The organism is Flavobacterium flevense (genome assembly GCF_900142775.1).
GTDB classification, from domain to species: Bacteria; Bacteroidota; Bacteroidia; order Flavobacteriales; family Flavobacteriaceae; genus Flavobacterium; species Flavobacterium flevense.
On the sequence record NZ_FRCC01000001.1, the window covers coordinates 115,344 to 346,029 of the forward strand.

The 230,686-nt window shown below is 34.5% G+C and carries 193 protein-coding genes and 7 tRNA genes (2 of these 200 only partly in view); 65 read left to right on the forward strand and 135 right to left on the reverse strand.

Translation table 11 applies throughout. From position 1 onward, the window contains the following. The 4 genes from BUB89_RS00510 to BUB89_RS00525 form a co-directional block, all read left to right on the forward strand. Positions 1 to 1,092, forward strand: the 3' portion of a protein-coding gene (locus BUB89_RS00510) for an adenylosuccinate synthase (RefSeq protein WP_073240804.1). It extends 180 nt beyond the left edge of the window; 1,092 of the gene's 1,272 nt are visible here — the last part of the coding sequence; the start codon falls outside the window, past its left edge; the stop codon is at positions 1,090 to 1,092. A gap of 126 nt (positions 1,093 to 1,218) precedes the next feature. Further along, on the forward strand, positions 1,219 to 1,800 hold the full coding sequence (nudK, locus tag BUB89_RS00515; RefSeq protein ID WP_073240806.1) for a GDP-mannose pyrophosphatase NudK: 582 nt from the start codon (positions 1,219 to 1,221) through the stop codon (positions 1,798 to 1,800). A gap of 136 nt (positions 1,801 to 1,936) precedes the next feature. Then, a complete protein-coding gene (locus tag BUB89_RS00520; RefSeq protein ID WP_073240808.1) occupies positions 1,937 to 2,521 on the forward strand; it encodes a helix-turn-helix domain-containing protein in 585 nt (194 codons plus the stop codon). A gap of 70 nt (positions 2,522 to 2,591) precedes the next feature. Next, positions 2,592 to 3,035 carry a response regulator gene (locus BUB89_RS00525; RefSeq protein ID WP_073240811.1) on the forward strand — a complete coding sequence of 148 codons (444 nt, stop codon included), beginning with the start codon at positions 2,592 to 2,594 and terminating at the stop codon, positions 3,033 to 3,035. 241 nt (positions 3,036 to 3,276) lie between these two features. Here BUB89_RS00525 and BUB89_RS00530 read toward each other — a convergent pair whose 3' ends face one another. From BUB89_RS00530 to BUB89_RS00550, 5 genes are all read right to left on the reverse strand, one after another. After that, positions 3,277 to 4,470 (reverse strand): IS4 family transposase, encoded by a 1,194-nt coding sequence (locus BUB89_RS00530; RefSeq protein ID WP_073240813.1) that lies wholly within the window; start codon positions 4,468 to 4,470, stop codon positions 3,277 to 3,279. Positions 4,471 to 4,745: 275 nt separating this feature from the next. Beyond that, positions 4,746 to 4,982, reverse strand: coding sequence for a hypothetical protein (locus tag BUB89_RS00535; RefSeq protein WP_073240815.1), 237 nt, complete (start codon positions 4,980 to 4,982; stop codon positions 4,746 to 4,748). Positions 4,983 to 4,991: 9 nt separating this feature from the next. Next, positions 4,992 to 5,429 carry a hypothetical protein gene (locus tag BUB89_RS00540; protein WP_073240817.1) on the reverse strand — a complete coding sequence of 146 codons (438 nt, stop codon included), beginning with the start codon at positions 5,427 to 5,429 and terminating at the stop codon, positions 4,992 to 4,994. A gap of 121 nt (positions 5,430 to 5,550) precedes the next feature. Continuing rightward, positions 5,551 to 6,357 (reverse strand): hypothetical protein, encoded by an 807-nt coding sequence (locus tag BUB89_RS00545; protein WP_073240819.1) that lies wholly within the window; start codon positions 6,355 to 6,357, stop codon positions 5,551 to 5,553. 44 nt (positions 6,358 to 6,401) lie between these two features. Next, positions 6,402 to 6,641: a hypothetical protein gene (locus tag BUB89_RS00550; RefSeq protein WP_073240821.1), complete on the reverse strand. Its 240-nt coding sequence runs from the start codon at positions 6,639 to 6,641 to the stop codon at positions 6,402 to 6,404. Positions 6,642 to 6,764: 123 nt separating this feature from the next. Here BUB89_RS00550 and mtaB point away from each other — a divergent pair, with 123 nt between their 5' ends. Further along, positions 6,765 to 8,093 carry a tRNA (N(6)-L-threonylcarbamoyladenosine(37)-C(2))-methylthiotransferase MtaB gene (mtaB, locus tag BUB89_RS00555; RefSeq protein WP_073240823.1) on the forward strand — a complete coding sequence of 443 codons (1,329 nt, stop codon included), beginning with the start codon at positions 6,765 to 6,767 and terminating at the stop codon, positions 8,091 to 8,093. A gap of 92 nt (positions 8,094 to 8,185) precedes the next feature. Here the strand turns inward: mtaB and BUB89_RS00560 are convergent, their stop codons facing one another. Then, positions 8,186 to 8,680 (reverse strand): hypothetical protein, encoded by a 495-nt coding sequence (locus BUB89_RS00560; protein WP_073240825.1) that lies wholly within the window; start codon positions 8,678 to 8,680, stop codon positions 8,186 to 8,188. A gap of 12 nt (positions 8,681 to 8,692) precedes the next feature. Continuing rightward, a complete protein-coding gene (locus tag BUB89_RS00565) occupies positions 8,693 to 9,409 on the reverse strand; it encodes a 3-ketoacyl-ACP reductase (protein ID WP_073240828.1) in 717 nt (238 codons plus the stop codon). A gap of 202 nt (positions 9,410 to 9,611) precedes the next feature. Here BUB89_RS00565 and BUB89_RS00570 point away from each other — a divergent pair, with 202 nt between their 5' ends. Then, positions 9,612 to 10,484 carry a L,D-transpeptidase gene (locus BUB89_RS00570; protein ID WP_073240830.1) on the forward strand — a complete coding sequence of 291 codons (873 nt, stop codon included), beginning with the start codon at positions 9,612 to 9,614 and terminating at the stop codon, positions 10,482 to 10,484. A 4-nt stretch (positions 10,485 to 10,488) separates the two neighbouring features. Here BUB89_RS00570 and BUB89_RS00575 read toward each other — a convergent pair whose 3' ends face one another. Then, positions 10,489 to 11,325 (reverse strand): DUF6929 family protein, encoded by an 837-nt coding sequence (locus BUB89_RS00575; protein WP_073240832.1) that lies wholly within the window; start codon positions 11,323 to 11,325, stop codon positions 10,489 to 10,491. Between the two features lie 179 nt (positions 11,326 to 11,504). Between BUB89_RS00575 and BUB89_RS00580 the strand changes: the two genes are divergently transcribed. Then, positions 11,505 to 12,383 carry a PPK2 family polyphosphate kinase gene (locus tag BUB89_RS00580; RefSeq protein WP_073240834.1) on the forward strand — a complete coding sequence of 293 codons (879 nt, stop codon included), beginning with the start codon at positions 11,505 to 11,507 and terminating at the stop codon, positions 12,381 to 12,383. Between the two features lie 57 nt (positions 12,384 to 12,440). On the opposite strand, the gene BUB89_RS00585 is transcribed toward BUB89_RS00580, so the two are convergent. Next, positions 12,441 to 12,983 carry a hypothetical protein gene (locus BUB89_RS00585; RefSeq protein WP_073240836.1) on the reverse strand — a complete coding sequence of 181 codons (543 nt, stop codon included), beginning with the start codon at positions 12,981 to 12,983 and terminating at the stop codon, positions 12,441 to 12,443. 257 nt (positions 12,984 to 13,240) lie between these two features. On the opposite strand from BUB89_RS00585, the gene BUB89_RS00590 reads away from it, so the two are divergent. Together BUB89_RS00590 and BUB89_RS00595 are read left to right on the forward strand one after the other, a co-directional pair. Then, positions 13,241 to 14,617 carry an MATE family efflux transporter gene (locus BUB89_RS00590; protein ID WP_073240838.1) on the forward strand — a complete coding sequence of 459 codons (1,377 nt, stop codon included), beginning with the start codon at positions 13,241 to 13,243 and terminating at the stop codon, positions 14,615 to 14,617. Between the two features lie 70 nt (positions 14,618 to 14,687). Beyond that, complete coding sequence (locus BUB89_RS00595) at positions 14,688 to 14,918, forward strand: hypothetical protein (protein WP_073240840.1); 231 nt, start codon at positions 14,688 to 14,690, stop codon at positions 14,916 to 14,918. Here BUB89_RS00595 and meaB read toward each other — a convergent pair. Next, positions 14,915 to 15,994, reverse strand: a complete 1,080-nt coding sequence (meaB, locus tag BUB89_RS00600) for a methylmalonyl Co-A mutase-associated GTPase MeaB (protein WP_234982493.1) — start codon at positions 15,992 to 15,994, stop codon at positions 14,915 to 14,917. The two genes, BUB89_RS00595 and meaB, sit on opposite strands and share 4 nt — an antisense overlap. Before the next feature lie 332 nt (positions 15,995 to 16,326). Here meaB and BUB89_RS00605 point away from each other — a divergent pair, with 332 nt between their 5' ends. Beyond that, a complete protein-coding gene (locus tag BUB89_RS00605) occupies positions 16,327 to 17,238 on the forward strand; it encodes an AEC family transporter (RefSeq protein WP_073240845.1) in 912 nt (303 codons plus the stop codon). Positions 17,239 to 17,331: 93 nt separating this feature from the next. On the opposite strand, the gene BUB89_RS00610 is transcribed toward BUB89_RS00605, so the two are convergent. Continuing rightward, positions 17,332 to 18,408 carry a calcium:cation antiporter gene (locus BUB89_RS00610; protein ID WP_073240847.1) on the reverse strand — a complete coding sequence of 359 codons (1,077 nt, stop codon included), beginning with the start codon at positions 18,406 to 18,408 and terminating at the stop codon, positions 17,332 to 17,334. Between the two features lie 197 nt (positions 18,409 to 18,605). On the opposite strand from BUB89_RS00610, the gene BUB89_RS00615 reads away from it, so the two are divergent. Beyond that, positions 18,606 to 19,244, forward strand: coding sequence for a peroxiredoxin (locus BUB89_RS00615; RefSeq protein WP_073240850.1), 639 nt, complete (start codon positions 18,606 to 18,608; stop codon positions 19,242 to 19,244). Between the two features lie 37 nt (positions 19,245 to 19,281). Here the strand turns inward: BUB89_RS00615 and BUB89_RS00620 are convergent, their stop codons facing one another. From BUB89_RS00620 to hisS, 12 genes are all read right to left on the reverse strand, one after another. Then, positions 19,282 to 20,475, reverse strand: a complete 1,194-nt coding sequence (locus BUB89_RS00620; RefSeq protein ID WP_073240813.1) for an IS4 family transposase — start codon at positions 20,473 to 20,475, stop codon at positions 19,282 to 19,284. Between the two features lie 165 nt (positions 20,476 to 20,640). Beyond that, entirely contained in the window at positions 20,641 to 21,438 is a 798-nt protein-coding gene (locus BUB89_RS00625) for a Cof-type HAD-IIB family hydrolase (RefSeq protein WP_073240853.1), read from the reverse strand. Positions 21,439 to 21,580: 142 nt separating this feature from the next. Further along, a complete protein-coding gene (locus BUB89_RS18055) occupies positions 21,581 to 21,748 on the reverse strand; it encodes a hypothetical protein (protein WP_159434564.1) in 168 nt (55 codons plus the stop codon). Positions 21,749 to 21,859: 111 nt separating this feature from the next. Continuing rightward, complete coding sequence (locus BUB89_RS00630) at positions 21,860 to 22,078, reverse strand: putative signal transducing protein (protein WP_073240855.1); 219 nt, start codon at positions 22,076 to 22,078, stop codon at positions 21,860 to 21,862. Between the two features lie 19 nt (positions 22,079 to 22,097). Continuing rightward, a complete protein-coding gene (locus BUB89_RS00635; RefSeq protein ID WP_073240857.1) occupies positions 22,098 to 22,784 on the reverse strand; it encodes a DEAD/DEAH box helicase in 687 nt (228 codons plus the stop codon). A 114-nt stretch (positions 22,785 to 22,898) separates the two neighbouring features. Then, the gene (locus BUB89_RS00640; RefSeq protein ID WP_073240859.1) at positions 22,899 to 24,062 is read right to left on the reverse strand and encodes a sigma-54-dependent transcriptional regulator; all 1,164 of its coding nucleotides are present in this window, start codon (positions 24,060 to 24,062) and stop codon (positions 22,899 to 22,901) included. 28 nt (positions 24,063 to 24,090) lie between these two features. Further along, positions 24,091 to 24,939 (reverse strand): mechanosensitive ion channel family protein, encoded by an 849-nt coding sequence (locus BUB89_RS00645; protein WP_073240862.1) that lies wholly within the window; start codon positions 24,937 to 24,939, stop codon positions 24,091 to 24,093. 5 nt (positions 24,940 to 24,944) lie between these two features. After that, complete coding sequence (locus tag BUB89_RS00650) at positions 24,945 to 26,246, reverse strand: ABC transporter permease (RefSeq protein WP_073240864.1); 1,302 nt, start codon at positions 26,244 to 26,246, stop codon at positions 24,945 to 24,947. A gap of 64 nt (positions 26,247 to 26,310) precedes the next feature. After that, positions 26,311 to 27,240 (reverse strand): ABC transporter ATP-binding protein, encoded by a 930-nt coding sequence (locus BUB89_RS00655; RefSeq protein WP_073240866.1) that lies wholly within the window; start codon positions 27,238 to 27,240, stop codon positions 26,311 to 26,313. 160 nt (positions 27,241 to 27,400) lie between these two features. Beyond that, positions 27,401 to 28,513 carry a molecular chaperone DnaJ gene (dnaJ, locus tag BUB89_RS00660; RefSeq protein ID WP_073240868.1) on the reverse strand — a complete coding sequence of 371 codons (1,113 nt, stop codon included), beginning with the start codon at positions 28,511 to 28,513 and terminating at the stop codon, positions 27,401 to 27,403. A gap of 48 nt (positions 28,514 to 28,561) precedes the next feature. Then, the gene (locus tag BUB89_RS00665; protein WP_073240870.1) at positions 28,562 to 29,140 is read right to left on the reverse strand and encodes a nucleotide exchange factor GrpE; all 579 of its coding nucleotides are present in this window, start codon (positions 29,138 to 29,140) and stop codon (positions 28,562 to 28,564) included. Between the two features lie 327 nt (positions 29,141 to 29,467). Then, entirely contained in the window at positions 29,468 to 30,838 is a 1,371-nt protein-coding gene (gene hisS / locus BUB89_RS00670; RefSeq protein ID WP_073240872.1) for a histidine--tRNA ligase, read from the reverse strand. Between the two features lie 180 nt (positions 30,839 to 31,018). Between hisS and BUB89_RS00675 the strand changes: the two genes are divergently transcribed. Next, the gene (locus BUB89_RS00675) at positions 31,019 to 32,260 is read left to right on the forward strand and encodes an ABC transporter permease (RefSeq protein WP_073240874.1); all 1,242 of its coding nucleotides are present in this window, start codon (positions 31,019 to 31,021) and stop codon (positions 32,258 to 32,260) included. A gap of 218 nt (positions 32,261 to 32,478) precedes the next feature. On the opposite strand, the gene prmC is transcribed toward BUB89_RS00675, so the two are convergent. Further along, positions 32,479 to 33,336: a peptide chain release factor N(5)-glutamine methyltransferase gene (gene prmC, locus BUB89_RS00680; RefSeq protein ID WP_073240876.1), complete on the reverse strand. Its 858-nt coding sequence runs from the start codon at positions 33,334 to 33,336 to the stop codon at positions 32,479 to 32,481. Positions 33,337 to 33,710: 374 nt separating this feature from the next. Here prmC and ribD point away from each other — a divergent pair, with 374 nt between their 5' ends. The 3 genes from ribD (at position 33,711) to BUB89_RS00695 (ending at position 36,040) form a co-directional block, all read left to right on the forward strand. Further along, positions 33,711 to 34,754, forward strand: coding sequence for a bifunctional diaminohydroxyphosphoribosylaminopyrimidine deaminase/5-amino-6-(5-phosphoribosylamino)uracil reductase RibD (gene ribD / locus BUB89_RS00685; RefSeq protein ID WP_073240879.1), 1,044 nt, complete (start codon positions 33,711 to 33,713; stop codon positions 34,752 to 34,754). Next, positions 34,747 to 35,349, forward strand: a complete 603-nt coding sequence (locus BUB89_RS00690) for an HAD family hydrolase (protein ID WP_073240881.1) — start codon at positions 34,747 to 34,749, stop codon at positions 35,347 to 35,349. The genes ribD and BUB89_RS00690 overlap by 8 nt, the downstream gene beginning before the upstream one ends. A gap of 85 nt (positions 35,350 to 35,434) precedes the next feature. Continuing rightward, positions 35,435 to 36,040: an IMPACT family protein gene (locus tag BUB89_RS00695; protein ID WP_073240883.1), complete on the forward strand. Its 606-nt coding sequence runs from the start codon at positions 35,435 to 35,437 to the stop codon at positions 36,038 to 36,040. Positions 36,041 to 36,160: 120 nt separating this feature from the next. Here BUB89_RS00695 and BUB89_RS00700 read toward each other — a convergent pair whose 3' ends face one another. Beyond that, positions 36,161 to 36,562: an acyl-CoA thioesterase gene (locus tag BUB89_RS00700; RefSeq protein WP_073240885.1), complete on the reverse strand. Its 402-nt coding sequence runs from the start codon at positions 36,560 to 36,562 to the stop codon at positions 36,161 to 36,163. Positions 36,563 to 36,761: 199 nt separating this feature from the next. Between BUB89_RS00700 and dnaA the strand changes: the two genes are divergently transcribed. The 12 genes from dnaA to scpA all read left to right on the forward strand — a co-directional run bounded on the left by dnaA (position 36,762) and on the right by scpA (position 48,315). Further along, entirely contained in the window at positions 36,762 to 38,189 is a 1,428-nt protein-coding gene (gene dnaA, locus BUB89_RS00705) for a chromosomal replication initiator protein DnaA (RefSeq protein WP_035659940.1), read from the forward strand. 7 nt (positions 38,190 to 38,196) lie between these two features. Then, on the forward strand, positions 38,197 to 38,664 hold the full coding sequence (locus BUB89_RS00710; RefSeq protein ID WP_073240887.1) for a low molecular weight protein-tyrosine-phosphatase: 468 nt from the start codon (positions 38,197 to 38,199) through the stop codon (positions 38,662 to 38,664). 31 nt (positions 38,665 to 38,695) lie between these two features. After that, the gene (locus BUB89_RS00715; RefSeq protein WP_073240889.1) at positions 38,696 to 39,418 is read left to right on the forward strand and encodes an SAM-dependent methyltransferase; all 723 of its coding nucleotides are present in this window, start codon (positions 38,696 to 38,698) and stop codon (positions 39,416 to 39,418) included. 248 nt (positions 39,419 to 39,666) lie between these two features. Beyond that, entirely contained in the window at positions 39,667 to 40,794 is a 1,128-nt protein-coding gene (locus BUB89_RS00720) for a methionine aminotransferase (protein ID WP_073240891.1), read from the forward strand. Between the two features lie 251 nt (positions 40,795 to 41,045). Further along, positions 41,046 to 41,927, forward strand: coding sequence for an SDR family oxidoreductase (locus BUB89_RS00725; RefSeq protein ID WP_073240893.1), 882 nt, complete (start codon positions 41,046 to 41,048; stop codon positions 41,925 to 41,927). Between the two features lie 743 nt (positions 41,928 to 42,670). Next, a complete protein-coding gene (locus tag BUB89_RS18060) occupies positions 42,671 to 42,832 on the forward strand; it encodes a hypothetical protein (RefSeq protein ID WP_159434565.1) in 162 nt (53 codons plus the stop codon). A gap of 39 nt (positions 42,833 to 42,871) precedes the next feature. Further along, positions 42,872 to 43,225: a type II toxin-antitoxin system RelE/ParE family toxin gene (locus tag BUB89_RS00730; RefSeq protein ID WP_073240895.1), complete on the forward strand. Its 354-nt coding sequence runs from the start codon at positions 42,872 to 42,874 to the stop codon at positions 43,223 to 43,225. Then, positions 43,215 to 43,505 (forward strand): helix-turn-helix transcriptional regulator, encoded by a 291-nt coding sequence (locus tag BUB89_RS00735; protein ID WP_073240897.1) that lies wholly within the window; start codon positions 43,215 to 43,217, stop codon positions 43,503 to 43,505. Before BUB89_RS00730 ends, BUB89_RS00735 begins: the two co-directional genes overlap by 11 nt. A gap of 103 nt (positions 43,506 to 43,608) precedes the next feature. After that, entirely contained in the window at positions 43,609 to 44,217 is a 609-nt protein-coding gene (gene udk / locus BUB89_RS00740) for a uridine kinase (RefSeq protein WP_073240899.1), read from the forward strand. Between the two features lie 93 nt (positions 44,218 to 44,310). After that, a complete protein-coding gene (locus BUB89_RS00745) occupies positions 44,311 to 44,637 on the forward strand; it encodes an FtsB family cell division protein (RefSeq protein WP_073240901.1) in 327 nt (108 codons plus the stop codon). 106 nt (positions 44,638 to 44,743) lie between these two features. After that, positions 44,744 to 46,108, forward strand: a complete 1,365-nt coding sequence (locus BUB89_RS00750; RefSeq protein ID WP_073240903.1) for a methylmalonyl-CoA mutase subunit beta — start codon at positions 44,744 to 44,746, stop codon at positions 46,106 to 46,108. 38 nt (positions 46,109 to 46,146) lie between these two features. After that, positions 46,147 to 48,315, forward strand: a complete 2,169-nt coding sequence (gene scpA, locus BUB89_RS00755; RefSeq protein ID WP_073240905.1) for a methylmalonyl-CoA mutase — start codon at positions 46,147 to 46,149, stop codon at positions 48,313 to 48,315. Positions 48,316 to 48,355: 40 nt separating this feature from the next. Here the strand turns inward: scpA and BUB89_RS00760 are convergent, their stop codons facing one another. The 5 genes from BUB89_RS00760 to dapF form a co-directional block, all read right to left on the reverse strand. Further along, on the reverse strand, positions 48,356 to 48,994 hold the full coding sequence (locus tag BUB89_RS00760) for a peptidoglycan-binding protein LysM (RefSeq protein ID WP_083552450.1): 639 nt from the start codon (positions 48,992 to 48,994) through the stop codon (positions 48,356 to 48,358). A gap of 96 nt (positions 48,995 to 49,090) precedes the next feature. Next, positions 49,091 to 50,005, reverse strand: a complete 915-nt coding sequence (locus tag BUB89_RS00765; protein WP_073240909.1) for a DUF2279 domain-containing protein — start codon at positions 50,003 to 50,005, stop codon at positions 49,091 to 49,093. 2 nt (positions 50,006 to 50,007) lie between these two features. Beyond that, on the reverse strand, positions 50,008 to 51,048 hold the full coding sequence (mltG, locus tag BUB89_RS00770; protein WP_073240911.1) for an endolytic transglycosylase MltG: 1,041 nt from the start codon (positions 51,046 to 51,048) through the stop codon (positions 50,008 to 50,010). Positions 51,049 to 51,058: 10 nt separating this feature from the next. After that, positions 51,059 to 51,592 carry a GNAT family N-acetyltransferase gene (locus BUB89_RS00775; RefSeq protein WP_073240913.1) on the reverse strand — a complete coding sequence of 178 codons (534 nt, stop codon included), beginning with the start codon at positions 51,590 to 51,592 and terminating at the stop codon, positions 51,059 to 51,061. A gap of 24 nt (positions 51,593 to 51,616) precedes the next feature. Then, positions 51,617 to 52,399 carry a diaminopimelate epimerase gene (gene dapF, locus BUB89_RS00780; protein ID WP_073240915.1) on the reverse strand — a complete coding sequence of 261 codons (783 nt, stop codon included), beginning with the start codon at positions 52,397 to 52,399 and terminating at the stop codon, positions 51,617 to 51,619. 137 nt (positions 52,400 to 52,536) lie between these two features. Between dapF and BUB89_RS00785 the strand changes: the two genes are divergently transcribed. After that, positions 52,537 to 53,937: a Do family serine endopeptidase gene (locus BUB89_RS00785; protein ID WP_073240917.1), complete on the forward strand. Its 1,401-nt coding sequence runs from the start codon at positions 52,537 to 52,539 to the stop codon at positions 53,935 to 53,937. A gap of 382 nt (positions 53,938 to 54,319) precedes the next feature. On the opposite strand, the gene BUB89_RS00795 is transcribed toward BUB89_RS00785, so the two are convergent. From BUB89_RS00795 to BUB89_RS00815, 5 genes are all read right to left on the reverse strand, one after another. Further along, positions 54,320 to 55,708, reverse strand: a complete 1,389-nt coding sequence (locus tag BUB89_RS00795; RefSeq protein ID WP_073240921.1) for a C40 family peptidase — start codon at positions 55,706 to 55,708, stop codon at positions 54,320 to 54,322. 229 nt (positions 55,709 to 55,937) lie between these two features. Beyond that, on the reverse strand, positions 55,938 to 58,205 hold the full coding sequence (locus BUB89_RS00800) for an aconitate hydratase (RefSeq protein ID WP_073240923.1): 2,268 nt from the start codon (positions 58,203 to 58,205) through the stop codon (positions 55,938 to 55,940). Between the two features lie 125 nt (positions 58,206 to 58,330). Next, positions 58,331 to 61,102: a bifunctional aconitate hydratase 2/2-methylisocitrate dehydratase gene (locus BUB89_RS00805; protein ID WP_073241800.1), complete on the reverse strand. Its 2,772-nt coding sequence runs from the start codon at positions 61,100 to 61,102 to the stop codon at positions 58,331 to 58,333. A 318-nt stretch (positions 61,103 to 61,420) separates the two neighbouring features. Then, positions 61,421 to 62,374, reverse strand: coding sequence for an AAA family ATPase (locus tag BUB89_RS00810; RefSeq protein WP_073240925.1), 954 nt, complete (start codon positions 62,372 to 62,374; stop codon positions 61,421 to 61,423). A gap of 78 nt (positions 62,375 to 62,452) precedes the next feature. Beyond that, the gene (locus BUB89_RS00815) at positions 62,453 to 63,886 is read right to left on the reverse strand and encodes a peptidylprolyl isomerase (RefSeq protein WP_073240927.1); all 1,434 of its coding nucleotides are present in this window, start codon (positions 63,884 to 63,886) and stop codon (positions 62,453 to 62,455) included. A 350-nt stretch (positions 63,887 to 64,236) separates the two neighbouring features. Between BUB89_RS00815 and BUB89_RS00820 the strand changes: the two genes are divergently transcribed. Further along, positions 64,237 to 65,826 carry a peptide chain release factor 3 gene (locus BUB89_RS00820; RefSeq protein ID WP_073240929.1) on the forward strand — a complete coding sequence of 530 codons (1,590 nt, stop codon included), beginning with the start codon at positions 64,237 to 64,239 and terminating at the stop codon, positions 65,824 to 65,826. A 75-nt stretch (positions 65,827 to 65,901) separates the two neighbouring features. Here BUB89_RS00820 and BUB89_RS00825 read toward each other — a convergent pair whose 3' ends face one another. The 20 genes from BUB89_RS00825 to BUB89_RS00920 form a co-directional block, all read right to left on the reverse strand. After that, positions 65,902 to 66,246, reverse strand: coding sequence for a hypothetical protein (locus tag BUB89_RS00825; protein ID WP_073240931.1), 345 nt, complete (start codon positions 66,244 to 66,246; stop codon positions 65,902 to 65,904). Positions 66,247 to 66,417: 171 nt separating this feature from the next. Beyond that, positions 66,418 to 66,720 carry a DUF3467 domain-containing protein gene (locus tag BUB89_RS00830; RefSeq protein ID WP_073240933.1) on the reverse strand — a complete coding sequence of 101 codons (303 nt, stop codon included), beginning with the start codon at positions 66,718 to 66,720 and terminating at the stop codon, positions 66,418 to 66,420. A 96-nt stretch (positions 66,721 to 66,816) separates the two neighbouring features. After that, a complete protein-coding gene (gene rpoC / locus BUB89_RS00835) occupies positions 66,817 to 71,127 on the reverse strand; it encodes a DNA-directed RNA polymerase subunit beta' (RefSeq protein WP_073240935.1) in 4,311 nt (1,436 codons plus the stop codon). A 245-nt stretch (positions 71,128 to 71,372) separates the two neighbouring features. Continuing rightward, a complete protein-coding gene (gene rpoB / locus BUB89_RS00840; RefSeq protein ID WP_073240937.1) occupies positions 71,373 to 75,185 on the reverse strand; it encodes a DNA-directed RNA polymerase subunit beta in 3,813 nt (1,270 codons plus the stop codon). A 266-nt stretch (positions 75,186 to 75,451) separates the two neighbouring features. Continuing rightward, the gene (rplL, locus tag BUB89_RS00845; protein WP_073240939.1) at positions 75,452 to 75,823 is read right to left on the reverse strand and encodes a 50S ribosomal protein L7/L12; all 372 of its coding nucleotides are present in this window, start codon (positions 75,821 to 75,823) and stop codon (positions 75,452 to 75,454) included. Between the two features lie 92 nt (positions 75,824 to 75,915). Beyond that, entirely contained in the window at positions 75,916 to 76,419 is a 504-nt protein-coding gene (rplJ, locus tag BUB89_RS00850; protein ID WP_073240941.1) for a 50S ribosomal protein L10, read from the reverse strand. A 22-nt stretch (positions 76,420 to 76,441) separates the two neighbouring features. Beyond that, the gene (gene rplA / locus BUB89_RS00855) at positions 76,442 to 77,131 is read right to left on the reverse strand and encodes a 50S ribosomal protein L1 (RefSeq protein WP_073240943.1); all 690 of its coding nucleotides are present in this window, start codon (positions 77,129 to 77,131) and stop codon (positions 76,442 to 76,444) included. A 13-nt stretch (positions 77,132 to 77,144) separates the two neighbouring features. Continuing rightward, positions 77,145 to 77,582 (reverse strand): 50S ribosomal protein L11, encoded by a 438-nt coding sequence (gene rplK / locus BUB89_RS00860; protein ID WP_073240945.1) that lies wholly within the window; start codon positions 77,580 to 77,582, stop codon positions 77,145 to 77,147. Positions 77,583 to 77,648: 66 nt separating this feature from the next. Beyond that, positions 77,649 to 78,200: a transcription termination/antitermination protein NusG gene (nusG, locus tag BUB89_RS00865; RefSeq protein ID WP_073240947.1), complete on the reverse strand. Its 552-nt coding sequence runs from the start codon at positions 78,198 to 78,200 to the stop codon at positions 77,649 to 77,651. A gap of 8 nt (positions 78,201 to 78,208) precedes the next feature. Further along, positions 78,209 to 78,406, reverse strand: a complete 198-nt coding sequence (gene secE, locus BUB89_RS00870; RefSeq protein WP_073240949.1) for a preprotein translocase subunit SecE — start codon at positions 78,404 to 78,406, stop codon at positions 78,209 to 78,211. A 19-nt stretch (positions 78,407 to 78,425) separates the two neighbouring features. Further along, a tRNA-Trp gene (locus BUB89_RS00875) sits at positions 78,426 to 78,496 on the reverse strand. 58 nt (positions 78,497 to 78,554) lie between these two features. Continuing rightward, complete coding sequence (tuf, locus tag BUB89_RS00880) at positions 78,555 to 79,742, reverse strand: elongation factor Tu (RefSeq protein ID WP_073240952.1); 1,188 nt, start codon at positions 79,740 to 79,742, stop codon at positions 78,555 to 78,557. 54 nt (positions 79,743 to 79,796) lie between these two features. Continuing rightward, positions 79,797 to 79,868, reverse strand: a tRNA-Thr gene (locus BUB89_RS00885). An 86-nt stretch (positions 79,869 to 79,954) separates the two neighbouring features. After that, positions 79,955 to 80,035: transfer RNA gene (locus BUB89_RS00890), tRNA-Tyr, on the reverse strand. 132 nt (positions 80,036 to 80,167) lie between these two features. Then, positions 80,168 to 80,241, reverse strand: a tRNA-Thr gene (locus BUB89_RS00895). Positions 80,242 to 80,332: 91 nt separating this feature from the next. Further along, complete coding sequence (gene hpf / locus BUB89_RS00900) at positions 80,333 to 80,635, reverse strand: ribosome hibernation-promoting factor, HPF/YfiA family (RefSeq protein ID WP_073240954.1); 303 nt, start codon at positions 80,633 to 80,635, stop codon at positions 80,333 to 80,335. Positions 80,636 to 80,653: 18 nt separating this feature from the next. Next, complete coding sequence (locus tag BUB89_RS00905) at positions 80,654 to 81,562, reverse strand: tyrosine-type recombinase/integrase (RefSeq protein WP_073241802.1); 909 nt, start codon at positions 81,560 to 81,562, stop codon at positions 80,654 to 80,656. Positions 81,563 to 81,636: 74 nt separating this feature from the next. Further along, positions 81,637 to 81,831 (reverse strand): 30S ribosomal protein S21, encoded by a 195-nt coding sequence (gene rpsU, locus BUB89_RS00910; RefSeq protein WP_073240956.1) that lies wholly within the window; start codon positions 81,829 to 81,831, stop codon positions 81,637 to 81,639. Positions 81,832 to 81,988: 157 nt separating this feature from the next. Further along, positions 81,989 to 83,131 (reverse strand): acyl-CoA dehydrogenase family protein, encoded by a 1,143-nt coding sequence (locus tag BUB89_RS00915; protein ID WP_073241804.1) that lies wholly within the window; start codon positions 83,129 to 83,131, stop codon positions 81,989 to 81,991. Positions 83,132 to 83,146: 15 nt separating this feature from the next. Beyond that, entirely contained in the window at positions 83,147 to 84,025 is an 879-nt protein-coding gene (locus tag BUB89_RS00920; protein ID WP_234982494.1) for a ComEA family DNA-binding protein, read from the reverse strand. Between the two features lie 147 nt (positions 84,026 to 84,172). Here BUB89_RS00920 and BUB89_RS00925 point away from each other — a divergent pair, with 147 nt between their 5' ends. Beyond that, positions 84,173 to 85,810 carry an amino acid permease gene (locus BUB89_RS00925; protein WP_073240960.1) on the forward strand — a complete coding sequence of 546 codons (1,638 nt, stop codon included), beginning with the start codon at positions 84,173 to 84,175 and terminating at the stop codon, positions 85,808 to 85,810. 58 nt (positions 85,811 to 85,868) lie between these two features. Here BUB89_RS00925 and BUB89_RS00930 read toward each other — a convergent pair whose 3' ends face one another. From BUB89_RS00930 to BUB89_RS00950, 5 genes are all read right to left on the reverse strand, one after another. Next, on the reverse strand, positions 85,869 to 86,096 hold the full coding sequence (locus BUB89_RS00930) for a PspC family transcriptional regulator (protein ID WP_073240962.1): 228 nt from the start codon (positions 86,094 to 86,096) through the stop codon (positions 85,869 to 85,871). 69 nt (positions 86,097 to 86,165) lie between these two features. Continuing rightward, positions 86,166 to 87,437 carry a DUF2851 family protein gene (locus BUB89_RS00935; RefSeq protein ID WP_073240964.1) on the reverse strand — a complete coding sequence of 424 codons (1,272 nt, stop codon included), beginning with the start codon at positions 87,435 to 87,437 and terminating at the stop codon, positions 86,166 to 86,168. Between the two features lie 69 nt (positions 87,438 to 87,506). Next, entirely contained in the window at positions 87,507 to 87,989 is a 483-nt protein-coding gene (locus BUB89_RS00940) for a 3'-5' exonuclease (RefSeq protein ID WP_073240966.1), read from the reverse strand. Between the two features lie 82 nt (positions 87,990 to 88,071). Then, positions 88,072 to 88,842 (reverse strand): Fic family protein, encoded by a 771-nt coding sequence (locus BUB89_RS00945; RefSeq protein WP_073240968.1) that lies wholly within the window; start codon positions 88,840 to 88,842, stop codon positions 88,072 to 88,074. A gap of 131 nt (positions 88,843 to 88,973) precedes the next feature. Further along, the gene (locus tag BUB89_RS00950; protein WP_073240972.1) at positions 88,974 to 90,926 is read right to left on the reverse strand and encodes a putative porin; all 1,953 of its coding nucleotides are present in this window, start codon (positions 90,924 to 90,926) and stop codon (positions 88,974 to 88,976) included. Between the two features lie 170 nt (positions 90,927 to 91,096). Between BUB89_RS00950 and BUB89_RS00955 the strand changes: the two genes are divergently transcribed. Further along, a complete protein-coding gene (locus BUB89_RS00955; RefSeq protein ID WP_073240974.1) occupies positions 91,097 to 91,756 on the forward strand; it encodes a ribonuclease HII in 660 nt (219 codons plus the stop codon). A 147-nt stretch (positions 91,757 to 91,903) separates the two neighbouring features. Here BUB89_RS00955 and lipB read toward each other — a convergent pair whose 3' ends face one another. The 4 genes from lipB to BUB89_RS00975 form a co-directional block, all read right to left on the reverse strand. Continuing rightward, entirely contained in the window at positions 91,904 to 92,605 is a 702-nt protein-coding gene (lipB, locus tag BUB89_RS00960; RefSeq protein ID WP_073240976.1) for a lipoyl(octanoyl) transferase LipB, read from the reverse strand. Between the two features lie 198 nt (positions 92,606 to 92,803). Then, complete coding sequence (locus BUB89_RS00965) at positions 92,804 to 93,559, reverse strand: hypothetical protein (protein ID WP_073240978.1); 756 nt, start codon at positions 93,557 to 93,559, stop codon at positions 92,804 to 92,806. A gap of 192 nt (positions 93,560 to 93,751) precedes the next feature. Next, positions 93,752 to 94,204 carry a hypothetical protein gene (locus BUB89_RS00970; RefSeq protein WP_073240979.1) on the reverse strand — a complete coding sequence of 151 codons (453 nt, stop codon included), beginning with the start codon at positions 94,202 to 94,204 and terminating at the stop codon, positions 93,752 to 93,754. A gap of 73 nt (positions 94,205 to 94,277) precedes the next feature. After that, on the reverse strand, positions 94,278 to 94,757 hold the full coding sequence (locus tag BUB89_RS00975; RefSeq protein ID WP_141384588.1) for a hypothetical protein: 480 nt from the start codon (positions 94,755 to 94,757) through the stop codon (positions 94,278 to 94,280). 286 nt (positions 94,758 to 95,043) lie between these two features. Between BUB89_RS00975 and lysS the strand changes: the two genes are divergently transcribed. After that, a complete protein-coding gene (gene lysS, locus BUB89_RS00985) occupies positions 95,044 to 96,747 on the forward strand; it encodes a lysine--tRNA ligase (RefSeq protein WP_073240985.1) in 1,704 nt (567 codons plus the stop codon). Between the two features lie 51 nt (positions 96,748 to 96,798). Here lysS and BUB89_RS00990 read toward each other — a convergent pair whose 3' ends face one another. The 3 genes from BUB89_RS00990 to BUB89_RS01000 form a co-directional block, all read right to left on the reverse strand. Next, positions 96,799 to 97,404, reverse strand: a complete 606-nt coding sequence (locus tag BUB89_RS00990) for an RloB family protein (protein ID WP_073240988.1) — start codon at positions 97,402 to 97,404, stop codon at positions 96,799 to 96,801. 2 nt (positions 97,405 to 97,406) lie between these two features. Further along, the gene (locus tag BUB89_RS00995; protein WP_234982495.1) at positions 97,407 to 98,588 is read right to left on the reverse strand and encodes an AAA family ATPase; all 1,182 of its coding nucleotides are present in this window, start codon (positions 98,586 to 98,588) and stop codon (positions 97,407 to 97,409) included. Positions 98,589 to 98,709: 121 nt separating this feature from the next. Next, on the reverse strand, positions 98,710 to 99,735 hold the full coding sequence (locus BUB89_RS01000) for a 2-hydroxyacid dehydrogenase (RefSeq protein WP_073240992.1): 1,026 nt from the start codon (positions 99,733 to 99,735) through the stop codon (positions 98,710 to 98,712). Positions 99,736 to 99,900: 165 nt separating this feature from the next. Here BUB89_RS01000 and BUB89_RS01005 point away from each other — a divergent pair, with 165 nt between their 5' ends. Both BUB89_RS01005 and BUB89_RS01010 read left to right on the forward strand, forming a co-directional pair. Beyond that, the gene (locus tag BUB89_RS01005) at positions 99,901 to 102,354 is read left to right on the forward strand and encodes a TonB-dependent receptor (RefSeq protein ID WP_073240994.1); all 2,454 of its coding nucleotides are present in this window, start codon (positions 99,901 to 99,903) and stop codon (positions 102,352 to 102,354) included. 71 nt (positions 102,355 to 102,425) lie between these two features. Next, positions 102,426 to 102,911 carry a hypothetical protein gene (locus tag BUB89_RS01010; RefSeq protein ID WP_073240996.1) on the forward strand — a complete coding sequence of 162 codons (486 nt, stop codon included), beginning with the start codon at positions 102,426 to 102,428 and terminating at the stop codon, positions 102,909 to 102,911. Positions 102,912 to 103,005: 94 nt separating this feature from the next. Here the strand turns inward: BUB89_RS01010 and BUB89_RS01015 are convergent, their stop codons facing one another. From BUB89_RS01015 to BUB89_RS01040, 6 genes are all read right to left on the reverse strand, one after another. Next, positions 103,006 to 104,610 carry an LVIVD repeat-containing protein gene (locus tag BUB89_RS01015; RefSeq protein ID WP_073240998.1) on the reverse strand — a complete coding sequence of 535 codons (1,605 nt, stop codon included), beginning with the start codon at positions 104,608 to 104,610 and terminating at the stop codon, positions 103,006 to 103,008. Positions 104,611 to 104,698: 88 nt separating this feature from the next. Then, a complete protein-coding gene (locus BUB89_RS01020; RefSeq protein WP_073241000.1) occupies positions 104,699 to 104,950 on the reverse strand; it encodes a DUF6755 family protein in 252 nt (83 codons plus the stop codon). Positions 104,951 to 104,969: 19 nt separating this feature from the next. Continuing rightward, complete coding sequence (locus BUB89_RS01025; RefSeq protein ID WP_073241002.1) at positions 104,970 to 105,485, reverse strand: Rieske (2Fe-2S) protein; 516 nt, start codon at positions 105,483 to 105,485, stop codon at positions 104,970 to 104,972. A 475-nt stretch (positions 105,486 to 105,960) separates the two neighbouring features. Beyond that, entirely contained in the window at positions 105,961 to 106,530 is a 570-nt protein-coding gene (locus BUB89_RS01030; RefSeq protein WP_073241005.1) for a 4Fe-4S dicluster domain-containing protein, read from the reverse strand. Between the two features lie 19 nt (positions 106,531 to 106,549). Further along, positions 106,550 to 108,766 carry a molybdopterin oxidoreductase family protein gene (locus BUB89_RS01035; protein ID WP_073241007.1) on the reverse strand — a complete coding sequence of 739 codons (2,217 nt, stop codon included), beginning with the start codon at positions 108,764 to 108,766 and terminating at the stop codon, positions 106,550 to 106,552. A gap of 26 nt (positions 108,767 to 108,792) precedes the next feature. Continuing rightward, entirely contained in the window at positions 108,793 to 109,842 is a 1,050-nt protein-coding gene (locus BUB89_RS01040; RefSeq protein ID WP_073241009.1) for an MFS transporter, read from the reverse strand. Positions 109,843 to 110,147: 305 nt separating this feature from the next. On the opposite strand from BUB89_RS01040, the gene BUB89_RS01045 reads away from it, so the two are divergent. Further along, positions 110,148 to 110,546: a hypothetical protein gene (locus BUB89_RS01045; RefSeq protein WP_073241012.1), complete on the forward strand. Its 399-nt coding sequence runs from the start codon at positions 110,148 to 110,150 to the stop codon at positions 110,544 to 110,546. 47 nt (positions 110,547 to 110,593) lie between these two features. On the opposite strand, the gene hemL is transcribed toward BUB89_RS01045, so the two are convergent. The 4 genes from hemL to BUB89_RS01065 all read right to left on the reverse strand — a co-directional run bounded on the left by hemL (position 110,594) and on the right by BUB89_RS01065 (position 114,256). Further along, the gene (gene hemL, locus BUB89_RS01050; RefSeq protein ID WP_073241015.1) at positions 110,594 to 111,880 is read right to left on the reverse strand and encodes a glutamate-1-semialdehyde 2,1-aminomutase; all 1,287 of its coding nucleotides are present in this window, start codon (positions 111,878 to 111,880) and stop codon (positions 110,594 to 110,596) included. 75 nt (positions 111,881 to 111,955) lie between these two features. Beyond that, complete coding sequence (locus BUB89_RS01055) at positions 111,956 to 112,801, reverse strand: glucosaminidase domain-containing protein (protein WP_073241017.1); 846 nt, start codon at positions 112,799 to 112,801, stop codon at positions 111,956 to 111,958. Beyond that, positions 112,794 to 113,699, reverse strand: coding sequence for a 1-aminocyclopropane-1-carboxylate deaminase/D-cysteine desulfhydrase (locus BUB89_RS01060; RefSeq protein ID WP_234982510.1), 906 nt, complete (start codon positions 113,697 to 113,699; stop codon positions 112,794 to 112,796). Before BUB89_RS01060 ends, BUB89_RS01055 begins: the two co-directional genes overlap by 8 nt. Before the next feature lie 218 nt (positions 113,700 to 113,917). Further along, positions 113,918 to 114,256, reverse strand: a complete 339-nt coding sequence (locus BUB89_RS01065) for a hypothetical protein (protein WP_073241019.1) — start codon at positions 114,254 to 114,256, stop codon at positions 113,918 to 113,920. A gap of 75 nt (positions 114,257 to 114,331) precedes the next feature. On the opposite strand from BUB89_RS01065, the gene BUB89_RS18065 reads away from it, so the two are divergent. From BUB89_RS18065 to BUB89_RS01080, 4 genes are all read left to right on the forward strand, one after another. Then, complete coding sequence (locus BUB89_RS18065) at positions 114,332 to 114,508, forward strand: C1orf53 family protein (protein WP_159434566.1); 177 nt, start codon at positions 114,332 to 114,334, stop codon at positions 114,506 to 114,508. Positions 114,509 to 114,614: 106 nt separating this feature from the next. Next, positions 114,615 to 115,154 carry a DUF4136 domain-containing protein gene (locus tag BUB89_RS01070; RefSeq protein ID WP_073241021.1) on the forward strand — a complete coding sequence of 180 codons (540 nt, stop codon included), beginning with the start codon at positions 114,615 to 114,617 and terminating at the stop codon, positions 115,152 to 115,154. A gap of 185 nt (positions 115,155 to 115,339) precedes the next feature. Further along, positions 115,340 to 116,584, forward strand: coding sequence for a threonine ammonia-lyase IlvA (gene ilvA, locus BUB89_RS01075; protein WP_073241023.1), 1,245 nt, complete (start codon positions 115,340 to 115,342; stop codon positions 116,582 to 116,584). Positions 116,585 to 116,621: 37 nt separating this feature from the next. Further along, positions 116,622 to 117,020: a group III truncated hemoglobin gene (locus BUB89_RS01080; protein WP_073241025.1), complete on the forward strand. Its 399-nt coding sequence runs from the start codon at positions 116,622 to 116,624 to the stop codon at positions 117,018 to 117,020. Positions 117,021 to 117,083: 63 nt separating this feature from the next. On the opposite strand, the gene BUB89_RS01085 is transcribed toward BUB89_RS01080, so the two are convergent. The 4 genes from BUB89_RS01085 to BUB89_RS01100 all read right to left on the reverse strand — a co-directional run bounded on the left by BUB89_RS01085 (position 117,084) and on the right by BUB89_RS01100 (position 119,798). Next, positions 117,084 to 117,323: a hypothetical protein gene (locus BUB89_RS01085; RefSeq protein WP_073241027.1), complete on the reverse strand. Its 240-nt coding sequence runs from the start codon at positions 117,321 to 117,323 to the stop codon at positions 117,084 to 117,086. A gap of 85 nt (positions 117,324 to 117,408) precedes the next feature. Next, positions 117,409 to 118,029 carry a DUF4230 domain-containing protein gene (locus BUB89_RS01090; RefSeq protein ID WP_073241029.1) on the reverse strand — a complete coding sequence of 207 codons (621 nt, stop codon included), beginning with the start codon at positions 118,027 to 118,029 and terminating at the stop codon, positions 117,409 to 117,411. Between the two features lie 2 nt (positions 118,030 to 118,031). After that, entirely contained in the window at positions 118,032 to 118,994 is a 963-nt protein-coding gene (locus BUB89_RS01095) for a GSCFA domain-containing protein (RefSeq protein ID WP_073241031.1), read from the reverse strand. A 33-nt stretch (positions 118,995 to 119,027) separates the two neighbouring features. Beyond that, positions 119,028 to 119,798, reverse strand: a complete 771-nt coding sequence (locus tag BUB89_RS01100) for a hypothetical protein (RefSeq protein WP_073241033.1) — start codon at positions 119,796 to 119,798, stop codon at positions 119,028 to 119,030. A gap of 394 nt (positions 119,799 to 120,192) precedes the next feature. Between BUB89_RS01100 and BUB89_RS01105 the strand changes: the two genes are divergently transcribed. Next, positions 120,193 to 120,582 (forward strand): hypothetical protein, encoded by a 390-nt coding sequence (locus BUB89_RS01105; RefSeq protein ID WP_073241035.1) that lies wholly within the window; start codon positions 120,193 to 120,195, stop codon positions 120,580 to 120,582. An 88-nt stretch (positions 120,583 to 120,670) separates the two neighbouring features. Here BUB89_RS01105 and alaS read toward each other — a convergent pair whose 3' ends face one another. Then, a complete protein-coding gene (gene alaS / locus BUB89_RS01110) occupies positions 120,671 to 123,304 on the reverse strand; it encodes an alanine--tRNA ligase (protein ID WP_073241037.1) in 2,634 nt (877 codons plus the stop codon). Positions 123,305 to 123,525: 221 nt separating this feature from the next. Between alaS and BUB89_RS01115 the strand changes: the two genes are divergently transcribed. The 5 genes from BUB89_RS01115 (at position 123,526) to BUB89_RS01135 (ending at position 126,964) form a co-directional block, all read left to right on the forward strand. Then, on the forward strand, positions 123,526 to 124,503 hold the full coding sequence (locus BUB89_RS01115; protein WP_073241039.1) for a M23 family metallopeptidase: 978 nt from the start codon (positions 123,526 to 123,528) through the stop codon (positions 124,501 to 124,503). Positions 124,504 to 124,621: 118 nt separating this feature from the next. Then, a complete protein-coding gene (locus BUB89_RS01120; RefSeq protein WP_026713247.1) occupies positions 124,622 to 124,954 on the forward strand; it encodes a MerR family transcriptional regulator in 333 nt (110 codons plus the stop codon). A 67-nt stretch (positions 124,955 to 125,021) separates the two neighbouring features. Next, positions 125,022 to 125,615 carry a LemA family protein gene (locus BUB89_RS01125; RefSeq protein WP_073241041.1) on the forward strand — a complete coding sequence of 198 codons (594 nt, stop codon included), beginning with the start codon at positions 125,022 to 125,024 and terminating at the stop codon, positions 125,613 to 125,615. 54 nt (positions 125,616 to 125,669) lie between these two features. Then, positions 125,670 to 126,104 carry a TPM domain-containing protein gene (locus BUB89_RS01130; protein WP_073241043.1) on the forward strand — a complete coding sequence of 145 codons (435 nt, stop codon included), beginning with the start codon at positions 125,670 to 125,672 and terminating at the stop codon, positions 126,102 to 126,104. A gap of 8 nt (positions 126,105 to 126,112) precedes the next feature. Continuing rightward, positions 126,113 to 126,964 (forward strand): TPM domain-containing protein, encoded by an 852-nt coding sequence (locus tag BUB89_RS01135; protein ID WP_083552453.1) that lies wholly within the window; start codon positions 126,113 to 126,115, stop codon positions 126,962 to 126,964. A gap of 72 nt (positions 126,965 to 127,036) precedes the next feature. Here the strand turns inward: BUB89_RS01135 and BUB89_RS01140 are convergent, their stop codons facing one another. Continuing rightward, positions 127,037 to 129,814, reverse strand: a complete 2,778-nt coding sequence (locus tag BUB89_RS01140; RefSeq protein ID WP_073241045.1) for an outer membrane beta-barrel protein — start codon at positions 129,812 to 129,814, stop codon at positions 127,037 to 127,039. Between the two features lie 214 nt (positions 129,815 to 130,028). Between BUB89_RS01140 and BUB89_RS01145 the strand changes: the two genes are divergently transcribed. The 3 genes from BUB89_RS01145 (at position 130,029) to BUB89_RS18185 (ending at position 133,551) form a co-directional block, all read left to right on the forward strand. Then, positions 130,029 to 130,442, forward strand: coding sequence for an RrF2 family transcriptional regulator (locus BUB89_RS01145; RefSeq protein ID WP_073241047.1), 414 nt, complete (start codon positions 130,029 to 130,031; stop codon positions 130,440 to 130,442). 235 nt (positions 130,443 to 130,677) lie between these two features. Beyond that, positions 130,678 to 133,221 carry a TonB-dependent receptor gene (locus tag BUB89_RS01150; RefSeq protein ID WP_073241049.1) on the forward strand — a complete coding sequence of 848 codons (2,544 nt, stop codon included), beginning with the start codon at positions 130,678 to 130,680 and terminating at the stop codon, positions 133,219 to 133,221. Between the two features lie 186 nt (positions 133,222 to 133,407). Beyond that, entirely contained in the window at positions 133,408 to 133,551 is a 144-nt protein-coding gene (locus BUB89_RS18185) for a hypothetical protein (RefSeq protein WP_234982496.1), read from the forward strand. 49 nt (positions 133,552 to 133,600) lie between these two features. Here BUB89_RS18185 and BUB89_RS01160 read toward each other — a convergent pair whose 3' ends face one another. The 4 genes from BUB89_RS01160 to BUB89_RS01180 form a co-directional block, all read right to left on the reverse strand. Then, positions 133,601 to 135,589, reverse strand: coding sequence for a dipeptidyl-peptidase 3 family protein (locus BUB89_RS01160; protein WP_373862913.1), 1,989 nt, complete (start codon positions 135,587 to 135,589; stop codon positions 133,601 to 133,603). Between the two features lie 274 nt (positions 135,590 to 135,863). Then, positions 135,864 to 136,328, reverse strand: coding sequence for a hypothetical protein (locus tag BUB89_RS01165; RefSeq protein ID WP_073241055.1), 465 nt, complete (start codon positions 136,326 to 136,328; stop codon positions 135,864 to 135,866). Positions 136,329 to 136,837: 509 nt separating this feature from the next. Further along, positions 136,838 to 137,701 (reverse strand): S8 family serine peptidase, encoded by an 864-nt coding sequence (locus BUB89_RS01175; protein WP_073241059.1) that lies wholly within the window; start codon positions 137,699 to 137,701, stop codon positions 136,838 to 136,840. Positions 137,702 to 137,790: 89 nt separating this feature from the next. After that, positions 137,791 to 138,345 carry an REP-associated tyrosine transposase gene (locus BUB89_RS01180; RefSeq protein ID WP_073241061.1) on the reverse strand — a complete coding sequence of 185 codons (555 nt, stop codon included), beginning with the start codon at positions 138,343 to 138,345 and terminating at the stop codon, positions 137,791 to 137,793. Positions 138,346 to 139,314: 969 nt separating this feature from the next. Here BUB89_RS01180 and BUB89_RS01190 point away from each other — a divergent pair. After that, a complete protein-coding gene (locus BUB89_RS01190) occupies positions 139,315 to 139,605 on the forward strand; it encodes a helix-turn-helix domain-containing protein (RefSeq protein WP_073241065.1) in 291 nt (96 codons plus the stop codon). Between the two features lie 12 nt (positions 139,606 to 139,617). Beyond that, complete coding sequence (locus BUB89_RS01195; RefSeq protein WP_073241067.1) at positions 139,618 to 140,472, forward strand: reverse transcriptase family protein; 855 nt, start codon at positions 139,618 to 139,620, stop codon at positions 140,470 to 140,472. Positions 140,473 to 140,592: 120 nt separating this feature from the next. Here BUB89_RS01195 and der read toward each other — a convergent pair whose 3' ends face one another. From der to BUB89_RS01230, 7 genes are all read right to left on the reverse strand, one after another. Beyond that, positions 140,593 to 141,903 carry a ribosome biogenesis GTPase Der gene (gene der / locus BUB89_RS01200; protein WP_073241069.1) on the reverse strand — a complete coding sequence of 437 codons (1,311 nt, stop codon included), beginning with the start codon at positions 141,901 to 141,903 and terminating at the stop codon, positions 140,593 to 140,595. A 548-nt stretch (positions 141,904 to 142,451) separates the two neighbouring features. Next, complete coding sequence (era, locus tag BUB89_RS01205) at positions 142,452 to 143,333, reverse strand: GTPase Era (RefSeq protein ID WP_073241071.1); 882 nt, start codon at positions 143,331 to 143,333, stop codon at positions 142,452 to 142,454. 226 nt (positions 143,334 to 143,559) lie between these two features. Continuing rightward, entirely contained in the window at positions 143,560 to 143,754 is a 195-nt protein-coding gene (locus BUB89_RS01210) for a hypothetical protein (protein WP_073241073.1), read from the reverse strand. A 256-nt stretch (positions 143,755 to 144,010) separates the two neighbouring features. Continuing rightward, positions 144,011 to 144,083, reverse strand: a tRNA-Met gene (locus BUB89_RS01215). 35 nt (positions 144,084 to 144,118) lie between these two features. Beyond that, positions 144,119 to 144,191: transfer RNA gene (locus BUB89_RS01220), tRNA-Met, on the reverse strand. A 331-nt stretch (positions 144,192 to 144,522) separates the two neighbouring features. Beyond that, a complete protein-coding gene (locus tag BUB89_RS01225) occupies positions 144,523 to 145,788 on the reverse strand; it encodes a MutS-related protein (protein WP_073241075.1) in 1,266 nt (421 codons plus the stop codon). A gap of 389 nt (positions 145,789 to 146,177) precedes the next feature. Further along, complete coding sequence (locus BUB89_RS01230) at positions 146,178 to 147,860, reverse strand: GH39 family glycosyl hydrolase (protein ID WP_073241077.1); 1,683 nt, start codon at positions 147,858 to 147,860, stop codon at positions 146,178 to 146,180. Positions 147,861 to 148,198: 338 nt separating this feature from the next. Here BUB89_RS01230 and BUB89_RS01235 point away from each other — a divergent pair, with 338 nt between their 5' ends. Further along, entirely contained in the window at positions 148,199 to 148,774 is a 576-nt protein-coding gene (locus BUB89_RS01235; RefSeq protein ID WP_073241079.1) for a helix-turn-helix domain-containing protein, read from the forward strand. A gap of 325 nt (positions 148,775 to 149,099) precedes the next feature. Here the strand turns inward: BUB89_RS01235 and BUB89_RS01240 are convergent, their stop codons facing one another. The 5 genes from BUB89_RS01240 to BUB89_RS01260 all read right to left on the reverse strand — a co-directional run bounded on the left by BUB89_RS01240 (position 149,100) and on the right by BUB89_RS01260 (position 157,219). Next, positions 149,100 to 150,086, reverse strand: a complete 987-nt coding sequence (locus tag BUB89_RS01240) for a pectinesterase family protein (protein ID WP_073241081.1) — start codon at positions 150,084 to 150,086, stop codon at positions 149,100 to 149,102. 204 nt (positions 150,087 to 150,290) lie between these two features. After that, entirely contained in the window at positions 150,291 to 151,898 is a 1,608-nt protein-coding gene (locus BUB89_RS01245) for a RagB/SusD family nutrient uptake outer membrane protein (RefSeq protein ID WP_073241810.1), read from the reverse strand. A gap of 4 nt (positions 151,899 to 151,902) precedes the next feature. Continuing rightward, complete coding sequence (locus BUB89_RS01250; protein ID WP_083552396.1) at positions 151,903 to 155,280, reverse strand: SusC/RagA family TonB-linked outer membrane protein; 3,378 nt, start codon at positions 155,278 to 155,280, stop codon at positions 151,903 to 151,905. 99 nt (positions 155,281 to 155,379) lie between these two features. Continuing rightward, a complete protein-coding gene (locus tag BUB89_RS01255; protein ID WP_073241085.1) occupies positions 155,380 to 156,531 on the reverse strand; it encodes a FecR family protein in 1,152 nt (383 codons plus the stop codon). A gap of 103 nt (positions 156,532 to 156,634) precedes the next feature. Further along, the gene (locus BUB89_RS01260) at positions 156,635 to 157,219 is read right to left on the reverse strand and encodes an RNA polymerase sigma factor (protein ID WP_073241087.1); all 585 of its coding nucleotides are present in this window, start codon (positions 157,217 to 157,219) and stop codon (positions 156,635 to 156,637) included. 262 nt (positions 157,220 to 157,481) lie between these two features. On the opposite strand from BUB89_RS01260, the gene BUB89_RS01265 reads away from it, so the two are divergent. From BUB89_RS01265 to BUB89_RS01320, 12 genes are all read left to right on the forward strand, one after another. Continuing rightward, positions 157,482 to 158,501 carry a LacI family DNA-binding transcriptional regulator gene (locus BUB89_RS01265; protein WP_073241089.1) on the forward strand — a complete coding sequence of 340 codons (1,020 nt, stop codon included), beginning with the start codon at positions 157,482 to 157,484 and terminating at the stop codon, positions 158,499 to 158,501. Between the two features lie 237 nt (positions 158,502 to 158,738). After that, on the forward strand, positions 158,739 to 159,728 hold the full coding sequence (mgrA, locus tag BUB89_RS01270) for an L-glyceraldehyde 3-phosphate reductase (RefSeq protein WP_073241093.1): 990 nt from the start codon (positions 158,739 to 158,741) through the stop codon (positions 159,726 to 159,728). Between the two features lie 204 nt (positions 159,729 to 159,932). Continuing rightward, positions 159,933 to 162,269, forward strand: coding sequence for a glycoside hydrolase family 2 TIM barrel-domain containing protein (locus BUB89_RS01275; protein WP_141384387.1), 2,337 nt, complete (start codon positions 159,933 to 159,935; stop codon positions 162,267 to 162,269). Between the two features lie 269 nt (positions 162,270 to 162,538). Continuing rightward, the gene (locus BUB89_RS01280; RefSeq protein ID WP_073241095.1) at positions 162,539 to 163,582 is read left to right on the forward strand and encodes a tyrosine-type recombinase/integrase; all 1,044 of its coding nucleotides are present in this window, start codon (positions 162,539 to 162,541) and stop codon (positions 163,580 to 163,582) included. Positions 163,583 to 163,709: 127 nt separating this feature from the next. Beyond that, on the forward strand, positions 163,710 to 164,246 hold the full coding sequence (locus BUB89_RS01285) for a hypothetical protein (protein ID WP_073241097.1): 537 nt from the start codon (positions 163,710 to 163,712) through the stop codon (positions 164,244 to 164,246). A gap of 182 nt (positions 164,247 to 164,428) precedes the next feature. Continuing rightward, the gene (locus BUB89_RS01290; protein ID WP_073241099.1) at positions 164,429 to 165,118 is read left to right on the forward strand and encodes a nuclease-related domain-containing protein; all 690 of its coding nucleotides are present in this window, start codon (positions 164,429 to 164,431) and stop codon (positions 165,116 to 165,118) included. A 173-nt stretch (positions 165,119 to 165,291) separates the two neighbouring features. Continuing rightward, the gene (locus BUB89_RS01295; RefSeq protein WP_073241101.1) at positions 165,292 to 165,960 is read left to right on the forward strand and encodes a hypothetical protein; all 669 of its coding nucleotides are present in this window, start codon (positions 165,292 to 165,294) and stop codon (positions 165,958 to 165,960) included. A 170-nt stretch (positions 165,961 to 166,130) separates the two neighbouring features. Then, positions 166,131 to 166,610 carry a hypothetical protein gene (locus BUB89_RS01300; RefSeq protein ID WP_073241103.1) on the forward strand — a complete coding sequence of 160 codons (480 nt, stop codon included), beginning with the start codon at positions 166,131 to 166,133 and terminating at the stop codon, positions 166,608 to 166,610. Between the two features lie 74 nt (positions 166,611 to 166,684). Next, a complete protein-coding gene (locus BUB89_RS01305; protein WP_073241105.1) occupies positions 166,685 to 167,038 on the forward strand; it encodes a nuclear transport factor 2 family protein in 354 nt (117 codons plus the stop codon). Between the two features lie 311 nt (positions 167,039 to 167,349). Beyond that, positions 167,350 to 167,598, forward strand: a complete 249-nt coding sequence (locus BUB89_RS01310) for a DUF6364 family protein (RefSeq protein WP_073241107.1) — start codon at positions 167,350 to 167,352, stop codon at positions 167,596 to 167,598. A 3-nt stretch (positions 167,599 to 167,601) separates the two neighbouring features. Further along, positions 167,602 to 168,027, forward strand: a complete 426-nt coding sequence (locus tag BUB89_RS01315; RefSeq protein ID WP_073241109.1) for a PIN domain-containing protein — start codon at positions 167,602 to 167,604, stop codon at positions 168,025 to 168,027. Positions 168,028 to 168,346: 319 nt separating this feature from the next. After that, a tRNA-Trp gene (locus BUB89_RS01320) sits at positions 168,347 to 168,417 on the forward strand. 266 nt (positions 168,418 to 168,683) lie between these two features. Here the strand turns inward: BUB89_RS01320 and BUB89_RS01330 are convergent. From BUB89_RS01330 to BUB89_RS01380, 10 genes are all read right to left on the reverse strand, one after another. Next, positions 168,684 to 169,496, reverse strand: a complete 813-nt coding sequence (locus BUB89_RS01330) for a rhamnogalacturonan acetylesterase (RefSeq protein ID WP_073241113.1) — start codon at positions 169,494 to 169,496, stop codon at positions 168,684 to 168,686. A 1-nt stretch (position 169,497) separates the two neighbouring features. Next, a complete protein-coding gene (locus BUB89_RS01335; RefSeq protein WP_083552397.1) occupies positions 169,498 to 170,508 on the reverse strand; it encodes an alpha/beta hydrolase in 1,011 nt (336 codons plus the stop codon). Between the two features lie 129 nt (positions 170,509 to 170,637). Continuing rightward, entirely contained in the window at positions 170,638 to 173,106 is a 2,469-nt protein-coding gene (locus BUB89_RS01340) for a glycoside hydrolase family 95 protein (protein WP_073241115.1), read from the reverse strand. Positions 173,107 to 173,152: 46 nt separating this feature from the next. Then, complete coding sequence (locus BUB89_RS01345) at positions 173,153 to 174,151, reverse strand: pectinesterase family protein (protein ID WP_083552457.1); 999 nt, start codon at positions 174,149 to 174,151, stop codon at positions 173,153 to 173,155. Positions 174,152 to 174,373: 222 nt separating this feature from the next. Beyond that, a complete protein-coding gene (gene pelA / locus BUB89_RS01350; RefSeq protein ID WP_083552399.1) occupies positions 174,374 to 175,942 on the reverse strand; it encodes a pectate lyase in 1,569 nt (522 codons plus the stop codon). A 22-nt stretch (positions 175,943 to 175,964) separates the two neighbouring features. Continuing rightward, the gene (locus BUB89_RS01360; protein WP_073241818.1) at positions 175,965 to 177,431 is read right to left on the reverse strand and encodes a pectate lyase family protein; all 1,467 of its coding nucleotides are present in this window, start codon (positions 177,429 to 177,431) and stop codon (positions 175,965 to 175,967) included. A 210-nt stretch (positions 177,432 to 177,641) separates the two neighbouring features. Then, entirely contained in the window at positions 177,642 to 179,297 is a 1,656-nt protein-coding gene (locus tag BUB89_RS01365; RefSeq protein WP_073241119.1) for a DUF4957 domain-containing protein, read from the reverse strand. A 20-nt stretch (positions 179,298 to 179,317) separates the two neighbouring features. After that, complete coding sequence (locus tag BUB89_RS01370; protein ID WP_073241121.1) at positions 179,318 to 181,132, reverse strand: RagB/SusD family nutrient uptake outer membrane protein; 1,815 nt, start codon at positions 181,130 to 181,132, stop codon at positions 179,318 to 179,320. Between the two features lie 15 nt (positions 181,133 to 181,147). Further along, complete coding sequence (locus tag BUB89_RS01375; RefSeq protein WP_073241123.1) at positions 181,148 to 184,813, reverse strand: TonB-dependent receptor; 3,666 nt, start codon at positions 184,811 to 184,813, stop codon at positions 181,148 to 181,150. A gap of 165 nt (positions 184,814 to 184,978) precedes the next feature. Then, positions 184,979 to 186,118, reverse strand: a complete 1,140-nt coding sequence (locus BUB89_RS01380) for a FecR family protein (protein ID WP_073241125.1) — start codon at positions 186,116 to 186,118, stop codon at positions 184,979 to 184,981. Positions 186,119 to 186,283: 165 nt separating this feature from the next. Here BUB89_RS01380 and BUB89_RS01385 point away from each other — a divergent pair, with 165 nt between their 5' ends. Further along, entirely contained in the window at positions 186,284 to 186,823 is a 540-nt protein-coding gene (locus BUB89_RS01385) for an RNA polymerase sigma factor (protein ID WP_073241127.1), read from the forward strand. 15 nt (positions 186,824 to 186,838) lie between these two features. On the opposite strand, the gene BUB89_RS01390 is transcribed toward BUB89_RS01385, so the two are convergent. From BUB89_RS01390 to BUB89_RS01420, 7 genes are all read right to left on the reverse strand, one after another. After that, complete coding sequence (locus BUB89_RS01390; RefSeq protein WP_083552401.1) at positions 186,839 to 188,197, reverse strand: glycoside hydrolase family 28 protein; 1,359 nt, start codon at positions 188,195 to 188,197, stop codon at positions 186,839 to 186,841. 7 nt (positions 188,198 to 188,204) lie between these two features. Continuing rightward, positions 188,205 to 188,936 carry a rhamnogalacturonan acetylesterase gene (locus BUB89_RS01395; RefSeq protein WP_073241131.1) on the reverse strand — a complete coding sequence of 244 codons (732 nt, stop codon included), beginning with the start codon at positions 188,934 to 188,936 and terminating at the stop codon, positions 188,205 to 188,207. 8 nt (positions 188,937 to 188,944) lie between these two features. Next, the gene (gene pelA / locus BUB89_RS01400; RefSeq protein WP_073241820.1) at positions 188,945 to 190,984 is read right to left on the reverse strand and encodes a pectate lyase; all 2,040 of its coding nucleotides are present in this window, start codon (positions 190,982 to 190,984) and stop codon (positions 188,945 to 188,947) included. Positions 190,985 to 190,991: 7 nt separating this feature from the next. Continuing rightward, entirely contained in the window at positions 190,992 to 192,617 is a 1,626-nt protein-coding gene (locus BUB89_RS01405; protein WP_083552404.1) for a glycoside hydrolase family 43 protein, read from the reverse strand. 232 nt (positions 192,618 to 192,849) lie between these two features. Then, entirely contained in the window at positions 192,850 to 194,073 is a 1,224-nt protein-coding gene (locus tag BUB89_RS01410) for a glycoside hydrolase family 88/105 protein (RefSeq protein ID WP_234982497.1), read from the reverse strand. Positions 194,074 to 194,102: 29 nt separating this feature from the next. Next, positions 194,103 to 195,335: a glycoside hydrolase family 88/105 protein gene (locus BUB89_RS01415; protein WP_073241134.1), complete on the reverse strand. Its 1,233-nt coding sequence runs from the start codon at positions 195,333 to 195,335 to the stop codon at positions 194,103 to 194,105. 73 nt (positions 195,336 to 195,408) lie between these two features. Further along, a complete protein-coding gene (locus tag BUB89_RS01420) occupies positions 195,409 to 196,842 on the reverse strand; it encodes a glycoside hydrolase family 28 protein (protein WP_073241136.1) in 1,434 nt (477 codons plus the stop codon). A 335-nt stretch (positions 196,843 to 197,177) separates the two neighbouring features. Here BUB89_RS01420 and BUB89_RS01425 point away from each other — a divergent pair, with 335 nt between their 5' ends. Beyond that, the gene (locus tag BUB89_RS01425) at positions 197,178 to 198,209 is read left to right on the forward strand and encodes a LacI family DNA-binding transcriptional regulator (protein ID WP_073241138.1); all 1,032 of its coding nucleotides are present in this window, start codon (positions 197,178 to 197,180) and stop codon (positions 198,207 to 198,209) included. Positions 198,210 to 198,401: 192 nt separating this feature from the next. Here the strand turns inward: BUB89_RS01425 and BUB89_RS01430 are convergent, their stop codons facing one another. From BUB89_RS01430 to BUB89_RS01520, 19 genes are all read right to left on the reverse strand, one after another. After that, complete coding sequence (locus tag BUB89_RS01430; protein ID WP_073241140.1) at positions 198,402 to 200,018, reverse strand: UxaA family hydrolase; 1,617 nt, start codon at positions 200,016 to 200,018, stop codon at positions 198,402 to 198,404. A gap of 31 nt (positions 200,019 to 200,049) precedes the next feature. Beyond that, the gene (locus BUB89_RS01435) at positions 200,050 to 201,492 is read right to left on the reverse strand and encodes a tagaturonate reductase (protein WP_073241142.1); all 1,443 of its coding nucleotides are present in this window, start codon (positions 201,490 to 201,492) and stop codon (positions 200,050 to 200,052) included. A 142-nt stretch (positions 201,493 to 201,634) separates the two neighbouring features. After that, positions 201,635 to 202,306: a bifunctional 4-hydroxy-2-oxoglutarate aldolase/2-dehydro-3-deoxy-phosphogluconate aldolase gene (locus BUB89_RS01440; protein ID WP_073241144.1), complete on the reverse strand. Its 672-nt coding sequence runs from the start codon at positions 202,304 to 202,306 to the stop codon at positions 201,635 to 201,637. Between the two features lie 11 nt (positions 202,307 to 202,317). Next, the gene (locus BUB89_RS01445) at positions 202,318 to 203,340 is read right to left on the reverse strand and encodes a sugar kinase (protein ID WP_073241146.1); all 1,023 of its coding nucleotides are present in this window, start codon (positions 203,338 to 203,340) and stop codon (positions 202,318 to 202,320) included. 106 nt (positions 203,341 to 203,446) lie between these two features. After that, a complete protein-coding gene (gene uxaC / locus BUB89_RS01450; RefSeq protein WP_073241148.1) occupies positions 203,447 to 204,856 on the reverse strand; it encodes a glucuronate isomerase in 1,410 nt (469 codons plus the stop codon). Between the two features lie 18 nt (positions 204,857 to 204,874). Further along, a complete protein-coding gene (locus BUB89_RS01455; RefSeq protein ID WP_073241150.1) occupies positions 204,875 to 205,666 on the reverse strand; it encodes a gluconate 5-dehydrogenase in 792 nt (263 codons plus the stop codon). Positions 205,667 to 205,670: 4 nt separating this feature from the next. Further along, positions 205,671 to 206,507, reverse strand: coding sequence for a 5-dehydro-4-deoxy-D-glucuronate isomerase (kduI, locus tag BUB89_RS01460; RefSeq protein ID WP_083552406.1), 837 nt, complete (start codon positions 206,505 to 206,507; stop codon positions 205,671 to 205,673). A gap of 140 nt (positions 206,508 to 206,647) precedes the next feature. Further along, on the reverse strand, positions 206,648 to 208,093 hold the full coding sequence (locus BUB89_RS01465; protein WP_073241153.1) for an MFS transporter: 1,446 nt from the start codon (positions 208,091 to 208,093) through the stop codon (positions 206,648 to 206,650). 426 nt (positions 208,094 to 208,519) lie between these two features. After that, positions 208,520 to 212,548 carry a hybrid sensor histidine kinase/response regulator transcription factor gene (locus BUB89_RS01470; RefSeq protein WP_073241154.1) on the reverse strand — a complete coding sequence of 1,343 codons (4,029 nt, stop codon included), beginning with the start codon at positions 212,546 to 212,548 and terminating at the stop codon, positions 208,520 to 208,522. A gap of 25 nt (positions 212,549 to 212,573) precedes the next feature. Then, on the reverse strand, positions 212,574 to 214,409 hold the full coding sequence (locus tag BUB89_RS01475) for a metallophosphoesterase family protein (protein WP_073241156.1): 1,836 nt from the start codon (positions 214,407 to 214,409) through the stop codon (positions 212,574 to 212,576). A gap of 21 nt (positions 214,410 to 214,430) precedes the next feature. Beyond that, positions 214,431 to 217,394 carry a glycosyl hydrolase 115 family protein gene (locus BUB89_RS01480; RefSeq protein WP_073241826.1) on the reverse strand — a complete coding sequence of 988 codons (2,964 nt, stop codon included), beginning with the start codon at positions 217,392 to 217,394 and terminating at the stop codon, positions 214,431 to 214,433. Positions 217,395 to 217,605: 211 nt separating this feature from the next. Beyond that, positions 217,606 to 218,748 (reverse strand): acyltransferase family protein, encoded by a 1,143-nt coding sequence (locus BUB89_RS01485; RefSeq protein WP_073241158.1) that lies wholly within the window; start codon positions 218,746 to 218,748, stop codon positions 217,606 to 217,608. Between the two features lies 1 nt (position 218,749). Continuing rightward, positions 218,750 to 220,984: an alpha-N-acetylglucosaminidase gene (locus tag BUB89_RS01490; protein WP_073241160.1), complete on the reverse strand. Its 2,235-nt coding sequence runs from the start codon at positions 220,982 to 220,984 to the stop codon at positions 218,750 to 218,752. Between the two features lie 26 nt (positions 220,985 to 221,010). Beyond that, positions 221,011 to 221,997, reverse strand: coding sequence for a family 43 glycosylhydrolase (locus tag BUB89_RS01495; RefSeq protein WP_200806813.1), 987 nt, complete (start codon positions 221,995 to 221,997; stop codon positions 221,011 to 221,013). A 30-nt stretch (positions 221,998 to 222,027) separates the two neighbouring features. Next, on the reverse strand, positions 222,028 to 224,322 hold the full coding sequence (locus BUB89_RS01500; protein ID WP_073241163.1) for a GH92 family glycosyl hydrolase: 2,295 nt from the start codon (positions 224,320 to 224,322) through the stop codon (positions 222,028 to 222,030). Between the two features lie 97 nt (positions 224,323 to 224,419). Next, positions 224,420 to 226,006: a glycoside hydrolase family 28 protein gene (locus tag BUB89_RS01505; protein ID WP_234982498.1), complete on the reverse strand. Its 1,587-nt coding sequence runs from the start codon at positions 226,004 to 226,006 to the stop codon at positions 224,420 to 224,422. Positions 226,007 to 226,204: 198 nt separating this feature from the next. Further along, the gene (locus BUB89_RS01510) at positions 226,205 to 227,053 is read right to left on the reverse strand and encodes a DUF4861 family protein (protein ID WP_073241164.1); all 849 of its coding nucleotides are present in this window, start codon (positions 227,051 to 227,053) and stop codon (positions 226,205 to 226,207) included. A 251-nt stretch (positions 227,054 to 227,304) separates the two neighbouring features. Next, complete coding sequence (locus BUB89_RS01515) at positions 227,305 to 229,098, reverse strand: hypothetical protein (protein WP_073241165.1); 1,794 nt, start codon at positions 229,096 to 229,098, stop codon at positions 227,305 to 227,307. A 15-nt stretch (positions 229,099 to 229,113) separates the two neighbouring features. Continuing rightward, positions 229,114 to 230,686: the 3' portion of a GH92 family glycosyl hydrolase gene (locus BUB89_RS01520; protein WP_073241166.1), read on the reverse strand. It continues 743 nt past the right edge of the window; 1,573 of the gene's 2,316 nt are visible here — the last part of the coding sequence; its start codon lies beyond the right edge, outside the window; the stop codon is at positions 229,114 to 229,116.

Consider the following 230,686-nt stretch of genomic DNA (forward strand, 5'->3'; position numbering starts at 1 on the left):
CATAAATCAGCGGTAAATATTATTGGAAACGGTGTTGTAATTGATCCTGTTGTATTCCAAAAAGAAATTGAAGGATTGGAAAAATTCAACATTGATATCAAAAAGAAATTAATCATTTCCAGAAAAGCACACTTAATTTTACCTACACACCGCTTATTAGACGCAGCATCTGAAGCTTCTAAAGGAAAAGCTAAAATTGGTTCTACACTTAAAGGAATTGGACCAACTTACATGGACAAAACCGGCAGAAACGGTTTACGTGTAGGAGATATTGAATTAGAAGATTTCAAAGAAAGATACCGTGCTCTTGCTGACAAACATGAGGCTATGATTGCTTTTTACGGAGTAGAATTAGAATATAACCTAGCAGAACTGGAAGAAGAATTTTTTGAATCTATCGAAGAAATTAAAAAATTAGATTTCATTGATAGCGAAGAATACATGTACCAGGCACAAAAAGCAGGTAAATCTATTTTATGTGAAGGAGCTCAGGGTTCTTTATTAGATGTTGATTTTGGAACCTATCCATTTGTAACTTCTTCTAATACTACAGCTGCCGGAGCCTGTACAGGTTTAGGAATTGCTCCTAATAAAATCAAAGAAGTTTACGGAATTTTCAAAGCATACACCACTCGTGTAGGTAGCGGTCCTTTCCCTACTGAACTTTTTGACGAAGTAGGTGCAACAATGGCTAAAGTAGGTAACGAATTTGGTTCTGTTACAGGAAGAGCAAGACGTTGCGGATGGTTAGACTTAGTAGCTTTGAAATATGCTGTTCAGGTTAATGGTGTTACGCAATTGATGATGATGAAAGGTGACGTACTTTCCGGTTTTGAAACTTTGAAAATATGTACAGAATACAATTATAAAGGAAAAAACATTGCTCACTTCCCTTACAATGTAGAAGAAGAAAATGTATCTCCTATTTACAAAGAATTTAAAGGATGGAAACAAGACTTAACAGGAATGACTACTTATGAGGAATTACCAGTTGAATTAAAAGAATACATCGAGTTCATTGAAAAAGAATTAGAAGTGCCTATTAAAATTGTTTCTGTAGGTCCGGACAGAAAACAAACTATTCTAAAATAAAAAATTAACGCCCTGAAATTTCGGGGCGTTTTTTTATACAATAAAAAAAATCAAACCGCAAATTCGCAAATTAAAGTTGCAGAAGCAAAAAAATAATTTGCGAATTTGCGGTAAAACAAATAGCAAATGAACAACCCAAAAATAAGCATCAAAGAAACCAAATTATTATCTGACAACTGGTACATTCTAAACAAAGTAACTTTTGATTACCAAAAACCTGACAATACGGTAATTACCCAACAAAGAGAGGTCTATGACCGTGGTAACGGAGCAGCAATCTTACTCTATAACGCAACTAATAAAACCATTATTTTGACCCGTCAGTTTCGTTTACCTACTTATTTAAATGGAAATGAAAGCGGAATGATGGTCGAAGTTTGTGCCGGATTATTAGATAAAGATGAACCGGAACAATGCATCATCAGGGAAACTGAAGAAGAAACAGGCTATCGTGTTACGAAAGTAAAAAAAATCATGGAAACCTATATGTCTCCAGGTGCGATAACCGAAATTTTATATTTATTTGTTGGCGAATATGATGCCTCTATGAAAGTAAGCGAGGGTGGCGGATTAGAGCATGAACAGGAGAATATCGAAGTTATAGAAATGGCTTTTGACGAAGCTTACAATAAAATTGAAACTGGAGAATTACAAGATGCAAAAACTATTATGTTGCTGCAATATGCTAAAATCAATCTGGGATTTTAAAATAATTATCTTAGAATTCATAACAAATCAGACCGTATTAATTCTAAATTTTAACGCAGAATAGCTGATTTTTTTTATTGGGAAAAAGTATATATTTACAAAAAATACCAGAACCCCATTTTGCTATATCATCCTGATGAAAATTTACATTAAAAACATGGCCTGCGAGAGCTGCAAGGTCGTAGTCAAAGAAGCTCTAGAAGAATTAAACTTACACCCTGTAAAAATTGAACTTGGTGAGGCTGTAATAAAAGAAGAGATTAATACCGAAAAAAAGAAGAAACTAAACACTATCATTAAAAAAGTAGGTTTAGAAATTATCGAGAGTAAAGGCGGTATTTTAATAGAAAAGATCAAAAACTATTGTCAGGAATACATCGACATCAAAAAGCCGGTAAAAATCAATCTATCCGATTTTTTAACCGAAAAACTTGATTTGGATTATAACTATTTATCAAATGCTTTTTCTGAAGTGACTTCGTCTACGATTATCAATTATACCAATTTGCTAAAAATGGAGAAAGCTAAAGAAATGATTTTATTCGAAGAGTATAATTTTTCAGAAATAGCACGCCAGCTTAATTTTAGCAGTCTTTCGGCTTTTTCTACTCAGTTTAAAAAAGTTACGGGCTTTAGTCCTACTCATTTTAAAAATTTAAAAGAGAAAAGAAGAAAAGCTATCCAGGAACTCAATGAGGACTTAGAGCAGAAAAACCATTAAAATTTGTAAAATTTTACCGAAAAAAGTGAATTTTTAATAGATACATTTACATATTAAAATAATAATTAATATGAGTGAAATAAGTATCTTTTATGCTGACGATGACGAGGATGATTTAATGTTTTTTAATGATGCGGTTGAAAGCGTTAGTAGTAATTCTAACTTACTGGTTCAGCTTCATATTCATAAAAACGGTGAAAATCTTGTAACAAATATCAAAGAGAACAAACCTGAAAACGGAGTTGTTTTTTTAGATTTAAATATGCCAAAAAAATCCGGGTTTGAGATTTTAGAAGAAATACGCAAGGAGCCTGCTATCAAGCATTTTCCTGTAGTTATTTATTCTACCAGTTCTGATAAATCAGATATTGAATTGAGTCTTAATCTTGGTGCTAATTTTTATGCTATTAAACCTTATAATTTCAATGATTTAATGAAAATGATTCAAAGTGTGATTAAAATAAACTGGAATAATCATAAGGTCGATATCGAGAATTTTTTATTGATAAAATAAAACTTTAAACAGAACACCTAATTACCAAAATAGCAATTAACCCGTATGAGGGATGGAAGCGGCATCCTTTTATGTATTTTCTTTAAATACATAAAAGATACAGCGTACAGCCCGACCTTATTGAAAAAATTGTTTTTTTACTGTTTTTTCAATAAGGTCATGCAAAGAAAAAGGAGAACACAACTAAAATTGTATTCTCCTTTTTTTATGGAATGAAACCAATACTGTAAGGAACTTGACTTCATATATTAAACGTTTGTAATTTACTAGGGTCTCCACCACAATGTATAATTACTTCTTTTATTATTTCATTTTGTAATTGATTACAAAATGACATTTTAGGTATTTTGTAACCTTTTAATTTATTGAGTTTTATATAACTCAATAGTAATATTGATGCAATTAAAATGATATAAATCATCACTTGAATTCCATTCCATTGTCTTGAAAAATAGTGTTTAAAGTTTATGAATCTAAAAAAGCGTTCAATATCCCAACGTCTTTTATAAATCTCTGTAATTTGTTCGGCTGTAAATTCATCTTCTGGTAAGTTGCTTAAAAAAAGTATTTTTTCTCCATCCGATTTTAACATTCCTTCCACTAATCTAAAAACTTGCTTGGTCTTTTTTCGATTACTATACAAATGAACTTTACTGTGTTTGACTAATTTAATCGACTCATTTTCTATATCTAACAAGGTTTCTTCACTATTTTTAGCAACTACATATTTAGATAATTTATAGATTCGGGTTACAAAATACTTTTGGTTTTCCGATAATTCAACCATCGTTTTTCGCTCCTTCATTCCTCTGTCAAAAACCGCAATATCTTTCTTGCTGGCAATGTGTTCTTCAAGAATATTTCCCAAACCCAAATCTTCGCTAATCATTTTTTGGTCTTGATGAAACTTCACATTAAATGGCAATCCATCAAAACCAATAGTGAATTTTATACTGTTTTTACCTTGTTCGCCTTTTTTGTTTTTCATCCCATTTTGCATTCCAAAATGCAACAACGATGCAGATAAACTGGTAATGGTCGAATCATATAAACTTAATTTAAGTTTGTCTTTTTCATTGAGTTTTTCTTGAAAAACAGCAACTGTATGATTGTACAATTTTTCAAAATAGGAAACATTTATTTTCCCTATTCTTTCTGCAATACTACTATGACTGACGCTTTTATTTTTAGGTATTTGAGCGTATTTGCAGAAAAAATGATTCTCATAAAAATTCTCAAAAACTCTAGAACTAGCTCTATTTTCATTTAAAACTCCAAAAACACAAAGTTTAAATAACTCTTTGCCTTTTAATTTCTTCACATTCCAATCAACCATTGTTTCTTGGGCGAAAAAATCAAGATGTTCCTCTGAAATGTAGCCTAATATTTCTTTTACCTCTGTTTTAATTCCCATGTATTCCCAATATTCATTCATATATTGGAAAATAAAAATAATACTTTTGTTTTAATAATAAAGTTCCTTACAGTATTGGTCAGAGACTTTGAGGAGCGGGGTTAATCAAATCCAATTTCAGAATAGTACCATCTTTCGTCAACTTGTATGACTTTGTAAGAAGCTCCAGTAATTTTTTTATTTCCAAAGTTTCTTGGTTTTTCAGTGAAATCATAAATAATTCTTTTCTCCTTATCGAATAAGCTATTGGCTTTTTTGATAAAAATTAATAAACTATCATTCTCTTCAATAAATCCTCAATAATCTGAATTTTTTTTATTTCCATTTTTTACGACTAAATCAATATCTAATTGATCAATATCATCAATTATGAATTCATCGAATTCATCTCTGTCATAAATACCATCATCATATTTTTCAAATTTTGAAACTAAATTATTCAAATCTTCTTTGTATTTCAAAACCTTATTTTCGTTAAATGGATTGCATGAAAGGAAGGTAAATAATAAAAAAAGTAGTGCGGTTTTCCTCATTTTTTAAGTTTAGTGTTTTGTTTTTTTTCTTGTTTTAAAAAGTAAATATGCAAAAACTGCTTGTCCTATAAGAAATAATATTAGGACAGTGTAAAGTATTCTATTTATTGAATCAATCATTTCAAAAATATCAGTTGAATTTTTTGTAGTAAATTGACGAATTGGAAAATTAAAGCGTGCCCATAGCACAATAGGGATTGTCAAAATAAAGTGAAGCGTAAACAATTTTAAATTAATTTTGTTGTTTGCTATTTTCCAATAAATAAATGTGATTATCAAAATTATAATCAAAACTATTATTTCTAAATAACTAGTACTTGGAATAACCATATTCCAACCGGTAAGACTTTGAATAGTAAAACCAGATTCAAAAGGAATGGCTACAATAAGTAATAAAGCGAAAGAAATTAATGGAATGTGCTTGCTATACTTTATGATTAGTCGCATGTTAAGCTGCTTGTTTTTTGTTCTGGATTTGCTGGTGCGTACGTTATTTAGCTGTTTTTTTTATCAGTCATAGACTGATGAATACATCCTCAAATTCAGAGACTTTGCGGAGCTTGGAAAATTATTGTTTTTTCTCGTTAGTTATTTTTTTTATAATTTTTTCGAGCCAAGAAATATCTTCAAAATCAAGTTGAAACATTCTGGTAGGTACTCTAAATTCTTGTTTTACTAATGAGTCTTTGACTAAAGTTGTATAATGTGCTGTCCCGTCGGTAAAATTAACTTGTATATACCATTTTTCTCTATTTTCAATTTCAATGTATCGCATTATAGCTTTAAATAAAGGAATGTTCTCTTCGTTAAAATATGAAAAGCTATAAGTTTGAATACCATTTTTTAGATTGTGGGTAGAGCTTGTCCACCCCTGTCTTAAATTCAGTAATTTTTTCTTATTGAAGGGCTTTTTGTTGTCGTTTACAAATAGAGTGTGAATTATTTTTGAGTTTTTATATACAATTAATTTATACTCTATTTCATGTCCGAACCTGTCTTTGTATGAACCGATGTATAAATCAAATAAATCAGGTTTTTTGTTATCATCAAAATTTTTATTTTCTGGCTTAAAAATTTCAGAAGCAATAGGTAAGTAATTTATTGGAGCTGTAATTAGGCTAAATTTAGTTGGATTGTCAATGCGATTATTTTGCCAATATGGTTTTCTTGAAGTTATACAATGTCTTTCTTTGATATGTTTAAAACCAGTCCATTCATTACCATAAACAAGTATTAAACCGTTGCTTTGCGAAACACCTCTAATTGATAACTTATTAGAACCCACATGAAATAAATCTTTTCTAGAATAAATAGATTTCTTAGCTTCTGTATTTATCTGTTTAATATCATCTTCTGAGAATAATTCTTCATTCATATTATTTGTCTTAATATAGAAAATAATTAGAGATTTTATTAGCGTTAGAAATTTATTTTTCTAGCATTTCGTTTGATCTCTTCCCAAGTGAAAGAAGGTTCTTCTCCAGAATAATATTTTGCAGTAGCATCTTCTACAATTAACTTTTGTTCATTAGTCAATTGATATTCTGAATTGTCATCGCTAAAGACATCTTTTAAAAAATCTATAGTGCTTTGATCTTCTGTATGGATAATCTTTTCAATTAATGCCAGTTTATCCTTTTGTAAATTAGCGGATTGCATGATTTTTTAGTTTAGAATCGCTATTACAAATATAATCATATTCCCATTTTAATTCTTGTAATTAATATGTAAATTTGCGCACGCTATTTTTTTGACAACGATTTCATTAGATAGCGACTACTTATGGAAAACAGAAAAAAAGTGGCCTTTTATACCTTAGGCTGTAAACTAAATTTTTCAGAGACTTCGACCATTGCCCGTAACTTACAGGACGAAGGATTTGACCGCGTGGATTTTGAGGAAGTGGCTGATATGTATGTTATTAATACATGCTCAGTAACCGAAAATGCCGATAAACAATTCAAACAAGTGGTTCGCAAAGCGATGAAACTAAACAGCAATGCCTTTATTGCTGCGATGGGTTGTTATGCACAATTAAAACCGGAAGAATTGGCAAATGTGGATGGTGTAGATTTGGTTTTGGGAGCGACTGAAAAGTTCAAACTGAACGATTACATCAATGACTTGTCTAAAAATGATATTGGCGAAGTGCATTCCTGCGAGATTTCGGAAGCTGATTTTTACGTAGGCAGTTATTCTATTGGAGATCGAACGCGTGCCTTCCTGAAAGTGCAGGATGGTTGCGATTATAAGTGTACTTATTGTACGATTCCGCTAGCGCGTGGAATTTCACGTAGTGACGAACTGGAAAATGTATTGAAAAATGCATACGAAATTTCGAAGCAAAACATCAAGGAAATTGTGCTTACGGGTGTCAATATTGGTGATTACGGAAAAGGGGAATTTGGAAACAAAAAACACGAACATACGTTTTTAGAATTGGTTCAGGCTTTGGATGAAGTAGAAGGAATCGAAAGATTACGAATTTCATCTATCGAACCCAATTTACTGAAAAATGAAACGATTGAATTTGTTTCGAAAAGCAGAACTTTTGTACCACATTTTCATATTCCGCTACAATCAGGCAGCAATGAAATCCTGAAGTTGATGAAACGCCGTTATTTACGTGAAGTTTATACCGAAAGAGTGAATAAAATCCGTGAAGTGATGCCTCATGCCTGCATTGGTGTCGATGTGATTGTAGGTTTTCCGGGTGAAACGGATGAACATTTTTTAGAAACCTATCATTTTCTGAATGATTTGGATATTTCGTATTTACACGTTTTTACGTATTCTGAACGCGATAATACCGAAGCTGCTCTGATGGAAGGCGTAGTTCCGGGGAACGTTCGTGCTAAGAGAAGCAAAATGTTACGTAGTTTATCTGTTAAAAAACGCCGTGCGTTTTATGAAAGTCAGTTGGGAACCAGCAGAACGGTTTTATTCGAAAGTGAAAATAAAGAAGGCTATATTCATGGCTTTACTGAGAATTACGTAAAAGTAAAAACGCCATGGAATCCGGAATTAGTGAACACTTTACACGAAATAAACTTAACACATATAGACGAAGACGGAAGTGTGCGAATGGAATTTGTTTCGGCTTTAGTATAAAAAAATATACAAGTACATCTTTTAACCATTAAGAAAGGAAGAAATTTTTCTTCCTTTCTTAATGGTTTTTTATTGAAGTTAGTGGTCTGTTCCTAAATTAATAATTTTAAGGAATTGATATAATCAGTATCAAATTCAATAACTCTTATTTTGTCGGGATTAAAGCTTAATTCGCCTCCAAACTCGCCTCTGATGTCCAGAAAATCAATCGTAAGTTCTTCATTGTTCAGTTCAATCAATTTTCCTAAATAGGCAGACTTAGCTGATTTTTTTGCAATTTGGAAAACTCCGTATTTCTTATCAAGATAATGAATGATGGTATCTAAATCTCTGATCGGGATAATGTCTTCGGCGTTTGTTTTTACTCCTTTTAACCGAATCACTTTTTCGGTAAATTCAAGTTGTTCGTCTCTGTGAATGTTTGCGATATTCCTGTTTCTAAGGATTACAAATCCATCTAGTATGAAGTCAACAGGATTATTTCTTAATAAAATCCAATCATCCGAATAGTCAATAAGAAATCCGGTATAGAGTTCTTTTTTATCCTCAAATTCGATTGCGATTAATTGTCTTAAATAATGTTCCATTTCAATATATAATTATGGGTTTGTAGACCAGATACTGCTGTTTTTGATAAACACGCGACGGTTGAGTTTTAATTGTGCGATAATCAATTCGGCAATATCTTCGGATTGCATTACTTTTTCAGGGTTTCCGTCGGTCAGGTTTAAATCTTTCGCCATATCAGTAGCCACAGTACTTGGCGTTAAAGCGGTTACACGGATGTTGTGTTTGCGCATTTCCTGCATTAGAGAATCAGTTAAACCCAGAACAGCAAATTTAGAAGCACTGTAAGCACTGGTCAATGCATTTCCTGCTAATCCTGCTGTTGATGAAATATTGATGATGTCGCCCGTTTGTCTCTCGATCATATTAGGCAAAATGGCACGGGTCACATAATAAATCCCCATTAAATTCACCTGAATGATGCGTTCCCATTCGGTAGGTTCTAAATCTAAAAATTTACCAAAAGCGGCAATTCCGGCATTGTTGATAAGGATATCAATAGTTTTAAATTCGGCTAAGGCTTTTTCAATGGCTGTGTTTACAGATTCCATATTAGCCACATCAGCAGTTATCGCAATGGCTTTTACACCAAGAGTCTGTGCTTTCTGTGCAACAGCATCAATTTCTGATTGGGTACGGGCTACTAAGATTAAATTTACCCCTTCTTTTGCCAGGGCAATTGCAATTGCTTTTCCAATTCCTTTTCCTGCTCCTGTAATGAGTGCGTTTTTATTTTTCAAATCGTTCATTGCTGTTTTGTTTTCATTTGTTAAACAAATTTAAAGGTTTCGTTTTTTTTAAATGGTATTAAAAAGTTAAAAAAGGAGTGTCTTTAAATATGATAAGATTTTCTGAAAATTACGTAACAAAAAGTGAGATAAAAAGTATGAATTTTACAATTGGAAGGATTTGAGAAAATTCAAGACACATTACAAATTTTAACATCAGAATATGAAAAAGATAATCTTACTATTTATTGGTCTGGCTACCCTTTTATTTGTTGGCTGCAAAAAGCAGGAGAGCAAAGAAGCTGTCGAGGAAAAAGAAACTATTATGGAAACCATAGAAAGTCCCGTGCGTCACGAACCTAAGGAAAAAGTGGCGTACCAAATGGTAAATACCAAAGAATGGTTAGCAAAAAATAAAACCAATGAAGCCTACTTAAAATTAGTATACGCAGCAAACAGAACTGATGCAGCTAATTTAAAAAAAATGGATTCTATTATTGTTCCCAAAGACGGTAGTGGTGATATCGAATTTTACATGCCTTTTCCACTGGAAGTGAAGGCTTTGCAAGACATAAATAAGATTATTTTATTTTCATACCCTACACAAACTTTTGTTGCTTATGATAAAGGGCGTTTAGTGTATACGGGACCCACAAATATGGGAAGAGAAAAAGATCCAACTCCCACAGGTTTGTTTTTTACAAATTGGAAAGCAGAAGAAACTACCAGTACTTTTAATGATGAATGGATTTTAAAATGGAATTTTAATATCGAAAATAAACTGGGAGTGGGATTTCATCAATATACTTTACCGGGTTATCCGGCTTCGCATTCTTGTTTAAGATTACAGGAACAGGATGCCCGATATCTTTATGACTGGGCTGACGAATGGGTTCTTGAAGACAACGAAACCGTTAAGGTAAAAGGAACACCGGTAATTGTTTTTGGGAATTATGATTTTAAAGCGCCAAAACCCTGGTTGAAACTGGTAGATGATGCTGAAGCACTCGACATTTCGGAAGAAGAAGTCGCCAGAGTGGTGAAGCCTTTTAAAGACAGCATTATGAGTGAGCAAAAAAAGAGAGCCGCTTTGTAAATATTTATTTTAAATCAACTGTTAATTTATAAATAGCACTTTCAAGAACATCAGAATCTTTGTCTTCACACAGTAAAAACTGGATTTGATGCTCGGTTTTTGCATATACAGTTAGCCCTTCAAATTTATTTGTTGGGCTAATTTTTTTAGTGAAATCAATTTTCATAGTTTCTAAGTTTATACGTCCTATGATACTTCCTAATACTTCCCCATCATCATAAGTGGATTGGGAATTTTCGGCTGTGGCCAAAAAATAAATGGCATTATCTACTAATACGGCATCCGTAAAACTGGTACGGACTCCTTTTATCTTAGGTAATTTATAGTCATTAGCAAGTAAGCTGAATTCCTGATCCAGTTTTTTAGCATGAACACTAAGGAGTGTGTTTTTATTCGCAATTCCGTTACCGCGATTTAAAAAATACCAGTTTTCGCCATCGTGCATGATGCCTTCAATATTAAAGTCTTCCGGTTTTATGGAGGCAAAATTTTGCATTACTTCGTACAGATTACTTAAATCATTGGTAACGATTTTCTTTTTTTGTGCCAAATCAAATTCGATCATTTTGTTTCTGTTGGCAGTTGAACCAGAGCCAAATATATAAAGAGTATCCTGAAAAAGGGTTATGGCTTCAAAATCAGGTTTGTCTTTTTTGAGAATGTTTTCAGCAGGATTTGATGATAAAGCGTGACGTTTTAAATCATGAGAATCCATTTGGTATTCATATAAAAAATTGCTGTTGTCACTAATGATATACAGCGAATTATCTTTGTAGATTAATCCTGAAGCAGCGCCAATCCCGATGATGTGAAATAGTATTTCGAGTGTGAATTTTTCCATATATTTATTTTGAAAACAGATTGTATAGCCCGGGTAGCAGCGGTATCCTTTAGCTCCTTTCTTTAAGGAGCTAAAGATATAGCGAATAACCGGAAACAGCTCCTGATAAAGCTATTTAAAAGGCTAAAATTATAGTATTTATTCCTTATATTTGATAATATAAAGCTAAAATATTGCCTATGAAAGCCATTAATCCGGATGATTTTAAAGTAATTAAAGAGATTGATTTGTTACAAATTCCAACTAATTTGTTTAATGAAGCGAGTGATGATGCTAAAGAGGACAAGTTAGATGAGGTTCAGGCTAAGCTGAGTGCCTTGCAGGATGTGATGTATGCTCATAATCGCTACGGGGTTTTAATTTGTTTGCAAGGCATGGATACTTCTGGAAAAGACAGCTTAATCAGAGAAGTTTTTAAGGAGTTTAATCCTCGTGGAGTGGTGGTGCATAGTTTTAAAACACCAAATTCTACTGAGCTGGAGCATGATTATTTGTGGAGACATTATCTGGCTTTGCCTGAAAAAGGGAAATTTGCGGTTTTTAACCGGACACATTATGAGAATGTTTTAGTGACCAGAGTGCATCCGGAATACATCATGAATGAGAATTTGCCAGGAATTGAAAGTGTAGATGATATTACTCCTGAATTTTGGGAAAACAGAATGCAACAGATTAGAAATTTTGAAGAACACCTGACCCAAAACGGAACTATTGTCTTGAAATTTTATATGCATTTAAGCAAAGAAGAGCAACGTAAAAGGCTGTTAAGACGCTTAGAAAAAGAAGAACATCACTGGAAATTTTCGCCGGGAGACTTAAAAGAAAGAGACCGCTGGCAAGATTATATGAATTATTATCAGGAAGCAATAAATAAAACCAGTACTGAAAATGCGCCATGGTATGTAATTCCGGCAGATGATAAGGAAATGTCCCGCTATATTGTGGCAAAAATTATATGGGAAGAAATGCAAAAACATACCGATATCAAAGAACCCGAATTAGACGATAAGATCAAAATGAATTTTGCTATGTACAAAGAACAGCTGACTAAAGAATAAAAAAATACCTGATAACGTTGAAGCTATCAGGTATTTTTTTAGATACATTTTAAAATTTTATAGTTTAAAACCATAAGCCAGTCGAAGGGCTACCTGTCCAAAACCTTGTCCCGGAGTACCATCATTATTGATTGTTTTAAAATCAGAATAATGTTCGTAACGAGCTGAAATATCAATGTATTTAGTCGCATATCCAATTCCCGGAGCTAACAATAAAGAGGTTTGGTTGTAATTATTAGCTACTGAAAAAGCGGCTCCTGCTTCACCGGTTAAATAAAACTGGTCGTTCCATACAAAGGCTTTTAGACCTGCTTTGACAGGAATAAAACCTAAGTCTTTTCCATCGCTTTCGCTTACAAAGATGTGGTTATAACCTGTGGTTAAGGTTATCGAATACCTTTTAGTTAAATCATATTGCAGGCGAACATCACCACCGACAGCAGCTTTGTACGGATCTTCGGTGGAATAACCACCATTTAAGCCAAATCCTAAACGGAAGCCCTGGTCATATGAGGCTGTTTCCTGAGCTTTTGCTCCGTTAAAAGTAAATAATGCCAATGCAAAAAGAAAGGCAGCTGTAAATTTTTTTGTTGTTTTCATGATTCGAGGGGGTTTAATTATTTTTTCTTCATTTTATAAAAATCACCCATAATCAGGGTAGTTATAGAGCTAATAAACGATGGTTAGCTTTAAATGTTGTGCTGTTTTTTGCTTTTTTGTATTTATAAAACGGGAGCAATTGACTATCAATTAGCTAACGAATTTTTTTAACAGCATTTTTTTGTTGTATAAATATTGGGATTACACCTTGCTGTCGATTTACTTCTGCTTACCTTTGTCGCCTTAAAAAAATCAAAGTGACTCTAGCTACTTATATCAAAGAATTCTCCTATAATTTACGTTTGGCTTATCCTATCATTTTGGGAATGATTGGGCATACTGTTGTTGGAATTGTTGATAATGTAATGGTGGGAAAATTAGGTCCAACTGAATTAGCAGCGGTTTCATTAGCCAACAGTTTTATTTTTGTTGCCATGTCGTTAGGAATAGGTTTTTCGACCGCTATAACCCCTTTGGCTGCCGAGGCCGACGGTGAACAGAATATCCAAAAGGGCAGAAGCGTGTTTCATCATGGTTTGTATTTATGCTCTTTTTTAGGTTTTTTTCTGTTTGTATTGGTGTTTTTTGCCAAACAGCTTATCGTATTCATGGGACAGCCCGATAATGTGGTAGAATTGTCTCAGCCTTATCTTGATATTGTGGCATTTTCGTTAGTGCCGTTGATTCTTTTTCAGGGTTATAAACAATTTGCTGATGGAATGAGTGAAACCAAATATTCTATGTGGGCAACTATTTTAGGAAATGTGGTAAATGTGGTTTTGAATTACATTTTCATTTACGGAATTTGGATTTTTCCCGAATTAGGTATTGTGGGTGCCGCCATCGGGACCATTGTTTCCCGTTTTGTAATGTTGGGATATATGCATTACAAGATGAAGAAAAACGTTAAGTTTCATCCTTTTTTTGAGGGTTTTTCGTTTAAAAATATTCAGCGTGAAATCAATCTGAAAATCATACGCTTAGGTGCTCCTTCATCGATGCAAATGTTTTTTGAAGTAGGTTTATTTACTGCCGCGGTCTGGCTTTCGGGCCGATTAGGAATCGCTTATCAGGCGGCTAATCAGATTGCGTTGAGTCTGGCTTCCTTTACATTTATGTTTGCCATGGGATTAAGTGTTGCTGCCACTATCAGAATAGGAAATCAAAAAGGCTTAGGTGATTATAAAAAAATGAAAATTGTGGCTTTTTCTATCTTTTTACTGGCTATTTTATTAGAAATTTTCTTTGCCTTGTTTTTTGTTTTATTTCGTGAACAAATGCCGGTTTTGTTTGTAGATATGGATAATACAGCTGATTTAGCAGCCAATATGGAAGTAATAACTATAGCAGCTCAATTACTGCTAATTGCGGCTGTTTTCCAAATTTCAGATGGGATTCAGGCAGTAGTTTTAGGTGCATTGCGAGGTTTGCAGGATGCTAAAGTTCCTATGTATATTACCTTTGTAGCCTACTGGGTTGTGGGATTCCCGGTGTCCATTTATCTGGGTTTTTATACCGGTTTAAAAGCAGTGGGAATCTGGATTGGACTTTTGGCAGGATTAACTATGGCAGCTTTATTTTTGTATATTCGCTTTATCAGATTAACAAAACGATTAATCTTAGAGAAACATTAAAAACAAGAAATAATTGTCGTTTTTAAAATAGAAAACGGCAATTCAACAAATAAATCAAATTAATTACAGCATGGAATTACCTAAATTTTTACTTGGCGACAACACTGATTTTCCGGATGATATTTTTATCATTCATTTAGATTATCCAAGATTTATTATTAATCTGAAAGATGATGAAGTAGAATTTATGGAAGAAGCTGAAGATCTTGACGAAGCAGAATTAAATGCCGAAATGGAAGGATTAATCGAACAGGCCAATGCTTTCTATGACAGAGAAATGGAGCGTTACGAACAAGATTAGTCTTTAGAATTAAAATAAGTTTCAATTAATAACTGGGCGGCTGCAAAAGGTGAAGATTCATTATTTTGCACCGCTTTTTTAGTTTTTTCTAATAGATTTTGAATTTCAGTATTTCCGTAAAAATTTTGTTTTAATTGGTCGTTAATGGTTTCTAATAGCCAGAATTCATTTTGTTCCGCTCTTTTTTTGTCAAAATAAGTATTGCTTTTTGTGAGTTCGATATAGTCTGTAATCATCTGTTCTACCTGTGCTATTCCCTGATTATTTTTAGCACTACAGCTGGATACACTAGGAATCCATCCGGATTTTTTAGGAGGAAAAAAATGCAAAGCACGATTCAGTTCGGCTTTTGCTTGTTCGGTTTTATCGATATTGTCGCCATCTGATTTGTTAAATACAATAGCATCTGCAATTTCGATAACACCTCTTTTTATACCTTGTAATTCGTCACCAGCTCCTGAAATTTGTAACAATAAGAAAAAATCGACCATGCTGTGAACGGCAATCTCGTTTTGACCTACACCGACGGTTTCAATTATAATGACATCAAAACCGCCTGCTTCACAAAGTATAATAGTTTCTCTGGTTTTGCGAGCCACTCCGCCCAGTGTTTCTCCTGATGCTGATGGTCTGATATACGTATTAGGATCTTTCGATAATTCGTCCATTCTGGTTTTATCACCCAGAATACTTCCGTGCGAAATACTGCTGGTTGGGTCAATTGTTAAAACCGCTATTTTTTTACCCAGACTGCTTAGATGTTTCCCAAAAGCTTCGATGAAAGTGCTTTTTCCTGCTCCGGAAACTCCTGTAATACCTATCCGTACAGATTGGTTAGCATGAGGCAGGCAGGAATTGATAATCGCATTGGCTTTAGCAAAATGATTTTTATTGCTGCTTTCAATTACAGTAATAGCTCTGCTCAACGCACTAATATTTGCTGATAAAATTCCCACTACAAGTTCCTCGGCACTGGTTTGTGCCATCCGTGCCTGCTGAATTTTTTTCAACACAGCCGCATTAAAAATTTCAGAACTGTCCTGATTGTCGTTTGGGTTGGCTTTATTTTTTTTCAAAATACAGAATGCTTTTTGTAAAAATAATACATTTGGAGGGAAATCCAGCGTTGTTTTTTACCCCGAAGATTCACAAAGTAGACGCAAAGAAACACAAAGTTTTTTTAGTAAATCTGTGAAAATTTTTTGAATCTGTGGCTGAAATTTTAATCACAAAGTTTCGCAAAAAGGATGGTGTAATGTTTACAAAGCTTTCTTCTGTGTAATCAGTGGTAAAATATAACCGCAAAGATTCTCAAAACTCTCCAAGTTTTTTTAACAGCTGTGTTTGTCTTGTGATATTATGGATATGTTTATGATACTAGCAAATTAGTAAATATCTTTGCAGCATTATGATCAATATTATTCTAATTTTTGTCTATTTACTGGCAGGTGTTGCATTGCAACGTGTTAAATGGTTTCCTTCTGATAGTTATAAGCTGATAAATAAATTTGTTGTTTACTGCTGTCTTCCGGCTTTAGCACTGTATTATATTCCAAAAGTTCGTTGGGATAATGAATTACTCTATCTTATTGGTGTTACTTGGATCGGATTCACGATTGCCTTCTTTTTATTTCGTTTTTTAGGTAAAAAATATGGCTGGTCTAAAAAATTAACAGGTTGTTTGATTATAACTGCAGGCCTGGGAAATACTTCTTTTTTAGGATATCCTATCGTTAATGCATTGTATGGTTCTGATGGCTTAAAAATGGCAATCTTGGTCGATCAGCCGGGAACATTTGTAGTACTTTCTACTATTGCGGTAGTTGTGGCAACATTGTATTCTAAAGAAGCAACCAGCAGTGCTAAAATTGCTCAAAAAGTCCTGTTGTTCCCTCCTTTTATTTGTTTTTTAGTTGCATGTATGGCTAATATATTGGATTTGGATTTTCATGATTATCTGCAGTTTGCTTTTCAAAAATTAGGAAGTCTGCTCACTCCATTAGCGATGATTTCTGTTGGTTTACAATTGCATTTTGACAGCCGAAGCAAACATTGGAAATTTCTCTGGATTGGCTTAGCTTATAAGCTTTTAATCACTCCTGCCATACTATTTTTATTGTATGTTGTCATCCTGAAACAGAACTCCCTAATGATTCAGGTTGCTATTATCGAAGCCGCGATGGCACCCATGATTATGGCAAGTATTCTGGCTACTTCCCACGGATTAAAGCCCCGGTTAAGTAGTATGATGATTGGTTTTGGGATTCCCATTTCGTTTGTAACATTAGCTTTTTGGTATTTGGTTTTGCAGTTTATTTAAAGCTTTTTTTATCTTTTGAAAGTTTTAAAAAAAATAGGTGTTCCTGTATTTCTAAAAAAGAAAATAAACTGAACAAAAAATTATTGTTGCTTATCAAGGATAAATCATCAAGAATATAAAAGCAAATAAATTTACCAGTAGCACTACTCCGTAAACAATGTTTGACTTTCCTTTACTTAATGATAGCATAACGGTGAAAACAGATAATGCCAGTAGGACAATAGATTTAATGTCAAGACCTAGTATAATGGGCATGTCTAGCATTATACACACAATAGCAACGCTAGGAATAGTTAGTCCAATACTTGCCAAAGCCGAACCCAATGCAAGATTGATACTCGTTTGGAGTTTGTTTTTTCGGGCAGCGATGATAGCAGCAATGGCTTCGGGAAGTAAAATAATGGCCGCTATTACTACACCTACTAGTGTTTTGGGCAGATTATAACTTATAATGATACTTTCAATTGTAGGAGATAACGTTTTTGCTAATAACACAACAATTCCTAAGCTTACTATTAGAAATACAAGGCTAGTTATGAATATCTTGTTGTTAATCGGGAAGGGCACTGTTTTTTCCTCATTTTCATCTTCACCAATCGTTAGGAAATATTGTCGGTATCTTTTAGTTTGTGCAAACAAAAAAGAGGAATAAATAACGAGACAGGCTATAGAGGCAAATACAAGTTGTGGTATTGAATAATAACTACCAGAAACACTTTCAGTGAAAGTAGGAAACACTAATGTGAACACAATAATAGATACCAAAGAAACTAAACCAATTGTAACTGAAGAAGGAGAGAAGTTTTGCTCATAGTGTTTTAATGCACCAATAAAAAGACATAGTCCAATAATTCCGTTAAGAATTAACATGGTAGCAGCATATACAGTATCTCTTGCTAAAGAAGCTGCCGCAGGACCATCAGACAACATTAAGGATACAACAATAGAAACTTCAATAATAGTTATAGATATTGCCAGAATAATTGTTCCATAAGGCTCTCCAACTCTTTCGGCAATTATTTCAGAATGATGTACTGCCGACATTACACTAAATATAAGTAGGAAACTAGCAATAATTTGAAATATATTACTGCTTTCTATGAGTCCGCTAAAAAAAAGAACCCAAGAAAGTACAGGAATAATAATGGTCCATTGAAGTAATTTTTTCATTCTGATAAATTAAGATAGGTTAAACTATTTTGTAAAGAAATTAAACTTTGAGTCAGTTTCTTTGTTTTTTGTAATATATCATTTTTTTATAAAAAATAAAATAGAGTCATTTCTCTTTAACAAATATTTATTCTTATTAAAAAGGGCTATCGCTATTTTTTTGATTAACTTTATTCAAATTTAAAAATAGATATACAATGGCAACAATACGTTTAGGAGATACAGCTCCCGATTTTACAGCAGAAACAACACAGGGAACCATACATTTTCACGAATGGCTAGGCGATTCATGGGGTGTTTTATTTTCTCATCCTTCTGATTTTACACCCGTTTGTACTACCGAATTAGGAACAGTAGCCAATTATTTTCCTGAATTCCAAAAAAGAAATACCAAAGTTATTGCATTAAGCGTTGATGGATTAGAATCGCATGTCAACTGGATTAAAGATATTGAGGAAACTCAAAACACCACTTTACAATACCCAATTATTGCCGATGAAAACAAAGAAGTAGCTAATTTGTATGATATGATTCATCCTAATGCTAATGATACTTTCACGGTACGTTCCGTATTTGTTATTGGAGCAGATAAAAAAATCAAATTAATTTTGACCTATCCCGCTTCAACAGGAAGAAATTTTGACGAAATTCTACGTGTTATCGACAGTTTGCAATTAACGGCTAATTATAGTGTGGCTACACCAGCCAACTGGAAAGACGGTCAGGATGTGGTGATTTCTCCATCCATTAAAGACGAAGATATTCCTGCTAAGTTCCCAAAAGGATTCAACAGAATCAAATATTATTTAAGAATGACACCGCAGCCTAATAAATAATTTACGGTTTCATTCCAATACTGTAAGGAACTTGACTTCATATATTAAACGTTTGTAATTTACTAGGGTCTCCACCACAATGTATAATTACTTCTTTTATTATTTCATTTTGTAATTGATTACAAAATGACATTTTAGGTATTTTGTAACCTTTTAATTTATTGAGTTTTATATAACTCAATAGTAATATTGATGCAATTAAAATGATATAAATCATCACTTGAATTCCATTCCATTGTCTTGAAAAATAGTGTTTAAAGTTTATGAATCTAAAAAAGCGTTCAATATCCCAACGTCTTTTATAAATCTCTGTAATTTGTTCGGCTGTAAATTCATCTTCTGGTAAGTTGCTTAAAAAAAGTATTTTTTCTCCATCCGATTTTAACATTCCTTCCACTAATCTAAAAACTTGCTTGGTCTTTTTTCGATTACTATACAAATGAACTTTACTGTGTTTGACTAATTTAATCGACTCATTTTCTATATCTAACAAGGTTTCTTCACTATTTTTAGCAACTACATATTTAGATAATTTATAGATTCGGGTTACAAAATACTTTTGGTTTTCCGATAATTCAACCATCGTTTTTCGCTCCTTCATTCCTCTGTCAAAAACCGCAATATCTTTCTTGCTGGCAATGTGTTCTTCAAGAATATTTCCCAAACCCAAATCTTCGCTAATCATTTTTTGGTCTTGATGAAACTTCACATTAAATGGCAATCCATCAAAACCAATAGTGAATTTTATACTGTTTTTACCTTGTTCGCCTTTTTTGTTTTTCATCCCATTTTGCATTCCAAAATGCAACAACGATGCAGATAAACTGGTAATGGTCGAATCATATAAACTTAATTTAAGTTTGTCTTTTTCATTGAGTTTTTCTTGAAAAACAGCAACTGTATGATTGTACAATTTTTCAAAATAGGAAACATTTATTTTCCCTATTCTTTCTGCAATACTACTATGACTGACGCTTTTATTTTTAGGTATTTGAGCGTATTTGCAGAAAAAATGATTCTCATAAAAATTCTCAAAAACTCTAGAACTAGCTCTATTTTCATTTAAAACTCCAAAAACACAAAGTTTAAATAACTCTTTGCCTTTTAATTTCTTCACATTCCAATCAACCATTGTTTCTTGGGCGAAAAAATCAAGATGTTCCTCTGAAATGTAGCCTAATATTTCTTTTACCTCTGTTTTAATTCCCATGTATTCCCAATATTCATTCATATATTGGAAAATAAAAATAATACTTTTGTTTTAATAATAAAGTTCCTTACAGTATTGGTCAGAGACTTTGAGGAGCATCACAAAAAAACCATTAAAAAATCAAGTTTAAGAACAGCTCTTAAATTACCTTAATTTCTTAATGGTTTAAATATAAATTGTAAAATCTTAAGCCAATATAAATCGTCGAATTACCTCAGCCACACCGTGATCGTTATTAGAAGCTACAATTAAATCTCCTTTGTGTCTTAACTCAGGTTCTACATTATCGACCCAAACACCCAGACCGGCATATTCAATCATACTAAGATCATTTTCTGCGTTTCCTACTGCGATAATTTCACTCTGATGAATACCTAATTTTTCAGCCAGATATTTAACACTTGCTCCTTTATTGATTCCTGTTTGGGCGACTTCTAAAAAAAATGGCTTTGACATACAAACACTCAAATGAGGCATAGCGACTTTCAAATCTTTTTCTACTTCTTTTAGATAATTAGGTTCTTCCAGCAAAATACATTTTATTGCCGGTAATTGCACTCTTTCCTTAAAATCAGGTACCACTTCGTGTTTTAAACCTGTAATGTCTATTTCGATATCAATATACTCAGTACAGGTTTCGCTTATCACATTTCCGTCCAGATAAGTAATAATATGGGTTTTCTTGTATTGACTGTAATTATACAAATCATGAATTTGTTCCACAGTCAGATTCTGTTCAAAAATGACTTCATTACGTGTTAAATCAGTAATCACACCACCATTAAACGAAATCATATACGAATCCATCAATCCCAAATCCTTAGCATATTCAATCATCGCAGCTGTTGGGCGACCGGAAGCTAAAATAATTTTCACTCCTTTTTCTTTGGCTAAAGCCAACATGGCTCTGTTTTCATCCGAAATGATATGGTCGTCATTCAACAAGGTATCATCCATGTCCAGGACTAACATTTTGTATTTCATTTTTATTATTTCATATTAATATTTATAAAGCAGTCAGAGACTGGAATTCGCCTCCTCAAAGTTAAAAACTTTGCGGAGCAGGATTAGTTTTAAATCGGCTTTTGCCTGGTTATCTCAAAGGACTTGGATTGGTTTTTTCATTTTACCAATTCTCGATTTCCTTTTCTAAATCTTCAATTGTGGTATAGTTGCCAGAAGTAATTCGCTCATCAGCTTCCTTAACCATCAAAATGTACTCTTCTTTATCTACCGGATAACCATTAACAGTATGAGCTACAGCATCTTTGTCTAAAATTGTTTTTAGAGCCATTATTTTTTTAGTTTACTTTCATCATTTATATGAAGCAACCAATCTAATAATTCTATTTTTTTTGCAGCTATATCCATTTGAAAAATATTTAGAATAACAAATATACAACTATTAAATATTCAGTCTAAATTCCTCAATAACAGGATTGGCTTTAGCAAAATCAGTTTCCTGAATAAACAATTCTATTGCTGAACCTAAACTACCAAAACCTGCCAATCGCGCCGATTGAATATTGTCTTTTATAACCACATCCACACCTATTGCTTCTATTTTTTCTTTCAGAGCCAAAGCTAATATTTCACTCCCTGAAAACACCTTCATTAATCCCATATCTTTTTTTATTTATTTTTTACTCTTCTTCTCTGTCAGTTTCATCTTCATCATCCTGATCTTCGTCATCATATTCTTCCTCGTCATACTCCACATCTTCAAAATCAAATATTTCAGGTTCTTCCATCATCTTTTCAGCTAAAATTTCGATTCTTTCTGTCAGTTGGTCTGCAAAAATGATTCGTTGTGTTTTAGCAATACTACCCGAAATACGCATAATCTTTGTTTCGTGACGTAATTTCAACATTGGATCAGCATCATCAATAATGAACATTTTTAATCGGTTTACATTATAACCAGCCGACGAAAACATATCATTCAATTTGTTAGGAGTACCAATTAAAACGTCAATTCCGGTTGAAATATAATTTTTATCGTAGTCAGTATCGCCTTTATCATGAATCCCATAAACCTCAAGTTCGCTGTGTTTTCCATACTTTTCAAACAGAGCTACCATTTCTAAAACTTTAGCTTTATCTTCAACAATAATCAATGCTCTTGGCGATTCTTCATTGGCACCAATCAATCGCTGAATCACATTAATCACAATTGTCGTGGTTTTTCCCATTCCTTCAGGAGCAATAATAATACAATCAACACCGCTTTTTATTGTCGAAAAAGTCTCTTGTTGCAAGTCATTCGCTTCTGTTAAACCATTTTCAATTAAAGCTTGCTTTAAGGTTTCGTTTATTTTTTTTAATTTCATTTTTATAGTTTTTACACAAAGATTCGCTAGGTTTAAAAGAAGATTCGCTAAGTTTTAATTGTAATTCTTTTGCGTTGCTTTGTATTTCCTCGTTGTGAATCTTTGTGAAATAATTTATTTACTTGCAAACAGCTTCACATCATTTTCAGATATCTGGCTTCCGCCAAGGATAATCAAACGCTCTACCACATTGCGTAATTCGCGAATATTCCCCGTCCAGTCGTATTCCTGCAACAATTTAATGGCATCGTCCGAAAATTTCTTTACTGCAGTGCCTTGTTCGGAAGCAATTTTTTCGGCAAAATGAGTCACCAATAACGGAATATCTCCTCGTCGGTCATTCAGCGAAGGTACTTTAATTAAAATTACCGCTAACCGATGGTATAAATCTTCTCTGAAACGTCCCTCTTCGATTTCTTTTTTCAAATCTTTATTTGTAGCAGCAACAACACGTACATCCACTTTAATATCCTTGTCAGCACCCACTCTTGTAATCATACTTTCCTGCAAAGCACGCAACACTTTGGCCTGAGCCGAAAGACTCATATCTCCTATTTCATCTAAGAAAATGGTTCCTTTATCGGCCGCTTCAAACTTTCCTGCCCTATCCTTAACTGCCGAAGTAAAAGCGCCTTTCACATGGCCAAAAAGCTCACTTTCAATCAATTCAGACGGAATAGCAGCACAGTTCACTTCGATTAAAGGAAAACTCGCACGTTCACTTTTTTCATGCAACTGATGGGCTACCAGTTCTTTTCCGGTTCCGTTAGGACCTGTGACCAGAACACGGGCTTCCGTAGGTGCGACTTTATCAATCATCATTTTGATATGATTAATAGCTTCGCTTTCGCCAATCATTTCGTAGTTTTTGCTTACTTTTTTCTTTAAAATTTTATTTTCAACTACCAGTTGTTTTCGGTCTAAAGCATTGCGAACCGTGTTTAATAATCTGTTTAAATCAGGTGGTTTAGAAATATAATCAAAAGCTCCTAAACGCATGGCGTTAATTGCGGTTTCCATATCTCCATGGCCGGAAATCATCACTATCGGGATTTCAGACTTTATTTTTTTGACTTCTTCTAACAATTCAACACCATCCATTTTGGGCATTTTGATATCACATAACACCAAGTCGTAATCGTTATTTTTTATTTTTTCATAACCCGAAACACCATCTTCAGCTTCTTCGACCTGATAACTTTCATTTTCTTCAGAAAGAATTTTAGTCAGCACTCTTCTAATGGCAGCTTCGTCTTCTATAATTAATATTTTACTCATAGTTATTTTTTAATTTAATACCTCTGATTTACTCTTTTTGAGAATCAGCAGCTGTTTTGATAACGTGTACATCCAGTTGTGGAAACGATATTCTAATATTGTTTTTAGCAAATAAATCGTAGATTTTAAAACGTATCTGGCTTTGAATTCCCGGAGTCTGCATACCGTGATACACATAAAAATGGACTGCAAATTCTAAAGCCGAATCTCCAAATTCGTCAAAAGTTACATTGATTCTGCTGGTAGGCACAATTCCTTCTACTGAATCTACTGCTTCTAAAAGTACTTTTTCAACCAAACGAACATCACTTTCATAAGCTACTCTGACCGATACTTTCTCGCGATTACTGGCATTATTTTGTGTCCAGTTAAAAAGCGTATCTTCCATAAACTTATGGTTCGGAATCACCATTACACGATCATTTCTGGTAAACATAACAGTAGTACGCAATTTTATTTCCTGTACTTCACCTATTCTTCCATCTACTTCTATGATATCGCCTACATGCAAAGACTGATCCAGAATTATCAATATTCCGGAAATAATATCCTGAAAAAAGGTTTTTAAGGCAAAACCTAATCCAACAAATAAAGCTGCCGAAGCCGTTAAAAGTACATTGACATTTACGCCTGTAGCATTTAAAATCAATACAATTACAAACAGAAAAACAATATACCTGAAAACCTGAAAAACACTGTTAAATCGCTTTTTATCGTTAAGAGGAAGTTTGCGGCTAAATATTTTCTGAATTAATTTTAAAACAATGGAGGTGGCTGCAATGGCAATAATTATTAGTCCTACATCTAACAAAGAAATTTTTATATCCTTGCCGTTTATAAAATCATAGGAAACAAAATCAATAATATCCTGCCACATAATTTTTAGTATTTAAGCCATTTGTAAAGTTCTTTCCAGGATGGTTTTTTACCATACATCAATATTCCCACACGATAAATTTTGGCTGCAAACCAAACTACTCCCAAGAAGGTAGCAAATAGTAAAGTTAATGAAATTGCAATTTGCCACCAAGGAACCCCAAAAGGAATTCGCATCAACATCACAATAGGTGAGGTTAATGGAAATATTGAAAAAGCAACCGCAATAGTACTATCAGGATCATTTACTACACTAAAAAAACCAACATACACACTTAGTATTAAAGGCATAATTACGGGTAAAAGGAATTGCTGAGAATCGGTTTGATTATCAACAGCAGCACCAATTGCAGCATAAAAAGAACTGTATAAAAAATAACCGCCAATAAAATAAACCATAAAACTTATCAGAATACTGGCAATAGGCAAATTCCATAATTCCTTAATAAATAATTGCGCTGTTCCGGCATATTCAGTTTGTGACAGCAATTCTGAAGGTACATTAGCAGATGCACCAACATCGACACCTAAAAACGCTGAAGCTAAAAACAGCAACGAAAGTCCTATAATTACCCAAATGCTAAACTGTAAAATTCCTGCAAGAGAGGTTCCTATAATTTTTCCAATCATCAGCTGAAAGGGTTTTACCGAAGAAATGATAATCTCAACAATTCGATTGGTTTTTTCTTCGATGACACTGCGCATCACCATATTGCCATAAATAATGATAAACATCATAATCAGATAACCAAAAGCACCTCCTATAGCAATTTTAGCTTCATTAAGTCCTTTTACTCCTTGTTCTCCTGATGTTTTTGCAATGTTAATAATGACATTAGCCTGAGCTTTCCGGATGGCTAAAGTATCTAAATGAGCCTTTTCAAAATTAAGCTGAGTAATTTTTGCGGCTATAACAGCCTGTGCGTTCTCTATAAAGGAAACACTGGGACTGGCATTTGAAACAAACTCAATTTGGTGTTCTAAATCGGTTGTTTTGGGAATTATTAATAGCCCTTCATAACCATTGTTTACAATACTGTCTTTTAAAAACTGATTATCAATTTGCGAATAATCTAAATATTGATAAGCGCCGTCTTCTGCATTTTGAGCCAAAAAATCCTTTACAAATAAACCGGTTTCATCATGAATGGCTACCCTTTTCACAGTAGTTTCAGCAGCACTTAAATAACCTACAAATATCGCTATCGCTACAAATAACAGCGGACTTAAAAAAGTCATTACAATAAAAGATTTGTTGCGTACTTTGGCAAAAAACTCTCTTTTTATAATTAGTGTTGTAATACTCATTTCTTGATTTTAGATTTTGATTGCTGACTTTAGATTTTAGGTTTTCACTCTGAAATCTGAAAATCTAAACTTTATTTTCAGTTACCGTTTGAATAAAAATATCGTGTACCGTTGGAATTTTTTCTACAAAATGAGTGAGTTGCCCCCGTTGGGTTAAAACATTCAATAATTCATTTGGAACCGAATTCCCTAATTGAATTTCCAATTTTAATTCATTATTTAAAGATTTAAAATGAGCCGGACTCACCGTAAACTTCTGAGTAATATCATACATCAGCTTTTCTACATTATCTGTTAAAATTCCAACTTCAAAACTATTGGTTTTATGCTGTCTTTTAACATCGTCTAATTTTCCTTCGATTAATTTATTGGATTTATGAATCAGAGCAATATGATCACATAATTCTTCGACACTCTCCATTCGATGTGTCGAAAAAATAATAGTTGCCCCTTGTTCTTTCAAAGCCAGAATTTCATCCTTAATGACATTGGCATTTACGGGGTCAAAACCGGAGAACGGTTCGTCAAAAATCAATAATTTGGGCTGATGCAACACACAAACGACAAACTGAATCTTTTGCGCCATCCCTTTAGAAAGCTCCTGAATTTTCTTGTTCCACCAGCCTTGAATTCCCAATCTGTCAAACCAGTAATCCAGTTGTTTTTTGGCTTCAGCCTTAGACAAACCCTTCATTTGTGCCAGATACAAGCATTGTTCTCCTACTTTCATACTTTGGTACAAACCTCTTTCTTCGGGAAGATAACCTATATATTGTACGTGTTTGGGTTGCAATTTTTCACCATCCAGAATAATTTGTCCACTATCGGGCATCGTAATTTGATTGATGATTCGAATAAGGGAAGTTTTTCCGGCACCATTAGGACCTAAAAGTCCGTAAATACTGCCTTGGGGAACAGCTAAAGAAACTTCGTTAAGCGCTACATAATTGCCGTATTGCTTTACTACTTTATTGACTTCTAATAAGGTATTCATGCTGATTTTTTGAATTTTCTTCTTCAGTGTGGCCTTTTTGACCTTGCGTGTGTAAAAGTAAATAATTACTACCTAAATAGATTACATTGTGGCATAAAAAAACCCATCTTCATTTTTATTTGGATGGGTTTTTACAACTTAGTTCATTTATAAAAAAAGCTTAAGAAAACATATCTTTTACTTTTTCAAAAAATGATTTATCTGATTTTTCAGGATTTGGTGAAAAATTTTCGTCTTCTAAATTTTTCTCAAAAAACTGTTTTTGTTCTTTATTCAGCGTTTTAGGTGTCCAGACATTTACGTGAACCAGCAAATCTCCATTTCCATATCCGTTGATGCTTGGAATTCCTTTTCCTTTTAATCGAAGAATTTTTCCGGACTGGATTCCTTCTTCTAATTTAATTCTTACTTTGCCGTTAATGGCTTCAATATCTTTAGAAACTCCAAGAATGGCTTCCGGGAAACTTACATATAAATCATAGTGTAAATTTTCGCCTTCACGTTTCAGGAATTCGTGTTCTAATTCTTCAATTGCAACAATTAAATCACCCGGAATACTGTTTCCTGGCGCGTCATTTCCTTTATTAGAAACTTTTAATTGCATCCCGTCAACAACACCGGCAGGAATTTTAATAGAAACGGTTTCGTCTTCTACAATCATTCCCTGAGCATCCGCATTAGCAGGTTTTTTATCTAAAATTTGACCGGAACCGCCACAGGCAGGACAAGTTGTCGCTGACTGCATTCTGCCTAAGATCGTATTTGTCACTCGCATTACCTGACCCTGACCGTTACAGGTAGAACAGGTTTTATAAGAAACTCCCGGTGCCTGAACCTTACGTTTCACTTTTACTTTTTTCTCTACACCATTAGCAATTTCCTCTAAAGTCAATTTAACTTTAATACGCAAATTACTTCCTTTAGCACGACGTACTCCGCCACGGCTTCCGCCACCGCCAAAGCCACCAAAACCGCCACCAAAGATATCACCAAACTGACTGAAGATATCGTCCATATTCATATGTCCATGACCGCCAAATCCGCCGGAACCATCAAAAGCCTGATGCCCATATTGGTCATACTTTGCCTTTTTTTCAGGATCTCCTAAAACTTCATAAGCTTCTGCGGCTTCTTTAAACTTTTCTTCTGCCGCTTTGTCTCCTGGATTTTTGTCAGGGTGAAACTCAATTGCTTTCTTTCTATAGGCTTTCTTTATTGCCGCAGTGTCCGCATTTTTAGAAACACCTAATATGTCGTAAAAATCTTTTTTCATTTGTATTTATTTTTTTAAAATGCACAGCTGTACATTTCTAACTCCATATTACTGCCCAATAACAACTTTTGGAAAACGGATGATTTTATCTCCCAGTTTATATCCTTTTTCAAGAACATCAACTATTTTTCCTTTTAATTTAGGTGTTGGTGCAGGAATTTGAGTAATTGCTTCTGCAAAATCAGCATCAAAACCATCTCCTACCTTTACATCTACTAATTCTAATCCTTTAGAAGATAAAGTGTTTTTCAGTTTTTCATGAATTAACTCCACTCCTTTAGTCAAAGTCTCGTCTTCTGATTTAGCAATTTCAATTAAAGCTCTGTCAAAATCGTCTAAAACTGGCAACATTGCTAATAAAACTTCCTGATTAGCAGTTTTAAATAAATCAATACGTTCTTTTGAAGTTCTTCTTTTGTAATTTTCAAATTCAGCAAATAATCGTAAGTGTTTGTCTTTTTCACTCGCCAAGTCTTTCGCTAATTGCTCTTCAACACTTAACTCCTCAGTAACTGCCTGCTCTTCGCCTGCTGTATTTTCAATTGTTACCTCATCCTTTTCTTTATCGATTTCTGTATTCTCAGTACTCATATTTCCCTTATTTTTAAAAATATTCTTAAACTTCATTTTTACACTTTCCTTTGGATAGCAAAAGTACTGCCAAATCAGACTAAATGTCAAATTGTCACTCTTTTTTCTAATAGTTATTTTTAATAGTCGTTTTTTCTCAAATTATTTTTTTTACATCTTTAAAATAAAAATTTAGTAATTTTTTAAGACATATTTCAAATAGATTCTATATGTTTGTTACTAGGTTCTAATCAATCTCTGATTTTTAGAAGATAAAAATTAAAATTGATTCCAAAACAATTATTAATTCACCATTACTCATACTAAAAAAAGCTTTGTCTAAAAGGGGACAAAGCTTTTTTTGTATTTATTTTTTTTTCGAAATTATAGCAAAGCATTTTTCAGCCCTTCCAAATCCAGACTTACTTGTTCTCCGGAAATTAAATTTTTCAACGAATAAGTATTCGAACTCATTTCTTCACCTCCAACAATTACTGCAAAAGGAATATTTCGTTTATCAGCATGCTGAAACTGTTTTGCCACTTTAGCCTTATCAGGATATAATTCGGCTTTTATACCCGAAGCTCTCAATTTTTTAATGGCTTGCAAAGCATAAAAAGCTTCTGAATCTCCATAATTAATAAACAAAGCTTTAGAGCTTGCCGTAACTGTTTCCGGAAACAATCCCAACTCTTCAACAACCAGATAAATGCGGTCTAAGCCAAAAGAGATTCCTACACCACTCATGTTTTTTAATCCAAAAATCCCGGTCAGATCATCGTATCTTCCACCACCACCGATGGAACCCATAGCAACACCTTTTGGCGCAGCCACTTCAAAAATAGCTCCTGTATAATAATTCAACCCACGGGCTAAAGTCACATCCAGATCTAAAATAGCGGTTGACAATCCTAGCTGAGTCACGTTATCACATATAAAACGTAATTCCTCCACTCCTTTCATCCCTTCTTCCGAAGCAGCTAATAAACCTGAAAGTTGCGCTATTTTCTCAGAAATGGTTCCCGAAAAAGAAAATAACGGCTGTACTTTTACAATCGCTTCTTCGGTAATTCCTTTCTCAATCATTTCTTTTTTTACACCGTCTTCGCCTATTTTATCTAGTTTATCTAAGGCTACTGTAAAATCAATCAATTTATCCGAAGCACCAATTACCTCAGCAATTCCGGATAATATTTTTCTGTTATTGATTTTAACCGTCACTCCGTTTAAACCTAAAGCGGTGAAAACTGTATCATATAATTGTACCAATTCTACTTCCTGCCATAAGGATTTAGAACCTACCACATCAGCGTCACATTGAAAAAATTCTCTAAAACGTCCTTTTTGGGGTCTGTCAGCGCGCCAAACCGGTTGGATTTGGTATCTTTTAAATGGAAATTCAATTTCATTCTGGTGTTGCACCACATATCTTGCAAAAGGCACTGTTAAATCATAACGCAACGCTTTTTCGGAAATACTGGAAGTCAGTTTGGCGCTATCCTTAGCTTCTAAATGAGTAGTATTGGCTTTCGCCAAATAATCTCCGGAATTCAAAATTTTAAAAATCAATCGATCCCCTTCTTCTCCATATTTTCCCATTAAGGTTTCTGAATTTTCAAACGAAGGTGTTTCTATCGGTTGGAAACCAAATTTCTCAAAATTACTTTTTATAGTCTGGATAATATAGTGTCGTTTAGCCACCTCAGCAGGTGAAAAATCTCTTGTTCCTTTAGGAATACTTGGTTTTGATGCCATTTTTTAAAATTAGAAGTTAGAAGTTGGAAGTTAGAAGTTAAAAATCTCAAGCACTACCACTTCTTATTTCTAACTTCTAACCTCTTATTTCGCTGTGCAAATATCTTATTTTTAAAATAAATAATCTGTGTTGAAAACAAACTTCTGTCAAAAATTGTATTTTCGTGTCAAACTATCACGATGAGCAATCTTTTAAAGGAAAATATAAAAATAGCTTTTGGTTCGATTAAAACCCAAATTCTAAGAACCACACTTACAATCTTAATTATTGCCATTGGAATTACTGCTCTGGTGGGAATTCTTACGGTAGTTTCGGCTTTAGAAAATACTATTTCTTCGGATTTTGCTTCGATGGGTGCTAACACCTTCAACATTAATCGCTACGAAAACACCGTAAAAAAACAAGGCGGCGAAGAACGGGAAATCATCAATCCGATCATTTCTTACCCCGAAGCCGTAGCTTTTAAGAACAAATACAATTTTCCGCTTTCGCAAACTTCACTTTCTTTCAAAGCCACTTCTACAGCCGAAGTAAAATTTGAAGCTCAAAAAACAGATCCTGAAATTTCTATTCTGGGTGTGGATGAATACTTTGTAACTAACTCAGGACTTGAAACCAGCCTGGGGCGAAATTTCAACAATTTTGACATTAGCAACAATAACTATGTTTGTGTTGTAGGTTCTGATTTTGAAAAAGGATTATTAAAAGATGTTAATCCTATCAATAAAACCATTTCAATTCGTGGCGCACGGTTTAAAGTCATTGGTGTTTTAAAAGAAAAAGGATCAACATTTGGCAACAGCCAGGATTTACGGGTTTTGATTCCCATTCAGGTGGCACGCTCCTTATTTACAGCTCCCAATATCAATTACAATCTTAGTGTTATGGTTAACAACAAAGATTTTCTGGAACAAGCCACTGATGATGCTATTAGTACGATGCGTAGCATTCGGAAGCTGAGTCCTGTAAAAGAGAATAATTTTGGAATCGTCAGAAGTGATGATTTAATTAACCGAATCCTCAGTATTACCCAATATTTAGGTTGGGCGGCATGGGTAATTAGTGTGGTTACCATTTTAGGTTCGTCGATTGCTTTGATGAACATCATGATTGTTTCGGTTACGGAACGCACCCGCGAAATTGGGGTACGAAAGGCTTTGGGTGCCAAACGTTCTACGGTTGCTATTCAATTTTTTATAGAAACGTTATTAATTGGTCAATTAGGTGGATTAGCCGGAATTATATTCGGAATATTAATAGGTTACGGAATCGCTTCTGCTTTAAGTTTTGCTTTTGTGATTCCCTGGACAGCTATTCTCGCTGCTTTTTTAACGAGTTTTGTTGTAGCCATCGTTTCCGGATTGTATCCCGCCATTAAAGCAGCAAAATTAGATCCTATTGAGGCGTTACGTTACGAGTAGATGATTAGTTAACTGGACTAAAGTCCAGCCTTACAAAATAACCCAAGCCTTTGGCTCTAAGTTCCGTAGGAACGAATATATTGTAGCAACAAACTGGACTAAAGTCCAGCCTTACAAAATAATCCGAGCCTTTGGCTCTAAGTTCCGTAGGAACGAATATATTGTAACAACGGATTTTAATCCGTTGAAAATAAAACACACAAACAAACACATCAATTTTACAGAACACGACACCTCGTCATCCTGTCATTCTCATAAATATCTTTTCGTAATTCGATATTCCTGAAATTCATTTTTTCGAGTAATGCTATCATCTCTTTTCCCAGATACTGATTGATTTCAAAAAATAATTGCCCGTCGGGAGATAAGTTTTGTCGTGCTAATTCGGCTATTTTTCGATAAAAAATTAAAGCTTGATCGTCTTCGACAAAAAGAGCCAAATGCGGTTCATGATCCAGAACATTTTTCCGGATTTCGTCTTTTTCTAAATTTCGAACATAAGGCGGATTAGAAACGATGATATCAAATTGTTGTCCCAAATCTTCTGTCCCTAAAATATTTTTATGAATGAACGTGACGTTTACCTGATTGTTTTCAGCATTTTTTTGGGCTGTAGCCAAAGCTTTTTCCGAAACATCAATCGCAAAAACTTCCGCATTCGGAATGTTTTTAGCCAATGAAATTGCAATACAACCACTTCCGGTTCCAATGTCTAAAATTCTTAACTTCTCACTTCTGATTTCTGACTTCTGACTTTCAACAATCCAATCGACAAGTTCTTCCGTTTCCGGTCTGGGAATCAAAACATTTTTGTTTACTTCAAATTCCAATCCGTAAAAATGAGTTTTTCCAAGCAAGTACTGCACCGGAATTTCTAATTTTAGTTGTTCTAATATGGCATTCCAATCTGCAATCTCTGCTTTAGAAAAAACCAAATCAGGCTGCAAAGCAAGGTCAATTCGCTTCAAATGTTTTTTATCTTCTAGAATCAAATAGAAAAAACTTTCGGCTTCGCCAGTGTCATAAACCGGCAAAAGTGCCTGAATAAATTGCGTTCTGTATTGTTTGATTTGCATATTTTTAAAATTTCCTGGTAAAGAAGAAAAACTTATTTCGCAATCTTCATTCGATTAAAAAATTAGATTTTTTCTTTTCACCAATCAGATTAAGAAACATGAAGTCTAAATTTCCTTGTATTATTCTTTACTATGAAGATTAAAACAAAAATACAGATAGTTTTATTGTTATTTAGCCGTTTCTAAACTAAATTCTAACTCAAACATAATTATCACAAATTTTAGCAATCTTGAAATTAAATTACGCTTTTTTCTTTGTTTATAATTAGATAAAACTGAAACCTCTTTACTTTCGTGCCCATTCGTAAAATTTATGTCTGTTTTTTTAAACATTTTCACTAAATCTTAAACTCAAAAATAACTATTTTTGCCCTGTGAAGACACATAAAAAATACCTGGCACGCTGCATTGAACTGGCTAAAAACGGCTTAGGAACAACCTATCCTAACCCGATGGTAGGAAGTGTAATTGTTTATAAAGACCAAATTATTGGCGAAGGCTGGCATCAAAAAGCCGGCGAACCGCACGCCGAAGTGAATGCTGTCAATTCGGTTAAGGACAAATCATTATTGCAAAAAGCAACTATTTATGTAAGCCTGGAACCTTGTAGTCATTTTGGAAAAACACCGCCTTGTTGCGATTTAATCATTCGAAATAAAATTCCAAATGTAGTCATAGGAACCGTGGACCCTAATGAAAAAGTAGCCGGAAACGGAATCAAAAAACTTCTCGAAGCAGGAATTAACGTTACGGTAGGCGTTCTCGAAAACGAATGCAATGCACTCAACAAACGTTTTTTTACTTTTCACCAACAAAAGAGACCTTATATTATCCTGAAATGGGCCGAAAGCCAGGACGGATTTATTGCTCCAATGAAAAGAAAGGAGCAAAAACCGGTTTGGATTACCAATCCCTATTCGAGACAATTAGTTCATAAATGGCGTAGTGAAGAACAGGCCATTTTAGTGGGCACACAAACAGCCATAGACGATAATCCAAAACTAGATGTAAGAGACTGGTCAGGAAATAATCCGGTAAGAATCGTATTAGACAAAGACAATCGAATTCCAACTGACCGTTTTTTACTGGACAATCAAATCAAAACCATTGTTTTTTGTCAGGCTGATACCAATACAAACCGGGAAAACCTTATCTTTGAAGTAATTGATTTTAAGCAAAATACTGCCCGGAAAATCGTAAAAGTTTTATTTCAGCACCAAATCCAATCGGTAATCATAGAAGGCGGACGTCAAACTTTGCAAACATTCATTGACGAAAACCTTTGGGACGAAGCACGTATTTTTAAAGGAAAAACAATCTTTAAAAACGGAACCAAAGCACCTTATTTACAAACCAACACAAACCAAAAACAGTTCATTTTAGAAGATGAACTCATAATTTTTACCAATCATGATTAATACTATTATTTTTGATTTTGGAGATATCTTCATCAATTTAGATAAAAAAGCTACTCTTGACGGACTTAAAAATTTAGGTTTAAAAGAATGGAATGATGATTTAGATCAATTGAATTTTCAATTTGAAAAAGGCAAAATCACTAAAGACGAATTCTTGTCCGGATTTCAAAAACACATGCCTAATGCCGGTATTGATGAAATCTTAAAAGCCTGGAATGCCGTTTTACTCGACTTCCCTTTATACCGTCTGGAATTTTTACAAATACTTTCTCAAAAATACCGTTTATTCCTTTTAAGCAATACCGATTCTATTCATATTGAAACTTTCGAACAAACTGTAGGTCCTTCATTTTATGGTGATTTTTATAAATGTTTTGAAAAAGTCTATTTTTCATTTGAAATAGGAATGCGCAAACCCGATTCAGAAATTTATCTTACCCTTTTAAACAAACACGAACTGCAGGCAAAACGCACTTTATTTATTGACGATAAAAAAGAAAATACGGATGCAGCCGCAGCCTTAGGGATTCATGTGTGGAATCTTCAGGTAGGAAAAGAAGATGTAATCGATTTATTCGAAAAGGAAATACTTTAAACAATTTCAATAACAAAATTCAATAGCAATGGCAATTCTACTTGAATTTGAATTTGACATTGAATTTTGCCATTGCCATTGAACAATGAAAGACACCTACCAGACTATTGCATCTCCATCAGAAGAAATCCTGTTTAAAGAAAAAGGAAGTAAATTCTTTGGCTATGCGTATCCCATAATTTCTGAAGAAGAAGTCAAACCCATACTGGAAGTTTTAAGAAAAAAGCATCCTACCGCTTGTCATTATTGTTATGCTTATCAAATTGGCACCGAAAAAATAAATTACAGAGCCAATGATGACGGCGAACCCAGTAATAGTGCAGGAATGCCTATTTATGGACAAATCCAGTCCTTTTCTGTCACCAATATACTTATTGTAATTGTTCGGATTTTTGGTGGTACTAAATTAGGTGTGGGCGGATTAATTACAGCCTATAAAACCGCAGCTCAACTTACGCTTGAAAACTGTTTGATAATCGAAAAAACCATTGATATTCATTATTTAATTTCTTTTGACTACAAAAACATGAATAAAGTAATGCGGGTCATCAAGGAAAAAAATCTGGAAATTGTAAATCAAAAAATGGAAATGAGCTGCGAAATCGAAATCAAAACCCGAAAAAAAAATGCCGGACAAGTAGCCGACATTTTTAATTCACTATTTGAAATTGAGATAAAAACAAAAGAATAAACTGAAATTTTGGATCAAAATCTGCTAAAAAACTAACATTCAAAATTCCGATATTCACAAATTTTTAATAAAAAATCCATCTTAAAAGTAGAGAAAAGCAAATATAAAATCCATACATTTTTATATTCCTAAAAGTTTCTCTTTAATGTACTCCGGAGCAGCCATCGGGCGACCTGTTTTCATGTTCACAAATACCAATATTGAGTTCCCAATTGTTAATAACTCATTTTGTTCATTGTAGATCTCATAATCAAATTCAATCTTTACTGAAGTCAGACTTTTAAAAATAGTTTTTACCCGTAATAAATCATCATAACGTGCTGGCTTTTTGTAATTCATATGTAAAGAAACTACCGGAAGCATCACTCCGTTTTCTTCCATTGATTTATAAGAAACCCCAATGTTTCTAAGCCATTCCACACGTCCCATCTCAAAATACTGTGCATAATTACCGTGATAAACTACTCCCATTTGATCAGTTTCTGAATAGCGTACACGCACATTAAACTCGTATGTTTTCATTTCTAAATTGTATTATTTTATCTGTTATTTTAAAATCTGCTTTTACTTACTTACAATAATATTTCTTCAAAATCAACCCCGATAAATTTTTTTTTAACGAAAATTGTTCACATATTTGTTACCCCGATAAATAACATCTTTTTTAGATATTATTTACTTCAAACAACCGAATACAAAATATAATAATTTAACAGAATTTATGAACAAAACTGCTCAATCAGTATGGGATAACTGTTTGTCTTTTATAAAAGACAATATTCAAGACCAGGCATACAAAACTTGGTTTGAACCAATCAAGTCAGTTGAACTTACCGATAATGCATTATACATTCAGGTTCCTAGTAAATTTTTCTACGAATGGTTAGAAGAGCACTATGTTAAATTATTAAAAGTTGCTTTAACTAAAGAACTTGGAAAAAACGCAAAGTTACTTTATAAAATTAAAATGGAGAACACTTACGGCAACAAACAGCCGTTTACGGAACAATTGCCAAGTGCTAACCGTTCTCCAATGAAACCGCAAAATGTAGATGCTCCTCTAAAGAATCTTGATCCTGAATTAAAAAATCCTTTTGTAATTCCGGGTATCAGAAATTTAAAAATCGAATCGCAACTGAATGCTAATTACAGTTTTGACAATTTTCTGGAAGGAGATTCTAACCGATTAGCTCGTTCAGCAGGTATGGCTGTAGCCAATAAACCAGGTGGAACTTCCTTTAATCCATTGTTGATTTTTGGAGGTGTGGGATTAGGAAAAACCCATTTAGCACATGCAATTGGAGTTGAAATTAAAGATAAATACCCTGAAAAAACCGTCTTATATATTTCTGCCGAAATTTTCACACAACAATATATCGACTCGGTAAAGAAAAATAACCGAAATGATTTTATTCATTTCTACCAATTAATTGACGTATTAATCATTGACGATGTTCAATTTTTATCCGGAAAATCAGGTACGCAAGACGTATTTTTCCATATTTTCAATTATTTGCACCAAAACGGAAAACAGGTAATCCTGACTTCTGACAAAGCACCTGTTGACATGCAGGATATTGAACAACGCTTACTATCTCGTTTTAAATGGGGATTATCAGCCGAGTTACACCAACCGGATTATGAAACCCGAATTTCGATTCTGAAAAACATTTTATACCGCGACGGTGTAGAAATGCCGGACGAAATTATTGAATATGTAGCCCGCAACATTAAATCGAATGTTAGGGAACTGGAAGGCGCCATTATTTCATTGATTGCACAATCTTCTTTCAACAAAAAAGAAGTAACTATCGAACTGGCGAAGAGCGTGGTGGAGAAATTTGTTAAAAATGTAAAACGCGAAATCTCTATTGATTACATTCAGAAAATTGTTTCTGATTATTTCCAGTTGGACGTAGAAACCCTGCAATCCAAAACGAGGAAAAGGCACGTAGTTCAGGCGAGGCAGCTAGCCATGTTTTTTGCTAAGAAGTTTACTAAGTCCTCTTTAGCTAACATTGGCTCCCAAATAGGTGATCGCGACCACGCAACAGTACTACATGCTTGTAAAACAGTTGACAATCTGGTAGCAACTGACAAACAATTTAAAAAGTTTGTTGAAGACATTCACAAAAAACTAACGCTATAAAAGCCTTATGTCTGTAAAGATTTTAATGGTATGTTTGGGCAATATCTGTCGGTCTCCTTTAGCCGAAGGAATTTTAGCCTCTAAACTACCTAAAGATAAATTTACTATTGATTCTGCCGGAACAGGTTCCTGGCATGTTGGACATCAGCCGGACACCCGTTCTATTGCTGTTGCAAAAAAATACCAACTTGATATTTCAAAACAAAAAGGAAGGCAGTTTAAAGTGACTGACTTTGATACTTTTGATTACATCTATGTGATGGATAATTCCAATTATCGGGATGTGATTCATTTGGCCAAAAACGAAAGCCACAAAGCAAAAGTCAAAATAATTCTTAACGAATTATATCCTGACGAAAATGTAGATGTCCCCGACCCTTATTACGGAATCGAAAATGGATTTGAAACGGTATACCAAATGCTGGACGAAGCCTGCGAAAATATCGCAACAAAACTAAAAGCAAAACATACTTAATCCGTTTTAATACTTTCAAAAAAACAACATAATGAAATCAAACGCTCTTTTAGGAAAACTCTATTTAATCCCGACCACAATGGGAGAATGTGACCCGATGGATGTTTTACCACAAACTGTAAAAAGAACGATTGATTTTATTGACTATTATATCGTTGAAAACGAAAAAACCGCCCGAAAATCAATCAAAGGAGTCAATCCTGAAAAAAAACAATCTGATTTAGTACTTTTTGCATTAAACAAACATACGGAAGCCAAAGAACATTTGGATTTTATCAAACCTTTGTTAGAAGGAAAAAACATGGGTTTAATGAGCGAAGCCGGTTGTCCCGGAGTTGCTGATCCCGGCGCTGTAATTGTTAAATTAGCACATGACCGAGGCATTCAGGTGATTCCATTAGTGGGTCCGTCTTCTATTTTATTAGCGATGATGGCATCTGGAATGAATGGTCAAAGTTTTACTTTTCATGGTTATTTACCAATAGAAAAAGACGAGAAAAGAGCGAGTTTCAAAAGCTTAGAAAGAACTTCTTTCGAAAAAAATCAATCTCAAATTTTCATCGAAACTCCCTATCGCAACAATAAATTACTGGAAGATTTAATCCAGACCTTACATCCTGAAACGCATTTGTGTATCGCCACAGATATTACTTTACCTACGGAATATATTAAGACAAAGAAAATTTCGGTCTGGAAAAAAGAAACGATTGATTTACATAAACGTCCTACTATTTTTATTATTCATAAAATGTAGTTTTTTTTAAACATATAAGTCATAGAAGTATTTTAGAAGTAATTAAAAAAAGAACATATTAAGCAAGTTTTTATAATCTAACTTGACTTATATAATCTATTCCCAACCTCCTTTTAAGTCAACAAGCTAAATAGCTTAAGTCAAAAAACTTATATGACTTATATGGTTTAAAAAACCAATATTATTTCATTCCTTCTTTTCCCAAACTCAAGCCATTTCCTTACTTTTAGCCTTTTAAAAAGTAAACAATGTCGAAACTTCCCAATATCACTACCAGTATTTTTACAGTCATGTCAAAAATGGCTATCGAATACAATGCTATTAATTTATCCCAAGGATTTCCAAATTTCCCTGTGGATGAAAAGCTAACAGCGATTGTAGCAAAATTGGCAAACGAAGACATTCATCAATATACTCCGATGGCGGGCTTTCCTCCGCTATTATCTAAAATCGCGACACTTGTTAAAGATTCGTACCAAAGAAATATTCTCCCGGAAACTGAAATTCTGGTTACCACCGGAGCAACCCAAGGTATTTTTACGAGCATTCAGGCATTGGTAGAAAATAATGACGAAGTTTTAATTTTAGATCCCAGTTATGATTGTTATGAAGCGCCTGTTTTATTGTGCAATGCAAAACCGGTTCGTGTTTCTTTAAATGAGGATTATACTCCCAATTGGGAAACCATCGAATCCGCTTGCTCAGAGAAAACTAAGATGATTATCATCAATAATCCACACAATCCAACAGGAAAAATTTTGACAGAAACCGATTTTGAAGCCTTGGAAAAGCTGTTGGAAAAATTCCCTCGCATCATTTTACTTTCTGACGAAGTCTACGAATACATTACTTTTGAACAAAAACACATTTCGATACATACCCGTAAATCACTTCGTAATCGTGCTGTAGTAGTTTCTTCTTTTGGAAAAACCTTTCACATTACAGGTTGGAAAATCGGCTATGTAGTTGCTCCCGAACATTTGATGAGAGAAATCAAAAAAGTACATCAATTTCTGGTTTTTAGTGTCAACAGTCTTTCTCAGGCTGCCATTAGCGAATATTTAGATATTGTTTCTGTTGTAGAAATCGGCGGTTTCTACCAACAAAAAAGAGATTATTTCAGACAATTATTATCCAAAAGCCGCTTCAAACTGTTACCCTGCGAAGGAACTTATTTCCAGGTAGTTTCATACGAAGACATTTCGAATGAAAACGATGTTGATTTTTGCAAACACTTAATCACCGAACACGGTGTCGCAGCCATTCCTATTTCTAATTTCTACGAAAATGGCAAAGATTTGCATTTAATTCGGTTTTGTTTTGCCAAAGACAATCCCACATTAGAAGAAGCGGCAAGAAGACTTTGTGCTATTTAGAGCTTTCTTTTTTGCTTGATCAAAAAAGAAACAAAAAAATCAAGTCTTGCGCTTCCTCGTCGGTCAAATTAGTTTTCGAATACTAAAAGAAAAGAACTCGCTGCGCTCAAACAACTTTTCTTTTTACGTATTCTTCAAACATTTGACACTCGACTGCGAAAGCTAAGAACATCAAAATACTTAAAATTATAATCAAAAACCAAATACAACAAATCTCTGATTTCGTATATTTACAATAAAACCGAATCAAAATGAACTTTAGCCAAAAAATGTTACGAGACGACGCCCTAAAAGGAAAAGTAATTGTTGTTACTGGTGGCGGTAGCGGACTTGGAAAATCGATGACCAAATATTTCCTGGAACTGGGTGCCAAAGTTGCCATCACTTCTCGTGATTTAGACAAACTCACAAAAACAGCTATCGAACTGGAATCCGAAACTGCTGGGATTTGTTTGCCTCTACAATGCGATGTCCGCAATTATGAAGAAGTCGAAAACATGTTACAACAAGTTATAAAGACTTTTGACAAAGTAGACATTTTACTCAACAACGCAGCCGGCAACTTCATCTCTCCTACCGAACGTTTATCGGCTAACGCCTTTGACACCATTATTGATATTGTTCTAAAAGGTACTAAAAACTGCACTCTGGCTTTTGGAAAATACTGGATTGACAGCAAGCAAACTTCAGCTACCGTTTTAAATATTGTGACCACTTATGCCTGGACAGGTTCTGCTTATGTTGTTCCCAGCGCCACTGCTAAGGCTGGTGTTCTTGCCATGACCCGAAGTCTGGCCGTAGAATGGGCTAAATATGGTATTCGTACCAATGCCATTGCACCGGGTCCATTTCCTACCAAAGGCGCCTGGGATCGATTACTTCCCGGAGATCTTGCCGAAAAATTTGACATGTCTAAAAAAGTTCCTCTCAAACGTGTAGGCGACCATCAGGAGTTGGCTAATTTAGCCGCTTATCTGGTTTCTGATTTTTCTGCCTATATAAATGGCGAAGTCGTGGTTATTGATGGTGGCGAATGGCTTAAAGGTGCCGGACAATTCAACATTCTGGAAGCCATTCCCGAAGAACTTTGGGATCAACTCGAAATGATGATTAAAGCGAAGAAGAATAAATAAACTTACATTATTTTTTAGGGCGTTACCCCACTTACACGCCACAGCACTCCCGGAACTTCTGGATAGCGGGGTCAGGCTGTACGCTATATCTTTTATTCCGCTACGCTACATAAAAGGATACCGCTTCCATCCTTAACGCGAGCACAACAACATTTTGATTTGAAATTGATTTTTTGAAATTGCCATTGAAAAACAGCCCACAGATTTTACGGACAAAACGGATTGACACGGATTTTACACAAACCACAGCCACACAGTTTGTTATTTCAAAGGAGGAAGGCTCGAGCGACAAGCGAAGCAAACTCCGCACTACTTTTTAATGTTTTTAATTAAAAAACGGAGTTATTTGTGAAGATTCCTCCTTCGTCGGAAGGACAAGATTGTGGATGTAAAAACTTAATTTTTTGTTTTACACAAACCGTAAGCCCCCAGTTTGTCATTCCGACTAAGGAGGAAACTCCGCAATAATTTTCAGAATTCAATATAAACACAAAAATTAGCAAAACACCATTTGTAAATAATTATTGATATATTTGAAAAATAATTAAACGCAATAAAACAGCGAAAAACAGCCCACAGATTTTACGGATAAAACGGATTGACACGGATTTTACACAAACCATAACCGAAGATATATTCAAAATAAAACATAAAAATAATTCTCTAAAATTGAATAGGAATGGGCTTCAGCCCATTTTATTAATAGAATCCAATGATGGCTTTAGCCAAAAGACAATAAAGCTTTGGCTAAAGCCTATATAAAAAAACATTCGCATCATCTGGCTAAAGCCAGACGCAATTCACACACTCCTGCAAACTCTTTACGGGTGGTTTCTAATAAACGTTCAGCTCCGCAAAGTTTGCAACCAAGACTTTGCGAAGCCAAAAAACAAAAAAACATATAAAAAATTGCTAAATAGTAACTTTTAAGTTACCTTTGAAAAATGAAAGTACGTGAAGTTATAGCTTACAAAAACTACTTTGAGGAATTTCTCTTGGAACAACCAAGAAAAGTCCAAGATAAAATATTTAAGATTATTGAAGCGATTGAAACTCTCGAACGCGTTCCATCCAATTATTTAAAATCAATGGAAGGAACTGATGGTCTTTATGAAGCAAGAATACAATTGGCTTCCAATATTTGGAGAGTTTTTTGTTTTTTCGATAACGGTAAACTTGTAATTCTCCTCAATGGCTTTCAAAAGAAAACGCAAAAAACTCCGAAAAACGAGATTGAAAAAGCGTTACGATTAATGAATCAGTATTATCAAGAAAAATCAAATAAAAATGGAAACTAAAAGCTGGAAAGAAATAAAAGATACTGTTTACGGAGAAAAAGGAACAGAAAGACGTGATGAATTAGATAGAGATTTTAGCGGTTTTAAAATTGGCTTACAATTAAAAAAAGCACGTGAAGAAAAGCATTTAACCCAAACCGAACTTGCTGAGCTCGTGGATAAAAAACGAGAATACATTTCACGTATAGAAAACAATGGAAGTAACTTGACTTTAAAAACCTTATATGATATTGTTGAAAAAGGTTTGGGAGGAAAAGTTACCATTCAGATTGAATTATAGAACATCTCCTCTGTTAAAAACCCGCTAACATTTCATCCCAAAACCAAAATATACTCCCAATTAAATTCCTATTTTTGTTGGGAAACAACAACAAAACCATTTTATGCTGATTATAGGAATTGCGGGCGGAACAGGAAGTGGAAAAACTACGGTCGTGCACCAAATCATGAATCAATTGCCTGATGCCGAAGTGGGCGTTATTTCTCAGGATTCTTATTATAAAAAAACGACTAATCTTAGTTATGACGAACGTGCGTTAATCAATTTTGATCATCCCAGAGCCATCGATTTTGATTTATTAGTTTCTCATTTACAGGAACTCAAAGCTGGCAAAACCATTCATCAGCCCATATATTCTTTTATAACCCATAACCGGACGGAAGACAGCATCAGCACGCATCCCAGGAAGGTAATGATTGTAGAAGGCATATTAATTTTGGCACATCCGGAATTAAGGGATTTATTTGATATCAAAATATTTGTACATGCTGATGCAGACGAAAGGCTGATTAGACGATTAAAAAGAGATATTGCGGAGCGTGGACGGGATATGGATGAAGTTTTAAACCGTTATCAGCAAACCTTAAAACCCATGCACGAACAATTTATAGAACCAACAAAAGCGTTTGCCGATGTCATTATCCCAAACAATAAATACAACACTGTAGCCATAGACATGCTTCGCACGGTAATAAATCAAAAAATTCTATAATTTTATTGTATTTTTATAAAACACACTAAAATAGTAATGCGTTTTACTTTTATCTAAGCTGATTTTAGTTTAACCTGACATATAAAACAACTAATGAAGAATCCCTATAAAGACAAAGGCTGGTTTAAATTTTTAAGCAACAAATACATGTGGTCCTTATCGTTTTTTGCCGTATGGATGTTATTTTTAGACAACTACTCATATTTTGATCACCGCGTCTTGGACAATCAAATTGAAGAATTAGAAGATAATAAAACCTATTATCAGGAAGAAATTAAAAAAGACGAAGCACAAATCAAACAGCTTAAAAATCCAGAACAAATAGAAAAATATGCCCGTGAAAAATACTATATGAAAAAAGATAGTGAGGACATTTACATCATCGAATTTGAAGGTGACACCATTGAAAAAAAGCAATAAATTATTAACTTTCGTGGGGTTTGCTCAGAACTAAAAAAAAAATCTGTGTAATCTGTGTAATCTGTGGTAAAAAGCAGAAGCAAAGCTTCAAAAAATCAAACTAAAAATGGCTACTAATTTATTCGAAGATTTCGACCCGATTTCATCAAAACAATGGAAACAAAAAATCCAGTTTGAGCTTGATGGAGCTGATTATAACGAAACTTTAGTTTGGAATTCACCGGAAGACATAAAAGTAAAACCCTTTTATCATCGGGATGATTTTAGCAAAACCACAACAGCCGCCACAAATGCATCTCAGTTTAAAATTTGCCAGAACATTTTTGTTTTTGATGTCGAAAAATCGGCAGAAAGAGCCTTGGATACTTTAAAAAGAGGAGCTGAAAGTTTACGGTTTACCATCGAAAATGAATCGGTAGACATCCAAAAACTACTAGAAAAATTGCCATTGGAAAACACGCCCATCCATTTTGACCTGAAATTTTTATCAGTTGATTTTATTTCGAAAACAAATAAAATAGCGGAACAAAAAAAAGCTCCTATCTTTTACAATCTGGATCCAATTGGGCAATTAGCGAAAGAAGGGAATTGGTTTACTGCCAAAGAAAAAAACAATTTCGAAACACTACAAATTCTTTCTAAAAATACTCGCGAGAGCTCATTAATTAGCATTAATTCGGCTTTGTATCAAAATGCTGGAGCGAATATCGTCCAGCAAATTGCCTACAGTCTGGCTCACGCCAATGAATATTTGAACCGGATTCCAACAATTCATCAAGCTATAGTTTTTGAAGTTGCCGTAGGAAGTAATTATTTTTTTGAGATTGCCAAATTACGTGCCTTACGCTTATTATTTCAATTGATTGCAAAAGAATATTACCACGACAGCAATTGTCATATTTTAGTAACGCCAACAAAACGCAACAAAACACTGTATGACTACAATATGAATATGTTGCGTACCACGACCGAATGTATGTCAGGAATTATGGGTGGAGCAGATACTATTGCCAACTTGCCTTATGATGCCATTTATCATAAAAACAATGAATTTGGTGATCGGATAGCCCGAAATCAATTACTGATTTTGAAAAACGAAAGCTATTTTGACAAGGTAAACAATCCTGCTGATGGCAGTTATTATATCGAAACGCTAACACAACAACTAGCCGATAAAGCGTTGACGCTATTTAAAGAAATAGAAGCCAATGGCGGATTTTTAAAGCAATTGAATGACGGAATTATCAAAAGAAAAATTCAGGAAAGTGCGGATAAGGAACAACTGCTTTTTGATTCTGGCAAAGAAATTCTTATTGGAACCAATAAATATTCAAATCCAAAAGATAAAATGAAAGAGCAGATTGAATTGTATCCTTTTGTAAAAATAAAACCCCGAAAAACTTTGATTACACCTATTATTGAAAAACGACTGGCTGAGAAATCAGAACAAGAAAGACTGGCTTCGGAATAATTCAGTACTCCAAAAATAAATTTGCAAAAAGCATCAAAATGATTCGAAAAGACCTCAGACATATCCAGCTTAACAATCAAAAATCCGAAGACAATTCTGGCTTTGAAGTTGCTTTTGCAAAAGAAAAAACAGAAACTATCCAACCTAATTTTGTTACAGCCGAAGGAATCAGACTCCAACAAAATTATTCAGAAAAAGACATTCAAGATTTGGAACATCTGGACTTTGCTGCTGGATTTCCTCCATTTCTTCGTGGGCCATACACTACGATGTATGTTCAAAAACCTTGGACAATTCGTCAATATTCAGGTTTTTCCACTGCCGAAGAAAGCAATGCGTTTTACAGAAAAAACATTCATGCAGGACAAGAAGGGCTTTCTATTGCTTTTGATTTAGCAACCCATCGCGGCTACGATTCGGATCACGAGCGCGTGGCAGGCGATGTTGGAAAAGCAGGAGTTGCCATTGATACGGTAGAAGATTTTAAGATCTTATTTGACCAAATTCCATTGGATAAAATGTCGGTTTCCATGACTATGAATGGAGCGGTTTTACCCATTATGGCATTTTATATTGTTGCAGCCGAAGAACAAGGTGTGAAACCCGAACAGCTTTTAGGAACTATTCAAAATGATATTCTTAAGGAATTTATGGTTCGTAATACCTATATCTATCCGCCTGAGGCTTCTATGAAAATAACGGCTGCTATCTTTGAATATACCAGCAAAAAAATGCCGAAATTCCATTCGATATCCATATCAGGATATCATATGCAAGAAGCAGGAGCTACCGCCGATATCGAATTGGCGTACACTCTTGCCGATGGATTAGAATATGTGAGAACAGGACTTTCAACCGGAATGAAAATCGATGAATTTGCTCCGAGATTGTCTTTTTTCTGGGGAATCGGAATGAATCATTTTATGGAGATTGCTAAAATGAGAGCTGCAAGAATGATTTGGACGAAACTGATTAAAGAATTCAATCCAAAAAACAATAAATCACTCACTTTAAGAACCCATTGCCAGACTAGTGGCTGGAGTTTAACCGCTCAGGATCCTTTTAACAATGTAGCCCGAACTTGTATTGAAGCTTCGGCGGCAGTTTTTGGAGGAACACAATCGCTACATACCAATGCATTAGACGAAGCAATGGCATTACCCAGCGATTTTTCAGCAGGAATAGCCCGAAATACCCAATTGTTTTTATTAGAAGAAACAAAAATCAGTAAAACGGTCGATCCGTGGGCAGGTAGCTATTATGTGGAAAGTTTAACGCATGAAATTGCCCAAAGAGCCTGGAAACTAATCGAAGAAATAGAAACCCTGGGCGGCATGACCAAAGCATTAGCAACCGGAATTCCTAAATTAAGAATCGAAGAAGCGGCAGCCAGAAAGCAAGCACGTATTGACAGCGATCAGGACATAATTGTGGGCGTGAATAAATTTCAAGCCAAAAAAGAAGTACCTTTAAATATTCTGGACATCGATATTGAAAAAGTCAGAAACCAGCAATTAGAGCGACTTAATCAGGTTAAAGCCAAACGAAATACTTTAAAAGTACAAGAAGCTTTAGATAAAATAACTCTTTGTGCTCAAACGGGAACGGGAAATTTACTGGAATTAGCCATTGAAGCTGCCCGTGAAAGAGCCACTTTAGGCGAAATCAGTCAGGCATTAGAAACCATTTTTGGAAGACATAAAGCGCAAATTAAATCTTTTAGCGGTGTGTATAGTAAAGAAATCAAAGACAATAAAAGTTTTGAAAAAGCAAGACAACTAGCCGATATTTTTGCAAAGCAAGAAGGTCGCAGGCCGCGAATAATGGTTGCAAAAATGGGACAGGACGGACACGACAGAGGTGCAAAAGTTGTTGCTACAGCATTTGCCGACATTGGTTTTGACGTAGATATAGGCCCACTTTTTCAAACAGCTGCCGAAACTGCCAAACAGGCCATGGAAAATGATGTTCATATTCTGGGTATTTCATCTCTTGCTGCAGGACACAAAACATTAGTTCCTCAGGTGATTGAAGAGCTTAAGAAATATGGACGTGAAGACATTATGGTTGTAGTAGGCGGAGTGATTCCAACGCAGGATTATCAATATCTTTTTGATTCCGGTATCGCAGCTGTTTTTGGTCCGGGAACCAATATTAGCAAAATTGCAGTAAAAATCCTGAGCTTGTTTATTAACGAAGAATCATAAAAAAAACCATTTGCCTGATAACAAATGGTTTCTTTTTTTTTTAAAGCGAAACTACTGCGTTTACATTAGGTTCGATAAACGAAGTGTCATAGCCACCAAAAGCTTTTAAGTAACTCCTTATCGAAGTTCCGTAAGCATCTTTAATTTGTCTTTTTCCGTTATTTTTAAAGTATCTTTTTACGGAACCTGCGCCACCAAGATGTGCAGCTGCTAAAATTCCTGATTCTGTTATTAAAACGCCGTTCACAACTTTTCCGTCGTATTTTTCAATAACATCCTTTAAAATGAATTTATTTTTAGATAATAAAGCAACAAAGGCTTTTTCCTGAAGTTTCGGACTTTTTAAGAATTTATCGGTATCATGAATACCTATAGATCTTAAAGTTTCATTTCCGAATTGATATTTTCCTAAATATCCTAATGAATTTACTTTCTTATACTTGTTTTGAGATTCTCTGAATCCTAAGGCTTCTTTAAAACCAATGAATAAATTTCCGGTAAAAGGAATATTCAAACTTGTATAATCTTCTTGTTTGACAGATGGAAATAAGTAGGGAATTCCATTATCATTCTTTCTCAAAAACCACTCTTTTGTATCTAATTTTAGTGGTTTAAAACTGTAACTTAAAAAAGCTATAATTACAGTTAAACTGGTGTAAAAATACCATTTTTTTATCATAAATTGTTTTTCTTCTAAACCTGTCACGTCCAGAAATTTCTGCATGCAAAGATACAACTTTTTTCACAAAGCTGTAAATCAAGTCGTTAAAGTTTGTTAAAAATAGAAAACGTGTCCCTTAAAGCCCTCGTTAGCCGAGTATTCGATAGTAGGAGCGGGAATTTTTAAAACAGAAAAAACAGAAAAAAATGTCTTTAAAAAATGTGATTTTGTCTTAATTTTCGTTAGATCCAAATCTAAACTGAGATAAAATTGTCTGGATCGGGATGGATTTTCATTAAGAAAAAAGAAGGATTTTTCAGCTGCTCCACTAAGCATTCCGTCAGCACCATAACCAACAGCAATATTTAAAATTTCAGGGATTTTTGAGTCTTTAAAAAATGATTTTAAATTGGCAGACAACCAATAGGTTTGACCATTGTAATCTTTTAGAATTTGTTCGGTAAAATTGCTTCCCAAAACTTCAGGTCGGTATTTTGCATATCGGGTAGTGTGAAAAGAAAATTTGGGAGTAATACGCTGCTCTTTCCACAATAATTCCTGTGAAATGTACAAAGCCGTTCCGCTTGCATTAGCAATAACATCTCCTGAAGATGCTCCCCACTCTGACGAAAAACCATCTAAAACCTCAACAGCTGTTAAAAATGCAAATCCCATACCTGCACCATACAGTAATTGCTCTTTACGGCTAGCACCACTCCATTGCAGTATTTCACTGGAAATTCGCCCCAAATGATAGGAGGAATACAGGTGCCCTGCTTTATCCATTTGAAACCAATCCTTATTATCATTTGTAAAATGAAACTTAGATCGGGGATAATCAGCATACCATAATTGGTTTAAACCTACCAAAGCTGTAGCCGAAACAACAGCTTCAGACAAGAGAACAAGGTTTTTTCTGCTGGAATTTAAAGTATCCGAAGGTTTTAAAAAACGTTCTGTACCGTTTTGCGCCAGACAATTAGAAACTAGAAAAAGCAGGTAAAAAAATATACTATTTTTAAAATTCAAAACTATCTTTTAACTCCTTGTGCGTTAATCCAGTTAGAATATTTTTTAGCATTTACATTATGCTCCTGCAAAGTAGCCGCAAATTCATGGTAACCAAAGCGATCCACAGAAGCACAGAAATAGATAAAATCATGTTTTTCAGGATTTAAAACAGCTTCCAGTGCTGTAATATCCGGCATGGCGATAGGTCCCGGAGGAAGCCCAACGACTTTATAGGTATTATAAGGTGAATTCAAAAACAAGTCATTGTAAAACACTCTTTTGATGACCTGATTAAAATCGTTGTCGTTTTTCTTTTTAGCATAAATCACTGTAGGATCAGCCTGAAGAGGCATTCCTAATCGCAATCTGTTTAAATAAACACCGGCAATTCTGGGTCTTTCGTCTTTTTTAACAGATTCCTTGTGTACAATAGAAGCTAAGACAGTAGCTTCCACAGCCGTAAAACCTTGTTTTTTAGCTTTTGACACTCGTTCCTCATTCCAGAAATTACGGTATTCCTTAATCATTTTATCTCTAAACTTTACTGCTGAAGTGTTCCAATACACTTCATAAGTATTAGGGATAAACATCGCCAAAACGTTTTCCTCAGTAAATCCATTTTCTTTTAAAAAGACAGAATCTTTAAAGGCGTTAAGCAAGGAAACGCTGTCGGCTTCAATTTGAGAACCTACACGACCGGCAAGATTTTCTACACGTTCCTGATTATTAAAAGCTAATTTTACCGGTACATTAGAACGCATGGATTTAACTAATTCGTAACTATTCATTCCTTTAGTTAACAGAAAACGTCCTGATTTTACATTCTCAGGATAATTCATCTTGTTAGCTACCATTTCAAAACGATCCACATTAGTAACATACACCGCCATGGAATCTAATACCTGCTGGTATGTCGCATCCGTTGGAACATGAACATATACCTCGTCTTCAAAAAACTTGGTATTGCTTGAAAATATTTGTGAAATTAGAACAAAACCATAAATAATCAATCCCGAAATAATGGCAATAGCAGCGATTGAAATAATTTTTTTTGGAGTCAAAATTATAAATTTAAAATTGTTGATTAATTAACTGATAGATGGCTTCGTCTTGATATACTCCGTTACTAAAGTTCCAATCTTTTTTTACACCTATACATTCAAAGCCAAATTTAGTAAAAAGTGCTTTACTTGCTTCGTTTTCTATGCCAATATTTGCATATAATTGATGTAAATTTAGATGCTTAAAAGAGTAAGCAATCAATAAACTTAAAGCTTCTGAACCTATTTTCAGATTTCTTTTAGCAACATCCTGAATAAGAATTCCCACTCCGGCTCTGTTATTCTTGGGGTCAAAGTCAAACAGATCAATTAATCCCAACGCCGGAAAATCTTCATCCTGACAAATGGCTAATCGCAATTGTTTCGCTTCATAAATATCCTGATGGGCATTTTCAAGATATTGCCTAATCAAAAACCGGCTGTAAGGAGTTTGTGTATTACTTACTTCCCAAATGCTTTGATCGTTTTCCATAATGTAGATGAATTCTAAGTCATTAGGCTCCAGTGCACGTAAATAAATAGAATCCCCTTTTAATGTTATCATTGGAAAGTAAGTATTTGTATAAAACTATATTTCGATTGTTCCTTCAAACACAAATTTGGCAGGACCGTTCAGGAAAACATTGATATATTTATCTCCTTCTTTTTCAAAAGAAACTGATAATTTACCACCTTCAACATTCATATTAATAGCTGTTGAATTGGTTTGTCCAATGGCATTCATGGCAATCGCAGCCGCTGTTGCTCCGGTTCCGCAAGCTAAAGTTTCATCTTCTACTCCACGTTCATAAGTACGAAGTGCAAAAGTGGTATCGTCTATTTTTTTTACAAAATTGATATTGCTTCCCGCTTTACCATATAAATCGCCATAGCGAATAGCAGCACCGTTTTCCTTTACATCATAATTTTCTAAATCATCAACTAACTGTATGTGATGTGGTGAACCTGTATTTAGAAAACTATAATCAGTAGTCGTTTTTATACCATCAACATCAATCATTTGCAAAGAAACAATACCGTCCTGACTAACCGAAGCATGATGCAATCCATCAACAGCGTTGAAAGAAGTTGTATCTCCAATAACATTTAATTGTTTTGCAAAGGCCACTAAACATCTTCCGCCATTCCCGCACATGGTACTTTGATTCCCATCTGAATTGTAATACACCATCTTAAAATCAGTTTTGGCATCATTTTCGAGTAGTATAAGTCCATCAGCTCCAATACCAAATCGTCTGTCACAAAGACGTTCTATTAAAGCTGTATCCTCTTTGGGGAAAAATTCAGAACGATTATCAATCATCACAAAATCGTTTCCTGTACCTTGGTATTTATAAAATTGTATACGCATTATTTCTAATTAAGTTTTACAAAAGTACGAACTATTAATGAAATGTTAATCATTGTTAAACAGCGTTAAAGTGTTTTTTAACATTCAAATTTCGCTTTAATTTTACTTAACAAATAACACTAAAAACGATCTCTATTATGAAACAATTTTCAAATCTGTTTTTTGTAGCACTACTTAGTGGAGCTACAACTTTGGGGGCATACAAATTACTATTTGACGACAATGGTTATTTTTCGAATGATAAAAAAACAATAACAACACTTGCCTCTGACAATTACACTAAAAGAGTGGGATTATCATCGGATGTTCTTGATTTTACAGAAGCTGCAGATAAAACCATTCATAGTGTTGTTCACGTAAAAAATGTTTCTTACCATAAAGTAAGCAATCCGATGCTGGAGTTTTTCTATGGTTATAAAGGCGGACAGTCTCAGGAACAGGTAGGAACCGGATCAGGAGTTATCATTTCAGAAGACGGTTATATTGTTACTAATAATCACGTAATCCGAGATGCTTCGGAAATTGAGATTACTTTAAACAATAAAAAATCATATAAAGCAGAGCTTATTGGAACCGATTCTAAAATGGATATTGCTTTGCTGAAAATTGATGCCGATGAGAAATTACCTTACACTCCTTTTGGGAATTCTGACGATGTAAAAGTAGGTGAATGGGTTCTTGCAGTAGGAAATCCGTACAATCTGACCTCAACCGTGACGGCAGGAATTGTTTCGGCAAAAGCCAGAAACTTAGGAACCGACGGTATCCAGTCTTTCATACAAACTGATGCTGCAGTAAATCCGGGAAATAGTGGTGGTGCATTAGTTAATACCCGTGGTGATTTAATTGGAATTAATACCATGATCACGTCGATGACGGGTTCTTATGTAGGTTATTCTTTTGCAGTTCCTTCTAACATTACCCGAAAAATAATTGAAGACATTATGGAATACGGTAACGTTCAACGTGGAATTTTAGGCGTTACAGGAGGCGAATTGAATGCAATGGCTTCCAAAGAATTAGGAATAAAACAAACAGAAGGTTTTTACATTAAAGATGTTCAAAAAAATTCCGGTGCTGAGAAATCCGGGTTAAAAAAAGGAGATGTAATTGTAAAAATTGACAATCGTAATATTGCCACTTTTGCGGATCTTTCCGGTTATATCAATACCAAGAGACCTAATGACAAAGTTGCCGTAACGATTATCAGAGACGGAGAAAACAAAACAATTCCGGTAACTTTAAGCAAAAATGAATTCGTTAGTGTTGAATTTAAAGGTATGGAATTAGAAAATATTTCAGCCACTGACAAAAAGAAATTCAAGGTGGATTATGGTGTGAAAATTAAATCCATCAACAACGACAACTTAAGAGAATATACAGATGAATTAGTCGGAAATATTATATTGAGCATTGATAATATAAAAGCTACAGATGTTGAAGGTGTCTCTAAATTTTTAAACAACAAAGACGAAAGACAAAGCGTCCGAATAGAAATGGTAAATAAAAACGGAGAAATTATTCGTATCATTATCTAATATATCATTCCTCATTTTCTTAAATAAAGCCAGTAAATTTATCCTTACTGGCTTTATTTTTATATAATCCCTTTGATAAGAAGAAACAAAAAGACTTCATAAAACTCAATGTAAGTTGGAGTTTTAAATACCACTAACACTTGTTATTTCTTTGTACTTTCCGTTGGGTGTAATTAGTTTTTGATGATAATTTTTCGTCAGTTTGAATGATTCCGCTTTCAGGGTTCTATCGAAAATAAGAAAAATTTCATTGAAAACGGTTCTCGAACTGATGCTTTTAATTACACCCAACAAGTTTGGACTTAATAATTTATAAGCATAAAAAAAACGCTTCAGAAAAAGCGTTTTTTTATCTATTATCGAATTTAAAACTTGGGTCAAATTATAATACTCTATTAATCTGAGTAACTCTTTTACTGTAATATTTCTCTTTTATGGACGAAATAATAACTCCTCCGCCTACCGATGCATGAATAAATTTAATATCACCATCGCCTACTTCGACTACCATTCCTACGTGATTAATCTGACTACGACCATTGGTCTTAAAAAAGATTAAATCCCCTTTCTGAGCCTCATCATTATTCACTTTTACTCCATATTGAGACTGTTCAAAAGAAGTTCTTGGCAGTTGAATATCAAATGCTCCAAAAGTAGTACACATCAAGCCGGAACAATCAAATCCATCCTTAGTTGTCCCTCCTGTTCTGTAGCGAACACCTATGTTTTCAGAAGCTGTAGCTACTAATTGGTCTACAAAATCTGCATTATAAAGTGGTTTCACTACATATTCAGATTCTTTTTTATTTACACCTTCTTCAGTAAAATCAAACTTTTTAGGTGTTTTGACATTTGATTTTTGCGTTCGAATGGTTAATTTCTCCCCTATCAAAAGTCGATTGGCTATTTTAGGATTTTGATTTTCTAATTCTTTTACTGTAATCCCGTATTCTTTTGCAATTCCGTATTTTGTTTCTTTAGCTAAAACTTCATGATTTACTTCAATTTCAGTATCCAATGAAGGTTTTTGTTCACTTTCAACAATTGGAGAAACCTCGTTTTTAACTTCATTAACATTTTTTTCCACCTCTTTTTTCAGAGTAGGAATTACTATTTTCTGTCCAATTCTTAATGCTTGTATTTCTAATATTGGATTGGCTTTTTGAATATCAGACACTGAAACTCCATACTCCTTTGCGATACCATACAGCGTTTCTTTAGCCAAAACTTCTTTCAGCACATTTTCTGTTGTATGAAGATCAACCCGCTTATCGTTATCTTTCTTTTCCTGGATATTGGGGATTTCTTTGTTGGGGATTTCTTTTTGAATGCTTGTTACCGGTTTATCATTTGTTTCCTGAACAGCTACAGTAATCGAACTGCCCACACGAAGCCCTTTTTTCTTTAATAACGGATTCAAATTATACAAATCAGCCACTTTAACACCATATTGCTTAGCAATTCCATATAAAGTTTCTTTAGCCATAACAAGGTGTTGTTTTGGCGCAGGCTCAGAAATATTACTAGTATTAGTCGCTAAATTTTCATTTTTATCGGCAACAGATGGCACTAATAAAATTTCTTCAAATTTTATTCCGTCCTTAGCATTTGGGTTAATTGCATAAATTTGGGCAGCATCTACATGATATTGTTGCGCGATTTTAAAAACAGTTTCCCCCTTAGCCACTACATGCTGAATGTGTTTTTCCTGAGAAAAAGTATTCCAACTGCTAAATGAAAGAAAGATTAAAATCCAAAAATTACACCTCATAAAATCGTTTTGAATAATTCTTAATCTATTGTATTGTTTAAAACTAAGAATTAAACAAATAGATAAAAAAACTGCATAGCTGATTATTAAATTTTTACGAAAGCGAATTTAACGTTTTAATGATAAGAATCCCAATTTTTAACACCACTTTAAACTATTTTTTGCATTAAAACCAAAAAAAAGCGCCTTGTAAATACAAAGCGCCTGAAAATTTTAAATTTTAAACGTTTTATTCATTTGCTTCAGCAGCAATTAAATTCAATGCTGAACCCGCTACAAACCAGCCTATCTGACTTGCATTGTAAGTATGGTTAGCCAGAATACTATCTTTAGAACCATCAGCATGAACAAATTCTATCGTTAATGGTTTTCCCGGAGCAAAATCAACTAAATCAATAAAATTAATAGTATCATCTTCCTGAATTTTATCATAATCATTCTCATCAGCAAATGTCAACCCTAAAAGACCTTGTTTTTTAAGATTGGTTTCGTGGATACGGGCAAATGATTTAACCAATACCGCTTTAACCCCTAAGAAGCGTGGTTCCATTGCAGCATGCTCACGAGAAGAACCTTCGCCATAATTATGATCTCCAATCACAACCGAAGGAACTCCTGCGGCTTTGTATGCACGAGCAACGGCCGGAACAGCATCATAAATCCCGGTGATTTGATTTTTAACAGCATTTGTTTTCTGGTTGAATGCATTTACAGCACCAATCAGCATATTATTCGAAATATTATCTAAATGCCCACGGAAACGCAACCAGGGTCCCGCCATAGAAATGTGGTCAGTAGTACATTTTCCAAAAGCTTTAATTAGCAATTTAGCCCCTGAAATATTTTTACCGTCCCATGGCTCAAAAGGAGCCAATAATTGCAATCTGTCCGAGTCCGGATTAACTGCTATCTGAACCGCAGAACCATCTTCGGCCGGAGCCTGAAAACCTGCATCCTCCACATCAAATCCTCTTTTTGGCAATTCATCTCCAAATGGAGCTGTCAGCTTCACTTCTTCACCATTATCATTCAACAAAGTATCAGTCAAAGGATTGAAATCTAATCTTCCGGCAATAGCTAATGCAGCAACCATTTCCGGTGAAGTTACAAAAGCATGCGTATTTGGGTTACCATCAGCTCTTTTGGAGAAGTTTCGATTAAAAGAGTGAACAATTGTATTTTTTTCTTGTTTATCAGCACCTGCTCTATCCCATTGTCCGATACATGGTCCACAAGCATTTGTAAATACTTTAGTTCCCATTTTTTCAAAAGCAGCTATCATACCATCTCTTTCGATAGTATAACGAATTTGCTCTGAACCCGGATTGATACCAAACTCTGCTTTTGGCGAAATACCATGTTCCACCGCTTGATTTACAATAGATACCGCACGAGCCATATCTTCATAAGAAGAGTTAGTACAGGAACCAATTAATCCCCATTCTACTTTTAAAGGCCATCCGTTAGCCTCTGCTTCCGCTTTCATTTTAGAAACCGGAGTACCTCTGTCAGGAGTAAAAGGTCCATTAATATGCGGCTCTAATTCTGAAAGATTAATTTCAATAAGCTGATCAAAATATTTTTCCGGATTAGCATAGACTTCAGCATCTCCTGTTAAGTAATCAGCTACTTCATCAGCCGCATCAACCACATCCTGACGACCTGTTGCCGATAAATATCTTCTCATGGAATCATCGTACCCAAAAGTAGAAGTTGTGGCTCCAATTTCGGCACCCATATTACAAATTGTACCTTTACCAGTACAAGACATACTAGTAGCACCTTCACCAAAATATTCAACAATAGCACCTGTTCCTCCTTTTACAGTAAGAATATCAGCTACTTTTAAGATCACATCTTTTGGCGCTGTCCAACCGGATAACTTACCCGTTAATTTTACACCTATTAATTTAGGAAATTTCAATTCCCATCCCATTCCTGACATTACATCTACTGCATCGGCTCCACCAACACCAATAGCTAACATTCCTAATCCTCCTGCATTTACAGTATGAGAATCAGTACCAATCATCATTCCTCCGGGAAATGCATAATTTTCCAAAACAATCTGATGAATAATTCCTGAGCCTGGTTTCCAGAATCCAATTCCATATTTATTAGAAACTGATGACAAGAAATCAAAAACCTCTTTAGATTGTGTATTTGCTAAAGCTAAATCAGATTTCGCCCCGTTTTTAGCTAAAATAAGGTGATCACAATGCACTGTTGTTGGAACAGCTACTGTTTTCTTTCCGGCATGCATAAATTGCAACAAAGCCATTTGAGCCGTTGCATCCTGACACGCTACCCTATCAGGAGCAAAATCAACATAATCAACTCCTCTTCCATAAGCTTGCTTAGCAGTACCATCCCAAAGATGACTGTATAGAATTTTCTCTGTTAAAGTAAGTGGGCGACCAACTATTTTACGTGCTGCATCAACACGAGTAGTCATGCCGGCATACACCTTTTTAATCATTTCGATATCAAATGCCATAAGATTTATTGTTTTTTTTATATTATTTTTTTTGACATCACAATATACGAAAAATAGAGTAGTTATAAAAAAAAGCCTGAGCAATAAACTCAGGCTTTTTGATATATTTAACAGATATTCAATTATTATTTGACTAATAACTTATGAGAAGGTGCAAACTTAGTTAAGTTGATTCCATCTACTGCTGTTTTATACTCTTCAATTGTTGGAGTTCTACCAAGGATTGTAGACAATACTACAACTGGTGTAGAAGAAAGTAATGACTCACCTTTTTTACCTTCGGCATCCTCAACAACTCTTCCTTGGAAAAGACGTGTAGAAGTTGCCATTACAGTATCTCCTTTAGCCGCTTTTTCCTGGTTACCCATACAAAGATTACAACCTGGACGCTCTAAGTACAACATATTTTCGTATGAAGTACGTGCTGCACCTTTTGGAGCATCATCATTAAATTCGAAACCAGAATATTTTTGTAAAATTTCCCAATCCCCTTCTGCTTTTAATTCATCAACAATATTATAAGTAGGAGGAGCAACAACTAATGGTGCTTTAAACTCTACTTTACCTTCTTGCTCATCAATATTTTTAAGCATGTGAGCCAGAATTTTCATATCTCCTTTGTGAACCATACAAGATCCGATAAATCCAAGATCTACTTTTTTAACTCCTCCATAGAAAGAAAGAGGTCTGATAGTATCGTGCGTATATCTTTTAGAAACATCTGCATTATTAACATCCGGATCTGCAATCATTGGTTCAGCTATCTGATCTAAATCTACAACCACTTCTGCGTAATATTTAGCGTTTGCATCTGGTCTTAAAGCTGGTTTTTCACCTGATTTAATTTCAGCAATTCTCTTATCAGCAATGGCAATCAATCCTTTAAGAACCTGGTTTTTATTGTCCATTCCTTTGTCAATCATGATCTGGATTCTACCTTTTGCCATCTCTAGAGATTCGATCAAAGTATCATCTTCAGAAATACAGATAGAAGCTTTTGCTTTCATTTCAGCAGTCCAGTCTGTAAATGTAAATGCCTGATCTGCATTAAGAGTCCCTAAGTGAACCTCAATAATTCTTCCCTGGAATACATTCTCTCCACCAAATGTTTTTAGCATCTGAGCTTGTGTAGCATGAACTACATCACGGAAATCCATGTATCCTTTCATGTCTCCTTTGAAAGTTACCTTCACAGATTCCGGAATTGGCATAGAAGCCTCACCCGTAGCCAATGCAAGAGCAACAGTTCCTGAATCAGCACCAAAAGCAACACCTTTAGACATTCTGGTATGAGAATCACCACCAATAATGATAGCCCATTCATTTACAGTAATATCATTCAACACTTTGTGAATAACATCCGTCATGGAGTGATAAACACCTTTAGGGTCACGAGCTGTGATTAAACCGAAATCATTCATAAATTTCATCAATCTAGGAATATTAGCCTTAGACTTATTATCCCAAACCGAAGCAGTGTGACAACCTGATTGGTAAGCACCATCAACAATTGGAGAAATCACAGTAGCAGCCATAGACTCTAATTCCTGTGAAGTCATCAAACCAGTTGTATCCTGAGAACCAACAATATTTACAGTAACACGAACATCAGAACCAGCGTGTAAAATTTTACCCGGAGTTGTTCCAACCGCATTTGCATTGAATATTTTTTCTACAGCCGTAAGACCTTGTCCTTCAATAGAAACCTCTTTTGAAGGAGCATATACTGGAAGAATATCAATACCAAGTGTTTTTGAAGCAAATGTTTGTAATTTTTTTCCAAATACAATTGCGTAAGAACCACCTGCTTTTATAAATTCAATTTTCTGAGGTGTAAATGCCTTAGAAATATCAATTAATTCTTTATCTCCGTTGTAAAGTTTCTTAGTTTTTGTATTAATAGTAAGAACAGTACCTGTAGCAACAGAGTAAACTTCCTCTAAAATAGGATCACCACTTTCGTTAAGAAGAGGTTTTCCGTTTTCGTCCAATTTTTTTACCCAGTTTTTAAGGTCAAGACCAATACCACCAGTAACATCAACAGTTGTTAGGAAAATTGGAGAAATTCCATTTGTTCCTGCAACAATTGGAGCAATATTAATAAATGGAACATAAGGACTTGCTTGTTTTCCTGTCCAAAGTGCCACGTTGTTTACACCTGACATTCTTGAAGAACCTACACCCATAGTTCCTTTTTCAGCAATTAACATTACGCTTTTATCAGGATGTGCTTCTCTCAAGGCTTTAATTTCAGCCTGAGCTTCAGGAGAAATTAAACATTTTCCATGCAATTCACGATCTGAACGAGAGTGTGCCTGATTTCCCGGAGAAAGTAAATCAGTTGAAATATCTCCTTCACCAGCAATATAGGTTATTACCTTAATTTCTTCAGCAATTTCAGGTAGTTTAGTAAAAAACTCAGCCTTAGCGTAGCTTTCCAGAATAGCTGCAGCAATTTCGTTTCCGTTTTTGAAAGCTTCAGCTAAACGATCGGTATCTGCTTCATAAAGATAAACTTGTGTTTTCAAAACTTCCGCAGCTTGTTTAGCAATTGCAACATCATTACCTAAAGCTAAATCAAGTAGAACTTTTATAGAAGTTCCACCTTTCATGTGTGATAATAACTCTAAAGCAAAAGCAGGTGTAATTTCAGCAACTACTGATTGACCCAGAACGATTTCTTTTAAAAAATTAGCTTTAAGATTTGCAGCAGGAGTAGTTCCAGGAACAACATTGTAAATAAAAAAGTTAAGAGAATCTGCTCTATACTCATTATTCAAATCTTTAATTTGCTCAATGATTTCGCTTAATAATTCAGCACCATCAATTGGCTTTGGGTTAAGCCCCTGTACTTTTCGTTCTTCAATCTCTTGGATATAATCCTTATAAGTATTCATAATAGAAATCTTTTCAATGTTAAAGGCCAATTACTTTGAAATTCTCAATGCAAAAGCCATAATACCTAGCTGTTTTTTTTATTTGTGGCGCAAATTTAGTTATTTATGCCGAGATTTAAAAAAATTTTAATCTCCCTCTCCCGGCCTCACAAGCATTATTAAAAAATACGCATTCTAATAGATTTAAAATAAGAAAAAAGTCGAATTTCAACTCATTTTGTAAACAATCAATAATACAGAAACTATTTTCTAACAAACTTAAAACATGTTGTTATATAGAAAGATGCTTTTAGCCTCAAAAAGTTGTTTCTAACAGCACTAAACCAGCTTAGCAATTATCATTTCTTCGGTAATTCCTTCGGCATCTGCTTTGTAGTTTTTAATAATCCGATGTCTTAAAACTGAGGTAGCCACAGCTACAACATCTTCTATATCCGGAGAGAATTTTCCATTGAAAGCAGCATGCGCTTTAGCAGCCAAAATTAAATTTTGCGAAGCTCTGGGTCCGGCTCCCCAATCTAAATAATTCTTAACAAAATCAGTCGTTAAATTACTATCCGGTCGTGTTTTACTCACCAGAGTCACGGCATATTCCACTACATTATCAGCCACAGGAATACGGCGTATTAAATGCTGAAAATCGATGATTTCCTGAGCGGTGAATAAAGGGGTTATTTTCTGAGTCACATCCGAAGTAGTTCTCTTTACCACCTGAACCTCTTCTTCAAAAGAAGGATACTCCAGCTTAACCGCAAACATAAAACGATCCAGCTGCGCTTCAGGTAAAGGATAAGTTCCTTCCTGCTCAATAGGATTTTGGGTAGCCAGAACAAAATAAGGTAAATCCAGTTTATGATTTACACCTGCAATTGTAACTGATCGTTCCTGCATGGCTTCCAGTAAAGCTGCCTGAGTTTTAGGAGGCGTTCTGTTAATTTCATCTGCTAAAATAATATTCGAAAAAACAGGTCCTTTTACAAATTTAAACTGACGGTTTTCGTCTAAAATTTCACTCCCTAAAATATCCGAAGGCATTAAATCAGGTGTAAACTGAATTCTTTTAAAATGAAGTCCCAATGCTTCCGAAAGCGTGTTCACCATCAATGTTTTGGCTAAACCGGGAACGCCTATTAATAACGCATGCCCTCCCGAAAAAACACATAACAACAATTGATCTATTACTGCTTCCTGACCTACAATAATTTTTGCTATTTCTTTTTTTAACTCAGCCCGTTTCTGAACCAAATTCTGTATTGCCGTTACATCAGACATTTTAAAACTATTTTAAATTAAAAAAGAGTCAACTCTATGAATTCATAAAGCTAACTCTTTTTATATATTTTGACCAAATTATTTTTTTAACCAATTGTTTGTAAAATTACATTCTCTGTATTCACCCACAATCTTAATATAGGTTTCTTTAATTTTCTCATCAAACCACTTTGCAATGGCTTTAATTTGTTTTTCTTTAAGAGCCAAATCCTTAATTTTCACATAATCCTGAGCATAATCAGCGGTATGCTCATTGATTCTGTTTGTAACGGTAATGATTTTATATTGTTTTTTTCCGGCTGGTGTTTCATCTAGAATAGGCATTGAAATTTCATTGTCTTTTAAATTAGAAACCTGAGAATATAACGTAGGATCCATTTTAGTCAATTCAAAACGAGTGTCCTGTGTATTTGGGTTAATCAAAACACCTCCATTAGCTCTTGTTTCTTTTTGATCAGAACTGCTTCTGGCTGCATCTGCAAAAGAAATTTCTTTATCGACGATGCGTTTTCTTATCAACGTAATTTTTTCTTTAGCTTCTTCTAAAGACTCAGCAGTAACTGTAGGAGTCAATAAAATATGACGCAATTCTAACTCCTGACCTTTAATTTTCTCCAAATAAATAATATGATAACCATACTCCGTTTCAAAAGGCTCCGAAATTTCACCTTCATCTAAACTAAAAGCAACATCTTTAAATTCTTTTACGAAAGGTGTTTTACGGGTCATTTTATAAAAACCACCACTTGATCTTGATCCCGGATCCTGAGAATATAAAACAGCCTTAGTAGCAAAACTGGAACCTTCCTGAATATCTTTTTTAAAACTATTTAATCGGTCAATCACTTTTTGTTTTTCAACCTGTGTAATTTTAGGCTCCACAACAATTTGAGCTACTTCCATCTCAGCACCAAAAAGCGGCAATTCGTCTTTAGGTATTTTTTTGAAAAAATTACGTACTTCTTCCGGTGTGATTTCAACTCCATCAACAATTTTATCACGCATGGCAACTGTCAACTTATTTTCTTTTAAAATATCAAAGAAATAACTTCTGAATTCTTCTTCAGAATCTTTCTTGTAATACTTAATTACTTTTTCGATGGAACCTATTTGCTGAATCATATAACTCAAACGCTCGTCCATCATTGTTTTCACTTCTGCATCAGTAACCTTAACACTATCCTGAATTGCCTGATGTGCATATAATTTATCTTCCAGTAGTTTACCTAACATCTGACATCTTGTGATGTCTTTTACTGATCCTCCCTGGCTTGAAATCTCCAGATATGCTTTATCAATATCTGAATCCAAAACGATATAATCCCCCACTGTAGCAATTACACCATCTATTTTTTGCCTTTGACTTGTTGTTTTTATCGTATTCTCTGCAACAACAGCACTGTCTTTTATTATTTCCTGAGCATTTACTGCACTATTTAAAAACATAATGCAAAAAAACAGAAGGGCATTTTTAATATTTATGGATTTCATTCTAAAGGATTTTATAAGCATTTGCTTTTAGGTAATTTTATTTTTTTAATTGTTTTCCGGTATCTGATTTTTACAATAAATAATCAGCCGGTAAGATAACAACTTAAAAAGACATTTGTTATAATTTGTTTTAATAAAAACGAACAAAAATAACAATTCAATTACATTATACAAGTTTACACCTGACTATTAACAAAAAATTATATTCGAAAAAAATAAAGAAAATACTTTTAGAAAAAAACATTGTTTTAATTCCAAATAACGAACAGAAAAACGGCAATCTAAAAAGAAGAGATATCCATCAAGTGAGAACTTATTTATTTTTAAATCGCATATATAAATAGTACTTTTGCAAACTATTTATATTTAATATGAGCTTTTTAAAAGAAATACAACGCAGAAGAACCTTTGGAATTATCTCGCATCCTGATGCCGGAAAAACAACACTTACTGAAAAACTCCTTCTTTTTGGAGGTGCCATTCAGGAAGCCGGAGCGGTAAAAAACAATAAAATCAAAAAAGGAGCTACGAGTGACTTTATGGAAATTGAGCGTCAGAGGGGGATCTCGGTATCTACTTCTGTTTTAGCATTCAACTATAAAGACAAAAAAATCAATATTCTGGATACTCCCGGACACAAGGATTTTGCCGAAGATACTTTTAGAACTTTAACTGCTGTTGACAGTGTTATTGTAGTAATTGACGTTGCAAAAGGAGTTGAGGAACAAACTGAAAAATTAGTTGCGGTTTGTAGAATGCGTAAAATCCCCATTATTGTTTTCATCAATAAATTAGACCGTGAAGGACATGACGCTTTTGACTTAATGGATGAAGTAGAACAAAAACTGGGACTTACCGTTACTCCATTGAGTTTCCCTATCGGAATGGGTTATGATTTTCAGGGGATTTATAATCTTTGGGAACAAAACATCAACTTGTTTAGTGGAGACAGTCGTAAAAATATTGAAGAAACCATTGCTTTTGAAGATGTTCAAAATCCGGAATTAGAAAAAATAATTGGTCAAAAACCAGCTGATCGTTTACGTGAAGAGTTGGAATTAATTGATGAAGTATATCCCAAATTCAACCAACAGGATTATCTGGACGGAAAATTGCAACCCGTATTTTTTGGTTCGGCTTTGAACAATTTTGGTGTCAGAGAATTATTAGATTGTTTTGTTTCAATCGCTCCTTCGCCAAGACCAAAAGAATCAGAAACCAGACTGGTTGACCCAAAAGAAGAAAAATTATCCGGATTTGTGTTTAAAATCCATGCTAATATGGATCCGAAACACCGTGACCGTTTGGCATTTATCAAAATTGTTTCCGGAACTTTTGAAAGAAACAAACCGTATTATCATGTACGCCAAAAGAAAAATTTAAAATTCTCCAGTCCGAATGCTTTTTTTGCTGAGAAAAAAGAAATTGTAGACATTTCCTATCCCGGTGATATTGTTGGACTTCATGATACCGGAAACTTTAAAATTGGAGATACTCTAACCGAAGGCGAAATCATGAATTTTAAAGGAATTCCAAGTTTCTCTCCGGAACATTTCAGATACATTAATAATGCTGATCCAATGAAAGCCAAACAACTGGATAAAGGTGTGGATCAATTAATGGACGAAGGTGTGGCACAGTTGTTTACTTTAGAAATGAATAACCGAAAAGTAATTGGGACTGTAGGAGCACTTCAATATGAGGTAATCCAATACCGTTTAGAACATGAATATGGTGCAAAATGTACTTATGAAAATTTCCCGGTTCACAAAGCTTGTTGGGTAAAACCGGATGATGCTAAGAATGAGGAATTCAAGGAATTTAAACGTATCAAACAAAAATTTCTTGCTAAGGATAAATACGATCAATTGGTTTTCTTAGCTGATTCAGACTTTACCATACAGATGACACAAAATAAATACCCAAGTGTTAAATTGTTTTTCACCTCTGAATTAGATTAAAACAATCATTTAAACGCATAAAAAAACGTCTCACTTATTAAATGAGACGTTTTTTTTATGATTTTTATCTTTTAATTAAGATAATGAAGTTTCGTAATTCACTACTTTTTTCAAAAAAGCTTTAATTAATAAACGGTTAGGAGCCATTCCTGAAGTGATAATTAATTTCTTAGCACTTGTACCTTCTGCAGATAGTGTAGAATTAGGATCTTGTTTTGTTCCCATAAACCATAAAGCAAATTCCATGTTAGAAGTAGCTCTGGAGCTTTCCACTTTCACATTTGTAGATGCTTCTTTTTCAGTAAATCCTACCGATTGATTTTGACTGAATCCGGAAAAAGAAAACATTAAAAACAGCACAAATACGAATATCGATGGTATCAATTTAGAATTTGTATTATTTGTTTTTGAGTTATTCATGGCTTTGTTTCTTCGATTATTATTTTATTATGAAACAAATCTATAGCAATACAAAAGCAGTAAAAAACATTTCCGATAAACTACCCTAATACTCGATTAGTTACTGAAAAAACAGCAATTACATCTTATAAAAAACAAAAAAGGCTTTCATTTTCCTGAAAGCCTTTGTGTTTATGCTTGTCCCGCAGGACCAAAATTAAGCGGAATAGGAGCCTGCTCCGTATCTTTGATTTCGCCATGAGCCACTTCAAAACGATGAATATTTTCGCCTATAGCTTTTAACAATCTCTTAGCGTGCTGAGGTGTCAGAACAATTCTGGACTTTACTTTAGCTTTAGGAACTCCCGGCATAATACTCACAAAGTCTAAAACAAACTCCGAAGCTGAGTGATTGATTATAGCCAGATTAGAATAAATTCCTTCGGCAGTTTTTTCATCTAATTCAATATTGATTTGCTCTTGTTGTTCTTTCATATCAGATCTTTTTTAAAACTAAAAAGTTAAAAGTAAAAAAAATAGAAAGACTACACGAGGTAATCTTTCTATTTTTAATTCAAAGTATATTATTTATTAATAAATATATTCTTCTTTATTTGCCATCATATCGTTGTAATCTTCTTTAGAACCTACAATAGCGTTATCATATTCTCTCATACCTGTACCAGCAGGGATTCTGTGTCCTACAATAACATTTTCTTTCAATCCTTCTAAAAGATCTACTTTTCCGGCAACAGCAGCTTCGTTTAACACTTTTGTTGTTTCCTGGAAAGAAGCAGCAGAAATGAATGATTTTGTTTGAAGCGATGCTCTTGTAATACCTTGTAATATAGGAGTTGCAGTTGCAGTAACTACATCACGGGCAACAACAAGATTTTTATCAGAACGTTTCAATAATGAATTCTCATCTCTTAATTGACGCGGAGTAACAATCTGACCTTCTTTTAAGTTAGAAGAATCTCCTGCATTCTCAACTACTTTCATACCGTACAATTTATCATTTTCAACGATAAAATCTTTAGTATGAATCAATTGATCCTCTAAGAATAAAGTATCACCCGGATCCTGAACTCTTACTTTACGCATCATTTGACGAATAACTACCTCAAAGTGTTTGTCATTGATTTTTACCCCTTGTAAACGGTAAACTTCCTGAATTTCATTAACAAGATACTGTTGAACAGCTGCCGGCCCTTGAATTCTCAAGATATCATCCGGAGTAATTGCTCCATCAGACAAAGGAACACCTGCTCTTACAAAGTCATTTTCCTGAACAAGAATCTGACTTGATAATTTCACTAAGTATTTCTTGATTTCACCAAATTTAGATTCGATTACAATCTCACGGTTACCTCTTTTGATTTTTCCAAAAGAAACAACACCATCAATTTCAGAAACTACCGCTGGATTTGAAGGATTACGAGCCTCTAAAAGCTCTGTAATTCTTGGTAAACCTCCCGTGATATCTCCTGATTTAGAAGAACGACGTGGGATTTTAACCAATACTTTACCTGCTTTAATTTTCTCTCCATTCTCAACCATCAAGTGAGCTCCAACTGGTAAGTTGTAAGAACGAATCAATTCACCATCTTTACCGTAAACTAATAAAGTAGGAATTAATTTTTTGTTTCTGGCCTCAGAAATTACTTTTTCCTGGAATCCTGTTTGCTCATCGATTTCGACCATGAACGATTGTCCTTGCTCTAAATCTTCGTAAGCAATTTTACCGGTAAACTCAGAAACAATAACTCCATTATATGGATCCCATTTACAGATTACTTCGCCTTTTCCAATAGACTGACCGTCTTTTACAAAAATACTTGAACCGTAAGGAATATTATGTGTATTTAAAACAATACCTGTTTTTTCGTCAACCAATTTTAATTCTGTAGAACGTGACACAACGATATCCACTTCGTTTCCTTCATTGTCTTCACCTTTTACAGTTTTTAAATCTTCAACTTCAAGTTTTCCTGGGAATTTAGCAATAATACTAGATTCTTCAGAAATACCTCCAGCAACCCCTCCAACGTGGAAAGTACGAAGTGTTAACTGTGTACCCGGCTCTCCAATAGATTGTGCAGCAATTACACCTACAGCCTCACCTCTTTGAGTCATTTTTCCGGTTGCTAAGTTACGTCCGTAACATTTAGCACAAATACCTTTTAATGCCTCACAAGTTAATGGAGAACGAACTTCGATACTCTCTAATGGAGAAGCATCGATAGCTTTAACAATTGCTTCAGTGATTTGCTCGCCTGAAGTAGCTAAAACTTCATTAGTTAAAGGATTAATTACGTCTTGTAATGCAACACGTCCTAGAATTCTTTCTCCTAATGATTCAACAATTTCCTCATTCTTTTTCAATGCTGAAACTTCAACACCTCTTAAAGTACCACAATCTTCGATGTTAACAATAACGTCTTGAGAAACGTCATGTAATCTACGAGTTAAGTATCCGGCATCGGCCGTTTTAAGAGCAGTATCCGCAAGACCTTTACGAGCACCGTGAGTAGAGATAAAGTACTCAAGGATAGAAAGACCTTCCTTAAAGTTAGAAAGAATCGGGTTTTCAATAATTTCACCACCACCAGCAGTAGATTTTTTAGGCTTAGCCATCAAACCACGCATACCGGTTAACTGACGAATCTGTTCTTTAGATCCACGAGCTCCAGAGTCAAGCATCATATACACAGAGTTGAAACCTTGTTGGTCTTCTCTAATGTTTTTCATTGCTAATTCTGTCAATTGTGCATTTGCAGAAGTCCATACATCAATAACCTGGTTGTAACGCTCATTATTTGTAATAAGACCCATGTTATAGTTAGCAGAAATTCCTTCTACCTGCTCTCTTGCATCAGCAATTAATTGTGTTTTTTGCTCCGGAATTCTAATATCACCTAATGAGAATGATAATCCTCCGCGGAATGCGAATTTATACCCCATATCTTTCATGTTATCCAAGAAGGCAGCCGTTTCAGGTACACTTGTTGAATTTAATACGTGACCGATAATATCTCTTAAGTTTTTCTTAGTCAATACATCATTAATATATCCTGCAGCTTCTGGTACTACTTCATTAAATAATACACGTCCGGCTGTTGTCTGGATAATTTTATAAACTAATTCTCCTTCATCATTAAAATCTTTTGCTCTGATTCTTACACGGGCATTCAATTCTAATCTTCCTTCGTTTAATGCAATATTTACTTCTTCAGCAGAGTAAAAAGTAAGTCCTTCTCCTAAAATTTTCTTTTCCGGAGTAGACAAACGCTCTTTGGTCATATAATAAAGACCCAAAACCATGTCCTGAGAAGGTACCGTAATAGGAGCACCGTTAGCAGGATTCAGGATGTTGTGAGAAGCTAACATTAATAATTGAGCTTCAAGGATTGCTTCTGGTCCTAATGGCAAGTGAACTGCCATCTGATCCCCGTCAAAATCCGCGTTGAAAGCCGTACATACTAATGGATGTAACTGGATTGCTTTTCCTTCAATTAATTTTGGTTGGAAAGCCTGAATACCCAATCTGTGCAAAGTAGGAGCACGGTTCAGTAATACTGGGTGTCCTTTAATTACATTTTCAAGAATATCCCAAACTACAGGTTCTTTTTTATCTATAATTTTCTTAGCAGATTTAACTGTTTTTACAATTCCTCTTTCTATCAATTTACGGATAACAAAAGGTTTGTATAATTCAGCTGCCATATCTTTAGGCAATCCACATTCGAATAATTTCAATTCAGGTCCAACAACAATTACCGAACGAGCAGAATAATCCACACGTTTTCCAAGTAAGTTTTGACGGAAACGTCCTTGCTTACCTTTTAAGGAATCAGATAATGATTTTAATGGTCTGTTTGATTCTGTTTTAACTGCAGAAGCTTTACGAGTGTTATCAAATAATGAATCTACCGATTCCTGCAACATACGCTTTTCGTTTCTCAAGATTACTTCAGGAGCTTTAATCTCCATTAATCTTTTCAAACGGTTGTTACGGATAATTACACGACGGTATAAGTCATTTAAATCTGAAGTTGCAAAACGACCTCCATCAAGTGGCACTAATGGACGTAATTCTGGTGGAATAACAGGAACCACTTTCATAATCATCCACTCCGGACGGTTTTCACGGTTTAAGTTAGACTCACGGAAAGATTCTACAACTTGTAATCTTTTTAACGCTTCTGTTTTACGTTGTTTAGACGTTTCGTTATTAGCACTGTGTCTCAATTGGTATGATAATTCATCTAAATCGATACGAGCTAATAAATCCATAATACACTCTGCTCCCATTTTGGCAACAAATTTATTAGGATCAAAATCATCTAAATATTGGTTATCCTGAGGAAGTGTATCTAAAATATTTAAATATTCTTCTTCAGTTAAGAAATCTAATCTTTGTAAAGATTCACCTTCTGCATTTTTAGCAATACCTGCCTGGATTACTACGTATCTTTCGTAGTAAATAATCATATCTAATTTCTTAGACGGAAGACCAAGGATATAACCTATTTTATTAGGAAGAGAACGGAAATACCAAATGTGAGCAATAGGCACAACAAGGTTGATATGACCTACTCTGTCTCTACGTACTTTTTTCTCAGTAACTTCAACACCACAACGGTCACAAATGATTCCTTTGTAACGGATTCTTTTGTATTTACCACAAGCACATTCGAAATCTTTTACAGGTCCGAAGATTCTTTCGCAGAAAAGACCATCACGTTCTGGTTTGTGTGTTCTATAGTTGATAGTTTCCGGCTTTAAAACTTCACCTCTTGATTCTTTCAAGATAGATTCAGGAGAAGCTAGTCCTATCGAAATTTTGTCAAACCTTTTTACCTGGCTTTTCTCTTTATTATTATTTCTATTATTCATCATAGTTTTTACTATTGATTTATTTGCAATTAAAAATTGATTTTAGATACTGCTTTTTGCATTACCTATTACCTCGGGTTACTTCTCTAAACTTCAAACGACTTTGAAGTGCTAGTTATAAAACCTATTGGGTTCTATAAAAAATCGGAACGGTTTACGGGTATAAATCCTGAAAACTAAAAAAAGTGTTCAGTGTTTAGCTATCAGTTTGAAACTGAAAACTAAACACTGTTCACTGAATACTATTATTATTCTTCTAATCTGATATCTAAACCAAGACCTTTTAATTCATGCATCAATACATTGAATGATTCAGGTAATCCCGGTTCTGGCATAGTTTCACCTTTTACGATAGCTTCGTAAGTTTTAGCTCTACCAATTACGTCATCCGATTTAACTGTTAAGATTTCACGAAGTGTACTAGAAGCTCCATAAGCCTCAAGTGCCCAAACCTCCATCTCTCCAAAACGCTGACCTCCAAATTGAGCTTTACCTCCAAGTGGTTGTTGAGTGATCAACGAGTATGGACCAATAGAACGTGCGTGCATCTTATCATCAACCATGTGTCCTAATTTCAACATGTAAATTACACCCACAGTTGCTGCCTGATGGAAACGCTCACCTGTACCACCATCATAAAGATGTGTATGTCCAAAACGTGGAATTCCAGCTTCATCAGTCAATTCATTAATTTGGTCAAGTGAAGCACCATCAAAAATTGGAGTAGCATATTTTCTACCTAATTTTTGTCCGGCCCATCCAAGAACAGTTTCATAAATTTGACCAATGTTCATACGAGAAGGTACCCCAAGTGGGTTCAACACGATATCAACTGGTGTTCCGTCCTCAAGGAAAGGCATATCTTCGTGACGAACTATTCTTGCAACAATACCTTTGTTACCGTGACGTCCAGCCATCTTATCCCCTACTTTCAACTTACGTTTCTTAGCGATATAAACTTTAGCTAATTTCAAAATTCCTGATGGCAATTCATCTCCAACAGTAATGGTGAATTTCTCTCTTCTTAACGCTCCTTGTAAATCGTTCAACTTAATTTTATAGTTATGAATTAAATCATTCACCATTTTATTAGTTGCATCATCAGCTACCCATTGACCTTTGCTTAAGTGAGCAAAATCTTCAACAGCGTAAAGCATTTTTTGAGTGTATTTTTTACCTTTTGGTAAAACTTCTTCACCCAAATCGTTCATTACACCTTGTGATGTTTTTCCGTTTACAATTAAGAAAAGTTTTTCAATTAACCTGTCTTTTAGCTCAGTAAATTTAACTTCAAACTCCATTTCAAGTGCTCCTAAAGCATCTTTGTCCTGAGTACGTTTGCGTTTGTCTTTTACCGCTCTTGCAAATAATTTTTTGTCTAAAACTACACCGTGTAAAGATGGAGAAGCTTTTAATGAAGCATCTTTTACATCACCAGCTTTATCCCCAAAGATTGCACGAAGCAATTTCTCTTCCGGAGTTGGATCAGATTCCCCTTTTGGTGTAATTTTTCCAATAAGAATGTCACCAGGTTTTACCTCGGCACCAATTCTAATCATACCGTTTTCATCTAAGTCTTTAGTAGCCTCTTCAGAAACGTTAGGAATATCATTCGTTAATTCTTCGTTACCTAATTTAGTATCTCTTACTTCTAATGAGTAATCGTCTACGTGGATTGAAGTAAAAATATCATCACGAACTACTTTTTCAGAAATTACAATCGCATCCTCAAAGTTGTACCCTTTCCATGGCATGAACGCTACTTTTAAGTTTCTACCTAAAGCTAATTCACCATTTTCAGTAGCATATCCTTCTGATAATACCTGACCAGGAATCACTCTGTCACCTTTTCTTACGATAGGTTTCAAATTGATACTTGTTCCTTGATTGGTTTTTCTAAATTTAATTAAGTTGTATGTCTTTTCATCAGCATCAAAACTTACCATTCTTTCTTCCTCAGAACGATCGTATTTAATAGTAATGATATTAGCATCTACATATTCTACAGTACCATGCCCTTCAGCATTAATCAATACTCTGGAATCAGAAGCTACCTGACGCTCTAAACCAGTTCCAACAATCGGAGCTTCAGGACGGATCAAAGGAACCGCCTGACGCATCATGTTAGATCCCATCAAGGCTCTATTCGCATCATCATGCTCCAGGAAAGGAATCAAAGATGCAGAAATCGAAGCAATTTGGTTAGGAGCAACGTCAGTATAATGTACTCTGGAAGGATCAACAACAGGGAAATCACCTTCTTCACGCGCAATTACATTTTCAGCTGTAATTTTTCCAGTATCATCCATTTCAATGTTTGCCTGAGCAATCATTTTTCCTTCTTCTTCTTCAGCACTTAAATAAGTAGCTTCCGAAACTAAATCAACTACACCATTAGTTACTTTACGGTAAGGCGTTTCAATGAATCCCATTCCGTTTACTTTAGCATAAACACCAAGAGATGAAATCAAACCAATGTTTGGTCCCTCAGGAGTTTCAATAGGACATAAACGTCCGTAGTGCGTATAGTGAACGTCACGAACCTCAAATCCGGCTCTCTCTCTCGAAAGTCCGCCTGGTCCTAGTGCAGATAATCTTCTTTTGTGTGTAATCTCAGCTAATGGATTTGTTTGATCCATAAATTGAGATAACTGGTTTGTTCCAAAGAAAGAGTTGATAACTGATGATAATGTTTTAGCATTAATCAAATCAATTGGTGTAAACACCTCGTTATCTCTAACGTTCATTCTCTCACGAATAGTTCTGGCCATACGTGCTAAACCAACACCGAATTGTTGAGACAATTGTTCACCAACTGTTCTCACACGACGGTTTGATAAGTGGTCAATATCATCAATATCCGCCTTAGCGTTTATCAATTCAATTAAATACTTCACGATAGTTATGATATCTTCTTTGGTAAGCACTTGCTTTTCCATTGGGATATCTAAACCAAGTTTTTTGTTCATTCTGTAACGACCTACTTCACCTAAGTTGTAACGTTGGTCAGAGAAGAACAATTTATCTATAATACCACGAGCAGTTTCTTCATCAGGCGGTTCTGCGTTACGCAATTGTCTGTAGATATGCTCAACAGCTTCTTTTTCAGAGTTTGTTGGATCTTTTTGTAATGTATTATGAATGATAGCGTAATCAGCCTGATTAGCATCTTCTTTATGTAACAAAATAGATTTAACGTTAGATTCGATGATCTCTTCAACATTATCTTTATCGATAATAGTATCACGATCAAGGATAATCTCGTTACGTTCGATAGAAACTACCTCACCAGTATCTTCATCTACGAAATCTTCATGCCATGTATTCAATACACGGGCAGCTAATTTTCTACCGATATATTTTTTAAGTCCTGTTTTAGACACTTTAATTTCTTCGGCAAGGTCAAAAATTTCAAGGATATCCTTATCTCTTTCGAAACCAATTGCACGGAATAAAGTAGTAACAGGTAATTTTTTCTTTCTGTCGATATATGCGTACATAACGCTATTGATATCAGTAGAAAATTCTATCCAGGAACCTTTAAAAGGAATTACTCTGGCAGAATATAATTTGGTTCCATTTGCGTGGAATGATTGTCCGAAGAAAACACCTGGAGATCTGTGAAGCTGAGAAACAACAACACGTTCAGCACCATTAATAACAAAAGTTCCACTTGGAGTCATGTAAGGAATTGTACCAAGATATACATCCTGAACAATAGTTTCAAAATCTTCGTGTTCTGGGTCAGTACAATATAGTTTTAACCTTGCTTTTAAAGGTACACTATGAGTTAGACCTCTTTCTATACATTCTTGAATTGTATAACGTGGCGGGTCAACAAAATAATCCAGGAATTCCAACACAAAGTTATTTCTTGTATCTGTAATTGGAAAGTTTTCCATGAAGGTGTTGTATAACCCTTCGTTGCCTCTTTCGTCTGATTTAGTTTCCAATTGGAAAAAATCTTGAAAAGATTTCACCTGAACATCCAGAAAATCCGGATACTGAGGTATATTTTTTGTAGAGGCAAAATTCAATCTTTCAGTCTGATTTGTTATCATCAATGGACAAAATTTTGATTAAAAAAAAGTAGTTTTTTGTGTAAAAACACATTGTTTAATGGATACTTTCTTTTTAGAATCAATACATCTTTAAAAACAAACCAATAAAAACAGGTTCCTTTTTTTTCTTCGTACTGATCAAAAACTTTTTCGTATTTTAAACTTTTATTTATAATAAAATTTGAACTATTTTATTATACGAAAAATGGTTTAGGCCATTGAGCATTAACTCAAGACCTAAACCTTATTTTTAAAACCGAGTAAACTTATTTAAGTTCAACTACAGCTCCAGCTTCTTCTAATGATTTTTTAAGACCTTCAGCTTCGTCTTTAGAAACACCTTCTTTAATGTTAGATGGAGCACCGTCTACGATATCTTTAGCTTCTTTAAGACCTAAACCAGTTAATTCTTTAACCATTTTCACTACAGCTAATTTAGAAGCACCAGCTTCTTTCAATACAACTGTAAATTCAGTTTGAGCTTCTTCAGCAGCACCTTCACCACCTCCAGCAGAAACTACAACAGCTGCAGCAGCTGGTTCGATTCCGTACTCATCTTTTAATATTGTTGCTAATTCGTTAACTTCTTTAACTGTTAAGTTAACCAATTGTTCTGCGAATTGTTTCAAATCTGCCATTTTTTCTATCTTTTAAATTGATTTGTAAAATATAATTTATTTATTGTGCGCTAATTTAATTAACAAGGAAATAAATTTCCCTATTTTGATTATTATGCTTCAACTTCTTCTTCGCTACCAGCAAATTTGTTTTGTAAAGCAGAAATAATTCTTTGAGCAGGAGATTGTAATAATCCAATGATTTCTCCAATAAGCTCTTCTTTAGATTTAATAGTTGCTAATGCATCTAACTGATCATCACCAATATAAATTTCAGAGTTAATATAAGCACCTTTCAATAAAGGTTTAGCTGCTTTTTTTCTGAAATCTTTGATAACTTTCCCTGGAGCATTTGCAATATCTGAAATAAGAATAGCACTGTTACCTGTCAATACTGAAGGTAAATCACCATAATCATTATCAGAAGCTTCCATTGCTTTAGCAAGCAAAGTATTTTTAACAACTTCTAATTTAATCCCGGCTTTAAAACAAGCTCTTCTTAGGTTTGAAGTTGTTTCTGCATCAAGTCCAGAAATATCAGATACATAAATAATATTTGTACCAGCTAACTGTGCAGTTAAATCTTCAATCGCGATTGATTTTTCTTCTCTAGTCATACTAAAAATTTTTAACTACCAATTATACTGCTTTTGGGTCTAATGCAATCGCAGGACTCATTGTGCTTGTAAGGTGAATACCTTTAATATAGGTACCTTTAGCAGCAGTTGGCTTAAGTTTGATTAATGTTTGAATAATTTCGTGTGCATTGTCATAGATTTGCTCAGCTCCAAAAGAAACTTTACCAATTCCTGCATGTACGATACCGGTTTTATCAACTTTAAAGTCAATTTTACCCGCTTTTACCTCAGCTACAGCTTTAGCAACATCCATAGTTACTGTACCTGTTTTAGGGTTTGGCATTAAACCTCTAGGTCCTAAAATACGACCTAACGGACCTAATTTACCCATAACAGCTGGCATAGTGATAATTACATCAACATCTGTCCAACCATCTTTAATTTTTTGTAAGTACTCGTCTAATCCTACGTAATCAGCTCCAGCTTCTTTAGCTTCAGCTTCTTTATCCGGAGTAACTAATGCCAATACTTTTACATCTTTTCCAGTTCCATGAGGTAATGTTACTACACCTCTCACCATTTGATTCGCTTTTCTTGGATCTACACCCAAACGAACTGCGATATCAACAGACTCATCAAATTTTGCAGAAGCTATAACTTTAATCAATGCAGCAGCATCTTTCAAAGAGTATAGTTTGTTCTTTTCAATTTTTGAAGCAGCCTCTTTTTGCTTTTTTGTCAATTTTGCCATGTCTTTCTCTTAATTAAAAAGGAGCGTCTCCTGATACAGTTATACCCATAGATCTAGCTGTTCCAGCAACCATACTCATCGCTTTCTCAATCGTGAAAGCATTTAAGTCCGGCATTTTGTCTTCAGCAATAGTTCTAATTTGTTCCCAAGTAACACTAGCTACTTTTTTACGATTAGGCTCACCTGAACCAGATTTTAGCTTTGCAGCTTCCAATAATTGAACTGCTGCAGGAGGAGTCTTAACAACAAAATCGAATGATTTGTCTTTATACACAGTAATTTGTACTGGGCATATTTTGCCAGCTTTATCTTGTGTTCTAGCATTAAATTGCTTACAGAACTCCATGATATTAACGCCAGCAGCTCCTAAAGCAGGTCCAACCGGTGGCGACGGATTCGCAGCACCTCCCTTAACTTGTAGTTTAACTACCTTACTAATTTCTTTAGCCATTTTTTAAAAAATTTAACACAACAATTTACGGAAGCAATTGAAGTGATTATTATAGTGTAACGAAAATTATACTTTTTCAACTTGCATAAAGCTCAATTCTAATGGTGTTTTTCTACCGAAAATCTTAACCATTACTTCAAGTTTACGCTTTTCATCATTAATTTTTTCAACTGTACCGTTAAAACCATTAAAAGGTCCATCAATAACCTTAATAGTTTCACCCAAGTTGAAAGGAATTGATTTGGTATCTGTATTAACAGCTAACTCATCAACTTTACCTAGCATTCTATTCACTTCAGATAAACGAAGTGGTACTGGCTCCCCTCCTTTAGTTTCACCTAAAAAACCAATTACACTGGTAACTGATTTAATAATGTGAGGAATCTCCCCAACTAAATTTGCTTCTATCATAACATAGCCAGGAAAATAAACTTTTTCCTTAACTAATTTCTTCCCATCTTTTACTGATACTACTTTCTCAGTAGGAACAAGAACCTGAGACACATAATCAGCCATCCCTAATCTGGAGATTTCTGTTTCAATATATGCTTTCACTTTATTCTCTTGCCCACTTACTGCACGAACAACATACCATTTTTTAACATTATTATCTGCCATAATAAAAACTATGCTTTTATCCAGTTAAAAAATCCGGCTAATGCTTTTGCGAAAAACTCATCAACTCCCCAAGTAGCTAAAGCGAATAGTACCGAAAAAATAGCTACAATAATTGTTAGTTTTTGCACCTCAGCCCACTCAGGCCAAGTTACATTTGACTTCAATTCTTCAAATGCTTCTGATATGTAATTAACAATTTTTGCCATTATGATATATTTTTTATTGCACGGGCGGAGGGATTCGAACCCCCATCAACGGTTTTGGAGACCGCTATTCTACCCTTGAACTACGCCCGTATAAAAACCAGTATCGTCGTTTGACAATACTGGTTTTAAAATTTATTAATTTATAGAATTATGCTACAATCTCAGTTACCTGACCTGCACCTACAGTTCTACCACCTTCACGGATAGCAAAACGTAATCCAACACTCATTGCGATTGGGCTTAACAAAGAAACATTGATTGTTAAGTTATCTCCTGGCATTACCATCTCTACTCCTTCTGGTAAAGTAATAACTCCTGTTACGTCAGTTGTACGTACGTAGAACTGTGGACGGTAGTTATTATGGAATGGAGTATGACGTCCACCTTCTTCTTTTTTCAAGATATAAACCTCTGCTTTAAAAGTAGCGTGTGGTTTAACAGATCCTGGCTTAATGATAACCATTCCTCTTTTGATATCTTCTTTAGCAACACCTCTCAATAACAAACCAACGTTATCTCCAGCTTCACCTCTGTCAAGGATTTTACGGAACATCTCAACTCCAGTAATAGTAGAAGTTAATTTATCAGCTCCCATACCAATGATTTCAACTGCATCACCTGTATTAGCAACTCCAGTTTCGATACGTCCTGTAGCAACAGTTCCACGTCCTGTAATTGTAAATACGTCCTCAACTGGCATCAAGAATGGTTTAGCTACGTCACGTACTGGCTCTTCGATCCAAGCATCAACAGCTTCCATCAATTCAAGAATTTTAGGAACCCAAGCAGCATCATTATTCAATCCTCCTAAAGCAGAACCTTGAATAACTGGACAGTTGTCACCATCATATTCGTAGAAAGACAATAAGTCTCTAATTTCCATTTCAACAAGTTCTAATAACTCAGCATCGTCAACCATATCCACTTTGTTCATGAATACAACGATACGAGGAATACCAACCTGACGTCCTAAAAGGATGTGCTCACGAGTTTGTGGCATTGGCCCATCAGTAGCAGCAACTACTAAGATAGCACCATCCATCTGAGCAGCACCTGTAACCATGTTCTTAACGTAATCCGCGTGACCTGGACAGTCAACGTGAGCGTAGTGACGGTTAGCAGTTTCATACTCTACGTGAGATGTATTAATTGTAATACCTCTTTCTTTTTCTTCTGGAGCATTATCAATTTGATCAAAAGATTTTGCTTGACAGTATCCTGCATCAGATAACACTTTAGTTATTGCAGCAGTTAATGTAGTTTTTCCGTGATCTACGTGTCCGATTGTACCAATGTTTAAGTGCGGTTTCGAACGATTAAAGGTTTCTTTTGCCATTTTACTTAGATTTTAATCTTTATTAATTTATTAGTGTTCAAAATTTTTTAATTGAGCCAATGTCGGGAATTGAACCCGAGACCTCTTCCTTACCAAGGAAGCACTCTACCCCTGAGCTACACCGGCAGAGAGTTCTTAATTTTAGATTTACATTTTTAGAATTACGATTTTTCAATCTGCAATCTTAAATCTGCAATTTAAAATTCAACTTGTGGGGAGAGCAGGATTCGAACCTGCGAAGTTCACACAGCAGATTTACAGTCTGCCCTCGTTGGCCGCTTGAGTATCTCCCCAGACAATTTATGATTTTAGTTTTTTTTGATTTTAGTTTAACCTAAAACCACCACCAACCACAAATTAAACCTTTTCTATTTTTGCCTTAAATAGAAATCTGAAATACAAATTCCGAAATCTACAATTTTTAGAGCCGGCGGAGGGACTCGAACCCACGACCTGCTGATTACAAATCAGCTGCTCTAGCCAACTGAGCTACGCTGGCAAATTCAATAAAAAAAGTCCGCTATTTCTAACGGACTGCAAATGTATATATTTTATCTCTCAATCAAAACATTTTTTGAAAAAAATTTCAATTATATATGAGTTCTTATTTTTTCTTTTCTTTTTACCAGCAAACGTTCTAATGATTCTGCCGACAACTCCACCGCTTCTTCAAAGGTCTTACACTGTTTTTTCACCAAAAAATCATCTCCTGGCACATTAATCTTAACCTCCACAATTTTATTTTCCTTCTCACTCGTCTTTTCAACTTTCAAATAAACATCAGAAGAAACTACCCTATCGTAGTATTTTTCTAATTTATCCATTCGTCCTTGAACAAAATCTACCAGTTTTCCATCAACAGCAAAGTTAACAGCGTGAACATTTACCTTCATAATCAAAAATTTTTATGGTTAAACTTTAGAATTACTACCTCCTCTAGGATGAGCCCCCACATACACTTTTTTCAACTCTGATAAACTATTATGAGTATAAACCTGTGTTGAAGCTAAACTAGAATGCCCTAATAATTCCTTAACTGAATTTAAATCGGCTCCATTATTCAGTAAATGAGTCGCAAAAGTATGTCTTAACATATGCGGACTCTTCTTTACCTTTTTAGAGACTTTACTAAAGTATGAATTTATTAAGCGATACACAAAAGATTCACTCAATTTTAACCCCTTTTTTGTTAAAAAAAAATACACCTCATCTTTAACTGCTTCTAAATCTGCCCTCAACTCAAGATAATCGCGCATTTGATTCAACACGACCGGCAACACCGGGACAATTCTTTCTTTATTCCTTTTTCCTAAAACTTTAATAGCAGCATTAGAAAAATCGACTGCAACCAACTTTAAATGAATCAACTCAGACCTCCTTATACCTGTAGAATACAATAATTCAATCAACAACTTATCCCTGACACCTTCAAAATCTTTATCAAAAGCAAAATCGTCTAAAACAAGTTCCACTTCTTTCTCCGAAAAAGGAATTTGATTTTTCTTAGACACTTTTAAAGCTCTATGCTTCAACAAAGGATTCACTTCTATCTGTTTTATTTTTAAAAGAAACTTATAAAAAGCCTTTAGCGAAGCCATTTTTCTATTGACAGAAACATTAGACAAACCACTTTCTACCAAAAAAACAATCCACGACCGAATTTGAACATATTCAACCGAAACAATATCTTGTTGATTAAAATTCAACGCATTGTATTCCTGAAAATCAGCAACATCCTTCACATAAGCACACAAAGTATGAGGAGAATACTTTTTCTCTTTCTGAAGATAATCTGCAAATGCTTCTAAATCTGTAGCCATAAAAAAACCGTTAGCATCAAATTTATAAAAAATCTGATCACTAACGGTATTATTTTGTTTCAAAAAAGAAACTACTAACTCTCTAAGCTATCTCTCAAACCTTGGATATAAGCTGCTTTTTGGAATTTCATTCTGTTTTTAACTGACGGCTTAATGAAAGCTGTACGAGCTCTTAATTGACGAACTGTTCCAGTTTTATCAAATTTTCTTTTATAGCGCTTTAATGCTCTATCGATATTTTCTCCGTCTTTAATTGGTATAATTAACATAATTTTGACACCTCCTCTCGTTAAGGCTGCAAAAGTAGAAAATTAATTATGAATTACAAGTCATTAATTGTGTTTTTTAGAAAAAAGAGAATAGAACAAAGAAAATAGACCCTAAAAAAAACTTCCATCCTCTAACTTCTAACTCCAACCTTCAAAACTACCCTTTCAACAAATTTCTTGAAATCACCACTTTCTGAATTTCGGTCGTTCCTTCACCTATGGTGCACAATTTTGAATCCCGATAGAACTTTTCCACCGGATAATCCTTAGTATAACCATAACCCCCATGAATTTGTACTGCTTCATTAGCCACCTTAACACATACTTCCGAAGCATACATCTTAGCCATAGCACCAGCGGTAGTCACAGGACGATGTTGTTCTTTCAGGAAAGCCGCTTTATGCAAAAGCAACTCCGAAGCTTCAATTTCAGTAGCCATGTCGACTAATTTAAATGAAATTCCCTGAAATTCTGCAATAGCTTTACCAAACTGATGTCTTTCTTTCGAATATTTCAAAGCAGCTTCATAAGCTCCTTTCGCTATTCCCAGTGATAATGCTCCAATAGAAATGCGTCCGCCATCCAGAATTTTCATTGCCTGAATAAAACCTTCGCCTACTTCACCTAATCTATTTGAGTCGGGAATTCTACAATTATCAAAAATAAGCTCAGCGGTTTCACTGGCTCGCATTCCTAATTTATTTTCTTTTTTCCCTGAAGAAAATCCAGCTGTTCCTTTTTCAAATACAAAAGCAGTCATCCCTCTGGAATCTCCTTTTTCTCCGGTACGAACAATTACCACCGAAATATCTCCGGATATGGCATGGGTAATAAAATTTTTGGCTCCGTTAACAATCCAATAATCGCCGTCTCTTTTTGCGGTAGTATTCATCCCGGCTGCATCTGAACCCGTATTATGTTCTGTAAGTCCCCAGGCACCAATATGTTCTCCCGAAGCTAATTTAGGAATCCACTTCTTTTTTTGTTCTTCGTTACCAAAAGTCAAAATATGATTAGTACACAATGAATTATGTGCCGCAACTGACAAACCTACTGAAGGATCTACTTTAGAAATTTCTTCTATAATAGTAATATACTCATGATAACCTAACCCGGAACCTCCCAGTTCTTCAGGAACTAAAACTCCCATGAAGCCCATCTCTCCTAATTTTTTAAATAAAGGGACAGGAAAAACCTGAGCCTCATCCCATTCCATTATATAAGGTCTTATATTTTTTTCAGCAAAATCTCTTATAGATTGAGCAATCATGCTTTGTGTTTCACTGTAATCAAAGTGCATCATTATGGCTATTTTTTAAAAGTCCAAATATAAGGCTATAATATTAGCATTTTCATTAGACATTCCTTTAATTTTTGTTAAATCACCTACATTTTTTATATCTCCGTTCATGCTTCTGTAAATAACAATTTCCCGTGCTAAATTATATTTAAAATAAGGAAACTGGGCTAATTCCTTAATAGTCGCATTGTTAACATCTATTTTTTTCAAGTTTGGAAGTGCACTAATTTTAAAATTAGTCTTTAATTGTTGCACAACTTCAGGAGACAATCCCCACACGTCATTCATTTGTTCCATCGAAACAAAACCTCCTAAACTCTCTTTAAATTTTAAAATTCGTATCGAAATTGCCTCTCCAATTCCATAAATCCGGATTAAATCTTCCTGAGTAGCCTGATTAATATCCTTAACAACTATGTTTGTTTTTTTCGAAAAATGTTCCGGATTGGTATTCGAAAAAACCACAGCTTTCGACAGCTTTTTTTTATTTACCCAATCAGGGAATTTAAAATAAGGAGCCATCGTCACTAATAAAGAATCTGAAATTCCGGTTACAGTCTGAAATTCCTTTGCAGAGTTGACATATTTATTCTGCTTTCTAAAAGCAAACAATCGGTCAATTTCAACCACAGACATTCCTAATTTATAGCCTTTATAATCAGTGATAAAATTAGGATTAAAGGGATACCGTTTAATTGTTTGCTTTTTTTGGTGAGATTCAAGTGAATCCATTCTAGCATTCAAAGAAAGCCATTTTTGTTCTTGTATATCAAATTCAGGAGCCGTTTGAAAATCAGCAAAAAAAAGAACAAATTGCAATACAACAATAATCAGGAAAAGACATAAAATTCCTTTTTGCTGTTGATTTGAAAACTGAAAATATTTTTTGTTCATTTTTAAAGGCATTCTTACATTAATAATAATGATAAGAGCTAAATGTATAAATAATTTCAACCATTCCTCCCGAATTTAAAAACATAATTATTATTTTTTCATAAAAAACAATACTTTTGAAAAAAGTATAACCTAAAAAACAAAACCATGTCTATCTGGAAAAGAAAACCATTAAGCCAACTTTTAGCCGAAGCCGAAGATTCTGAAAAAGGATTAAAGAAGACATTAACCGCTTCCGGACTTGTTGCATTAGGTGTAGGAGCAATTATTGGCGCAGGATTATTTTCTATAACAGGTCTTGCTGCCTCAGTAAATGCTGGTCCTGCAATCAGTATTTCTTTTCTTATAGCCGCTTTTGGTTGTATTTTTGCAGGTCTTTGTTATGCTGAATTTTCCTCAATGATTCCTGTTGCCGGTAGTGCTTACACCTATTCATTTGCAACAATGGGAGAATTTATTGCCTGGATAATTGGTTGGGACTTAGTATTAGAATATGCCGTAGGAGCAGCAACCGTCTCCATAAGCTGGTCGCGGTACTTAGGTAAATTTCTGGAAACCTTTGGCATTCATATTGACGATAACCTGATGCTTTCTCCTTTTGAAGGCGGTATTATCAACCTTCCGGCTGTATTTATTGTAATGCTTATGTCGTTAATTTTGATACGGGGAACACAGGAATCGGCTTTTGTAAATAACATAATTGTTTTATTAAAAGTCTCTGTTGTATTGATTTTTATTGCTGTGGGATGGCAATATATCAAACCTGAGAATTATACTCCTTATATTCCTGAAAACACAGGGAAATTTGGCGAATTTGGTTTTTCAGGAATTATACGGGCTGCAGCGATAGTATTTTTTGCTTATATTGGTTTTGATGCGGTCTCAACAGCTGCACAAGAAGCAAAAAACCCAAAAAGAGATATGCCTATTGGTATTTTATTATCGTTAGGTATCTGTACCATACTTTACATATTATTTGCCCATGTCATGACAGGTGTGGTAAATTATCAGGCATTTGCAGGAAAAGATGGTATTGCACCAGTAGCAATTGCCGTAGAAGCCATGGGACCTGAGGGAGCAAATGGCATGATTACCCCTGCTTATCCCTGGCTTAACAATGCTATTTTACTAGCTATTTTAGGAGGTTACTCTTCTGTAATCATGGTACTCTTAATGGGACAGAGTCGTGTATTTTTCTCGATGAGTAAAGATGGTCTTATTCCAAAAGTATTTTCAGAAGTTCATGCTAAATTTAGAACTCCTGCCAAAAACAACTTATTATTCATGGTAATTGTAAGCGTTTTTGCTGCTTTCATTCCCGCAAGAGTTGTTGGTGAAATGACCAGTATTGGTACTTTATTTGCATTTATATTGGTTTGCCTTGGCGTACTCATTATGCGTAAAAAAATGCCCGAAGCTCCAAGAGCTTTCAGAACGCCTTTAGTGCCTTTTGTACCTATCGCCGGCGTTTTAGTCTGTTTATTTATGATGGTATTTTTACCTTTAGACACCTGGATCAGGCTTATTGTCTGGATGATGATAGGTTTTGATTTGTATATTTTCTACGGAATGAAAAACAGTGCACTCAACAAAGGACAGTTCAGCTTAAAAAACCAAAAAACTGTTGCCGGATCTGGACTGGGAATGGTAATCACACTTATTATTATTGCTTTTATACACCACAGTGATCCTACTATAGATGATGTGTATTTATACTATTTTTCATTAGCATTCGCCATAATCCATGCTTTTGTCTATGGTTACAGCTTTAAAAAAGCGAAATAAATACAGGAAGTTTAATTAAAAAAGGGATTCTAATTATGATTTTAGAATCCCTTTTTTATTATAAATCAAATACTGAAGTTCGTTTAGAACGAATTAGATCTTTAAGGCGTATCCAAAAAGCCAGCGTTAAATAAACACCAAATCCTAATCCCACAGTAACAAACGAAATATAAATAAAAAACAAGCGAACATTAGTCACCCGCATTCCTAATTTATCTGCCAGACGCGAAGAAACCTGGAATCCGTATTTTTCGAAAAAAAATTTAAGTTTTATAATTGCTAACATTGTGTGTGCATTATTTTATAGGAGCCAAATTTACAAATTTTAATATTTTAAATAAAAATTTTAACGAAACTAACCATTCTTTAGCAATTCCAGACCTATACCACAATCCAAACATCTCCCCACAGCACAATACTCATTCTTTAACTGCAATAAAGATTGTGTTTCAAAACAGTCAGTAGCTTTTATACCAAAAAAAGTAAATTTATCTATAATTGCATTTTTCTCCGGTGCAACTGTAGTTAACATAGCCATTAAATCTTCGGTGATTTCTTTTCCTAAACTTTTAGCATATGAAAACTGAAGCGGAATAATGGTATTAATCAATAATAAATCAACGAATGATTTTGACATCTTTTTTATTTTATCAGGGCTTACTTTATCAAACTGATAGTGACTTTCCCAATAAAAAGAAGTTGTGCTCCGTAACAACTGATAAACTTCTTCAACCGAATACACAGCAATAATTTTTGAAAATAAATTCTGTTCTTTATGATACAAATGAGCCAGCTGTGAAAGTCTGATGGTTGGAAAATTATCCGGACGGTGTTTAAAAAACTGAACATTTCCTTCGTTATGGGGTTCTAATTGGTATTTGTGCAACAAATAAAAATACCTGAATTTTAAATCTTTGAAATAAGTATCTTCTTTATCAAAATCTAACAAAGCTGCTTTTCCCAGTAAAAGTGCTTCCAGATTTTCAACTTCAAAACTTTCTTTTCTTATTATCGAAAAAGGGATTGACCGGGCTATTTTCAGGAAAAGCTCACCATTAGTATTGAGACCAAAGTTCTTGGCCAGCATACAAAATAAAACGGCTTCCCAGTCATTGCCTGTTTGTTCTAATAAATCATAAATTGCTTTTGATTTTCTTTCTAATCTTTCAAAAAACAAACGCTCCTGCCAGTTTTTCAAAACAAAATCATCCAAATCTTTTAATTGCTTTTCGCAAAAAATCCAGGATTTGGGTGCAACTAATTGTTGGTAATTCACTAAAACTTCATTATCAACATAATTTTTAAGTTCCAGAACAGGAATTTCGGTATTATTTTTTCTAAAAACTTCAGTATCATGTTCCCAGACGACATGCAGAATAACGTTGTCATAAGCAGCATCTTTTTCATGATGATGCACATACCAATCAGAAGATTTAAGGTGAATTTCTACATTTCCGGCCCATTTTTGGTTGGCAACAGTAATTTGAGCATTAAAAAAATCAGGTCCTGCCTGCTCTAAATACTGACCTACATTAGCAATAACAATTGTTTCCCCGCCGGTTGTTTTTAAATCAAAACTATTCCATTTTTTATATTTCCATAAATAATGCAGAAACTCTTCTTTCATAGCCAGGATTTAAATTAATAAATCTAATTTAATGAAAAAACTTACGCAAAAACTTAAAAGAAAAATATTCTATTGCATCAAATACAATTGAGCACAAGCTCTCGCATCAGACAAGGCTTCGTGATGGTTTAATTTAATTCTCATTGCACGACAGCAATCACTTAATTTAGTAGGTTTCAAACCTTTGGCCTTATATATTTTTACGGTGCATTCCCACCTTGCAGCAATATTCAGTGTAGTATAATCCAATCCATAATAGGCCATCGATTTTGCCAGAACGTTGCGATCAAAACTTTCGTTATGTGCTACAACCACCCTGTTTTGAAGCCTTTTTTGGATTTCAGGAAAAACCTGAAGAAAATTTTTAGCTCTGGCCGTATCACTTGGATAAATACCATGAACCTGAATGGTAAACGGAGAATATAAATTATTAGGCGGCTGAATTAAAGTAACAAACTCATCAACCACAATCCCATTTTCAACCGTAACAATTCCTACGGAACAAGGATGAAAAGCAGTTGCAGTTTCAAAATCGATAGCGGTAAAGGTCATTTGATTTTAGATTGCAGATTTATAATTGTTGGTTTCAGTTTTTTTTTTGCCAATGTACTTGAAATTGCTATTAATTTCCAATTTACAAAAGTAATGATTGTGGCAGCATTTCTAAAAAAGGCATTGCCTTAGAATAATCTAATGATTCATATTCTAATCCTAATTTTCTTAAATTAGTGTAATAAAGCTGATGGTTTTGATAATAATTTTTCTCACTCTGAACAAACCATGCTTTCTCTCCTAATTTTTCAGACAAAAACCATTTTTCCAGAAGCCTTCCGGTGCGACCATTGCCATCATTCCAAGGATGTATTTTTACAAAAATCAAATGAATCCAACTCGCATAATAAAACACTTCCTGAAAATCCAATTCTTTGTTTAGTAACCTTTCCACATCTTCATAAAAAGCTTCCATTTCATTATCTACCTGATGAGGCAAGGCTGCTACATATTCAATTCGCCCATCATCAGTAGTCACAAACATGGGATGAATTCGATGTTTTCCCAGTTGATTTTCAGCTACAATATTTTTCGCTAAAAGTCTGTGAGCTTCGGCTATATTATTTTTATTCAAAGAATTATTCTTGGCAAAACAGTACGCATCATACAAATCATCAATTTTCTTAGTGTAATCCGGAAGAAATTCAATTCCGAAGCGCTTGTGTTTTACATAGGAATCCAATTCAATTTCCTCACCTTCAATTTTACTTGAAAAAACCGAAGCTACCGAAGTATAAAAACTAAAAGAATCATTTGAGATTTCGGCATCATGTAAGGAATTAAACTTCAGGTCTAATCCTTGGGGGAAGCTCTTCTTGTAATTATCTAAAAGTATTTCAGGAATGATTTTCATTTAGTGATAAAACTTATGCTACAAATATAAAGTTTATATCAATGACACAAGTTTATTAGACAAAGATTAAAAACAAAAAACCCACAAGATTCAAAAAAACTTGTGGGTATATAAAAAAGTGGATTTAAATACTAATTAAAGAAATTCCAGATCAAACCAAAACGAATACTCATATCACGGTACGGATTATTAGGTGTTGAATAATAATTGTTTCCGGTATATCCTGCATTAAAATGTTCAGCTTTCAGATAAATTCTGGTTCTTTGAATTTTGGCATTAATAAAGAAATCCAGGTTGGGATAATTCCCTATTTTCTTTTCCTGTTGAATAAAAAATTCGCCAATAACCGGATTATAATCATTTGCAAAATATTTTGTAAAATAATTTAAAGTGATTCCTGCCTGAAGAAACAGGGCTCTGTGAAAGAAATAATTGCTAAAATAAATAGTATTACGGCTCACTAATTCCGGAACATTTAAAATGGCTTCCTGCTGATCTGTCTTTTGATACAACACAGTATTATTTAAAGCAAATTTTCCAAAAGTAAGCTCTTTACTCACTTTAAGAGAAAGGTATTTAATTGTTCCTCCAAACTGATTAGGCGTTACTATTTGCTGTGATTGATCAGTAGCCGAATTTTCAAAATACAAATGATCTGTCAAAGTCGATATTTGCAGTGAAGCATCAAACCATGGCGTTACGGCTTCTCCGCTAATCACATTAATTTTCTCATTCTTAAAATTATTTGACCAGTTGTAGTTCACATAATTACTCTGGAACAAATTATAATTATCATTAGGTAGTTTATTTAAATTCTGGTACCCAAAAACAAACTGAAAATCGTCATTCAGATTATAATTTAACTTGGCATCCAAATTAGACAACGACTGATTTGTGATGGATCTTGACAGCAAAAATTTTCCATGCCATTTATTTTTCAGATATTCATATTGCCCGCCTGCACTATTGATCTGGCGGGATAAAGCAGAAGGAATTACACCATCATCCTGAATCAGGATACGTCCATAATAAAAATTACTGCGAAAATCATCCACAAAAAACTGAAACTTTCCCAGTGTTGTATTCTCATACACCAGACCTGCTTTATTATACATTTTATTGTAATGGGTCTGATCTTTAAGATTAGAAGTTACAATAGCATCACCAAATCTGATTACCGACTGTGTTCCTACCGCTGAAGGTATTGTAGGCTGATAGTATTCAAAAAATTTATTCTCATAATTGAACTGGTGTGTCACATATAAATTATTATTTCCTTGCTTAGGATTGATTCTGAAGATCTGATCTGTAAAAATACGTTTGGCCTTCATAAAAGACTCCGCATCGGTAAAATACACCTGTAAACGCTGTCTGTTGTTAAAATCAGGATCTTCACTTTCAAAATCCTCAATAGTGGTGATTCCGCCATTTTCTTCATGCAAAGCATCTTGTCCGGTAAAATGAGCGTTCAAAAAATAACGCTTGCCGGTATCATTATAACTGGTTGTAAATCTAAAACTTCCGGTACTCACTAACTGATTTATGTATTTTCCTTCGGAACGTAATCCTTTATAAGCTATAGAAAAATTAAGATTTGGCGAAACGTTTACAGCAAAGAAGGAATCTACCGAATGTCCTTTTCCTAAAATCGATTTGAAATACAATTCCGTTACAGGAGTAGCAACAGAGCTATATCTGATTTGGTTTGCTTCCAGAAAATTAAATTGTTTTGCCTTAAAACCCATTTCCGGATAAGGAGATATTTCTGTTAACTTGTATTGAAGTTTGTTATACGGCTGGCCTTCATTGGGCAAAGCCAATAAACCAAAAAGATCTCTTCTAAGATAATTATGACTGTATTCCCGCTCAATAGTAAGTGCCGTATCCAGATAAGTGGTATCTCTTTCTAAAGTTATAAAACGATACATATCCATAGTGGCCACTTTGGTTGTATCCTTATCCTTGTCATTAATTCCTTTTAATCTGTCTGAAAAAGATCTTTTAGGTTCTTCTTCTCTTGGATCATTTTGAGAGAACAACAGCGTAGGTACTATCAGGAAATATAAAAAAAAGAGAATTCTCATTCGGATCAGATATATAATTGGGCGTTTATTTTCAAACTAATAACGCAGCAAAGGTAAACGATAAAAACGTATAAAAAAACATCTTCATTGCCACTTCTTTAATAGTAAATGTTAGAATAACGAACAATTATATTAAAAATTTTATCTTTGCTGTTCAAAAATAGTGCTGTATGCTTGCCCCTAATTTTTCTACACTTATTATCGAAGCAGGAACCGATGAAGCAGGTCGTGGTTGTCTGGCTGGTCCTGTAACGGCTGCTGCTATAATTTTGCCACTGGATTTTGAAAACATGTTTTTAAATGACAGCAAACAATTGTCTGAAAAACTGAGAGAAAATCTGCGTCCTATAATCGAAGAGCAAGCCCTGAGTTTTGCTGTTACTCATTTATTTCCTGACGAAATTGACGAAATAAATATTCTGAATGCCTCAATGAAAGGCATGCAGGAATCGATTTTGAAATTAAATCTCATTCCTCAATTTATTATTGTGGATGGAAACAGAAGTTTAAATGCCAAACTGGGTCTTAAAAACACTACCGGAAAACAATTTACAACAGCAGAAATCGATTTATTAAAATCAATTCCCAATCAGAGTATTATAAAAGGAGATGCTAAATATTTGAGTATTGCTGCGGCTTCAGTACTGGCAAAAACCTATCGGGACGAATATATGAACCAGATTCATGAAGAATTTCCCATGTACAACTGGAAACAAAACAAAGGCTATCCTACTAAAGAACATCGGGAAGCTATTAGAAAATACGGTACAACCAAATACCATCGAATGAGTTTTAGACTGTTGCCGGAACAACTGGTCTTAGATTTATAATTTTTTTTTAAACATATAAGTCATGTAAGTTTTTTTAAGCTTCATTGCTTTATTTCCTCAATTAAGTTCATATAAGCTTTGCGAACTTAGCGTGTCACCCTGAGCTTGTCGAAGGGCTTTGTGTCCCGATAGCTATCAGGATTGCGTTTAAATAAAAAACTCAGCTTCAAACAATTCTGCAAAATGTTTCAGGATTTTTGCTTTCACTTCTTGCTCATCTACTTTCTCAACACCTAATTCGACATTTAAAGTAGTTACTGCTTTTCCACGAATGCCACAAGGAATAATATTATCAAAATAACCTAAATCGGCATTGACATTTAAGGCAAATCCGTGCATGGTTACCCAGCGCGAAGCACGTACACCCATGGCACAAATTTTTCGGGCAAATGGTGTTCCTACACCCATCCAGACTCCTGTTTCACCATCACTTCTCCCCGATTCCACTCCATATTCCGCCAAAGTCAGAATAATAGCTTCTTCCAGAAAACGTAAATATTTATGAATATCGGTAAAGAAATTTTCTAAGTCTAAAATGGGATAACCTACTATTTGTCCCGGTCCGTGATAGGTGATATCACCGCCTCGATTGATTTTGTAAAAAGTAGCTCCTTTAGCTTCCAATTGTTTTTCAGACAGCAGCAAATTGTCTAAATCACCGCTTTTCCCTAAAGTATACACATGTGGATGTTCAACAAACAGTAAATAATTAGGCGTTGGAAGTTCGGTTTCTTCTCTACGGTTTTGAATTTTCAGGTCAACAATTCCTTTGAATAATTCTTCCTGATATTCCCAGGTAGCTTTATAATCTTTAGTACCTAAATCTTGAAGTTGGATTTTTTTGTTCATCTGTCATTGTGAGGAGCGAAGTAATTTTTCTCGTTCGTTCATTTGTGAAATGCAAAAATACAATTTATTATTCTGTTTTCCACGCAGTCACAACAACATAACAAATGAGGTTATTTTACCACAAATTACACCAATTATCACAAATTAATCTATGGAAATTTGTGATAATTTGCGGTTTAAATGAAATCGAATTTACTATTATTCAAAAACCACATTCAGATTTAGTTTTTCGGGATGTTCCATGTAATCTACAAATGGATATTCTACTGTAACCGTTTTTCTGTCGGCACTAAATAAGGCATCGGGATTAGAAACTGTTTTTACTGCTTTAGGAAAATGGTATTTTAAAGTATATTTAGAGGAAGCAAAAATCATTTTTGTCATCCCAAGAGAATCATTTTTTATTTTAGCTAAAGCTTCTTTATCAATTATGGCTTTACGGCTAAAAGTTTTACCAGTATAAGCAAAGTCTATTTTTGCATTATTGTCCATACTGTTTTCCAGCGGATTAGATGTTCCCTCGCTATCTGATTTTCCTTTTAAATCCTTAAGTGTTTTAAAACCGTCCATCATGTTTTGAAGATCAGCCACGTTTTTAAAAGGCGTATCCATGGAGAATAAAAACTGTTGTTTTTCGGCATTCATTTTTATATGCATCATAAAATTTTCCATTTTTTTCAATGCCGCTTGTTGCTCGGTAGACAATTTGGAAATACTGTCTTTTTTAGCTTCAAAAATTTCTTTGAATGAAAAAACAGAATCAATAACCTTAGCATCATTTTTTTGACTCAAACTCTCTGTCAGTTTATCGCCAGCCATGGCCATTAAACCCGAACCATCTATTTCTAATGCAAAAGTTCCGGTTCCGTCGTCTTTTACATCGAGGTTTTCGGTGAAGTTGCAGCTTGTTAATACCAATAAAAAAGTAAGAAGGAGTAAAAATTTTGATTTCATCGTGCTTTTATTTTTTCCCAAATATACAAACTAATGCAACGAAGTTGAGAAGACACAAAGTTTTATTTCTTTCGATTTTAATTGACTTTTAAAATTAAAACAAGATTGTCAGTTTGAGCGAAGTCGAGAACTTTTGATTAATTTAAAAGAATCATATCGATAGCGGATTTACACCTAAAATCCGCTATCAGATTAGACACCGTATTTTTTTTCTAATCGTTTAAGTCTTTTTAAAATTCGTAAACTTCCATTTGCTGTATTCGGTAATTTCCAAAAGTCAGTTTCAAACCATACAATACACACTTTATATGCAGATTCAATATCATTCTTTTTTTCATAAGCTTTTGCAAGCCTTTCATATGTCACTGGTGTATAAATTCCTTGTTTAATACTTTCATCTAAAATAATAATTTGTAAATCAATATTATTTGCTTTAGTTGCCTCATCATATTCTGATAAATGATTTAGAATGTTATATTTTTGGTCGTATTGCGCTATTTTATTGTAAACCTCGTGAAAGAGTTTTTGAGTAACTGAAACATACTCAGAATAATTATTTAAACAATTTTCTAAGTACATTTTTGTATCTCCTGAAACTTCCTTTTCAATTTCTTTTTGTCGTTCAATAGATAACTTGTTAATCATATTTTAAAATTCTTTTTAGTTAACCGAATATAGTATCTAATGTAGTTTGACCGCTAAAAGATGTTTGCGGATTTTAAAAATTAAATCCGATGTCAATTATACCTTTTTCAATTAAAATCCCAACTATGGTAGCTGCTAACGGAATTATAAAAGCCCACCAAAATTTAACTATAAATGAAACAATTAAAATATATTGTTTTTCATTTGTTTTAGGAGGGGTTATTTGTTTAATTTCTGTTTTGTCAATTTTTAAAAAGTCAGATTGATTAAATTGACCTATTGTTGCCCCTGAAAAATCGTGGCTAACTATGAATTTGTCTTTATGAGAATACCATTTTTCAAAATCACTCATTGATTTTACATCCAATAGTTTATGAAATAAAAATCCGTCTGAAACTTCAAATGAATTTGTATTTTTTTTAGAAATTATTTTATATGATTTTAGAAAATTGATTAAATCACTAATATTTTTTTCATGCGATTTGTGATCAACTATATTATTTGACTCTTTAACTTCCTTTAGAAAATTTATTTGTGATTCTGTCATTCCCAAATTTCGTTTATATCTACAAGTTTACACAACTTTAAAAGATTTACAAAACTACTACAACAGTTTTTTCTTTCTTTTTTGCTTCTGAAAATGAAATCTTTGTAAAATAGCCCCGATAGCAGTGAAAATCCTCCCGATTTTTCTTCGGGAGATTGTAACGGATAGCGGGACAAACCGCAATTAAAAACGGGAATTTTCTGCTCCTAAAAAAACTTTTCCTTAGCAACTTAGAAACTTTGCAACTTTGCGACTTAAAAAGTATCTTTGCGGTCTTAAAAATCAGACTATAATGGCATTATCCGAACAAGAAATTATCCGAAGAGAAAAACTTCAATCCTTACGCAATTTGGGAATCAATCCTTATCCTGCTAATCTTTTTCCAGTAAATCATACTTCTAAACAGATAAAGGAATCATTTGAAGAAGGCAAAAAGGTGATTGTTGCCGGGCGTTTGATGAGTGTAAGAGATCAGGGAAAAGCTTGTTTTGCTGAATTGCAGGATAGTGAAGGACGTATTCAACTGTACGTAAACCGCGATGTTTTGTGTGAAGGTGATGATAAAACTTTATACAACCAGGTATTCAAAAAATTAACCGATTTGGGAGATTTTATTGGTATTGAAGGAGAATTGTTTACTACAAAAGTGGGTGCACAATGTATTCGCGTGGACGGATTTACTTTTTTAAGTAAAACTTTACGTCCGTTGCCGTTACCAAAAGTAGATGAAGACGGAAAAGTGCACGATGCATTTAACGATGCTGAATTGCGTTACCGTATGCGTTATGTGGATTTAACGGTGAACCAAAACGTAAAAGATACTTTTATCAAGCGTACTAAATTGTTCAACGCTATGCGTGGATTTTTTAATGATGCCGGATATCTTGAGGTGGAAACTCCTGTTTTGCAAGCGATTCCTGGTGGTGCTGCGGCACGTCCGTTTATTACGCATCATAACTCATTAGACATTCCCTTGTACATGCGTATTGCGAATGAGTTGTATTTAAAAAGATTGATTGTAGGTGGTTTTGATGGAGTATATGAGTTTTCGAAAAACTTCCGTAACGAAGGAATGGACAGAACGCACAACCCGGAATTTACCGCCATGGAAATATATGTGGCCTACAAAGACTACAACTGGATGATGGAATTTACGGAGAAGTTGCTGGAACATTGCGCTATTGGCGTGAATGGTACGAGTGATGCTACTTTTGGCGAACACCAAATTAGTTTCAAAGCGCCTTATGCCCGTGTGACGATGACGGATTCTATCAAACATTTTACCGGTTTTGATATTTCCGGCAAAAGCGAAGCTGAATTATATGAAGCTGCTAAAGGCATGGGAATTGAAGTAGATGAAACCATGGGGAAAGGAAAGCTGATTGATGAAATTTTTGGCGCTAAATGTGAAGGAAATTATATTCAGCCAACATTTATCACCGATTATCCAAAAGAAATGTCTCCGCTTTGTAAAGAACACCGTGACAATCCGGAGCTTACGGAGCGTTTTGAATTGATGGTTTGTGGAAAAGAAGTTGCCAATGCGTATTCTGAATTAAATGACCCAATTGATCAAAGAGAGCGTTTTGAAGATCAGATGCGTCTGGCTGCCAAAGGTGATGATGAAGCGAATGGAATTATTGACGAAGATTTCTTAAGAGCTTTAGAATACGGAATGCCTCCAACATCCGGATTAGGAATTGGAATGGACCGTTTGATGATGTTCCTGACGAATAATGCTTCTATCCAGGAAGTTTTATTGTTCCCGCAAATGCGTCCTGAGAAAAAACAAGTGTCAATAGAACTTTCTGACGAAGAAAAATTTATCGTAGACTTATTGAAAAAAAGTGAAAATAAAATGGACTTAACGCAACTAAAAATTGCTGCAAATTTAAGCGGTAAAAAATGGGATGCTGCCATGAAAGGTTTGTCTAAACACGGCTTGACTAAAGTAGCTGTCGAAGGCGAAAGTAAAATGGTGGAATTAGTGGGATAAGTTTTTTAAAAATCTATATTACAAAAGGAACTTCATAACGGAGTTCCTTTTTTATGTTCTTTGATTTTCTAAAAATTGTACCAACTCACAAACATTTGAATAAGGGTTTAGATTAAAAACTTCAACTCCATAATTATTTGCAACAACAGACAATCTCACATTTTCAGCATTTGATTTAGCAGTAGTGATTTTATCTTTGAGAATTGAATAATGCTTAAAATCATTCTTCTCATAATTTTCCATTCTTGCACATTTCTTTAGTTCTTTTTCTAATTCTGCCTCAGAAACAAAAGCTTTTGTAGAATTTTTAAAATGTAACAAATACCAAAACTCAAAACAAATACTTGAAAAAATTACTGTTATATTTTTATCTATTGCTAACTTAAAAGCTTCATCTCTTTTAGGCTGATTGTCATGATCAAAAACCACAAATATCTTTTCAATTCCTTCTCGTTTAGCTTTTTTGATTGCTTCTTCCACAACTCCTTTACAATCGACTTTATTACTTTGAAGAACACTTACGCCAATAGTTTTAGGTAAGCGAAAATCTTCTTTCATTGCAGTGAAATAATTTTCCTCAGTCTTACCTTCACAAAGAATCAATATTTTAGATTTAAGTTCCCTTGTCTTAAAGTTGTTTTTAGGTCTTTTAGCCATATTTATGAATTTATGTAGTCAATCAATTCATGTCTAAAAGTTTCTCTGGCAATATTAGGTATTGCCCCTAATCTACCTTCTAAATACCACTTCTCATAATTTCCTTCTCGAATACCTTTTATATCAGAAACAGCAAACATTTCTGTTTCGCCTTTTTCATTTTTTTCAACTAAATTAATTTGATCTCTTCTCAACTTATTTTCAGGACTTAATAAAGTAGTATCATGAGTTGCGAATATAAATTGAGCACCATTTTTATTAATCTCTGGATCGTTAAACAATCCTAAAATATACTGAGCTATTTCAGGATGCAAACTTCTTTCAAATTCATCAACAACTAAAACACTTCCTCCTTTTAATCTATTTAAAACAAATGGTACAAAAGCAATTACTCTTTGAGTACCTGATGATTCATCTTCAAATTCAAATTCAATTTTCTCATTTTTATCATTCAAATGAAAAGTTTTAATATTCCCATCTACTTTCTCGAAATCAACAACCTGAGTATCTATTTTTTGAATTAATGATTTAGATAATTTCAATAACTCTCCCCATAATTCTAAATCTTCAAACATCATTCGACTAAAGCTAGTATTAAATTCATTTGAATGAAAAGCATCGGTTGTTAGAACGATAATTAAACCTATTTGTTCATATGTATTTTTTGCTATTTCAACATTTTCTAAAGCAGCTTTTCCTAAAAACAATTGATTTTCAGTTGTACGTTGCTTAATAGTTTCAAAAATTCCTTCGTAACCATTTCCTTTACTAAATTCTTGACGATTTCTCTCGAAAACTTTCACTTTCAATCCTTTTGGATAAATAAAAAGTGATTCATGCAAAATTTCACTCCTAATAACTTCAACAGAATAAACATGCAAAACATTTTCAATTAAAATATCAATTGAAAAACAAGATGGTTTTTGAAAATTTTCTTTACATAATTTAAATGGATCATATAGACTTATAATTTTATTAGGTTTATTATCTGTAGATTCTTCAACAAACCTTTTAAAATCATATAAAGCTCTAATAACATTACTCTTCCCACTTGCATTTGGCCCATAAATAGCAGCAGAAGTCAATCCATAATAATCTTTATTTTTTGTAGCATTGGGATTTGTCTTCTTGATTACGTTTAACGGATTTTTTAAATCAGCTGGCACCATAGACAATTCTACCATTTCATTTATGGACCTAAAATTAGCTACTCTAAAGTTTAACAACATCACTTAAAGGGTTTATTTGTAAATATATTACAAATATACACATTAATAACCATTTTAAAGTCCATGTAATTTATTTCTAAACCAACAAAGCTGCTTTATTATCAATATCATTTTGAGTCAGTAGTGATTCAATATTACTAAAAGTTACTAGAGCAATTTGAGTCAAAGCTTCATTGGTAAAAAACGCCTGATGCGCTGTAACCAAAACATTTGGAAAACTCATTAATCTTTGAATTGCATCGTCCTGAATAATATCTTCAGAAAGATCTTTGAAAAAAAGTTTTTCTTCCTGTTCGTAAACATCAATTCCCAAATAACCTATTTTTCCTTTTTTCAAACCTTCAATAACACAGGCTGTTTCTATCAATCCTCCTCGACTGGTGTTAATAATCATGACATGCTCTTTCATCATCGAAAGTGATTTTTCATCAATAAGATGTTTCGTTTTTTCATTCAACGGACAATGCAACGAGATAATATCCGATTCTTTAAAAATAGTTTCTAATGAGACAAAAGTTACTCCGGCTTTCTCCATTTCAGCATCGGTAATGATGTCAAAAGCCAGAACTTTGCAACCAAAACCTGTAACGATTTTAGCAAATGCTTTTCCTATATTTCCTGTTCCAATAATTCCAACCGTTTTGCCATGTAAATCAAAACCCAATAATCCGTTAAGAGAAAAATTCTGTTCCCGAACCCGATTGTAGGCCTTATGTGTTTTTCTGTTTAATGTCAAAATCATAGCCATAGCATGTTCAGCAACCGCTTCAGGAGAATAGGCAGGCACGCGACATACTTTTAAATTATATTTTTTAGCAGCTTCTAAATCTACATTATTAAAACCTGCACAACGCAAAGCAATGATTCGCACCTTTCTTTCTGCCAATTGTTTGATTACAGAGGCATTGACGACATCATTTACAAAAACACAAATCACATCAGTATTGTTAATTAATTTCGCCGTTTGCTCATTCAATGGAGTATCAAAAAAATCTAATTCGTAACCATAATCAACATTATACTTTTCGAAGAAAACTTTATCATAAGCTTGGGTTGAGAAAAAAGCGATTTTTGATTTTATTGGTAAAAGAGGATGTTTCATGAGTTGTTTTTAAAGGATTCTTTTTATTTAAAAGTGTTTTCCAATTTAGGAAATAATATTAAACCATTTATAAAAAAACGAATCTATATAATAAATAGATTACATTTATATTCTAAAAACTAAAAAAACGTTACCCTATTACAACCGAACCAAAGAACAACCACTATGACCAAAAAATTATTCTATCTACTTGTATTTTTTTTCAGCATACCCACAATCAATTTTGCTCAACAGTCGGGCGATTCTATTCAAAAAACAAAAATTACTATACCAGAGATTGAAAAAGTATACCTGCATACTGACAATGATTATTACTCAATTGGAGAATCATTATGGTATAAAGCTTACTCAGTCTATGCTTATACCAATCAACTTTTTGATCATAGCAAAATACTTTATGTAGAACTTGTATCGCCAGAATCTAAAATAATCAGTTGCAATATTACCAACCTTGAAGGCGGTCTGGGTCATGGTGATTTTATATTGGCAGATTCTTTGGGTGTCAAACCAGGAACTTATCAATTACGAGCTTATACCAATTGGATGCGGAATTATGGAGATGATTTTATATTCAAAAAAGAAATCCGGATTATAAGTCCCAATAAAGACAATACAATTCTTTATCAAGAAAATGACAATACAAAAACAATAGCAAAAAACAAAAAAGATAATTCTAAAGTTGAAGATCCGGCAGCAATTTTAATTGATTTTTTCCCCGAAGGTGGTTCACTTTTGGAAGAAGTAATTAGTAATGTAGCCTTCAAAGCAACAGATTCCTATGGAAACCCAATGGAAATAAAAGGGACTATTTATGATACTACTGATAAACCAATTACCTTATTCAAAAGTATTCATGACGGCATGGGGAAATTTATATTACAACCCGGAAAAGACCAAAAGTATTATGCTAAAGTGACTACAGCTAACAATGAAGAACTAAAAATAAATCTTCCTGAAGTTCAAAAAACAGGTTATACCTTGAGCATTAATAGCATTGACCAGAAAAAAGTTGTCACTATTAAAACCAATGCAGCCACGCTGAATCAAAATCCGGATGCTGATTTAACACTGATTTGCACCACAAGAGGCATTACTTATTTTGAAGGAACTCAGCCCTTAAAAGATCCTAAACTTTCGTTTATACTACCTGAGGAAAATTTTCCGGAGGGAATTGCACAAGTCACACTTTATGATAAACTTTCCAGACCTCAAAGCGAACGATTAGTTTACATTGAAAAAAATAATGATATTACAGTCTCTTTATCCACAGATAAAAAACAATATATTCCAAAGGAAAAAGTAAACCTTAACCTTTCGGCAAAAGACAAACAAGGTAATCCACTCATTGCCAACTTTTCGATAGCGGCAACGGATACCAATGGTATAAACGAAAATTTTGACAATACATTAGACATTTGTTCTTATTTCCTTATGGCTTCGGATATTAGGGGAAAAGTGCACAAGCCTAATTACTATTTCAACCACTCGAATCCTGCCCGATTATTTCATTTAGATTTACTTTTATTAACCCAGGGATGGCGTGATTTTGTTTGGAAGAAATTCCCAAATCTCCATAAAAGTCAAAACTTTAAAGTAGAAAAAGGAATTTCAATTACTGGAAAAGTGGAGAATTTAATTGGCACTACAGCCAAAGAAAATAATCAGGTCCAAATGATTCTTTTAAATAACAAAGCTACCGCAATGTTAAATGACACTACTGATGTGAATGGGAAATTTGAATTTAATAATATAGTTTTCAAAGGCACCGCTACCATGCTGCTGAATACAAAAAATCAGAAAGGGAAAAACAGGGGTGAATTTGTATTGGACTCCATTTACAATCTGCCCATGACTGTCGATTTTAAAGCTTTTAAACCTCTGAATGAGGAAGAAAACCAAATTACTCAGCTTGAAACCAACATTCGAAATAAAAACATTCTTTTTAATATTCCCGAAGAAAACCAATTGAAAGATGTAATTATTACTGCAAAAAAGAAAAAAGATGACACACCTGAAAGTCGCTATGGTTTTGCCGATTTTACCTATATTCCTGAAGAAAAAGGACCTCGGTTTTCAAACATTTTTATGCTGCTGCAAATGACCATTCCTAATGTAACCGCTACAGTAAATTCTGTTCGTTTTAACCGTTATAATGGACCACCGGTTATTTTAGTGGATGGAATAGAAACGGATATGGATCTTTTGTCTTCTATTTCAATCGATGATATTGCTAAAATTGAAGCTATAAAAGGTCCCGGAGCTGCCATTTTTGGTTCACAAGGTGCTAATGGAGCCATAATCATCTATACCAAAATGGGCAAAGGAAGCACTACAAGTAAAAAAGTTTTTCATTCCATAGCGATGCCTGTCAATGGCTATCAAAATACCCGTTTTTTCTATTCTCCTGATTACAGTAAACCAAATCCACTGGAAAAGGACAAAGCCGATATTCGAAATACCTTGTATTGGAATCCGTACATTCAGCCTGATGAAAAAGGAAGCGCTACAATTTCATATTATAATAATGAAGTTGATACAACTGTAAATATCGATTTAGAAGGAATCACTAATAATGGAATTCCTATTGTGGTAAAAAGCAGTTATCAGATAAAGAAATAAAAATCACAATTTATTCTTAACAATTAAACTTTAATCTGATTCCTCTGTCTTATTTAAAAAAACAAAATACTATGAAAAAATTAGCCACAATTGCTTTAATCGCAATCATAAGCGTAACCTCTTATGCACAGGAAAAAAAGGACAGACCAAGAAGACATGACGGAAAACAGATGGAGAAATTCACTGCTGAACAACGCAATGAACTCATGTTGAAAAAAATGACATTAGAACTGGATTTAAATGCTTCCCAACAAAAAGACATGAGCAAAATTATTGCTGAAAAAAGTGCAAAAAGAGAAGCCTTTATGAAAGACAGAAAAGCAAGAACAGAAAAACCTACTTCGGACGAAATTTTTAAAATGAAAAGCAAAATGCTGGATGAGCAAATTGCCATGAATGGAAAAATGAAAAAAATTCTTTCACCTGAGCAGTTTCAAAAATGGGACGAAATGAAAAAACACCATCGTGAAGGCATGAGAAAAAATAAAGGGATTAGAAATCACGGATCTCAAGGAATGAAAAAAGACATGAGACACAAAGAAAACTCCGAAAAATAATTTTATTTTTTGAAGCTTCTGAAGCTATCTAAAATAAAAAAGGCTGCTTTCAAAATTATTGTAAGCAGCCTTTTTAGTATATTTTATTCTTTTTTTACTTCAACTTATTGAAAGTATCTTTGTATGTACCTGTGATAGTAACACCGTTATTTTTAGTAACTTTACCATAAATTGTGATCTCTGAATCGGATCCTAAAAACTCTAGTTTAGCACCACTATTCATTACAAAATTACCGTAAATCACAACACTTCCTTCTATTTTAAGAGTACCGTTTAGATTAAAGTTTGAACTATTGCTATTATATTGCCCTTGTGCCATTGATCCTTTCATAGTAAAAATACCATTACTATTAACATTTACTCCTTGCGAAATTGCTAATGAACCGCAAAAAGTAAGTCTATCATTAACATTGATTCCTTTTAAAGAAGCACTACCCTGATAACTAAAATTATCTCCTGAATTTACATTTAAATGTTGACCTCCGTTATAAGTTGCAAAACTACTGCAATCAATAGCAGAAACAGTAACTTTTTTGATAATCTTAAGTCCGCCATTTCCATTGGCAACATAGATATAATCCCCCACACTTTTTACATAATTAGAAGAACCTGAAAGAGCAATTGTTCCTAGCGGATTTAATGTTCCATTTGTTGTTTTATAGACTGTAATTCCGGCCGCACCATTTGCAACATATACATAATCTCCATATACAGAAACCGCATTTGTAACAACATCATTTTGATCAACATCCACAGCAGCAGTTGGAGCTGCTATAGTTTGTTGTAAAACACCACTTAAATTGTAAATCCCTAAACCTGACGGTCCCTGAGCAACTAAAATATTATTTCCCTGAAAATCAATTGTCCTTTTTGCTTCTGCAACATCTGTAGAAGTAAAAAATGAAGATTCTAAATTTAAGGTTCCTGCATTATAAACTTTCACTCCTTCGGTACCACTTAAAACTACTATTTTATTATCAATACGCCCTAAAGCTCTTAAATCGTCAACAGCAATTGTTGTTTCGATAGTATTAGTAGTTTTATCTAATTTAGCAAGAACACCATTATTTCCGGAAACAGCATAATATTTTGAATCGGCAACAGCAAGTCCTGTGCCAACATAACCAGCTAAGGAATTTAACAAATAATCATTAGTCAATAAACCTGATTGTAAAGGCATTTGAGCGACAAAAGCAGGAGTAGGAACATTATTAATATCTGCATCTACAGCACCAGCGATGTATAATTTTCCATTATCAAAAAGTACTGTGCTAATATCTACATTTGGCAAAATAGCCTGAACTACTAATTTAGGATTATTAGGACTGCTGATATCAATAACATCAATTCCACCTAAATAAGTCTCTCCCTGAGTATTATAAGATACATAAACATAATTATCTTTAACATCAACATGAGTTGCCATTAAAGTTTTTCCTTCATAAGTAGGTGGTTCCACTTCGGCTAATAATGACATTGGGAATGTTCCTGCTTCTTCTTCGGTAGTTTTACCACTAATATTTGAGGAAGTAACTAAATCCAATACTCCTGAACCACTAAGACTGATTCTATTGTTTAAACTTTCGGAATTGGCATTTAAAATAACTTTTTCATCTGTTCCTGATAAGTTATCATCAGATTGACAAGATTGAATTAAGAACAAGCCACATAGTGACAATGCAAGTAGATTTTTTTTCATGTTGTATTATTTTGGGGTGCTCAAAAATACAACAATATCTTTTTAATTTTCATTTTTTTTTCACGTCAATAAACAGTGAAATTTTTCTTTATTTTACTGAGTTTGTATTCCCTGTTGGCATATAATAAATACAACAAATACCAACTAAAAACAATACAAACGAAGCTACAAAAGCCGGAATAAGAATCTCTTTATTATTATCCAAAGCATTATTTAAAGCGGCATACAACAGCCAGATTTGAATGGTTACATTCAGAATCAATATAAAAATCACAGTCGAAAGAATCGCATTTAACTTATTGGGATTAGACTGATTTTGGCTTCTTCTAAAATTACTCATAATGGCGCTATTTTTTAACTTATCCTATTTTCTCTTCTTGAACTGCTCTTACATACACGGCATTTTCTTTGAAAAAAACATCTAATTTTGGTAAAGCTCTTGGAGGCGGGCCAGCTAATACATTTCCTGTTTTAGCGTCAAAAGAACCTTCATGACAAGGACAATGAATAATTCCGGTTCCTGGCTTGTAAAAAACCGAACAGGAAAGGTGGGTACATTTCTGTTCATACGCTTTAAACTCGCCAGTTTCCAGATGAATTAAAATATAAGGTATTGTACTTCCTTCAATAACAAAAGCACGTGTCCCGCCTACGGGTACTTCTTCTTTTTTACATACAAAATGTTCCCCCGCCATTTCTTCTTTAGGATACATATAAGCTTTAGCGGTAACTAAACCACTTCCTACCATCAATCCTCCGGAAACCAACGTTAGAAATTTAGCAAAATCACGACGGCTTACATTTGTTGCCTGTTGTTTTTCAATTGGAAAATCTTTCTTCCAGTTTTTATTTAAATTCTCTTCTTTTTTAGACATTTTTTATGTTGTAAAAAGTTTGTATTTCTGATTCCAGGTTTTAGTTTTTAAGTTGAGACACTTCTAACTTCTAACTTCTAACTTCTTTATGTTCTGATTTTTTTCTTTCCCCTCCCTAAAGGGTGGAAAAAATTTTCTACGTCTAACTCCTAACCTCCCACTTCTAACTTCTAACTTCTAACCTCTTTATGTTCTATTTTTTTCTTTCCCCTCCCTAAAGGGTGGAAAAAATTTTCTACGTCTAACTTCCATCTTCTAACTTCCCACTTCTAACCTCTTTATGTTCTATTTTTTTCTTTCCCCTCCCTAAAGGGTGGAAAAAATTTTCTACGTCTAACTTCCATCTTCTAACTTCCCACTTCTAACCTCTTTATGTTCTATTTTTTTCTTTCCCCTCCCTAAAGGGTGGAAAAAATTTTCTACGTCTAACTTCCCACTTCTAACTTCCCACTTCTAACTTCTAACTTCTAACTTCTTAATATATAATCAATTCCGTACTGCCTTTTGGCATCATGATATTCACTTTGGTATTCACCACTTCTTTTCCAAAAAAGAAAGTATTTACGGGGGTACTATTCGGACGCATTTCCTGAATTTCATCTTTGGTACCATAAAACAAGGCTCCACTTGGACAAACTGTGGCACACATCGGTTTTTTACCTACACTGGTTCGGTCATAACACATCGTGCACTTCATCATCAAATCGTAATTCTCTTCTTTTTTGGGTACACCAAAAGGACAAGCCATTACACAATTCGAACAACCAATACATCTTTCTGTATTAGCGGTGTGAACAATTCCGAATTCGTCTTTCGAAATTGCATCAGCCGGACAAACATTAGCACACACAGGATCATCGCAATGCATACACACCTGAACGGTAGTTTGAACCGTTGCTGCACGATCTGTATAATTAACATGGATCATCGATTCCTGACCGTTTGTTTCGCACTCAGCACAAGCTAATTCGCAGGCTTTACAGCCAATGCAACGTTGCATATCTACAAAAAACTCTTCGTTTTTATTAAAACTGGTATAGTTCATTTACTTTCTTCTTTATAGATTAAACACTTGCATAAGCCGTTGATTCATTTGAAGGCGGAGCAATTTCATTAAGTGGTTCCAAATGACAGGCACAAACTTTAAATTCAGGTATTTTAGAAATAGGATCTAATGTACCCGGAGTTAACTGGTTTGCCGATTTTTTCCCAGACCAGTGGTACGGAATAAAAACGGTGTCTTCCCGAATGGTTTCTACAATATTAGCCGGAAAAATTCCCTCTCCTCTGCGGGTAGAAACTCTAACTAATTCTCTTTGTCTGATTCCAAATTGTTTTGCCAGATTAGGATGTATTTCTACTAAAGGCTCCGGATACTGGTCTACTAATTTCCCAATTCTTCGTGTTTGCGTTCCGCTCAGATATTGAGAAACTACACGTCCTGTAGTTAAAATTACAGGATAATCAACGCAGGTTACTTCACCCGGAAGTTTGTATGGTGCGGGATTAAAATGAGCTTTACCATCTGGGGTTTTAAACTTTCTGTCTTCCCATAAACGTGGCGTTCCGGGATGATCTTCGGTTGGGCAAGGCCAAAAAACACCCATATTATCTTCTATCTTTTTATAAGTGATACCGTTATAATCAGCTGTTCCTCCTTTGGAAGCCACACGCAACTCATTGAAAATTTCTTCACTATTTTCGAAAGCAAATTTGGTTCTTACTCCCAAACGCTTTGCTAATTCTAAGATTATCGAAGTATCTGTTCTGGCATCTCCGGGAGGCGTTACCGCTTGTCTTATTCGAATAACACGACCTTCAGCCGAAGTTGTTGTTCCTTCTTCCTCCTCTTGTAATGAACCTGCCATAACAACATCAGCATGGCGAGCGGTCTCATTTAAAAAGAAATCAATACACACATAATATTCTAATTTTTCTAATGCTTCCCGAACATAATTGCTGTTAGGCAACGAAACTAACGGATTAAAACATATTGATAACAAACCTTTGATTTCACCTCTGTGAATAGCCTCAATTATTTCGTATGCTGACAAACCTTTACCCGGTAAATCTTTCTCATCAATTCCCCAAACATCCGAAATATACTTGCGATGTTCCGGATTTTCTATATCTCTGTTTCCCGGTAATTGATCGCATTTATGTCCATGTTCTCTTCCTCCCTGACCATTTCCTTGTCCGGTAATAGTTGCATAACCACAATAAGGTTTACCAATTCTTCCGGTTGCCAAAACTAAATTGATACAACCTAGTACATTATCCACTCCTTTAGAATGATGTTCAATTCCGCGGGCATGAAGCAGGAAACTGGTACTGGCTCTTCCCCATAATTCAGCTGCCTGTTGGATTTTTTCTTTCTTAATTCCTGTAATTTCTTCAGCCCATTCCAGCGTATTGTCCTTTACAGCATCTAAAGTTTCCTGAAATCCTGACGTATGATTATCTATAAAATCATGGTCTAACATATCATGATCTGCCAAATATTTCAACATAGCACCGTACAAAGCCGAATCGGTTCCGGGACGTATATCTAAATGAAGATCAGCTGTTCTGGCAAGAGGAATTATTCGGGGGTCAATGACTATTAATTTGGCTCCGCGATCTCGTGCTTTCCAAATCCAGTGTGTTAATGTGGGGAAAGTTTCACTGACATTGGCTCCAGCCACAATAATTACTTCGGCATATTCTAAATCCGAATAGTTATTCGAACCTCTGTCTAAACCAAAAGCTTTTTTATTTCCCGCTCCTGCACTTACCATGCACAAACGACCGTTGTAATCTAAATTCTTCGTTTTTAAAGCTACACGGGCAAATTTACCCATCAAATAACTTTTTTCATTGGTCAATGAAACTCCGGAAAGAACAGAAAAGGCATCGTTGCCATATTCTTTTTGAATGCGTTGGATTTCTTTTACTGTTTTAGACATGGCCTCATCCCAGGAGGTAGGGACAAAACCTTGTCCTTCTACTCTTTTTAATGGACTTAAAAGCCGGTCTGGATGATTGTTTTGCAAATAGCGCTGTACTCCTTTGGGACATAATCGGCCTTCATTAAAAGGAAATTCCATCCAGGGTTCAAAACCTACTACTTTATTTTCCTTAACTGATAACTGAATTCCGCATTGCATTCCGCAAAAACAACAATGGGTTTTTACTAATTGATCCGGTTCGTCTCTTCCTTCATAACCTTCTTTTGGACTGTAATTTTTATGAGGACCAAACTGTGTAATAATATGTTCTTCTGAAACAGGTAATTTAGCCATGTTTAAATTCTTTTACTTTCATTAAATTATCCAAATAATTCCCCACCTGCCTGCCTTGCCTTTAAATGGGCCTGTGCTAAACGGGATCTTTTTCCTTCCGGACTTAAATCCAAATGCGAACTGCCATCTTCTCTGTCAAAATCAAATCCTAATTTTTTGGTTAGCATTTTAAGATCTTTAATATGCAAATTAGTTGCAAATTCTTCTCCTGTATGTTCGCAAACCGCCATTCCTTGTTGTTTTCCTACTCTATGGTAAATATGTGCTGCAATTTGTGCCGGACGCTGAATGATATGAAAAAACTTCCCAAACGGAATCCATATCAAAAACAAGATTACAGTGACAGCATGCAAAACAGCCAGAAAATCAAAAGCGAGACCTTTCATAAACTCATAAGAATAAGTCAAACCAAGTCCTGTAACCGAAATTGCTATCAATAGAATAAGGGGTAATAAATCGCCTTCAAATGTTTGTGTCGCAATTAAACCGGGATTAGTCAATCGTCTTCTCAGGTAATATCCCGCACCAAAAATCACCATATAGGACGACCAGTTTAAGGCGTGAAATGTCATGAATGCCATAACAGAATCCAAATCAAATTCCATTAATTTGAATCCAAAGAAATGGGCTTCATATACAGAAATCGAATTAGGTGCCATCGTGAAATGCACCCATCCAAAAGTCAATGGAATAGTAATCAGGAAAGCCGAAGTACAGCCCACTGCAATCATAAAATGAGCCATCCAACGGTATTTTCCTCTTGGATAAATAAATTTTTGAAAAACAATATTGGAAACCGTTTCCTTAGAAGCAAACCAAAAATGAGAAAAAACTTTTCCTGTAAATAAGAAACAAACCCCTCTTTTAAAATAAATCCAGGTAGGTGGTCTTTGCAGCCAAACTGTATAACGGTAAACAATACCAAAAAAAGCAAACACAGTCCCGAATAAATACGTAATCAAAGCCGCATCAAAATTTTGTAATTCCCGGGAACCGTAAAAAACCAATACAATCATCAATAGTGACAATACGGTAGCAATAAGCAGCGCCTTTATGTTGTATGTTCTGTTTTTCATTTGGAGCAGTTTTTGAAATTTATGTTTCCAGTGGCTAAAAATTCTTTTTAAAAAGTAAAATTAAGTAAAACTACGTTAAAATACTTAAGTATTTTTATTTTAACACAAAAATAGTTTTGACTGTTATATTAACAACAGATTTTTAATAGACAGACTTTGAATCACATAAAATTTTGTTTTTCAAACTATTAATTCTACAAGGTATTAACTACTATTTTATTAATTTTCACCTTAAGCATTAAACCTTATTCTATAATTAACATCTTATACCAATAAACTTTTAACATTAATCAAAAAAAGAAAAAATGAAAAAATTAATTATTGCCGCATTATTTGTTGTGGGAGCTTCAAGTTTTGCTCAAAACAACAATGACAGACCACAAAGAGGTGATTTTTCTCCGGAAAAACGGGTTGAAAGATTGACAACACAATTAAATCTTGATGCGAAACAACAAGAGCAAGTAAAACAACTTTATGCTGAACAAGCTAAAAACAGACAGGCTCAAACTGGTTTTTCCAGAGAACAGATGATGGAAGAAAGAAAAAAAACGGAAGAAAAATTAAAAACAATTCTAACTCCGGAACAATTAAAAAAATGGGAAGCTAATCAAGCTGAAATGAGAAAAAGAATGGGTAACCGTCAAGGTGGCGGAATGGGAGACCGACCAGAACGACCACAAGGTGGAGCGGATATGGAAAACTAAAAAAAAGCTTCGAGATCAAACTCGAAGCTTTTTTTTTGCTCTTTTAATTATAATGTTTTTGAAACTTTATCAATGGCATTTATAGTAAAATCCAAATCTTCGTAACTCAAAGCATCAGTAATAAACCAGGTTTCATAAGCCGATGGTGCAATATAAACTCCTTCTTGCAGCAAACCGTGGAAGAATTTCTTAAAGATCTCATTATCTCCATTAGCAGCTGTTTTAAGATCAATAACCGGACTCGCATCAAAATGAACCGAAATCATTGAGCCTACTCTATTAATAGTATAAACAATATTATTAGCTTTTAACACTTTATGAATACCTGCTTCTAAGTAAGCTGTTTTTGCTTCTAATCGTTGAAAAATAGCCGCATCATTATTTAGAGACTCCAGCATTGCCAGACCAGCAGCCATTGCCAATGGATTACCTGACAAGGTTCCTGCCTGATAAACCGGACCTATTGGCGCTAAGTAATTCATAATTTCTTCACGTGCAGCAAAAGCTCCTACCGGAAGTCCTCCTCCGATTACTTTTCCGAAACAAACAATATCTGCATTGATGTTCAATAATTCCTGAGCACCACCCTTTGCCAAACGAAAACCGGTCATTACCTCATCAAAAATCAGTAAAATTCCGTTTGCTGAACACAATTGGCGTAAGCCTTCTAAAAATCCTTTTACCGGTGGCACGCATCCCATATTTCCGGCAACCGGTTCTACAATAATAGCAGCAATTTCGTTTGGATTTGCTGTAATTAAAGTTTGTACATTTTCTAAATCATTATAGGTAGCCAGCAAGGTATCCTTAGCAGTTCCGGCTGTTACACCAGGACTATTAGGTGTTCCAAATGTCATAGCTCCACTTCCTGCCTGAATCAGGAAAGAATCCGAATGTCCGTGATAACAACCTGCAAATTTGATAATTTTATCTCTCTTCGTAAATCCGCGAGCCAGTCTTACCGCACTCATGCAGGCTTCAGTTCCTGAATTTACAAAACGGATTTTATCAATATTAGGAACCATCGATACAGCCAAAGCGGCAATTTGAGTTTCTAATTCGGTAGGCATCCCAAAAGAAGTTCCCAGTTTAGCTCTCTCAGTAACAGCCTGGACTACGGGTTCAAAAGCATGACCTAAAATCATGGGACCCCAGGAATTAATATAATCAATTAAGCGGTTTCCATCTTCATCATATAAATAAGCACCTTTGGCCTTTTTTACAAAAATGGGCGTTCCTCCTACTGATTTGAATGCTCTAACCGGCGAATTAACGCCTCCCGGAATTACTTTTTCTGCTTCAGCAAATAACTGACTACTTCTTTGATATAACATTTATTTTTAAATTTCAGATTGTAGATTTCAGATTTAAAAAGAACCTTAATTTCTAACTTATTTTATTTACACTTATTAATTCACTTTCAACATCTGTCCGATGGAAAGCGTATTGTTTGAAAGATTATTTTTCCGTTTTAAATCCTCTACCAGCACATTGTATTTTTTTGAAATAGAATACAAAGTATCCCCTTTTTGAACTTCATAAAAACCCTCACTGCCTGATTCTATATTCACAACTCTGGTGTTTTGATTTTCTATTGGGATATATCGTGTTCCTAACACCATGGCGTCATATTGCCCTAGATTATAACGTTCAATATAAGATATTAATTTATCCGGATATCTCGGATCAGTGGCATAACCTGCTTTTCTTAATCCTTTTGCCCATGCTTTATAATCGTCTTTGTCTAAAGTAAATAAGCTGGCATAACGACCTTTACCTGTTAAAAATAAAGCATGATCTTTATACGATTCGGCTACTTTATTGTATTTTCTAAAACATTCCTGGCTGGAATCATCATCATGTCTAACAGAATCACCTTTCCAGTCAGCGTGGCATTTAATCCCAAAATGGTTATTAGCACTTACAGCCAAATCCCCTCTCCCGGCTCCTGATTCCAGAATTCCCTGAGCCAAAATAATACTCGCAGGAATGCCATAAGTTTTCATATTTCCCATAGCAACATCTTTGTACTGCAAAACATAATTACTAACAATATCATTAGTAACCACCGTTCTCGAAGTCGATTCAATTACTTCGTTACGACTTTTAGGTTTAGCTGTATTATTTTTTTTGTTTCTGGAAGAATAAGTTGTGTTTTTACTCGCTGCTTTTTTTGTTGTTACAATAGGGGATTTGGTAGCGTGACAACTAATAAGTGTTAAGGCAATAAATAAAAGTAGGCTTTTTTTAAACATTGATAGCTATTGTTGGTAATTGTTTCTTTTTTAGTTTTGCATTCATCCCCTGAATTCCCTGAAGACCACCGGTATGAATAAGCAAAATATTGGACTGAGCCGGAAAATAATTCTTTTGAATCATATCTATAACGCCAAAAACCATCTTTCCGGTATAAACAGGATCCAAAGGAATTTGATTTGTATCATAAAAATCATTAATAAAGGCTATCAATTCTTCATTTACCTTGCCATATCCGCCAAAATGATAGTCATTAATTAACTTCCAATTTTTATTTTGCACAAAAATACAAATTTCATCTTGTAAAAAGTCGCCTTTTAAAGCTGGAAATCCTAAAACTTTTTGATGCGGTAAGGCGCTGTTAATAATTCCCGAAATGGTTCCGCCTGTTCCTGCTGCACAACAAATATAATCAAACTCACGATCCTCATCGGTTAAAATTTCCTGACAACCTTTAACCGCTAACTCATTAGTTCCACCTTCGGGAATCAGATAAAAATCACCAAACTTCAATTTTAATTCTTCTAAAAACGAAGATTCATTCTTTAAGCGATAAGCTTCACGAGAAACAAATTCAAATTGCATACCACATTCCTGAGCAAATTGCAACGTAGCATTCTGTGCAATTTTATCTCTTAATTCATCTCCGCGAATAATTCCTATGGATTGAAAACCATTTTCTCTGGCTGCAAAAGCAACAGCAGCAATATGATTTGAAAAAGCTCCACCAAAGGTGAGCAGCGTTTTTTTATTTTCGGTTTTTGCCTGAAGCAAATTGTACTTTAGTTTCCTGAACTTATTTCCCGAAACAACAGGATGAATTAAATCTTCCCTTTTGATAGTAACGGAAATAGAATTTGGAAACGTGATTTGCAGTTTTTGATTCAAAGCAATTATTTTTGACAAAGGTAAAACTTATAGTTATAAAGGAAACTTTTTTCGTCGCGAATACACGAAGAATCTTATTATCTCTATGATAATTTTATTACCGCTAATTCGCAAATTATATTTTCTTTTTTGAATTTAAAAGTTATTAAAAAAAATTCTGCTAATCTACTGTATTAAATCTTCAAAAATTTGCAAAAATCTTTGCACACTTGCGGTTACAGCTCTGCTTATTTCGATTGAAACAAATATTTCCAAAAACTAAAAATCCTTCTTTTTTTAAGATAATCCATATCTGACTCATTGCTATATGCTTCTCTTTCAAATGATACACTTCTATAGGCACGGTTTTTGTTACCATATTTTAACAGGTAAATCAGGTATTCCAGAACGTACCAAATGAAAAAAGGCAGTATCAGTAATTCTAATTGTTGTTTTAAATGAATGCGTTCATGATTGATAAAAACAGGGTTTTCTTTATCAACACGATATTTTAAAAACACAAACGGATAAGCCGTTAAGCCACGAAAACCTTTTGGTATTAAATACTTGTTAACAATAAAAAACATTGGTTTATTAATTTATAAATTTGTGTAGACAACAATTGTTTTTTGACTTTTCAAAAACAGAAATAAAACCTATTAATGACAGGACAAAGTAATGAAAATAAATTAATAGAAGGTGAAGATTTCTATTACACCCCCGAAGGATATAAATGTTTTACTGAAAAGCATCATTTAAAAAGAGGGTATTGTTGTAAAAGTGGTTGCCGACACTGTCCTTATGGATATGATAAAAAAACAGGAACGAATAAAAAATAACGCTAACAAAATCATAAAGACAGTTTATTTTAAATCTTTTATGGTTTTTCATCGTATATAAAATAAAACCGAATCTTTAATTATATAATAATCAAATAATTGCACCATGAAAACACTCAAAATATTACCGCTTTTATTTCTTTTTGTTTTGAGCTCTTGTAGCTCTGTAAGGGTCTATTCTGATTTTGACAGTCGTGCTGATTTTACTCAGTACAAAACCTATGCTTTTCACAAAAAAGGCGTTGACCGTGTTCAAATATCTGAATTAGATAAAAAAAGAATCTTACGTGCTATTGACAACGAACTAAGTAAAAAAGGAATGACTAAAAGTGAAAATCCTGATTTACTGATTAATATTTTTACCAAAGAAAGAGAACAAGTTGACGTAAACCAATTCAATATGGGTTGGGGATACGGTTGGGGATGGGGATGGAACCCTTATTTTTGGGGAGGAAACACCTATGCTACATCATCAACTCAGGGAACACTTTACATTGATTTAATCGATGCTAAGAAAAAAGAGCTTATCTGGCAAGGAGAAGGAATAGGTACACTTACCGAAAACCGAAGAGAAAAAGAACAACAAATCAATGAGTTTGTAGCCAAAATTCTCGCGCAGTTCCCGCCAACTGAAACAAAAAAATAAGTCTTTTAAATTTATAAACATAAATTGATATATTTGTAATTCAAATTAAACAATGAACAAAACTATTTACATCAACATTTCGATTAACATTATTCAACAATAATGGCGGAGTGTTATGTAAATCAGTAATCCAGATACAAATTTATAAACCTCCTCTTCAGGAGGTTTTTTTATACCCGAAAAACATGAAATTATTCCATCAAATACAAGAAGCAAAAAAGCAATTACAAGAAGTTATAACAGCAACACCTTTATCTGAAAATTTAAATTTATCTACAGAATTTAATGCACGGATTTTATTAAAACGAGAAGATTTACAACCCGTTCGTTCCTATAAAATAAGAGGAGCTTATAACAAAATCAGTACCTTAACCACTGCCGAAAAGGAAAAAGGCGTATTATGTGCCAGTGCCGGAAATCATGCTCAGGGAGTAGCTTATTCGTGCAAACTGCTACACATAAAAGGCAAAATATACATGCCCAAAACCACCCCGAAACAAAAACTGAAACAGGTAAGCCTTTTTGGAGGTGATTTTATCGAAATTGTACTTACCGGCGACACCTTTGATGATGCATATGCCGCTGCAATGGCAGATGCTACCGAAAACAAAATAACTTTTATCCATCCTTTTGATGATATAAAAGTAATGGCAGGACAGGGAACTGTAGGTCTTGAAATTCTGGAAAGTTATAAGAAACCTATCGATTATGTTTTTGTTCCAATAGGCGGTGGCGGACTTGCATCCGGACTTTCGGAAGTTTTCAGACACTTGAGTCCCAATACTAAAATCATTGGCGTGGAGCCCGAAGGAGCGCCCTCTATGAAAACTTCGATAGCTAATGGCAAAGTGAGTGTTTTAGAAAACATCGATAAATTTGTAGATGGAGCCGCCGTAAAACAAGTAGGCAAAATGACTTTTGAAATTTGCCAAAAAAACCTGAGTGACATTATTCTTGTTCCGGAAGGGAAAGTGTGCACTACTATTTTACGTTTGTACAACGAAGAAGCTATGGTGGTAGAACCCGCTGGAGCTTTAACTATCTCTGCATTGGATTTTTATAAAGAAGAAATAAAAGGAAAAACCGTGGTATGCATCGTCAGCGGAAGTAATAACGACATTGAACGCACAGCCGAAATAAAAGAACGCTCTTTACTTTACGAAGGATTAATGCATTATTTTATGATCCAGTTTCCTCAACGCCCCGGTGCTTTAAAGGAATTTGTTAATGACATTTTAGGTCCTGATGATGACATTACTTATTTTCAGTTTACCAAGAAAAACAGCCGCGAAGTGGGCCCGGCAGTTGTAGGTCTTGAACTTAAAAATAAAAACGATATCGTTGCCATAAAAGAAAAAATGGATAATAAAGGTTTTGAATACAAATACCTGAACGAAAAACAAGACTTATTCCATCAGTTAATTGGTTAAAAACCAGCTAACTTTGTACTTCACTATTTCTAAAAACATGAACGATTTAACAGACATAAAAAACCTTGATGATATCAAATTACTGGTAGATTCTTTCTATACTAAAGTGCAGCAAGACAACTTAATTGGCCCTGTTTTTAATGAAAAAATTGGCAATCAGTGGCCGGCACATTTAGAAAGAATGTACCGTTTTTGGCAAACCATCTTATTAGAGGAACACACGTATTCAGGAAGTCCTTTTCCGCCACACAAGCATTTACCAGTGGCTAAAGAACATTTTAACCGTTGGATGGAAATTTTCACTGAAACTATTGACGGTTTATTTCAAGGTAAATTAGCCGAAGAAGCCAAACTCCGCGCTAAAAACATGGCAGAAATGTTCTTTTATAAAATTGAGTATTTCAGAAATGGCGGACGGAATTTTTTTGAGAGTTAACTATATTTCTTTAGCACAGCAAATAATATAATCTGTCTAAAATAAAAACAGTAAAATTTTACTTTATGACAAAATAGACGCACGAACTTGCTCCGAAGTATAGGTTTGAGCTCCATCAGCAACTGCATCACTGATGTTTTCTATGCGTTCAATATATTGAGAAGCCGTCAATGATTCTCCCTCAGCTGTATAAGCCAGAATAGGATTCCCATTTAAAACAGCATCGACTTGTTCCAAATTTTTTTCATCCTGAACATCTTTTAGTCTCTTAATAATCTGATTTTTATGGGCTTCAATATTCATTTTATCAATATTTAGTAGTATAAAGGTAGTGCTTTTACACAGATAAATATACTGTTTTAATAATCTAATAAAACATCATTCTAAACTACATTTTCACCTGTTTACCTAAATCTTTTTCGGTTTCAATGATTTGACCTTCGTATTGTAACGTCCATCCCATTGTATTGGTCAGAATCAGGATTTTAGAAAGTTCGCTAATGAGTCGGTTCTTCGCATTCGACTTTAAAGTAGATTTTTCTATTTTTTTAGCCAGATTGGCTTTTACTGATTTGTTGATTTTGTTATAATCTTCTCCTGTAAAAGGATTCAGTTTGCTTTGTTCTACATCATAAAACTGAATGTCGGGACTGATTTTTATTTCTTCTTTTGGAATACTTATAATGGTAATGGTTTTGTTTTTCTCATCAATATCGTATTTCATTTTTTGCAAATCATAGGCAACAGTCACATCTGCATTGACTACAATAAGCGCTTTCTTTTCGAAAGAAACCATGTTCATCAGGTATTTTTGCTGATTTTTATAGGTAATCACTTCGGAGAAATGCCCTTCGGTAACGACTAATTTTCCAACATTTACAATTTGTTGCTGAATCAAATTGGTATTGTAGCTAATATCAGATTCGTCATTTTTCTTGAAATCACAATATTTAAACAACAAAAGAACTGCGGAAACTACAATTACACCAATAACTATCTTTTTTATCATAACTAAAATTTCATAAATGGATATTGTGATTCCAATTTAGTGATTTTTTTTTGGAGATTCGCTTCAAATTTCAAATGACTTTCTGAATGCGGATTAAACGGACGATGTGCTAACCCTTTTTGGATTGTCCCCACTTCGTCCATCACTGTAAAAACAGATTGGGCAATAGTAGTTTCTTTGAATCTTTCCCAAATATAATCTACCGCAATAGTACTGGGATGCAGCATATCTTCGGCATAAAAGCGATAATCACGCAGCTCATCCATCATGATTTCGTAACTTGGATAATAGATTGCAGATTTTAGATTACAGATTTCAGAATCCCCTAAAACTTGATGAATTGCAGCAATTAAATGGGCTTTACTCCTTTGATTTTCTACAAAACCATCTTTGATGTGACGTACCGGCGAAACGGTAAAAGTAAATTTAGCCTCCGGATTTACAGACTGAATCCAACGCATGGTATTCTGAATTGCGGTCTGAATTACCTCGATTGAAAGTATTTCTTTTGTAAAATGTTTTTGAGGTAGTTTATGACAATTAGCAACAATCTGATTGTTTTCTATATTTCGATATACCCATGAAGTTCCGTAAGTAATCAGGAAATGTGTAGATTGGGTAATTTGTTGATTGGTATCTTCAACTAATTGATTTAGCAAATCTACAAATGCTTCTTTATCAGAATTAGAAAGCTCCGAATGCACTTCGAAACAATGCCATAAATCATTATGAAAAAAAACATCCTTTTCAGTAAAAAAATCTTTTTTTACGGCTCTTTCGATTAATTTTTCAATAGAAACAGGATTGAAGATTATCCCAAAAGGATTGCAACTATTTTGAAATTTATAATACGCTAATTTCTGAGCTATATTAACTGCAAAACAAGAACCTAAGGATACAATTGCAGCACTATAATCTATTGGAAACGGACTTAGCGGAACAGGAATTTGGGTACGAAATTGCATTACGACTTTTTTCCAAAATTAAGTATTATAAAATTAATATAAATACTGGATTTTAGAATAATTAGGATTCGTCAAACTCTCTTCCGAAACTTGTTCCGTAGGATAATCATCGGTATCATATTTAAATTTAGTAGTGTACATATTAGCCGAAGAAATGGTTTGTCCATCTATTGTACTTGCTGTTTCAGCTACTGTCATTACCGCATTATTCTTAGAAACGTATGCGCCATGATCTAATAATTTTTCATATCCTGAAATACTGAAATAAGGATTATTATAAGCGTCATACTCAAAAGTAGTTTTAGAAGAAGAAACGGAATTTTCAGTAACATTATCAAAAATACATTCGTCTTTGATTAGATTTTTATTTTTAAAAGACAAGATACCATGACAAATTTTTTGTTCCTCATTTTGAGAATCAATAGTGTATTTTTCATAAGAAACCGTACCGTTATCGTTATGAGTATAATAAATAACGTATTTTTCAGAAGAAGTTACTTTTACTAATTTTTCTTTATTATAAGTATAAAGCAAAACCACATTCAGCTGAGTTGCTTTATTATAAGTTGTAATTTTAGTAATTAATCCGTTTTGATAGGTGAAATCGGTTTTTTCTTTAGAATTATCCGCAGTTACTATTTGGTTTTCATTATAAGTGAATACCGAATTTTCAGTAATACCATCCTTAGTCGATTCGATTATTTTGACAAAATTTTTACTCTTATCATCTTTATCATTTGCACAGGAAGTGAATAGCAACGTTATACACGAGATGAAAATAAATATGGGGGCTAAATTTTTCATTACAGATTAGGTTATATTGAACTTAGATTATTAGGGTTTTCAAAACTAAATAATAAATTCAGCGACACCAATTATTCAGGTTTAACGACCTAAAAACTCGTTCAAAAGAATCTTTAGTTATAAATTAAAAATCTGAAACCGCTATTTTTATGTAATAGTTACAGCACAATTGCTCAAAACAGCCCTTCATTTGACCCTAATAAGCATCTTTAACCCATCATTGTCCCAAAAAAACCAATCGCTTTCTAATAAAAACCACACAGGAATAACGACCAATTTTAACGATAAAAAACATAGGGAAAGCGTTTTAAAGATTATTTTTTCCGTTCAACGATTTTAAATGGTCAACTGATTTTTTGCCTCTACATTTGGAAAGAATACGATTTTAATTATCATGAAAAACATCTTTAACCCTATTTACAGACAAGATTATTTAGAAGGCTATTCTAATGGTCAAAATCCTTATTCGAAAATAAAGAGCGATACTCCTAATTCGGCTTTTAACGAAGGTTTTGATTCCGGAAGATTTGATTATGAAAATCTGAATGGTAGCGTTCTGAATGGCATTCCGAAAAAAATAATTAACGAAAAAATTTTAGAAGAATTCCTGTTGGCAGGTTTATTGGGTATCAATATCGATACCGAAGGCTACACCCATTTTCAAATTAGTATTTTATTAAAATGGTATCAAAGTGGTATTGAAAAATACGATCCCAAACAAAACACCTACTTACTGGATATCCTGGAAGAAAACGGAATTGAAATAACCTATTCCGAAAAATAACTTTTTCATACTTTAATTACAAGCAGAAACCCTTTTAGTTCAGGCAAATTACTAAAAGGGTTTCTTTATTTTAAATCATTCGAAAAATCTATTTCACAAAATCAATTGCTTTTGATAATGCTTCCGGAATTCCGGCTGCATTTTTACCTCCTGCAGTTGCAAAAAACGGTTGTCCTCCGCCTCCACCCTGGATAAACTTCCCTAATTCACGAACGACTTGTCCGGCATTCAGGTTTTTCTCAGCCACTAATTCTTTAGAGATATAACAGCTTAACATGGGCTTGTTTTCTTCGGCTGTAGCCAAAACTAAAAACAAATTGTTTCCTAAATTCCCTAATTCGTAAGCCAGATCTTTTGCTCCTTCTGCATTCAAATCCACTTGTTTCGCTAAGAATTGTACTCCGTTTACTTCCTGAAGTTCGTTAGCCAATTCCGCTTTCATATTTTTAGCTTTCTCTTTCAACAAAGCTTCTAGTTGTTTTTTTAACTTCGTATTTTCATCCTGCAAAGAAATCACTGCTTTAACAGCATCCTGTGGATTTTTCAATGTGGTTTTAATTTCGCTTAACAATTCTTCCTGCGAAGCAAAAAACTGTCTTACACCTGCACCGGTAATGGCTTCCACACGACGAATCCCTGCTGCAACTGCTCCTTCTGAAACAATCTTGAAAGACCAGATATCAGCTGAATTATTCACGTGAATTCCGCCACACAATTCCATACTGTCTCCAAATTTAATCGCACGTACGTTATCTCCATATTTTTCTCCAAACAAAGCCATTGCTCCTTCGTCTAAAGCTTGCTGGATTGGGATGCTTCTTCTTTCAATTAATGGTAATTGCTCCTGGATACGGGCATTTACAAAATCTTCTACTTGTTGCAATTCTTCATCGGTTACTTTAGCGAAATGAGAGAAGTCAAAACGTAAATTTTTTGGATTTACCAATGAACCTTTTTGTTCTACATGCGTTCCTAAAACAGCGCGTAAAGCCTGATGCATCAAGTGCGTTGCCGAGTGATTTTTAGCAGTCGCTGTTCTTAAATCAGTATTTACTTTTGCAATGAAAGAAGCGTTTACATTTTCCGGCAATTTTTTAGTAAAATGCAGGATTAGATTATTCTCCTTCTTAGTATCTATTATTTCGATACTTTCATTTGCCGAAACCAAAGTTCCTTTATCTCCTACTTGTCCTCCTCCTTCCGGGTAAAAAGGTGTAGCGTCTAAAACGATTTGGTACAAAACCCCATCTTTTTTAGAATCTACTTTACGAATACGGGTAATTTTCACCTCGTTTTCGGTTTGGTCATAACCTACAAAAGATTCTGTATTTCCATCAACCAAAATTTTCCAGTCATCAGTAGAAACTTCTGAAGCGGCACGAGAGCGTGATTTTTGTTCCTGCATGGCTTTATCAAAACCGGCTTCGTCTAAGCTGAATCCTCTTTCTCTAAGAATCAAAGCCGTTAAATCAATTGGAAAACCAAAAGTATCATACAATTCGAATGCTTTTTCTCCAGAAACTTCTTTTCCTGAAGTATTTTGCATCACATTATCTAACAACTGAATTCCCTGATCTAAAGTTCTTAAGAAAGAAGCTTCTTCTTCACGAATTACATTGGTAACCAATGTTTGTTGTTTTTTAATTTCAGGGAAAAATTCACCCATTTGATCGGCTAAAACAGCAACCAACTGATTGATAAAAGGTTCTTTAGTTCCTAAAAAAGTAAATCCGTAACGAATAGCACGACGCAAAATACGACGAATTACATAACCTGCTCCGGTATTAGATGGCAACTGTCCGTCAGCAATAGCAAAGGCTACCGCACGCACATGATCCACCACTACACGAATAGCAATATTGGTTTTTTCTTCCTGTTGGGTCAGGTCGCGACCTGACCTTACATAATTCAATCCTGTTATTTTCTCCACTTTTTCAATAAGCGGTGTAAACACATCCGTATCATAATTTGAAGTTACGTTTTGCATCGCCATACACAAACGCTCAAATCCCATTCCGGTATCTACGTGCTGTGCCGGTAATTTTTCTAATGAACCATCGGCTTTACGGTTGAATTCCATAAATACGTTGTTCCAGATTTCCACTACCTGCGGATGATCGGCATTTACTAAACTGAAACCTGAAACGGCTGCTCTTTCGGCATCAGTACGCAAATCGATATGAATTTCTGAACAAGGTCCACAAGGTCCCTGATCTCCCATTTCCCAAAAATTGTCTTTTTTGTTTCCAAGAATAATACGGTCTTCGGACACAAACTGTTTCCAGATATCAAAAGCTTCCTGATCAAAAGGCACATTCTCTGCTTCATTCCCTTCAAAAACGGAAACATACAAACGGTCTTTATCCAGTTTTAAAACTTCGGTTAAAAATTCCCAGGCCCACGGAATCGCTTCTTTTTTGAAATAATCACCAAAAGACCAGTTCCCCAGCATTTCGAACATCGTGTGATGATACGTGTCAAAACCTACATCCTCTAAGTCGTTGTGTTTTCCTGAAACCCGAAGGCATTTTTGCGTATCGGTAATACGATTACTTTTAGGCGTGGCATTCCCTAAAAAATATTCTTTAAACTGTGCCATACCTGAGTTGTTAAACATCAGAGTAGGATCATCTTTTAGAACAATAGGTGCCGAAGGAACAATTAGATGCCCTTTGCTTTCAAAGAATTGTAAATACGCTTTGCGAATGTCTTGTGATTTCATTTATATATTTTTTTGCCACTAAGGCGCTAAGGCACAAAGTTTTTATTTATTTTTTGTAAAACTCCTATAAATTCAACAATTTTAAATCATCAAATTTTTAAATCTTTCCATCAATTTTATGTTATATTTAATACTAAAAAAAGGGCGTAACAACTAAAACATTTATTAAATTTGTTGCAATGCGCTTTTTTAGCAGGTGCAAAAATAGGGTATTTTAAAATATGGCGAAAGTAAAATATTATTACGATTCTGAAAATCTGGCATATCGAAAAATTAAAGTAAAAAAAAGACGCAAATTTGGTTTTGTTGCTTTGTTTTTACTGGCTTCGGCATTGTTTGGTTTTTTTAGTTTTGTGGTTTTGCTGAGTACTCCTTATTTTGATACTCCCAAAGACCGTCTTTTGCTTCGGGAAATTGAAAATTTAAAATTGAATTATGCGGTTTTAAATAAAAAAGTGGATCAGATAGAAAATGTAGCCGGAGCGATTGAAGAGCGGGACAACAACTTATACCGCACCTATTTTAATACCGCTGCCATTCCGGAAGAAGAACGAAAATCGGGATTTTCAGATGTAAGCAGATACAAAGCTTTGGAAGGCTATAACAATACCCAACTGGTTTTACAAACAACAAAAAGAGTCGATGTGCTGACTAAGCAATTGGCCATTCAATCACAATCATTAGATTACATTTTAAAACTGGCCAAGGAAAAAAATAAATTACTGGCTGCCATTCCTGCCATACAACCTGTCAGAAATGAAAATTTAAAACGAATGGCTTCGGGTTTTGGTTACCGCACCGATCCTTTTACTAAAGTAAGAAAAATGCACGAAGGCATGGATTTTACTGCAAAGAAAGGCACTCCTGTTTTTGCAACTGGTGATGGCGTGGTCAAACAGGCAGATGACAGAGCTTCGGGTTATGGTAATCATATTGTGATTAGGCATGGTTATGGATATGAAACTTTGTATGCCCATTTAAGCAAATACAATTGCAGAGCGGGACAGCGTATTAATAGAGGTGATATTATTGGTTATGTAGGAAGTACAGGACGTTCGGAAGCACCACACTTACATTATGAAGTACATAAAGATGGTCGGGTGGTGAATCCGCTTAATTTTTATTACGGAAATATTTCGGCAGTGGAATATGTTGCTATTTCGAAACTGGCTAACCAGGAAAATCAGTCTCTGGATTAAATCTTACTTTAGTCCTTAGTTCCTAGTCCTTAGTGATTAGACAACAAAAAGACTGAATTTCAGATCATACAAAATATTAAAAGAACTAAGTACCAGGTACTAAAAACTAAGAACTAAAATGCATATAGAATTACAACCCGGCAAAAGATATTACAGCATCGGCGAAGTGGCCAAAGCCTTTGACGTCAATGCTTCGCTGATTCGATTTTGGGATAGTGAATTTGATATTCTCAAGCCTAAAAAGAACGCTAAGGGCAACAGAATGTTTACTCCCGAAGACATTAAAAACTTGCAATTGATTTATCATTTAGTCAAAGAACGAGGATTTACACTGGAAGGAGCTAAAACGCATTTGAAAGAAGGGCAAAAGAAAACGCTGGACAAGTTTGAAATTATCAGTAAACTCGAAGCTATCAAAGTGCAGCTGACGAATATTAAAAACGAACTTTAGTCAATCACAATATCAATTTTGAAATAAAAATAAAACAATAAATAATTAACTTAAATTAAATAGAAAAATGGATTTTAAAAAATTTTTACCTTGGATTATTGTTGCTGTAATCATCATTGCTGGTTATAGCTGGGCTTCTGGAATTTATAATAAAGCTGTAACACTTGAACAAGATATAAAAGAAAGTTGGGGAAATGTTAATACAGCCTACCAAAGAAGAAATGATCTTATACCAAATATAGTTAGTACCGTAAAGGGCTATGCGGAGCATGAAAAAAGCACATTAACAGCAGTAATTGAAGCAAGAGCTAAAGCGACTGCTGTAACTATTGACCCAACAAAAGTAACTCCTGAGCAATTGGCTGCATTTAATTCGGCTCAATCTGGTGTATCTTCTTCGTTATCTAAGTTACTCGTAAGCGTAGAACAATATCCAAATTTAAAAGCGGATGCAAGTTTTATGAGATTACAAGATGAGTTAGCCAGTACAGAAAATCAAATTTTGACAGCCAGAACCCGTTTTAACGAGTCTGTTAAACCATACAATAACAATATCAACACCTTCCCAAGAAATATTTTGGCAGGAATGTATGGACTTAGTCAAAAACCTTATTTTGAAGCTGTAGCAGGATCAGAAAAAGCACCTGAAGTAAAATTCTAAAGCATTCCCAACCCCTCCAAAAGAGGGGCTTTTTTAATATAAAAAACATCTCCCATGTCTAAAGTAGAAGATTTTTTAACTCCTGAAGAAGAACTCGCCATTGTAGAGGCAATAGGCACTGCCGAAAAGAATACTTCCGGCGAAATTAGAGTTCACATCGAAAGAACAACTTCAATGGATGCTTTTGACCGTGCCAAAGAAGTTTTTCACGACCTGAAAATGGATGAAACCCAACTTAAAAATGGCGTTTTAATTTATATCGCTGTAGAAGATCATACTTTTGTAATATGTGGCGACGAGGGTATTAATGACGTTGTGGGAAATGAATTTTGGGACAAAACCAAAGAAATAATGGTTGCTCATTTTAAAAACGGCAATTTTAAACAAGGTTTGATAGAAGGCATTTTAAGTGCAGGGCAGGAATTAAAAACTCATTTCCCGTGGTCTGACGATACCAACGAATTATCAAACGAAATTTCAAAAGGATAATGAAAATAATGCAAAAAGCAGGAAACAAAATACAGGAAACAAAAGGCAGAAGGCAGCAGGCAAAAACAGGATGGAATCTATTGTTAGCAATCCTGTTTTTATTTAATTGCAGTTTTTTATCGGCACAATTTACCATCCCTAAAAAACCAGCATTACAAACATCAGTTTATGACTATGCAAATGTTTTAAGTGCTACAGAAAAAGCACAATTAGAACAAAAACTCGTTCGCTATTCAGATACAACCAGTACCCAGATTGTAGTTATAACTGTTGAAAGTTTAAAAGGAGAAGATGTAAGCCAGCTGGCGACAAACTGGGCACAAACCTGGGGAATTGGTCAGGCAAAGGAAGACAATGGTGTTATTATCCTTATCTCTAAAAACGACAGGAAAATTGCCATCAATCCCGGTTACGGATTAGAAGACCGACTGACTGCGGGAACGGGAGGGGAAATTATTCGAAATATTATTACTCCGGAATTCAAAGCAGGAAATTATTACAGTGGAGTTGACAAAGGTACTAATGCTTTATTTGATGTTTTTAATGGCAAATACAAAGGCAGCCGTAAACAAAACAAACAAAAGGACTTCCCTATTTTACCATTTATCATCATCATTGTTTTTATTATCATTCTGATTTCTAAAAACAAAGGCGGCGGTGGTGGAAATTCCGGAAACCGTAGTGGCGGACCAAGCTTATTAGATGTTATTATCCTGAGCAGTCTGGGACGCAACAGTGGCGGTTTTGGAGGCGGAGGCTTCGGTGGAGGTTCTTCCGGCGGTGGATTTGGCGGAGGCGGTTTCGGTGGTGGATTTGGCGGAGGCGGATTCTCCGGTGGAGGCTCAAGCGGAAGCTGGTAAACCAAACCTCATTCGATAAAAAATATCAAAAACAAACAAGCCACTTCGCATTGAAGTGGCTTGTTTGTTTCTCTAAAATCGTTCCTTGTATTTCTTTTCTTTTCCTCCAAACTTATTGATTTTATAAGCCAATGAAAACATCAGATAGCGTTTTAAAACCGTGTTTTCATAATCATAAATACCATTAGGACCAATGTATCTTACAGCACTTTGATTCTGATTTAAAATATCATACACCTTTACTTTGGCAGTGAGCTTATTTTTATAAAAACTATATGCCAAACTGGTATTCCATAAATAAAAATCTTTTTTATAACCATCGGCGATATTAGAATTGTAAGTATAGGAGAAATCATTTGCAAAAACCCACTTTTCACCCCAATAATTTGTTGTTTGGAGTTCTACTTTATGTATAAAATTAGAGGTTGAATTGATGGTATAATTAGTATATTTTGAAATATTATAAGTAGGATTATAATTGGTTGTAAGTGTAAAAACCTTATCAATTTCATACGTAAAACTAGCTCTGGGATATAAAGATAGAGTTTTAGATTCAAAAATTTCACCATCGATAAATCCTTTATTGAAACCGAAACTTCCATAACTCCCCAGACTAAACTTATACAAATTACTTTCCTTTTTTATGGATTTATCCCAGCTTGCTCCTCCACTAATCGAATAATTGCCGGAAATATTTTCATAAGTTCTCGATGTTTTTAAATTTTCTTTATCATAAATTACCGAGGAAACTGACTGATTATCGTAATAATTACCATAAATATAAACGTATAAACCGGAACGGCTTGCATAATCATAAGCACTAAAGTTCATATTTACAGAATGTGATTTATTAGGATTCAAAAATTCATTTCCTTGAAAAGTACTCAATGGATTAGAAATATCTCTGACAGGTAAAATTTGATTTGCTGATGGTAAATCAACCCGATAATTATAGTACAATCCTATCGATTTTGATTTATTTAATCGATACCTGAAATTGAAATTGGCATAAGGAACAATATAGTTTTTTTTCAAACTGATGCCCTGCCCTAAATAACTGGAATAGGCATTTTGCCTCATGATGGATGGACCTGCATCCAAATTAACATTTAGTTTATTCTTCTGGATTCTAATGCCCGACTGCGGTCTTATAAAGATATTTTCATTAGAAAAATAATTGGATTGGGCTGCATTTAAATTACTATACTCCCCCGTTTCTGTATTCAAATCATAATTTTCTCTTTGATTTAAATTTGAATTAGCTCTAAAATCAAATCCGAGATTAATACTTAAGGAATCCGTTATTTTATTAGAAAATTCCACATTCGCATGGTAATTATCGGTTGTATTTTTACTTCGTACATTTTGATTTCTTTTCACATCTTCATCGGAAGTGGTCTTGAATACTATTGTATCCGTTCTTACACCATAAGATTCGTCTTTATTGTTTTCATTATCCAAATGAATGGCTAAAAATTGTTTGTTACCTTTGAATCTTTTATTCAAAAAAACAGAATTTGAAAATTTATCATTATCGGATTTATTAGAATACGTATTTGAACTTTCGTTCACTAAATCTCCATTAGTGTTAAACGATGTTCCTGAAGATTCACTCCAATTATCAGACTTAGTTCTGTTGAATTTAGGAGAAATCACGACAGTAGTCATTGAATCTATTTTATATTCAAATTCCATATTAAGGTTATGCCCATTGGTTTCATTATTAGATGTTCCATTAGATTCTGAAAACAAATTTCCTGTTGGCAAAAAAGTAGTGGACTTATTGGAACTTTTATTTTCGGTATTCGAATTGGTAAAGAAATAACTACCACTGGCATCTATTTTTTTTATTATTTCATCCGTATAATTCAAACCTAACATATTAGATTTAGTAATTCCGTTTCCACCACCAAAACGTACTCCATTTGTTTCAAAAGAACTCCCACCATACGAAATGGAACTCCTGCTTCTGCCTCCTGCCATATTATCAAAGATTTCATTCATCGAAAAACCCGGTGAATTGATATTATTGGAAGAAGTCAGGATGCTTACCTTCCTTTTATCTTTAAAATAGTTAAGCAAACCATTACTTTCATAGCGATTATCTGTACCCATTCCTGCCATCACTTTCCCAAAAAGACCTTTATTTTTGTCTTTATCAATAGTCAGATTGATACTCACATTTTCAGATGTAGCAGCTTGTTTATTCAGTTCTTGCTGTTTGGTTTTGGTATCACTTACCTGAACTTTATTAATAATTTCGGCAGGTAAACTTTGCAGGGCAATTTTTCCATCCTTGTCAAAAAAGGGTTTTCCGTTTACTAAAATCTGGTTGACTTCTTTTCCGTTAACGGTAATTTTCCCTTCCTCATCCACCACAACACCGGGTAATTGTTTCAACAGCGTTTCTACATTGGCATCCGGTCTTACTTTAAAGGAAGAAGCATTAAATTCTAAAGTATCTTTCTTAATTCGAATGGGAGGCGCTTCTGATTTAATAACCACTTCATTCAAAACATTTTCATTTTCAATTAAAAATAAATTACCAAAATCTTTGTTTTCGGTAAGTTGATCCATTTCTTTTTTCAAAGATTGGTATCCCAGATAAGAAATTTTCAGAAAAAAGGGTTGGGTTATTTTTTTAGTTTCTAATTTAAAGATTCCGTTTTTATCTGAAATAGTATAATCAATCACGGTAGAATCTTTAACAGAAGAAAGATAAACCGTAGCTGACTCAATAGGACTTCCGGTATTTTTATCTAACAATTTTCCGTTAACAGCTATAGTGTTTTGGGCAAACAGGGAAACAGAAAAAAACAATGAAAAAAGAAAGGGTAGTAATCTTTTCATAAATAAAATGGGTTTTGGTGGTAAAATAGATGCGCAAGCTAAGTTTTTAAATAAATAAAAGTTATTTCTTACTTAAAATTTAACATATTATTTTACTTACTAAAAAAACCAAATAACAGAGATGATGAACTCAATTTGAAAACTATTCTAAAATCACTTGACTCCTCTGTAAAATTATTTATCTTTATCCTGATTTTAGCTGAACCAAACAAATATGCTTTCACAAAAAACCAAATACGCACTCAAAGCACTACTCTATTTAGCGCAACAAGATGCCAATCATATTTCTAAAACTACGGATATTGCCGAATCAGCTAATATTCCTAAAAAGTTTTTAGAACAAATTTTATTGGATTTAAAACGCGGACATCTGGTAGGCAGCAAACAGGGAAAATTTGGTGGTTATTATCTTTTAAAATCCGGAAATGAGATTACTTTAGCTGATATTCATCGTTTATTTGACGGAGCAATTGCTTTGTTACCTTGTGCTTCCTTAAATTTTTACGAGCGCTGTTCAGACTGTATCGACGAGTCGGAATGCCTGCTACGACACGGATTAATGACCATTAGAGATGAAACATTAAAAGCAATGCAGGGTATCACTATCGCTTCATTGGTAAAAAAATAAAAAAATATTTCTTTAATTCTACTATTTTTATAGAATTAATAATATATTTGCATTCGATTTACGATTACAAATATAATTTTTAAACAATGAAAACAAATCAATCAAGGTTCTTCATAGAGAATCTAAAACCCGAAAAAAATCTAAATTCCAATATCCTACATTATTGTATGATGCGTATGTGCCAGTAAAAAAATTTAATTTTAAATTCTACTAATCATATATAATTAATAAAATAATGAAAACAATTATAAAAAATACATTCCTAATCATCTTATTACTAGGCGCTTCAAACACATTTGCCCAAATCATTACTGGTCGTGTCATTACGGCTGAAAATACTCCTTTAGAGTTGGCCAATGTGATTATAAACGGAACAACATTAAACACCACTACAGACGCGAATGGCGACTTCAGTATCGATTCAGCAGGAAAATTACCCTTCACTTTACTAATTAAATATACGGGTTATAAAACGGAGCGGGTAGCAATTACCACTCTTCCATTAACACCTCTAAGCATAATCCTGAGCGAAGACAATCAACTTGCCGAAGTGGTGATTTCTTCCCGAAGAAGAATTGAAAAAGCCCAGAATGTTCCGATTCCTATTTCGGTAGTGAGCGGAAAACAAGCCGAACAGGCAGGTGCTTTTAACGTAAACCGAATTAAAGAACTTATCCCCTCGGTTCAATTGTATTCCTCTAACCCCAGAAATACGGGAATAAACATTCGTAGTCTGGGTTCTCCTTTCGGATTAACAAATGATGGAATTGATCCCGGAGTTGGTTTCTACGTTGACGGGGTTTACTATGCCCGCCCGGCAGCAACTACATTAGATTTTATTGATGTAAGTCAAATAGAAGTTTTACGTGGTCCACAAGGAACATTATTTGGAAAAAACACCACAGCCGGAGCTTTTAATATCACCACACGCAAACCCAGTTTTACTTCTGGTGCCAATTTTGAAGTGAGTTACGGTAACTATTCGTTTTTACAGGCTAAAGCATCGGTTACCGGAGCATTGGGCAAAAAAGTGGCAGGTCGCATCTCTTTTTCCGGTACGCAACGCGATGGTTTGATTGATAATGTAGCAACAGGCAGACCTACAAATACCTTAAACAATCAGGGAATCAGAGGTCAATTACTTTATACTCCGTCAGAAAATACCAACGTACTTCTGGCAGCAGACATTACTACCCAGCGTCCTGATGGCTATGCACAGGTAGTTGCAGGTGTAGCGCCAACACAAAGAGCGGCTTACCGCCAATTTGATGCTATCATTGCCGATTTAAATTACCAGCTTCCAAGCAGGAATGCTTTTGACCGAAAAATAGATCATGATACTCCATGGCGTTCTAATCAGGATTTAGGCGGAGCTTCACTCAATATAGATACTAAAATCGGACAAGGAACTCTTACCTCAACAACTGCCTGGCGTTTTTGGAACTGGGATCCGTCAAATGACAGGGATTTTACAGGTTTGCAGGTATTGGCAAAATCGCAAAACCCGTCCAGACAAACACAGTTTACTCAGGAAGTACGTTATTCGGGTCAAATCTCCTCCAAATTAAATGCTGTAGGAGGTGTGTTCTTTATCGATCAGACTTCAAAAACGAATGGTACCGAAGAATCCGGAAGTGCACAATGGCGATTTTCTCAAAGCACTACCAGCGAAAAATGGAAAACTCCGGGTTTATTTGAAGGATACGGAATAAAAACCAATGCCAGTATTCATGCGGTTAGTGCGGCTGTATTTGGACAATTAGACTGGGAAATCACAGAAGGTTTGCATATTTTACCCGGCATTCGATACAATTATGATAAAAAAGATGCTCACTACGATCGTCAGACTTATGGCGGATTAGAGACCAGCGATCCGGATCTTATTGCTCTAAAAAAGTTAGTGTACAGCGATCAAAATTTTGCAAAAAATACGGATGCAACTGATTTTTCAGGAAATGTAACCGTATCCTACAAAGCTTCTGATAAAATTAATGCGTATGCAACTTATGCAAAAAGCTACAAACCGGTGGGTGTGAACGTTGCAGGACTTCCTACTCTTAACGGAGCGCCTATACTGGAACTGGCGGTAATTAAACCTGAAAAAGTAAATCATTATGAAGCAGGCGTGAAAACATCGCCGTTTAATAATGCTGTTTTGAACGTAACTTTCTTTAATACAGACATTACCGATTATCAAACGAATGTTCAGGCGGCTGAGTTGGGTGTAAATCGTGGCTATCTTGCTAATGCTGATAAAGTACGTGTAAGAGGTGCTGAACTGGATGCCAGTTTTGTAATCAACGAACATTTTACTATCAACGGAGCAGCAACTTATACTGATGGAAAGTATATTAAGTTCATTAATGCGCCACTGCCATTAGAAGAAACCGGATCAGCGGTATCTTTTAAAGATGTTTCCGGCAGTGAATTGCCGGGTGTTTCAAAATGGGCCGGAAGCTTAGGTGGAGAATATACTACAGCAGCAAAACTGTTTGGGAATTTAGGTAAGTTCTTTGTAGGAATTGATTCTTATGCCCGTTCTGAATTTTCATCCAGTCCATCAGCTTCAAAATATTTAGTGGTTGACGGTTATGCTATCGTGAATGGTCGCTTTGGGTTCAGAGCTTCAGAAGGATTATCGATTAACTTCTGGGCTCGTAATATTCTGGACAAAGATTATTTTGAACAATTATTACCTGCCGGAGGAAATTCGGGACACTATGCAGGTGTTTTGGGTGACCAAAGAACATACGGAATCACTTTAAAATATTCATTGTAACCGTTTGATAAAAACACACAAACAACTAATTAACAATAACTTAGCTTTATTTTAAGTTTAAAAATCGTAACTTTAAGAGAAAATAGAGCTATGAAAAATTTTGCTATTAAACTTGTATGGTTTACCTCGGCATATGTTTTCTTTTTTGCAGTTCTTAACCAAACTAATGTTGATTTGAGAATAATAATGAGTTTACATATTGTAGGTATGTTTTTGATTCCTTACCTAACTTACACAGTTCTGACCGATAATTACAAAACGGATAAAACATTTAAAGATTGGTATGAAGATCATCCAATGAACACTTTAAATGAAGACGAAGACCATTAAATTAAAACTCCCTTTACTAACTTTTTTTAGTAAAGGGAGTTTTGTTTATTTAATTTTCTAAAGGAAGAAAATTATAGTTTTTTGAGTAGTTCAACATTTGTTCAGCAAAGGTTTTCGGTTGTGTTACTTCTATCGAAATAATTTCTCCTTTGGCATCTAATTTGGGAACCAAAACTGGATTTACAAAACCGCTGTAAGGAGCTGATGTAAATTGTTTATTTCTTTCTAAAACTTCGGCATGTAGTTTTTGATTTACTTTTACACCATAATTTTCAACCAAAGCTTTTCCTGCTTCATAATCTCCTTCGGATTTGATGCGTTGCACTTCACGCAGTAATTGCCCAAACAAATCGTGAAGTTTTTCATAATCTGTAATATTGAAATAGGTTTTTCCGTCACGGCTAATTTTCTCTATTACATTAGCTGCTTTTCCTTTTTCAAAAACCCAGGCACTCACCCACTGACGGTTTCTCATATGAGCTTCTTCAACATCAGAACCCAGTTCTAAACGAATCAATTGTGTCATTAATCCATTTCGAATGTAACTGTCATAGGATTCCATTCCCAGTTTTTTCCAATCGTCAACCAAACCCAACTCCTGTAATTTTGGATTATACAGAAAATACAATCCTACTAAATCGGCTCTTCCTTCTTCCAGTGTGGAAGCATAACTCTTCAAGGTTTCTTTTGGCGTTCCCACACCTGGATTTATTTGTCCCGAAGCATGTCCTACTACTTCGTGTAAAGCCGTGTGCATTTTATCTCCCAGTTCTCCGTATTTTTCAGCCAGAGCAATTTCTTCGGGGTCATTTGCAAATTCCTGCAACCTTCCTTTTCCTCCCGCTTTTGAATAGGCTTCAATAATATTTCCTAGTGAAACCGATTTTGAACCATGTTCCGAACGAATCCAATCTGCATTAGGCAAATTCACTCCAATGGGTGTTGAAGGAGAAGCATCACCGGATTCCCCGGCAACAACAACTGTTTTATAAGAAACCCCAACAACATTTTTCTTTTTATGCTCTGGAATTAATGGAGAATTATTTTCAAACCATTGGGCATTTTTAGAAATAACCTCCATTTTTTTAGACATATCAAAATCTTTGATTTGTACTATCGTTTCATACGAACCTCTGTACCCTAAAGGATCATTATAAACTTCAATAAAACTGTTGATGTAGTCAATATTACCCTCTGTAGCTTTAAGCCAGGCAATATTATAATCGTCCCAGGTTTTTAAACTTCCCGTTTTGTAATAGCTAATCAATAATGCTAAAGCATCGGCTTGCTCTTTGTTTTCAGCAACTCCTTTTGCTTTATCTAACCAATACACAATCTTGTCAATGGCTTGACCATACATGCCGCCACTTTTCCATATTTTTTCTTCTAATGCTCCTTTAGAATTGCGAACCAATTTAGAATTCAAACCAAAAGAATACGGTCTGTTAGCATCAGGACTTTTTTTCTTAGCATAAAAATCTTCTGCTTCTTTTGCCGTAATTCCTTTGCTGTAAAAATTAATAGCCGAACCTTCTAACAAGCCTTTGGATTCGTCTAAATTTACTTTTTTACTATCGACATCATTAAAAAGCACAGCAACTATTTCCGGAGCTAAAGTTGTTTTGGTAGCTTTCATCAAACCAGTAAGATACGCTGTTGAAAAAGCAGGTTTCATTTTTTCATTCGAATAATGATGATGAATTCCATTAGCAAACCAAACTCTTTTAATATAGATTTCAAAATTTTTCCAATCTTCTGAATCCTTATTACCTTTATAATTTACATAAATATTCTCGAGTGCTTTCCTAATTTTTAGATTGTACTTATAATTTTGATCGTAAATAATATCGCGACCTGAATATCCCGCCTGAGTTAAATAATAAACTAATTTTTGCTCTTTCAACGTTAAATTTTCCCATCCCGGAATTTGGTAACGCAATACTTTTATATCGGCAAATTGTTCTACAACATGTTCAAAGGGGGCTTTTTCTGTAGTTTTTACATCTGCTTTTTTCGTCGTCTGTCCATTAGATACCATAGAAACTCCCACGGTCATAAAAACAGTTGCTATTTTTAGTAATTTCATCTATTAATATTAGGTTTAATTGTTTTATTTGTAACAAAATCTAACAAATATACAGCTATTTTGAACTGCTGACAATCCGCAGAAACTATTTGTGGTAAAATTATTATTTATCCTGTTTTTTAAGTAAATAAAAATAAAAGTGCCCATAAATTACTTTTTGAGCAGTTGCTTTTAATTATTTTCCATGGTTATTATTTCCTTTTTTAGGATATAATTTTTCTTTGAATTACCAATCTTCGTGAACTTCTTTTTTAATAGTAAATAGTTTCTCAAAATGATGATTTAATAATGCTGTTTCATTATAGCCCCATATTGATTTTTTGATTTCTTCATTCTTTTTTAAAAACCTACTTTCAATCGAGTAATCCTGAATGAGATCTTCACGATGAATTATTTGTCCAAAAAACCGAATGTTAAACACGGAAACGCGATATTTTCCTTTCTTAGATTCTATTCTGAAATCGGCAGTTAATTCCTCAAGCTTTCTTTCGGCAAAATTAGTTTTACTGATAGTACCTGTAGAATCAGTAACAAAGTGTAATCTCAAATTATTTTTTAATGCTGAAAAATGGTGTGTGTCTTCATACACCTTTCGCCATACAATTAAGTCGTCTTCTATTACAAAATTATTGTCTTGGGAAAATCCAATGGCATTGACCAACAATACCATTCCTATTACAATTCTTCTCATTTACTTGGGTTTTAAAGGTTATTTACTTTTAAAACCTTACCCAAGAATCAGACCAAAATTCATTGTATTTTCTTATAAAATGAGAAACCCCTTTACAGACGGTAAGTTTGTAAAGAGGTTTTTAGTTATGTTTATTTACAGTTGTTGCCAACTTTCAATTATTTCCTGCACCTAAGTTTGGCTATATTTTAACTGTTATTATGTCCTTTTCAGATTCATTAATAATTGTATGTTGTCCTTGTTTTGAATTTGATGTACTCCAATCTTTAAGCAATTTTACTTGTGCTCTTGCTTCTTCTAAGGTAACTGGCGACCGCTTGGATAGCATCTCCATGCCTAACTTGGCTCTTTCCTGAAATGATATTTTACAGTTCATGTTACATGAAATTTTAATAATACAATGTTAAAGATTTTATTGTTATGAATGGATTGCTCTTGTTTGTGGACATAGATTGTAAACCTGTACTATTCATTCGTAAGACGTTGACTATTTATTACTACAGATCTAATTATAAAGCAATAGCAATCTGATTCATTACTGGAGTATATAAATCAATATTATTTTCTTCAGTCTCTAAACTTACAATTAAACTATAACGAACTACTTCGTTAAATTTATTTTGCCTTTTTAAATTTTTATACCAACCATTTTTAGGAAAGACAGCTAAAATATTTCTTTCTGACATTTCTCTTCCTGTCAATGTAATAAAGTCTTTTCTTAAAGATCCTTTTGCACTTATTGTATTACCTATTTCCCAATTAACCCCTGATCTAGAAGGTTTATTTTCTTTAGTTTCATCTTCTGGCTTTGAAATTCTTTTTTGAAAATCTTCAATATCTTCATTTCTTTTAATAATTTCAAAATCTAATTGATGTGAATGATAAGCATAATGAGAGGCTAATCTTCTACTCCCAGGATTAGGTTCTATGTAATATGACAATGTTATTATTAGTTTTACTGATTTATCCTCTAAGTTTTCTAGAGCTTCTTTTGGCCATGGAAGATTAAATAAATGATATTCGTTATATTGCCCTTTAGACTTTTCATACTTAAAGGGTTGTATTTCTCTCTCCGCAATAAGAGTTAGTGAATTTTCAATACTATACATTGCTTTTGGAATATTTGGCACACCGTAACCAACAGTCCTCAAAAGATATCTTTTATTTACTTTACGAGTTGAATCCATTGCACTTTTAATCATCGCATCAGTCCAACTAGCAGAATGAATCATTAAACCTCTTATTGTCTCAACCCAATAATTTGGATACATTGTTCTTAATTCAGCAGCCATCTTTGATGCTAAACCTGCAGCACCACTAGTGTCTCCAAAAGGCATAAACATTTCATTCGCAAAATCTGCATCGGTGGTCAATAGCCTCAATTCCGAATGATCAGAAGTATAAACTCCATTAGTAGATCCCGAAGTTTCGGGATGTAATCTGTGCCCGTTCCAACTCGCAACTAAAACAAGTCTAGCAAGATTACTTCTAAATCATTATCCAGTCCAGCATAATTTCTGGCAGAACTAAAATAATAATCTTCAACAAGAGTTACTATTTTTTCTTTTACTGGATTATTATGAATATAATTCATCTTTTGCTTAATAAACCAATTTGTTTCTACAATTTCTGCATGATAACCATCTTGCCAAACCTTAAACTCTTGTTCTTTTTTTAAATGTTCGCAAGATTTTTTAAAATAATCTAACATCCATTCTCTTCTGCTTTCAGGCTCGTCCAGAATCGTTTGTATAATTTTCTTTGAAGTAAATTTTTTAAAATCCCGCATTATATCCGACAAAATAAAACCATTTGTTCCTTTACAAAGCAAATGAATATGACTCGACATAATACAATAACCATATATTTCTAATCCTTTGTTTTTTTGACAATATTGCAAAGCATTCATTATATTATATTTCTGATTCAATCTTGTAAAAACATCTATCCAGCCTACTGTTGTTATCGTTATAAAATAGGCTTGATCTGTCGTGGTAGCTTTATATTTTGTAGACATTTTTTATTTAAATATACAAAAAGCTACAACGTTTTATCGCTGTAGCTTTTTTAAATTTTATTGCTTGCTCACTGTTGTAGGCACAGATTACATCCCGAAACTTCGGGACTGCGCTATCTGTTGACGAGATATTTTGTTACATCCGAGCGATCGGGGTTTAAATACAATCAAAACCATAGTATACTCCTCTATTTTATCTCTCACAGAAAATAAAAAAGCTTTTTTACGTGTTTTTTATTTCTATTAGAAATATTTAACTATATTTGCAATGTAGTTCTTTGAAATGTTTGTGTAGTGAACCCAAGAGCTTTTTTTATAAAAGCTATTGAAGAGGGATTTTCCCTCCACCCGTTATGGGTTATTCTAAAGGAATGAGAACCGTTGAACCTAAAGCGCCTTAAATGCGTATCGATGTTCGAACAGAAATCATCACCTTAGAAAATTGCTTGAAGCCAGATTCGATGATATCAGTAAACTTAATTTGACTAAAATCCTATTAGCTCAAAACCTATTTGACTCAAAGTTATTAGGCAAAGAGGCTATTAGAAAAGTCATATTTAATTATATGAGATTTATTTTTTTTTTAAGCAGGAAATTGAGAAGTGTATTGGACAGTATCCTATATGGGTTCACATAGCTGATTAAGCAGGTAGCAATAGTGCTGCCCATATAATTTAATACTTATACAGATGATACACAAACAAAGAGTTGATCAACTTCAAGACGGAGTTAGATCATTATTAACAAAGAACGGGTACACGTTCTCGGAAGAAGATAAAACTTTACTAGAAGATATTCTTATAGAGTTAGAAAGAATGTCAAACAGTCCAAACGGGATTAATCCCAATCAGGCAATACAGACGATATCTTTGCTCCTAAAATTTCTGAAGTTCTTCGGAATTGACGACTTTACAGGATTATTCTAATTCCGCACTTCTCATTTTTTTTTATTAACTTTATTTAATTGTTATGAATATAGGTAACGCTATTAAGGACTTAAGACAGCAGAAAGGTTTTAAACAAACCGATTTTGCTGTCAAATGTGGCTTATCACAGTCATATCTTTCCTCAATAGAAAAAGGAAAAAAAGAACCGACATTAAATATCTTAAAGCAAATAGCGAATGCACTTTCGATACCAATGCCTGTATTAGTCTTTTTTTCATTGGACGAAGATGATATCGCTCAATCTAAACGAGAAGCATTTAAAATGTTCGAGCCATCCATAAAAGGTTTAATTAACGATGTTTTTATTTCATAAACTATAAATTCCATGAGGTCTCGAATCAAAGATTTAGCATATTCTTTAAAAGTTGACAAAAATGACTTGATTCAACTAGCAGCTGAATTAGATATAGAGGATAGTAAATTTTACAGAAATTGGAACGAACCTAAAACAGATGAAAAAGGTTTACCAAGATATGAAAATGGCATTGCTTTAACTAGACCGATAAACGCACCGATAAAAAAACTAAAACATATACAATCATTGTTATTACACAATGTATTATATAAACTTGTTCTTCCAAAATACTTTTTTGGTGGATTAAAAAACAAAGACGCAGTATTAAATGGACGTCATCACCAAGGAAATAAATTCTTCTTCCTTACTGATCTAAAAGACTTTTATCCATCTGTTCATTTTTCCAGTGTAGAAAAAGCACTTCGCAAAGAAGGTTTCTATCCCGATGTAGCTAGATTAATTACTCGTATTTGTACAAAAGAAAGTGCTATACCTCAAGGATGTCCTACATCATCATTTCTTGCAGCATTAGTAGTTTATCATAGTTGTGGAGATATCTTCGATAAATATATATCACTAGGTTTTAAATTATCCATTTATGTTGATGATATTACATTTTCAAATCCAATTGATTTCAAGGATAAAACTTTAAAAATAATACAAGAATTACGTAGTAGAGGTTTAAAAATAAATTTTTCAAAAACACATTATTGCACTCGAAATCCTAAAGTCACTGGCATACATATTAAAAATAATGGAATCTCACCATTACCACATACATTCATTTCAGCAGTAAATCCAAACAAAAGTGAAGCCTCAAGAAAAGGACATATGGATCGTATTAAATACATTGCAAAAATTGCTAAAGAAAAGAAAAGACTATAAAGGTTTACAATTAGTATCTATACACAAGAGTACAAACAAAAAAAGCCCAAGAATCTAATCTTGAGCTTTCATCATTTATTCTAACAAAAAAACCACCTCGTAATGAAGTGGTTTCTGTTATTATTTCTCTCTGATATAAATGTCAATTGGAACACCTGAGAAATCCCAGTTTTCCCTGATTTTATTTTCAAGGTAACGTTTGTACGGTTCTTTAACATATTGCGGCAAGTTGGCAAAAAACACAAACTGAGGCGTTGGTGATGGCAACTGCATGCAATATTTAATTTTCACATATTTCCCTTTAGTCGCTGGTGGCGGATAAGCTTCAATTACTTTCAACATAAATTCATTGAATTTTGAAGTCGCAATACGCTGTTGGCGGTTTTCATATACTTTTACTGTAGCTTCCAGTGCTTTCAACAAACGTTGTTTTGTTAAAGCGGAAACAAAAAGAATAGGCACATCCGTAAAAGGCATTAATTCCTGTTTGATTCTTTCTTCGTAATCACGGGTTGACATCGTATCTTTCTCCACCAAATCCCATTTGTTTACTAAGATTACAACTCCTTTACGGTTTTTTTCAGCCAGCCAGAAGATACTCTGATCTTGTCCTTCAAATCCGCGGGTTGCATCAATAACCAGAATACAAATATCAGCATGCTCAATAGCACGTACCGAACGCATTACGGAGTAAAATTCCAAATCTTCCTTAACCTTCGCTTTTCTGCGAATTCCCGCAGTATCAACCAGGTTAAATTCGAAACCAAAACGGTCAAACTTCGTATCAATCGCATCACGGGTAGTTCCCGCAATATCAGTTACCATAAAACGGTCTTTACCAATTAACGCATTGATAAAACTGGATTTTCCGGCATTAGGACGCCCTACTACAGCAAAACGTGGCAAAACCACCTCTTCCTGAACCGGTTCCGGTTTCTCCGGAAAAGCATTAATTAAAGCATCCAGCAAATCTCCTGTTCCACTTCCTGATATACTGGCAAAAGTATAATATTCACCTAAACCCAGGTTGTAAAACTCCACTGCATCTTTCTCACGCATGGCGTTATCCACCTTATTTACGGCTAACAAAACCGGTTTTGTTACCTTACGCAACAATTTAGCCACCGTTTCATCCATTGGAGTAATCCCTTCTTCTACATCAACCACAAAAATAATAACATCAGCCTCATCGATAGCAAGCTCCACTTGTTTGCGAATTTCACCTTCAAATACGTCATCTGATCCGCGAATATATCCACCGGTATCAATTACAGAAAACTCTTTTCCGTTCCACTCGCTTTTTCCGTAGTTTCTGTCTCTGGTAACTCCCGAAACCGAATCTACAATAGCTTCTCTTCTTTGTATCAGCCTATTAAAAAGGGTTGATTTCCCCACATTAGGTCTTCCTACTATCGCAACAATGTTATTCATTTTATCTAATTTAGATGTCAGATTTTAGATTTCAGACTTCATTTTGATGAAATCGCATTCTTTTATAAATCTAAAATACTGTATTTTAATTTTTTGCAAAGGTACATTCTTTTGTCGAGAGTTTCATATTAAAGTTTTCAGGAGCTAATCCTGCCATCCACTATATCTTTCTAGCCGAACCCCGGCTAGAAAGGATGCCGTTACTGTCAGGGCTAGGCATTCAGGATACGATGAAACTTTGAGATAATTGGACTTAATACGCTCTAAACAAGTCAAACGTATTTAAATTTTACTCACAGGTCGCCCCGATGGGGCTTATTGAATTGTTCTACCTGTATTTTCTACAAACATACAGTCCCTCCGGGACTAAAAAAATGCTCCAGAGGAGCAATACTGTTTGTAGAGATGGATTAGTTTGGGTTTGTTAGCCCCATCGGGGCGAACTGTTCCCTACACAACGCATAAAAAATTAATTTTCAGGCGTTTATTCCTTACCAATTCCGCATTTCAACCTGAAACCTGAAACTTGAAACAAAATAAAATAAAATTTATTGATTATACCCAAAACGTTTCAACATATTCGCGTTGCTTCTCCAGTTTTTATTTACTTTCACAACCAATTCAATATGAATTTGCTTGCCAAAGAATTTCTCCAGATCGGCACGGGCTTCTGTACCCACTTTTTTCAAAGCGGCACCTTTGTGACCAATAATAATTCCTTTTTGGGTTTCGCGTTCCACCATGATAATCGAACGGATGCGGATAATATTTTCGTCTTCAAAAAATTCCTCGGTTACAATTTCCACGGCATACGGAATCTCTTTGCTGTAATTCAACAGGATTTTTTCACGAATGGTTTCATTTACAAAAAAACGTTCCGGTTTGTCCGTCAACTGATCTTTTGGATAATAAGCCGGTGATTCCGGTAATAACGAAATGATTCTTTGAAAAACTTCGGGAACATTGAAATTCTGCAATGCCGAGATTGGAAAAATCTCCGCATTCGGAACTTTTGCAGTCCAGAAAGCCACTTGTTCCTCTAATTGCTCCTGATTCGAATTGTCAATTTTGTTTAACAATAACAAAACCGGAATTTTAGAATGTATAATTTTATTAAAAAATGCTTCGTCTTTTAAATCCTGCTCGCCTATTTCGACCATATAAATCAAAATATCAGCATCTTCAAAAGCCGATTTTACGAAGTTCATCATCGACTCCTGCATTTCGTAAGCCGGTTTGATAATTCCCGGTGTATCCGATAAAATTAATTGAAAATCCTCACCATTTACAATCCCCAGAATACGGTGACGGGTGGTTTGCGCTTTTGATGTAATGATAGACAGTCTTTCGCCAACGAAAGCGTTCATCAACGTGGATTTCCCTACGTTGGGATTTCCAATGATATTTACAAAACCTGCTTTATGTGTCATAATGTGTAATTTGAATCAAGTGAAGCGCCGGTTTTTACCGATGATTTGAATTCGTTTTATTTTCGAATCCATAAAAAAACCTCAAAATAGTACTGAGGTCAACTCCTTTATTTCTTGATGTTTCGGCCACAAAGGTACGATGGAATCCAATAGCTTCCATAAGAATTACTGACTTTTTTAGCATACACAGCAAGCATGAAACTGATTCTGCCTGTTTTTTCAGTCGCTATGCTTCATCTTTTGTATTACGAACCAGACTTATGCCTGTCATAAAAAATATTAATCCAAGTACGCCGTAAACAATAAGCAATTTCATATCCCTTGTACCACCTGAGGTATTGGTAAAAACCACAGCAGTATAGATAAGTCCTCCTATTCCCAAGATGGTAAGTAAGGCTCCAAAAGTTCTTTTTAAATTCATAACGTTTTCGTTTAATGGTTGTTTTTATAGATAATTAGCAACATGACAAAGTTGTGCCATTTAAACCAAAAACTCATTATATAATTCCACCTAAGAGTTGCAGCATTCACATTTTTGAATCCGTTGGATAAAATGAGAATAGTAAAATTTACGCAGTTAGAAGAAGGATTGAAAATGCTTCCGTCACGGCAAGCTGAGCCATTTTAGTTCGTAGAAGGAATAAAAAAAGCTTCACATTGCTGTGAAGCTTTTCTAGTAGCGGGAACTGGACTCGAACCAGTGACCTTCGGGTTATGAGCCCGACGAGCTGCCTACTGCTCTATCCCGCGATGTGCGTTTTGTAATCTCAATAAGGCTACCTTAGTAGCGGGAACAGGACTCGAACCTGTGACCTTCGGGTTATGAGCCCGACGAGCTGCCTACTGCTCTATCCCGCGATGTTTCGGGTGCAAAGATACAACTAAATTCGACATATCCAATGCCATTGTCAAAAAATTATGTTCCGGAAGCTATTCTCCTGATTTGATTGCTGTTGTGCGATTGCTTAAAATAATCCGTTGGATGAATTACTGTAAAACGTCCGTTAGATTTTTTTTTAGAACAATGAAATGAAGCGAAAAATGTATCGTAACCGTTTTTTATTTTAAAACTGAAACTATGAAAAGGAAAAATATTAAAAATTTGGAATAGGATGAAAGTTCATTAAACCAAAAACACCATTTACATATCCGAAATTAATTTAATTTAATCTCAAAAATCATTTATCAATTATTTTGAACTATTCAGAAGTTTATTCAATCCAACTTTATCAAATAAAATTCTACCTACTTTAATATCAGACCATCCTTTTTTTAACTGATAAGTAAAAGTAGGCGTATCATTAACCAATGCGCAATCTAAATAAAATGTAACGATATTATCACTTATACTATCCCTTAATTCCTGAATATGAGTGGAAATAAAAAAGTATGAATCAGTATACCTGTTAACTCCATTTATGGTTGTTTTACAAATTTCCAAAGCATCTTCAACATTTGTTCCGCTGAAAAGTTCGTCAAATACAGCAAAACACCTCTTGCCTTCTTCCGCTTTTAGAACAACATCTTTAAGATTAATAACCTCTGTCATGAAATGGCTGTAGCCGCTTAAAATAGTATCTCTTTTATTAATTCCGATTGAAAAGTCGGTAAAAAAGGGAATTATTCCTTTTGATGCAGGAATAGCAAGTCCTAGATTACCTAAATAAATACATAAACTAATGGATTTGAGAAAAGTTGACTTTCCCGACATATTAGGTCCGTTTAACACAATAACATTACTGAAAGTTGTAAAATTATTTTTAATTGGATTTTTAAGTAAGGGATGATAGAAATCATTCAGACTTATTTCTTTATTTCCGAAAATTGGAAAAGAAAAATTTTTATTTTTAATTGCCATACTAATAGAGCAATAAGATTCAAATAAAAATAAATCTTCCCAAAACATCTCTATTTTCTGTTCTGATTTTAACTTGAGAATCTTATTGATTAGTTCTTTAACATGTTTTCTTCTTAAACGTTTTTCCCTAATTATTAACTCATATTGTTTCAATTCAAGGAATGAAAGAAAGGACAGAATTCTGTTTAAATCTTTTTTATAAATTTCAGGAAAGTCTTTCATAGTGATTCTGGAGAAATAAACAGATTCTAACCTGTGAAAAAACAACACCATTTGATGTAATTTGTTATTTAGATGAATTTCATCATAATCAGGACCCGAAAACAAAAAACTTGTATTTTTAAAATCTACTTCCTTAAAATTATTTAGAAAAAAGTGAACTTCGTTTAAATAAAGTACGGTGTATGAATAATTTTCCAAAACCTTCCTATTAGATTCAAAGGCCTTTAGAATATTTTGTCTTTCTATAATTTTATCTTCACTTAGCAGAGGTGTTTCCAATAAATAAAGAATCTTATTTTTTGTAAAAGAATTTAATGAAAAATCAAATAAAGGCAGTATCTCTTTTTTTATATTTAAATCCTGAATATTGTTCATCTGTAGCACTTTCGAGTTAATTCCAAACCTAATTATAATATGATTTCTGTTTCTAAATCAAGAATTAAATTACAATAAATTTATGTAAAAATGACTACACTACAATATTAAAAATTTAATTGATTAACCACTATGGACTTAAAGATTATAGATTGGGTTTGGCAGACGGAAAGTCTGTGAGGTTAAAAATTAAAATCCACCGCAAATTTCTAAATTTAAAGACTTGGAAAGAAAAAAATAATTTGCGCATTTGCGGTGGATATTTTTTTAACCTTAAAGGAAAATGCACTAAAGTAAATAGTTAACTATTTTGAGACCAATAAATTTAAATTCAGACTAAAAAAAGCTCCAGATTTCTCTGAAGCCTTTAAAATTCTTTTTCCGATAGTCTACCAATCCAGTTTCACCAAAGCTACTGCCTGACGTTCCAACTGCACAGGCACCATAGTTTTACCCGAAGTTATTTTTATTTTCTTTGTCGAAATACTTTTTAATTTCCCCGATTCTTCTAATGTATTAATTTGTTGTGGCGTAGGATTTTGAGGCGAACCCATTTTTTTCCAGATTTCATAGGAATTACTATTTTCCTTATCAATCATATAAACAGTAAGATTGGCCTTTTTTACAGGAATATTTTCAATAGTTACATGGGCCGTTTCAGTAGCTCCCGGTTTGTCATCATCATGGTAATTCCAAACCATCACTGCTGCCGATTTCGTATCTTTAGTTGCCAAAACGCCAATATCGGACAGCGTTCCACGAACACTGGATTGAACCACTTCTTCCAAAGGATACATACGATTACTTTCTGCTTCTAAACGCGCACCAGTCATCATCCCGAACATTCTAAAAACATTCAGAACCGGTTTATCAACACCATTGGTGGCCAAATCCCTAAAACCATAAAACCACGGCTGATTTTCAAACTCAAATGACCAGGATACGGCTCCCAGAAAATTAGCCTTTGTTTTGTCAGCCAATAAATATTTTCGGGCAAAACTTGCTGCGGTATAACTGGAATACATGGTTCCGTTTCGATAAGCATTCTCTGGATTTGTAGCCATACCACAAGCCGCACAACCTTCAGGATCCGACTCCCCTATTATCAGTGGAAGCTCTTTCGTTTCAGGATAAGACATTGCCATATTAAAACCAGTTTGGATATCATTCAGCTGTGGCGCCATGTTCATTCGAACTGCTCCATCCACTAATTTAGGCGAACCTTTAGCATGAAAAAGGATAGCATCCATAGGCGAACCTGTTTTTCCGGTAGCATAATTAGTGCCGCTGATACAATGTTTAATAAAATCATTAGTCCATTCCTGAGCTCCTTTGCTTCGTGTTCCGGCAATATTTATACCACCAATTTTTGCTGTAGGCAAGGCTCTTTTTAACCCATCTGCGGCATAGTCATATAATTTATAGAATTCTTCGCGGGTTCCTTTCCAGTAATGTCCATTAGGTTCATTCCAAACTTCCCAATACCAGCTTTCCACCTCTTTCTGACCGTAACGTTCCACCGAATGTTTTACCCATTCGTAAACCAGATTACGCCATTTATCATAATCTTTTGGCGGATAAGCCCAACCCGTAATAATATCAGTATAAGGATCACCGGGTTTCCAGTAATGACGGTAAGGCGAAGGATGCGTAGAAAGTGCTTCGGGCATAAAGCCTATTTGTGCTAACGGTTTCATTCCACGTGAGACATAGGTATCAAAAATACTGTCTACAATTCGCCAGTTATAAACCGGATTCCCATTAGCATCTTCTGTATACGCATTTGTTGATCCCCATTTTAAAGCGGCCACACCATCACCACTCACCAGCAAACTATGGGCTCGCACATAAACCGGCACCGGACTTAATTCGGCTATTTCAGTAAGAAGTTTTTTCCCGTCTTTCATATAAGTGTAATTAGGTTCGTCATAGCCAAACCATGCCCATACGGGTTTCATAGGTCCAATTTCTTTGGTAAGATCTACCTTAATTTCAGGATTTTGAGCTTGTAATGTTGCTGCTGTATATACGGTCAAAAGAACAGCCAGACAATGTTTTAGTGGTTGATACATAGGTTGGTTTATTGCTTACGGAATTTCCGTAAAGTTGATATTTTTTACAATAGGTTTACTTTTATTCAACAAAGTTGATAAAAAATAATTAGATAACATTATAATCAGTATCTTTATTTTCGAATTTAATTTTGGTACAAAAAATAAAAAGTCTGGACAATGTAACATTTAATTGTCTTTTATTTGTGGCAAAATGGAATTTAGAGTCTGTTTAAAATTCATCAAAATTAATTTCCCCAAAACCTAAAGGTGTAATTTCGGTGACTTTTAAAGAAAATTTTCGTCTTTTAAGGGGAGGGAAAAAAGAAAATTAAATCAACTATTCGAATACTGGCATTTTGGAAAACGAAAAAACACAAACTAAAAGCAAAACAGAAAACAATCTTGAAGTAGGCGAAAGAATTCGCCTGTTGCGCATCAATCAAAAACGCACCTTACAGGAAGTGGCCGACAGCTGCGACTTGTCTAAAAGCATGATTTCTAAGATCGAAAACAATAAAACCATACCATCAGTAGCTACTCTGGTAAAAATTGCTTCTACATTAGGCACTACGATATCAGGTTTACTGGAACAGGACGGATGGAATAAAGCGATTGTTACCAGCCGTAAAGAAGCTGTCGACAAACTGGTTAAAACCGAAAAAGGGTATTTGATATTTCCGTATGCTTCAGAATACCACCAAAAAAAAATGCAGCCGTTTTTGTTTGTGGCTCGAAAAGGCGAAGTTATTCCGCACCAGTTATCACACGATGGCGAAGAATTTGTTTTTGTAGTTGAAGGCGAAATGAAAATGCAGGTGGGCGACACTGAATACATTTTAAAAACCGGTGACAGTCTGTACTTTAACGCCTTACAAAAACACGGAATTATCCCTATAACTGATGAAGTTAGCTATATAGATATATTTGTTTGATTTTTTTAACCATAAATAATATCAGTTTTTTATCTTATTCTAAATATTTTTCTTAAGAACAAACCCGTTGGGTGTAATTAGTTTTTGCTAGTAATTTTTCGTCAGTTCGAGTAATCCCGTTTTCGGACGGGATTGTATCGAGAACAAGAAAAATTTTATTAAAAACGGTTCTCGATACATTTTTTGTTTCGTTATACTGCACAAAAAACACTCGAACTGACGTTTTTAATAATTACACCCAACGGGTTATATTTAGTAATCTAAAAAAAACAGCCACAAGAATGTTCCTGTGGCTGTTTTTAGTTTTAAAAGTAGGTTATAAAAACTACAATTCGTACCATTCTTTTTCAGATGATTTTGAATTGCTTCCTAATATGTTTTTAAGGGAATATTTTTCGGCTTCTGATTTAGTTAATTGATGTGTCCATGAGGCTCTTTCTTTTGGTTTAAAACCTTCGCCGGTACAATTGTATTCTGCAAAAAAAGCGGTTTTTTCATTCTCAGGATTTCCCCAATTATCCCATCCTACAGCTGCAATCCGATTAGGCAATTCACATTTTATAAATACTGATTTTGCCCATGCTCTCCACGGACGTCCCAGATACATTTTAGTTACCTCATCGGCCAAAGTAATTTTGCAATCTAAAAATACGAAACCAAAATCTTTGTCTTTTGGAGTATTAGGAGCCGTGATATACGAATCAGACTTGCAGTGAATAACACAGTTTTTAAAAACAGCAGTTGCCGGTCCAAAAATAAAATCGGTAGTTCCCTCGATATAGCAATCCACAAAAAACTGCTTTGCATATTCTCCTCCGTTATAAATAGTATCCTGATTTCCTAAGAATTTACAGTTTTTAAAAACAGCTTTATCAGCATCAACAAACAAAGCAACTGCCTGTCCTACTCTGCCGGCAGCATTTTCGAAAGTAATATTCTCCGCCTTGAATCGGTTGCCGGAAATTTTCACGGTATAAGAATCAAAAGTCCCCATTTTTCCCCTGCCCGAATAATCGTTAAAACTAATGATGGTTTTATCAACGCTTTCGCCAATAAAAGTCACATCGGTATTCATGGCAGGCAATGCTACTTTTTCATTATACACTCCGTTTTTAATATACAAAGTAATCGGTGCTAAAGGAAAAACACGCATGGCATTGATGGCATCCTGAATGTATTTGTAATCGCCGCTTCCGTCTTTAGCAACTACAAAATTGTACTTGTATTTTTCCGGATTTGATGTTTGTGCAAAAAACATTTGAGTTGCGAACAGCAAGATCATCATTAAACTTAATCGGATGGTATTTTTCATGAATAATAATTTTTATTACAGTTTTATTCCTTTTATTTTACAGTAAAAATAGTGTTTTTTAGAATCTCAATAAAGCTGTTTAGCATTTGCCTAAAATCAAACAACGAGTACACAATAATAGCTATAAAATATCTGATATATAAAAAAAATCAAAGGCAGATCTTACGATCTGCCTTCGACACCAAACAAAACCAAAGAAACAAATTAATACCCTGGATTCTGCGGATATTCACCATTATCAAGTGATATAACAGCCAGAGGAATAGGGCGTAATATTTTTAATTGTCCATCAATACCTAAAAATGGATTTGTTCCTCCATCAAAAAGTCCTTTGATATCCGGATTTCTCACCTTAGTATAATCTATTAATTTTCCTGTTCTTTTTAAATCAAGCCATCTAAATCCCTCACCTGCTAATTCACGAGCTCTTTCATCCAGAATAAAATCAATATCTACATTCCCAACAACTGAAACTCCTGCTCTTTGCCTAACCGTATTTACACGAGCAATTGCATTTCCGGGATTATTAGATTTCAAATAGGCTTCGGCTGCAATTAAATAAGTCTCACCTAATCTGGCTAAATAAATATCATGAGTATATTGAACTGAAGGCACAGCTGTTTGCACTCTATCAAATTTTTTCAACGCTGGGTAATCTGTTTGATTCAAACCATCCCACCAGTGTGGATCCATAGGAGAAATAATTGTATTAGTTCTATTTACCGGATCTTCAGCTCTCCAATTTGGCACATCAGCAATTTGAGCTGCTGTTCTTGGATAATAATACTGTACTGGAGTTGTTGTAGGATTCAATAAATATCCAGTATATGGATTTGTTTTAATATTTAAAAAAGTACCTTCAAATCTTGTGTCATTATCATCAAACAGTGTAAACAAATATTCCGTAGGGTGTAAAGTATTTTTCTTGATTACTCCATCATTAGCTCCTTGTACCAAAGGTCCCCATGGATAATCCCAATTATGAGATACTTCGCCGGAATTAGATTTATTATATTGAACAGACCATAAAATCTCTTCGTTTTTGTCATTTTTATATTTGAATAAATCTCCAAAAGCTAAATTAAGTCCTTGTCCGTTTATGGCTTCATCTGCAAGTGTAGCAGCCTTAGTAAAATCGGCCACTCCTTCACCATAAGTTTCGTAACCTCTGGTTAAATACACCTTGGCTAAAATATGCTGAGCAGCACGTTTTGTAACCCTTCCAAAATTAGACTGAGTAGGCGGCAAATCGACAATAGCTTCTGTCATTTGATCAATAATAAACTGATAAACATTGCTTGCCGAATCTCTTTCAAAATGGGTTATGGGCTGGTTTACCAAATTCTCAACAATTGAAACATCACCAAATTGCTGAACCAGCATAAAATAATAATAAGCTCTAATTGCTTTAACTTCGGCTATTCTGCTTTGCAGTTCCGGAAAATCTTCAACCTTATCAGCATAATGCAATGCAAGATTAGCTATTTGTATACTCTGATAAAGACTTCTGAATAATCTTTCTACATTAGCTTCTCCCGGAGTCAGGGTTTGATAAGATGCTAATCCTAACGGAACTTCGGGATGAGCCGCAAAAAACAAATCAGTACCGGCACAAAAAATGTAAGGAGTGGGTTCATAAACATCACGTAAAGTGGCATAAGTTGCATTCACTAAGCCTTCATAACCGTCTTTTGTACTATAAAAATTTTCAGCAGTTGTATTTCCTAAATTTTCTTCATCTAAATATCCGGAACAACTTACAATTAACAATCCTAAAAAAATTGCATATATCTTTGATTTTATACTCTTCATAATCTTAAAATTTAATATTAACACCTAATTGATAAATAGCATAACCCGTATTTGAAGCATCAACACCATTCATCGAAGCACCAGCCCATTCCGGATCAAATCCGTCGTATTTAGTAAACGTAAAAGGATTTAATGCGTTAACATACAATCGCATGGATGACAATCCTACTTTAGACAAAACAGTCGGATTAAAATTATATCCTAAAGTAATATTCTGAATACGTACAAAAGAAGCGTCTTTATTAAATCCCGGATAACCATAATCTTCTGCATCTTCACCCCAATACTGCCCTGAGAATGATGCTTGAGGATAGGTATTAGAAGCTCTTGCCGGTGTTATAGGATTTTCTCTCACATAATAAGGCACATCTAAAATCACTTTACTATTAAAATCAGTAAATTCTTCATGAAACGGGCTCAACACATATACTCCTTGTTTAGTAAATACAGTAGCTGAAAGATCCCAATTTTTATAAGTGAAAGTAGTTGAAAATGTTCCAATCCAATCCGGATTAGGAGAACCCAGCACTTTCATATCATTATCAGTATCAATTACTCCGTCTCCATTTAAATCCTTCACTTTTGCAGTTCCTTCCATGGCTTGCTGATCAGCTGGTGCCAATTCATCTTTTTGCCACACACCATCAAATACCATCCCGTAGACAACATCTACCGGTTGCCCTATAAACCATCTGTTAGGAACATCATCTTCCTTTCCTCCGTATAACTCAACAACTTTATTATTATTCTTAGAAAAAATAAAATTGGTTTCCCATTTAAAATCACCAGTATCAACATTGACTGTTTTCAGCTGAACTTCTACCCCTTTATTACTAATAGAAGCGACATTATCGAACATTGACGCCCAACCGGTTGGAACTGCCAGTTTTCTACTTAAAATAGTTCCCTTAGAAAGTCTGTCATAAAGATTGATTTCTCCTGAGATTCTGTTATTAAAAAAACCAAAATCAGTTCCGAAATTCCATTCTCTTGTGCGTTCCCATGTCAAATTAGCATTGGCTAACTCACTTGGAACAAAACCATTTGCAGTAGTTCCGTCCCAGTCATAATATTTTTGTCTATTTAATGATGACTGAGTAGCATAAGCTCCAATAGGACCATATCCGCCTGTGTAACCATAACTTAAACGTAATTTCAGGTTATCAATTTCAGCTACATTTTGCAAAAATGATTCTTCGCTTATTTTCCATGCCGCAGCAGCCGAAGGAAAAGAAGACCATTTATTACCCTCAGCAAGTCTTGAAGCGCCATCCCATCTAATAGTTCCAGTTAATAAATATTTATCTTTATAAGAATAATTCACACGATTAGTGTAGGAAAGTATCGTGCTTTTAGTATATCCGGTCTCTGCATCGCGTTGTGGAGCACTTTGAACATTATAAAAAGAAGAATTAAAAGGAACATCTCTACCATAAGAAAAAGACCTTTCACTTCTGTCAAAAGTGGCAGATTGAATAAAATCATAGGATATATTATGATCTCCAAATTGTTTTGTATAGTTTACCTGATTATCCCATACGTAAGAAAGTCTGTTGTTTGTCCAAAATCTGGCAATAGATATCGATCTGGTGGCAAACCTGTCTTTGTATTCTCCATCTCTTTGCATTCTGGTATTTGGAGAAAAAGTAGATTTAAAAGTAAGACTTTTTATAGGGTTAAATTTAAGGTAGAAATTAGAAATAACATTAAACTGTTCTACATCCCAACCTGATTTACCATCTGCAAATGTATATGGACTTACATTACTTGATATTCCATTCATTGGAGACTGTATTACACTTCCATCGGCAGTAAAAGCCGGAGCAAAAGTAGGCATCCTGAATAGTTGTAATGTATAACCTTGTCTTGACACTAATTCTTGCTGAGAAAATGCTAAATTGATATTGGTACCAATAGAAAACTTATCATTAACCTTAGCATCTACACTCGCCTTAAAATTATACTTTTTATACGATTGCCCAACAGCATTTCCATCATCTCCCTGATATCCAAAACCAACTACATAACTTACATTATCAGTGCCTCCATTAGCAGAAATAAAATGATTTTGTTGGGTACTTGTTTTCAAAAAAGAATCCAACCAATTGGTTCCGTTTCTGCTTGCCAGATTTTCAGCCCAATAATTACTACCATCCTCATTAAGAACTGTTGGAAAACCATAAGTAGGCGAATTCACAATGGGAGTTCCCTGAACTAAATCCCTCGCTACTTGTCTGTCTCTTTGCCACAGCACACTTTCATCATAACCGTTCAAAAAATCAGGCATATTAACAACCTTTCTTACCCCTACAAAACCTGAGTAAATGATTGATGGTTTTCTATTTTTTAAACCCTCACCTGATTTAGTCGTTACTATAACAACTCCATTAGATCCACGTGAACCATAAATAGCTGTAGACGAAGCATCTTTAAGTATGTCTATCTGTTGTATATCTTGCGGATTTAAAAAATCGATACTTTCTGTCACAATTCCATCTACTACAAAAAGAGGTTGTTGCCCGGCAAAAGAGTTAATTCCCCGGATGCTAATATCAAAACCTGCTCCTACAGAACCTGTTTTTTGCGAGATATTAACTCCGGCAGCACGTGCCTGTAAAGCCTGTACAGGACTGGTTGAACCTACACTATTAAGCTCTTTATTTCCAATTGAAACGACCGAACCTGTTATATCACTCTTTTTAACAGTTCCGTATCCCACAACTACTACTTCATTTAAATTTGCGGTTTCCGGCAACAGCTGAAAATTAATCTCTGACTGATTCCCTATTTTTATTTCTTTAGTACCATATCCTATAAAGGAAGCCACTAAAATGCTCTCAGCTGATGGTACTTTTATCGCATATTTACCATCAAAATCAGTTTGTGTAGCGATCTGAGTGCCTTTTACAAGAATACTGACTCCGGGAATAGGCTGGTTATTCTCATCGGTGATTTTACCGGATACTCTGGTTTCCTGAGTAACTTTTTCTATTATACTTTCTTTTTCAGAGACATTTAAAGCCTCTTTTATAATAATATTTTTATCAGCTGTTACTTCAAAGCGTAAATTACTGGAGGTAACAATCTGATTTAATAATTTCGAAACCTCAATAGTGCCTTTTTTTAATTGCACTTTTGGAGCATCTTTAAAAAAATCATTTGGATAAATAAAGCTGTAATCGGTTTGCTTTTGTATCATTTTAAAAACTTCTTTAACCGATACTAATTGGTTTTGATCAACAGCAATTTTTTCCTGCGAAAAAGTGGTTTCGGTGTTGAAACTAAAGACAGTTGTACAGAATAGGATTAAAAAAGTTCTCATCATAATCAATAGCAGCCGTTTTTGAAATACAAAACGACAATTAATAGAATTAATTTTCATAATTTTGTTTGTGTTAGTTGGACATTGGTTTAATTAATATAGGGAGAGGGAAATAGTCAGGACACCGCAAAATATCTAAACTATTACCTCTCTTTTCTTTTATTTGAGTATCAGAGTTTTATTTTTAAATTCATACTTATTTATAATTCCTGTATTTTTAATTGATTTTAAAATATCTTCAATATTTCTGTCTTTTATCAAAACACCGTTAAACTGTTCTTTTTTGATAGATTCATTTTCAAAAACTACCTCAATATCATACCATCTTGACAATACTTTCATAATCTCGCCCAGTGGTTTATCTTCAAAACTAAAAATACCGTCTTTCCAGCATATTTCGCTATAGACATCTACCTTAGCAATCTTCACTTTATTAGTGTTAAGATCTAAACTGGCTTTTTGATTGGGGATTAATTTTTGCTTAACAGCACCAAATTGCATTTCGACTTTCCCTTCTACGAGTGTTGTCGCAATATTTGAGTCGTCTTTGTAGGCTTTGATATTAAATTCGGTTCCCAGTACATGAACCTGCTGATTTTTTTGCAATACTGTAAAACCCGCTCCATTATGGTTCGTACTTGGAGATACTTCAAAATAAGCTTCTCCATAAACTAATTCTACACTTCTGGTTTTACCTGCTACAAAATGAACAGGAAATTTAAGCTGGGTTTCAGAATTTAACCAAACTTTTGTACCATCAGCAAGGGTGATTGCAAATTGTCCTCCTCGCGGAATCGTTAAATAATGATATGCTGTTTTTTTAGAGGAAGTCTTAGAATTAGTATAAACCAACTCTTTTCCTGAGCTGTTTACATTTTTATTAGTATAAACTTTTCCTTTTTCTAAAACTACAGTGGAACCATCTTCTAAAGTTAAAGTAGCTTTATCCGTTCCGGTTTCAATGGTATTGGCCACTACTACCGGCTGAATTTCCTGAGTTTTATTATTGAAAACCGTGGTAAATGTTATAAACAGCATAACAGAAGCTGCAATTGCGTATCTAAACAATGGTTTTTTGTACAACGGAAGTACGGGACTTACTTTCTTTTTATCGAAATCTAATTCTAATCGGATTTTTTCATGAATTCGCTGCTCTACCTCTTCTTTGGATCCTAAATGAGCAGGCCAATCTTTGATTTCCTGATTGTTTAAAAAGAAATACAATAGTTTTTCTAACTCCTTTTTGGTTATTGAACCATCCTGAAGCTTCGTGACTAATTCTGAAAAATATTTTTGGGAATCTGAGTTCATTTGTTCGCTTTTTGTATGCTTATAATAACTAAGTCTCCAAAAAAACGTTTCACACCTGCTCTATTTGTATTTTTTTTTGCTTTTTTTTATATATATCAAATTTTTATCTAAAAAAATATACGATAAACTCAATACTCACCGCTACTCCAAGTGATTCTTTTAAAATTTTCAGCGCTTTAGAAATATGTCCCTCAACCGTGCGTTGCGAAATATTTAACTGCTCCGCAATTTCTTTATTAGACAACATATTTTCCCTGCTCAACTTATATACTTCCCGGCATTTATCGGGTAAAGAATCTACAATAGCATCTAAATGACGAATTAATTCTTCATGCATTAATTTGGTTTCCGGGTTAGAAGCTTCAATTTTATTTTCGAAATTATCGAAAAGCTCATCCTTCAGCATTTTTTTATTTTTACTAAAATGGTCATAAACCTTGTAAACAGTGCTGGTGTATAAATAACTTTTCAAAGAGGTTTTGATCTGTAATTTTTCTCTTCTTTGCCATAATGAAATAAATACTTCCTGAACAATATCTTCACATACTGACCTGTCTTTAACAAGGTTATAAGCCGCCACATACATAATTTCCCAATATTCTTTATAAATAATGGTCAACGCTTCTTCTTCATTTTGCTGAAGGCGCTTAACAAGGTCCAGGTCATTGTATTTATTTACAAATGCCATTTAAAATATAGTTTAGGGTTAATGGGTCAAATCTAAAAATAAATAATCAATTTTCGAATATCTTAAAATTTTAACATAATATTTTATCAAATTCAAAGAACTACCCCTACAAATTTACAAGGTTTTATTAATTAATAACAATCCAAAAATCCAAACGGTTCTCCATACATTTTTTAATAATTACACCCAACGACTTAATTTATATTCTAAAAAAAGACTTTTTTAAAAATAAAATTCTATTTTCGTAAACGATTACGGAAATATGAAAAATAAAATCACCATCAGCGATATTGCCAAAGAATTAGGAATTGCTCCTGCCACCGTTTCGCGTGCTTTGAGTAATCATCCTGAAATAAGTGCGAGTACGAAGAAAAAAGTAAAAGCAGTTGCCGAACGTTTGGATTATATGCCTAACAAAATAGCCTCTTCGCTACGTTCCGGGAAAACAAAACTCATTGGAGTTTTAATCCCTACAGCGGAGCATTTATTTTTCGGATCCGTAATTCATGGTATCTCCAATTTAGCCAGTCAGCATGGTTACGACGTTTTGATTTATCAATCGAACGAATCAGAAGTCTTTGAAAAAAAGGGAATCGATACTTTTATTGGTGCCAGAGTGGATGGCATTCTAGTTTCCATTTCTAAAAACACCACTGATTTTTCTCATTTTAAATCGGTGAAAGAGAAAAATATTCCAATTGCTTTTTTTGACCGAACCAATGACGATTTAGAAATCTCCTCCGTTTGTATTGATGATTATTTGGGTGCGTTCATGGCAACCGAATCCCTCATAAAATCAGGATATCAAAGAATTGCTCATATTTCCGGACCACAGCATATTAAAGCATTTTCGGAAAGAATTCGTGGTTACAAAGCCGCATTAGAACAATACAATATTCCTTTTGAAGCCAATTTCATTTACAACGGAGACATCAGTATTGAAGCAGGAAGAAAAGGTACAACTTACTTTTTAAATTTAGATAACAAACCTGACGCCATTTTTGCTGTTGAAGATTTTACCGCTCTTGGTGTTTTAAAAGAAGTAAAAGAAAGAGACATTCAGGTTCCTAACGAATTTGGAGTTATTGGTTTTTGCAATGACTTATTTGGAGAACACATCACTCCTTCTCTGTCTACAATCGATCAAAAAACAGTACAAATGGGTGAAGAAGCCTTCCATCTTATTTACGAGTTAATTTCGAAAAAAGGAGAAAAAACAAACCATCAAAAGAGAATATTGACTCCCACATTAATCACAAGAGAATCTTCAAAAAAGAACTAAAACATGACTACCCTTCTTCCAAATAAACACGGTATTTTAAGCCACGAATTCACGAATAATTTTCTTACTATTATTACACGAACATTGACAAAGTAGATTAAAATTAGTGCAATTTCATAACATATAATTCAACTATAATTAGTGAATTAGTGGCTTAAAATCACCAACACAGATAACAAATAATGCTATAAAAAAAATTTAATAATCACCGTAAACGATTACGTAAAACACTAAAAAATGACTTATCAACCAGCATCCAACCGATACGAAAATATGGAATACCGCAGATGCGGAAATTCAGGATTAAAACTATCTGCCTTTTCATTGGGACTTTGGCACAACTTCGGAGAAAACAGCGATTTCGAGAACAGTCGTAATTTGATAAAAACGGCTTTCGACAATGGAATTACCCATTTTGATCTGGCTAACAATTACGGTCCACCTCCCGGATCAGCAGAAACATGTTTCGGAAAAATTTTAAAAACCGATTTCAACAATTACAGAGACGAAATGATTATTTCGTCTAAGGCGGGTTACACGATGTGGGACGGGCCTTATGGCGATTGGGGTTCGAAGAAATATCTGACTTCCAGTTTGGACCAAAGTTTAAAAAGAATGGATCTGGAATATGTTGATATTTTTTACCACCACAGACCCGATCCGGAAACGCCTTTAGAAGAAACTATGGCCGCTTTGAATTTAATCGTTCAACAAGGAAAAGCCTTGTATGTAGGAATCTCCAACTATCGTCCAGCCGAAGCTGAAAAAGCCTTTAAAATATTAAAAGAAATGGGAACGCCCTGCCTGATTCACCAACCTAAATATTCGATGTTTGAACGTTGGGTAGAAGACGGACTTTTAGACTTATTAGGTAAAGAAAAAGTGGGATGTATTCCGTTTTCTCCATTGGCACAAGGATTATTGACTGATAAATATCTGAACGGAATCCCAGCCGATTCCAGAGTAGCTACCAGCGGACAATTCCTGAAAGCCGATCATATTACGCCTGAAAGATTGGAGAAAATCATGGCACTCAACAGCATTGCCCAAGAAAGAGGTCAAAAATTAGCGCAAATGGCTCTGGCCTGGATTTTACGCGATGACAGAATTACTTCAGTATTAATTGGTTCGAGCAAACCGGAGCAAATCATAGATTCTATTAAAGCTTTGGAAAACACCAATTTCAGTACAGCCGAATTAGAAAAAATCAATTCAATTTTAAAATAGCATGACTGTCCGCTCAGCGAACTAAATAAAAAAAAGGCCACAGATGACACTGATTGAACTGATAAAAAACAGATTTTTTTATAACTGTCTGTAAATTAAAATCTTCGATAATCCGTAAAAATCAGTTTCATCTGTGTGCTATTCTCAATATCGGGATAAGAAATAGATAGTCATATAAAATAAATCAACCTAAACCCAACCAAAATGAAAAATTCAAAAAACATAAGAGCGTGTAGTCTCTTATTCTTTTTAGCATTTGCAACAACGATTTTCGCTCAGGGGAGACAAACCATCAATTTTGATGCGAACTGGCAATTTACAAAAGGAGAAATAGCCGGAGCCGAAAAACCGGAGTTCAATGACAAAAGCTGGAGAATACTTAATGTGCCACACGACTGGAGCATCGAAGGACCTTATGACAGAGACAACCCAACAGCACGTGGCGGCGGTTATTTGCCAGCCGGAATTGGTTGGTATCGTAAGACTTTTAAAGTTGATGCTGCCGATGCTAATAAATTATTTTCTGTCGAATTTGATGGCGTTATGGCCAATAGTGATGTCTGGATTAACGGGACGCATTTAGGAAAACGTCCTTATGGTTATATCAGTTTCAGCTATGATTTGACACCTTATCTGAACTTTGGAAAAGACAAAACCAACACCATTGCCGTAAGAGCCGATAACACGATTCAACCCGCTTCCCGTTATTATACCGGTGCCGGAATTTACCGTCATGTACGTTTGGTTGCAGTCAATAAAACGCATTTTAAACATTGGGGAACGCAAATTACAACTCCTAATCCAACTGCTAAAAAAGCAGTGGTAAGTATCAAAACTGAAATTGAAAATAAAGGAGCCGCCGGAACTTATAAACTACAAATTGAAGTTGTTGACAACACCGGAAAAGTGTTAAAAGCCAGCGAAAGCCAGGAAAATATTGCAGCCAATAAAATCACTGAATTATTCAAAGAAATTGAAATCATCAATCCTAAGTTATGGGATATTGAAGCGCCTCATTTATATACGGTAAACACCAAATTATATTCCGGAAAAACACTTGTCGACAATCAGACGATTACTATTGGGATCAGAAATGCCGAATTTAGAGCTGATACCGGTTTTTGGTTAAACAATAAAAATTACAAAATAAAAGGAGTTTGTCTGCATCATGATGGTGGAGCCGTTGGAGCAGCAGTTCCGCTTGGCGTTTGGAAAGAGCGTTTGCAAAAATTAAAAGAAGTGGGCGTTAACGGAATTCGTACTTCGCACAATCCTGTAGCTCCGGAATTTCTTGATTTGTGTGACCAAATGGGATTTGTGGTTATGGATGAAACTTTCGATACCTGGACGGCAGCCAAGCATAATGGTGAAAAAGGATATAATTTATATTTCAAAGAATGGTGGGAACAAGACACCAAAGACATGATTTTAAGAGACCGGAATCATCCATCGATCGTGATTTATAGTATTGGAAACGAAATTCATGATGATTTAAGCTATCCGGAAGGCTATAAAAAATATAAAATGCAGGAAGATGTGGTAAAGAAATACGACAACACTCGTCCTGTAACGATGGCACTTTTTAGACCTAATGTTTCTAAAGTGTATGACAATGGTTATGCTGCACAGATGGAAGTTGTAGGGCAGAATTACCGTGAAAACGAACTGATTGCAGCCCACGAAGCACATCCGGAGTGGAAAGTTATTGGCACCGAAAACACCCACGTATTGAATCAATGGCTGGCTTTAAGAGACAAGCCGTATATGGCAGGACAATTTTTATGGACGGGTTACGATTATCTGGGAGAAGCCGACTGGCCGGAAACGACGAACAATCAGGGTTTGTTTGACAGAGCCGGGAACTGGAAACAACAATCGTTGCAAAGAGACAGTTGGTGGTCTGCTGAGCCTGTAGTGCATATTGTTCGAAAATCAGATAATGCGGGAGCTGGCGTTTGGGTTTCCGATTGGACACCGAGCGACTTTGACACTTATGATAATGCCAAAGTCAATGTGTACAGTAACTGCGAAGAAGTAGAACTTTTCCTGAACGATAAATCACTAGGTTCATTGAAAAAACCAGCTGACGATTCGCCAAGGGAATGGAATGTTACTTTTGAAGAAGGAACGATAAAAGCAATTGGAAAAAACAACGGAAAAGTGGTTACTCAGGAAGAACACACTTCTGCCGGAAAGCCTGCTAAAATTATTTTAACGCAAAGCAAAGGAACGCTCGCAAATAACTGGGACGATGTTACTTTTGTTACTGCAACCATTGTGGACGAAAAAGGAATTAGATGTGCCAATGCAGATAATTTGATTAAATTCTCTATTACGGATTCCGGTAAAATTATTGCCGTTGATAACGGAAACATCATCAACCACGATGGTTACCAGGGTCAGAAAACAAGAGCTTATCAAGGAAAAGCCATTGCGATTATTAAAGCTGCAAAAGACAGCGGAACCATTTCGATAAAAGCGGATGTTGAAGGTTTGACACAAGAAGCTACAACGCTTAGTATTGATTCTGACAAGAAGTAATAATATTTAAATTTTTTATTTCTTAAAAAGTACAGTTCACGCTGTACTTTTTTGTTTAACAAGAAGTCTGGAATTTAATTTTTAAGCATTATTTATCATTAAACTTTACTGCAACTATGTATGGAGTATATATGGGGTTGAACCGTCCTTGACCCGTCCTGAAAACAACTACACAACATCCTTTTGGGATACATTCAATTTTAAAATTATCATTGTTATTCTTATTGAAATTGAAATCACTTATCTTTAAGTCTTCAAATCAATTGAATATGAACTGGACAGCCAAAGCTATACAACACAAAGGAGAAAATAGGATTGCGGTATATTTTGAAAAAAATGCCGACTTAATTGCACGTATCAAAAAAATTGACGGAGCCAGATGGAGTCAACAAAAAATGGCTTGGCATATTCCCGACACTGAGGAAAATAGAGTCCGGTTTAAAATTACTCCATTATCAGATACTATTCCTTCACAAGAAGCAATACTACAAATAGAAAAATTCAAGCAATGGATGCACTCCAAACGCTATAGCTTAAGTACTATCGTAACCTATAGTGAAGCTTTGAAATCCTTTTTAATCTTTTATAGAGAGAAAGCCATTGCTGATATTACAAATGAAGATGTGATTGTTTATAACAACAATTATATTTTGAAAAATAATCTCTCGGCTTCATACCAAAACCAAACTGTGAATGCTATCAAACTGTTTTTTATAACGGTAAGAGAATCCAAAATGAATATTGATAAAATACACCGACCAAAACGAGCTAAAGTTTTACCCAATGTACTGAGTAAAGAAGAAATAAAATTAATTTTAAATGCGCATTCTAACATCAAACACAACACCATGCTTGCAATGATATACAGTTGTGGTTTACGCTGTGGAGAATTATTAGCCCTAAAACCAGTTCATATAGATTCCCAAAGAAACATAGTATTACTCAAAAATTCGAAAGGCAAAAAAGATAGAATTGTCCCCCTAAGTCCTAAAATATTAGAAATACTACGTGACTATTTTAAATTATACAAACCTACAGTCTATTTATTTGAAGGTCAAAATAAAGGAGAACCTTATTCAGATAAAAGCTTACAAAGTGTTTTAAAACAAGCTTTACAAAAGACTGGTATTACAAAACCCGTTACCCTACATTGGTTGCGTCACAGTTATGCCACACATTTACTTGAGAGTGGTACTGATTTACGCTACATACAAGAATTACTTGGACATAATAGTAGTAAAACTACTGAAATTTACACACATGTAAGTACTAAAAGTATTCAACAAATTAAGAGTCCATTTGATGATTTGTAAGATTTTTTTATATCTTCGCTATAATAACAAAGTCTGACGTTTGTCAGACTTAGCCACCCAAATACGGGTGTATAAGTCTGACTACGTCAGTAGTATATACAAGTTGGCAGTAATTTTAAAAATCCGAATGAAAAAGACATATATCTTATTATTTACATTTTTTTTATTTTCTTGTAGTTCAGAATTTAAAGTAATTGAAAAACCAACAGAATATTCTGAAATAATAAAACGTAGACAAATTGTTGGTGCTAAATTTTCAGAAAATGGAGATTGTTTTATGTGCTTACAAAATGTCAAAAGATTTACTCCAAGTCTTGAGGAAATAAAAAATGCGGAAAAAATATTACGCAAAAATATTCGAAAAACTAATTCAAAAAAGTTAAATCAAGGAAATGGTTGCCCGATAATTCACAAAAACTTAAACATTTACAGAAGACAATATTGGGGTTATTATAACGAAAAGAATGAAAAAGTAATTTACGTGACTTTTAATAAAAATAAACTCAAATTAAGCGAAAAAATTAAAGGCTTCACAAGAGATGAAAATGATAATTGGAAAAAAGAAAGAGAAAATGTTTATGACGGTTGCAGTAATCATTGGGAGATAAAAATTAATTTAAAGACAGAAGAACTTTTTGAGTTTGGAGTGAATGGGCTTGGATAAAAAAACTACTGCCAACACACGTTTCTAGATATTTGCAAATTTAGTGGAATTACCGTTTTTTATCGTATTTTCGTTCATCCGAAAATACTCGTCTTCGAAAGTTGCAAACATCTAGAAGCGCGAGAACGTTAGTGGCAAATTCTGCGGAACACCAGAAAATTAGAACTTCAAAATGACATCTTATGATTTTTATTGTAATATTTTCATTAGTGTTTTTAACAATTTTTATTCTTTTAAAAATAAAGAAAAAGCAATTATTAGAAACTGTTACAAAATCCCATCGAGGAACAAAAACAGAAAGAGAATTAGTACTTAAACTTTTAAAAGCGGGATTTCCATCACAAACAATTTTTCATGATTTATATTTAAAAAATGAATATGGAAATTACTCTCAAATTGATTTAGTTCTTGCAACAAAAGTTGGGATAATTGTTTTTGAAGTGAAAGAATATAGCGGTTGGATTTTTGGTTCCGGAAATCAATACAAATGGACACAAGTTTTAGCTTATGGAAAACAAAAATATTATTTTTATAATCCAATACTTCAAAATAAAAAACACGTAGAAAATCTAAAAACAAAACTTACCGATTTTCAAAATATTCCATTTTTTTCCGTTGTTGTGTTCTTTGGAGATTGCGAGTTTAGAGATGTCAGTTTTATTCCAAAAAATACTTTTCTTACGAAATCACAACGAGTAATAAAAGTTGTGAAAAAGATTATTGAAGAAAATGAATCTACGATATATAAAAGTAAGAGAGATGTAGTTAATATTTTATCCGTAGCTGTCGAAAATGGAAATAGTAAAGATATAATTGAAAAGCATGTTGATAATATAAAGGATATGCTAGGAGAAGACAGAATATTTCACTAAACTAAAGAATCTGCCACTAACAGCTACTACAACGAATTTGGGTAATTGGCTTAATGGAAAGTTGGTTTTGTATTTGGGATGATTTGGCAAATCCGAAAATAGGGCTTAATTTAATCCCAAACCCGCTGTAGTACCAAGACGTTAGCGGCTATGTTCAGAAAAATATCGTAAAAATGAAAATATACAAATTTGATAATGCTGATTTAGAGAATATTGAGGATTTAATTCCATCGATTGAGAAAATGTATAAAATAAATTTTCAAGAAAATGAATTAGCTGAATTAACGAATTTTGATGAATTTTGCGAAAAAATTGTTGCGAAAATTAATCTTGAAAATATTGATAATTGTACAACTCAACAAGCATTTTACAAGTTAAGAAAATCGATTGTGGATATAGGAATCGCTGAAAAAAATGAAATAAATACGCAAACTAAACTTAGGGAAATTTTTCCAAGAAAAAATCGAAGAAAAAATGTGAGAAGTTTGGAGAAAAATATTGGTTTTGAACTGAACTTAATAAATCCGCCACAAATAATTTCTATTTCTTTATTAGTTTTAATTCTAATTTCAATCGTATTTTTATTTATAAACCTAAAATTTGGAATTTTAGGAATTGGAATATCTGTTATAAGTTTTAAACTAGCGAACAAATTTGGAAAGGAAATCGAAATGGAATCAATTCGTGAATTAATTGAGAAAATGACAACCGAAAATTATCTAAATGTTAGAACTAAGAAAAACACAATTAACAGAAAAGAATTGAAAAATGTAATATCAAACTGGTTTGCGGATAATTTAGGAATAGAGAAAAACGAATTAAAAAAAGCAACATTTGTCTAAATAAAACACATCCGCTAACAACGGTTTGGCTCAATAGCTAAATTCATCTTAAACAACACGTTCGATTTTCCGCTGGAAAATCTAACTTAACAAGAAAATAATCGTTCACGCAGCCGCTACTGCGCCAAGCCGCGGAACGTTGTACCTAATTTTAAAAGACCAAAAGACGAATGAACATATTTCCCAAAAGCGATTATACTTTCAAAATAATTGGAGAAGAAACAGAAACTCTTGAACGTTTGAAAAGAAGAACCGAACTGTCTGAAAGTTTGACTTCAAAAATAACCGACAAATCATTTCGCGGAATAATTAAAGGCAATACATTTAGGATAATATCCTCAGAAATTGGAAAAGGTGCATTTTGTGTTTTAACAGGCGAAATTGAGGATAAAGATGGACAAGTTGAAGTTGAAATAAATAAAGCTTTCCGAATTTTGCTAAGTGTTGTATTATGCTTTCCTTTCATTGGTTTAATTGCTCAATTTTTTTCTAACAAAGAAGAGTTTTCAATAATCTTTATACTTGTGGCAATACTACAATTATTAATGATTAGGTATGTATTTATTGAATTTGCATTTCGAAGATTCTCAAAATCTAGTCTAAATAAATTGAGTGACGTATTGGACATAGATCACCTTGAAAAAAACTAGGTACAACACACGCTACAAAAACACTGCATAAACTTAAGAACACTAAATATAAAAAGCTTAAAACAGAATAATATATGCTTGCTCATTTTGAAAAGCTGATTAAAAAAGCTTATCCCGCTTTTAATTCAAGAGACATTGACACGGCACTTTCAACATTTCATTCAGATGTTCAATGGTCAAAAGCCTTTGAGGGTGGTTATGTGACTGGACACGAAGCAATAAGAAGTTATTGGACCAGACAATGGTCTGAAATCAATCCAACTGTTGAACCAATCCGGTTTAATCAACGACTAAATGGAACATTCGAAGTAACTGTTCACCAAATTGTTAAAGACTTGCAAGGAAATGTAATCTTTGATGGAGAAGTAAAACACATCTATACATTGGAAGACAACTTATTACGAAGAATGGATATTGAAACAGAATAGCAGTAATCAAACTATTTTAAACTAGGTAAAAACCCGAAATACTAAAAGCCTTTTTTACAAAAGCGGAGTGCTAAATCCCTTACCTTCAAAAAACAGTAAAACCTCTCGATTTCAAATTGTTACAATTCAAAGCTATAGTACTTATGGTATCTTCTAAACTTGAATATATAACTGATATCGGTAAATTCCTGTGATGTGCTTCATTCTTAAAAACACGAAAAAAAACACGTGCCTTATAAGATAAAATTGCACGTATGAGAAAAACTCCTTAACTTTGCACGTATAAGTTTAACCTAAAAAGGTCGTGTATCATGAATACTAAGCTGACATTAACAATCGAACAATCTGTAATTAAAAAAGCTAAAGAATATGCCAAAGAAAGAGAGCGTAGTTTATCCGATTTAATTGAAAATTATTTAAAAGCATTAACAAAGGATAATGATTACAATGATATTGAATTGACTCCTATCGTTAAATCATTAAAGGGATCATTTAATGCTCCAAAAAATATTGATTATAAAAAAGAGTTAACCAATAGATTATCTGAAAAATATTTATAATCTATGACAAAAATTCTAATCGATACGGATGTAATTCTTGATTTCTTTTTTGATCGGGAACCATTTTCAGATAACGCAGCAAAAATTTTATCCCTTTGTGAATCAAAAGAAATTATAGGATTTGTCACTCCTGTAATTATAAGCAATGTCTATTATTTACTAAGACAAACTGCAAAACATGAAAAAGTAATAGAAAAGTTAAAAATGTTAGTTTCAATTACAGAAATTCTGGTAATTACTAAAGACTCCATCTTACAAGCATTAAATTCAGAGTTCAAAGATTTTGAAGATGCTTTACAAAACTACTCAGCGGAACTGAATAAAGAAATTGATATTATAATTACACGTAATACTAAAGATTACAAAAACAGTTCTTTAGGCGTTATGACACCGGATAATTATCTAAAAATGAGGATTTCCAGCCGTTAACAGCGGTGCCGGACAATTGATACTTTAATGCAAAAATTAAAGTAGGTTTTATATTTAAGATGATTTGCTTCGCCTGTTCGCTATTGCCGGGGTGACAAATCCGAAAAGAGGGCTTAATTTACTACCAAATCAGCTGTAGTAAAGTACGTCAATCAAGAAAAATCCACCCTAAAATAAAAAAGTTTTCTGCACAAGTAGCTCCTAACCATTTTATTAGAAAACAGCAGCAAAATTTATTGATTTATACTATCCGTAGCTGTTCGTTTTTTATCTAAATAAAACTATATTTGCGCCCTCAAGGCAGTTCGCTGCTTATGCTACGGGCGTAGTTCAAGGGTAGAATAGCGGTCTCCAAAACCGTTGATGGGGGTTCGAATCCCTCCGCCCGTGCTACCACAAAATTTCAAAAAAACAAAGCCGCAAGAAACAATTCCTGCGGCTTTTTTTTGTGTTTTATTATCCGAAAACGCTATCAATGGTTTTTTTACTAAAATGGTTCTCGATACAAATTTTCTGAAAAAGCTATTCGCATTTTCTGAAATTCACTCGAACTGATGGGAAAACTGCAACGTCATTTTATATTGTTCTTTTTAGAATAAAAATTATACCTCGAACTGACGAAAAATTACTATCAAAAACTAATTACACCCAACGGGTTATTTATCAAAATCCTTATTTAATTCTTTCATTCCTTCAAAAACAAGTCTGGCTATTTCTATACCTCCTTTAGTTTGAAAATGGGTATTGTCTTTTTGTCCATTAGGATAAGCTTCATATAATCCTGCCGGGAAATTCATAAAATAGTTTTCTGTAACATAAGACTCCCCTTTTTTAGTAAAATAATCCATAGATTTTTTATTCAAATCTATAAATTTCACATTCATCTCTTGCGCTATCTCTTTTACGGCTTGATCATACAATCCATGAACATTTTGTAATTTTCCATCTACCCAAGGATAATTCCTGGCCACAGGAGTTAAAATAATGGGATGAGCTCCTTTTAATCTGGTTTGGCTTACAAATAATCGTAAAAATTCTTTATAGCCTTCAACATCTACATATCTTTCTGTTTTATCTACAGCGGCATCATTATGTCCAAATTGCATCAAAACCAAATCATCTTTTTTAAGATTTTCATACACCGCTCTCCATCTTCCTTCTTGGAAAAATGTTCTTGTACTGCGACCTCCTCTTGCACGATCATCAACAAAAGCACTATCTGCTTTGATAATATTTTTAACTTGTTGCAGACTATCAGAAACTAAAAATCGCTGAAAAACCTGTCCCCAGCCCGTAACCGGATATCTGGTTTTCATATACTCTTTTCCTTGTTCATAATTATTAGCATAATCAGCCACAGTAGAATCTCCAATTAAGTAAACCGTTACAGTGTTTTTTTTTAAACTGAAAGCCATAATTGTAAGACTAACTATAACACAAATTGCAGGAATTATAAATTTTATTTTCATATTATTTGTTAAAAATTTTGATTAAAAAACCATCGATATATTGAATGGTTGGTTCAAACCAAGGATTAAAGAGGCAAAAAGTATGTGGTGAATTTTCGAATTCATGCACTTCAGAGTAGATTCCGTTTTTGTCCAAAACTTTTCTGTAATCGTCGCGTCCGGCGTGCATTCTTGCTACGGAGCTATTGATGAATAATGTTGGCGGCGTGCTGGCACTTACATAACTCAATGGCGATGCGGCTTCCCAAAGCTTAGGATTGTCTTTTTTAGAATAACCAAACCAATAGGTTCCTGCCGAAATGTTTTTGCTGTCATCACCTTCGCCTCCTTCAGGATGCACAAAGGACAAGGTTCCATCAATATCCACTACGGCATTGACTTGAGATTGAGAATCCGAATTGGTCACCACTCCTTCAAAAAGTGGCATATTGCCTGTTGTTCCCATAAATGCTGCCATTTCTCCACCAGCGGAGAATCCTAAAGCCACAATTTTATTAGGATCTACATGGTATTGACTGGCATTTTTTCGAACCCAACGAATAGCCGCTTTCACATCATAAATAGCCGCCGGAAAAAGCGCTTCGGTCGAAAGTCGGTATTCCGGAGTGAAACACACATAACCCAAACTCGCTAACTTTTGCGCCATCGGATGGTGCTGTTCTCTGCTTCCGGAACGCCAACCTCCACCGTGAATGATGATGATTGCGACTTGTTTTTTCTTTGCATTTTTATCATAAAAAGCGTCTAATTTCATTTTGCGTTTGCCATAACTGCAATACACAATATTATTTTTTTGCTTTACATTTTCAAAATTCATTTCGGCAACCATCGTGGTATTGGGATGGTATTTCAATGTCTTTTTAAAAGCACTCGCTGTCGCAAAAGATGTATCTCTTACTTGAGTTAAACCTTTTAAATATTGTGCATTTAGATTTTGAAAGAAAATCACAAAAAACAAAAACGATATTGTTTTTAAGTTTTTGTTTATATCATACAATCCTACTTTTTTCATTGATCCTTTTTTATTTAATACTTCTTTTGAATGAATTTATAAAAACATTCCATAAGCCAAAATTCAAACCCACTCATTTGGCTAAAGCCTATTTTTCGATATTAATATTAAAACTATTCATTTTTTTAACTATTTCACCTTAAAACTATAGGTTTTTCCGGCAACGGTATTAAAATCATACTCCTTGGTTTCAGGAAGTTTGAATCCTTTTAAATCGGCTTTTTCTGAAATTAATGGTTCTTTGATTGGGGATATTTGGTAAAAAGGGTTCGTGTTTTCTCCTTTGGCAACAGCCAGCTTAACTTCTCCATCAAGAACAACATCCGAAGCCAGACGCAATCTGCAATTTCCTCCCAACTCTGATTTTACGGTTAGCTGTTTTAGCTTTCCGTTTTCCCATTCGATATCCATTTCAAAACCTCCTCTGGCTTTTAAACCGCTAACTTTTCCGTTTTTAAAATCATCCGGTAAGGCTGGAAGTACATAAATTACCCCATCATAACTTTGTAACAACATCTCCGTAATTCCGGCAGTACAACCAAAATTCCCATCAATTTGAAAAGGTGGATGCGCATCTAAAAGATTGGGATAGGTTCCGCCAGACTGCCCTTTAGTCTCCATTGGCGCCGGACTTAGCTGGTCTTTTATCAATTTGAAAGCTCTGTTTCCGTCTAATAAGCGAGCCCACCAATTTACTTTCCAGCCCATAGACCATCCTGTAGAAACATCGCCTCTTGAAATCAAGGTATTTTTTGCTGCTTCGACTAATTGCGGTGTTCTGAATGGTGAAATTTGTCCGGATGGAAACAAGCCATACAAGTGAGAAATATGCCTGTGATGATCATTTGGTTTATCCCAGTCATGCAACCATTCCTGCAATTGCGAAAGTTGACCAATTTGCATTGGAGGCAATCTTTTTAGAGCAACAGCAACCGAATCAGCAAACGATTTATCAGTTTCTAAAATTTCAGAAGCATTAACAATATTATTGAAAACATCAAAAACCAACTGATTGTCCATGGTCGTTCCCGCAGAAATCCCTACACTGCTCTCATACGTATTTTCGGGAGACATTGACGGAGCAACAACCAGCCATTTGTGTTCCGGTTCTTCCTGAAGCACGTCCAGATAAAATTGAGCCGCCCCTTTTAAAACCTGATAATACTCTTTTAAAAATGCTTTATCGCCAGTGTACAAATAATGTTGCCACAAATGCTGCGTTAACCAGGCACCTCCCATGGGCCAAAGCCCATAAAAACCGCCATCTACCACTCCAGTCATCCTCCATAAATCGGTATTGTGGTGCATGTTCCAGCCGCGGGCATGGTACATTTCGGAAGCGCTTTCCTTTCCTGTCTGGGCTAAATCTTTCAGCATACTGAATAATGGCTGGTGCATTTCGCCCAGATTCGTAATTTCGGCTGGCCAATAATTCATCTCGGTATTAATATTTACCGTGTATTTACTGTCCCATGAAGGATTTAATTTATGATTCCAAATTCCCTGAAGATTCGCTGGCTGATTTCCGGGCTGCGAACTCGAAATCAACAAATACCTTCCAAACTGGAAATAAAGCCCTACTAATTGCGGATCATAAGAAGTCGCAAATTCTTTAATTCTTACATCAGTAGTTTTATTGGACTGAGGCGAATCACCCAGATACAAAGAAACTCTGTTAAAATACTTTTGGTAGGCTGCAACGTGTTTTTGGTAAGATTCGGTATAGCTTTTTTTCGAAGCTTTAGCTAAAATAGCAGACGCTTTTTCAGTTGCATCAACCGAAAGATCCTTATAGTTTTTAAAATTGGTTGCAATCGAAATTCGGATAATAACCTCATCAGCATTGATGATGGTAAGTTTATCTGTAGATGCAGTTAATTTTCCTCCTTTTAGAGTACATGCTGCTTCACCCACAAATTTTATTTTCCCTTTTTTATTGTCGGCATCACCAGTTGTTCCTTCAAAAAACAGTTGGTTATCCTGCGTTTTAAAGTTGCTAACTAGTTGCGGACTTGTAGCTGACAAAGAAAAACTAATGCTTTTTTTCTTATCGGCAGTTAATTTTACTACAATAACATCATCAGCAAAAGAAGCAAAAACTTCTCGTTTATAGTTGATACCTTTAGCCTTATAGCTCACAGACGAAACTGCTTTTTCTATATCCAAATCCCTTTTATAATCAGAATAATTTTCGTGTCCCGGATATTCAATCCACAAACTTCCTACCGTTTGATACGGCATTCCGTAGTTTAAATCTTTAGGAGCTTGTCTCGGAAAAGTTTCATTGGCTAAATCCTGAGCTTCTTTATTTTTATTTTCGAAAAGTAATTTTCGTATTTCTTCAATATTAGAATAGACATTTTTAGGGACATTATTTCCTGGTTCACCAGCCCAAACGGTTTCTTCGTTTAATTGTAGTTCTTCTTTTCCAGGGTTTCCAAAAACCATCGCACCCAAACGACCGTTTCCTATTGGCAAGGCTTCATTCCAATTAGTAGAGGGTTTGTCATAATGCAATTTTAATTTTTGCTGGGCATTACCCTGAAAAAATGTTATCGAAACTACTAAACAACTGGCAATAATTTTAATTCTGTTCATTCTTTATTTTTATTATATAATTTTTATTTATAGTCGAATATCAATCTTATAAAGCTGGTTTCCAATCTTTAAAAATAGCACTTAAAGTATATTGATTAGTAACCTGCTCTAATGTTAATTGATGCGACCAACTCACACGAGAAGCCGCATTTGCTCCTGAACCAGTCGATAAATATTCTGCATAGAAAGTAGTGGTTTCTGCCTCTGGCTTACTCCAATTGTGCCAACCTTCCGGTTTAATGTGAGCCGCCATTTCGCATTTAACAAATACCGTTTTAGCATAATTTCTCCAAGGTCGTCCCAGATAATAACTACTATTCCCTGAGTTTGTAGTCAATTTACAATTCAGAAATACCAAACCATAAGGATTTTTTTCGTCTGTACTGGCGGCAGTAAGATAAGCTCCTCCAGTTTTTGCAAAAATTTCACATTGATCAAAAACAGCTGTTGAAGCTCCAAAAATAAAGTCGGTGGTTCCTTCTATATAACAATTTTTATAGTATTGTCTGCTGGTTGTGCTTCGTGGATAAAGTGTGTCCTGAAAACCCAGAAATTTACAATTATCAAAAACTATTTTATCGCCATCAACTCTAACAGCTACCGCCTGACCTACCGGTCCGGATGAATTTTCGAAAGTAATATTCTGAGCTTTAAAACTATTTCCCGTAACAATAAAACTAGCCGATCCTGATGTTCCTATTTCCAGCCCTCCACTGTTTTTCTTAGAAGCATAATCATCGTAAGTAAGAATTACCTTCTCCTTGCTTTCCCCTATCAAACTGATATTATTTTTGTTTAAAGGCACTTCCAGTTTTTCTTTATACACTCCATCTTTTATAAAAATTTTAGTTTCTATTTTTTTCGAAAAAGCAACGGCATCAAGTGCTGCCTGAACCGTGGTAAAATCCCCTGTTCCTTTAGCATCTACAACAATATCATAGCTTACAACTTCTTCAGGAGTTTCTTCAGTTTGAGTTTCTTTTGGATCATCGTTTGACGAACAGTTTAGAAAAAAAACAGACGCTATTAAAAAATTTAAAATCATTAATTTATTTTTATTTATCATTAGTACTCTCTTTAATTTGTGATTATAATTCGAAAAAAAAGCTTCAATCTATTTACTCACCATTAAGTGAAATAATAATCAATTAGAACTAAGAGCCTGTTTAATTTTGATGAATTTTTAAGAAATTTTCCGCCCTTTAGGGAGGGGAAAAGAAAATTTCTTTTTTTAAAATAAATTTAAACAGGCTCTAATTTTAATTATTTACAATCCATGTTTTGCTTTCCAATTAGTATATTCTGAACCAATTAAAGCTGAAGGCCAATTGCCATACCAGGAGTAACCTACTCTTCTTTCATTTTCTATTTCTGCCAATGTAGTTTTTGGAATTCCATCCCGACCACAAAACAGTGGTAAATTATTCGTTAAATCATAAAACCTTGCCCAGATTACATTGCCGGGAGAGGGAACAACAACTACATCCTGACCCGATGGCTGGGTAGCATCGGTAATCTTTTGTGTTGTGATGTCGAATAATTTAGCTCCATTAAACCAATCTACAGCATCTTTTACGGCTTGTTTGACTGCTGTCGAAGGTTGCTCAACAAGCATTAAAATACGCACAATAGCCACCGATTCTGAACCGCTAAAAGACGGCAATTCATAAGATCTGGCTAATGCAGGAAGTAAAGTCACCTCATCATGCTGTGCACACCAAACTGTTTTTTTGCCTTTATACGTAATTTGCGTTTGCAAAATAATATCGATCCCTTTGTTAAATGAAGTGACTGCCTTAGGTTTATAGGCAGGATTTACCAGTTCTAAATTGTTTTTCGCTTTTATAATATCCCACATCAGGTTCATCACATTAGCAATGGCATTATCATTATAAGTGATCTGATGTCTGTAGCTACTTTTGTCCGGATAATATTGTGGCCAACCCCCATTAGCATATTGTGCTAAAAATAGCCAGTCAATCGCTTTTTCGGCAGCTGCTAAATAATTTGGATTCTGAGTTGTTTTATAATCAGCGAGTAACCATCTCAATTCCGTTACCACGTGACCGTTGTCAATAGTAGTATCGGTATTGTTTTTTGTTGCCAATGCAGCAGCTTTTTCCTCAGTTGTAGGTGCTACATTATAATCATTTAAATCAGCAATAGTTTTTCCCCATCCTCCGTTACTTCTTTGCCATAACAAAATACTCTCACCTCTTACTGTAGTGGGATAAACGGTGGTAACACCTGAAATAATTATCTCAATTTGGGCACTTTTTCCGCTTCCATCAGTAGATGTAGCCGTTATGGTAACTGTACCATTGAGTTTAGGAGTTAGCAAACCATCGGCACTAATAGTTGCTATTGCCTGACTTGAAGTGGTCCAGGTAAGCGTTTTGTTAGTAGCATTTGCAGGAGTAATTTGGGTTGTTAATTGCAGTGGCTGACCGTTAGTGATTGCAGCGGCGGTAATAGCAATACTTTGTATCAATACTGCTGAACCGGTAATTCCTGAAACAGTATAGGTTTTATCTCCTTTAACTCCTGAACCATCTTTTGCTGTAGCAGTAACTTTAACCGTTCCGTTTTTGAGTCCTGTTAAAAGTCCGGTTTCGGTAATTACTGCAATCTCAGAATCAGAAACACTCCAAGTGACTTCTTTTTGACTGGCATCTGTTGGAAGTACTGTCGCAGTGAGTTGTTTGGGTGTCCCGGAAAGTGTATTGTCTCCATTGATTACAATTGTTTTTACTTGTATTTCTTTATCCATATCGTCTTTCGAACAGGAAAACAAAAAGAAGAATACTAAACCTATTAGAGCTATACTATTTTTCATATTTCTATTTTTTTATTTATAATTAATTGTATTGTCCTGAATTTACTGTTTCAACTATGCTGTTAACATATACTTCTATATTATCATAAGCAGTACTTAATTCTTTTCCGTTAGCATTAGCCAGTTTGGGATTGAGTTTCATTTTAATTTCCCATTCGTCCGGCATTCCGTCATTATCAGTATCTAATAAAGGTGTCGTGCTTTTTAGTTCAGGCCAGCCTCCTACATCCGTTTGAGAATCGATAGCACCTTTAGTCCCTCCATTCGAACCTTCAAACGAATAGGTTTTGTTTTTAACGTTGTCCACAATACGTTTATCAACAGCATCCCGTACTAAATTAGCACCACCGTAGGCAAGGACTCTGTCGTAAGCAACAAGAGCGGTATGGGTAGTTACATTATTTTTTATATCTAAAGGCTGGGCTAATTTCATAGCGGCTTTATCTGCATCGGTGATCACTCCATAACTGGAATGAAACTGATTGTAAACTCCAAAATCCCAGTTATTTTCGGTTGTAGCCGGACTGCCGTCGACATAATTTCCGCTGATATAAAATTTGCCCCAAATATCATAGACTTCAGTTCCTGAAATTTTATTTTTATCAATAGAAACAATGCGCGTTGTTTTAGAAGTCATAGGTCCCGGTTTATAATAACAGTTGATGATGTTTACATTCATGGCTTCGCCTCCATAACAGCTGTTTCCTCCCCAATTGTAGATTACATTGTTTCTCAAATCGACTAAATCAGTCAAAGCAAATGCTTTCCCGGCTTCTTCACCCAATCGTGGATTTCGGCTATCGTGATGTGCTAAAAGATTATGATGAAAAGAAGCATTTTTACCTCCCCAAACTCCGCCATAACCATGCGAACCCTTGACATGAAAGGAAGTTTTTAAACTTTCGGAAATAAAACACCATTGCACACTGGTGTTTTCATTGGCATAAAAAGAAACACATTCATCAGTACACCAGCTCATGGAACAATGGTCTATAATGATATTTTTATGAAAACGTCCTCCTAATGCATCCCCTTCCTGCTGAGCTTCATCACCCATTCGGAATCGCATATAGCGGATAATAACATTATCGGCAGCTACAGAAACAGGATAATCTTTAACACAGATTCCGTCTCCCGGAGCCGATTGTCCCGCTATAGTTATATTGGGATTGCTGATTTTTAAAGCTGATTTAAGACTAATATTCCCTGATACTTTAAAAAGTAGAATACGTGCTCCGTCTGACTCTACTGCGGCTCTCAAACTTCCTGTACCGGAATCATTCAAATTAGTAACAAACAAAACTTTACCGCCTCTTCCTCCGGTTGTTTTTTGTCCAAATCCCTGTGCTCCGGGAAAAGCAAAAGCTTCCTCGTTAGTTTGTACCGGTTTGTCTGTTTCTGTCTCCGGAGTCGATGTAGTTGCTGAACCAGAATCTTTACTGCAAGCTGAAGTAGCCAGCATTAAAAAAATTAAATGGATTATTTTCATATATTCTTTAGATATAAAGATTTTTAAATTTGGGGCATACATAAAGAGGCATGCATAAATTAATAAGCATGCCTCAATAAAAAAACTAACAAACTAATTATTGTTATTTATGGGTCTTTAATGTGTCTGCAACAAGGAGAAATTTGTTGCAGACACTAAGTAAATTGATTTGTTTTAAGTACACTTTAACTTTAAAGCGATACAAACCAATTATAGTTTCAATCTCCATCTAGGATCACCTGCAGTTATTCTTCCTACAAAAGATTTATCCTTAAAATTAAAATCATTATTTTGTGGATCTACCCATAAATCATCTTGATTTTTGGAATATGTTTTTGGTGTTAAGTTAGGGACTTCTTTACTCCAGGTAATATCAGATGTGGTATAACTGTTTCCTACATCAAAACTGGTATTAGCTAACCCATTAACAATCCCTACAGTTGTCCAGGTGGTTGCAGCTCCCGTTTCATCCCAAGCATGACCGAAAATAGAATTTTTAATAGAAATTCCGTTAGTCACATTGTCATTATTAGCACCTCCATGATAACGGAAGTAGTTAGTGACATTAGCAAATGTACAGCCTTCAATTGCTATGCTTTCAGAATTGTTTCTGGAAACGATCAAATAAGTAACCTTGTTAAAAGTACTGTTTGTTAATTTAATATTCTTAACTGTAGCTGTTTGTGGGTTACCCGGATTGGTATCACAAGTTAACAAACCATAACCTCCAATACTATCTACTACAGAATTTTTAATTTCGTAAGTATTAATAAGTGCATTTGTACCTCTTAATCTTATCACTCCTCTAACAGTACCAATTTTACAATTATCGAATGTCAATTCATTTATAACTGTGTTTCCGCTAGAAGGGTTGAACACATAATTTCCAGCATAATTTTTTCCTCTAATTTCTAAATCGATAAAACGAATATGATCAATATTAGTACCGGATGCAATATTCATATTCCCGTCTTTATACAATTTAGCTTTTTGTTCACCAAATCCATAAGCAGCTCTAATAGTCACTGATTTATTGAGTGCATAGGTTGGCATGTCATAAATCATACCTCTTTTTACTAATATTATAGCACCTTCCGGAGCAGTTGCTAAAGCATTGTCAATAGCCGAAGGACTTGTATCAGCTCTAATATCTATAACTCCCGGACCATTAGGATCAATATCAGCTACTCTGGTTTTATAATCAACCCAGCCTCTAAGTGTTGTACCACTATAAATAGCAATCTGATAGCTTGTTTCAGGAGATAACCCTTCAACAAATGAAACTCCGGCTAATTGTTCTTCGGAAGACACAGCCTTTTCAGGAAACAAAGGTGTCTTAAGTTTTAAATCGTCTCCTGCGAAAACTTTAATTCCTGTAACTGCCTCACCTGCTACTGTCCATGATACTCTGGCAGCGATATCAGTCACATCAAAAGTAGCGGGAATATTTAAAATTGTTGGAAAACGTTCTGTTTTCACATTTCCTAAATCAGAAACCTTACTATCATACTGAGGATCTTGGGCATGTGCAGTTGCTCTAACCTGGTACAAGGTATTCCAAAATAATTCTTCACCAATGAGTTCCTCGTTAATTTCAACACGACTTACTTCAGTATTTATAGTATAATCAATGGTTTTAAAAGTATCTCTACTCACTTCTAAGGTGTAACCAATTGCTTCTTTTAATTTCCCCATGTTAACAATTACAACATTTCCTTCAGCGAATAAATCTTCTGAGAGTACTGGTCGAAACAAACGTGTCTTTGCAAATACTTCTTCGTCTGCCTGACAGGCGTTAAAGACTATAACGCTTAAGCATAAAAACAGTATCATCTTTATACTTAAAATATTATTTATATTTTTCATCTTTATATTTTTATAACTGGTTATTTAAATTCGTACCCATCATTGTTAAGTGTCCCGTCACTATTAGCTATATTAATTGCAGGAATTGGATATATATATCTGGCAACACCTGGTTTTGGTCCATCTAAATAATATTTTGAAAAATCCTTAGTAATCCACTCCTGATAAGTAGTTGTACTACTATACAATTGTAGTAAGAATGACTGTCTTTTCCATGTCTCATCAGGAGCTGTAGCAACTTTAGTATCCGGATTTAAAACAACAAAGTTACCTTTATCATCTACTTTCCAATACATATAATCAGGTCCTGTACCGGTACCTGCATTTGCCTCATCAGCTAATTTTTTCAGACCTTCAACAGTTTCTTCAACTTTTTCTGCATAAATACCCCATCTTATTAATTCATACTTACGAATCATTTCTCCACCAAATTCCCAAGCTCTTTCATCAACTATAGCGTCAAAAAAAGCATCCTTAGAGGTAGAGACCTGAGCAATATAACCATCCACTTTAGTGCCCCAGTCAGCTGGATCAAATGCTCTTTGACGTACTCTTTTAAGTGCATTTTGAGCATCAGCAGTTGGACCGTTCAATTCGTTTTCTGCTTCAGCATACATTAATAAAACATCAGCATAACGCATCATAGGCCAGTTGATACCAGTACCTTTTGCAGATTGTTTACCCGGAGGTGTATCCAGAAAATGTCTGCTCCACTTTCCTTGTGCAATGTTATTTACATTAGAAATAAACTCAGGTACAAAATCAGTATTGATTTTATACAAAGCACAAGTAACTTCTCTACGTTTGTCTTTACTATCAAAAGACAAGTAATACGTAACAGGGATTCCCATATAGTTGTTACCTGAACCATAATCATGTTTAGAAGTTGGCCCACCATCAACCGTAATTCCAATATTCCATGCTACATCACCACTTCCTTTTGGAAATGGAACTTCCCATAAAATTTCTTCATTCAAAGGTGTTAAAAACTTACATTGATTCATGAAAATTTGTCTAAAATCCGTAGGCAAAGCCCTGTCTTTAAGCGTGATTAATTTTTCAGTATAGTCCTTTGCAATTTGATAATAATCTAAATAATCACTATCTCTTACCATATTTAATTCCGGAGTCAAATAATAACCACCACGTTGCAATGATAGTCTGGCAATCATACCCAAAGCATATTCACGATTGACTTGCTCGATACCATAAGGAAGCTGATCAGCCCATAACATATTCTCTTCGATATCAATTATATTTTGAATTTCCTGAGTTAGAATTTCATTTCTATTCGATTTAGGAAGATTAAAATTCATCCCTGCTACAGGAGCCTGTGTTAAATAAGGTACATCACCAAAATAAAAAGATAACATACTATACCAATAAGCTCTAAGCACATAACATTCACCTAATAATTGATTAAAGGTTCTTTTTACACTCGCATCTGAAGATTCTAAATTACCACTTTGTTTTATTCCGTCAATAGCTATATTAGCATCTCTGATGGCACGGTAAGCATATGTCCATACAACATTTAAATCGCCATTAGTATCTAAAGCATTTAAATCCCATATCTGGTATCTGTCAGCAGAACTACTCCAACCGGATTGTCTTTCAATATCTGTATTTCCACACATATTGTTGGACAATCTGGATCTAAATGCGTCTTGTTGGAAATAAGAATACACTGCATTAACACCTTTTCTGGCATCATCAACATTAGAAAAGATATATTTATTATCAACCGTTGAAAGAGAATCAGGATCTAAAAAGTCTTTTTGACAAGAGGCTAATAGCAAAACTGCTAAAAGAGCCATTATATATTTTGTTTTCATATCTAAATATTTTATTTAAAATGTTACGTTTAAACCAAGCGTATAGGAACGACTTTTAGGGAAAGATGAATAATCCACACCCGGCGTTAATGGATTACTAGATTGTGAATTAACATCCGGATCGTAACCTGAATATTTTGTCCAAATATGTAAATTTCTACCTGTACCAAATATTCTGAATTGTGATAAACCTATCTTTGAAATAAGCTTTTTAGGTAAACTGTATCCTAATGTTAAATTGTTTAATCTTAAAAAGGATCCGTCTTCTATAGCAAAATCACTAATAACAGCCTGAGCAATACCAAAACTACTATGAGACCATATATTCTTACCTTCGTTCATTTCTGCTAATTGCGTCAAATCAGTCACTATACCTCCAGGAGTTCCGGTATATTGACCATCTATATCTACATAAGTAAACCTGTTATCGGAGCTCATTGTTGACAATAAATTACCATAAGTAACCCTTCTGAATTGATTGTACTGAATCTTACCCGTATTATAAACATCATTACCTACCTGATAATCAAAAAATGTAGATAAGTCGAAACCTTTATAAGTCAAATTGAAACCAAAACCACCCTGAAAATCCGGAGTTGCATTACCTAAAACTTTTCTGTCTTTATCATTGATTAATCCATCAGGAACATATTGTTGCTTTCCGTTAGCATCCAAAACAGGAGCTCCCTGATCATCAACAACTAATTCTGTTGGCAAATCTTTTATTTTCATGAAACCCGGTCTGATATTTGTATTTCCTACAAGCGCTCCACTGTTGGGTACACCTTCTTTTAATATGTACTTTTTAGTAGTTTCATCATAAGTTTGAAAATCATCTGTGGAATAATATCCATCGGTTACAAATCCGTAAAAATCTCCGATTTTACCACCTACTTTAACATAGAAATCATTAATGTTTTTTAAATCGGTACTTGCCCAATTGGATCTGATATTATTTAATTCGGTTATTTTTCCATCCAATTTATCAATTTTAAAATCGTTTTTTCCAATATTAGCATTAACCGAAAAACTAAAATCATCCGAGTCAACGATTATACCGTTCAATGCCAGTTCAAAACCTCTATTTGAGGTATTACCAATATTAGCAAATTGTCTATCAAAACCAGAACTAAGACTAATGTCTACCTGATACAATAAATCTCTTGTTATATTTTTATAGTAATCAACACTACCACTTAATCTTCTGTTAAAAAGACCAAAATCCAAACCAACATTCGCTGTTGCAGTAGTTTCCCATATCAAATCCGGATTATACAATGTATTAGAAGGTGTGTAATACAGATTATCAACATTTCCAAAACCAGGACCTCTTAAGGTAGAACCGGTAAATAAAAACTGTGATGCCTCAGTTGTTACCCCGTCATTTCCTGTTTCTCCATAACTTAATCTCAATTTTAACTCATCTACGAAATCTACATCTTTCAAGAAATTTTCATTGTTCATTTTCCAGGCAAATGCTAATGCCGGAAAAAGCCCTAATCTGTTTTTTCCTCTAAACTTACTCGATTCATCTGCTCTTCCGGTTAGTGTCCAGATATACTTATCATTTAACTGAAAATCAAATCTTCCGAAAAAAGATTTTCTATTAGCAGGAGTTGCCTCACCACCAGCTATCCTATCAACCCTACCAAACTGCATGTTTGCAAATAACTCCTCAGGGGTAATTGATAACCTGTAATCTTCTCCCCTTAAGAAATTATCTTTACCTGTTTTTGAGTAGATCTCCTGCCCTAATAAAACATCTAATTTGAGAGCATCCCATTTTTTTCTATAATTCAGGGTGTTTACTAAACGTAAGGTCTGACCTTCAGCAATTGTTCTTTCCCCTAATGGTAAACTTCCTCCATTATTAAAAGACTCTCCAGTAAGTGGTCCGTAGAATCTTAACTGTTCAGAATATGCTCTGGATGTAGTAAGAGTTGACTTAGCATCCAAATCTTTTAAGATAGACCAAGTCAATCCAGCAGAAAAAACATATTCATTCGTCGTTCTTTTTCTCCAGTCCTGTTTTATTAATTCACTTGGATCTACTAAACTCAGGATAAATTGTTGAAAATCATCATCACTATTTAGCTGAGTAAGATCGATATCCAGATCATCAGCAATACCATTTATAGGTCTTGCCTGAACTGCATCTTTTATTTTTAATTGTGCATTTGTAGAGGTACCTGCACCATCTATCACAGTATTAGTAATTCTTGCCGTAAAGTCAGCCTTAAGATTTTTAAATACCTGCTGATTTAATTTAAAGTTAATGGCTGTTCTTTGAAGTCCGGATCCATTTAATAAGCCCTCATCTTTATTATTTGTAAGACTTAAATTAGCTTTAGTTATCTCATTCCCTCCACCAATACTTAAATTATGAGATTGAGAAAGTCTTGATGCACCAAAAATTTTATCCTGCCAGTCAGTCGCTCTTTTTTGTTTATATAATTCTAAATCATCATATTTTCCATAGAATTTTTCAAAATTCTCCAACTGTGTGGTTCCCTGAATTGCTGCATATTCGTAATTAGCCAATGCAAATTCATACGGACTTAATACATCGTATTTTCTGTTTTTAGGTAATTCACTAAATTGGAAAAAATTATTATAAGATACATTTACCCTTCCTGCTACAGGATCTTTAGTTGTAACTACAATTACCCCGTTAGATCCTTGTGCTCCATAAATAGCCGTAGCTGCTGCATCTTTTAAAACATCAATACTGGCAATATCATTTACTGGAATATTATCGATACTTCCCACAATAAGTCCGTCTACAATAAACAAAGGATCATTATTTTGTGATATGGAAGTCCCTCCACGAACTCTAATCCTGATACTGGCACCCGGCTCACCATCAGCTGAAGTTACATTTACACCTGGTAATCTTCCTTTTAAAGCTTCGGCAGCATTAGTTACCGGTATTTTAGAAAGCTCCTTACTGGTAATACTCGCTGTAGCACCAGTCATATCAGCCTTTCTTACTTTTCCATAACCATAATTAACAACTATTTCATTTAATTCGCTAATATCTACCTGCATGGAAACATTGATCACAGTCCGGTTTTTTACTTCAACTACCTGATCTTTATAACCAATATAAGAGAATACTAAAGTAGCGTTTGGACTAATTGAATTAAATTTAAATTTACCATCCATATCGGTACTGGTTGATACAGATGTTCCTTTAACGACAACCCCTAGACCTGGCATTGGCATATTATTTTCATCTTTTACAACTCCTGAAACCGAAATAGCATCCTGCTCATCGTCTACTTTTACTATCGTATTCGTTTTTACCGGAACAACTTGCTCTTTCTTTTTTACTAATAATATCTGGCGATCATTAATAGTATAAGTAATATCAGTTCCTTTGAATACTTTTTCTAAAATTTCAGCTATTTTCTTTTTTTCAACATTCAGGCTAACCTTTCTGTCTAAATCAATCAAACTGCTTTCAAATAGAAATCGATACTCCGAAACAGACTCTATTTTATTGAATAGCTGCTCTACCGAAGTATTGTTCACATTTAATGTCAACTTTGTATTTTGTGAATAGGTACTGGCCTGGATTCTCACCAAAGACAGTATCAATAATAGTGTGGTTAGTTTCATTTTTAAGCTAATTTTAGGCAAATACGGACAAAGCCATTTCCCTTTAATTATTTTTTTCATAATTTTGGTTGTTTTTTAAATGATTTGATTTTCTACACTTCGTTTGAAAACACATTACTAAATCGGGAAATACTGGTCCTATTTTCCGATTTTTTTTTCATGTACTTCTTCTTAAAAAAATTACACTCTCATTTCATAAATTAGTTTAGTTTGTTAGTAAATTAGTTAGTTTATTGTTATTTGTTTTCCTTCTTTGCTGAAGCTAAAACTTTGAATTTTACTCATTGCTGTCAACACCTCTTCAATACTTTCTATATTTTTATTAAAACTGCCATTAAACTTTTTATCTAAAAGTTCTGTTTTGTTATTATTAATGGCAACATTATAACTGCGTTCCAGCTTAATGATAATGTCCTTAAAAGCTGTTTTTCTAAAAACAATTTCACCTGTCATCCATTCTGTATAGATTCGGGTATCTACTTTTTTAACTGCTATTGCTGTTTTTTGACTGTTCCAGGTTCCTTTTTCACCAGGAACAAGCATGGTGTTATTATTTGGCATCCCGGTATTTGACAAGCTAACCGAACCTTCCACCAATACCGTATTGATATCCGCATCTTCTTTGTAAGAACTCACGTTGAATTTAGTCCCTAAAACTTTCACATCTACTCCTCTGGTTTTAACTATAAAAGGATGTTTTTTATCTTTGGTAACATCAAAAAAAGCTTCTCCTTCTAAAACCACTTCTCTATGATGTCCTTTGATAAACTGAACCGGATATTTTAAAGAAGAACCCGCATTCATAAAAACCTGTGTACCATCCGATAAGGTGATTTCAAATGTTTTACCGTAAGGAATTTTAATTTCGTTATAAACTAATTCATCCGATGCATCCGATGCACTGTAGCTAATCTTATTTTCTTTTTGAGTGGCAACCACAGCTCCGTCTTTTTTTATCACTTGTTGTTCTCCATTAGGACTCAAAACCTGAATATCTCCATTTTCTAAAACCAGCTGAATAGCATCATCAGGGATTATGGTCTTCGTTTGATTATCTGTTTTATATTGAAAAACATAAACCAGACTTAATAAGCACACAAAGACTGCTGCATATTGAAAAATATTTTTCCAGTTGATTACAATGGGATCTTTTTTAAGCTTTATTTTTTCTTTTAATTCCTGCCAGTTTTCTTCAGCGTCCATTGATTCAACATACAATAAGGCTTCCTTAAGCATGCCGTTATCCTGAAGTTCTTTTATTAATTCCTGTTCTTCCTGAGACAACAATTCTATTCTGGAAGTTTCAACACTTCCATTATATACTATTTCTTTAAGAATATTAACCAAATTTGGGTTAGAGTCCATTACATATCTTGTTTGTTAAAGTTATGTTAGGAAAATATTATTTTAGGGTGACAGGATTCTTAATTTTTTTTTGATTATTTTTACATATAATGAAAAAAAACCAAGTTTTTATTTTACATTTGGCTTAATGTAATCCATTACAATAAGAAAAAACGCTATTTCTAAATGTCAAATCACAAAGATTTAAAAATATTTGAAGACTTGTACAAAGAGCATTTTGCCTTTTTATCTTTAGTTTCTTTTAACATAACTAAGGATAAAGACGTAGCAAAAGATGTTGTACAGGATTTTTTTATCTATATGTGGGAAAAAGAAAAAGCAATAAATTTTACCATCTCCTTTAAAGCTTATGCAGCAAGAGCAGTTAAAAATTTAAGCTTGCAGTATTTAGAAAAAAACACTACAATCAGTTTAGAAACAAAAAAAATTGTCCTTCCAAAAGCAGAAGAACAAGATGTTTTTGAAAAAGCAGAAGAAAGCAAGCAACCTAAAATACTTACTTTAGTAGATAAAATTCCTCAGGCAAGAAGAGAAATCTTTATGTCACATATTGTAGAAGGACACAGCTATACAGAAATTGCTGAAATGTACAACATCTCTGTAAACACTGTAAAAACACAAATGAAGAGAGCCTATGCTTTTTTAAGAGAATTTGAAAAGACAAGCACATTAACTACACTATTGTATTTTCTTTTTAATAAATAAATTCATCGAGAAAGGTTATTTAACAGAACTTGGCACACCTATTTTATCCCCTATTATAATTTCGTTTACACTAATATTTTGTGTATTGGTTAAAGTCATTCCGTTTTTAGCCGATTTGACAGTGATGTTATCCAAAATGATATTTTCGACTTTCTTTTCCGGAAAACCTTCGATAACAATGGCTGCATTAGAGGCCGACTCACAACTGATATTAGAGATAGAAACATCTGAAATTTTAGAAGGATACAAACCACCGCCTTCTCCGTGGTAATTTGCGGTCATATAAATACAATCTTCTACCTGACCGAATGCAATATTCGAAAAATACAAATCTTTCACATAACCGCCCCGATCAGAATTGGTTTTGATATAAATACCTCTTTTCAAATAACCACTGGCTTTACAATTATCAACAAACACATTGCGAACTCCAGCCGACATTTCGCTACCAATAACCACAGCATGTAACCCTTTAAATTCGCAATTTCGAATAACAATATTCTCTGATGGATTATTAGAATTAGCACGTCCTTCATCATCGCGTCCGGCTTTGATAGCCACATTATCGTCACCGTTATTAAACTGAATGTTTTCTATCAAAATATCGCTGGAATATTCCGGATCAATTCCGTCATTATTGTTATTATGAGCATCATATTTTAATCTGCGAAGCGTAATACTTTTCGATTTTAATAAATGTACACACCAAAAAGGAGAATCTTCGATGGTAATATCTTCGATCAAAATATTTTTAGAATTTAAAAACTGAATCATTTGAGGTCTTAAATAATGCCCTTTCCCAAAAACGCGGTCTTTTACAGCAACATTATTATGATTCATTTCACGGCTCAATAACTTGTCTTTTTCCTCCAGCGGTTTCCATTTAATCCAGGTATTTTTAGCTTCCCCATCAATTGTTCCGGTTCCGGTTATCGCTACATTTTCTACATTATTAGCATAAATCAACGGACTGTAATTGTACAACATCGTTCCTTCCCAACTTGTTAAAACTAAGGGATAATCATCAGGATTTGACCCAAAACGTATTTTTGCTCCTGCTTCCAGATGCAAATTCACATTACTGACAAAATGTATCGGACCGTTAACGGTATAAACCCCTTTAGGGACTACAATAGTTCCTCCTTTCCTTTTGTCACAGGCTTTCATGGCTTTATCGAAAGCTTGTTTACAATTAGTAACCGAATCCCCTTTAGCTCCAAATTGAGTGACACTAATTTTATATTCCGGGATAACCGGCAATTGAATGCGATTGACGATTCTTTCTATTTCAACCGTTTTATCTACCATTTTAGTTTGTGAACATAAAATATTAAAGCACAACAAAAGGACGAAGTAAAAAGAATTGTTTCTCATAATAAATTTATTTTAGATGTTTTTTCAAATCCAAATCAGTCTTTTTCAACTCAGCTACCACTAATTTAGCGATTTCAGTAGCACCTAATAATGATAAATGTGTATCGTCATGCTTTTCGGTTTTGTAAAACGAACTTTCTCCTACTGCAAAATGCAAATGCAATTTTTTAGAACCTTCCACACCATAAGACTCTTCTAACAATTCCGTTAAATATTGTAAATCAATAAAAGGCACTTTATAATCTGTAGCCACTAATCGGGTTTCTAATGGATAAAGTCCGTGGGTATCTACCAAAGTACCTTGTTCGTTAAAATTACGTCTCACAATCGAAGACAGCAAAACAGGAGTTGCCCCTTTAGCTCTGGTTTCGGTCACAAATTTTATTAAATTTTGGCGATAAGCTGTACGTGGATTAGTATACACACTTGGTTTATTCTCTTTTTGGTCATTATGTCCAAATTGGATAAAAACATAATCTCCTTTTTTTAATGTTTTTAAAATAGAATCCCAGCGATTTTCGTTTATAAAACTCCGTGTACTGCGGCCATTTTGAGCTCTGTTATCCACCACAACATTAGTATCAAAAAACTGCTGTAAAACCTGTGCCCATCCGTGTTCCGGATTTTCTGTAGGATTGGTTTTATTAGCCATTGTCGAATCACCAATAGTGTAAACGGTTGTTTTTTGTGCAAAACAACTTGTCGCAATTAATAAAAAAAGAAATAATTTAATTTTCATAAACTTGTTTATTTAAAATTGGAATACCAATCCAGATTTTCTTTCGAATTTGAATCTTTCAAGATATTTTCTAAAGTATATTTTTTAGCTTCTGATTTTTTTAGCTGATGCGACCAGCTCACTCGGTTTTCCGGCTGAAATCCAGGTCCTGAACAATTGTATTCCGCATAAAAAGAAGCTTTTTCAGCATCTGCTTTTGACCAGTTATTCCAACCTTCTTTTCGAATATGACTTCCCATTTCACAATTCAGAAAAACTGTTTTGGCATGAATACGCCATGGTCGTCCCAGATAAACTTCAGTAGCTTTTTCATCAGCTGTGAGTTTACAATTCATAAAAACAAAACCATATTCAGAGCTTTCAGGTGTGGAAGCAGCAGTTAAATAAGCGTTGCTTTTAGCATGAATATCGCAATTATCAAATACTACAGTAGCACCACCAAAAATAAAATCTACTGTTCCTGCAATAAAACAATCTTTAAAATAGCTTTTAAAACCTTCGCCAGAAGTATATAAAGTATCCTGATTCCCTAAAATATTGCAATTAGAAACCACTACTCTGTCAGCAACAACAGATAGCGCAATCGCCTGCCCCACCTGACCTGCAGTATTCTCAATAGTCAAATTAGAAGCCACGAAATCATTTGCCTCCACTAATAAAGTTGGCGTCATAAACGTACTATTCCTGCCTAAATTGATTTTTCCAAAATAGTCATCATAGCTGATAATCGTTTTTTCCTTGCTTTCGCCAATTAGGGAAATTTTAGTATTCCATTCGGGAATACGAACTTTTTCGTGATAAGTCCCATTCTTAACTGTAATTAGTACTCTTTTATAGGGAAAAGAAGGCGAATTGTAAACAGCATCCTGAATGCTGGTATAATCTCCGCTGCCATCCAGAGCAACTATAATACTATAGTCATCCTTGGGTGCTTTTGTTACTTTTTTCGAAGGCGATTTTAATTCAGTCGAAAGTTTTTTTTTCCACTTATCGTATTTTTTCAATACTTCTTTGGGTTCATTGGTATACCAGGAATAACCGTTTCTTCGCTCCTCACCTATTTCGGTTAAAGAGTATTTTTTTATTCCGTCACGGTCACAAAAAAATGGTCTGTTATCATCTAGTTCCATAAAACGAGCCCAAATAGGAGGTGCATCCGCATCAACTACCATTTTTTTAGCTACTATTTTGCCGTTTTTTATGGTACGTTCTTCTTTCAATCCGGTGATTTTTACTTTTTCAAACCACACAAATGCAGCATCGACCGCTTTAATTACTTCCTGAGAAGGATTTTCGATATCCATTAATAAAAGCACAATTTTAGCCGATTCTTTTCCACTTAAAGATGGCAATTCATAAGCACGGGCTTTAGCCGGTAACAAGGTGTTTTCATCATGTTGGGCACACCAGGCAGTCAAAACTCCGTTTTGTTTGTATTGGCTTTTAAGAATACAATCAATTCCTTTATCGAAAGCTATTTTAGCTTTTGCAACAATTTCTTCAGATGGCTGAATGGAATAAAATCCCGTCTTATCCTTAATTTCTTTTAGAATTTCCAGAATTCGCACCATCGAATCATCATTATACGTAATATGCGTATAATATCCTTTTTTCAAAGGATAAAATTGCGGCCAGCCACCATTGTCATATTGCGCTTTAAGCAAATAATCCAATCCTGCCAAAAATGCTTTTTTATACCTTTCCTCAGGTTGTTGCTTGTAAATTTTCGAAAGAAAAAGCATTTCCTGACAAGTCGCACTATTATCAGTAGTACAACCTTCTGTTGAATTTTTAAGAGCTAGTAATTCGTTTCTCTGAGTTTGAGAAAGCGGTTTTTGAATTTGGATATTCTTTGGCCATCCGCCAATATTACGTTGATACAACAACACATTTTCGGCAACAGCTTTTGCTTCCGCAGATGCAAACCATTGGTCATTATCCATCTCAGTAATACTCTTCCATGATTGATCAAGAACTTGTGCCTGAACACTAATTCCAGATATAAAAGAAAGAAAAAGAACCATTGTAATTGTCCTGAAAAAACTCATATTCTGTTTATTTATTAAATCGGAACCAGTCAATTGCTACACTTCCTGCATCATTAATTTTACCTTCACGAAGCGCTGTAAATCCAACTTTAGCACCAATCCATTTTCCTTCACGGGATTTAAAATCTTCACCTATGGATTGAAACTTTTTTCCATCTAAACTATAGGAAAAACTACAAATTCCGCCCTCTTTCACTTGTACCTGAAGATAAAATGATTTGTTTCCTAATTTCACCGCTTTACTTTCTGTCTCCACTCCTTTTTTATCGGCATTTTTACAAGTTACCTGAGAGATAAACAACTCGCCATTTTGTTGTTTCACTTTTAAATGACTATAATCCAGACCCATAATTACCAGACTTACACTCTCTCCGTCAAAACGGGAATTGAAAGTCATTTTGGCGGTAGCCGTAAACTCATTAGCCGGGAATTTTTGAGCTAAAATATTAGGAACATCAAATAAGTTTATTGCTTTTTCAGGCATTGGACGACAAAACATATTATAAAATCCCATAGAGGTTGGCATTCCCCAATACACCTGTGCATTCGCATGCCATTGCCATTGCAACCCTAATTTAGGAGAATTAAACTCATCTGAATCCGGAGGTGTCATTATTGGGTAGGTTTTTCCAACATTAGGTTTTTTATAAGTCAAAACCGGTTCTCCTGTTCCGTCTTTGTCTTTATCCATTCCAATAACCGGCCAGTCGTTAATCCATTTCATTGGTTGCAAATGGACAATTCTTCCATAAGCACCTTTATCCTGAAAGTGAAAAAACCAGTCTTCACCAGTTTGTGTCTGTACCCAGGCTCCCTGATGAGGCCCATTAATTGGTGTTTTTCCCTGCTCTAAAACTTTTCGTTTTTCATAAGGACCAAAAACGTTTTTAGAACGCAAAACAGTTTGCCAGCCAGTAGGAACGCCTCCTGCCGGTGCAAATATGTAATAATACCCATTACGCTTATAGAACTTTGGTCCTTCTACAGTTGCTTCATCAAGATGACCGTCAAGAACCATTACAGCATCATCATTAGCCACAGTTCCTTCGGGATTCATAGAACAAACAGCCAATAAACTTTTGGCTCCGGCACGGCTTCCCGCAAAAGCAAATCCTAAATAAGCCTTGCCATCATCATCCCATAAAGGAGCCGGATCAATAAGTCCTACTCCGGATTTTACTAATACGGGTTCTGACCAAAGTCCTTTTGGATCTTTGGTTTTAACCATATAAATTCCGTAATCCGGATCAGGATAATAAATATAAAACTCTTCGTTGTGAAAGCGAATGCAAGGTGCCCAGACTCCGTTGCCGTGTTGAGGCTTATCAAAAACATCAAAAGGAGGCTGTTTTTGAAGCGCATAATTTACTAATTCCCAATTGACCATATCCTTAGAATGCAAAATAGGCAATCCCGGAATACAGTTAAAAGAAGAAGCAGTCATATAATAATCATCACCTACTCTGATAGCATCCGGATCAGAATAATCAGCATGTATAATTGGGTTTTTATAAGTTCCGTCGCCGTTATCAGCAACCCAGACTTTAGAATATTCGGTTGTTTTTTGCGCTACGATTAATTGGCTGGAAAGCACAACTAATCCTATTGCTACAGCATTATTTATAAACTTCATAGATAAAAAATTAAAAATTAGTAATGTTTTTTCTTCACCATATAAGTCATATAAATTTAAAAGGAAGTTTTTTTTTAAAACTTATAACTTAAAGTTCATATAAGCAGATATTGGCTAGAAATACACTATAAAATCAAAAGAATATTAAAAAAAACATTAAGAAATCAAGAAACTATAAGTCTAAATTTTCTTAATTTCTTAATGGTAAAATTTAATTTTTATGGTTTAAAATTTATCTATTCAATTCGATAGCGGCTAAGATAAACGGTCCCGTTGCTTTAGGATCATTGTCTTTCTTTTTCTCATTTACATAATATTCATAAGAACCATCTCTATATGGATTTCCTCCTAAACCTGCTACCTGGCAACATTGAGTTAATGTAATTCCGCCATCGGCATCCGTTTTGATTAATTTAGTTGTTAATCCGTCAAAAGCATGATTTGCTACTTTCTTAAATTTAGCAGGCAAATATCCTTTGTTTACTCCTTTGGCTAAAGCATAAGCAAACATTGAAGAACCGGAAGCTTCCAGATAGTTTCCTTCTTTTCCGCCCATATCAGTAACCTGGTACCATAATCCGGTTTTAGGATCCTGTACTTTTTCTAAAGCAACCGCTAATTCATTTAAATAACCTACTAATTCTTTTTGTTTTGGGTGATCTTTAGGGAAATTATCTAAAACATCTACTAATGCCATTGCATACCAGCCTAACGCACGAGACCAGAAATTAGGTGATTTACCTGTTACTTTATCAGCCCATGGCATTTTTCTGCTTTCATCCCAGGCATGATATAACAATCCTGTTTTAGGATCTTTGTCGTTTTTTTCCAGTAATTCAAATTGTTTTGCAACATCATCTAATTTTTTTCCGTTTTCAAAAGTGACTGTGTATTGTGTATAGAAAGGTTGTCCCATATACAATCCGTCTAACCACATTTGGTTAGGATAAATTTGTTTGTGCCAGAATCCTCCGCTTGCCGTTCTAGGCTGGTCATCTAATTGCTTTCTGATGGTTTGCATCGCAATTAAATATTTTTTTTCTTTTGTTCTGTCATAAATATCAAATAAGATATTAGCAGCTACTACCATATCGATATTGTATTTATCCATATCATAAGTAGCAATTTTACCATTTTCGTCAATTAAAGCATCCGCATAACCTTTGGCATATTCATAATACCTTTCATCGCCTGTTTTTTTATAAAGTTCCTGAATGGAACTGGCTACTAAACCGTGAACATAATCCCATTTAGCGGTAGTTCGGTCATCAATTTGATAAGCTTTTGGATGACGCTTCATTAAAGTTAAAGCCATTTTTTCTGACCACTTCAAATTTGGAGAACTCAACTCTTTTGGAGCTGAAGCAGTATTCGACTGTGATTTACAGCCTGTAAAGCCTAATGCTCCTATCAAAATAAACGTAAATAAAAATTGATTTGCTTTCATTAATTTCATGATTTTATATTTTTAATTAATTGTTTTTATTATTTATCTAATTCAATTGCTGCCAATAAAAAAGCACCCAAACCGTGTGAATTGTCAACCTTAATTTTTTCACTCATATAATATTCGAATGAACCATCCCTGTAAGGGTTCCCTCCTAAACCTGCACTACCACACACTTGTGTAATATGTATTTCACCATTGCTGTCTACTTTTATTAGTTTACTGGTCAAACCATCAAAACCTTTAAGAGCAACTTTATTCATCGCTTTAGGCAAATAGCCTTTATTCACCCCTTTTGCAATAGCATAAACCAGCATTGATGAACCGGAAGCTTCTAAATAATTTCCTTCACGGTTAGGTAAATTCGGTACCTGATACCATAATCCGGATGCATCCTGATATTTACTAACGCCATTAGCTAATTCATTCAAATAAGCCACTAATTCTTTTTGTTTTGGATGCTCTTTTGGAAAATAATCCAGCACATCAACCAAAGCCATTCCGTACCAGCCCAAGGCTCTTAACCAAATATGCGGAGCGGTCCCTGTTTCTTTATTAGCCCAAGGCATCATTTTACTTTCATCCCAGGCATGAAAAAACAATCCTGTTGATTTATCATAAGCATGATGGCGAAGCAACTCAAATTGATGAGCTACATCATCTAATTTTTCACCATTTTCAAATGCTGTGGTATATCTTGCATAAAATGGTTGTCCCATATACAAACCGTCTAACCACATTTGGTTAGGATAAATTGATTTATGCCAAAATCCTCCAGAAGTGGTTCTGGGATAATCCACAAATTGATTTCGCAAGGTTTGCAAAGCCTTTAAATATTTCTCTTCCTTTGTTTTATCATAAAGACCAAAAAGAATTTTTCCGGCATTTATAAAATCAATATTATAATCTTTTGGATTAAAATTCTGAAAAGATCCTGTGCTGTCAATTAATTTATCTGCATAATCTTTTATGTAAGCGAAATATTTAGGATCTTTAGTTTGGGCATACAATTTTTCGTAAGCTGTTAAAATCATTCCTATTTTATAATCCCATTTTGGCTTTGCATGATCATCAATTTGCCAGGCATTCACATGACGTTTCATGATTGACAACGCCATTCTTTCTGACCATTTTAGTTTATCAGAAATTAATTGCTCCTTTTTTTCTACTGTAGAAAGCTTTGTTTTTTCTATTGGTTTACAACATAAAAACAAAAAACAAATGGTAAAAATTCCCAAACCAGAATACACAAACAAAGAAAGTTTTTTCATAATTCCGTATTTTATTGTGAGCAATTCATCTTTCTAATATTAAATTCATTAACAAAATTTCTTTGTTCCTGAATTACTTAGGACTTTCTACTTTTTTTCCATTAATATAGGTATTCACAAACTGAATATTTTTTACATTTTCTATCGAATAGGCTTCATTAACTTTCTCTATAGTTACATTTTTTAAAGTTACATTTTCAATAGGTAATTCTGCATATCCTTTTGCCAGAACACCATATTTTCCACCATTTTTAACTTTAACATTTTCTAACACAACGTTTTTCACCTGTGGTATAAAGTTACCGGTTTGATTTCCATATACATTATAGAACATGTTAATTCTTAAAACGGCTTCTTTAACCTGACCCACTTCAATATTTCTTACGAAAACATTTTCTACAATACCGCCTCTTCTGGAATTGGATTTGATACGGATGGCTCTGTCCAGATTCGGACTGTCCATTTCGCAATTTTCTACAAAAACATTTCTGATTCCGCCAGTCATTTCGCTTCCCATAACCACACCGCCGTGTCCGTCAAGCATTTTACAATTTTTTACAATTATATTTTCGCTTTTCATTGCTACCCGTCTTCCGTCACCATCTTTTCCGGCTTTTATAGCAATACAATCATCCCCGGTATTGAAGGTACAATTTTTAATAATTACATTTTTAGAATATTCGGGATCACAACCATCATTGTTGGGTCCATGACTTTCCACAGTAACACCATCTACAGTTACATTCACCGATTTCATAGGGTGTATCACCCAAAAAGGAGCATTTATAATTTTTATATCTTTGATTAAAGCATCTGTACATTCAAAGAACTCTACAAAACTGGGTCTTAAATACGATCCTTCACCGTAAATTCTTTCTTCAACAGGAACATTTTGCTCTCCCGATTCAATTAAGCGAACACGATTTTGAGGATCATTCTGATTTCCTTTACCTTCTGACCAACCGTATCCTTTAGAACCACACCAGTACCACCAGTTTTCATTATCAGCCTGACCATTTAGAATTCCTTTACCGGTAACGGCTATGTTTTTTTTATTATAAGCATACACTAATGGCGAATGATTCATACATTCTGTTCCTTCGAAAGTGGTTTTCACTAAAGGATAATCGGAAGATTTTGTACTGAATAAAATTTCAGCGCCATCTTCTAAATGTAAATTCACATTATTATCTAAATGAATCGGTCCTGTTAAAAATTTTCCGGCAGGAACTACAACCTTACCTCCGCCATTTTTAGTACAAGTTTCAATTGCTTTTTTGAAAGCTTCAGAATTATTGTAGGTTCCTCCGCTCTTTGCACCATAATCAACAATATTATAGGTCTTGTTTACAAAAACAGGAACAACTACTTCTTTTTCTATTTGTTCTTTTACTTTCCATGGATTTGCTAAAATATCTGACTTTTTCTGAGCGGAACAATTAACGAATAAGGCAGATACTAAAGCTGCAGAAAAACAGAAAAGAGAATTATAAATTTTATTTTTCATTGATAAAAATTAAAGAAGATTAAAATTTGAATAAAAACAATCACTAAGTCTCTTTTTAGCAAAAAGAGCAACTATTTTATGTAATCGATTACACAAAGCTATAGCAATTTTTCATATTAAACTATAAAATTCCATAAAAAAAAACAGATTTACCTAATAAAAGAAGATTTATTTTTATTTAATAAAAAAACAATCCCATTATTAATAAAATAATCCAAAAAAACAGCATTTGTATTGAAAAAATCAATTAATTTTCAAAACCTTATCAATATACATACCAAACCGAAAAATATTATTTAAAAAAATACTATTTTTACCGAGACAGACTAATTATAATGAGTGGAAAAACAACAATTTATGACATTGCTAAAGAGCTGAACATAACAGCAGCAACTGTATCGAGAGCATTAAACAACAATCCCAAGATAAGTCAAAGCACTCGGAAATTAGTCCTTGAAACGGCTAATAAAATGAATTACAAGCAAAACAGATTAGCATTAGCGTTAAGAAGCGGAAAGAGCAATAATGTAGGCGTTATTGTGCCGCGTATCAACACTAATTTTTTTGCTTCGGTCATCAGAGGTATTGAAGAAGCCTTACATCCTGAAGGCTATCAGGTTATTATATGCCAGAGTCATGAGGATAAAAACAGAGAAATTGAAAACATTAATACCTTATTAAATGCTCAGGTTGACGGTATCCTGATGTCTATATCTAATCTTCCCAATGAAAACGATCATTATCTGGAACGTGTCATTCAAAAAAACATTCCTCTGATCTTTTTTGACAGAAAAAAAGAAATGGAGAATGTAAGTTCAGTTACCATTGACGATTATCAGGCATCTTATGAAATTACACAACACCTTATTGAACAAGGTTGTGATAAAATAGCCTATTTCTCCGGAGACCGTACTTTAGAAATATACGAAGATCGCTACAGAGGTTATCAACAAGCATTATTAGACAATAATCTTCAGATAAATGAAGATTATATTATTCCTATCAAAAGTAATGTTGTCGAAGGAAGAGATGCTGTCGAAAAATTATTAGCGTTAGAAAATCCTCCAAATGCTATTTTCTCCACCAGTGATTTTGCGGCTTTAGGTGCTATCCAGAAACTAAAAGAACGCAATATAAAAATCCCCGAAGATTTTTGTGTATTTGGTTTTGGTAATGAGCCTTTTACTAAATTTATGGAGTTAACTATTTCTACCGTTGATCAGGCGCCATTAGAAATGGGTAAAATAACAGCTCAGGTATTTTTAGATAAAATAAACAGTGTGGGTAATAAGAAAACCGGAAAAACAGTTGTTTTAATGCCTAAACTACACATCAGACAATCTTCGACCAGAATACCTCTGATTTAAACCAAGATAGATTTGATTTACAGAATCAAAAAAAATTACCGCAGATTCACAGATTATAAATTTTAAAAATCTGTGAATCTGCGGTGTTTTTTTTTCAAAAGCTCAAGAATATTCTATTTGAACCAATAAAAAAAGGGAAGCATTTAAAAAACACCTCCCTTTTTAACTAAAAACAAAATCTAAAAACAATCTTTATAGCGATACTCCACGTTTCCATGGAATAAAGTCATTTTGGTTTAAAATCGCAGCCTTAGTTTTTACTTCACCACTAGCTACTTTTATAATATATTCTAACATTTCGTCAGCTGTTTCTTCAATTGATTTATCACCTGTGATAATTCCACCGGTATTAAAATCGATAATATCAGACATTTTTTGAGCTAATTGTGTGTTAGACGATACTTTTACAACCGGAGCAATAGGATTTCCTGTAGGAGTTCCTAAACCTGTTGTAAACAATACCATATTTGCTCCTGAACCTACCATTGCAGTAGTACATTCCACGTCATTTCCTGGAGTACATAACAATGTAAATCCTGGCTCATTGATATACTCTCCATAATCATAAACCCCTACAATTGGTGAAGTTCCACCTTTTTTAGAAGCACCAGCTGATTTCATAGCATCGGTAATCAAACCGTCTTTGATGTTACCAGGAGAAGGATTCATATCAAATCCTGAACCCGCATCTACAACTGTTTTTTCGTACCATTTCATTAGGTCTAAGAAACGTTGTCCGTCTTTATCATCGATACAACGGTTTACCAATTCTTGCTCTACACCACATAATTCAGGGAATTCAGAAAGAATGGTAGTTCCTCCTAACGCCACTAATTTATCTGATAAAACTCCTAATGTAGGGTTTGCAGAAATACCTGAAAATCCATCAGAACCACCACACTCTAAACCAATTCTTAATTTAGATAATGGAGCTGGTTTTCTTTCAATTTTATTAGCCTCTTTAATTGCAGCAAAAGAATCTTTTACTACAGTACTTAACATTTCTTCAATTGTACCAATTTGTTGTTGGTCATAAATCAAAACGGGTTTGCTGTAGTTAGGATTAATTTCCTTCATTGCGTCCTGGAAAATAGAGATTTGCAAGTTTTGGCAACCTAAACTCAAAACAGTAGCTCCGGCAACGTTAGGATTATTTACATAACCAGCCAAAAGTTTAGCCAAAGAGTGTGAATCCTGACGAATTCCTCCACAACCACCTTGGTGCTGAATAAACTTTACTTCGATATTTTGGAATAAATCTACTTCTGTTGATTTTTGTACCACTTCATCACCACCTTTTTCAGAATTAACCAAAGAACGAAGCAACAATTGGTAATCGTTCTCTTTTGGTTTCATTAATTCTTTTTCGAAAATACCTTTTAAGATTTCGATATTTCTGTTTTCACAGAATACTAATGGGAAAAACAACCAAACATTTTCAGTTCCCACTTGTCCATCTTCTCTATGATATCCCATGAAAGTTTTATCCTTCCATTTGTCAACATTAGGAACATCCCAGCCAATAGTTTCAGTTTTACCGGTAACTTTAGCACTTTCGTGTTTTACATTTGCAGTAGTAATAACATCACCTTTTGCAATCTTTTGGTTTGCTTTCCCTACGATTACACCATACATATAAATTTTGTCTCCAGATTCAAAATCTTTCATCGCAATTTTATGCTTCATTTTAGTATCCGATAATACTAAAACGTCTTCTCCTTCAAATGCGATTGTTTCTCCAGCAGTCAGATTTACTAACGCTACAGCCACATTATCAGTAGGATCTACTTTTATTAATTTCTTTTGCATTTTAATTACTTGGTTTTTTGTTTTTTTTCTTTTAGATTTTTTGAGAAAAATTGATGAACCCTTGCTCTACACCATTCGCATCAATTTCATTTAAAGCAAGCACTAAAGCTTGTGAAAGTCCGTCAATTTTAGTTAAATCTTCACCCCAGAATTCATTGTTAGCTAATACTGAACTTACAACTGCATCCACACTACCTAATTCCCAAGCTTTTTGGAATGCTTCCACTAATTCCGGAGTATCTTTTACCGGTAAAGCTTCGTTATTCCAGGTTCCTTTATAGAATTGGATTAAACAAGCTAATGAAAAAGTTAAACTAGCAGGAAGTTTTGCTTTCGCATTATAATATCCTAATAAACTTGGTAAAACTCTTACTTTGAATTTTGAGATAGAATTTAAAGCAATATCAGCTAATGCATGCTTGATAAACGGATTTTTAAAACGGTCCATTACCTCTTCAGCATAGGCAGTGATTTCGTTTTTATCCATAGGAAGCGTTTCACTAATTTCACTGATAACGTTATCTACAAACGGTCCGGTAAAACCTCCATTAACGGTTTCCATAACTAATTTGTTACCATATAATAATGAAACAGGAACCATTGCTGTATGAGCACCGTTTAGAATACGAACTTTTATCATTTTAAAAGGACGGATATCATCAACAATTTTCACATTCAAATCCGTTTTATGGAATGGTAACTTTGCTTTCAAATCTTCACCACCTTCGATAGCCCAAAGGAAGAAAGGTTCAGCAGCAACAATTAAATTATCCTGATAATCTAATTTACTGTTGTAGTCTTCAATTTCGGCTCTTGGATATCCAGGAACAATTCTGTCAACCAAAGTACTGTGGTACGTACAAGCATCAGAAACCCAAGTTACAAATGCTTCTTCCAACTTCCATAATTCACAATATTGTAAAATGCATTTTTTCAAAGCTTCTGAATTGTAATCAATTAATTCACAAGGAATAATCGTCACTGCTTTAGCAGCATCTCCATTGAAATGTTTGAATCTTTCGTATAATAAAACAGTTAACTTTGCAGGAAATGAAGTTGGTGGCTGCATATCCGGAGTATCCGTTGCAACGTATTCAATTCCGGCCTCAGTAGTATTTGAAACAATAAACTGAAGTTCTTCTTCTTTGGCTAAAGCCAAATAATCAGCAAAATCAGTATAAGGATTGATTCCTTTTACAACATTAGTAATTAACTGAATGTCTTGTATTTTTTCACCTTTTTTGATTCCGTTCATAAACAAAGTATAAAGACCGTCCTGGTCATTAATCATGTTTACCATACCAGCTGCCAATGGTTGAACCATTGCAATACCAGCATTGAAATCCACTTCATTATTTAATCTTTGAAAAGCGTAATCAACAAAAGCTCTTAAAAAATTACCTTCACCAAATTGTACTACTTTTATTGGATTCAATTGCTCTAATCCTCTGTTTTTTCTGTTTAATTTTTCCATTTTATGATACTACTAAATTCTTTTAATGCAGTCTTCTTTTAATAGTTCAATCGATTGAACAACTTAGGAATTCTGCTAATTTACATTAAAACATATTTAGGGAAAAATATTTTTAAAATATAATTCCCTAAAGTGAATGTTATTATTTATTTCTAAGGTCTTTAATAATTGCTATCGTCTCTTTTACTTTTTGAGCTAATCCTGCATAATCTTTATTTTTCAAAACTTCAGCCGAAATTAACTGAGATCCAATTCCAACGCAAGTTGCACCAGCATCAAACCAAGATTTCAAATTATCCCTTTCAGTTGAAACACCACCTGTAGGCATGATATTAGTCCAGGGACAAGGCCCTTTAACACCTTTGATAAATTGCGGACCGTAGATTTCTCCAGGGAACAATTTTACAATTTCGCAACCTAATTCTTCAGCTCTGGCAATTTCTGACAATGTACCACAACCTGGAGACCATAATACTTTTCTACGATTACAAGCAATAGCAATATCTTCTCTAAATACCGGAGTTACAATAAAATTAGCTCCTAATTGCATATACAATGAAGCAGCTGCAGCATCAGTTACTGAACCTACTCCCATGATCATTCCAGGTAATTCCTTAATAGCGTATTTTGTCAATTCAGCAAAAACTTCGTGAGCGAAATCTCCTCTGGCAGTAAACTCCATCAAACGGGCACCACCATCATAACAAGCTTTCAAAACATTTTTACTTAATTCCAAATCATTACTAAAAAACAAAGGAATCATCCCTGTTTCTTTCATTGCTGTTGCAACTTCTATTCTTGTAAATTGAGCCATTTTATCTTTTTTTATCTTGAAACCTTACCTGTGAAATCCCCATCCAGTAATTTTTCAATTTCATTTTTAGTAATTAAATTATAATCTCCGTAAATCGTGTGTTTTAAACAACAGGCAGCAACAGCAAAGTTTAAAGCTCTTTGTTTATCCAAAGGTTCTTCGTTCAATCCGTAAATTAAACCACCCATAAAGGCATCACCACTACCTACTCTATCCACAACAGGAGTTACTTCCTGAACAGCAGCTTTAAACACTTCTTTTCCATCATAAAGGATTCCTCCAATACGCTGGTGAGAAGCACTTACAGAATAACGCAAAGTCGTGGACATGTATTTCAACTCCGGACAAAGTTTGAAAATGGTATCATACAAAGCTGGTAAAGTGGCTTCTTTTTGATAATCAGGATCTACTTTATCAAGACCTAACATAAAATTAGCGGTATCAATATCACCTAATATAATGTTACTGTACTTTAACATTTCCGGCATTACGTCCTTAGGTTGTTTGCCATAATTCCACAATTTCGAACGGTAGTTCAAATCAGTAGAAATAGTCAAACCTAACTCGTGAGCCACTTTTATAGCTTCAAAACAAGCTTCGGCAGCCGTTTCAGAAAGTGCAGGAGTAATCCCGCTCCAGTGAAACCAGGTTGCATCTTTCAGGATTTCTTTCCAGTCAAATTCTCCTTTTTTCAAAGTAGACATGGAGCTGTTAGCTCTGTCATAAATTACATTACTGGCACGGGTACTGGTTCCTGTTTCAAGGAAATAAATCCCTAAACGATCACCGCCTTTCATTACATTTTGACAATCTACATCCAGTTTGCGCATTTCATGAATAGCACAATTTCCTAATTCGTTATTAGGTACTTTAGTAACAAATTCTGCTTTCATCCCGTAATTTACAAGCGAAACAGCAACATTAAATTCTCCTCCTCCATAGGTTGCTTTATACGAATCGGCCTGAGCAAATCTCAAATGCCTTTCTGTAGATAAACGCAGTAGAATTTCTCCAAAAGTGACTACTTTTTTCATATGTAGTTAATATTATTTTTAAAGGAATATGTTATCGCCATTCTTCATTTTGACAAATTGAATTATGGCGATTTCAACTGAAAAATTTTTATAAATTATATTTTACTTATTTTACCGGAAATTTAAAATATTCCTTTGCGTTACCGTAGCTAATGTCTGAAACCATTTTTCCAATCCATTCCATTTCAGAAGCCGGTAATTCACCTCTTTTTATTTCGTCTCCTAAAAGATTACAAAGAATACGTCTAAAATATTCGTGTCTTGGGAAAGACAAGAAACTTCTGGAATCCGTCAACATACCTACAAAACAGCTAATCAAACTCATGTTAGACAATGCGTTTAATTGTTTTGTCATTCCGTCTTTTTGATCTAAAAACCACCATCCTGAACCAAATTGTACTTTTCCTCTAACACTTCCGTCGTTAAAGTTACCAATCATAGTGGCCATAACTTCGTTGTCAGCCGGATTCAGGTTATAAATAATAGTTTTTGTCAATTTATCTTTCGAATCCAAAGCATTTAAGAAAGCCGATAATTTTTGAGCCTGTGGATAATCTCCAATAGAATCCCAACCTGTATCAGGTCCTAAAATACGGTGCATACGTGCATTGTTGTTTCTCAAAGCTCCTAAGTGAAATTGTTGAACCCATCCAAATTCATGGTACGTTTCACACAAGAATACTAAGATAGCACTTTGGAATTTCAATGCTTCTTCATTGCTGATAGCCTGATTTTCTCTTTTCTTTTTGAAAATAGCATTTACTTCGCTTTCGGTATAGTTTTCGAAATAAATTTGATCTAATCCGTGGTCACAAAGTTGGCAACCATTAGCATTAAAATATTCAATTCTATTTCTCAATGCCGCACATAAGTCAGCATAAGTATTGATAGCAACAGAAGCTTTTTGACCTAAAATATCCAGATAATCATTGTAACCATCGTTGGCAATTAAAATCGCTTTGTCAGGTCTGAAGGCCGTACTTACTGTAGTTTTAAAATCACTTTTAGCTAATTGCTCGTGAAAATCTAAACTATCAATTGGATCTTCGGTAGTACAAACTAATTCAGCATTTACTTTACGCAACAAGTTTCTGGTGCTGTATTCAGCAGAATTTACTTTAGCCGAAGTTTCATCGTAAATTCTTTCCGCTGATTTTTCGTTTAATAAATCTGTAATATCAAAATAACGAGCTAATTCTAAATGCGTCCAGTGGTACAAAGGATTACGCATCGTATAAGGAACTGTTTTTGCCCAGTTCAAAAATTTATCTTTATCAGAACCATTTCCTGTAACAAATTGTTCATTGATCCCTAAAGTACGCATCGCACGCCATTTATAGTGATCTCCTTTAATCCAAACATCAGTAATGTTGTTAAAGATTTTATCTTCGGCAATAAACTGAGGATTCAGGTGATTGTGGTAATCAATAATCGGTTGGTTTTTAGAATAATTATGGTATAATTCTTCTGCGAATTTATTTTCTAATAAAAAGTTATCGTTTATAAAAGTGCTCATTATAGTTTACTTAAAATATTAATCTTCGTTTGATGGTTTTCCAATAGTAGCCAGAATTCCGCCATCAACATATAAAATATGACCGTTTACAAAATCACTCGCCTTAGACGATAAAAAGATAGCCGCTCCGGCTAAATCTCCCGGATCACCCCATTTAGCTGCCGGTGTTCTGCTGATGATAAAATCGTTAAATGGATGTCCGTCTACTCTGATTGGTTTGGTTTGCTCTGTAGCAAAATATCCGGGACCTATTCCGTTAATCTGAACATTATATTTAGCCCATTCGGTCGCCATGTTTTTAGTCAGCATTTTCAAACCACCTTTTGCAGCAGCATAAGCCGAAACTGTATTACGACCTAATTCGCTCATCATCGAGCAAATATTGATGATTTTACCAGCTCTTCTTTCGATCATTCCTTTAGCAACATGCTTAGAAACAATAAACGGACTTACTAAATCAATATCAATTACTTCTCTGAAATCAGCAACTTCCATATCAATTAACGGAATTCTTTTAATAATTCCGGCATTGTTAATTAAGATATCGATGGGTCCCACTTCGCTTTCAATTTTTGCAACAGCTGCTTTAACTTCCTGCTCTTCGGTTACATTAAATTTATAACCTACCGCATTAATTCCTTCGCTTTTAAGTGCCGCTACAGCGTCATCAATTTTTTGCTGAGATGAATTTCCGTTAACAACAATTGTTGCTCCTGCTTCACCTAAACCTTTAGCCATTGCCATTCCCAGTCCGTGTGTACTTCCTGTAATAAGGGCAACTTTGCCTTTTATATCAAATAAATTTATCATGTTTTTATCTTAAATCCGTAATTTTACAAACATCCATATCTCCGTAATCCAGATTTTCACCGGCCATACCCCAAATAAAAGTATAATTTGAAGTTCCTGAGCCTGAATGGATAGACCACGGTGGAGAAATTACTGCCTGATGATTGTTCATCCAGATATGTCTTGTTTCCTGTGGTTGTCCCATAAAATGACAAACAGCCTGATTTTCAGGAATATCTAAATAGAAATAAACTTCCATACGACGATCGTGAACGTGAGCCGGCATAGTATTCCACACACTTCCCGGACGCAATTCAGTCATTCCCATTTGCAATTGACAAGTGGTAACCACACTTCCAATAATCATTTGATTCACTGTACGGTGATTAGCCGTTTCCATAGAACCTAATTCTAATTTATTAGCTTCCGCTAAACTTACTTTTACCGTTGGGTAAGTAGTATGAGCCGGAGCTGAATTGATATAAAATTTAGCCGGGTTTTTAGGATCAGCACTTTTAAAAATCACTTCTTTATTTCCGCTTCCAACATATAAGGCATCTTTAAAACCTAATTCATAAGAAGTTCCTTCAACAACAACAGAACCATCTCCTCCTACATTGATAATTCCTATTTCTCTTCTTTCCAGAAAATAACTCGATTTTAGAGGATCAATAGTTTCTAAAACTAAATCTTTAACAGGCACAGCTGAACCTGCAATATAACGGTCATAATGAGAATACGTTAACACGATCTCATTTTCCTGCATTAAATTGTCAATTAAGAATTCTTCTCTTAATTGTTGGGTATCATATTTCTTAACGGCATCAGGACTTGATGCATATCTTGAACTGTATTTTGTCATAATAATATTCGTTTTAATGTAATCGATTACAAAGGTATTAATTTAATTTATTTTTTATATGTTTTTATTAAAAACAACTTTTTTATAAAAGTTAAAAAAAATGAAAAAGCCCTCTTGCGTACACAAGAGAGCTCATTTTTTTACAAATCAGTTATTGGTGCATATTTAGGCACTAATGATTTCATAACTGTCCAGCCTATCAGATAACACACCGCACAAATGGAGAAGATGATAAAGTAACCCGCTTCAATTCCGTGGAAACCCATAAAATCCATTTCGCTGTTCTTACTATAATCAAATAAAACTCCTGAACCTTTATTAATAACTGTAGAACCAATTCCTCCGGCTAAACCACCAATACCTGTTATGGTAGCAATCGCTTTTTTAGGAAACATATCTCCTACAGTTGTAAAAATATTTGCTGACCATGCCTGATGTGCCGCACCTGCAATACCAATAATTATTACCGGTAACCAGTAACTAATATGACCTAATGGTTGCGCCACCAAAGCCAATAATGGGAAAAATGCAAAAATCAACATCGCTTTCATCCTTCCTTCGTATGGATTCATTCCTTTTTTATCTACAAAATAAGTTGGTAACCAACCACCAATAATAGACAATAAAGTTATCATATACAATACAAATAATGGAAATGCTGCTTCAGTAGAATCCATTCCGTATACTGAACTTAAGTAAGCCGGTGTCCAGAATAAGAAAAACCACCAAACTCCGTCAGTCATGAATTTCCCAAAAGCAAAAGCCCATGTTTGTTTGTATTTAAAACAATCTTTAAAAGTAACTCTTGTGGCTGTTTCCGGAACATATCCAGCTAATTTACTATCTGCAATAACGTCCTGTTGAATATATTCTAATTCTGCCGGACTCACTTTGGAATGATTTTCCGGTTTATCATACATAAAAACCCAGAATCCCATCCAGATAAAACCTAAAGCTCCAATGATAATAAAAGACATTTCCCATCCGTATGCTTCTGCAATAAAAGGAATTGTTATAGGTGCTGCCAATGCTCCAACAGTAGCACCTGCATTAAAAATACTGGTAGAAAATGCTCTGTCCTTTTTAGGAAAATATTCGGCAGTTGTTTTAATTGCTGCAGGAAAGTTTCCGGCTTCCCCTAAGGCAAGAACAAAACGGGCAAAAATAAACAGAGTAACACTCACATTAATTACTAAACCTGTATCGTTAATGGTTTCAATAATATCTTTAGCACCTTCGAATCCAACAAACCAATTTCCGGTAATAATTCCGGAAGTTGCAATTCCGGCAAAAGCATGTAAACAAGCACCTATTGACCAAATACCAATCGCCCAAAGAAATCCTTTTTTAGTATCCATCCAGTCCACAAACTTCCCGGCAAACAATAAAGACACTGCATAAAAAATAGAAAATAAGGCTGTAATATTTCCGTAATCATTATTTGTCCAGTGAAATTCAGGAGCTATAAAATCACTCCATGTTAGAGAAAGAACCTGCCTGTCTAAATAATTTATAGTTGTTGCGAAAAACAGTAAAGAACATATTGTCCAGCGATAGTTTCCAACAGCTTTGTTTGTTTGGTTCATAATTAAAATGTTTATAATAAAGTTAAAATTAAATATTCCTGTTAAATTAATAAATTGACCGCCAGTATTTTAAAGAAAAAAAGCACTTGAAAATGCTAAAACAAAACACAAGTTGTTGATAATCAATTGATTAAATGAATAATTAGCTAAAATAAATGTAATCGATTACACAAATATAATCCTTAATAAGAAAACAACAAATATTTTATACTAAATTTCAAAAAACTAACAAATTTAAATACTTTTTATAAAAAAAAGATTCTTAATTTAAATATTTGCTAATATATGTATTAAATAATAAAATCAGCCTCTGAAAAAGAGCAAAATTATATCAAACTTTGATTTTTATTGAATTTTTGGTAAAAATGAAATTGTACCAAGAAAAATTTAAAGGCAACTTACCGATTCTTTTAAATAATCAAAATGTTACTTAATTAAGCGGCTTGGAGAGTAACCAAATTGCTTTTTAAAACAACGGCTAAAATATAACGGATCATTAAAACCTACCTGATCTGCAACTTCAGAAACATTATGGGTTTTTAATTTTAATAACTGAGCCGCTTTTTTCAAGCGTACGGTTCTTATAAACTCATTAGGAGATAAATCCGTTAAGTGTTTAATTTTTCGATACAACTTAGACGAACTCATTCCTAATTCAGAACACAGAAAGTTAGTGGTAAGTTCTGTATCACTAATATTTTTTTCGATTAAATCAGTAATATTCGAAATTAAATCAATATCCAGCTGAGAGTGAGTCAATGTAGAAACATCAGTTTCGACTTCGCCAGAGAATTTTTGTTTTAATTCGCTACGGGTTTTTATAATATTGTCTATTCTGGTTTTTAACAAAGAAGGATCAAAAGGTTTCACCATGTACCCATCAACTCCTAAACTGTAACCTTTCATTTTATTTTCATTTTCAGATAAGGCTGTTAACATAATGAGTGCCGTATGGCTAATATTTTCATCACTTTTTAAGGCTTCCACAAACTGAAATCCTCCCATAACGGGCATCATAGCATCAACTACGCAAAGTGCGGGTTTGATTTTTCTGCAAAGGTTTAATCCTTCATAACCATTTTCAGCCTGATGTACCTTATAAAACTCTGACAAATAATCGGATATAAAGAAGCGAAGCTCCGCATTGTCTTCAATAATTAAAATATTCTGTTTGAGCTCTGTACTTTGAGGGGCTTTTTTAGTTTTATCAATTGCGGTATATGCTATTTCTGGCTCTTTGTATTCGATATCAAAAACTTCCGATTTTTTATAGCTGCTTTTAGTTATAGGTAATTCCAGCGTAAAAACACTTCCTTTGGCAGGAGCACTTTTAAGCTTCAATTTACCTCGGTGTACTTCAATTAAAGAAATTACCAGTGACAAGCCTATTCCGGAACCTGTATTGTTTTTTTTGCTTGTTTTAACCTGATAAAATCTGGAGAATATTTTTTCCTGACTTTCTACAGGAATCCCTACTCCGTCATCGCTTACCTCAACAATTAATTTGGTTACTCCGTCTTCTTCTTTGGTACCAATATACAAATCGACATTGCCATAATTACTTGTAAATTTTAAAGCATTAGAAAGTAAATTATATAAAATTTTATGGTATTTATCAATATCTATCCAGCCCTGAATACTTTCATTTTCATAGTTAAAATGAAAGTTAATATCTTTTTCCTGAGCTAATTGCGTAAAGGAATCAAATACGGTTTGGGTATTGGCAACAATTTCAGTTTTAGACACTTTTAGTTTTAATTCTCCGGATTGTGCTTTTCTGAAATCTAAAATCTGATTTACTAATAACAGCAACCTGCTGGCATTTTGATAAATAAGATAAAGCTTGGTTTTATCATAATCAGAGCCCTCATTTTGTTCTAATAATTGTTTGGCAGGCCCTAAAATTAAGGTTAAAGGTGTTCTTAATTCATGCGAAATATTGGTAAAAAACTCTAACTTTTCGTTAGACAAGCGTTCGTCACTATCGCGTTTTACTCTTTCTAATAAAAGAGCTTGTCGGAGTTTAATACGGGATTTTATTTCTTTTCTAATATAATAGGAAGACACCGAAAGAATCATAATCACTAAAAGAAAAATCTTAGTATTAGTCCAAAAAGGAGATAAAATAGTGATATTATAAGCCGTTGTTTTACTCCAGATTCCGTCACTGTTTTGTGCCCGGATTTTAAAAATATATTCTCCCGGATTTAAGTTGGTATACTGAATCGTTCTTGCATCGCTGTTAGTAGTAATCCATTCTTTATCAAAACCTTCTAACATATACTCAAATTTATTGAGTCTTTCGTTAGTATAAGAAGGAGCTGAAAACTGAACTGAAAAATTTCGGTTGTTGTAATTAAGCTCAATCTTTTTATCGGTATTAATATCTTTAGTAAACGGAATTTGTCCGTTGATTTCTACTCCGGCAAATACTTCTTCATTTTGAACCTTAAACTCCGTAATTATCGGTGGAGGTGAAATTTTATTTTCTTTAATGTTATCTGTAGAAAAATAAATGATTCCGTTTTTGCCCCCTAAATAAATAGTCGAATTGTTTAAACTGTAAAACCCTTTAGAACTAAAAACATCTAACCGGTTACCACTATCTATATTATAAATATTTATTTTTTTGGATTTTCTTTTATACCTGGCTACACTATTATTATTGATATTCAACCATAAATAGCCGTCATTATCCATTTCTAAATCGGTAACCCATTTACCATAAAGCTCTTTTGGTTCTAAAATGGGAACAAAATTATCTTTTTTAGCATCATAAATTCCTATTCCTTTTACTGTTGCAACCCAGATATCTCCATTGGTATCAATGAGAAGATCACTCACATGATTAGCAGGCAAACCTGTTTTTTCATTGTCTCCTTTCCAATACACCTTAACCGCCTTCGTTTTTAAGTTATACTTTACAACACCTGTTTCTGTTGCAAACCATAAATTGCCAAAACGGTCTTTCTTTATTTTATTAATTTGAAAATCGGGTAATAAAACGCCTTTTGGAACTTTAACTTCGAATGTTTTAGGATTTACAATCACCGCTCCTTCGCCAAAAGAACCTACCACCAACGAATTTTCATCGGAAACTAAAAAAGAAATCACAGGGGAGTTTCTCACACCCACATCGACTAATCTGGAACTATTGGTCAAATAATTATACACCAATACCTTACCATTCCATAAACCACAATAAAATATCTTACCGTCATTAGAATAAATACTGGCAATATCGTTTTTGTCATTATACAACGGTACAAATGCCTTATCCTTAGAAATAAATAATCCGTTGTATCTTGAAGCCGCAATCACATTACCATTATAGGTTTTAGCAAAACCTCTTATATTGGGTTTTTGATTGTCATTATACAATGAAATATCCTTATTAATCTTAAATTGATTTCCATAAGGATTGTATTTATCCAGACCGTCTTCGGTACCTACCCACAACACACCTGATTTATCAAAATAAAGCGAATTCACGATATTACCTACTAAAGAATTCTCATCAGTAAGTTTAGAAAAATAACGCTGAAATTCTCCCGTCGCCACATCCTCTAATTGGTTACAGACCAAAAGTCCTCCTAAGGTTCCTAACCAATATTTCCCATCAGGAGCCTGAGCAATCGAAATAAAATAAGGTCCTAATTTATTTCTTAAAACAGCATCTTCAATGTATAAATTCTCAAAGATATTTTTGGATTTATTCAACTTATAAAGCCCTTCTCTGGTACCCACAAAAATATCCGACTTTACATCTTCATATATAAAATTGATATAAGGATTTTTTTGATTCGAATTAGGAATTGACAACGTATAAGTAGTTGTTTTTATAATCTCCCCTTTTGGCCCTAAGATAATTTTTGCTACCGATCCTGTTCCAAAACTCCCAACCCAGATATTCCCTTTCTTATCTTCAAAAATTTCTTTGATATAATCAAATCCTTTAATAGTAACTCTGGAAAAACGCTGCGTATTAGGATAATAAATGGCGAGTCCCTGACTCATAGTACCCACCCAGACTTTTTTAAATTTATCTACCAGTACCGAACGGATTTCATCTTCAGGCAGGCTGTTGAAATTGTTTTTTTCATTAAAAAAAGTAGTAAAAACATTGGTATCCATCTGATAAAGAGTAAGCCCTTTTCTGGTTCCAATCCATAAATTATTAGCGTCTTTATCCAGTTCTAATGCGGTAATATCATCATTGTATATTTTGTTTTTACCAAATTCCGAACTCATGTAGGTTTTGAACTGATACCCATCAAAACGGTTTAGTCCAAAAAAAGTACCCAGCCACATAAACCCATGCTCGTCCTGAACAATATGCCTTACCGAATTATACGAAAGTCCATTGTTCTCATTATAATGTTCAAATTTTATGTTCTGTCCCAAAACAGACAGGCAAGTAAACAGAATGAAAACTATAAATAATTTAAGTTTCATAGAAAAGTCTGGTTTTGGACCAATTTTAATTGTGGATGGTATTTCTTCTCAAATTTATAATAAATTTATCTGATGGCGCAGCATTTAAAAAACTTTTAAAAATAGAACAGAACTCAAAAAAAGCAGTTTCATTTGGCGAAGGATTAGCTATTTTGTTATAATTCTCAATAAATGAATCAATTATGATTCCATATTGACGAATTCTTTGTTCGCCTATATCTTTTACTGCTAATTCATCAGCACAATGCAGTCGATGATAATCAAAAATCATATCAAAACCGGTCCATTTTTCCTGTTTGTATTTTTCTTTTTTCGTAGGAGAAACTTTGGCGAAAGCCCATAAATCAGCTGCAGTTGCTTTTAGCATAAAATTTTTAAAAGCTGCAGGCCAGTCTTTATCCAGAAACCGGGAACGAACTAATTCTTTAAGATGCCAATTAGCAAATTCATGATAATTTTTAGACTTCAGAATTCCTTTATCCCAAATTTCAGAATCTTTACTGCTTTCTAAATACGCATATTCCTGCTCATACAACGGAAACAATGTCTTAAAACCGGGAACAGAATCAATCACTACGGTCTCAATTTGCATCTTATTTTTACTTTGAATCGTCAGGATTTTATAGCCCGGAATATAGGCTGCCAATGACGGAATCTGAATATTGAATATGCCTTTTCCGTTTTTATATTTTCTCACTCCCGTGTCATTAATGTGCATGTGTCCGGCAAAATGAAGTTGTATTCCCGCTTCCGCAAAAAGTTCACTCACTTCCTCAGTGGGCACCCGATACAATTGCATTTTGTCTTCTCCAAACAATTTTTTCATCATCGGTGTAGCATCATCATTAAAATCCACCATCGGATAATGACTAAAAGCAATTACTGTTTTTCCTCTTTTTTTAGCTTCCTGAACTACTTTGCCTGCCCAGTTAATCAAATGCTTTTTGTACGTCAACACCTGATTGTAACCCACACCCGGACTGTTGTAATTAGCAGGATTTTTGGGATTCGTTTTTGCTTCTTCCTTTGGCATATATACATTGCCGTCAATGGCTAAAAACCAAACATCGTTTTCTAATTCGACTACATAACTCAAATCAGGAATGGATGTGTTATAAGGCGGAATTGCATAATTTCTCTTCTCGATTGTAGATTGTTCCAATGCTTTTTCGAATGTATAATTATCAGGATTGTAGGAAGTAAAAGGGGTTTCCCAATACAAATCGGTTTTCTTTGGAAAAAAGCCAAAATCACCAAGTTCTTCTAAAACTTCGGCATAACCCATTGTCCCAATATCTTTTGTAATTACTACAGGAAGTTCATCAGCATTTTTTGGAACATACATTCCTGCTTTGCTCATAATCACTTGTAATTTTCCCCCTTCACCTAAAAAATCCTTTTTTCCGGCATCAGTCAAAAAAGGTTTTGCTACATCATGATTTCCGGTGGTAATTATAAAATGGATTCCATATTTATTCGAATATTCATTCAGAATCTTTTTTAATCCCCGAATGTTTATCGGTTGTCCATCATCACTAAAATCTCCGGGAAGAACGACCGTTTTTATATTTCGTTTCGCCACATCATCCAGAGCGGCAATGAAAGCAAAATAGTTTTCATTAAACAATCGGGTGGATTGCAATTGGGATTTCATCGTGCGTAACAAGGTATATTTTCCATCCTGAGGATTTTGAATTCCTTTATAATCAGAATCCGAAAATGTCCCATAAATATCCAGCAAATGAACATCGGATAAGAATGCAATTGGAGCCTTTTTAGTTTTAGAATCCTTAACCGAAGTACAGGAAACAAAAGCCAAAACAATAATTAAACATCCAATTAATTTATTACAATATTGCATTCTAGAACTATTTTTAGAAATTTACATTTTTGTTTCCTGTGGAAAAGCATAGGAATCTTTCCAACCACCTAAATCGATCAAAACACGATCAATCATTACACCGGGATCCACCATCCAGATTTTCAATGTATGCTTTCCTGCTTTATTGATAATTTGGGCTGCCGATTTTACTGTCGCATTTTTCAGTACATTTTGCAGCCATTCATCGCTTCTTCCAAAAGTTTGAAAATCTAAAATAACAGGTTCTGCATCATCAATGGCTACGGCACATCGCACTCCTTTTCCTTCATAAAAAGCATGCGTTGGAATAGCCTGCACTTTTACATTGGCCTGACCAAAATTAAAACTATAAAAATCATATTCCATTACCGGACTGTTATTTTTTATATTTTTTAAATCCATTTCAGAATTAGCCGTTCTGGGCAAAGCCACACTCACTTTTCCTGCATACCCAATACCTTCAAAAATTTCCCATTTAGCCGCTACGCCTTCTTTTTTGTTCGAATAATTCGCAGCATCAATCGAGATGTATCCTTTGTCCTCTACAAAACCTTTGTAATTTTCTAGTGCTGTAAACTTTGGATTAAAAGCCGAAATTCCAATAGTGATTAAAGTGTCTTTACTCACAAAATCTATTGCCGAATTGACTTTATAACTTGGCGGAATCAATTGGTAATCATGCCCTAATGGCGCTTCTTTTTTATTTTCTCCTTTTGGAACTTTTGTCCAGTCGATACTTACCCAAATGCGTTGCTGACTGTTTTTATTGTTATCTAAAACACCTTGTTTTTCTGAAATTTTAATCCAATCTGCTTTTGGTTTTGCTTCCCAGGAAACTTCGCCGGCACCTTTCATAAAAACATCAATATAATACTGATTGTCTGTATAAGCATTAAAAACGGGTAAAACATCGGCATAGGAATTCTCGGTTTTATGGTTGACTTCCATTTCGTAACTTTCCAGAGCCAACTTCAATTCCGGTTTTGTTGTTGCAACAGGAATAGTAGTGGTAGTTTCTCCAAAAACTGGCAAATAACGCGGCGACATGGTCATGATGTTTTTCCACTTTCCGTTAGCCAGTTCGTTATTGAAATACTGCGTTTCTTTCTGAATTCGTTTGTAAGCTTCCTCCGATTTGGCAGCAAAAAAAGCAGCGCTTCCTCTTCCCTGTTCCGCAACAAATTTATTTTTATACGAATACAACCATTTATGATTGAGACTGGCTGCGCCAACAACAGGATAGGTGACCAACTCATAAAAAGCATCCTGACGATTCGCCGGAATTCCTTTTTGCAATTTTTCGGCAGTATCCATCAGTTTTTGGTATGCCTCAATTCTTTTCGAAACCTCATCTCCATAATGAATTTGAGTCAGTGCCGTTGGTTTTGATTTGGTTTCCGGTTCCACCTGATTCCATGCCATAAACTCAGGACGACGCTGGAAAACCAAACGATAATAGTCGAAAAACAATTCAGTTATCGAATTAGCATTTTGATTTCCAAATTCTCTCGAAGCCCAGTTTTGCATGTGTGTTTTCACACTTTGGCTTTCGCCAAAAGGTGTCATATCCCAAGCCATATCCAGAAACAATTCGATGTTGTATTCATGAGGTTTGATATCGCCACAATTTAAAATCCACAAATCGCGAGATTGAAATTCGAATGCTTTTTCCATTTCTTCCCACATCAAAACAGGATTAGTAGAATTCAACCACAAATAATCATGTGGACGTCCCCAATAAGAAGTGTGGTAATAAATTCCCGCACCACCGGAGCGTTTTTGTTCTTTAGGATTACTCAATTGACGGATGTATCCATAATTATCATCGGTCCAGACCAGTTGCACATCTTCCGGCAATTGCAATCCTTTTTGGTAATAATCCAATACTTCTTTGTATGGGATAAAGGCTTGCGGAATTTTATCGGCAGCTTTCGCTGTGGCTTTTTTCAAAATAGCCCTTTGATCGGTAATTACCTGTTCCAATAATTTAACCTGAGAATCCGAGTCGTCTTCGCCAACAATCATCGGTGAGTCATGTTCGCCTCGCATTCCCACCGTATAAATATTTTCAAAAGGAGCGGTTTCCTTGGCTCTTTTTCTGAAAAAATCTTTGATCACTCCTGAGTTTGTATCATAACGATACTCCCCCATTGTGTTGTGATTCCATTCCGCATTAATATTACTCAACATTGGTTCCGCATGCGAAGTTCCAACAACAATAGCATAATCATCAGCAACTTCTTTATTTTTTGGAAAAGAATAAAAAGCTTTTGTGCTTTTGTGCATCGCTGGCCAAATGGTATTTGCTCTCAAACGCAACAACAATTCAAAAACTTTAGCATAGGTTTTTGGACCAATATCTCCCGTTTCCGGTTCAAAAGTTTTAGCCGCCCAGGGTTGCAAACCCCAATCTTCATCGTTTAGAAAAATCCCTCTGTATTTAACCGATGGCGAACCGTAGGTTTTGGTTTCAATATTTAAAACCAAATTGTCTTTTTTGTCTGGCGTAACATCAGCCCACCATTCCCATGGAGAAACACCCATCATTCGGGAAATTTCCAGCAATCCATAAGCAGTCGCCCTTCTGTCAGAACCTACAATAACCAATGCTTTTTTAATGACTGCCGTTGGATTTTCGACTACTTGAATTTTATAAGTTTCCCATTTTCCTTTTACATCAGCAACAGTAATTTTTTGTTTCGAAACTAAGGCATCTATCCATTTACTTTGTCCAATAGTTCCCGCCATAATTACGATTCCTGAACTATTTTTCGCAATGTTCAATCTTTGATTGCTGATAGAAAACACATCATCAGCTAGCATTTTAGCAGCAATATGAACCACTTTTGGTTCTTTGTCTTCTACTAAAACACTTGCTTTATCATTTGCTGAAACAATAGTAAAATTGCTGTTTTGTGCCTTTATTGCATTGGCAAAAAGAACAATCAAAACCAGAAAAATGGTATTACATTTATTTTTGAACATAATTATATATTTTTTAGTCTGTCCGCTTAGCGGACTAATATTCAATAATGGCACACAGATTAGACAGATTTTCGCTGATTGTTTATATAAAAATCCGTTTTTTATCAGTTTAAATCCGTCTAATCTGTGTACCATTTCAAAATTTGCACAAACAAAGGATTGTCAAATTTTTTAATTCTTTCAGAACTATTTGTATCGAAAAACAGGCTCATTAAATTTTAATATAAATGCGTTTTTTATTCAACCACCAACCCAGAGACCAGCAAACCAACATGAATACAATTGCGGTGACAAATGCACCAAAACTTCCAGGAAATATCCTTTGAAAAATACGTTCACTCACCCATTCAAAAGCATCCATCTCCTGATTTACAGGAATGAGACGTAAAGTGATAAAAAACAATTCAGAAAACAAATAAATAAACAAAGGATTTTTACCAAAAACGGTGGTGAATTCTACTCCAAAATGCTTTTGTTTCAATTCGATGAAATAAATCAAAACGGCCATAATGGACAAATCGATTCCAACGGTGTACAACACAAAAGAGCCTGTCCATAATTTTTTAGAAATGGGCAAAACCAAATCCCACCAACGGGCTAAAGCCATTAAAAGAAAACCAACCAGCAGTAGTTTTGCTATTCCTTCAAATGTTTTTCCAATTTTTTGAATGAATGTTCCGGCTATAAAACCGGCTATAACATTGACAATAGATGGCAAGGTGCTTAAAATTCCTTCGGGATCAAACGGAATGCTATCACGCTTGTAAATATGTCCTTCTCCTAAAACAAATAAATCAAAACGAGTTACGGCATTGGTAGCCATTTCTAATTCGGCTCCCGATTGTCCAAATAAATACAATATTGCCCAATATCCTAATAATATCAGTACCGAGATAATTATAGCAGCCTTCTCTGATAAATAATAAAAGAGAATTGCAGTAACAAAATAACACAAAGCAATGCGTTGCAAAACGCCCATGATACGGGTTTCAGCGAAAGGCTTTAATTCCCAAGCGCCATCCATTCCCTGTCTGAAAAAAGGAAACCAATACATCAAATAACCCAACAGAAAAATGATAATGCTGCGTTTGATTACTTTTTTCCAAAATACACGTGCCGCAGTTTCTTTCATTTTTCCCATCGAAAAACTCATGGCATTTCCCATTGCAAAAAGAAAAGAAGGAAATACCAAGTCGGCTAAAGTAAAACCGAACCATTCCGCATGAGTCAAATAGTCATAGAAATGAGCTCCGGTTCCCGGCGTATTGACCACGATCATTAAACAAATCGTGAGTCCCCTGAACATATCAAGGGACAAAAAACGATTCGAATTTTGGTTAGAAATTGCGTTCATTTTAGTAATCGTATTTAATTGGTGCCATACGTTCCGTAACTGGAATAATGCGGGATCGGTATTTTTTATGTAAGGCTTTGGCAACCACATTCGGATTCCCTTTAGCTTTTACAGGGAAATCTTTTCGCTCCGTTACCCATTTCCATTCCCATTGTTTTATTTTTTCATCAAATTGAGTTTGATCGAAAGTTCCCCAATTGGCTTTTACATCGGTAAAGAATTGTTGCCATCTTGGTTTGTAAAAATCAGTAAACAATCCGCTCCACTGGCGGTTGCTGTATTCATGCAATCTATTGTCAGCTCCGCCCCAAAGCGTAATCAAATCACGGGCATTTTGTTCATATAATGCTTTTTCTTTTTCATCCACACCCCAGCTTCTCGCATCGGCAATCCACGGTCCTAAAAGGAAATCCTGACGTGTAGCTAACAACAAATCCATATCGTCAATCAATTCTAAAAATTCCTTGCTGTATTTATCAAATGCTGCTTTATCATTATTTTGATACGCCTTAGTTATTTCCTGTTGTAAAGGCAAGGCATAATTAGCCAAAACTTGTCTGCTGACATCCACCAAATCATATTGAAAACCATCTGATTTTGGAAAAACCGGAGCAGCTTTTACAAATAAATCCCAGGCCGGAAGTAAATCTTTTGGTGCATAATTTAATTTGGTACGAGCCCAACGACGGTAACCTTCAAAAGTAGGACGTGATACAATAATAGATTCTGCTCCGTCACGAATTACTTCTCCATTATACACTGTTTTTACCAGAATATCCCAGGCTTTAGCAATATCAGCATTTGATTTTCCGTAACGATTTAAAGTGTATTTAGCTAACCAGGAATTCAATTCTATTGGGGTGTCCCGCCAGGTATTATCAGTCATCAACTCATACAAAACCGGATTTTGCTCGATGGCTTCCATTGTCAATCCAATTCCTTTTAATTTTCCTGATTTAGGATCTTTCAAAGCTTTTGCAGGTTCATTAGCCACGGTTTCAATTCGACCAAACATCGAAATATTTCCACCAAAATTATGCAGCATATTCCAAATCCATTGTTTACCATAAAAAGCTTCGGTACGTTTCCAAACCGGTTCAATTTCGGTAGCCAAATCCAGAATAATCATGCGATCATCAGGCACAGCATCCAACATTCCTTTGATTTGTGGCGCTTCCCAAAACTCTCTGTGACTGTAAAAGAGCCAACCCTGCATTACCCAAACTGCATCCTTATCGGCTGATTTCATGCCTTCGAAAATCTTCTTACTCAATTCAGAAAGATAAGCAGGATCATTGGATGGAGGTGTATTTTCATTAAATGTATCTGCGGAATATAGATGATCAGTTCCGTAAACTTCCGATTGTTTTTCTAAGAATTTCTTACCAATTTCGGCAAATAACGGATCATCCGAATCTAAGATGTATGTATCCTCAAAATCATTCCCCCAGTTGGTTTGCTTTAATTTGGCATTCGGAAAAAACTTTTTAAAAGACGCCGGAACGTGTCCTGTAAAAGCAGGCAAAACCGTTTTCATTCCCAGTTCGCGTTCTCTTTTCAGAATTTTCAATTGCAAATCGCGGTGCGTATCTTTCCAGTTTTTTGATAAAGGTCCGCCCCAACCGTCTAAATTTCCCATCCAAAACCAGGAAAAATAAGCCGGTCCGCTAAAAAAACTACTCAAATCTTCATCGGTAAATCCGTATGATTTATAGACTTCATCCCAGATGTATTCTTCTCCCGTAATGGCAAGCGGCATGTTGATTCCGTGCAAAGCCATCCAGTCGATTTCTTTTTCCCAACGGTTCCAGTCCCACCAACTCATGCTGTAATTGAACGTACAATAGTTCAAATAATAGCGGTACTCATAAGGTGTTTTTTTATGAATCAATTTAGGAACTGTCGGTAATTTTTTAGGCAAATTCAAATTGGTTCCATTCCAGGTGATTTGGCTGTTGGTAAAATTATTCAGATAATAATACAAAGCCGATGCAACCGAAACGCCATTGTTTCCTCTTAAAAGAATTTTATTTCCTTTAGATGCAATTTCGAACCAGTCTTCTTTTGCTGAAGCATCAATTTCAACACTAAATTGCGAAGCATGATTTGGTACAATACGAGCAATGAGCTGGCTGGCAGTAGTAGCTATTTCTGTTTCCGGTTTTGTCGATTGACAGTTTCCTGATTCAAAAACAAAAACAACAAACAATAGGATTAATTTTAGATTGGTTTTCATCTATTTTAAGATTATATTATACAAAATCAGAAACTGGAAATACCAGTTGGTTTTATTTTTAGTATGTTGTGATTGGCATCAAAATTTAAACTGTCAATACATATTTGGCGTAAAACATATTCTTCCTTTTGCGGAAAAATACGATGGTACAAGATATAATTCTGTCCTTTTTCATTAAATACCGAATGATGTCCCGGTCCATAAGTTGTACTATCAGCAGACGTTTCCAGAATGGGACTATTAGCCGCAGTCTCAAATGGTCCCAATGGAGAATTTCCCACAGCATATCCTACTTTATAAGTGGCATCTATTGCTTTGCCTGATGAATACATCAAGTAGTATTTTCCAAAACGTTTGATCATATACGGAGCCTCAAAATAATCTTTAGGAGTAACCGCTTTGGGTTCTCCATCAAATGAAATCATATCTGAATTTAGCTTAGTAGCCATGCAAACACCATTTATCCAGTTAAATCCCGAACCCCAGTATAGATATGCCTGACCATCTTCATCAATAAAACAATCCGCATCGATATTATGTACAGCAGGATAGTCTTTTGATGAAATTAAAGGAGAAGAATCTTCCTTAGCATTTTTCCACGGACCTAACGGAGCATCACTCACACCAGCCCAAATTTCGCTTCCAACAGAAACATACATATAGTATTTTCCGTTAGCTGCTTTTTTAACAGAAGGTGCCCATACCATAGAGCCATTTGAGCCCGGACTTGTACATGCTTTTTTTATTGGCCAGTTTAAATGATGACGTTCAAATTTCACGAAATCCTTTGTTGAAAAAACCGCCAGTTCATCTCCTCCCCAGGGATCAATTGTGGCATAAATAAAAAATGTATCACCCTCTTTTACAATGCAGGGATCTGCAAAATAGCCCTCTATAATGGGATTTGCTATTTTTGATTTAGTTTGTAAATTTTCCTTCTTGCCTGTAAGCTTACACGAAATCAGCAACATACTTATCAGCAAAATAAAAATACCTGGTTTAAAATTCTTCATTATTACTATTTTAATCATCAATAAAAATTATTATTCTTCAATTATTTGATCTGATTTAGAAGGCGGAACTTGTTTAGTTCCCCATGTTTTAGAAGGCGTTGCAGCCATTTCAAATTCTAATACACCACCTGCAACAATATCACTGTGTTCAATAAAGGCATTTTCGAATGCTTTTCCGTTTAATGTTACCGATTTGATGTATTTGTTTTTATCCGAAAGATTTTTGGCTTTGATCGTAAAATCTTTTCCGTTTTCCTGATGAATCACCGTTTGTTTGAAATAAGGAGAATTAATCAAATAATACGATTGTCCCGCATTAGGATACAAGCCCATCATGTGAAAAGCCAACCAAGAAGACATGGCACCCGAATCGTCATTACCGGGAATCCCGTTTCGGCTGCTGTTGTAATTTTTATCTATAATTTGGTGAATGCGGTCGTTACTCAAATCAGGACGACCAATCCAGTGGTATAAATTTGGACTCAAAAACGAAGGCTCATTGGCTACATTGTAAAATTGCTTATCAAATAGCGTATTTAATCTTTTTTTGAATGCTTCATTACCGCCTGTTTTTTTGATTAACATCGCTACATCATGCGGCACTGAAAGCGAATATTCCCAAGAACTTGCTTCGTAAAAAACGCCACACCACCAGCAAACACAATTAGGCCAATCCTGCGCTAAAGGCGTGTAAGGAACATACGAAATTTTTCCGTTGGTTGCAGCACATTGAATACTGTCTACCCATTTTCTATTGGAATCTTTAGGCATGATAAAACCACGGGAACCATTGTCTTCAATATCTCGCCAAAGGTTTTGCCAGTTGTCAGCCTGCTTGATAAAACGCCAATATTCTCCTTTACGTTTGGTTCCTTTAGCTACAATTGCCAGACAATAATCATTATACGAATATTCTAAAGTCCGGTTTCCGGAACGCACATAATCCGTGGAAACATAACCCAAACGGTTGTAATCCACTAATCCGCCACGACCTTCTTTTTCTTCATTTCCACCCGGAGGAAACATCGCGTCTTTCATCATCGCTTCCAGAGCTAATTTATAATTAATGCCTTCCAGTCCTTTTACAAAAGCATCGGCAATAACCACCTCAGCATTCGAACCACCCTGAGTTCGTCCATTCGAATTTCCACTTCTTGCTTCCGGCAAATAACCATCGCGTTTGTAAATTTGCAACATGGCGTTCACAATATCAATTTCGCGTTTAGGATCTAAAAGCGTAATTAATGGACTTGAAGAACGATAAGTATCCCAAATGGCATAAAAATCATCATAATAAGGTGAATCATTTTCCCATAACGGATTTTCTCCTGTACGATCCACCGGCATCAACATAGTATGATACAAACCCGTATAAAACATGGTTTTCTTTTCTGTCGAAGCTTCTTTTTCAACTTCCACTCTTTGCAATAAATTATCCCATTTTTGTTGGGTTTCGGCAAGCTCTTTATTAAAATCCCAATGCGGAATTTCGTTATCGATATTTTCTCTGGCTTTCAACGAACTGATGAAAGAAATTCCTATTTTCATGTTCACTGTCTTGTTTGCTAAGCTTTCGAAAAATAACATTGCTCCGGTTTTCTTTCCGTTGTCCACCTGATTTTTTTCATTAGGAAAAAATTTTTCACCTTTCCAGGTTGAGAAAGAAGTAAATGGCTGATCGAATACTGCCGAAAAATAAACGGTATAAGTTCCCCCATTGTTCCAACCACCACGAATTTTTGTGTGACCACGAACCTCAGTATCCGAAATCACTTCTACCTGAGAACCCACAAATTGCTGTGCTTCCCTTCCATCAGGAATGATGGATTCGTCCAGATACCTGCCTAAATCTACTTTAATGGCGTTTTTAGTATTCGAATTAAAAACAAATTTGTAAAAAGCGGCTCTGTCAGAAGTGGTAATTTCTGTTTGAATATTCCATTTTTTCAATAAAGCACCATAATATCCTAAGGCTACTTTTTCGTTTTCACGAAGTGATTCCTGTTTTATAGTTTCGAAATCTCCCGAAATTGGCATGATAGAAACATTCCCATATTTCGCTCCGCCACCCGTTCCACTCACATGCACCTGACTGAAACCATAAATGGGTTTAGACATATCGGTGGTAAAACCACTATTGGCATTCAAATCATTGTCCGGTCCTGGTTTGATCATTCCGTAAGGACATGACGGTCCTACGAAAACATTCCCCAATCCTTCTGACCCAATCATGGGGTCCACAAAACGATGATTTTGTGCATTCAGACAAAAACATTGTAATAAGAAGGTTAAACAAACGAAAACGGAATTCTGGTTTTTCTTCATGACTTTTATTTTTAAATACTAAGAATCTGTTTAAGAATCATCAAAATTAATTCCCCTTCCCTAAAGGGTGTAATTTTGATGATTCTTGAAGCAATTTTTAAGGTATTGTTTTTATATTCAATTCTTTCAAATCTGTTTTAGCTTCAGCCACATTTTTTAAAACAACTTGTTCGTGTTTTGCTTCCGGCAAATCAATTTGTTCCATATTCAAATTTTGAACATCATCAAAAACAAATGCAGGTCGGAAATCAGCATTATCCAAAGTAACTTTTACATTTTTAAAACTAATTCCTTTAGCATGACGCACATAAAATGCCCAGGCTGGTAATTCGCCAAACATCGAAAACTCAGGATAATCTTTAACTTTTTCCGGCACTTGATCCAATCGGTTTAATGGTACGTAAGCCATTCCTTTAGTCGCTCTGCCGGGATATGAAATAGTAATATTTTCTAAATTGACATTCTCAATTTGGTATCCCGGAATCCCAACAATTGACGATGGAAACGGATTGTGAAAAAAATCGACTTCAGGACCTCTTAAATCATAATTGATATCCGGTCGTCCAAAAGGCAGCTGCACTTTTACATCTTTAATACTTACATTTTTGATGCTTCCTGCTTTTTCGCCGCTTCGTTGTCCTATTCGAATAAAAATAGCATTCCCTGTATTTACCGCATTAATATTCGAAACCGAAATATTTTCTATGGCAGCTCCATCAACCGATTCGATAGCAATTGCGGAACGAAACGTATCATAGACTTCTATATCTTTTATTACCACATTTTTAAATCCGCCGTAAGATGCTGTTCCAAATTTTATGGCACTGGCACTGGATTTTATCGTACAATTAGCAATATAAATGCCATCATTAGCATATCCCGGATAATAGGATTTTAAACAAATTCCATCATCGGCAGTGTCTAAATCACAATTAGTAACTTTAACATTTTTACAATCGGTGATGTCAATTCCGTCATTATTCCAATACGAACGATTGACCACTTTTAATCCGTTTATATTTAGATTAGCACACAATTCGAAAGACAATCCCCAGCAGGAAGCAGCACCAACTTCCAAACCTTCAATGGCTACATTTTCACACTGAGAAAAACGAAACAACTTAGGTCTCATCGTTTCATTAGGTCTGTTTCTTCGAATTGTATAATTAGGATCTACCACAATTCCGGCATGATGCAGGCTGTCAATATGTAGAGCCAATTCTAAACCTTGTCCGTCTATTTTTCCTTTTCCATACAATTTCACATTCGTTGCTTTATGCGCTAAAACTAAAGCCATTTGGGAGTTATCATCTTTTTTAGGAGAATCCGGTCTTCCCGGAAATTCCATTTTGATATAATCGCCGGGATTCGTACTTCCTAACAAAACCGCTCCTTCTTCCAGACGTAAACTCACATTCGATTTCATTTGAATACTGCCCGATAAAAAATCTCCTTTTGGAAAAACAACACATCCGCCTTTGTTTTTAAAAGCGGCATCAATCGCTTTTTGAATAACAATGGTATTCAGGGTTTTTCCATCTGCTTTTGCACCATAATTAGTAATTAAAAACTCTTTTGAAGTTTTTGCTGTTTTTTGTGCCTGGGTTTTGAATCCCAACAAAAAAACGCCTACTAATAAGGCTATAAAAAACAGTTTTGGAATTATTTTTAACATCATATTCATTTTTTACATTTTCTTTACTGAAACTCAAAAACACTTAAAATTCAAACACTTAAATCTTTAATAAAACAATATTTTACTTAAAAAAAAGCACAAAAAAAGTACACAGATGACACCGATTGATTAAGTATCATCTGTGCACTTCTTTTTTGAGTTTCAGAATTTCAAATCCTACAAAAAATCAAGCGCTGTATGTATGCTTTATTTTATGTAAGCTTCTAATTTATCTAAAGTATTTATTTCTTTTTCTCTGGCTGATGCTGATGCAATTTCAGTTGCTAAATATTTTGTTGGCTTAGAGATTAATAAATACTGTGTTCCATCATCGGTATTTTTCACATAATTTTTAGGATTGTATTTTATTGCTGCTCCAATTCCCACTACTTCTGCCGCTACATCTTCCGGATGTGTTCCCCAAACAGCGATATAATTCTCTCCTTTTTTAGTTTCGAAACCTTTAAAATAATTTACCCCTGTAGCAAACTGTACTTTTTCGCCATTCAAACTAAAAGCTTCCACTTTAGCTTCTCTTTTTCCGGAGAAAACGGTAACACGAACTTTGATATCTACTTTTTTCCCTTTGTAAGGCACACCTTTAGAAATCATCTCCATCCATGAAGTAGTTTCAGTTTTTCCAACACGAGCCAAACGATTCGTCACCGGATTCAACGAAACTAATTTTTCTCCGTCCCAAAGTTTTACTCCTCCTAAACCTACAGTTGACGCTACTTTATAATAATCAGCTCCCCAGCCTTCTTTTTGTTGTGTTGCCGTTGGGTACCAATGTGCTCCTTTTAATTCCAGTCCTGCCTTAGCTTTATTGTAAACATCAATTGCTACTTTATCACTAAAATAGATTCGCAATGCCATCCATTCGTTTTCAACTGCCGGTCCATGATGACCAATAACTGAGTACAAATCCCCGGATTCAGAACCAATATCAGTCAGATAACTTATTTTATCGGCTTTCATATACAAACTGGTGTCTGTATTATTCTGTCCAAAACAAATACCTCCCAACAGCAAAGCAGCCATAAATGATAATTTCATAATTTCAATTATTATAGATTAAACTTAATTTTCGTAAAAATAAGTAAACTTTCTACAATGCCCGAAAAATTCCTTTATTATTCAGGATACTCGCATTTATTTTTTTAGCCACGAATTTCACTAATTATCACTAATTCTAATCGAAATTGCATTACACAAATTCATGCTGTTTTAATAATTCGTATAATTACAACGAGGTCTTCGACAAGCTCAGACTGACAAAAAATCTATTATTAAACTTCTATAACTTCCTAAGAAATCGTCATTTTATGCTGAAACGGCGTTAAACCGGTAATATAAACATGTACTCCTTCTGTTCGCAATGTACCCTGATGATAGGCATATTCTTCACTATCTAAGCTGTTCACGTTTTGATGTTCACCCAATCCAGGACCTAATTCGATAACATCATTTCCCATACTTAGCTGGGCATTTCCTGATTTCAGAAAATAATTTCCTTTTTCTTCTACTGTTGCTCCTGTAATCTGAGTTCCTTCTTTAAAGCACATTTCAATAGTTATTTCCACATTAGGAGGTCCGTCAACTTTAAAATCCAAAGTCAGTTCTCCATTATTTTCTTCAATTTCAATAGTAGTTGTTTGCGTTTTTATATTCGAAGCAACCCTATTTTCAAAATCCATTTTGTTCCAAAATCTTTTATCTTTCGATTCTGATAATTGATAATCGCCATCTGCTTTCAGAAATTCGGGAGCTAATGGCTGGTAATAATCACCTTGCTTCGTTTCTTTCAGAATGTATTTATTCCCTACTTTTTCGATACCATCACTACTGAAATAGCCCATTCTGAAAAACGAAGATGACAATCGCATGTATTTTAAAATCGCATCTCCTTTTCGATACATTAAAAAATTAGGATTAGACGATCTTCCGGAAACGATCATAACCGGTTTATCATTTCCTCCAAATAAAGTTATCGAAGTTTTTCCGCGTCGAATTCGAGCCAAATTAGAAACAGCAAAAAACTTCTCAAAATCATTTGCGATATTCGATATCTCAGGAATTTGCTGCTGCAACTCCGGATTTTCGATAAAATCAATCAATGCATGCGATAAAACAGAATAATCAAAATCCGGACTTTTTTCAATCAGATTGACCATATAAATAAACATGGGATTTGCTGTATGAATGGCCATAAAACGGTATTGCAAATAAAATTTAGATACCGTTAAATTCATAAACTGATCCTGTCTTTTAGAATCTACTGTAACCAGATCGCCATTCGGTTCCGTGTAATAATAGTAAGTAATCAGGTTTTTTTCAACAATATCTAACAATTCCGGTTTATTGAGCAAAGTGGCCATGGTAATCAAAGCCTTGTCAATCACTGCCGAATAAACTCCGCTTCGTTCCGAATAATGTCCATCCTGATTGAGATAAATGCCCTCAGCCAGCCATTGATTGATTCTGTTAATGTATCTGACATCCGGATAAAGCGAATTGATATGAGCCAAAGCCGCACAAACCACCCATCGGTGATTAGGAGTATGCACTCCGCCCGTTATCAAGGCTTCTCCAGCGTTCTGGATAAACTTTTTAAGTTTATTTCTTAGCGCTTCTAACTGCGTTTGTTTATTCGAATTTAAAACCGTGGCTGCTGAACAAATGGATTCCAACACAAAAGCCGTATCAGGTGGCGATTGTCTGTTTCCACCAGCATCAACAGTTCCATCGCTGTATTGCCCTTTCAATAAAATATCAGCCGATTGATTCAATCGCTCCGCAACAGTTTCCGACTTATAAAACTTGGATTCTGAATGAGAAATTGAAGCAACAAAAACTGCAATAGTACCTGCCAAAGAACGGTAACTATTCAAACGAACATCTGAATCAATCCACTCTTTTTGAAGCAGTTCCTCTACCGTTTCATCATTATGTAAGAGTAGTTTTTTCATTAAATGAGAATCCTTTTTAGTTGCCGGGGCACTTAAAAAATGTTCATTTGCCAAAACAGCATCGCTAACCAAAGCACCAAGCAAGGATAGACTTCCCAGTTTTAAAAATTCGCCACGACTAATTGGATTCATACTCTTTATTTTTTACTAATTAGACAATGAAAACGGTCTGCTTTCTTTAGCCGTTCCCCATGATTTATCAGGCTGATCACCCATTTCGAAATCTAAAACTCCTCCCTTTATAATCGAAAAATGATCTAAATAAGTTTTATCATATTCTACTCCATTGAATTTTATTTTCTGAATATAATTTTTCCCGGAAGAAGCTCCTTTTGCATTAATGACCAATGCTTTTCCGTTTTCTAAACGGAGGGTAATTTTATCAAAATGAGGTCCTGAAATCACATATTGCGGAACGGATGGCGCTACCGGATAAAATCCTAAAGCTGCAAAAACATACCAGGCAGACATTTGTCCGGCATCGTCATTTCCGCTTAAGCCGCCTACATCATTACTGTATTCGGTTTTCATGATCTGGGTTACCAATTCCTGTGTTTTCCAGGCTTGTCCTGAATAATTATACAAAAACGGAATTTGGTGACCGGGTTCATTTCCATGCCAGTATTGTTTGGCGGCATGGAAACGATCCAAGTTGGTATTAAACCCATCTTCTCCTCCCATTAAATTCATTAATCCGTTGATATCCTGCGGTACATACCAGGTATATTGATAAGGTGTTCCTTCTGTGATGTAGGGTTTTCTGATCAATTTATCAAAATCTTTAGTAAAAGTCCCGTCAGCAAAACGTCCTCTTACAGCAGAATCAGCGACACTATAGACATTTTGATAATTCAAAGCCCTTTTTTTCAGCAAATTGGCGTGAAAGGTATCACCTCGTTTTTTAGCTATTTGATACAATGCAAAATCATCAAAAGCATATTCTAAAGTTCTGGAGACCTGTTCTCCTTTATGAAACGATTCTTTTACCTCATCTTCTAAGGGTACAAATCCGTTTTTTAAATACGAATCTAAAGCACGACGTCCTTTGCCATTTACATAATCGGCATGATTTTCCGGCGTTTTAAATGCGTTTTGTATCAGATAACCATATTCTTTATCTGAAATTTGAATGTTATTTTTCAGGTAAGCATCGGCTATTGCTGCTATTGCGTGATCGCCTATCATTGCTGATGTATAACTATTCCAGCATGGAAAAATAGGCATCCATCCGCCTTGTTCTGCCATGGAGAAAAGACTTTTCATCATTTGTCCATTCACTTTTGGCGTCAGCATATTAAACAATGGCAGCGACGATCTGTAAATATCCCACATGGAAAAATCAGTAAAATAATCTTCATTCCCACTATTCATCACCTGTTTTCCTCCGTTAAAACTTAGATAAGTTCCATCAACATCATTAAACGTTCTTGGCTGTAAATAACTATGATACAAAGCGGTATAAAACTTCACTTTGTCATCATTATTAGTGCCTTCAACTTTCACTTTTGAAAGCAGTGTTTCCCATGTTTCTTTTAAATTTTCTTTGGCTTCAGCAAAATCCAAATCTTTTGTTTCAGCTTCTAAGTTCTTTCTCGCTAGCTCAATACTGGTAAACGAAGTTCCAATTTTAGCTTCGATAGTTTCTCCTTTTTCAACCATAAAAGAAATATAAGCTCCTATATTTTCCTGATTAGCAATTTGTATGTTTCCATCCAATATT

Excerpts from the sequence above, each read along its gene's own strand:
- nudK (WP_073240806.1), top strand. The coding sequence starts at position 1,219 with ATGAACAACCCAAAAATAAGCATCAAAGAAACCAAATTATTATCTGAC.
- BUB89_RS00520 (WP_073240808.1), top strand. The coding sequence starts at position 1,937 with ATGAAAATTTACATTAAAAACATGGCCTGCGAGAGCTGCAAGGTCGTA.
- BUB89_RS00525 (WP_073240811.1), top strand. The coding sequence starts at position 2,592 with ATGAGTGAAATAAGTATCTTTTATGCTGACGATGACGAGGATGATTTA.
- BUB89_RS00530 (WP_073240813.1), bottom strand. The coding sequence starts at position 4,470 with ATGAATGAATATTGGGAATACATGGGAATTAAAACAGAGGTAAAAGAA.
- BUB89_RS00535 (WP_073240815.1), bottom strand. The coding sequence starts at position 4,982 with ATGAGGAAAACCGCACTACTTTTTTTATTATTTACCTTCCTTTCATGC.
- BUB89_RS00540 (WP_073240817.1), bottom strand. The coding sequence starts at position 5,429 with ATGCGACTAATCATAAAGTATAGCAAGCACATTCCATTAATTTCTTTC.
- BUB89_RS00545 (WP_073240819.1), bottom strand. The coding sequence starts at position 6,357 with ATGAATGAAGAATTATTCTCAGAAGATGATATTAAACAGATAAATACA.
- BUB89_RS00550 (WP_073240821.1), bottom strand. The coding sequence starts at position 6,641 with ATGCAATCCGCTAATTTACAAAAGGATAAACTGGCATTAATTGAAAAG.
- mtaB (WP_073240823.1), top strand. The coding sequence starts at position 6,765 with ATGGAAAACAGAAAAAAAGTGGCCTTTTATACCTTAGGCTGTAAACTA.
- BUB89_RS00560 (WP_073240825.1), bottom strand. The coding sequence starts at position 8,680 with ATGGAACATTATTTAAGACAATTAATCGCAATCGAATTTGAGGATAAA.
- BUB89_RS00565 (WP_073240828.1), bottom strand. The coding sequence starts at position 9,409 with ATGAACGATTTGAAAAATAAAAACGCACTCATTACAGGAGCAGGAAAA.
- BUB89_RS00570 (WP_073240830.1), top strand. The coding sequence starts at position 9,612 with ATGAAAAAGATAATCTTACTATTTATTGGTCTGGCTACCCTTTTATTT.
- BUB89_RS00575 (WP_073240832.1), bottom strand. The coding sequence starts at position 11,325 with ATGGAAAAATTCACACTCGAAATACTATTTCACATCATCGGGATTGGC.
- BUB89_RS00580 (WP_073240834.1), top strand. The coding sequence starts at position 11,505 with ATGAAAGCCATTAATCCGGATGATTTTAAAGTAATTAAAGAGATTGAT.
- BUB89_RS00585 (WP_073240836.1), bottom strand. The coding sequence starts at position 12,983 with ATGAAAACAACAAAAAAATTTACAGCTGCCTTTCTTTTTGCATTGGCA.
- BUB89_RS00595 (WP_073240840.1), top strand. The coding sequence starts at position 14,688 with ATGGAATTACCTAAATTTTTACTTGGCGACAACACTGATTTTCCGGAT.
- BUB89_RS00605 (WP_073240845.1), top strand. The coding sequence starts at position 16,327 with ATGATCAATATTATTCTAATTTTTGTCTATTTACTGGCAGGTGTTGCA.
- BUB89_RS00610 (WP_073240847.1), bottom strand. The coding sequence starts at position 18,408 with ATGAAAAAATTACTTCAATGGACCATTATTATTCCTGTACTTTCTTGG.
- BUB89_RS00615 (WP_073240850.1), top strand. The coding sequence starts at position 18,606 with ATGGCAACAATACGTTTAGGAGATACAGCTCCCGATTTTACAGCAGAA.
- BUB89_RS00620 (WP_073240813.1), bottom strand. The coding sequence starts at position 20,475 with ATGAATGAATATTGGGAATACATGGGAATTAAAACAGAGGTAAAAGAA.
- BUB89_RS00625 (WP_073240853.1), bottom strand. The coding sequence starts at position 21,438 with ATGAAATACAAAATGTTAGTCCTGGACATGGATGATACCTTGTTGAAT.
- BUB89_RS18055 (WP_159434564.1), bottom strand. The coding sequence starts at position 21,748 with ATGGCTCTAAAAACAATTTTAGACAAAGATGCTGTAGCTCATACTGTT.
- BUB89_RS00630 (WP_073240855.1), bottom strand. The coding sequence starts at position 22,078 with ATGGGATTAATGAAGGTGTTTTCAGGGAGTGAAATATTAGCTTTGGCT.
- BUB89_RS00635 (WP_073240857.1), bottom strand. The coding sequence starts at position 22,784 with ATGAAATTAAAAAAAATAAACGAAACCTTAAAGCAAGCTTTAATTGAA.
- BUB89_RS00640 (WP_073240859.1), bottom strand. The coding sequence starts at position 24,062 with ATGAGTAAAATATTAATTATAGAAGACGAAGCTGCCATTAGAAGAGTG.
- BUB89_RS00645 (WP_073240862.1), bottom strand. The coding sequence starts at position 24,939 with ATGTGGCAGGATATTATTGATTTTGTTTCCTATGATTTTATAAACGGC.
- BUB89_RS00650 (WP_073240864.1), bottom strand. The coding sequence starts at position 26,246 with ATGAGTATTACAACACTAATTATAAAAAGAGAGTTTTTTGCCAAAGTA.
- BUB89_RS00655 (WP_073240866.1), bottom strand. The coding sequence starts at position 27,240 with ATGAATACCTTATTAGAAGTCAATAAAGTAGTAAAGCAATACGGCAAT.
- dnaJ (WP_073240868.1), bottom strand. The coding sequence starts at position 28,513 with ATGAAAAAAGATTTTTACGACATATTAGGTGTTTCTAAAAATGCGGAC.
- BUB89_RS00665 (WP_073240870.1), bottom strand. The coding sequence starts at position 29,140 with ATGAAGTTTAAGAATATTTTTAAAAATAAGGGAAATATGAGTACTGAG.
- hisS (WP_073240872.1), bottom strand. The coding sequence starts at position 30,838 with ATGGCATCAAAACCAAGTATTCCTAAAGGAACAAGAGATTTTTCACCT.
- BUB89_RS00675 (WP_073240874.1), top strand. The coding sequence starts at position 31,019 with ATGAGCAATCTTTTAAAGGAAAATATAAAAATAGCTTTTGGTTCGATT.
- prmC (WP_073240876.1), bottom strand. The coding sequence starts at position 33,336 with ATGCAAATCAAACAATACAGAACGCAATTTATTCAGGCACTTTTGCCG.
- BUB89_RS00690 (WP_073240881.1), top strand. The coding sequence starts at position 34,747 with ATGATTAATACTATTATTTTTGATTTTGGAGATATCTTCATCAATTTA.
- BUB89_RS00695 (WP_073240883.1), top strand. The coding sequence starts at position 35,435 with ATGAAAGACACCTACCAGACTATTGCATCTCCATCAGAAGAAATCCTG.
- BUB89_RS00700 (WP_073240885.1), bottom strand. The coding sequence starts at position 36,562 with ATGAAAACATACGAGTTTAATGTGCGTGTACGCTATTCAGAAACTGAT.
- dnaA (WP_035659940.1), top strand. The coding sequence starts at position 36,762 with ATGAACAAAACTGCTCAATCAGTATGGGATAACTGTTTGTCTTTTATA.
- BUB89_RS00710 (WP_073240887.1), top strand. The coding sequence starts at position 38,197 with ATGTCTGTAAAGATTTTAATGGTATGTTTGGGCAATATCTGTCGGTCT.
- BUB89_RS00715 (WP_073240889.1), top strand. The coding sequence starts at position 38,696 with ATGAAATCAAACGCTCTTTTAGGAAAACTCTATTTAATCCCGACCACA.
- BUB89_RS00720 (WP_073240891.1), top strand. The coding sequence starts at position 39,667 with ATGTCGAAACTTCCCAATATCACTACCAGTATTTTTACAGTCATGTCA.
- BUB89_RS00725 (WP_073240893.1), top strand. The coding sequence starts at position 41,046 with ATGAACTTTAGCCAAAAAATGTTACGAGACGACGCCCTAAAAGGAAAA.
- BUB89_RS00730 (WP_073240895.1), top strand. The coding sequence starts at position 42,872 with ATGAAAGTACGTGAAGTTATAGCTTACAAAAACTACTTTGAGGAATTT.
- BUB89_RS00735 (WP_073240897.1), top strand. The coding sequence starts at position 43,215 with ATGGAAACTAAAAGCTGGAAAGAAATAAAAGATACTGTTTACGGAGAA.
- udk (WP_073240899.1), top strand. The coding sequence starts at position 43,609 with ATGCTGATTATAGGAATTGCGGGCGGAACAGGAAGTGGAAAAACTACG.
- BUB89_RS00745 (WP_073240901.1), top strand. The coding sequence starts at position 44,311 with ATGAAGAATCCCTATAAAGACAAAGGCTGGTTTAAATTTTTAAGCAAC.
- BUB89_RS00750 (WP_073240903.1), top strand. The coding sequence starts at position 44,744 with ATGGCTACTAATTTATTCGAAGATTTCGACCCGATTTCATCAAAACAA.
- scpA (WP_073240905.1), top strand. The coding sequence starts at position 46,147 with ATGATTCGAAAAGACCTCAGACATATCCAGCTTAACAATCAAAAATCC.
- BUB89_RS00760 (WP_083552450.1), bottom strand. The coding sequence starts at position 48,994 with ATGATAAAAAAATGGTATTTTTACACCAGTTTAACTGTAATTATAGCT.
- BUB89_RS00775 (WP_073240913.1), bottom strand. The coding sequence starts at position 51,592 with ATGATAACATTAAAAGGGGATTCTATTTATTTACGTGCACTGGAGCCT.
- dapF (WP_073240915.1), bottom strand. The coding sequence starts at position 52,399 with ATGCGTATACAATTTTATAAATACCAAGGTACAGGAAACGATTTTGTG.
- BUB89_RS00785 (WP_073240917.1), top strand. The coding sequence starts at position 52,537 with ATGAAACAATTTTCAAATCTGTTTTTTGTAGCACTACTTAGTGGAGCT.
- BUB89_RS00795 (WP_073240921.1), bottom strand. The coding sequence starts at position 55,708 with ATGAGGTGTAATTTTTGGATTTTAATCTTTCTTTCATTTAGCAGTTGG.
- BUB89_RS00800 (WP_073240923.1), bottom strand. The coding sequence starts at position 58,205 with ATGGCATTTGATATCGAAATGATTAAAAAGGTGTATGCCGGCATGACT.
- BUB89_RS00805 (WP_073241800.1), bottom strand. The coding sequence starts at position 61,102 with ATGAATACTTATAAGGATTATATCCAAGAGATTGAAGAACGAAAAGTA.
- BUB89_RS00810 (WP_073240925.1), bottom strand. The coding sequence starts at position 62,374 with ATGTCTGATGTAACGGCAATACAGAATTTGGTTCAGAAACGGGCTGAG.
- BUB89_RS00815 (WP_073240927.1), bottom strand. The coding sequence starts at position 63,886 with ATGCTTATAAAATCCTTTAGAATGAAATCCATAAATATTAAAAATGCC.
- BUB89_RS00820 (WP_073240929.1), top strand. The coding sequence starts at position 64,237 with ATGAGCTTTTTAAAAGAAATACAACGCAGAAGAACCTTTGGAATTATC.
- BUB89_RS00825 (WP_073240931.1), bottom strand. The coding sequence starts at position 66,246 with ATGAATAACTCAAAAACAAATAATACAAATTCTAAATTGATACCATCG.
- BUB89_RS00830 (WP_073240933.1), bottom strand. The coding sequence starts at position 66,720 with ATGAAAGAACAACAAGAGCAAATCAATATTGAATTAGATGAAAAAACT.
- rpoC (WP_073240935.1), bottom strand. The coding sequence starts at position 71,127 with ATGATGAATAATAGAAATAATAATAAAGAGAAAAGCCAGGTAAAAAGG.
- rpoB (WP_073240937.1), bottom strand. The coding sequence starts at position 75,185 with ATGATAACAAATCAGACTGAAAGATTGAATTTTGCCTCTACAAAAAAT.
- rplL (WP_073240939.1), bottom strand. The coding sequence starts at position 75,823 with ATGGCAGATTTGAAACAATTCGCAGAACAATTGGTTAACTTAACAGTT.
- rplJ (WP_073240941.1), bottom strand. The coding sequence starts at position 76,419 with ATGACTAGAGAAGAAAAATCAATCGCGATTGAAGATTTAACTGCACAG.
- rplA (WP_073240943.1), bottom strand. The coding sequence starts at position 77,131 with ATGGCAAAATTGACAAAAAAGCAAAAAGAGGCTGCTTCAAAAATTGAA.
- rplK (WP_073240945.1), bottom strand. The coding sequence starts at position 77,582 with ATGGCTAAAGAAATTAGTAAGGTAGTTAAACTACAAGTTAAGGGAGGT.
- nusG (WP_073240947.1), bottom strand. The coding sequence starts at position 78,200 with ATGGCAGATAATAATGTTAAAAAATGGTATGTTGTTCGTGCAGTAAGT.
- secE (WP_073240949.1), bottom strand. The coding sequence starts at position 78,406 with ATGGCAAAAATTGTTAATTACATATCAGAAGCATTTGAAGAATTGAAG.
- tuf (WP_073240952.1), bottom strand. The coding sequence starts at position 79,742 with ATGGCAAAAGAAACCTTTAATCGTTCGAAACCGCACTTAAACATTGGT.
- hpf (WP_073240954.1), bottom strand. The coding sequence starts at position 80,635 with ATGAAGGTAAATGTTCACGCTGTTAACTTTGCTGTTGATGGAAAACTG.
- BUB89_RS00905 (WP_073241802.1), bottom strand. The coding sequence starts at position 81,562 with ATGGCTACAGATTTAGAAGCATTTGCAGATTATCTTCAGAAAGAGAAA.
- rpsU (WP_073240956.1), bottom strand. The coding sequence starts at position 81,831 with ATGTTAATTATACCAATTAAAGACGGAGAAAATATCGATAGAGCATTA.
- BUB89_RS00915 (WP_073241804.1), bottom strand. The coding sequence starts at position 83,131 with ATGCACTTTGATTACAGTGAAACACAAAGCATGATTGCTCAATCTATA.
- BUB89_RS00920 (WP_234982494.1), bottom strand. The coding sequence starts at position 84,025 with ATGAACAAAAAATATTTTCAGTTTTCAAATCAACAGCAAAAAGGAATT.
- BUB89_RS00925 (WP_073240960.1), top strand. The coding sequence starts at position 84,173 with ATGTCTATCTGGAAAAGAAAACCATTAAGCCAACTTTTAGCCGAAGCC.
- BUB89_RS00930 (WP_073240962.1), bottom strand. The coding sequence starts at position 86,096 with ATGTTAGCAATTATAAAACTTAAATTTTTTTTCGAAAAATACGGATTC.
- BUB89_RS00935 (WP_073240964.1), bottom strand. The coding sequence starts at position 87,437 with ATGAAAGAAGAGTTTCTGCATTATTTATGGAAATATAAAAAATGGAAT.
- BUB89_RS00940 (WP_073240966.1), bottom strand. The coding sequence starts at position 87,989 with ATGACCTTTACCGCTATCGATTTTGAAACTGCAACTGCTTTTCATCCT.
- BUB89_RS00945 (WP_073240968.1), bottom strand. The coding sequence starts at position 88,842 with ATGAAAATCATTCCTGAAATACTTTTAGATAATTACAAGAAGAGCTTC.
- BUB89_RS00950 (WP_073240972.1), bottom strand. The coding sequence starts at position 90,926 with ATGAGAATTCTCTTTTTTTTATATTTCCTGATAGTACCTACGCTGTTG.
- BUB89_RS00955 (WP_073240974.1), top strand. The coding sequence starts at position 91,097 with ATGCTTGCCCCTAATTTTTCTACACTTATTATCGAAGCAGGAACCGAT.
- lipB (WP_073240976.1), bottom strand. The coding sequence starts at position 92,605 with ATGAACAAAAAAATCCAACTTCAAGATTTAGGTACTAAAGATTATAAA.
- BUB89_RS00965 (WP_073240978.1), bottom strand. The coding sequence starts at position 93,559 with ATGAAATCAAAATTTTTACTCCTTCTTACTTTTTTATTGGTATTAACA.
- BUB89_RS00970 (WP_073240979.1), bottom strand. The coding sequence starts at position 94,204 with ATGATTAACAAGTTATCTATTGAACGACAAAAAGAAATTGAAAAGGAA.
- lysS (WP_073240985.1), top strand. The coding sequence starts at position 95,044 with ATGGCATTATCCGAACAAGAAATTATCCGAAGAGAAAAACTTCAATCC.
- BUB89_RS00990 (WP_073240988.1), bottom strand. The coding sequence starts at position 97,404 with ATGGCTAAAAGACCTAAAAACAACTTTAAGACAAGGGAACTTAAATCT.
- BUB89_RS00995 (WP_234982495.1), bottom strand. The coding sequence starts at position 98,588 with ATGGTAGAATTGTCTATGGTGCCAGCTGATTTAAAAAATCCGTTAAAC.
- BUB89_RS01000 (WP_073240992.1), bottom strand. The coding sequence starts at position 99,735 with ATGAAACATCCTCTTTTACCAATAAAATCAAAAATCGCTTTTTTCTCA.
- BUB89_RS01005 (WP_073240994.1), top strand. The coding sequence starts at position 99,901 with ATGACCAAAAAATTATTCTATCTACTTGTATTTTTTTTCAGCATACCC.
- BUB89_RS01010 (WP_073240996.1), top strand. The coding sequence starts at position 102,426 with ATGAAAAAATTAGCCACAATTGCTTTAATCGCAATCATAAGCGTAACC.
- BUB89_RS01015 (WP_073240998.1), bottom strand. The coding sequence starts at position 104,610 with ATGAAAAAAAATCTACTTGCATTGTCACTATGTGGCTTGTTCTTAATT.
- BUB89_RS01020 (WP_073241000.1), bottom strand. The coding sequence starts at position 104,950 with ATGAGTAATTTTAGAAGAAGCCAAAATCAGTCTAATCCCAATAAGTTA.
- BUB89_RS01025 (WP_073241002.1), bottom strand. The coding sequence starts at position 105,485 with ATGTCTAAAAAAGAAGAGAATTTAAATAAAAACTGGAAGAAAGATTTT.
- BUB89_RS01030 (WP_073241005.1), bottom strand. The coding sequence starts at position 106,530 with ATGAACTATACCAGTTTTAATAAAAACGAAGAGTTTTTTGTAGATATG.
- BUB89_RS01035 (WP_073241007.1), bottom strand. The coding sequence starts at position 108,766 with ATGGCTAAATTACCTGTTTCAGAAGAACATATTATTACACAGTTTGGT.
- BUB89_RS01040 (WP_073241009.1), bottom strand. The coding sequence starts at position 109,842 with ATGAAAAACAGAACATACAACATAAAGGCGCTGCTTATTGCTACCGTA.
- BUB89_RS01045 (WP_073241012.1), top strand. The coding sequence starts at position 110,148 with ATGAAAAAATTAATTATTGCCGCATTATTTGTTGTGGGAGCTTCAAGT.
- hemL (WP_073241015.1), bottom strand. The coding sequence starts at position 111,880 with ATGTTATATCAAAGAAGTAGTCAGTTATTTGCTGAAGCAGAAAAAGTA.
- BUB89_RS01055 (WP_073241017.1), bottom strand. The coding sequence starts at position 112,801 with ATGTTTAAAAAAAGCCTACTTTTATTTATTGCCTTAACACTTATTAGT.
- BUB89_RS01065 (WP_073241019.1), bottom strand. The coding sequence starts at position 114,256 with ATGTTTTTTATTGTTAACAAGTATTTAATACCAAAAGGTTTTCGTGGC.
- BUB89_RS18065 (WP_159434566.1), top strand. The coding sequence starts at position 114,332 with ATGACAGGACAAAGTAATGAAAATAAATTAATAGAAGGTGAAGATTTC.
- BUB89_RS01070 (WP_073241021.1), top strand. The coding sequence starts at position 114,615 with ATGAAAACACTCAAAATATTACCGCTTTTATTTCTTTTTGTTTTGAGC.
- ilvA (WP_073241023.1), top strand. The coding sequence starts at position 115,340 with ATGAAATTATTCCATCAAATACAAGAAGCAAAAAAGCAATTACAAGAA.
- BUB89_RS01080 (WP_073241025.1), top strand. The coding sequence starts at position 116,622 with ATGAACGATTTAACAGACATAAAAAACCTTGATGATATCAAATTACTG.
- BUB89_RS01085 (WP_073241027.1), bottom strand. The coding sequence starts at position 117,323 with ATGAATATTGAAGCCCATAAAAATCAGATTATTAAGAGACTAAAAGAT.
- BUB89_RS01090 (WP_073241029.1), bottom strand. The coding sequence starts at position 118,029 with ATGATAAAAAAGATAGTTATTGGTGTAATTGTAGTTTCCGCAGTTCTT.
- BUB89_RS01095 (WP_073241031.1), bottom strand. The coding sequence starts at position 118,994 with ATGCAATTTCGTACCCAAATTCCTGTTCCGCTAAGTCCGTTTCCAATA.
- BUB89_RS01100 (WP_073241033.1), bottom strand. The coding sequence starts at position 119,798 with ATGAAAAATTTAGCCCCCATATTTATTTTCATCTCGTGTATAACGTTG.
- BUB89_RS01105 (WP_073241035.1), top strand. The coding sequence starts at position 120,193 with ATGAAAAACATCTTTAACCCTATTTACAGACAAGATTATTTAGAAGGC.
- alaS (WP_073241037.1), bottom strand. The coding sequence starts at position 123,304 with ATGAAATCACAAGACATTCGCAAAGCGTATTTACAATTCTTTGAAAGC.
- BUB89_RS01115 (WP_073241039.1), top strand. The coding sequence starts at position 123,526 with ATGGCGAAAGTAAAATATTATTACGATTCTGAAAATCTGGCATATCGA.
- BUB89_RS01120 (WP_026713247.1), top strand. The coding sequence starts at position 124,622 with ATGCATATAGAATTACAACCCGGCAAAAGATATTACAGCATCGGCGAA.
- BUB89_RS01125 (WP_073241041.1), top strand. The coding sequence starts at position 125,022 with ATGGATTTTAAAAAATTTTTACCTTGGATTATTGTTGCTGTAATCATC.
- BUB89_RS01130 (WP_073241043.1), top strand. The coding sequence starts at position 125,670 with ATGTCTAAAGTAGAAGATTTTTTAACTCCTGAAGAAGAACTCGCCATT.
- BUB89_RS01135 (WP_083552453.1), top strand. The coding sequence starts at position 126,113 with ATGCAAAAAGCAGGAAACAAAATACAGGAAACAAAAGGCAGAAGGCAG.
- BUB89_RS01140 (WP_073241045.1), bottom strand. The coding sequence starts at position 129,814 with ATGAAAAGATTACTACCCTTTCTTTTTTCATTGTTTTTTTCTGTTTCC.
- BUB89_RS01145 (WP_073241047.1), top strand. The coding sequence starts at position 130,029 with ATGCTTTCACAAAAAACCAAATACGCACTCAAAGCACTACTCTATTTA.
- BUB89_RS01150 (WP_073241049.1), top strand. The coding sequence starts at position 130,678 with ATGAAAACAATTATAAAAAATACATTCCTAATCATCTTATTACTAGGC.
- BUB89_RS18185 (WP_234982496.1), top strand. The coding sequence starts at position 133,408 with ATGAGTTTACATATTGTAGGTATGTTTTTGATTCCTTACCTAACTTAC.
- BUB89_RS01160 (WP_373862913.1), bottom strand. The coding sequence starts at position 135,589 with ATGGTATCTAATGGACAGACGACGAAAAAAGCAGATGTAAAAACTACA.
- BUB89_RS01165 (WP_073241055.1), bottom strand. The coding sequence starts at position 136,328 with ATGAGAAGAATTGTAATAGGAATGGTATTGTTGGTCAATGCCATTGGA.
- BUB89_RS01180 (WP_073241061.1), bottom strand. The coding sequence starts at position 138,345 with ATGTCTACAAAATATAAAGCTACCACGACAGATCAAGCCTATTTTATA.
- BUB89_RS01190 (WP_073241065.1), top strand. The coding sequence starts at position 139,315 with ATGAATATAGGTAACGCTATTAAGGACTTAAGACAGCAGAAAGGTTTT.
- BUB89_RS01195 (WP_073241067.1), top strand. The coding sequence starts at position 139,618 with ATGAGGTCTCGAATCAAAGATTTAGCATATTCTTTAAAAGTTGACAAA.
- der (WP_073241069.1), bottom strand. The coding sequence starts at position 141,903 with ATGAATAACATTGTTGCGATAGTAGGAAGACCTAATGTGGGGAAATCA.
- era (WP_073241071.1), bottom strand. The coding sequence starts at position 143,333 with ATGACACATAAAGCAGGTTTTGTAAATATCATTGGAAATCCCAACGTA.
- BUB89_RS01210 (WP_073241073.1), bottom strand. The coding sequence starts at position 143,754 with ATGAATTTAAAAAGAACTTTTGGAGCCTTACTTACCATCTTGGGAATA.
- BUB89_RS01225 (WP_073241075.1), bottom strand. The coding sequence starts at position 145,788 with ATGAACAATATTCAGGATTTAAATATAAAAAAAGAGATACTGCCTTTA.
- BUB89_RS01230 (WP_073241077.1), bottom strand. The coding sequence starts at position 147,860 with ATGTATCAACCACTAAAACATTGTCTGGCTGTTCTTTTGACCGTATAT.
- BUB89_RS01240 (WP_073241081.1), bottom strand. The coding sequence starts at position 150,086 with ATGAAAAATACCATCCGATTAAGTTTAATGATGATCTTGCTGTTCGCA.
- BUB89_RS01245 (WP_073241810.1), bottom strand. The coding sequence starts at position 151,898 with ATGAAGAGTATAAAATCAAAGATATATGCAATTTTTTTAGGATTGTTA.
- BUB89_RS01250 (WP_083552396.1), bottom strand. The coding sequence starts at position 155,280 with ATGAAAATTAATTCTATTAATTGTCGTTTTGTATTTCAAAAACGGCTG.
- BUB89_RS01255 (WP_073241085.1), bottom strand. The coding sequence starts at position 156,531 with ATGAACTCAGATTCCCAAAAATATTTTTCAGAATTAGTCACGAAGCTT.
- BUB89_RS01260 (WP_073241087.1), bottom strand. The coding sequence starts at position 157,219 with ATGGCATTTGTAAATAAATACAATGACCTGGACCTTGTTAAGCGCCTT.
- BUB89_RS01265 (WP_073241089.1), top strand. The coding sequence starts at position 157,482 with ATGAAAAATAAAATCACCATCAGCGATATTGCCAAAGAATTAGGAATT.
- mgrA (WP_073241093.1), top strand. The coding sequence starts at position 158,739 with ATGACTTATCAACCAGCATCCAACCGATACGAAAATATGGAATACCGC.
- BUB89_RS01275 (WP_141384387.1), top strand. The coding sequence starts at position 159,933 with ATGAAAAATTCAAAAAACATAAGAGCGTGTAGTCTCTTATTCTTTTTA.
- BUB89_RS01280 (WP_073241095.1), top strand. The coding sequence starts at position 162,539 with ATGAACTGGACAGCCAAAGCTATACAACACAAAGGAGAAAATAGGATT.
- BUB89_RS01285 (WP_073241097.1), top strand. The coding sequence starts at position 163,710 with ATGAAAAAGACATATATCTTATTATTTACATTTTTTTTATTTTCTTGT.
- BUB89_RS01290 (WP_073241099.1), top strand. The coding sequence starts at position 164,429 with ATGATTTTTATTGTAATATTTTCATTAGTGTTTTTAACAATTTTTATT.
- BUB89_RS01295 (WP_073241101.1), top strand. The coding sequence starts at position 165,292 with ATGAAAATATACAAATTTGATAATGCTGATTTAGAGAATATTGAGGAT.
- BUB89_RS01300 (WP_073241103.1), top strand. The coding sequence starts at position 166,131 with ATGAACATATTTCCCAAAAGCGATTATACTTTCAAAATAATTGGAGAA.
- BUB89_RS01305 (WP_073241105.1), top strand. The coding sequence starts at position 166,685 with ATGCTTGCTCATTTTGAAAAGCTGATTAAAAAAGCTTATCCCGCTTTT.
- BUB89_RS01310 (WP_073241107.1), top strand. The coding sequence starts at position 167,350 with ATGAATACTAAGCTGACATTAACAATCGAACAATCTGTAATTAAAAAA.
- BUB89_RS01315 (WP_073241109.1), top strand. The coding sequence starts at position 167,602 with ATGACAAAAATTCTAATCGATACGGATGTAATTCTTGATTTCTTTTTT.
- BUB89_RS01330 (WP_073241113.1), bottom strand. The coding sequence starts at position 169,496 with ATGAAAATAAAATTTATAATTCCTGCAATTTGTGTTATAGTTAGTCTT.
- BUB89_RS01335 (WP_083552397.1), bottom strand. The coding sequence starts at position 170,508 with ATGAAAAAAGTAGGATTGTATGATATAAACAAAAACTTAAAAACAATA.
- BUB89_RS01340 (WP_073241115.1), bottom strand. The coding sequence starts at position 173,106 with ATGAACAGAATTAAAATTATTGCCAGTTGTTTAGTAGTTTCGATAACA.
- BUB89_RS01345 (WP_083552457.1), bottom strand. The coding sequence starts at position 174,151 with ATGATTTTAAATTTTTTAATAGCGTCTGTTTTTTTTCTAAACTGTTCG.
- pelA (WP_083552399.1), bottom strand. The coding sequence starts at position 175,942 with ATGAAAAATAGTATAGCTCTAATAGGTTTAGTATTCTTCTTTTTGTTT.
- BUB89_RS01360 (WP_073241818.1), bottom strand. The coding sequence starts at position 177,431 with ATGAAAATAATCCATTTAATTTTTTTAATGCTGGCTACTTCAGCTTGC.
- BUB89_RS01365 (WP_073241119.1), bottom strand. The coding sequence starts at position 179,297 with ATGAAAAATATAAATAATATTTTAAGTATAAAGATGATACTGTTTTTA.
- BUB89_RS01370 (WP_073241121.1), bottom strand. The coding sequence starts at position 181,132 with ATGAAAACAAAATATATAATGGCTCTTTTAGCAGTTTTGCTATTAGCC.
- BUB89_RS01375 (WP_073241123.1), bottom strand. The coding sequence starts at position 184,813 with ATGAAAAAAATAATTAAAGGGAAATGGCTTTGTCCGTATTTGCCTAAA.
- BUB89_RS01380 (WP_073241125.1), bottom strand. The coding sequence starts at position 186,118 with ATGGACTCTAACCCAAATTTGGTTAATATTCTTAAAGAAATAGTATAT.
- BUB89_RS01385 (WP_073241127.1), top strand. The coding sequence starts at position 186,284 with ATGTCAAATCACAAAGATTTAAAAATATTTGAAGACTTGTACAAAGAG.
- BUB89_RS01390 (WP_083552401.1), bottom strand. The coding sequence starts at position 188,197 with ATGAGAAACAATTCTTTTTACTTCGTCCTTTTGTTGTGCTTTAATATT.
- BUB89_RS01395 (WP_073241131.1), bottom strand. The coding sequence starts at position 188,936 with ATGAAAATTAAATTATTTCTTTTTTTATTAATTGCGACAAGTTGTTTT.
- pelA (WP_073241820.1), bottom strand. The coding sequence starts at position 190,984 with ATGAGTTTTTTCAGGACAATTACAATGGTTCTTTTTCTTTCTTTTATA.
- BUB89_RS01405 (WP_083552404.1), bottom strand. The coding sequence starts at position 192,617 with ATGAAGTTTATAAATAATGCTGTAGCAATAGGATTAGTTGTGCTTTCC.
- BUB89_RS01410 (WP_234982497.1), bottom strand. The coding sequence starts at position 194,073 with ATGAAATTAATGAAAGCAAATCAATTTTTATTTACGTTTATTTTGATA.
- BUB89_RS01415 (WP_073241134.1), bottom strand. The coding sequence starts at position 195,335 with ATGAAAAAACTTTCTTTGTTTGTGTATTCTGGTTTGGGAATTTTTACC.
- BUB89_RS01420 (WP_073241136.1), bottom strand. The coding sequence starts at position 196,842 with ATGAAAAATAAAATTTATAATTCTCTTTTCTGTTTTTCTGCAGCTTTA.
- BUB89_RS01425 (WP_073241138.1), top strand. The coding sequence starts at position 197,178 with ATGAGTGGAAAAACAACAATTTATGACATTGCTAAAGAGCTGAACATA.
- BUB89_RS01430 (WP_073241140.1), bottom strand. The coding sequence starts at position 200,018 with ATGCAAAAGAAATTAATAAAAGTAGATCCTACTGATAATGTGGCTGTA.
- BUB89_RS01435 (WP_073241142.1), bottom strand. The coding sequence starts at position 201,492 with ATGGAAAAATTAAACAGAAAAAACAGAGGATTAGAGCAATTGAATCCA.
- BUB89_RS01440 (WP_073241144.1), bottom strand. The coding sequence starts at position 202,306 with ATGGCTCAATTTACAAGAATAGAAGTTGCAACAGCAATGAAAGAAACA.
- BUB89_RS01445 (WP_073241146.1), bottom strand. The coding sequence starts at position 203,340 with ATGAAAAAAGTAGTCACTTTTGGAGAAATTCTACTGCGTTTATCTACA.
- uxaC (WP_073241148.1), bottom strand. The coding sequence starts at position 204,856 with ATGAGCACTTTTATAAACGATAACTTTTTATTAGAAAATAAATTCGCA.
- BUB89_RS01455 (WP_073241150.1), bottom strand. The coding sequence starts at position 205,666 with ATGATAAATTTATTTGATATAAAAGGCAAAGTTGCCCTTATTACAGGA.
- kduI (WP_083552406.1), bottom strand. The coding sequence starts at position 206,507 with ATGACAAAATACAGTTCAAGATATGCATCAAGTCCTGATGCCGTTAAG.
- BUB89_RS01465 (WP_073241153.1), bottom strand. The coding sequence starts at position 208,093 with ATGAACCAAACAAACAAAGCTGTTGGAAACTATCGCTGGACAATATGT.
- BUB89_RS01470 (WP_073241154.1), bottom strand. The coding sequence starts at position 212,548 with ATGAAACTTAAATTATTTATAGTTTTCATTCTGTTTACTTGCCTGTCT.
- BUB89_RS01475 (WP_073241156.1), bottom strand. The coding sequence starts at position 214,409 with ATGCAATATTGTAATAAATTAATTGGATGTTTAATTATTGTTTTGGCT.
- BUB89_RS01480 (WP_073241826.1), bottom strand. The coding sequence starts at position 217,394 with ATGTTCAAAAATAAATGTAATACCATTTTTCTGGTTTTGATTGTTCTT.
- BUB89_RS01485 (WP_073241158.1), bottom strand. The coding sequence starts at position 218,748 with ATGAACGCAATTTCTAACCAAAATTCGAATCGTTTTTTGTCCCTTGAT.
- BUB89_RS01490 (WP_073241160.1), bottom strand. The coding sequence starts at position 220,984 with ATGAAAACCAATCTAAAATTAATCCTATTGTTTGTTGTTTTTGTTTTT.
- BUB89_RS01495 (WP_200806813.1), bottom strand. The coding sequence starts at position 221,997 with ATGAAGAATTTTAAACCAGGTATTTTTATTTTGCTGATAAGTATGTTG.
- BUB89_RS01500 (WP_073241163.1), bottom strand. The coding sequence starts at position 224,322 with ATGAAGAAAAACCAGAATTCCGTTTTCGTTTGTTTAACCTTCTTATTA.
- BUB89_RS01505 (WP_234982498.1), bottom strand. The coding sequence starts at position 226,006 with ATGAATATGATGTTAAAAATAATTCCAAAACTGTTTTTTATAGCCTTA.
- BUB89_RS01510 (WP_073241164.1), bottom strand. The coding sequence starts at position 227,053 with ATGAAATTATCATTTATGGCTGCTTTGCTGTTGGGAGGTATTTGTTTT.
- BUB89_RS01515 (WP_073241165.1), bottom strand. The coding sequence starts at position 229,098 with ATGAATCCAATTAGTCGTGGCGAATTTTTAAAACTGGGAAGTCTATCC.